The organism is Dyella marensis (assembly GCF_049532885.1).
GTDB lineage: Bacteria > Pseudomonadota > Gammaproteobacteria > Xanthomonadales > Rhodanobacteraceae > Dyella_D > Dyella_D marensis.
Genome location: NZ_CP064029.1, coordinates 1086420 through 1317105, shown reverse-complemented (window position 1 = coordinate 1317105; position 230686 = coordinate 1086420). Strand labels below are relative to the sequence as shown.

Genomic DNA, 230686 nt, shown 5'->3' with positions numbered 1-230686 from the left:
GCTGATCATCGTCCCGCCGAGTCCCAGGGTGACGATGGGCCACACATTGGCCTGCACGAAGACCAGCATCGCCGTGACCACCAGGGCGAACATGCCGCCCACGCCCAGGCGGTGGTGCCGCTCCAGGATGGCGTCGCAGCGCTGGCAGCGCGCGACCTCGCCGCAGCACAGCTCGCGCCGCCGATACACGGTGTCGCAATGCTCGCAGATCAGCAGCGGTGGGCTTTCGGCCACGGAGGTCCTTCAGGTCAGGTCCGGCTCGTCATCCCAAGGATTCTCTCAAATCCGCGCAGGCCGCGGCCACCCGGCGATCAGGCCATTCAGCGCCCGCCCGGCTGTGCCAGCCCGCCACTTGATATGCACCGCGCCGCCCTGATCTGATTCCGATTCCCTTGCCCCCGGAGCTTCAGCCGTGACCAGCGACGCCCCCACCCATGTGTTCGACGTCGACCAGGACAACTTCGAAGCCGAGGTGCTGCAGGCCTCGCTGACGACGCCGATCCTGATCGACTTCTGGGCGACCTGGTGCGGTCCCTGCAAGACCCTGGGTCCGCTGCTGGAAAAACTGGCCACCGCCTTCAACGGCGCGTTCCGCCTGGCCAAGATCGACGTGGACAAGAACCAGCAGCTGGCCGGCATGTTCGGCGTGCGCAGCATTCCCACGGTGATCCTGGTGAAGGACGGCCAGATCGTCGACGGCTTCGCCGGCGCCCTGCCCGAAGGCCAGCTGCGCGAATTCCTGGAACGCCACCTGCAGCCGCGCGAAAGCGAGGACGAAGAGGCCGAACTGGCCCCGGCCGAAACGCCTGAGCAGGCGATCGAACGCCTGCGCGGCGAGATCGCAGAATCAGACAACTCCGAACTCAAGCTCGACCTCGCCCTGGCCCTGATGAAGGCCGGCCAGGCCGACGCCGCCGAAGCCGAACTGACCGCCCTGCCGGCCAACCTGGCCACCGACACGCGCGCCGTGCGCCTGCGCAGCCAGCTGGACCTGGCCCGCGCCCTGCAGGGCGCGCCGGCGCAGAACGAACTGCAGCAGCGCGTGCAGGCCGACCCCGCCGACTGGCAGGCGCGCGACCTGCTCGGCGTGCGCCTGCTGCTGGATGGCGACGCCGCGGCCGGCCTGGAGCAGTTCCTGGCCGTCCTGGAAAAAGCCCGCGACTGGAACGACGGCATGGCCAAGAAGCGCCTGCTGGCCGCCTTCGCCACGCTCGACGACGCCGAACTGGTCGGCAAATACCGCCGGCGGATGGCCTCGCTGCTGTTCTGAGCAGCCGGCCGCGGGGGACGGACGGGGATGAAACAGCGCAGCTTCGACCTGCTGGCGGTAGCCGGCATCTTCGCGGCCTATACGGTCACGATCCGGCTGGCGCTGGGCACCGACCTGGCCGGCAGCCTGCTCGGCGGGCTGGCCAATACCATTCCCGTGGTGATCTTCGGCCTGGCGGTGCGGCACATCGTGCTGCGCTGGCTGGTCGGCCGGCCGGTGGCGCTGCAGCTGGGTGCGCATCTGCTGCTGTGCGCGGCCTTCGCCACCTTGTCGTACTGGCTGCTGATCATGCTGCTGGGCCTGTTCGTCGGCGCCAGCCCCGAAGGCTTCGTGATCCGGCCGTTCAAGGCCGGTGCCGTGGCGTGGCAGACGCTGGAGAACGTGACGACTTACGCGCTGATCGCGGCGATTTCGCACCTGCAGGCCATGCATAAGGCGGCACCGGCGGTGGCGGACCCCGCGCCCGCGGCGGTCGATGCCGTTCCCGCCGACAGCACGGACGCCGCACCTTCCCGCTATTTCGTGCGCATCGGCGACGAGCTGCGCCCGCTCGATCTCGACACCGTGGTGAGCATCGGCGGCGCCGACGACTACGCCGAAGTGCGCACGCTCACCGGCAAGCACCTGGTGCGGGTGACACTGGCGGAGTTCGCCCGCTCGCTCGACCCGGCCAAGTTCGCGCGCGTGCACCGCTCCTGGATCGTCAACACCCACTACATCGCCAGCGCCGAACCGGCCGGCGGCGGACGCCTGCTGCTGCACCTGGAGAACGGCCAGACCGTCTCCACCAGCCGCGACGGCGCCCGGCTGTTGCGCGACCGCGTGATTTGACCCGCCGGCGGCTGCGGTTCGCCGCGCCGCCGTGTCCGTTCGCCGAATTTTTCCGCCGCGGCAAGCGCTGGTGGCGATCCTCCGGCCCGTTCTCCCACGGAATCGAGGACCGCATGAAATCCGCCCTGCGCTGGCTGCTGGCCAGCTGTCTCGCCCTCTCCGCCCACGCGGCACAGCCGCCATCCGCCGCCTCGGCCGGCGCCCGCGCCGACGCGGGACAGCCCTTTCTGATCGACGACCAGGTGCTGATCCCCACCCCGGACGGCGCGCAGATCGCCGCGCTGATCGTGCGCCCGCGCAACGCACCGGCAAAGCTGACCGCCCTGCTCAACTTCACCATCTACGCCCGCGACCGCTGGAGCCTGGCCGATGCGAAGAAGATGGCGGCGCACGGCTATGCCGGCGTGGTCGCCTACACGCGCGGCAAGGGCCGCAGCGGCGGACCCATCGTTCCCTACGTGCACGACGGCGAAGACGCGGCCACGGTGATCGCCTGGCTGGCGCGCCAGCCGTGGAGCGATGGCCGCGTGGGCATGTTCAGCGGCAGCTACAACGGCTTCACCCAGTGGGCCGCGGCCAAGCATCGGCCGCCCGCGCTGAAGGCGATGGCCACGCATGCCACCAATGCGCCGGGCATCGATACGCCGATGCAGGGCAATGTGTTCCAGAGCTTTATCTACCCCTGGCCGTTCTACACTACCGACGACAAGGAACTCGACGACGCCACCTACGGCGACCGCGAACGCTGGGCCCGGCTGCAGCGGGCGTGGTACGCCGGCGGGCGGCCGTATCGCGACCTGGACAAGATCGACGGCAAGCCCAATCCGATCTTCGACGAGTGGCTGCAGCATCCGTCCTACGACGCTTACTGGCAGCGGCTGATTCCGTATGGCCAGGAATTCGCCGACATCGATATCCCCGTGTTCGTCGAGACCGGCTATTACGACGGCGGCATGGTCGGCGCGCTGTACTACCTGCAGGAGCACTACAAATACCGTCCCTCAGCCGATCACCGCCTGCTGGTCGGCCCTTATCACCACATCGCCATGCAGACCGGCGTGCTGCCCGAGATCGACGGCTACCGCGTGGATCGGGCCGCGATGATCGACCTGCAGGAAGTGCGGCTGCAGTGGTTCGACCATGTGTTTCGCGGCGCGCCGCTGCCCGCCGTGCTGAGCGGCAGGATCAATTTCGAGGTGATGGGGGCGAACCGCTGGCGGCATGTATCGACGCTGGCGGAGATGGCGACCGGGCGGCGGCGGCTGTATTTGACCGGCGCCGGCAGAGCGGGCCATCTGCGCTTCGGCGATACCGCGGGCAAGCAGGCGCCGCCGGTGCTGACCGTCGATTTCGCCGATCGCCGCGACGTGGATTTCCGGCCGGCGCCTGGCATGCCGGATACGCGCAACGCCCTGGTGTTCGAAACCGAAGCGCTGAAGGCGCCGCTGGAAGTGGACGGCCTGTTCGACGGCCACTTCGAAACCATGATCAACAAGCGCGACTTCGACCTGGCGGTGAATTTCTACGAGCTGACCGCGGATGGGCGCTACCTCGACCTGGCTTCGTATCTGGGCCGCGCCAGCTATATGCAGGACCGCAGCCACCGGCAGCTGCTGCAGCCGGGCAAGGCGCGGACGCTAGCCTTCACCAGCCAGATGCTCACCGCGCGGCGGCTTGCGGCCGGCAGCCGGATCGTGGCCGTGGTCGGCGTGCCCAAGCAGCCCCGGATCCAGATCAACTACGGCACCGGCGGCGACGTCAGCGCCGAATCGATCGCCGATGCGAAGGAGCCGCTGCGCATCCGCTGGGCGATTGGCAGCTATCTGGAGATCGGCGTCCGGGAGCCGCCCGATGGGCCTTGAGCAGGCAACCATACGCAAACGTATGTAGACTGCGTTTCCCTGTCCTGGCCCATGAAGACGCCCGATGCGCGCCTCCACCTTCCGCCGCCTGATGAATCTCTGGCCGCCGTTCCTGTTCAACAGCATCCGCGTGCAGCACGTGGCGGAGGATTACTCGGAAGCGCGGGTGGTGCTGCGGCTGCGGCCGTGGAACCGCAACTACGTGCGCACCCAGTTCGGCGGCAATCTGTTTTCCATGACCGATCCGTTCTGGATGCTGCTGGTGATGCACCAGCTGGGCGGCGAGTACTTCGTGTGGGACAAGGCCGGCGCCATCGATTTCGTGGCGCCGGGGCGCGAAGACGTCTATGCGGATTTCAAGCTGGAGCCGGCGGTGCTGGACGAGCTCCGCGCCGCCGCGGCCAATGGCGAGAAGGTGCTGCGCTGGTTCGAAACGGACGTGAAAACCGCGGGCGGCGAGGTAGTGGCGAAGGTACGCAAGCAGCTGTACGTGCGCCTCAAGCCCCGCGCCCGCGAGACGGCGTAGCTGCGTAGGCTGGGGTGAGCCGCAGGCGAACCCCAACATCGGTGCCTTCGTACGCTTCGCCATGTTGGGGTTCGTCTGCGGCTCACCCCAACCTACGCCAGGGGATTCAGTCGTTTTCGAAGCGGCGCACTTCGTCCAGCACCGCTTCCGCGCGGCGCACGCTGTAGCCGGCCGCTTCGCGTTCCAGCACCCGCGCGCCCCAGATGCGCTTGATCGCCTGCATCCCCAGCCACACCAGCAGCAGGCTGGCCACGCCGCTCGCGCACAGCCACAGCACCACGTCCGGATGCAGCTTCCACACGTCCGCGCCCAGGCCGGCGAACAGCATCAGCAGCGCGGGAATCCACACGAAGCAGCCGGTGACCAGGAAGACCGGCGCCTCGACCCTGGTCTTCCATGCGCGCAGTTCCGCCAGCCGCCGCTGGATGTCCAGTACCGGCGCCGCGTAATCGATCTGCTTGACCAGGTGCAGGTTGCGCGCCGCGAACACGATCATCAGCACGCCGTACAGATGCACCAGCACGCCGCAGAACAGCAGGTGCGGATATGGCCGGTGCTCGAACCAGAAATGGCCGGCGACCAGGCTGAGCAGCGCGCCCGCCACGATCTGCACGATCTGCCCCACCCGCAGCGGGCGCAGGCCGTGGCGCATTTTTTCCAGCCGGCTTTCGCGCTGCAGCTGCAGGGTCAAGGCGTGCTGCTGCGCCATGCGGCGGTCCAGCGCCTGCCAGCTCTGCTTGAGTTCATCCAGTTCCATCGTCATGCCTCCGCGGCGACCATGCGGTCGCGAAGTGTCTGCTTGATGCGACCGAGCTTGGTCGCGACATTGGTGGCGCTGATACCGAGCACTTCGGCGATCTCGGCATAGCTGCGGTCTTCCAGGTACAGCAGGATCAGCGCGCGGTTGAGCGGTTCGAGCTGGCCGATAAAGGCGTACAGCGCGACCAGGCGCTCGTCGCGTTCCGGCGCGGCTTCCGCGCCGATGGTGTCCAGGTGGTGCGGCTGCAGCGGTTCGAGCTGGCCCGCCTGCGCCGCGCCGCCGCGGCGCAGCTGCGAGATCGCCACGTTGAGCGCGATGCGGTACATCCAAGTGGAAAAGCGCGCGCGGCTTTCGTCGTAGCCGGGCCAGGCGCGCCACAGCTGCACGCAGATTTCCTGTTCCAGGTCGCGCCGGTCTTCCGCGCCGGCGGCGTAGACGCTCGCCACCTTGGCGATCAGCCGCCGGTGCTCCTGCAACCGCTGTTCGAATCCGCGCTGGTCCGGCCTGCTGCCCATGCTTGTTTCCCCTGGTCTCCCTTTGATGATTCGCAGCGCCTCCCAAAAAATCACAGGGCACGGCGAAAGGGCCGAACGTCACGCCCGGCCGGCCGCCCCCGCCCCCTACAATGCCCGCTTCCCCGCCTTCCGAGGGTCCGCCCCATGCGGCGACTGCGCATCAAACGCTATTTGCTGACCGGCCTGCTCACGTTTATCCCGCTGTGGGTGACCTGGCTGGTGTTCAAGTTCGTGCTCGGCCTGCTGGCCGGGATCGGCACGCCGGTGGTCGGCGCCCTGGTCGGTGCGGTGGGGCAGGCCTCGCCCGCGCTGGGCACCTCGCTCAACCGCGGCTGGCTGCTGTTCGTGCTGGCCCTGGTGCTGACCGTGCTGGCGCTGTACCTGCTCGGCTGGCTGGCCAACCGGGTGATCGGCCAGCGCCTGCTGGAGGCCTTCGACGGTTTGCTGGCGCGCATCCCGCTGGTGCAGACCATCTACGGCGGCACCAAGAAACTCATGGCGGTGCTGCAGCAGAAGCCGTCGGGCGTGCAGCGCGTGGTGCTGATCGATTTCCCGCGCCAGGGCATGAAGGTGGTGGGCTTCGTCACCCGCGTGATGATCGAGGAAGGCACCGGCCGCGAGATGGCCGCGGTGTACATCCCCACCACGCCCAACCCCACCGGCGGCTATCTGGAAGTGGTGCCGGTGGACGAGCTCACCCCCACCGACTGGACCATGGACCAGGCCATGGCCTTCATCATCTCCGGCGGCGCGGTGGCACCCGACACCCTGCCCGCCTCGCCCGCCACGCTGACGCAACGCCAGGACCACGCATGAACCGACTGCTGCTCGCCGCCCTGCTCGCCGCCGCCGCGGGCCATGCCCAGGCCGCCGACTGGACCACGCCCGCCGAAGCCGCGCATTTCCGCACCACGCCGGGCTATGCCGACACGGTGGCCTATCTGCACCAGCTGGCCGATGCGGCGCCGGGCAAGTTGAAAGTGGAAAGCTTCGGCACCTCGCCGCAGGGCCGCCCGATGACGGTGGTGATCGCCAGCGGCGACGGCACGTTCACGCCGGAAGCGGCGCACCGGTCCGGCAAGCCGGTGGTGCTGGTGCAGGCCGGCATCCACCCCGGCGAGATCGAAGGCAAGGACGCCGGCCTGATGCTGCTGCGCGACTTCGCCGTGAGCGGCAAGCTGCCGCATCTGCTCGATCACGCGGTGCTGGTGTTCATCCCGGTGTTCAGCGTGGACGGGCACGAGAATTCCAGCCCCTATCACCGCATCAACCAGAACGGCCCGGACAGCATGGGCTTCCGCGGCCAGTCGCAGTACCTCAACCTCAACCGCGACTACGTCAAGGCCGACGCGCCGGAGATGCGCGACTGGCTGAAGCTGTGGCAGCGCTGGCAGCCGGACCTGCTGCTGGACATCCACACCACCGACGGTGCGGATTACCAGTACGACTTGACCTGGTATCTGGAAGACCCGCACAAGCTCGATGCCGGCGCCAGCGCATGGCAGCAGCATCTGCTCAACGACAAGGTGATTCCGGCCTACGAGAAGTGCGGCCATCTCGCCTCGATCTACCTGGAATTCAAGGACGGCCGCGACCCGCGCAAGGGCATCGTCAACTTCGGTTCCGGCCCGCGCTTCTCCACCGGCTACGCGGCGCTGCAGAACCGCCCGGCCCTGCTGGTGGAGACGCATATGCTGAAAAGCTACGAGGTGCGCGTGCGCGGCACCTACGACCTGGTCGCCCTGATGCTGCAGCAGGCCGGCGCGGATGCGGCGAACCTGCTCGCGATCAACCGCAAGGCGGACGAAGCCGTGGTGGCGCGGGCGCGCGATGCGCGGGCGCAGGTAGCGTTGACGTTCAAGGACGATCCGGCGTCGACGCCGTTCAAGTTCAAGGGCTATGAATTCAGCCTCGCGCACAGCGACGTGTCGAACAGCGAGTGGATCCGCTACGACCCGTCGAAGCCGCGCACGTACGATGTCCAGAACTGGAACGGCCTGCTGCCGGATGCGTCCGTCGCGCCGCCGGCCGCATATGTGATTCCCGCGCAGTGGACGCAGGCGATCGACAAGCTCGACGCGCACGGCATCGCCTATCGCCGCCTGGCCAGGCCGCAGAAGCTCAAGGTGCAGGCGTATCGGCTGGACAAGCCGCAGTGGGCGTCCAAGCCGTTCGAAGGCCATCTGATGCTGCGCGACTTCACCCAGTCCAGCACGGTACGCGAGGTGGAGCTGCCGGCCGGCTCGGTGATCGTGCCGATGGACCAGCGCGCGGCCAATGTGGCGATCGAGCTGCTGGAGCCGCAGGCGCCGGATTCGCTGCTGCGCTGGGGCTTTCTTAATGCGGTGTTCGAGCCGAAGGAATACGGCGAGCCGCGTGTGCTGGAGAAGCTGGCGCGCGACATGATGGCCAAGGACCCGGCGCTGAAGGCCGCGTTCGAGCAAAAGCTGCATGAAGACGCCGCCTTCGCCGCCAGCCCCTCGCAGCGGCTGTTCTATTTCTTCGAGCGCTCGCCCTGGTACGCGGCCCAGGACGTGGGCGCCTACCCGGTCTACCGGATCGACGCCGCCACCCTGCAGGGCCTGGCGCCGTAAGCCCTTGCGGCGGGCCCAACGCAGCCCGCCGCCATCCCCCGCCCCTGACCTTTGACACTGTGCCGCCCCGTGACCTTTGGCCTAGGGTCGAAGGTCGTCGAAGGTCGCGGCCGTGACAGGGGATACCCGCGGTACCGGCCGCACCAGCACTTTTCGCCCCGCGGGGGCGCCATTCGTATGAGAGGGAGATCCATGACCAAGCCGTACCTGAAGCCGCTCGCCCTTGCGGTGAGCCTGGCCCTGACGCTGTCCGCCTGCGGCAAGCACGAGGCCGAGCAGAACGCCCCCGCAGCCGCCGGCAGCGCGCCGGCCCCGGCCGCGACCACCGCCGCCGCGCCGGCCGCCAAGAAGAGCCCCTTCGACGTCAGCGAGCTGGATACCGGCATCAATGCGTGCCAGGACTTCAACGGCTTCGTCAACGCCAAGTGGGTCGCCGCCAACCCGATTCCCGAAGACCGCACCCGCTGGGGCGCCTTCGACCAGCTGAGCGAGAACAGCCTCAACACCCAGCACGACATCGTCGACGCCGCCGCCAAGGGCGCCGCGCAGGCGCAGGCCGGCTCGATCGAGCAGAAGATCGGCCTGCTGTACCAGTCGGGCATGAACGAGGACGCGATCGAGAAGGCCGGCTTCGAGCCGATCAAGCCCAAGCTCGACGCCATCGGCGCGCTGAAGAGCGGCGCGGACGTGGCCGACTACATCACCAAGAGCTACGCCGAAGGCGACGGCCAGGTGTTCCAGTTCGGCTCCGGCGCGGACTTCAAGCATGCCGACATGCAGATCGGCTACGCCAACCAGGGCGGCCTGGGCCTGCCGACCAAGGATTACTACCTCGATCCGAAGTACAAGGAAATCCGCGACGCCTACGTGGCCCACATTGCCCAGGCGCTGCAGCTGACCGGCACCGCCGAAGCCGATGCCAAGAAGCAGGCCGACGACGTGCTGAAGTTCGAGACCGAGCTGGCCAAGGCTTCGCTGGCGCCGGTGGAAGAACGCGATCCGAAGAACCAGTACCACTTCGTCAGCGTGAAGGAGGCCGACAAGGTCACCCCGCACTTCAGCTGGGAGAAGTTCTTCAGCGCCCAGGGCGTGACCGTCGACAAGGGCTTCTCGCTGTCGCAGCCGAAGTTCTTCGCCGAGTTCGACAAGCTGCTGGCCGCCGCGCCGCTGGAACAGTGGCAGGCGTACCTGCGCTTCCACACCATCAGCGACGCCTCGCCGTACCTGAGCAAGAGCTTCCAGGACAACAAGTTCGACTTCTACGGCAAGACCCTGGCCGGCCAGCCGCAGCAGAAGCCGCGCTGGAAGCGCGTGCTGGGCGCGGTGAACGGCTCGATGGGCGAAGCGCTGGGCCAGCTGTACGTGGCCAAGGTGTTCAAGCCCGAAGCCAAGGAGCGTGCGCAGGAGCTGGTCGACAACGTGCGCAATGCGCTGAAGGCGCGCATCGAGAAGCTGGACTGGATGAGCGATGCCACCAAGGAAAAGGCCGTCGCCAAGTGGAACACCTTCCTGCCCAAGATCGGCTACCCGGACAAGTGGCGTGACTGGTCGGGCCTGAACATCAGCGGCGACAACTTCTACGCCAACGTGGAAGCCGCCTCGAAGTTCAACTACGACTACGACATCGCCAAGATCGGCAAGCCCACCGACCGCAAGGAGTGGGGCATGACGCCGCAGACGGTGAACGCGTACTACAACCCCACCGACAACACCATCAACTTCCCGGCCGCGATCCTGCAGCCGCCGTTCTTCGACGCCAGCGCCGACGACGCCATCAACTACGGCGGCATCGGCGCCGTGATCGGCCACGAGGCCAGCCACGGCTTCGACGACGAAGGCAGCCAGTTCGACGGCGCCGGCAACCAGGAAAACTGGTGGACCAAGGACGACCGCGCCAAGTTTGACGCGCGCACCGACAAGCTGGTGCAGCAGTTCAACGACTACACGCCGATCAAGGACAAGCCGGACGCGCACGTCAACGGCAAGCTGACCCTGGGCGAGAACATCGCCGACCTGGGCGGCATGAACGTGGCCTACGACGCGCTGCAGAGCGTGCTGTCCAAGACGCCGGGTTCGGCCGAGCAGAAGATCGAAGGCTATACGCCGGACCAGCGCTTCTTCCTCAACTGGGCCCGCGTGTGGCGCGGCCACGCCCGCGAGAAGCAGGCGCTGCTGTCGCTCAACACCGACCCGCACGCACCGGTCTCGCTGCGCGCGATCGGCGCACCGTCGAACATGGAAGCCTTCGCCAAGGCGTTCCAGTGCAAGCCGGGCGATGCGATGGTGCGTGATGGCGAGAAGCAGGTGAAGATCTGGTAAGTGAGGTGGCCGCGGCGTGAGTCGCGGCAGATCGATGCAAAAGAAAAGCGCCGCGCGCGAGTGCGGCGCTTTTTCTTTTTGCCGTCATCCCGGCGCAGGCCGGGATCCAGAAGCGAGGTGCTGCCTGCAGGCGAAGAGCGCCCATGAAGCTGTTCGCGAAAATCGCACGGCGGCGCCACTGGATCCCGGCCTGCGCCGGGATGACGAGCTTTAAACCGTGCGGGCGCAGCGGTTCTCGTAAGCCTTCAAGTGCGCATACGCCATGCGCAGCAGCGGCAGCGCAGTGCCCGGCGCCGCGCGGGCGATCAGATCGCCGATCACGTGATCGGCTTCGACCGGACCGCCCTGTTCGAGATCGCGCATCATCGAGGCGCTGAGCGTCGAGCCTTCTTCGGTGAGCACGCCGCGTGCTTTCGCCAGTACGTTTTCGGCGGGAGCGTGACCGTGGTCGGAGGCGACACGGCGGCAGTCTTCCAGCATCGCCAGCGTGGCTTCCAGGCCGCCCGGCGCGGCGACGACGTCGCCGACCGGTGCGCGCATCAGGCAGGTGATGCCGGCGAGCGAGGCGAGGAAGACCCATTTGTCCCACATGTCCTGCAGCACTTCGCTGCTGAGCCGCGCGTCGAACTTCACGCCTTCCATCGCCTGCGCGATGCGCTCCACCCGTGCCGAGCGCGAGCCGTCGCGTTCGCCGAAGGTGAGGCTGTGCGAGCGGTTGAGGTGGCGGATCTCGCCGTCCTGGCCCAGCGTCGCGGCGATCACGCACAGGCCGCCCAGCACGCGCGCGGCCCCGAAGCGCGCGTCCAGCGCATCCAGATGGCGCATGCCGTTGAGCAGCGGCAGGATCGCCGTGCCCTCGCCCACCGCCGGCGCGACGTCGGCGATCACCTGCGGCAGGTGGTAGGCCTTGCAGCTGAGCAGGACCAGGTCGTAAGGCCCGCGCAGTTCGCCGGCGGTGACGGTGGGCGCGCGCAGCGTGGCGTCGCCGAGCGCGCTGCGGATGGCCAGGCCGTGCGCGGCCAGCGCCTGGGCGCGCGCGGGGCGGACCAGGAAGCTCACGTCCTGCCCGCTTTCCAGCAGGCGTCCGCCGAAATAGCCGCCGGTGGCGCCGGCGCCGACTACCAGGATGCGCATCGCATAAGTCTCCATGAAGCGGTGGTCCGCTGAGACACGGACCTGCGAGGGGGAGCCGGAAGTGTACGCCGCGGCGGCATCGGCCCCGGCCGGGCGGCCTGCCCCCTGAACGGAATGATTGCAAATCATTCTCATTAAAAATACGATGTGAAGATCACGGCCGACCCAGGGGATCCGCCGGCAATGCCGTGACCGACAACTCCTGCTGCCCCTGCCGCGCGATTGCCGCGGCGGCATGGGCGCACGCGCGCATCGCCTGCCGCGCTCCTTATCGATGCATCTGGAAGCCCCATGGCCTACATCAAAAGCCGCAAGCACCCCGCCCCCACCGCCCGGCTGCAGCCCGGCCAGCTCGCCGCGGCCACCGCCGCGCTGCTGACCGGCCTGGCGCTGGCGTCGCCTGCCATGGCTGGTGACGACACCGCCGCGGATCCGCAGTCCAAGGCCAAGAGCCTCTCGGCGGTGAACGTGGAAGCGACGCGCGGCAGCGACTACGTGGCCGACAAAGTGGACTCCCCCAAGTTCACCCAGCCCCTGCTCGACACCACCCAGACCATCTCGGTGATCACCAAGGACCTGTTCCTGCAGCAGGGCGCCACCACGCTTACCGAGGCGCTGCGCAACACCCCGGGCGTGGGCACCTTCTATGCCGGCGAGAACGGCAGCACCACCACCGGCGACGGCATCTACATGCGCGGCTTCGACACGTCCAACAGCATCTTCGTGGACGGCGTGCGCGACACCGGCAGCATCTCGCGCGACATCTTCAATATCGAACAGGTGGAAGTGACCAAGGGCCCCGCCGGCACCGACTACGGCCGCACCGCGCCGACCGGCGCGATCAATCTGGTGACCAAGCAGCCGCTGCTGCAGAACGCCGTCTCCGGCCAGGTCGCCTACGGCAGTTCCGACCGCAAGCGCGCCACCGCCGACTGGAACCAGGTGCTCGGCGCGAGCAGCGCGTTCCGCCTCAACCTGATGGCGCAGAACAGCGGCGTGCCGGGCCGCGACGAGGTGGAAAACAACCGCTGGGGCGTCGCGCCCTCGCTGGCCTTCGGCCTGGGCACCGCCACGCGCGTGTACATCGACTACCTGCACGTCAAGCAGAACAACATCCCCGACGGCGGCGTCTCCACCATCGGCCTGCCCGGCTACAGCAGCCCGGATCCCAAGCGTCCATGGCTGGCCAACGCGCGCCCGGTCGATCCGTCGAACTTCTACGGCACCGACGCCGACCACGACCACGTCAAGGCCGACCTCTTCACTGTGCGCGTCGAGCACGACATCAGCGACGACCTGGCCCTGCACAACACCCTGCGCTGGGGCCGCACCAGGCAGGATTACCTGCTGACCTCGTACATGGCCACCGCGGCCAACCTGCTCACGCCGAACCCGAACGATCCGTCGACCTGGACCGTCGCGCGCAGCAACCCGACGTTCAAGGATCAGACCAACAAGATCCTCACCGACCAGTTCAACTTCACTGCCAACTTCCAGACCGGCGGCATCACGCACAACCTGAGCTCCGGCGTCGAACTGACCCGCGAGGAAGCGAACACCACCGGCATCGTCTCGCTGCTCAACACCTGGCCCGCGGCCAGCGTGTACCGCCCCAACCCGCACGTGTCGGGCATGCAGTGGTTCCGCAACGGCACCTACACGCACGGCAAGACCGACACCTACTCGGCCTATGTGTTCGACACGCTGAAGTTCAACGAGCAATGGCAGGTCAACGCCGGCGTGCGCCTGGACCACTACAAGACCGATTTCGACAGCGCCGTCACCTGCGGCACGCGCAACGCGCCCGTGTGCGGCGCCCTGCCCGCCAACTCGGCGGTGCCGGGCCTGGATGCGCGCAAGAGCGGCAACCTCACCAACTGGAAGGTTGGCGTGCTGTACAAGCCGGCCGCCAACGGCAGCGTGTATGCCAACTACGCGATCTCGCAGCAGCCGCCGGGCGGCAGCACGCTCACGCTCAGCAGTTCGGCCAACAGCGCCGACAATCCCAACTTCAATCCGCAGAAGGCCAGGACCGCCGAAGTGGGCACCAAGTGGGAGTTCTACGACAGCCGCCTGATGCTGACCGGCGCCGTCTATCGCACCGAGATCAACAACGACGTGGTGCAGGATCCGACCGACCTGCAGTACTACCAGACCGGCAAGAAGCGCGTGCAGGGCGTGGAGCTCAGCGCGGTGGGCAAGCTTACCGAGCACTGGGCGGTCAGCGCGGGCTACACGGTGATGGACAGCAAGGTGCTCAGCGGCAGCGTAGTCACCAGCGACGGCAGTTCGGATCTGGCGTACACGCCGAAGTCCGCCTTCACCGCGTGGACCACCTATACCTTGCCGTTCGGCCTGACCGTCGGCGGCGGCGCGCGCTACAACGACCAGCTCAAGCGCGGCACCGACGGTGCGATCGGCACGCCGGCGTATACCAAGTCGTACTGGGTGTTCGACGCGGTGGCCACCTACCCGGTCAACAAGCACGTCGACCTGCAGTTGAACGTGTACAACCTGTTCGACAAGGAATACGTCTCGGCCATCAACAAGAGCGGCTACCGCTACACGCCCGGCGCACCGCGTTCGGCTATGCTCACGGCCAACGTGCGCTTCTGACGTAACTCCGCCAATCTCCGATGTGGAATCCTTCTCCCCTTCGGGAGAAGGTGGCGGCAGCCGGATGAGGCTACGGCCGGAGCGCAACGCTCCACTCCGCCCGTACCCTCACCCCAACCCCTCTCCCGGAGGGAGAGGGGATCAAACCTCGCGAGGACTGGCATGTTGCTGCATGTCCCCAACGTACTGACGCCGGAACAGCTGCGACACGTCCGCGCCGAACTGGATCACGCCGACTGGACCGACGGCCGCCAGACCGTCGGCGCGCAAGGCGCCCAGGTCAAGCGCAACCTGCAGTTGCCGGAAGCCTCGCCGGTGCGCGAAGCACTGGGCCGCCTGATCCTCGACGCACTGGCGCAGCACCCGCTCTATCACGCCGCCGCGCTGCCACTGCGCACGCTGGCGCCGCGCTTCAACCGCTACGAAGGCGGCGGGCATTACGGCTATCACGTCGACGGCGCGGTGATGGCGCTGCCCGGCGGCGGGCAGCTGCGCAGCGATCTCTCCTGCACGCTGTTCCTGGCCGAGCCGGACGAATACGACGGCGGCGAACTGGTCGTCAACGACACTTATGGCGAGCACGAGGCGAAACTGCCCGCGGGCGATTTATTGCTCTATCCGTCCAGCAGCCTGCACGAAGTGCGTCCGGTGACGCGCGGCGCGCGCCTGGCGGCGTTCTTCTGGGTCCAGAGCCTGGTGCGCGATGACGGCCGGCGCCGCCTGCTGTTCGATCTGGACGTGGCGATCCAGTCGCTCACCGCCAGCCCCGGCACCGACCGCGCCACCCTGCTCTCGCTCACCGGCATCTATCACAACCTGCTGCGCCAATGGAGCGAAACCTGAGCGGCGCCATGGCGGCGCCGCTCAGACGAGTTCTCAGCTCGGCACGCAGGTGGTCTGCACGCCCAGCGACTGCGAGGTCGTGCTGCCCGAAGCATTCACCGTAAGCTGCGCGCCCGGCACCGCGGTGGTGCTGGTACCCGTGCCGGTATCGTTCGCGGCGCGGAAGCAGGTGGCGAACTTCGGCTGCTTGTTATCGCTGCGGCGCACCTGGCCCTGCGAGCCGAAGCTCAGGATCACGCTGTCCAGCGCCTGGATCGACACGCTGTCGCGCGCATCGGAAGCGCGCAGCTTGATCGCGCCGGACGTCGCGCTGTAGGCCGTGGTCGCCACGCCCTTGCCGGGCTGGTAGGTATAGATCAGCCAGCCGCTTTCATAGGCCTTGCCGTTCGAGGTGCAGCTGGCCTGGTCCGAGCTCGGGCAGATCGACACCACGTTGCCGCGGTTGATCGCCTCGCTGCGCGCATAAGCGATATCGGCCAGCAGGGCATTGCTGGCGGAACTGACCTTGTTGCGCCGGATCGCATCGCGGAAGCTCGGCCCGGCCGCCACCAGCAGGATCGCCGCCACCGCCAGCGCCACCATCAGTTCGACCAGGCTGAAGCCCTTGTTCCCCTGTCGTGTCATGGCGGTCACCAGCACTTGCCGTTGGTGGTGGAGCCGGTGGCGCCTTTCACTCCGTAATTGTTGATGTTCAGCGCTTTGCAGTCGTCCTTGGCCTGCGGCCCGCCGCTCACCGGCGTGGCCGTGGCGGTGAACGTGGTGGCCGGCGCCGCCGGCGTCACGGCGACGGTGTAGTAGCCCTTGTCCGACGCCGTGTTGGTGAAGCCGATATCGCTCAGGCTGCCATAGCGGTTGTTGGTCGAATAGAACCGCTCCTGCGCGGTCGCCACGCGCAGCAGCAGGTTCTGTCCATCCGAGCGCCGTGCACGGATGCCGTAGCGCAGGTAGTTCGGCACCGCGAAGGCGGCGAGGATGGCGATGATCGCCACCACCACCATCAGCTCGATCAGGGTGAAGCCACGCGTATTGCGCTCGCGCAGCCGCTTCAGTGTCTCGATCATTGCGTAATCCCTCGCCAGGAACGGCGGCGCCAGACGGCGTCGTTGATATTGAGGACATTGTTGCTGCCGGTGAGCTTCAGGCCCGGCACCAGCACGCTGCCGCCGCCCACCGTCGTCACCAGCGGCACCGTGCCGGTGGTGCGCGGGTCGTTCACCCGGCCGCCCACCACGTACTTGCCCGTGCCATTCCAGCCCGACACGCCCGGCGCCGACAGGCCGCCGTTCGCCCCGCCCGTCGCCGCGTTCACCACCATCAGCGCGCCCTGGATGCTCGCGTTGCACGGATCGTTGGTGCCCGGGATCAAGGTCTGGATCACCGCACGGCCCGTGTCGAACAAGGCCCCGGGCGTCACCACCACCCGCTCGCCGGCCGAGGACGTCGACGGACCCAGGTCGAAGTACCAGCCGCCCTTGCTGCTATCGACCGCGTTGTCGGTCAGGCCGCGCGCGATGGTCTTGCCGTCGTCCGCCGTCGCCTCGCTCAAGGTCTGCGCCACCAGCTGGGTGCGCGTCACCGTCGTGCCGTTGTCGCGGATGCCGTACACCGACTGCGTCGTTGCGCTGCCGCTGGTGTTGTCGCCCACGCCCAGGTACTTGCCCGTGCCGAACACCACGATGAACTTGTTGGTCACCGGGTCAGCGAACAGCCGCGGCATGCTGGTAATCGGCTGCGCACCGGCCGTGGCCGGCTTGAACGCCAGGGTCACCGCCCAGCTGTTGGGGTCGCTCGAGGACAGGTCGTAACGCCACAGGTTGCCGTCCAGGTCGCCCGCAAAGGCCACGTCGTCGACCTGGTCGTCGTTGTAGTCGCCCAGCACCGGCGAGGACAGGCCATGGCTGTTGGCGCCGCCGCTGTTGGCGGCCGGTGTCTTCAGCTCGCGGATCAGCTTGCCGGTCTGCGCATCCAGCACGAACAGCGAGCTGTAGGTGTTGGAGGCCGCCGCCGGCGAGGTGCAGTTGGCGCCGGTGAACGGAGCCTTGGTGCAATCCGGGAAATAACCGCCCGGCACCAGCACCACCCACTTGCCGTTATTGAGGCGGCCGATGTTGGGCTGGCCGTAGGTGTAGCCGAGGTTGGCGGGGTTGCCGCCCGGGTTGCTGATCGAACCGTCGCTCCACGCGGCCTGCGCCGGTGCATCGGCGTTGAATTCCCACAGCACCTTGCCCGCCGCCATCGCCGTCGGGTCGGTGATGTCCAGCGCATACACGCCGCGGCCGCCCAGGCGCAGACCGCCCACCAGCAGGGTGTGCCAGCCGGCCGAGGTCGACACCGGCGTGGTGGTGGCGGCGCCGAAGTACACGTCGCGCGTCACCGGAATACCGTCGGCGGTCGGCATGAACTTGAAACCGTCCTTCACCGTCAGGTTGCCCAGGTTCGGGTAGACCGCGCGCGGCACGTAGGCGAACACCTCCGTGCCCGCCGTGGCGGTCTTGACCACGTTGCCGCTGGCGTCCGTGGTCATCGAGGCGTCGAACGCATGCAGCATGCCGTCGTTGGCGCCCACGTACACCACCGGCTTGCGGCTGAGGTTGTTCTGCACGAACGCCTCGTAGGTGTGGCAGGTCAGCGGCGTCTGCGTCGCGCAGTTCGCCGCATCGCCGGCCACCGCCGTCTGCTCCGGCGAACCGGCCGGCCAGCTGTTGCGGTAGCCGCTCGACGGGTAGCTCACGTACACCGCCTGCGAGCCGATGATCGCGCCCAGCAGGTTGAGGGTGTTGCGCGGACGGAAGGTGGTGGTTTCCTTGGTGCGGTCGCCGCGCAGGTAGTCCAGGCGCGTCTGGCCGGTGTCGTTCGTGGCGTCGATGCTGGCCGGCGAACCCGACAGCAGCGTCTGTCCGGCGCTGTCCAGGTTGGCGAAGGTCTTGAACGCCACGCCACCGGCGAAGCTGCCGTCGCTGCCTTCCTTGGCGGTCAGAATGTTGCGGTTGGCCACCACCGTCTTGCTGGTGTCAGCGAGGGTCTGACCCGCATCCCACACCGTCGTCGAGGTTGCGCCGTTGGTGTTCAGCGTCACCGCCTGGAACGTTCCGCTCCAATCCGCCGAGCTGTAGCCCGTATTGAAGCCCAGCGCGCCGGGCACCAGCACCGCCGAGTTCACCGCACCGGTATTGGCCGGAATGGTGCGCGCGCTGATATTGGTAAGGATCGCGCTGAGCTGGTCCACCAGGTTCTGCGGATTGCCGGCGCTGAAGTACGAGCCGCGGCTGTTGATCGCCGCATGCCAGGTATCGTCGATGCCCGGCGGCGAGTTGTTGGCGGGCTCGGTCCAGCCGGTGGCGCCGGTGGAATTGATCGAGCCTTTGCGCAGCGCGCACAGGTCGTTCGCCGTCGCCACCACGCAATCGGCATCGTTGGAGAAATTCAATTCGCCCGCGATACCCAGGGTCACCATGTACTGCACCAGGTGCGGCCAGTTGGCGGGATCGTTCTTCGGGTTGAAATACTGCTCCAGCGCGGCCGTCCCACCAGTGACGCCGGTAGTCTTGTCCGGCATGTACGGCGGCACCAGCTTGCCGTTGGCCGGGTCGTAGAGATCCGGCCGCAGGTTGGTGGCCCAATAGTTAAAGGCAATGTTGGCCAGCGACGAGGTGTACTTGTCGCCCTGCACATCCCAGAACACGCGGGACTGGGCGGACGCGGTGGAATAGCTCGTGCCGTCCGGCAAGGTCTGCGAGGTCTGGCTGTCCGTGAAAGGCGTGGGCAACCCCGGATCGTTTTCGTTCCAGTAGCCGTCCGTCACCACCATGTGGAAGTTCTGGCGGCAGGTCAGCTCCAAGCCGTCCGCTCCGGATTTCGCCGGTGGGTCCCAATATGGATCGTGCAGGTCGCCCGAAGCTCCCGTGTTGTTGCTGCCGCGCTGGAAGAACTGGCCCGCGCGGATGGTTGACGCGCGCAACGGCGTCGCATTGGTTGCCGTGACTTCGAAGATCCAGTTGAAGAACGCCGAGCGATAGCAGTTCGGCGGTGTCTTCACCGTTCCGGTCTGCAGGCCGATGGTGCTCGGATCGACACTGGAGGCAACGCAGGCCGGCGAGTTGGCATCCATCAGGTTGCTGATGATGGTGCTGTCTTGCAGCTGGAAGGTGTCGCTGGTGTAGAGATTCTGCCAGGCCACGCGGAACGTGCTGCCGTAGCCGCCGGTGGAATTGGCTGCACCCAGCTTGCCGAACACACGCGAAAGTGCCGTGCGCGTCATCAGATTGCGCGTACGGTAGTAAGCGTACCAGTTGGCGAAGTTCTGCCACTCGTTGACGCTGACGCCGCCGATGGTGACGGTGCGGTTGCGCACCGCCACCGCTTCCCAGTTAGCGCTGTTGTAAAGATTGCCGATGCCGGCGCTGGTCGGATTGCCGTAGACATCGACGGCGATGGTGGGCGCGGACGACTTGTAGCGATAGTAATAAGGACCACCATTCGGATAGGCGACGCCATCCGGACCGTTCTGGGTGTAGTCCATCGGAGAATTACCGTAGCCGCACTTCCAGCGGTTGTCGGTGCCCGCGTTTTGCGTGGTGACGGTCCACTGCCAGGAGGTCTTGGTGGTCCCGCAGCTGCCATTGCTTTTCTTGTCGACGCAGACGCACGAGCCCGGGTCGGCATTCGCCGCACAGCTCGATCCGGTCTTGGTGCTGATCGACGCCCAGATGCCGGTGAGGTCGGTGGCACCGGTCGGATCCGTCGTGCCGTTGGGATTGTTGCGGTAGGTGCCGGTACCCGCCAAGGTGACCTGGTTGCGTGGGCGGTTCACCGAAATGCCATCCAGCGCCACGCGGGTCAATCCCGCATCGGCATTGGGGAACGACGTACCGTCCGCCTTGATCGGCGGCTGGTACAGCACGTTCGGATTGTAGTAAACGCCGTTCATCGCATGCGACAGGATGTTGGTCGCACTGGTGATGCGCGGATCGATCACGCCAGCGCAGCGCCACGGACCACTCCAGGTGTCATTGTCGAACGGACGGCTGTCGCCCATGTAATTGCTTGCCATCGACCCCGAATCGTCGAAGGTCACCGCGATATTCGGCGCCACGCCCTGGGTCAGGTTCGGCGGCGTGGGGCTCAGCTCCACCACCGCGGCGGGCGCGGCCGTGCTGGACGTGGCCAGCATGCTGCTGGCCAGCACCGGCGCGATCTGCGCGTCGGCGGTCGGCACGAACGGTACCGGCAGGCCGCCCAGCAGGGTCAGGCCGAGCACGAGCGCGGCGATGCCGCGGCGTGTCGAGAAGAAATGGCGAATACGCATGGCTGGATGGCTCCGGCTCGAAAGCCCGTGTGCTCGGTGGTTCGCGTTTAATTGCTCTTGGCGGCGAAGGTGCTTTCCATCACCCTCACCGTGTTGGCATCCGCGCCGGTGGCGCGCGCCGTAATGCGGTAGACGTGGCGGCTGGTGCTGCCCGCGCCGGTGCCGTTGCTGCCGGTGGCGCCGGACTCGTGCAGGCCGCCGCTGGCTCCCGGCGGCAGCTCGGTGCCCATGTCCTCGATCAGGTACACCGGATTGTTCGCCAGCGCGCCGGTCTTCTGGTTGCCGGACAGCGCGGTGAAATCCGTGCCGTTGTCGGCGCCCTTGTAGGTCGCCGTGCCGGTGGTGATCCAGCCCGTGCCGTTGCGGAACTTGGTGACGATACCGGCGGCGCCGTACAGCGCGCTGTTGCTCGGGTCGTAGCGGTAGCAGTTGCCCGCCAGCACGCCGGAACCGCACAGCAGCGGCGCGCTGGTCAGCTTGGTCGTGCTGGTCCACAGCTTCCATTCCACGCCGCGCAGCGTGGTTTCCGCGGCCATGTCCGCCAGGCTGGTGTTGCGCAGGCCGCCGGCCATGCGCTCCTGCAGCAGCGAGCGGCCCGACGCGCTCAGCGCCAGGATGGTCAGCAGCACCAGGAAGATCAGCGCCACGATCAGCACCACGCCGCGCTGGCGTTGCGCGCGCGGCTGCCGCGGACAAGAGCGTGCGTACATCATGTATTTCCCCTTCGTGACCGCACGGCGGCGTCCCGCCTTACGGATTGAAATTGCGTACCGCCACCACCGCGGTGAATTCGCGCCGCAGCATCGGATTGACGAAACCCTGGTCGCTCGGCTTGATGCCGTGCGCCGTGGGCGCGGCCGGCGTGGTCTTGCCGTCGATGCCGTAGGTGTAGGCCAGATCGTTCGCGGTCAGCGTGTACAGCGGGATCTGGCCGTCGATCACCAGGTTGATCTCCACGCTGGACACCGCGCGCCACAGGCAGCCGACCGAGGTGATGCTGTTGACTTCGCCCGGCGGGCAGTTGATGCCGGTGGCGGCGTCCACCACGTCGGCGGTGACATACCGCACCTTGCCGTTGACGTCCTGGATGCCGTAGCGGAAATCCATGCGCTCCACGCCGCGCACCAGCTCGTCTTCGCTGCCGCCCGGATTGGCGGTCGTGCCGTCGGACTTGAACGCGCCGCCGTTGACCCGGCGCACCAGCGCGCCGGTGGTCTGGCCGTTGCCGTTGTCCACCACCTTCACGTAGTAGGTGACGGTCTGGAAGTCGCGGTTGAAATCGAACAGCTTCGGCGCCGACAGCGGCTGCTGCGGAGCCGGCGAGCCGAAGTTGTTGCTGCTGTCGGGGGTCAGCGTGTTGCCGCTCTTGGTCACGGCGAACACCTGCGCATTGGAGCAGTCGGCCAGCATGGCCATGTCGCCGCTGGCGAAGTCGCTGGCCGGCGGCTCGCCGGCCGAGGTGGCGGGCGCCAGGGTGATGCTGGTGATCACCGAACCGCTGGAAGCGGCTGTGGCGATCGACGTGCCGCCGCTGCCGATGGCCCAGCCGCGGTCGGCGTTGACGTAGCGCACGGTGATCACGTCGGTACCGATCACGCGGTTGCCCACCGCCTTGCCGGTGGCGGGAATGCTGGCGATGGCGCTGTGCGGATCGATCGGCTTGCAGGCGGTGGCGGTGCAGTCGTAGCCGCGCATGAACAGGTACGACGGCATCGAATACTGCGCGGTCGGCTGCGCCGGATAGGTATTGGTGCCGCTGGTGGCGCCGAAGGCGGTGGTCACGTCGCCGATCGCCGCGGTCAGGCCCTTGGCATACACCATTGGCGAGCGCAGGCCATCCAGATACACCTGCGATGCCGCCGCCGGCTTGGCCACGCCACCGGTATTGGTGCAGTACTGGCCGTTGGCCATGCCCAGGTCCTGCTTGAGCCGGGTCACCGCGAAGCGGCCCTCCTCCTGCAACCGCGCCAGCTGCGTCTGCGCGCGGTTGCTCGAGGAAGTGGAATTGAAAATGGCAACCACGCCGCCGGCCACGACCAGGCCCAGCACCATCGCCACCATCAGTTCGATCAGGGTCAGGCCGGCCTGGGCGGCCCGGCCGGCAACAGTCGGATGCGCTGAGTTGGTCACGGCTGGAAGGTCCACGAGAAGGTCTGCTGGGCGACACCGGTCTGCTGCTGCGGACCGGTGCCGGACTGCTGCTCGTCCCAGGCGATGCGCATGTTGCACACGCCGCCATAGGGGGGACGCATGCCCACCTGGCCCGGATCGGCCGGCACCGCGGCGGTGGCGCCCGAGGCGGGCGTGCCCATCGTCCAGCCGGCCGGCGTATAGCCCGCCGGTCCGTTGTTGCAGCTGATCACGGCGCTCACGTTCGGCAGGAAGGTGCTGAGCTGGCGGCTCCAGGCGCGCTGGTCCGCGGCGGCCAGCGCCTGCGGGGTGCAGCCGGAGCTGCAGTCGTTGTTCGAAGCCGTGCTGGCGGCTACCGGATAGCCGGTGGAGTTGTAGAAACCGCTCCACACGCCTACCGGGTTGGCGCCCATGCGGTCGGCCATGGTGCCGGCCAGGAAGGTGACCTGGGTGCGCTGGTAGGCCGAATGATTCGAACGCGTCGCCATGACCATGAGGCCGGCCAGGCCGATCAGGCCAATGCTGAAGATCAGCACGGCCATCAGCACTTCGATCAGCGAAACGCCGCGCTGACGCGACACAGCATGCATGACGGATTCTCCCCTGGAAGCGCGGCTACTCTCCTTAGGAGGGGAGAATTCCCACAAGCGGAATCCGACAAGCGGCAGGATTCGTCCGATGAGCGGTGAGGCCGATTCGGCGGGAATGCGTGGCTTCGCAATAGAAATGAGCACTGGATCGCACTAGACAGAGCCCGCCCGCCGGGGACCCCGGCGAGGCGGACGGAACCGCTCAGCGGATGATTTGCCGCCAGGAACGGCGGCGCCAGACGGCGTCGTTGATGTTCAGAACGTTGTTGCTGCCGGTGAGCTTCAGGCCCGGCACCAGCACGCTGCCGCCGCCCACCGTCGTCACCAGCGGCACCGTGCCGGTGGTGCGCGGGTCGTTCACCCGGCCGCCCACCACGTACTTGCCCGTGCCATTCCAGCCCGACACGCCCGGCGCCGACAGGCCGCCGTTCGCCCCGCCCGTCGCCGCGTTCACCACCATCAGCGCGCCCTGGATACTCGCGTTGCACGGATCGTTGGTGCCCGGGATCAAGGTCTGGATCACCGCACGGCCCGTGTCGAACAAGGCCCCGGGCGTCACCACCACCCGCTCGCCGGCCGAGGACGTCGACGGACCCAGGTCGAAGTACCAGCCGCCCTTGCTGCTATCGACCGCGTTGTCGGTCAGGCCGCGCGCGATGGTCTTGCCGTCGTCCGCCGTCGCCTCGCTCAAGGTCTGCGCCACCAGCTGGGTGCGCGTCACCGTCGTGCCGTTGTCGCGGATGCCGTACACCGACTGCGTCGTTGCGCTGCCGCTGGTGTTGTCGCCCACGCCCAGGTACTTGCCCGTGCCGAACACCACGATGAACTTGTTGGTCACCGGGTCGGCGAACAGCCGCGGCATGCTGGTGATCGGCTGCGCACCGGCCGTGGCCGGCTTGAACGCCAGGGTCACCGCCCAGCTGTTGGGGTCGCTCGAGGACAGGTCGTAACGCCACAGGTTGCCGTCCAGGTCGCCCGCAAAGGCCACGTCGTCGACCTGGTCGTCGTTGTAGTCGCCCAGCACCGGCGAGGAAAGGCCATGGCTGGCCGCGCCGCCGCTGTTGGCATCCGGCGTCTTCAGCTCGCGGATCAGCTTGCCGGTCTGCGCATCCAGCACGAACAGCGAGCTGTAGGTGTTGGAGGCCGCCGCCGGCGAGGTGCAGTTGGCGCCGGTGAACGGGGCCTTGGTGCAATCCGGGAAATAACCGCCCGGCACCAGCACCACCCACTTGCCATTGTTGAGGCGGCCGATGTTGGGCTGGCCGTAGGTGTAGCCGAGGTTGGCGGGGTTGCCGCCCGGGTTGCTGATCGAACCGTCGCTCCACGCGGCCTGCGCCGGTGCATCGGCGTTGAATTCCCACAGCACCTTGCCCGCCGCCATCGCCGTCGGGTCGGTGATGTCCAGCGCATACACGCCGCGGCCGCCCAGGCGCAGACCGCCCACCAGCAGGGTGTGCCAGCCGGCCGAGGTCGACACCGGCGTGGTGGTGGCGGCGCCGAAGTACACGTCGCGCGTCACCGGAATACCGTCGGCGGTCGGCATGAACTTGAAACCGTCCTTCACCGTCAGGTTGCCCAGGTTCGGGTAGACCGCGCGCGGCACGTAGGCGAACACCTCCGTGCCCGCCGTGGCGGTCTTGACCACGTTGCCGCTGGCGTCCGTGGTCATCGAGGCGTCGAACGCATGCAGCATGCCGTCGTTGGCGCCCACGTACACCACCGGCTTGCGGCTGAGGTTGTTCTGCACGAACGCCTCGTAGGTGTGGCAGGTCAGCGGCGTCTGCGTCGCGCAGTTCGCCGCATCGCCGGCCACCGCCGTCTGCTCCGGCGAACCGGCCGGCCAGCTGTTGCGGTAGCCGCTCGACGGGTAGCTCACGTACACCGCCTGCGAGCCGATGATCGCGCCCAGCAGGTTGAGGGTGTTGCGCGGACGGAAGGTGGTGGTTTCCTTGGTGCGGTCGCCGCGCAGGTAGTCCAGGCGCGTCTGGCCGGTGTCGTTCGTGGCATCCACGCTCGCGGGCGAGCTGCTGAGCAGCGCCTGGCCCGCGCTGTCCAGGGCGCTGAAAGCCTTGAACGCGATGCCCCCCTTGAAGCTTCCATCGCTCTTGCGCATAGACGTCAGGATATGGCGCTTCGCCGGATCCATCTTGTCCAGCAGCGCACCCGCATCCCACGCCATCGCCGCGATCTCGCCGCGCGGCGTCACCGCCACCGCCTGCAGACTGCCGTGCCAGTCCGCCGAGCTGTAGCCGAGATTGAAACCTAGCGCGCCCGAGACCAGCACCGCCGAATTCACCGCACCGATCGTCGCCGGCACCGCACGCGTGTTGATGCCGGTGAGGATGGTGCCGAGCTGATCCACCAGCAGTTGCGGATTGGCCGCGCTGAAGTAGGCGCCGCGGCCATTGACCGCCGCGTGCCAGGTGTCATCGACGGCAGCCGGCTTGTCGCTCTCGGGCTTGGTCCAGCCCGTGGCGCCGGTAGCGTTGATGCTGCCGCGGCGCAAGGCGCACAGATCGTTGGCGGTGGCGACCCTGCAGTTGGCGTCATCCGAGAAGTTCAGTTTTCCCGCGATGCCCAGCGTCACCATGTACTGCACCACGTGCGGCCAGTTGGCGGGATCGTTCTTCGGATGGAAGTACTGCTCCGCCTCTTTCGAACTCGCCCCCGCCACCACGCCGGTGCTCTTGTCAGGCATGTAGGGCTGCACCTGCCTGCCTGCGGCCGGATCGTAAAGATCCGGACGCAGATTCGTGGCCCAGTAATGAAAAGCGATGTTCGCCAGCGACGAAGTGAGCTTGGTGCCCTGCACATCCCAGAACACGCGCGACTCCGCCGCCACGGCGGAATACTTCGTGCCATCGGGCAGCGTGCGGGAGCTCTGGCTGTCCTTGAACGAAGCCGGCAGCGAGGGATGCGCGCCGTTCCAGTAGCCGTCGGTCACCATCATGTGGAAGTTCTGCCGGCAGGTGAGTTCCAGGCCGTCCGCGCCGGCTTTCACCGGCGGCTCCCAGTACGGATCGTGCAGATCGCCCGTGGCTCCCGTGTTGCCCTTGCCCCGCTCGAAGAACATGCCGGCACGGATGGTCGACGCGCGCAAGGGCGTGGTGCCCTTGGGCAAGGTCTCGAAGATCCAGTTGAAGAAGGCCGAGCGATAGCAGTTCGGCGGCGTCCTTACCGTGCCCGCCTGCAGGCCCAGCTTGTTCGGATCGGCATTGGCGGCAACGCAGGCCGGTGCGTTGGCGTCCATCAGCGTACTGATGATGGCGCTGTCCTGCAGGCGGAAGGTGTCGTCGGTATAGAGGTTCTGCCAGGCCACGCGGAACCCGCTGCCATAGCCACCGCCGGTAGTGGGCGCACCGAGCTTGGCGAACACGCGCGACATCACCGTGCGCGTCATCAGCATGCGCGTGCGGTAGTAGGCATACCAGTTGGCGAAGTTCTTCCATTCGTTGACGGTGACGCCGCCGATGGTGACGTTCTGGTTGCGCACCGCGACGGCTTCCCAGTTGGCGGCGTAATAGAGATTGAACAAGCCAGCCGCGGTCGGATTGCCGTAGGTATCCACGGCGATGGCCGGCGCGGACGATTTGTAGCGGTAGTAGTAAGGGCCGCCGACGGGATAGGCCTTGCCGTCGGGACCGGTGGTTTTACCGTCCATGGGCGAGGACTGGCTCTTTGCGCACACCCAGCGATAGTCGTAGGACGGCTTTCCACCGCCCGAGCCATACACGCCGGTCAGATCGGTCGCGCCCCGGCTCTCTTCCGGGCGCGATCGCGTGGTCGGGCTATACGGGTTATTGCGATAGGCGCCGGCGGCATCCAGCGTCGCCGGGCTGCGCGGGCGATGGATCGCCATGCCATCCACCGGCACGCGTTTCAGGTCGCCGGCCGGATCGGCATCGGGAAACGCCGTGCCATCCGCCCTCAGCGGCGGCAGGTACAGCACGTTCGGGTTGTAATACACGCCATTCATGGTGCGCGAGCGGATGTCCGCCGCGCTGGTGATGCGAGGGTCGATCACACCGGCGCACTGCCAGGGGCCGGACCATCCCGCATCGTCATAGGGCCGATTGTCGCCCATGTAGGTCACCTGCATGGAACCCGAATTGTCGAACGTCACCGCGATATTCGGCGCCACGCCCTGGGTCAGGTTCGGCGGCGTGGGACTGAGCTCCGTCACCGCCACCGGCGGAGCGGCCTGCATGGCGATCATCGACAGCGGACAACCGCTCGCCAGCAGGAGAGCGAGACAACGCATCGCGGCCGTGCGACGGATCGGAAAGGCTGGGCGAATAGGCATGACGGTACGCGCCGGCGCGCGTGCTCCGGCTCCATGGCTCATGTGATGAAAATTCAGCGGGCGGTGTTGAACGGCTTCCGGCGGCGAAAGCGCATCAACCTGGTCGGCGATGGATGCATGCAATGGCATGCACGGGCATGCTCCCCTGGAAACACCGGACCACTCTGTGCGCGATGGATGCCCGGCGCCAAGCAAAGTCCGACGAACGGCCGCATCCTTCCGACGAGCGTGAAACGCTGCTTTCAGAACAGTACGAGCCTCGGTTCGGTGGGCACCGATGGCTACCACCGGGTGCGCAAATCCTCGGTCCAGCGGCATCCGCCGCGGTCTGCGCCCTTTTCCCTAGGCATCCGCTCCCTGTGAGCGGATAATCACGGGCCCAATTCGCCAAGAAAGCACCGCAGATGTTCGTACCCGGCCAACGTTGGATCTCCACCGCCGAACCCGAGCTGGGCCTCGGCACGGTGCTACGGGTGGAGGGGCGCGGGGTGCAGGTGCTGTTCGCCAAGGCCGGTGTGCTGCGGCCCTATGCGGTGGATTCGGCGCCGCTGGTGCGCGCGGAATTCCGCGCCGGGCAGCGCGTTTCCGGCAAGGGCATAGCCTTCCTGGTCGAGCGGGTGGAGATCAAGGAAGACCTGCTGATCTACCGCGGCGAAGGCCGCGAGCTGCACGAAGGCCAGCTTGACGACGAGCAGAGCGTGAGCCAGGCCGACGACCGCCTGATCGGCGGCCGCACCGACCCGGTGGCGCGCTTCGACCTGCGCCTGGAAGGCCTGCAGCGCCGCGCCGCGGCCCGCCGCTCCGCCGCCTGGGGCCTGGGCGCCGCACGCATCGGCCTGGTGCCGCACCAGCTGCGCGTGGCCGGCATCGCCGCCTCGCGCCGCCCTCCGCGCGTGCTGCTGGCCGACGAAGTGGGCCTGGGCAAGACCATCGAGGCCGGCATGATCCTGGCCCGCCAGCTGGCCACCGGCCGCGCCCAGCGCGTGCTGGTGCTGCTGCCGGACACGCTCGTTTACCAGTGGTTCGTGGAACTGCTGCGCCGCTTCAACCTCAGCTTCGCCATCTACGACGAGGAACGCTGCGAGTCGCTGGACCTGAATGGCGACGGCGCCAACCCGTTCGAAGACGAGCAGCTGGTGATCGCCGACTTCAACTTCCTCGAGCACAACTCCAAGCGCGCCGAGCAGCTGCTCGCGGCGCCGTGGGACCTGCTGGTGGTCGACGAAGCGCACCACCTGGCCTGGACCCCCGAGGCCGCCAGCCCGCGCTATGCGCTGGTGGAGCGCCTGGCCGCGGCCACGCCCGGCGTGATCCTGCTCACCGCCACGCCCGAACAGCTCGGCCGCAGCGGCCACTTCGCCCGCCTGCGCCTGCTCGACCCGCAGCGCTACCGCGACTTGGCCAGCTACCTGGCCGAAGCCGACAGCTTCCAGGACCTGTCGCACATTGCCGACCGCCTGCTCGATGGCGAGGCGCTGGACGACGCCCAGCTGGCCCGCCTGCGCGAAGCCTTCGCCGGCGACGACACCCTGCTCGCTCACCTGGCCGACACCACCAAGCCCGCGCATGCGCGCGAGCTGATCGCCGCGCTGATCGACCGCCACGGCACCGGCCGCGCCATGTTCCGCAATCGCCGCGCGGGCATCGGCGGCTTCCCGCAGCGCGTGCCGGTGTGGCATCTGCTGGACGCCGGCCTGCTCAGCGAAGAAGGCCGCCAGGCCCTGCTGGCCGAATTCCATGCCGATATCCAGCAGCCCTCGCCGCCGCAGGAACCGGATTACTCGGCCGATCCGCGCGTCGACGCGCTGGTGGCCTTGCTCGACGCGCATCCACAGGACAAGTTCCTGCTGATCTGCCGCAGCCAGGCCAAGGTGCTGGCGCTGGAAGAAGCACTGCGCACCAAGAGCGGCGTCGGCGTCGCGCGTTTCCACGAAGGCCTCGGCATCGTGCAGCGCGACCGCAACGCCGCTTATTTCGCGCAGCCGGATGGTGCGCGCCTGCTGATCTGCTCCGAGATCGGCTCCGAAGGCCGCAACTTCCAGTTCGCCCACCGCCTGGTGCTGTGGGACCTGCCGCTGGACCCGGACCTGCTGGAACAGCGCATCGGCCGCCTGGACCGCATCGGCCAGAAGCACGACATCAGCATCCATATCCTGGCCGTGGCCGATAGCGCCCAGCACGTACTGGCGCGCTGGTACGACGAAGGCGTCGACGCCTTCCGCCTCAGCCCCGCCGACGGCCGCGAACTGCTGCGCCGCTACGGCGAACCGCTGGCGCGCCTGGCCGACGAACACGCGCGCGGCGACGACAACCGCGACCAGGAACTGGACGTGCTGCTGGCCGAGACGCGCGCCAGCCACGAGGAAATGGCCGCGCTGATCCGCGACGGCCGCGATCACCTGCTGGAGCTGGCGGCGAGCCGCGACCTGCATGCCGACGAATTGCAGCAGGCCTTCACGCGCGAGGAGCACGATCCCGGCCGCGACGAATTCATCCAGCGCCTGCTGGAGCAGTTCGGCATCCATGCCGAGGAACTCGGCGGCAAGGTCTTGCTGCTCGACCCGCAGTACCTCTCCACCGACGCCCTGCCCGGCTTCAGCGAAGGCCCCGTGGCGGTGACGTTCGCGCGCGAAGTCGCCCTGGCACGCGAGGATCTGCCGCTGCTGCGGCTGGATCATCCGATGGCGGCCGGCGCGCTGGATCTGGTGCTCACCGGCGAGGAAGGCAATGCCGCCTTCCTCGTCGACGATGCGCTGCCGCCGCGCACGGCGTTGTTGCAGGCGGTGTATCTGCTCGAATGCGTGGCCGACCGCAAGCTGGACGCGGAGCGCTTTTTGCCGGCCTTGCCGGTGCAGGTCACCGTCGATACGCGCCTGGCCGAACGTGCCGGTTTCCAGCCGAGCGAGCTGGCCTTGCGCAAGGCGGCGGACCGCAATATCGAGGTGCCGCGGTATCGCAAGTTTCTTGCGAAGCTGGTGCCGCCGATGCTGGAGAAGGCAGAGGAGCTCGCCGCCGAGCGCGCGAAGGGTGATGTGGCTGCCGCTGTCGCGGCGGCGACGGAGGCGCTCGATGCCGAGCTTTCGCGGTTGTTGGCGCTGCGCGCGGTGAATCCTGCGATCAGCGAGGCTGAGGTTGCCGCTGTGGCGGGGGAGCGCACGGCACTGCTGGAGGCGTTGCCGCAGGCGCGGTTGCGGCTGGATGCTGTGCGCTTTGTGGTCAGCCCGGATTTTCTCGCGCTGCGTTGATGGCTCGTCATCCCGGCGTAGGCCGGGATCCTTTTGCGGGATCGCCTGGTTTTTGCGTTACCGCGATCTGGCCGCTTATGCAGCGGGCATTTCGGACGCCTGCCGGCGCCCGAGTCACTTTCTCTTTGCTGGCCCAAAGAGAAAGTAACCAAAGAGAAATAGCCTAAGAGCCACTGCTCGCGACGCGACTAGAAGGAGCAGTGGACGGCTGCGGTAGCCTGATTAACCTGGGTCTACACGAAACGGCAGTGCGTTTACGTAACGGCTTCTTCAACGTGCCGTGGCCGAGAGGACGTTCAAGAACTGAGGCCGGATTTGGTTCTTCGTTCCTGCCTACCTCACGCTTTCACCCCTCTCCCCTCCGGGGAGAGGGCAGGGTGAGGGGCGGGCGGAGCGCAACGTTAAATCTTGCCGTGGCGTAGGTTGGGGTGAGCCGCAGGCGAACCCCAACGTGGCGAGGCGCGGGAAGGTGCGGGTGTTGGGGTTCGCCTGCGGCTCACCCCAACCTACGCCGTACGCTTACGCAACGGACAGAGCTAAGCCCAAAAGCTGGCCTCAGTCATTGAACGTCCTCTCGGCCACGGCACGTTGAAGAAGCCGTTACGTAAACGCACTGCCGTTTCGTGTAGACCCAGGTTAATCAGGCTACCGCAGCCGTCCACTGCTCCTTCTAGTCGCGTCGCGAGCAGTGGCTCTTAGGCTATTTCTCTTTGGTTACTTTCTCTTTGGGCCAGCAAAGAGAAAGTGACCCGGGCGCCGGCAGGCGTCCGGAATGCCCGCTGCATAAGCGGCCAGTCCGCGGTAACGCAAAAACCAGGCGATACAGCAAAAGGATCCCGGCCTACACCGGGATCACAACCATCACCCCAACATGAAATCCACAGCGGCCGCTGCATGCAACGCAGCCGTATCAAACAGCGGCACCGGGCTATCCTCCCGCCCAACCAGCAACCCAATCTCGGTACACCCGAGAACCACCCCCTGCGCCCCCCGCGCAGCACAATCCACCATCACCTCCCGATAAAACTGCCGCGAGGAATCGAGCACCACCCCCGCGCACAACTCCTCGTAGATGATGCGATGCACCTCACGCCGCTGCCCTTCGTCAGGCACCAGGCACCGAATGCCATACCTCGCGCGCAAGCGCTCCCGATAGAACTCCTGTTCCATCGTAAAAGCGGTACCCAGCAACGCCACTTGATGGCAACCCGCCGCGCGCAGCGCCGCCCCCGTCGGATCCGCGATATGCAAAAACGGCAACGGCGTCGCCGCCATTACGGCATCAGCCACCTTATGCATCGTGTTGGTCGCCAGCACGATGGCCTCGGCGCCGCCGGCCTCCAGCCGCCGCGCCGAGGCGGCCAGCAGCTCCCCCGCGTGATGCCAGTCACCTTGCCGCTGCAACGCCTCGATCTCACCGAAATCCAGGCTGTCCAGCAGCAGCCGCGCCGACCGCAGCGGCCCCAGCCGCTCCCGCACGCCGCGGTTGATCAACTGATAGTAGGCAAGCGTCGATTCCCAACTCATGCCGCCGATCAGGCCAACCGTGCGCAGGCGGCGTTCCATCCTCATGCCGCCTGCGGGCCGAGCGCGCGCATCCGCGCACCGATGCCGAGAAACCGGTAGGCCAGCGACAGCAGCACCACCCAGCCGGCGCCCACGTACAGCGCCACCCGCGTGTCGGGGCTGTAGCCGAGCATGAACAGCACGAAGGCCAGGAACACCAGGCACACCACGCTGGTCAGCGGCCACGCGCGCAGCGGGAACTGCGTGGCGCCGTAGCGGCGGCGGAAGCTGAAGTGGGCGATCAGCACCATCATCCAGGTCCACACCGTATTGAAGGCCAGGATCGACATCATCATGGCGAAGATGCGCTCCGGCAGCAGGTAGTTCAGCACCACGCCCAGGACCAGGCAGGCCAGCGTCACCAGCACCGCGCGCACCGGCACGCCGTGCTCGCTCACCTTGCCCAGCAAGGCCGGCGCCTGCGCCTTGGTCGACAGGCTGTACAGCATGCGGCTGCCGCTGAAGGTGGTGCTGTTGAAGCCCGACAGCGCCGCGGTGATCACCACGAAGTTGATCAGGCCGGCCGCCTGCGGAATGCCCAGCTTGCCGAAGGTGGTGACGAAGGGGCTGCCCTGCGTGCCGAGCTGGTTCCACGGGTAGATCGCCATGATCACGAACAGCGCGCCCACGTAGAAGATCAGGATGCGCCACAGCACCGAATTCACCGCGCGCGGAATGGTGCGCTCCGGCTGCGCGGCCTCGCCCGCCGCCATGCCGATGGTCTCGATGCCGCCGAACGCGAACACCACCACCGGCAATGCCAGCACCATGCCGGTAAAGCCGTGCGGGAACCAGCCGCCATGCCCCCACAGGTTGGACAAGCCCACCGGCTGGCCGCCATTACCCCAGCCCAGCCAGATCATGCCGGCGCCGCCGAGGATCATCAGCACCACCGTCACCACCTTGATCAGGGTGAACCAGAATTCCATCTCGCCGTAGACCTTCACCGCCATCAGGTTCAGGCCGCCGATCATCGCCACGCTGCCGAACACCCAGATCCACTGCGGCAAGTCGGGAAACCACTGGCGCATGTAGATGCCCACCGCCGTGCTCTCGGCCATGCCGACGCCGACCATCAGGATCCAGTAGTTCCACCCGGTGAGATAACCGGCGAACGGACCCAGATAACGGTGCGCATAGGTGCTGAAGGACCCGGCCACCGGATCGTGCACGGCCATCTCGCCCAGCGCGCGCATGATGATGAAGATCATCGCGCCGCCGAACAGGTAGGCGAACAGCACCGAGGGGCCGGCCAGGTTGATCGCATTGGCCGAGCCCAGGAACAGGCCGGCGCCGATCGCCATCCCCAGGGCCATGAAGGTGATATGGCGCGGGGTGAGCCGGCGCTGCAGGTGCTGAGTCATGAAGAAGAACCGCGAGGTGGAAAGGTCAGCGCATCAAGCGCCGCTTCGGTTTGACCGGCAGCTTGCCGCGCCAGTACTGCAGCAGCACGAAGCCGCCGAGCATGCCGCCCAGGTGCGCGAAGTGGGCGATGCCCGGCGCCCAGCCGGTGGCGCCGGAGATCAGCTCCAGCGCGGCGTAGCCGGAGACGAACAGCCAGGCGGGGATCTGCGCCGGGATCGGGAACAGGATCAGCTTCTCGTGCGGCCACAGCATGCCGAAGGCCAGCAGCAGGCCGAAGATCGCGCCCGAGGCGCCCAGCGTCGGCGTCTGGAAATCCTGCTCGATAAAGCGCAGCCACAGCAGCTGCAGGAGCGAGGCGGTGATCAGGCAGACGAAGTAATAGATGGTGTAGTTGCGCGTGCCCAGCAGCCGCTCGATCTGGCTGCCGAACATGAACAAGGCGTACATGTTGAAGAACAGATGCAGGAAGCCGCCGTGCATGAAAGCGTTGGTCACCACCTGCCAGGGCTGGAAGTAGCCGCTGCCCAGGGGCCACAGCGCCAGGGGCACCAGCAGCGAAGGCATCAGCTGCTGCAGCAGGAAGACCGCCACGTTGGCGATCAGCAGGTTACGGGTTACCGGAGCGAGGTCGTAGAACATGGGCGGTTCCGTGGGCAACGGCCAAGGGTAGCGGCTGAGCCGGGGCGCCGCCATCGGCGCCCGATGGCGCGGCGCAACATCCTGCGACAACTCGCCGCACCCATCCGGGGAACCTTGCGGGGCGCGGCCCGGCCGCCGTTTTGCGCCGCCGGCGGCGAACGCGCATCGTCACCTCGGGTTGACATCGCCGCGCGGCGATGCACAAATAGCCGTCCATACGGCCGAACCCCCAACGCGCCGTTCCGTCCCCAGCAGGAATGCCACCGCTCGTGACCATCCAGGGTTACCGCCAGCTCGCCAGCACCACGCATCGCATGTGCGCGATGTGTTGCTGCTGTTGTTGTTGCTGATCGCGCGCTTTCCCTGTTGCCGGGCGCCAGTCCGGAATCCCCAAGCAAGCCAGCGTCCACCGGACGCCGCCGGGCCGGATATCACGATGCACTTCCCGCTGTTCTCCTCTTCGCCACGACACCGCCATGCCATCGCCGGCACGGGCTGCTGTTGTCGTTGCTGTCGAATGTGTCGCTGCGGCTGATCCCGCGACCCTAGGCGTTTTCCCGCGCCGCCATTGACGCCGTCCCCACGGCGATCCCCCGAACGCAGCTCCCCCGCTGCATCCCGCGCATCCATCGCACCTGGCCAGGAGCCGGGACGGGTGCGCCTACAGGAATGCTTCCCGCCATGAACACGATCCGCCTGCTTCCCTTCGCCATTGCCACGGCGCTCGCGCTGTCCCCGCTGCACGCGGAGGAGGCCGACGACAAGAAGGCCACCCAGCTCGAAGCCGTCAGCGTCACCGGCTCCAATATCAAGACCACCGACCTGGAAGGCCCCAGCCCGGTGCAGGCCATCACCGCCGAACAGATCCGCAGCAGCGGCAAGACCACCCTGCCCGACCTGCTGCGCTCGATCTCCGCCAATACCGGCAACAGCGTCAACGAACAGCTCACCGGCAGCTTCTCCGCCGGCACGGCCGGCATCTCGCTGCGCGGCCTGGGCCAGAAGAACACCCTGGTGCTGGTGGACGGCAAGCGCGTGGCCAACTACGCCACCGCCTACGAACTGCAGGACACCTTCGTCGACCTCAACGCGCTGCCGCTGGCGGCGGTGGAGCGCATCGAAGTGCTGAAGGACGGCGCTTCCGCGGTGTACGGCTCGGACGCCATCGCCGGCGTGGTCAACATCATCCTCAAGCAGAACTACCAGGGCGCCGAAGTCGGTGCCAACGTCGGCGGAAGCACCGAAGGCACCGGCCAGCGCTCGAATAATTTCCATCTGCTGCTGGGCCAGGGCGACCTGAAGAAGGACGGCTACAACGTGTTCTTCGCGCTGGACGGCACGCGCAGCTCGCAGCTCAACCAGGACCACGTGAGCTGGCTGCGCGACAACGACTTCCGCGACAAGCCCGGCGGCCGCCTCAACTGGACGCCGACCAACTACTACAACAACGATCCCCCCCAGGGCTTTGCCAGCGCCGTCGGCCCCGTGCGCAAAGTGCCTTACGGCGCCATCACGCCCGGCAAGAGCGGCGATACCTGGGCCTACAACCCGGCGCAGTACACCTCGCTGATTCCCGGCGTGGAGCGCTACCACGCCGTGCTGAAGGCGACGGTGAAACTCACCGACCAGATCGACGCCTACGGCGAGGCGATCTACAGCCGCAGCCACGCGGCCTTCGTGTTCAGCGGACCGCTGGCGATCGGCAGCGGCCTGCGCGCCTGGGACAACGCGAACCAGAAGCTGGTGAACATCGACACCACCTTGCCGGCCGGCAACCCAGCCAACCCCTATGGCGTGCCGACGCCGGTGAACACCAACCTGTGGGACGTGGGCCAGCGCAACAAGCGCGACCGCACCATTTTCACGCGCTTCCTCGGCGGCGTTAAAGGACGTACCGGCGCATGGGACTGGGATGTCTCCGCCGAGCATTCCGAGAGCAGCCTGAAGGAATACGTCACCAACTTCGGCAACCGCTATGCGTTCCAGTCGCTGCTGGCCAATGGCGGCTACAACTTCGCCGCCAACAACCATTCGCAGCAGGCGATCGAGGCCCTGCGCCTGTCCACCATCCGCCCCGCCGTATCGCGCCTCACCGCGGTCAACGCCACCGCCAGCACCCAGCTGTTCGACCTGCCCGCGGGTACGGTGGGCTTTGCCGCGGGCTACGAGTTCCGCAACGAGTCGATCAATTCGCGCACCTCGCAGGCGGTGCTGTCCGGCTCCGAGCTGCGTCCGGCCATCGACGTGATCCGCGGCTCGCGCGACGTGCACGCCGGCTATGCCGAATTCAACGTGCCGATTCTCGCCACGCTGGAAGCCGGCATCGCCGGTCGCCTGGACCACTACAGCGATTTCGGCAATGCCTTCGCGCCGAAGTTCTCGCTGCGCTACCAGCCGCTGGACTGGCTGCTGCTGCGCGGCTCGTACTCGCGCGGCTTCCGCGCGCCGTCGCTGCCGGAAATCACCAACAGCACCGCGGTGAGCTACAGCACGGTGGTCGATCCCTACGATCCGGTCACGCCCGGCCAGCGCCGCGGCTATACCGATGTGTTCGCCGCCAACCCGAAGCTGCGGCCGGAGCGCTCGGAGAACTACAACGGCGGCTTGGTGATTTCGCCCAGCGCCGACACCAGCTTCGGCGCGGACTACTACCACATCGTGCAGCGCGGCATCATCGGCCCCGACGACGACGCCACCCTGGTGCAGCGCAAGGACCCGCGCGTGCAGCGCGACGCGCAGGGACGCATCAGCATCATCACCAACCAGTACCGCAACCAGCAGAGCCTGACCACCGACGGCGTGGACCTCAGCTTCCACCAGGCGCTGCACACGGCGAATGCGGGCGACTTCGCGCTCGACGGCAACTGGACGCGCCTGCTCAAGTACAGCCAGCCGCGCGTGGCCGGCGATGCACCGGTGAACGGCGCGGGCACCAATATCTTCGGCTCGCTGCCGAAGTGGCGCGGCAGCACCGGGCTGACCTGGAGCTACCGCGACTTCGCCAGCACGCTGACCTGGTACTACGTGGGCGGCTACCAGCAGAACCCCGATAACCGCCTCACGCCGGCGTATCCGGAGCGCGTAAAAGCATGGAGCACCTTCGACCTGAGCATCGCCTACACCGGCCTGCCCAAGACCACGCTCACGCTCGCCGTGCAGAACCTGCAGAACCGCCGTCCGCCGTGGGATCCATCCAACACCTACTACGACCTGACGCAGGCTGATCCGCGCGGACGCTATGTCTACGTCGGCGCGGACTATCGTTTCTAAGCCGATCGCATGAAGCTGCCGCGCCCGCTGCTGAACGCGAAAACTTGCGCGTTTTCAGCGGGCCGCGGCGCGGTTACAGTCCTGCCGGTCCCTTACAGGGAGCCGGGGGAATGCGCCGTTTTCTATCCATCGTTGTGCTAAGCACCATGCTTGCTGCCTGCCAGCAGCATGCGTCGTCGTCGCGCGACGGCGAGATCGCGGCGAACTTTTCACCCGGCATCATGCCGGAGGATTTGGCCGTCCATTTTCACGCGCTGTCCGCGCCCGCGCTGCGCGACCGTTCGCCCGGCAGCGCTGGCGAGCGGCATACCGTCGATTACCTGATCGCGCAGTTCCAGCGCATGGGCCTGCAGCCCGGCGCCGATGGCAAGTGGACGCAGGACGTGCCCTATGTGCGCGGCAGCGTGATCCATCCCGAACGGATGACCCTGCAGATCGAAGGCGGCGCGCAGCCGCTGTCGCTCGCCTACGGCATCGACATGGTGGCCAACTCGCCCGCACAGCATACGAACGCGGCGATCGAACATGCACCGGTGGTGTTCGCCGGCTACGGCATCGACGACCCCGCGCAGGACTGGGACGACTACGCCGGCGCCGACGTCAAGGGCAAGACCGTGGTACTGCTGGCCAACGACCCCGGCTGGGGCAGCCAGGATCCGGCGCTGTTCCACGGCCGCACGCCCACCTTGTTCGGTTCCTGGCGCTACAAGCTGGAGCAGGCCGCGCGCCACGGCGCGGCGGCGGTGTTCGTGGTGCATGACGAAGCGGCGTCGGGCTATCCATGGACCGCGGTGCGCCAGCACTGGAGCAGCCCCTGGTACACCCTGCCCGGCGATGCGAATGCAGCGCCCGCCATCGCCGGCTGGCTGAGCGATGCCGCCGCGCGCCGGCTGTTCGCCAGCGCCGGCCAGGATTTCCAGGCGCTGCGCGCCGCCGCGCACCGGCGCGGCTTCCGCGCGCTGACGCTGGCGGCCAAGGCCAGCCTGGCATTCCAGAGCAGCATCAGCCAGGGCATGTCGCCCAACGTGATCGCGCGCATGAACGGCAGCAAGCAGCCCGGCGATGCGATCGTCTACACCGCGCACTGGAACCACCCCGATGCGCGCGACAGCCAGTCGCTGCACGGCGTGGCCGAGAGCGCGGCGGGCCTGGCCGGCCTGCTCGAACTGGCCGAGGCCTTCGCGCACCGCGCACCCAAGCCGCATCGCAGCGTGCTGTTCGTCGCGCTGACCATGGAGGAATCCGGCCAGCTCGGTTCGCGCTGGTACGTCGACCATCCGCCGGTGGCGCTGGAGCACACGGTGGCGGAAATCCAGCTCGACGCCTTGCCGTGGCTGGGGCCGAGCCGCGACCTGGACGTGCTCGGCTATGGCCAGTCGCAGCTGGACGATTACCTCGCCGATGCGCTGCAGAGCCAGCACCGCCGCATGCGCTCGGGCGACGAGCGGGCCGGCATGGAACTGTTCCGCTCCGACGCGCTGAGCTTCGCCACGCGCGGCGTGCCGGTGCTCTACGCCCGCTCCGGCCTGGACCTGCGCGACGGCGGCGACGCCGCCGGCCGCAAGCGCTACGGCGACTACCTCGCGGCCAGCGCCAGCGCCCCGCCCGCCGGTACCGCGCCGAGCTGGGACCTGCGCGGCCTGGTGGAAGACCTGCGCGCGCTGTTCATGGTCGGCGGCAAGCTGTCGACCGAAACCACCTATCCGCAGTGGAAGCCGACCGCGAGTTTCCACCGCCCTGTGACGGTGGTCGCGCGCTAGCGTTTCGGTCCGCTCGCGTTACGCGCAGCAAAGATGCGGCGTGGCAAGCTGTGCGCGTCAGGTCTCCATGCCGCACCCATGACCGCTGCGCCCCTCCACGTCCTGCTCGCCGGCGCCACCGGCCTCACCGGCGGCGCCGTGCTGCGCGAACTCCTGTCCGACCCCGCCGTCGCCCGCGTGCTCGCCCCCACCCGCCACGCCCTGCCACGCGCCCCCCGGCTGGAAAACCCCATCGGCATGCTCCACCGCACCCTCCCCACCCTGCAGCCGCCGCTGGACGTAGCCCTTTGCTGCCTCGGCACCACCATCGCCCAGGCCGGCTCCCGCGAAGCCTTCCGCATGGCCGACTACGACCTGCCCCTGGCCGTGGCGCGACGCGCACGCAAGCTTGGAGCGCGGCATTACCTGGTGATGAGTTCGCTCGGCGCGAGCGCCACGTCGCGCACGTTCTACACGAAGGTCAAAGGCGAGCTGGAACAAGCATTGATCGAACATGACTGGCCACAGCTGACCATCGTCCGCCCATCTCTGCTGCTGGGACCACGCAAGGAGTTCCGCTTAGGCGAGGCAGTCGCGGGACCGCTGTCGCGCCTGTTGCCCGGACGATGGCGCGGGATTCACGTGGAGACGGTTGCGCGCGCGTTGTGGAAATTGGCGCGAGAAGCGGGCGAAGGAGTGCGGATTGTCGAGTCGGATGAGTTGCGGCGCTTGGGTCGGGCAAGCTGACCTGCGTCATCGCGGGCGAATAGCGCCCAAGCGGCCCAAGGAATAACAGGCGTTACGCTCCGCCCGGCCCCTCACCCTGCCCTCTCCCCGGAGGGGAGAGGGGTGATGTCGTGAGGTAGGCAGGAACGAAGAGCGAAAGCTGGCCTCGGTCATTGAACGTCCTCTCGGCCACGGCACGTTGAAGAAGCCGTTACGTAAACGCACTGTGGTTTCGTGTAGACCCAGGTTAATCAAGTTACCGCAGACGCCCACTGCTCCTTCTAGTCGCGTCGCGAGCAGTGGCTCTTAGGCCATTCTCTCTTTGGTTACTTTCTCTTTGGGCCAGCAAAGAGAAAGTGACTCGGGCGCCGGCAGGCGTCCGAAATGCCCGCTGCATAAGCGGCCAAATAGCGACAACCGCACCTAGTCGCCACTGGATCCCGGCCTACGCCGGGATGACGAATAGGTGATGCGCCAGCACAAATAAAAAAGGCCGCCCTGCAGGCGGCCTCAAACTGCCGAAAGCGCTAACGCTCAACCGTTCTGCGCCATGCCCTCAGGCCGCTTGGCGCCAGCGAACCGCTTAGCCCAATAACTCTCATCGAGACTATCGACCCGCACCGTCTTCCCCCGCGAAGGCGAATGAATAAACTGCCCATTGGCAATATAAATGCCCACATGCGAAATGCGCCCACCACCCCGGCGCCCGCCGGCAGTGCGGAAAAACACCAGATCGCCAGGCTGCATCTCGGTACGGTTGACCTTCAGCCCCGCAAGAAACTGCCCCGCCGAATTGGTCGGCAGATCCAACCCCACCGCATGCGAAAACACGTAACGGACAAAGCCGCTGCAATCGAAGCCGGTCGACGGATCGTGCCCGCCGCGCACATAGCGGATATCCCGCAGCTGCATCGCCAGATCGATCAGCGTCTTGCGCAGATCGTCCGCATTGCTGGCCTGCTCCTCGATCGCCGGAGCGGCCGGCAGAGCCGACTGGGAAAGGGCCTGGGCCGGAGCGAGCGCGGCGAACTGGCTCATCAGCGGCGGAGTGATGGTGGCGACAGCAGGGGCGGCCTTGGCCTGTCCGCTGGGGCTGGCGAGCACGGGACCGGAGACGAGCGCGGCGGCGGCCAGCACGGAGAGGACGGTCAATCGCTTGATTGGCATGCGGGAAAAATCCCCTTGCTGTTCACGGGATTGGCCGTCGGATGTGTCGACGACCGTGACGAAGCCGTGAACTTAGCAAAGCGATATAGGCCGTATGTTCGATCCGGGTTAACTAAACCCCGCGGTTTCGAAAAGCTGAAGGGATCAGCAACGTCCGGCATCCCCATGAAAGCAGTGGGAAATCACTGCAAGCACCTGGCCTGGCTAGGAAAATTTCCTAGAAATAACCGTGGCGGAAGTGTGACGGAGGTCCGTAACAGGTCTGCAAGGTAGCTGAAGCGCAATTCAGCCGCGGCGGCCGAAAATCGCCGTCCCGATACGCAGTTCCGTAGCACCCTCGGCCACCGCCAGCGGGAAATCCCCGCTCATGCCCATGGACAGCCGCGGCAGTGCGTGGCCCTCCCCCGCCATGCGGTCGCGCAGCTCGCGCAGCAGGCGGAAGCAGGCGCGCACGGGAGCGGGGTCGCCGGACTGCACGGCCATGGTCATCAGGCCGCGCACGCGCAGGGTGTCCAGGCCGCGCAAGCGGGCCAGGAAGGCCGGCAGCTCCGCCGGATCCAGCCCCTGCTTGCTCTCTTCCGGGGAGGTCTTCACCTGCACCAGCACGTCGATGGCGCGGCCTTCGGCCTGCAGGCGGCGGTCCAGCGCCTCGGCCAGCTCCCAGCGGTCCAGCGACTGCACTTCGGCGGCGAGCCGGGCCACGTCCTTGGCCTTGTTGGTCTGCAGGTGGCCGATCACCACCCAGTCGATGGCGCAGTCGGCCAGCGGGCCAGCCTTCTCGCGGATCTCCTGCACCTTGTTCTCGCCGAAGCGATGCAGCCCCAAGGCGGTGGCGGCGCGAATGGCGTCCGCGCCGAAGGTCTTGCTCACCGGCAGCACGTCCACCTCGGCCGGCGCGCGGCCCGCCTCGCGGCAGGCCGCGTCGACGCGCTCGCGCACGGCGGCCCAGTGGGCCGCGAGATAGCCGTAGTCGTCGCTCAAGCCTTGCCGCCCTGCGCGTAGTGGCCCGCCACCACCTCGGCCACCACCATCGTCACCTTCTTGCCGGTGGGGATGTGCAGGAATTCGTTCGGGCCGTGCGCATTGGAATGCGGGCCGAGCACGCCGGTGATCAGGAACTGCGCCTGGGGGAATTTCTCGCCGAGCATGCCCATGAAAGGAATGCTGCCGCCTTCGCCCATGTAGGCCGCCGGCGCACCGAAATGGTTCTGCGAAGCCTGCGCGACGGTCTGCTCCAGCCACGGCGACAGCTGCGGCGCATGCCAGCCGCCGCCGTCCTTCTCCAGCTTGAAGCTGACCCTGGCGCCGTAGGGCGGATCCTTCTCCAGCAGCTGCTTGACGAACTGCCCGGCCTGGCTGCCGTTGAGCGTGGGCGGCAGGCGCAGGCTGAGCTTCACCGAGGTCTTCGGGCGCAGCACGTTGCCGGCGCTTTCCAGCGGCGGCAGGCCGTCCGCGCCGGTCACCGCCAGCTGCGGGCGCCAGGTGCGGTTGAGCACCAGCTCGGTGAGGTCGTCGGTGACCGGATGCATGCCTTCGACGAAGGGAAACTTCTCGTAGATGGCCTTGCCCAGCACGTGCGAGGCCTGCTTCGCCTGCTCGATGCGCTGCGCGGGAATCTCCACGTACAGTTCCTTCGGCTTGACCGTGCCGGTCCGCGGGTCCTCCAGGCGCGTCAGCAGCTCGCGCAGGATGCGGAAGCTCGACGGCACCACGCCGGAGGCGTCGCCGGAATGCACGCCTTCCTCCAGCACCTGCACGCTCAGCTCGCCGCCGGTCATGCCGCGCAGCGAGGTGGTCAGCCACAGCTGGTCGTAGTTGCCGCAGCCCGAATCCAGGCACACCACCAGCGAGGGGCTGCCGATGCGCGTGGCCAGGTGGTCCACGTAGTACGGCAGGTCGTAGCTGCCCGATTCCTCGCACGCTTCGATCAGCACCACGCAGCGCGCGTGCGGGATGCCCTGCTCGCGCAGCGCCAGCAGCGCGGCCAGCGAGCCGAAGATGGCGTAGCCGTCGTCGGCGCCGCCGCGGCCATAGAGCTTGTCGCCCTTGAGCACCGGCGTCCACGGACCCAGGCCCTCGGCCCAGCCGGTCATTTCCGGCTGCTTGTCGAGATGGCCGTAGAGCATCACGGTGTCGTCGCCCTGGCCGGGCACGTCGATGTAGATCAGCGGCGTGCGGCCCTCCAGGCGCACCACTTCCAGCGTGGCGCCGGGCAGCGACGGCAGCTTGGTGCGCGCCCAGGTCTCCATCAGCTTGACCGCCGCATCCATGTAGCCGTGTTCCACCCACTTGGGATCGAACATCGGCGACTTGTTGGGAATGCGGATGTAGTCCATCAGCTGCGGCACGATCTCGTCATCCCACAGGCCGCTGACGAAATGCGAAAGACGGGCGGTATCCATGGGCGAGCTCCGGCGATGGGGAAAGCGCCGATTGTATCAGCGCAGGCCGAAACGCCGCCGACAGCGCGTAGGCGCGCACCCACGCCACGCGGCGATGCAGGCGCACCGCAGCGCGATGGGAGCGCCGACTGCGGCGCATCCGCGCCGGCGGCATCGTGGCTGGGCGGCGCATGGACGCCGCGCTGTCCCATCGCTGAAGCCCATCACTGAAGGAGCATCCCATGCTGCGCAAGCTCGCTACTTTCATGTCCGGCCTGGCCGTGTGCCTGTCGCTGCACGCCGCCACGCCGGTCAACGTCAACACCGCCGATGCCGCCACTATCGCCAAGGCGCTCGACGGCATCGGCCCGGCCAAGGCCGCCGCCATCGTGGCCTGGCGCGAGGAACACGGCCCGTTCAAGACCGTGGACGAAGTCGGCCAGGTCAAGGGCGTGGGCGCCAGCACGCTGGACCGCAACCGTGCCGCCATCCTGATCACCGAGGAAGGCGCCAAGCCCGAATCCGGCGCCACCAAGGCCAGACCCAAGGCCAAAAAGGACGAGGACTGAGCTCCAGTCCGCTCGCCGGCCCGCGCCGGCGCGGCCCTGGCAGGTCGCGCCGGTTGCGCCTACACTCCGCGTTCACGACCGCCCGGTCACCGCCTTCACGACCCAGGCCGGAGCCGTCACAGGGGCCATGTACCTGATTCAGCAGCACAAACATTTGCGTTCCACGCCATGATCCTGCCGCGTTACCGCATCGCCGCCTCGGGTATCGGAGGCGCCGGCAAGGGGCTGTTCCTGGAGGAAGACGTCGCCGCCGGTCGCATCGTGACCGCGCCGGATGCGATCGACCGCACCTGGAGCCTCGCGCAGATCACCGCCTCGCCCGAGCTGCAGGTGCAGCTCTATGCGGCTGCGCGCTGGTTCGAGGACCGCTACACGCTGTCCCCCGACTGGCCCGACGAGTGCTACATCAACCACAGCTTCGAGCCCAGCGGGCTGTGGCACCTCGGTTTCGTGTTCGCCGCGCGCGACCTGCCCGCGGGCACCGAGATCACCGTGGATTACCGCCACCTGCTCGCCCCCGGGCAGGAAGAAGATTTCATCGATTCGGCCACCGGCGAGAAAATCATCGGCCTCTCCTGGGCCGACAGTCTCGCCACCAGTACCCGTGCCCTCGCCAGCCTGCTGGCCAGCGCCGCCATCTGACACTGCAATGTTCGACATACCCACCCTCGAAACCGCGCGCCTGCGCCTCACCGCTCTCTCCGCCAGCCATTTCGACGACTACGCCGCGATGCTCGCCGACCCCACCAGCACGCGCTGGGTCGGCGACGGCGAGCCGCTGGACCGCGGCCATGCCTGGCGTTCGCTGGCGATGCTGCTGGGCCATTGGCAGTTGCGCGGCTACGGCATGTGGGCGCTGGAACTGAAGGACAGCGGCGTCTTCGCCGGCCGCGCGGGATTGATGTATCCGGAAGGCTGGCCCGATATCGAACTGGGCTGGATGCTGAAGTCCGAGTACCGCCACCATGGCTACGCCACCGAAGCCTGCCAGGCCATCCTCGATTTCGCCTGGAACCAGCTGCGCGCGCAGCGCGTGATCAGCCTGGTGCGCGTGGGCAACGAAGCTTCCGACCGCCTGGCCGAGCGCCTCGGCGGCGAGCACATCGAAGACATGGATTTCTGCGGCAGCTACAACCACGTGTTCGCGTACTACCCGCCGTACCGCGAATCGCGCCGCGCGGCCTACGCCTGAGCGCATGAGCGCCTTCCACCGCGTGCCAGCGGAAAGCCTGCGCGCGGAGCCCTGGGCCAACGGCGCCGGCACCACCATGGTGCTGGCCAGCGGTCCGGATTCTTCTGCATGGCAGTGGCGCCTGAGCATCGCGCAGATCGACCGCGATACCGATTTTTCCGCACTGCCCGGCGTGCGCCGCCAGTTCACCGCGCTCGACGCTTCGCTCGCGCTGCGCTTCGCGGACAGCGAACGACATGCATTGCGCCTGGCCGTGATCCGCTTCGACGGCGCCGACGCCCCGCACGCGCGGCTCACCGACGGCCCCACCCGCGCCTTCAACCTGATGCTGCGCGATGGCGCGGAAGGCGAACTGATCGCACGCCCCTTGAACGGCGCCATGGTGCTGCCACCGTCGGCCGGCGCGCACTGGTTCCTCTATCTGCTCGCCGGACACGCCGAACTGCGCAGCGGCGGCGAAAGCCTGGCGATGACGCAGGGCGAATCGGTATGGATCGAAGCGGCAGGCACGCTGCGCATCGAAGGCGGCGGCGAAGTGGTGCTGGCGCGCATCGAGCCCTGAGCACGCCGCGGCATCGCATCGCCGATTCTGCCGGACACAAAGACACCGCACGCACGGATCGCCGAATGCCACTCGTCAAATAGTGGCATTCGTAATCTCCCGCACTTGCTTGACGCGTCATGCGGGTGGCGCCGGGGATATGTGGCGGTGGCGCCCTGGAGCGAAAAGCATCGGCGCTTCGGGCAGACAGGGATGGCTATACGTAAGCAGCAATCCGCTGGTCGCGTTTGATCTTCTTGGCACACACCAGAAAAGCCCGGACGGTCTCCTGTTGGCGGTCCCCGGACAGGGCGCGTGGGATGCCTCGGTCAATGCGTGGGAGGACGAGCGCTATGGCTGGTCCGTCGCCTATGCCGGCGCCATGGTTGGCGAGCAGGTGCTTTGGGTCGTAACCCTCGGTCAATCTCAGGCGTGGCGCACAGGCGCGATGTGCGCGACGAATGTCGCCACTAAATCCGCCGCACCGGCGCTTGAAGCTGGTGAAGACATTGTTGCGCAAATGGCGCAGAAGCACGCCTCAAGCGGATACGAAGGACTTTCCGCGTTCATGTCCGAAGCAGAAAAAAGGGCATTTTTGGCGAATCCAGCAGCGGGATCGCGATTCCTCGGGCAAGCGGTGCACAACGCCACGGACCTTGGATTACGGGAACAATACCCAGGGCGTTTCATCTACAGCCGAATCGGACCCGACTTCCTGGACACGACAACTGGTAACCTAATTGAGCTAACCACCACTGCTGCTAAAGCTGCGCACGCAAGTAAAGTGGGTTACGAAAACGTACTATGGGCGCTCTACAACTTCTAATGGCAAAAAAAATTCCACCTAAAGATCTGGCGCGATTGCTGCGAGAGAGAAAGGTTGTTGACCGCCAGATCGTGAGCGGCGAAACCTTTCGCGGTCAGAAATGGCCAGATTTCGTAGCCATTGGCGCAACCTTCAAAAGCTGCGATTTTTCCAAAACTCGAATTGATGCCGCCGGCTTTGGAGCCGGCGGCATCCAGTCGCGCTACTTGGATTGCTGCTTCGATGATGCGGAGATCTACGCTAACGCCCCAGGGAACGCGCGGTTCGAGCGATGCACGTTTCGCAATGTAAAGATTCATGTCTTCAGGGGCCTTGATGCGGAGTTCATTGACTGCCTCTTTACTGGCGTCATCAAGAAGGCATTTTTCAATGGAAGGCCTCTTCGGGATCGCCCCATATCAATCGACCGGGATCGAAACGAGTTTCGAGGTAATGACTTCTCCGGAGCAAAGCTACTGGACGTCGGATTTCGCACCGGGATCGATCTTAGGCTGCAACAACTCCCAAAAGGGGACGACTACATCTATGTAGAAGAAGGGAAGAAGTTTGTACAAAGCCTTCCCTCCCTTGAACTCACGGAGAAGTATGGCAACCAATTCGGCGCTATCGAAAAAATCCTGCTAGACGAGGTAGCTGGGGGGCAGCAACAGATATTCCTGAGCATTAAAGGCTTCCCAGCGCGGGATCGCGGCCTTCTCACCGAGTTAAAGCACATCGCCGAAGGCACTCTACTCGCTTAAGCTAGCCGTAAATACTAGCCACTTGGAGTTACCCGGATTTAGTGGACATGAGTCCGGCGAGTTCGATGGGTTGCCTCGAACTCGTCTGGACTGACGCCACCAAGATGACTGTGACGGCGTGTCGGATTGTAAAATTCGTCGATGTAACTCGATATGTCCTGAATAGCAGTTTCTCGGTTGACATAGATTCGCTTCTTGATCCGTTCCTTCTTCAGGCTACCGAAGAAGGATTCAACCACTGCATTGTCCCAACAGTTTCCTCGCCGACTCATACTTGGATCGAGCCGGTTGGCTTTGCAGAAGCGCCACCAAGCATCGCTCCCATATTGGGTTCCTTGATCCGAAAGGATGCACGAATAAGCCTAAGCAGCCTCGCGTCCTCCTGAGCTCGATCGGATATCGGATGGTCAAGCCAAGCGTAGTATCCAGCCCGAGCAACCCCCCCACGCATTAACCCTCGCCCGGCATCCGTCGGAAACCGAGGAACGATTGATGGCGCGCCTGCTCGCGTTCACGCTGTATGCCGACGAACGGCTGGAGTTCGGCAAGGGGCTCAGCGACACCGACGAACCGGCCCTGTGGCGCAAGGCCTATACCGACGAGATCGAGCTGTGGATCGACGTCGGCCTGCCTGATGAAACACGCTTGCGCAAAGCCTGCAACCAGTCGCGGCACGTCGTGGTGCTGGCCTATGGCGGCCATGCCGTCGACGTCTGGTGGAGCAAGATCGCCAGCACGCTCACCCGCCACGACAATCTCAGCGTGCTTGCCATCGACCACGCCGACATGCAGCAACTGGCTGCCCTGTGCGAGCGCAGCATGCGCCTGCAATGCCTGATCCAGGACGGCGAACTGCAGCTCATCGCCGGCGACCTCACGCTGCCGATCCGTCCGGCTATCCGCAAGGGTGAGTACGCTGTCGCTTGAGAAAGCGCCCCTGCCCCGTTTTGAATCGTCCGCCGTGGGTCGGAAGCGGACCTTGCTGAAAGCGTACAGGACCAAGAGCCATCAGACCTGGTCGTCCTCAAAGAATTGGTGGATAGCCCCCGCAAGGCTCACCAACTGGCCGAACTCACCACTGATGCAAGCCGATACACGCGCTTCCTCGTCACTGCCAGGAAGTCCGCTTAGCGTAACCGTGACAAGTTAGCTCTTCTATTGGACGCGGCTATCAGCCACAACATCACCACGGGTGTCCTGATCTCGTTTGTTCCACAGTGAAGCGTCGAGCGGATCGCGTCAGGTTCCGCGAATCATCATGTCCCCCGGAACATTACGCTTGTCGGATACCCCGCACCTAACAGCCGCATCGACCGCCTCGTTCTGAGTGAAAAAACGATCTCCTGTAGCACCAAAGCGCCCCTTGACGGCTAAGCCATCCTGCAACAGGCGCCAACGGCCTCGCCACAAGCCAAATGCGTTTGGCCCATCTGCCCAGGCATCTATAGAGATGATCGACATGGGGGGGACTTAGAGAGATGTTGTAGTGACGCTAGTCCTATGGAGCGGTGAGCACAAGCAAGTATTTGGTCCACCACGTTACCCTTACCTAACAACTACACGCGCATGCTGCATGGGCGCCAAGAACGACAGCCTCCTCCTTGGCAGGCGCCTCAGCCACGCGGTCCTCTTCCTAACGCCATCTGAGTACCTCTCCGATTCTTATCGGAGTTGCGGTTTCGGCCGCTCAAGATCCGCCTCGCGGATCACTACTCAAGGTAAACGCATGTCCAACCACGACTCCCAACCCGCCGACATCTCCGGCAAGAGCATCGTCGAGACCGCAGCCGCCAACGGCTCCTTTCACACCCTTGGCAAAGCTCTCGAAGCAGCCGAACTCACCCAGACGCTGAAGGACTCCGGCCCCTACACCATCTTTGCACCGACGGATGCGGCGTTCGAAAAACTTCCGAAAGGAACGCTGGAAAATTGGCTCAAGCCGGAGAACAAGGCGGAGTTGATCTCCGTACTGAAGTATCACGTGATGCCGGGCCGGGCATCATTCGTCGAGGTCGAGAAACTGACCGCGCCAAAAATGATGCAAGGCCAAACGGCGTCTATCACGAAGGAGGGCGGCAAACTGCGCATCGGCGGCGCAGCCATCCAAGCACGTGACATTACCTCGAGCAACGGCATCATCCATGCCATCGACGCTGTCAACGTGCCAACCAAGCAGTAAAAATCAGGGATCTGTGGTGGGATTAACCTCACCACGGGTCTCACAGAAGCCCACTGCTGGCCGCCTGACTTCAACCACCATGGCGCCCCACAGCAACCCATCATTTGAGGCGTTAACTATGGCTGGCCACTTTTCCCTTAGCGCCCATCGTCCCCTGCCTCTACTGACCAAGCTATCCATGCGCATAGGCGATTTGGTCAGCCGCCTTACTCAAGGAAGCAGTGATGCACGTCAGCCGTCCTTCTCCCTCATGAAGCTTGCTTCCGCCTCAGGCGTTCGCGACCGCGACGAAATAAGGGGCTCCTACCGTGGCTTGGTATACATCGCCATTTACAGGTGGGAAAGGGGCGTCGTCAGCTGGTCAGCGAGCCTCGAAGACGACGATGGAGAGGTAATTTTTGTTGCGAGCCACTTCATTTATGGCTCGGCAAGGATCAGCTGCGAAAGCGCGCTACGGCAACGCATTTTTTTAAGTATTGACGACTATCATCGAATCCACGAGACCTCCGATCTTCGCTAACGCCGAAGGAAGGAAGATCTTCTATCGCTCCGGCTAAGGGACACCGCCATGTTGAGATCAAGGCAGGATTTACGCAGCATGCTATGCCGCATCGAAGTAGTGATTGAACTGCTGCGATCCAAGAATCCAGGCGAGCAAGAATTCTTCCGATCGGCGGATGAGGTCTTTCAGGATGTGCTAACGCAATGCGACCGCGAAGACGACGATTGGCTGCTCAATTTAGTTGACCAGGTATGTACGCGCCAATGCGTTCCGGCGTCATCGCCGATTACTCACCTAAGCGGTGTTGCTTTGCGCTGATTGGAGACGGGGCTGAGATAGTGAGAAAGGGGCGGCCAACCAAACTAAGCAATAACCAAGCAGGAAAGCCTTCCCTCGGATATGTACCGCGGCCGGAGACTTCCGAACCTAACCACTGCCGCTACTCTCTAAGAGCCCTCGTACACACTCGGAATGCCCGGCGCGTGCCGCCCTTCCACGCAGTACGGCTCACGACGCCCTTTCCGGGCCTGCATGATATGTCCGCTATGGGTCGGAAGCGGAACCTTTCCAAAATATAGCGGCAAGTGTCCACTGCGGTCTTGATCATCAACGGCGGGAGGGCGCTGACCTGGCGCAAGCGCCGGCACGCCCCCTGCGCCGCGCAGTTACCCCCGCCGCACCCGCGCGCCCTTTAGAGGTCAATTTCGACGAACCTGTCCACAGCGCCTCAGGCTAGGCCCTACGCCTATGGCTGCCGTCGCCTGTGGATGCCCCGGCGACGCAAAACGACGCACGCGTGCCATCACCTTAGCATCTGGCGCTCGCTACGCCGCAACACCACTGTTGCCGGGTTTGAGATGAGGGTCGAGCACAATTGACCACGATTTCGATCATCAGCAGGCGTACCCCATAGCGGCGAGGCCCAATTGACGTTATACGTCCCCCTGCCAGAAGGTCGGCAAGCGAAGGTAGGAGATAGAACTGCAATATCCGGCGCATGGGACGGGGAGCTTGGAAGCGCAGGTTGCTACGCTTGGCCCAGCCATACACTCCCGAGAGATACCACGTTACATCGGCAGGGCTTCGGCGAGATCCGCAGTTGGCGGGTCTATGTGGCCCTGAAGCTAAACCTGCCGCGTCGAGGCAAGCGGCGCCTACCTGACCGCCGCAGCGAACCGCTGGAGATGCCCATGCAAGCCAATCACACGTGGTCCGCGGATGTCATGAGCAACGCGCTGTGGTCGGACCATCGCCTCTGTAACCGTCTAAGAAAGCAGGGCCTACCACTGATTGAGGTTTTCAAACAACAAAGTCAATAAGTGGTGTGTCATATCCGGTCATGAGCGGGTGGCAAGGGTCGCCACCTCTGGTAATGCCAAGGCATTTCACGGGTTTTCCGCTGGCCAGTAACAACCCAGACAACCACGCTACGCGCGGCCGGAGGCGCTCCGGTAGCTTCGATCGAGTTCCCCAGCATGCGACGAGCACATCGGCACAGCGAATGATGTTGTCCAGTTCGACCGCATTGCGCGGCCCAACCGGATCAGCACACCTGCCAAGAACCGACACGTTGGTAGTACGAAACGCGAAGATATTGCCGACGACGCACTGCGATCCGCCCCAGCGCCTCGTAAATCCAATCTTCTTCCGCGTTTCGGCATCGCCAACCGCCGCATCGGCGATAGATGGATGGACCCCGAAGAACGCGAAGATCAGGCCGCTCGGCGCCACCTCTCGAGTGAGGCAGTAGCGGTATCGGCCGCAATCGGAAAGCAGGATGCTATCCATGTTCAGCATATGGAGCCGGGTTACGGCGTCGCCTGCTCATTTGTCACATGATCGTTTTCGGGGACGCGAGGCAGAAGTCATCGGCATGATCCGCCGGCCTTTATTCCTCACCAATGAATTCCCTGCCGGCCGTCCATGCCGCCGCCTTAGACAGAAAGCGGCGCGCATGCTCGCCGATCTCCTTAGTGAAGCGGCCTCCCCCTAGTGACATTCGCGCACCGAATCGATATGCAGTCATTCTCGAATTAGCGGGATGTTTGATCTCTGTAAGAGACAACTCCCAGTCTCCGATCATCTCACGGCGAACGACGCTGTTCACGATGCTGCTCTCATAAGCCTGGATTGTGACCCGCGCTACGGCCTATGAATGAGACTTTCCATGAAAGTTTCGCTTCCCACAGCATCGACGATAGCTCCTCGACCTTCTTGTTGTCCGGGCCAAAGAGGCGCGCTAAAAGACCGCCGGGTAAGGAACGCTCTGGCGCGTACATATCTGGTCGATCACATTGAAGAGCCAATCATCGTCTTCGTTCGCGCATTGCCTTCGAACGCCGTGAAATGCGCCGTCCGTCCACCGAAAGAAATCCGGTTCGCTGGGGTTGCTGGAATGCAGCTGCACTATCCCTGCCTCTATGCGGCTTAGCATGCTTCGTAGCTCTTGCCTCGATTTCAACATGGCGTCGTCTCCCGGTTAGCGCAAAGGGCGAATCTTGAGCGGCCCACCTCGGAACTCCGATATGAATCAGGAAGTGCTCGGGTGGCGCCAGGAACAGAGCCGCGTGACTGAGGCGCTTGCCAAGACTGGAATGTCTTCACGCCCCAACGCAGCATGCGCCTATAGTTGTTAGGCGGCGGTAACGCGGACGAGCCACGCGAGCATGATTTCCGATGCGATCGGTTCGAATGTCTGGCGTAGCCTCAGGCGCGATGGCTTTACGACATGTTACGGTAGCGTAACGCAGGCAAGCGCACGCTTGGGGAACAGGCCTGTAATTCTGCTCTCTGGAAGGCATCCGGTTGATGCATATGGACGACGCATCGCCGGTCTCGCCTTGCCGTGCTCGACATCTAGGCACCCTAGCTATCGAGAGATCATGGAATGCATAGCTTCCACTCGCTAAAGAGGTTGCCATGACCAACATATCCGGTACAACCACGAACGGCTTTACGTACGAGGGCGAGTATGAACTCACTCGCATGGATCGTGTCAGGTGGAGCGCAACCTACCGGCGTGACGGAATCTTCTTTGGGATGCGTCATGGCGGCATTAATGAACTTTCAGGCGTATCGCCGAGAGAGGTTCAACAGGCCGTCATGGACGATATCGAGTTTGTGTGGACTCGATCGGTCTAAGGGCACGGTCTTTTGGCTGCAACGCTCATATATACCTTGGCTTGGCAATCGATCTGGGGATCAATCGCCTCTCGTTGACGCGTAAAGTACGACGATCGCTCTACCGCCCCCCATCTGAGAACGCTCCATTGGCAAAGACCAACTACTCTTTCGAAAAACGCCAGCGGGAAATGGCAAAGAAGAAGAAGCAAGACGACAAGCAGGCCAAGAAGGTGGCATCGCGCGACGGCGCCAGGACGGAGCCCGTGGCTGGAACAACAAACGCCAAGAGCATCTGATCCTGCCGCCCTTCCAGGAATGCGCTGAGCGCAGCAAGTGCGCTTAAAGCAAAAAGCCCGGCACAAGGCCGGGCTCTTTTCGTTCGAGCAAGGATCCTTAGATCGCCTGCACCTGTTCTGCCTGCAACCCTCGCTGGCCATTCGTCACCGTGAAGGACACCTTTTGACCCTCGGCCAGGCTCTTGAAGCCCGAGGACTGGATCGAGCGGAAGTGGACGAACACGTCGTCACCACCTGCATCTCGGCTGATGAAGCCAAAGCCCTTGGCGTCGTTGAACCACTTAACTGAACCGGTTTCGGTCTGGGACATGTTTATTTCTCCTTGGAACAAGTAAGGCCGCATAGCGGCGGAAAAGCTGGTCGCAAGGAGGATGGGGAATAACGGTGTAGTGAAAAGCTATCTACAGCATCAGGCCACAATTCATGGTGACCCTCGAAACTCAGCCGCATCACGGTACAGGGCAATTCGTCAAAGGGCAAACGGCGCGACAAGCCCGTTCAGACTGGGCGGCTTCTATCGCACTCACCACGGTGCTAGATCTCGAAAGAGTTGGGTCGCCCCCATCAGTCGAGCGAACGTGAGCCCACCGTGTTGATTGCTGGGCTTGAAAAGGCTTCATTTAGGCGCCTCACGGTCCTTTGTCTTGGAATAAATGCTGTCGGGCGAACGCACTCGCGTACTCCACGAGTGCGCGTGCATTGATGTCATGACCGGTATCGCGACACCACAGGGCAAACGCTGCTGATTGTACGTCGACCTTGAGAGTTGGCACGCCCGCGCACTGTTGCTGGTGCAGAACTTTATTAGCGGCAAGTTCCCACTGGTCGTACGTCGTATGCCAGCTGCGCTGAGGCAGTAGCGATCGGAACGCCTCGTAGTCATCGCGGGAGAACCAGGGAACCCCGACTGTCGCGCGCCTCGGCGTTTCGTTCATGTAGTACTCCCATAGCGAGCGCCACGCGGGAGGCGCTCACGCAACATGAAGCCTGAAAGAACTCAGACACCCGCTGCGTTGAAGTCGGACGCTACACGCCTGCATGTGAGCTTCGTGTCCGCGAGCACCTAGAATAGATGGCATTCGCACTTGCGCCTTCTGCACCATAGGACTGGCGTCAACGTGGCATGCCACAAGGAATCCCCATGCCGATCATCTCGATAGATGCGTGGGCAGATGGCCCTAATGCCTTCGGACTGTCGCGTGGACATTGGCAGTTGTTGCGCAATGGCTTAGCCATCAAAGGGCGTTTCGGAGTCACTGGGGAGCGCTTTCTTACCCAGCGCGACGCCGTAGATGCCGCTATCAGACGTGGCGTTTCGGATCAGCGAAATATCCCTCTAGGTGAGCAGGATCATCGGCGTTGAACTGAATAGATTCTGCTCGACGGTTCCGCATCCATCGCAGCAACACGCACGTCACCCGAGAGCAACCTTCGCTATGCCACCGTGGCTAAGCGGCATCCGCCGCCTCGGAGTACGACATGACCAACTCGAACAGTCCCAACACTCCTGATTCTCCTCAAAAGGCACCGCCCGTATCACCGGCGAATGACCCGCCGGAAAAACGGGCTGACGAGCGACCCAAGGAGGGAAAGGAGGGACAAGATGCCAAGGAAAGCAAGTCCGATGAAGGCAAACAGCAAGGCAAGTAACCCCTGCTGCGCCGCTCAAGCGGAGCCGCTCCATGCGGCTCCGCTTTACCCCGTAGCTCACGTTTCCGCTTGACCAAAGCTTCATGCCGCCGGCCTATCCTGTGGATGACGCTTAGGCCGCCAGCGTTTGCTGGCAGCCAAGGCATGAAGGATGGAGGCCATACGAACGGCAACTCCCTGATCGATTGGCGTGAACAAGTCGCCTCGTCGGTCCTACACGCAGCAGCAACCGGTCAGCCGATAAGCTATGCTGCATAGGAAGCGCTATTCCGCCTGTCAGAGATACTCGCGTCGCTACGCGCGCGTGAAAGCCCATCTCCCTCTGAGAAGCAGACTTCGTCTGATGCATCCGAGTAGCCATCCTGGCTCGGCGATCTGTCTCCCGGCACGCTACCCGTTGCTGGCACTCCCTTCACTCAGAGAACCTCATGGCGCACCCCTCGAAGCCCTTCACGGCGGCAGAGATTCATGCCGTCTACGCCACTGTGCCCGCAAAAAAAGACAGTTCAGGCGAGAACGATACGTCGAAGTACACCCGGTCCCAGCACTTCAAGCGTGATCCGAATCACCCGGGAAGGGCGCCAAACAAGCTGGATCTCGCCCCTGGATCTCGCCGAAAATAGACGCCTGGTCTGCACACTCAAGCCGCCCGTGTCAATGCCTCGCCCGGTTTAACGTTCCTCACAGGCTCCAGGGACTACACCGTATGGAGCCATGAAGCACCTTGGCTACCTGTCATGCGCATGACCTGCGACTGGGGTCACTGACTCGTCTTCGCTCCAGTCGAAGGAGATTGTCATCGTGTCTGACGAAATCAGAGGTTCCTATCGGGACTTGATCTACATCGTCGCCTACCAACGGGAAGGCGGCAATGTGAGCTGGTCGGCGAGCCTGGAAGATGATGAGGGGGCGGTGATTTTCATCACCAGCTACTTCATTTGCAGCCTTGGGAAGATTCATTGTGAAAAGCTGATCAGGCAGCGGGTCTTCGCAAGCATCGACGAATACCATCGGCGCCATGAAACGCCGACGCTTCACTAAGCCCAGGTACGTAGTGCCGCTCTCGCTCTCCGCCAAAGACCTCGTATCCCGACTCGAACAGCACGCTTTCCGACATGGCATCAGAAGAACGCCACGTTGCATTACTCGTCATGTGACGCAGTCTATTGCCGCCTCACAGCGGTCATTCGGCCGAATGACATCGTCCCCGCACTTCAACACCCATCCCAATCCGATCAGCGTCGCGTTCGGGCGGCACCATCTTTACATTCTTACCGCGCCCCATATCAAGTCGCATCCGATCGACCGATTTGGCGTGAGCCCGATCGCTGACGGCAAAGCAAAGCTGGTGCATGCCGATGGCTCTGCCGCCCAGGTCGGCGTCCTCGATGGGCAGCTGATCATGAGCGAGAAGGGCAATCCCATCGAGACGGTCAACCTGACCGATGGGGAGTCGTAGCGGGAGCCACACAATGGGTCGCTCATATCCCGCCAACGTGAACGCACCTTTCGGACTGGCGACGCGAGGCAAGGATGCGTATGTCACCATCGCACATGCCAACGAAATCAGCCTGGTGCGCGACGACTCAGTGTGTACCGTCACCGGCTCCGGGACGCAGATGGCGCCTTGCTGGGTCGCCCTCGATAGGTCGTTCCTGTTCTCTGCCAATTCACCCAGTCACTCGGTGTTTCGCTACACCGTTCATGGCTAAGCGATCACACAGGACGCGGCAGTCGTCGCATTGTTCAATGGTAGTCCGACAGATATTACCTATCGCGATAACCTTGCCGCAGTGATCGACGCCAATGGCTCGGCGTCCCATGTCTCGATCTTCCACATGAATGGAGACGGCAATTTCGACCTCAAGAGCAGTGCCACCATCGACAGCGCTGCGACCAATCGCGTTGCGATCGTGCGCAGTGACGACCTGGACGACTGATCGCGGCAGTCCCGTGCCGGGGATCCTTAGCCTTTCCCGGCATGGATTCAAAGTTGGGTAGCGATGGATTGGCACTCCCATCCTCGCCATACCTCCCCCGAAACTAGTCAGACCTACCTAGCGCTCGTAGAAGGTTAGTCCATAGCCTTTCTGCCGATAGAGTCCCAGCCATCATGGTTATTGTCGGCGACAAGGGAAGGTTGACTATTACTTTGCACGAATCTCATTAAGCACGATCAAGGTTCACCAATCTATCGCATCGGTGCGTCGCCGAATTCCGAAAGAAAATAAGAATGGCCATAATGAGACCCTTATGCGCAAGCATCGAAAGGACGCGAGACGCCGTGCGCTTACGGACGCCAGCACACACTTTCCCGCTCCCTATCTGTATGCTCTGCCGGCCACACATAAGACTGCTTACGTATTAGTGAGTAGGCTCTTGCATGAAGGGCGAAGAATCGCCAGCCTCAAAGGCTAACCATGACGGTATCCGGCAATTGATAGGATTGCCTTATCAATCGCCTGGAGCAGCTCTGCCCGGCTATAAGGTTTGACCAAGCGCACCACGTTCCCCGGCAACCCCAGCGGCGTCTCCGTATAACCTGACGCGAGGATCGCCGGCAATTGTGGCCATTGCGTACGCAACTCCGCGAGGAGCTCATGTCCCTGCATAGAAGGCATCACCTGATCAGTGATCAATAGGTCAGCCTCGACACCGTCAAACAGGGCTTGCAACGCTTCATTCGCTGATGACTTTTCATAGATCAAATGCCCCATGTCCTCCAGCACCGCCGCGGTGGTAGCCAGGATCAGCGGATCGTCGTCCACCAGCATCACGCGCAACTGGCCGTTGCGCGAAGGCTCGTCCATCGGCGACGGTGCCGTATCCCCTTGTGCTGCCGAAGGTGCCACCGGCAGCCAAACCTCGACCCGGGCGCCCTTGCCCGCTTCGCTGCGCAGCACCAGCCGCCCGCCGGATTGCTCAGCCAGGCCATGCACCATCGATAGACCCAGGCCGGTGCCCTTGCCTACGCCCTTGGTGGTGAAGAACGGCTCGGTGGCGCGTTCCAGCGTGGCCGCATCCATGCCCTGCCCTTCGTCGGTCACCGACAGGCAGACATAGCGGCCGGGCGCCAGGCCCACCGCATGGCCTTCGTCCACCTGCACCGACTGCGCGCCCAGCGTGACGCGGCCGCCTTCCGGCATCGCATCGCGCGCATTCATCACCAGGTTGAGAATGGCCAGCTCCAGCTGGTTGGCATCGACCAGCACGCGATCCAGCGAGATCGGAAACGCCAGGTCGACGCCGATGTGCGGCCCCAGCGAGCGTTCCATCAGTCCGACCAGGTTGCGCGCCAGCGGACGCAGATCCAGCGCGGCCGGCTTCAGCTCCTGCCGCCGCGCAAACGCCAGCATGCGCTTGGTCAGCGTGGCGCCGCGCTCGGCGCCGGACAGCGCATTGTTGAGCAAGGCCACGCTGGAAGGATCGTGCTGCAGGCGTCGGATCAGCAGCTCCAGATTGCCGATGATGGCCATCAGCAAATTGTTGAAATCGTGTGCGATGCCGCCGGTGAGCTGGCCCACGGCTTCCATCTTCTGCGCGTGGAACAGCGCCTCGCGCGTGTTCGCCAGCTCCTGCTCGGCCTCGCGCCGGGCGGTGATGTCGCGGGTGATCTTGGCGTAGCCCACGTGCCGTCCGTGGTCGTCCAGGATGCGGTCGATCACGATATGCGCCCAGAAGCGGCTGCCGTCCTTGCGCACGCGCCAGCCTTCGTTCTCGAAGCGTCCCAGGCGCGCGGCGGTGGCCAGCCCCTTGGCGGGCAATCCGCTCTCGCGGTCCTCGTCGGTATAGAACGTGGAGAAATGCTTGCCGATGATTTCGCGCGGCGCATAGCCCTTGATGCGCTGGGCGCCGGCATTCCAACTCGATACCTTGCCCTCCGGATCCAGCAGATAGATCGCGTAATCGGTGACACCCTGCACCAGGGTGCGGAACTGTTCCTCACTGCGGCGCAGATCTTCCGCCGCCTGCCTGGTCACGGTCAGATCGCGCGCCAGCGTGGCGTAGCCGGCGTGCTCGCCGTCATCGCCGCAGGCCGGATCCACCGTTACCTGCGCCCAGAAGCGGCTGCCGTCCTTGCGCAGCTGCCAGCATTCCAGGTCGTGGCGTCCTTGTTCCCGCGCCTTGGCGAGAATCTCCGCGGGCAAGCCCAGCGCGCGGTCTTCGGGCACGAAGAAGGTTTCGAACGGCGCGTCGAGGATTTCCTGTGCACCGTAGCCTTCACAACGTTCCGCTCCTTTGCTCCAGCTGCGTACCGCGCCGGCGGCATCTAGCATGTAGATGGCGTAGTCGTTGACGGAGTTCATGCTAACAATCGGAAGATAAGTGAGGTGGAATCACTGCGTTCTTCGAGGGCTTTTCGAATGAATGCAATAGATTCTTAAGAATCGTGATCGTAGCTGCCGTCATGTGTCTGCGGCGTACACATGTGAACTGGACTCAAGCCCATTATGCAGGCCACTTCATGGGCGAACGCCTATGTGCTCCAGTTCGCTACTCAGCCATCGACGACAGAAGGATATTGACTTACCGCGAGCGCCGGCACGCCCCTAAGGCCGCGCAGTTACCCCCGCCGCACCTGCGCAGCCTTTAGGAGTCGATTTCGACGAAGCCATTCACAGACCTCCAGGGCCCGTCTGATGCGGTCTGTCAGGCATGGAAAGCGTGACGGCAGCGACGCGTTTTGACTCATGCAACAGTCCCAACAGCCCCCTCAGTGGTCGTTCCTGACGGTGAGTGCGAATGTCAACGAAAGCGCTCTGCTCCGATGAGCCATGGGGGCCTTGCCGATCGCTACGCCCCCCGCTTAAGCACGGCGTTCTAGGTCCCAGCCAGTACCTCTCTTTTACGCCCTTCATTGAACTGCTCTAAGCACGCCATGACATCCGTCTGAGCTATTCGCCGGCCATAAATTTACTCTGATTGCGTGGATAGATGACGCCCCTACTTCAACGTGGCCGTGCCGAACAAGTTTCCATGGGTGCCGGACAAAGCGTTCCGACTCACTTGATCTTGATAACGACTTTGCCCTTTGCGTGCCCTGCTTCGACGTAAGCCAAGGCCTCGTTCGCCGATTCGAATGGGAAGACTCGGTCCATGACGGGGCGGATGGCCCCAGCCTCGACAAGCCGGGCAATCTCTCGCAACTGAGGCCCGTTGGCCCGCATGAAGAGGAACGAGTACCCCAGATGGCGGCGGACTGCCCTCTTCCTGACGCCTGCACTCAACAGTCGAGCGATGAGCCCGACGAACCATGGCGCACCGATGCCTTTTGCAAATGCGGGATCGGGAGGACCGGAGATCGAGATAAGATTTCCGCCGGGCTTCAGCACACGCAAGGACTTTTCCAGCGCTTCCGCGTTCTGGCTATGCAGGACCAGGTCGTAGTCCTGCAACACTTTCTCAAAATCGTCCTTCCGGTAGTCGATGACGACATCCGCCCCGAGGCTCTTCACCAGCTCCGCATTCGCGCTGCTCGTGGTGGTCGCCACGGTGGCTCCCATATGCTTGGCCAACTGAATAGCGAAACTGCCTACACCACCAGACCCGGCTTGGATAAATACCTTCTGCCCCTTCTGCAGGCGAACTCTTTCAACCAGGGCTTGCCAGGCCGTCAGGCCGACCAGTGGGATCGACGCCGCCTCTTCCATGGTGAGATTCCCTGGCTTGGGCGCGACATCACTTTCGTTCACGGCGATGAATTCTGCAAACGTACCGATGCGGTGATCAGGCACTCGTGCATAAACTTCGTCGCCTACGTTGAATTGCCGAACGCGCGATCCCACTTGAACCACGATGCCGGCCACGTCATGGCCCAATACTAGCGGCATGCGATAGGGCAGGATGAGCTTGAACTCGCCGCTCTTGATCTTGAAATCCAGTAGGTTCACACCCGCAGCGTGGACTTCGATCAACACATCGTCATCCCCGAGCAAAGGCTTCGGCATGTCGCCGAGCCGCATCGTCTCGGTTTTTCCGTATCGGTCTACGATGAACGCCTTCATGGCGTACTCCTTGCCCGCACAGCATCGAGCTGAAGATCTTTTCGAATTCCGGCGTCCATCAAGCTGGCGGGTGCGTATTTGCGAAGGAGCTGCAGGCTGCGCGCTCGGCCGCCGGCGGTGTACCGTAGCTTCGGATTGGACGCCAGAGCAGCTTTCAACACAGTATCGGCAACAACATCGGGTTTATCTCCCGCCTCGACGAGTTCTTTCGTTCTTCCGGCCAGGGCAGTGCGAATCTCACGGTACTCGTCAAGCTTGGCATCTGGCTCCAGAAAGTTGGCCTCGAATTGCGTCTTCGTGTACGCAGGCTCGATGACGGAAACCCGGATGCCTCGCGTTCGCAGTTCGTGGTCGAGTGATTCCGAGTAGCCTTCGACCGCGTGCTTGGTGGCCGCGTAGAGCGCCCCGTACGGCATCGGAAGGAAACCAAGTACGGAGCCGATATTGATGATGCGACCGCCCCCTTGGCGTCGCATATGAGGCACGACGGCGCGAGTCATGCGGATCAGCCCGAAGAAGTTGGTATCAAAGATCGCCCGCGCCTGCTCGATCGAACTTTCCTCCGCTCCGGCCGGCGCGACGCTGAAGCCGGCGTTGTTGACGAGTAGATCGATGCGGCTTTCCCGGAGGATCACTTCTCTGACCGCGGCTTCCGCCGACTCGTCCCGCGTCACGTCCAGCGGCAGCATCGCAAAGGGCAGCTGACCGACCTGCGCTGCACGTCTGCTGGTGCCGTAGACCGTATAGCCGGCGGAGGCTAAGCGCTCCGCCGTCGCCTTGCCGATGCCCGAGGAGGCACCCGTGACCAGCGCGATAGATTTCTTAGGTTTCATGGGAATGCCTTTTGACGTGTAGCCGTGAACTCGGTCAGGTGAAGTGGTGCGTTATCAGGTCGACGCGGTATCGCCTTTCACCCCCCCCGATTATGATGATCATCATATTTGTGCTCGAAAAAACTCAGCCGCGGCGCCGCTCAGGCTGCGGCCGGGACGAGGTGATTCAACGCAGCCTTCAATAACGCATCGGAGAGCGCTGAATCATCCACAGCACGAGCCATGACCAGCGCGCCAACCATCGTGGCCGCGGTGACCAGGGCATGCTCATGCGCGCCCAGCTGCCCCCAATCGGGCGATTGACGAGCAATCACATCGATCATTTCCTTGATTCGGCGCGTTGCGGCTCGACGCACCTCCTGCGCCTGGCGCGGCATCTCCGAACCGAGCGCCGCGACGGGACAGCCCAGCTCTGGACTTTTAACGTGCTCTTTTGACAGGTAAGCGCTCAGCAATCGCTGCAATGCCTGCTCCGGCGGCGCCGAGGCGGCGATGTGCGCAGAGGCGGCGACCGCCTCGGCGCCTGCGCGATCCGCCGCCTCAGCCAGCATCGCCTCACGTGAAGCGAAATGGGCGTAGAACCCACCATGCGTTAGGCCAGCTTCCTTCATGATGTCGGCGACGCTGGTGCCGTCATACCCACTGCGGCGGATGGCGCGCGCGGCGGTTTCGACGATGCGCTCGTGCGTAGCTTCCTTGGATCGGGTAGTTATTCGCTTCATATGATGAACATCATATTCGTTCTTGGCCGGAATGCAAGCGATACCTGAACGCTGCTTCAAATTTGGATATGCAGCCCCCCGCTGTTCTGAGAACCTCCATTCAGAACGGCCTCTCCTTGCTCGAGATCGAGACGAGCGTAATGCTGCTTGTCGTCGTCACCATGACCGCGCTCGTGTATGTCACCCCCTCCTGGTGACCTTCGCCGAAACGCTCGTACCCCTCCCCCCCCTTTGCTGGAGCACGCATGATCGGTATTCCCTCAACCGGCGGCCTGACTCAGGCCGTCCTTACCGCGGTCTGCTTCGAAGGCCTTTCTGCTGAAACTTTGGAGGGACACAAAGCGGCGCTCGCTATTATCGACGAAAACGGAAAGGTCATCGAAAAAGGCCCCGCCGTTGCGCGGGAGGCCTGGAATGTCACGCTTGCCTGCTACAAGAATTTCCTGGTGGGACAAGGACACCTTCGGGTGTTCTCTGGTCCACCAAGCGCTGCAAACTGAGACACTACAAAGCGGCCTGATGGCCGCTTTTTTTCGCGCTTGCGAAAGGTTTATATAGACTTGACTTTGGGCACGCAGAGAAAAAGTAACTCGCCCCGCGGCAGCGGGGCGAAACCCTCGCCAAAGGCGAGACAACCAACCGCAATGCGACAACCAGGCGAAACAGTTACTGGATTCCGGCCTACGCCGGAATGACGATCAAAAGGTGGCGCGCCGCCCATCCAATGAACGCCCCACCTCCGCCAACGCAAACACCCTCCCCACCCGCGCCCAAGCCATCGCCATCACCGCCACCTGCATCAGCAAAAACCCCAGCAAAACGCCAACCCCCACCGCAGTGACATGCACCCGCGCCACCCCCAACGCAAACGCAACCCCAAACCCCACCACCGTCACCACCACATAAACCAGCAAACTGCTGAAAGGCCTGCGCACCAGTTGCACAAACCCGCGCCACAACGCCTTGGTCGCCGAGCGCAAGCCAACGTCGGCGATAAACGCCGCGCGCCCCGAATCAGCGATCACCTGCGCCAGCACCACAAACAACACCGCCAGCGCCAGCAGCCAATGCGTCGACGCCTGCGCCTGCGACTCCAGTACCGCCACCTCGGTCTTGTCGTCCAGCAGATCCATGCTCCACTTCACCGCCCACAGCGCCGCGGCATACGGCAGCGCCGTCCACAGCATCAGCCGGAACATGCGGCCGTACTCCACCACCCCGCTCTGCAGCAGATGGCCGAAACCCAGCGGCCGCCCGGCGCGGCCGGCGCCCACCGCCATGCCATTGAGCAGTGGCGCCAGCAGCACGGTCAGCACCGCACCGGCGATAAAACCGCCCTGCACGCCACTGCCGTTGTTCATCACGCTGCGCACGGTGTCGCCGAACATCAGCGCATCGAAGTGCTGCGCCCAGGCCTCGGCATGCACGGAGTGATCCAGCAGTTGGCTGAGCGTGCGCAGCAGCGGCAGCGCTGCCACCACGGTGGGCAGCAACAGCAGCAGCGTCCATAGCAGCAACAGCCGCCACTGCAGCGCGGCCACGGGAGCGCCGAACAAGGCGCCCAGGGAAACCCGACGGGAGTTCTTGAAGGCCATCACAGCGTCACCAGGAAGGAGTAGAAAGCCTGCAGCAGCGCTGCCATATCGGACGTCCAGCGGCGCGAGGCCGCGGCGTTCGCCTTGGTGGTGCGGCTGTCGTTCAATTTGTCGGCGTCGAGCAGGATCTTGTGCTCCGGATCGAGCTCGGCCGAGACCAGCTTCGACGGCTTGTCGAACACGAAGCGCGCCCAGCGGCGGTTGTCGTTCCAGCGCACGTCCTCGTGGCTGCCGTCGGCAAACGTCACCCGCAGCAGCTGCGGCACCGGTGCGCCCTCGCGCACCACCGTCACCGTGCCGCGCCAGGGGAACGGCCCCTCCCACGACTTGGCGTTCTTATGCGCCTTCTCCCAGCCCTCGCGCTGCTTGTCGAGCTGCTTTTCCAGGTCGTCCGCGACGACTTCGTCGCGCTTGCCGTCCTTGTCGAACACGCCGGCCTGCGGCAGCACTTCGTCGTTGTCGATCGAGGCGATGCGGTCGTCGATGAACGAGGTGCCGTAGACGTACTGGTCGAAGATCTCGTTGACGTTCTTCGCGTCGCCGGACACATCGATCAGCACGGCACGCAGATCCGCCACCGACGGATGGCGGAAGTGCCAGCGCCGGTAATACTCGCGGAAGGCCTTCTCCATCACCGGCTTGCCCAGGCGCTCTTCCAGGTCGTGCATGGCCGTGGCGGTGCGCGAATAGACCGTGCCGTAGCTGCTGCTGGAGAAGCGGTTCCACGCGTTCTCCGACAGCGGGTCGTACGGCGACTTCAGCCCGGCACCGAGGCGCTCCTGCACGAACACGTCCATCGACGGATGGATGCCGATGCGCGCGGCGAACGAGCTGGGCACCAGGATCGGCTGGTTGCGCTCGCGCAGCATGCGCTCGTCCCAATACTCGTTGAGGCCTTCGTCGAGCATCGGCTCCTCGAATTCGTTCGAGGCGAGCAGGCCGTAGAAATAGCCGTGGCCGAATTCGTGGATGGTGACGAAGTCGATTTCCCACTGGTCCGAGGTCTGCGCGTCGATCTTGGAATAACCTTCCGCGGTGAAGAAGGTCGGGTATTCCATGCCACCCGCTTCGGCGCCGTTGTACGGCGGCACCACCGCGGTGACGGTGCGGTACGGATACGCGCCGAGCGTGCGCGAGAAGAACTCCAGCGAATCGGTGGTCGCCTTCAGCACCGGCTGCGCGCTGGCCTTGTATTCCGGCGGATAGATCACGCGCACGGCAACCTTGGGCACGCCCGGCCCGGTGAAGCTGCCGTCCAGCGTCTGATAGCCTTTGGCGGCGACCCAGGCGAAGTCGTGCACGTCGCCCTGCACGAAGTGATAGGTGCTCTTGCCATTGGCCTGGGTCGGCGCACCCTGCTGTTCGCCAACCGCGCCGACGGTGTAGTCGGAGGGCACGGTGAGGCGCACGTCGTAGCTGCCGAAGTCGGCGTAGAACTCGCTGTTGAAATGGAATTCGTGGGCGTTCCAGCGCACTTCCCCGGCGCCGCGCTCGCCCGGCAGTTCCAGCACCGCGATCTTCGGGAACCACTGCGCAACCAGATTGAAATCGCCCCACCAGCCGGTGCGCTCGACCACGCGCGGCAACTGGCTGAGGAAGTCGATATCCAGGGTCAGCGTTTCGCCCGCGCCGACCGGCTGGGCCAGGTCCACGCGCACCACGGTCTGATCGGTCTTCGGGCCGCCGTCCGGCTGCACGAAGCTCCACTTCAGCGCCGCGCTGCCCTGCTGCACGCGCTTGAGATCGATATAGCCCCACTGCCCTTTCTTGAGCGTCGCCGCGCCGCGCGAGCGTCCGTGCGCGGTAAGCACGTGGCGTTCGGTGAAGAAGGTGCTGCCTTCGTTCTTGAAGGCGTTGAGGTACAGATGCAGGTAGACGCTGCGCACCGGACGGTCGCTGCGGTTGCGCCAGGTCATCTGCTCGCTGCCGGTGACGGCGTGCTTGGCGGCATCGAGCTCCGCGTCGATGCGGTAGCCGACCACGCGGTCGGACAGCGTCGGCTCATTCCCGCTGCGTTCGCCGCCCCATGCATTCGGCGCGCTGGCCTGGCGCGCACCGGCGGCGTTGGCGCCGGCGAGCGGAATCTCGGCTGGCGCGGCGGGTGCCGGCGCCGCTGCCGGCTGCGCTGGCGGGCTGCTGCTCGCCGGTGCCGGTGCGTCCTGTGCGAGCACTGCCCATGCGGCGGCCAGCGCCAGCAGCAGTCCTATGGTCCTGCCCCCTCGTCCCACCATCTTTGTCTCTCCCCAGGTGATACGGCAGGTTGCGCCATGGGCACGGGTCGAGGCATAGGCCAAAGGTCACGCTTAAGACACGCAGGTTGGGGTGAGCCACAGGCGAACCCCAACAGGCCCGCCCTTGGCGCATCGCATGGTTGGGGTTCGCCTGCGGCTCACCCCAACCTGCGCCTTCAGTAGACGTCTCTTCGGTAGCGTCCATCCATGCGCATCTGCTCGAGCCGCTCGTCGCCCAAGACCTCGCGCAGGGCTTCGTCCACGGCCGGCGCCATGCCGGCGAGGCTGCCGCATACGCGGATCGCTGCGCCTTGTTCGACCCAGCTCCGCAATAGCGCGGCGGACTCGCGCACGCGCTGCTGCACATAGGCCGGCGCCGCAGGTTCGCGCGACCAGGCCAGGTCCAGCCGTTCCAGCCAGCCTTCGCGCTGCCAGCGTTCGAGTTCGTCGCGGTGAAAGAAATCGCGATCGGGCTGGCGCTCGCCGAACAGCAGCCAGTGGCGGCGCGCGCCAGCGGCGATGCGCGCCTTCAGCAGTGCGCGCAGGCCGGCCAGGCCGGTGCCGTTGCCGATCAGGATGAGCGGCAACTCCGCGGCCGGTGGGCGGAACGAGGGGTTGGCGCGGATGCGCAGTGCGATGGGCGAAGCCAACTGCGCATGTTGCGTCAGCCAACCGGAGCCCAGGCCCGCGCGCCCGTCGCCGTGTTGCATCCGGCGCACCAGCAGGTGCAGCGCACCGTCGGCGGGAATCGAGGCGATGGAGTATTCGCGATGCGGCAATGCCTGCAGTTGCGCGGCGAGGCTTGCCGCGTCGAGGCCGGCGACGTCCGCGGGTTCGGGGAGATGGCTGCGCGCGAGGCGGTCCAGCAAGGTTTCGTTGCCGGCCACGGTCGTGCCATCGAATCCGGTGGCGGCCAGCCATCGACACACCGTATCCGCGGCATGGCGCGGTTCGATCTCCGCGATGTCGCCGGCTTCCCATGCCAGCGCGCCATCTTCCGGCCGCAAGGCGAGATGGAAGCAAGGGCCACCCAGGCTGCCCGGATTGAGCAACCGGCGCTCGGCCAGCCGCCAGCTTCCATACGGCGCCCGTTGCCAATCGGGCATCTCGGTGGCGCCGCTGAGCATGGCCAGATGGTGTTGCCAATGGCGCAGCGCGCCGGCGTCGCCGTTGTCCACTTCCACCGGATCGAACAGCGGCTGCGCGCCGGATTGCGCCAGCCAATGGCGCAGGCGGTGGCCGAAGCCGCAGAAGTCGGCGTAGTCGCTGTCGCCCAGGGCGAGCAGGCCGTAGCGCAGGCCGGCAAGATTGCCGATATGGGAGAGGCAGCCTCGTTCGAAGGCGGCTGCTTCGTCCGGTGCGTCGCCCTCGCCCGTGGTGCTGACGATGAACAACACGCGGCCGGCGCTGCGCAATGCTGCTTCGTCGAGCGTGCCCAGTGGCACCAGACGCACCGGCATGCCGGCAGTGCGCAAGCTTTCCGCGGTCTGGCTCGCCAGCTGCGCGGCGAAGCCGGTCTGGCTGGCGCAGGCGATCAAAAGCGCGTCGGCGCTTGCCGCATCGTTGGCATCCGGCTTGCGGCGATGCCAATGCAGCGCAGCGATCAAAGCCAGCCATGCGAGCACGCTCGCCGATGCTTCCAGCCAGCGCAGCGCTCCGGGATCACGCCACTGCAACGCGCCGGCATGCAACGAAAACAACCACGCCGCCAGCGCGAGCAGCGGCAGCAACACCAGCGCATAGCCAAGCGCCTCGCCCCGGCTGGCAGCGACCGGCTTCGTCACGCGCGCAGTGCCGCTTCGAAGGCCGGCGACATGCGCGTCTGCCAGCCGCGTTCGCCATGCAGCACGAACAGCACGGCCAGCTCGCGCTCGCGTGCGAATGCCAGGCCATCGTCCGGCCCCAGCAAGGTCATGGCGGTGCCGAGCGGATCGGCATCGATGGCGCATGCGGCGAGAATGCTCACCGACGCCACCGCGCTCGCCACCGGATAGCCGGTGCGCGGATCGATATGATGCGAGCGCAGCGCGCCGCCCTGCATGTAGCTGCGCCGATAGTTGCCGGATGTGGCGATGGCGCATCCACGCAAGGCAATCACGTGATCGTAGGCGCCGGAACCATCCGGACGCTCGATGCCGACACGCCAAGGCGATCCGTCAGGCTTTGTGCCGCGCGCCTTCATCTCGCCACCGACTTCCACCAGCCACGCCTGTGCGCCGGCCTGGTCGAGCCAGTCGCCGATGCGATCCACGCCATGGCCCTTGGCGATCGACGAGAGATCGATATAGACGCCGCCGGGCTGGAAGATCTGCCGCGCCGCTTCGTCGAGTTGCGGTTTCCACCAGCCGATGCGTTCGCGCGCGGCGGTGATGGCTGCGTCGGATGGCGTCTGCCCGGGCTGCGCGTCCGGACCGAAGCCCCAGAGATTGACCAGCGGTCCAACGGTCGGGTCGTAGGCGCCCCCCGTCGCCTGCGCCAGCCGCAAGGCATGCGCGATCACCGCAAAGCACTCCTCCGGCAAGGTCTGCCAGGTGCCGGCTGGCGCCGCGTTGTAGCGCGACAGCGCGGAGTCCGGCTTGTAGGTGCTCATCTGCGCATCGACGCCATCGAGGCAGCGCTGCACGCCGTCCTGCCACTCGCGCATGGGCAGACCGGCCGGCGCGACGACGCGCGCCGACCAGGTGGTGCCCATGGTGTGGCCGTGCAGCTCGTGCACGGCGTGCGCCGCTGCCGTCATCGCGCGGTTTACTGCGGCAGCACTTCCAGCGTCGCCGTATACGACAGGCGGCGCTGCTTGGCCTGCTTCACGCTGGTCTTGTCGTCCTGCGTGCTGGCGTTGATCCAGTACATGCCGGCCTTGGGCCAGGTCAGGGTGAACTTGCCGTCCTTGCCGGTGGTGGCGTCGAACTCGTCCTGCGCGTTGCGGTAGCGCGTGGCACCCGCGATGGCGGTGACCTTCACGTCGCCGGCCGGCTTGCCGTCCAGCAGCAGCTGGAAAGTGGCGCCTTCGCCCGCGACGAGGTCAGTGACGTGGGTGACCGGCACCAGCTCCAGGCCCTTGCCGCCGGGCTTGAGGGCGGCGTCGCTGGGCTTGCCGTTGGTGACGAAGGTTTCCACGCGGTTAACCGACTCGTTCACTTCCACGTTCTTCGCACCGGCGGGAAGCTCCTTCGCCAGGTTCGCCGCGTCGCCGCGCCAGCGCTTCTTCTCGCCGCCCAGCTCGTAGCTGGCGAACACGCCGGCATTCACCAGGGCCAGCTTGTAGGTGCCCTGCTGGGTCAGATGCACATCGAACACGCTGCGGTACTTGCCGGTGACGCTGTTCTCGGCCTTGGCCATCTGGCCGTCCGGCGCGGTGATGACCAGGCGCGACAGGTCGCCCGGCACGTGGTCGGGAAAGAACAGGTCGTTGGATACGGCGGCATCCACCGTCACCCACGGATCGGCGCCGGAGACATTGGTGGCCGAGGGCAGCATCCACATCTTGTGCGCCTGCGCAGCGAACGGCAGACAGAGAGCCAGGGCGAGCGCGGACAGGGAGAACGAACGAAGCGACATGAGTGACTCCTTGCAATGAAGAGGGAAACGCCGCGCTCAGGGCGCCAGATCGAGCTTGACCGCGCCCAGTTCGGCGCTGCCCCTGGCATCGAGGTGCTGCGGCGCGGCGGCCGGCCAGGTGAACGGCACGCGCACCACTTCGCGGCCACCGACTTCGCGCGCCGCTTCCACCACCAGCTCGTACTTGCCGGGCGCCAGCTCGCCCAGCGGCGCCTTGCCCTGCTTGAACTTCAGCTGCTGCGCGCCGGCCGGACGCGTGGCGCCGGAGACGCCGTCCACCGGCATCTGCAGCTCGCGGCCGCCGCGGCGCCACCACTGGCGCAGTTCTGGCAGCCACTTGGTGCCGGCGCCTTCCTTGCTTTCCTTCTGCGCGTACCACACGGCCAGCTGCGCGGCGACGCTGTGGTCCTCGCGCTCGATCCACACCGCGGTGTAAGGGCGGTGGTACTCGGCGACGTCCAGTTGCGGGATCTGCACGGTGACGTCGAGATCGGCCGCCGCCGCCGGCGCGGCGAGCAGCAGGACGGGCATGGTGTAGAGCAGGCGGCGCATCGGGCGCTCCTTCGGTGTCAGTGAATAAAGATGAGGGCCAGCACCAGCGGCAGCACCAGCCCGAACGCGATCAGCGGCCAGGTGGCGCCGCGCTGGGCGGCATGCATTTTCAGCAGGAGCAGGCCGGTGACGGAGAACACCACGCAGGCCAGCGCGAACAGGTCGATAAACCAGCCCCACACCGGGCCGGCGTTGCGGCCCTTGTGCAGGTCGTTGAGATAGGAGATCCAGCCGCGCGTGGTGCGCTCGTATTCCAGCTTGCCGCTGGCGCGGTCGATGCTGAGCCAGGCGTCGCCGCCGGGGCGCGGCATGGACAGGTAGATCTCGTCGGCGGACCAGTCGGCGGGGCGGCCGGCGACGTCGACATCCACCGCGCCACGGACCCAATCGGCCACGACGACGGGCAGCACGGCGCCCTTGCGTTCGTCCTCGCCGGCCAGCGCGCGCAGCAGCGGCGCGGGCAGTTGCGCCGCGCGATGTTCGGTGCGCGGCTTCGCCTCGATGCGGGCGGCGTGATTGAGGGTGATGCCGGTGACGGCGAACAGCAGCATGCCGACCAGGCACATGGCGGAACTGATCCAGTGCCAGCGATGCAGTTGCTTGAGCCAGAACGAACGTCCCGCCCGATCCTGTGAGACCCGGCTCCGCCCGTCGTGTGCCCCTGTTGCCGCCTGCCTGCCCATGCGTGTGCCCGTAAAGAAGTGCGGGTATCGCTGGCCGGCGATGAACGGCGCCGCGTGCGATCTGTCCCAGTGATCGGTCCGGGCGCTAAGCTGCCGGGCGATCGGGCCGCCGAGATGCGGCCGGGCACGGATACTGTCACAGATGAGAATGACTCGCAATTCACTCAAGCCCCCGCGCCGCCCGGCGCATGCCGACAGGAGCCCCGCATGCGCATCCTGATCGCCGAGGACGACCCTGCCATCGCCGCCGGCGTCTGCGCCTCGCTGCGCCAGAGCGGCCATGCGGTGGACCACGTCAACGACGGCGCGCGCGCCGACAGCGCCTTGCGCGACACCCCCTACGATCTGCTGATCCTGGACCTGGGCCTGCCCAACCTGGATGGCAGCGAAGTGCTGCAGCGCCTGCGCAAGCGCGGCGCCGGCCTGCCGGTGCTGGTGATCACCGCGCGCGAAGGCCTGCGCGAACGCGTGCGCGTGCTGGACCTGGGCGCCGACGATTACCTGGTCAAGCCCTTCGCCCTGGCCGAATTCGAAGCCCGCGTGCGCGCCCTGCTGCGCCGCTACACGGCGCAGGGCGCGCCGGAAATGAGCATCGGCCGGCTGCGCCTGGACCTGCCCGGCCATCGCGCCTGGGTGGACGACGCGCCGCTGGAGCTGACCGCGCGCGAATTCGGCCTGCTCGAAGCGCTGGCCGCGCGTCCGGACCGCGTCACCAGCCGCGCGCAATTGGTGGAAGCGCTGTGCAACTGGGACGAGGAATTGACTGACAACGGCCTGGACATCGCCATCTACCGCCTGCGCCGCAAGCTTTCCGGTTCCGGCACCCAGGTGCGCACCATCCGCGGCCTGGGCTATCTGCTGGAGGAATCGAAGGAAGGCGCGGAGTGAGCGAAGCGCCCGACGCGCAGCCCTGGCTGTACCGCCTGCTGGAGCCGGATGGCCGGCAGAGCCTGCGCCGGCGCCTGCTCGCGTTCCTGCTGGTGCCGCTGATGCTGATGCTGCTGCTGGAAAGCCTGGTCACCTACACCGGCGCCCTGGTCTATTCCAACCACGTGCACGACCGCGACCTGGCCGGCGGCGCCGAAACCGTGGCGCGCATGCTGCAGATGGGCATGGACGGGCCGATCTCGGAGCAGGCCAAGTTCCTGCTGCAGTACGACCCCGAGGGCCACAACAACATCAATTACTTCAGCATCGTCAGCGAGCATCACGGCCTGATCGCGGGTACCTCGACCCTGGTGCCGCCCTCGCGCCTGTCGCTGGCGGTGAACGGCGAGCCGAAGCTGTTCGATGCGGTGGTGGACCGCCGCAAGCTGCGCGCCGCCAGCGTGGTGATCGACAGCACGCACGAAGCCGGCGACACGCTCACCGTCACCCTGGCCGAGACGCTGCGCGATCGCCGCCAGAATGCGCGTGAGATCCTGCTGCTGAGCATTCCCGCGCAGGCGCTGCTGATCGCGTCGGTCTTCGTGCTGGTGTGGTTCGGCGTGCGCATCGGCCTGCGCCAGCTCGACCCGCTGACCGCGCGCCTCGCCGCGCGCGAGCACGATCTGGCGCCGATCGGCGATGCCGACGTGCCGGTGGAGATCCTGCCGCTGACCCGCACCATCGACGGCCTGTTCGCGCGCCTGCGCGCCATGCTCACGTTGCAGGAGCGCTTTATCGCCGACGCCGCGCATCAGCTGCGCACGCCGCTGGCGGGCCTGCGCGTGCATGTGGAACGCGCGCAGGCCGACCCGTCGCGGGAAACGGTGAACGATGCGCTGGACCACATCCTGCGCCTGACCCAGCGCGCCACGCGCACCTCGGGACAGCTGCTGGCACTCACCCGTGCGCAGTCGCCCGATCAGACCGGCGACCCGCACGGCTTGATCGATCTCTGCCGCCTGATGCCGGAACTGCTCGCCCTGCGCGTGCATGAAGCGCTGGCCGCCGGTGTGGACCTGGGCTACGACGGCCCGCAAGGTCCGGTGTGGATCGACGGCGACCGCATCACCCTGCAGGAGCTGCTCGACAACCTGCTCGACAACGCACTGCGCTATGCCGGCCGCGGCAGCATGGTGACGGTGGGCGTGGCCGACGACGAGGACAGCGCCTGCCTCAGCGTGGAGGACAACGGCCCCGGCGTACCGCCGGCCTTCCTCGCGCGGCTTGGCGAGCGTTTCTTCCGTGTGCCGGGCTGCAACGAGGAAGGCACCGGGCTCGGGCTGGCGATCGTGCAGCGCATCGCCCAGCGCCATCGCGCGCAGGTGCGCTACATGGCGGGCAACGAAGGCGGCCTGCGTGTGGAGGTGCGGTTTCCGCATGCACGCACCGCGAGGAAGGACGGCGACGCCTGAGGCCTCGCCGGATCGCTTCCGCGGCCTCGGAATCAACGCTTCAGCGGATTTCTGGAAGAATCGTTGCGCCTTCTTATTGAAGAATTTTCCGGTTTGATAAGCCTGATCGCCGCGCTAACGTTTCCATTCTCAAGAAAATCCCTACACGAATCTGGACGCGTGATCAGCCTGGTCACGACGAGCGTCCGTGCCTGCACTACAAACGGCTCAATCCATTCAGAGGGCCTCCACGTCCATGCGATCGGTCATAAAACAGCTCGTCATTGCCGCCTTGATCGGCGTGACTTCCCTGGCGCCAAAGTTCGCGCACGCAGCAACCTCGGATTGCAGGGGAACCGGCACACCGACGCTCGGATCGAGCGTAAGTCTTTCCAATTTGAACATTCCGCGGGACCTTCCACTGGGTGCGGCCATTCCCGGAGGAAAGCAGTCGATATCACTCTCCGTGAGCTGTCCCTCTACAACCATCACCGGCGGACAGTCGTGGGCCATGGGAGGCTACGAAGCCGTCACGGCCGTTCCAGGGTTGAGCAATGTCTACACCATCTCCGGCGGCCCCTCGGGTATCGGCTTTCGCATCCTGGACGCCTCGGGTAATGCAATGCCCATAGGCACGGTAGGCGGCACGGCGAACGCGGCAAACCTCGGAGCTGCACCGGCGGGGCAAACCAGTTTCAGTTGGCATGGGGCGCTCGAACTCGTCAAAGTAACCGAAAAGCCCGTCGCCGGATCGCAATCCATCAAGCTCTATACGCGCGTCTATAACCAAGCGTGGGCCAATCAGAACGCAGACACCAGCGCTATCACCATTAGCTACACCATCGCACAACCCACTCTCACGACTTGCACCGTGACCAATGCAACCCAAACGGTGACTCTTCCCAATATCTCGATAGCTACTGCAAACGCCAACAGCACCGATGAAAACGGGGGCTATGGCTCAGGGTTCGTGCCGTTCAGTATTTCACTGAGCTGTTCCGCTGGTGCGCAGTTGTTCATGACTTTCACCGATGCGAACAATCCAGCCAACACGGGCGAAATAGTCAGGGCCACAGGTGCACCCAATGCAGGCGATACCTACGGAGTGGGAATCCAGTACAGAAGCTCGGCTGATGAGCAGATACGAATAAAGCTGGGGCCGGATTCTCCAACTGCTGGCACCATCAATCAGATCAAGATCGGAAGTACACCAAATGGCGCAATGAGCCTGAATTTCAGGGCGTTCTATGCCCATAATCCCGGAGCTCAGTTTCCCGTTGGCGCGGTCAATGCCAGGACTACGTTCACCTTCTCTTACCAGTGAAGCAAAACCGCATCGATCGGGGAACGAGACACCATCGGGCAGATCCGATCACAAAATCGGATACTCATAACCTATCAACTATGGATTGAGGCCTTCGCCATGGAAGGCCTCAACGATTCATTGCACTCCGCATGAGACCGGACGCCGAGACGCCCGATCCAAGATAGCAAGCTTGAGGCAGGCCGGGACTACCAAACCATCGCCGCGCCCACCCCCATCCCCACATCACCTTGTGTATTGCCGGTGAGACTACCCTTGAGCACCCAGCGGCCGCCCGGCGTGATCGTCGACAGGCCTACCGCCAGTGCCGACTGTCCCTTGAAGCTGCCGATGCCCGCACCGAGCGCGCTTTGATCGGGCGCGTAGGCCTGCGGCACGTTGGTCGCCGCCAGCGCCGCTGCCGTACCGGCATTGGCCAGCCGGCTCGCCTGCCGGAAGCGGTCGCGCACCCAGTGCTGCACTTCACGCACGGCGTCCTGGACCTGGCCCCAGTTCGCCGCGTCGGTGCGCCCCGTGCCGGCGGCCACGTTGGCGATCTGGCGTTCGTTGCCGGCTGAGCCGACCGAGACGGTGTTGTCGCGGTCGGCCACCGAGTGAGCGCCTACCGCCACGGCACCGTTGCCGCTGGCGGTGCTGTTCGAGCCGAGCGCCGTGCTGTCGGTACCCGTCGCGCTTGCGCCCGTGCCCACCGCGGTGCTGCCGCTTCCGGTAGCGCCAGCGCCGGCACCGACGGCGGTACTGCCAGGTGCCGTGCCCGGCGCGATGGCGGGTTCGTTCCTGCCCCCGGGAACCGGGTCCTTAACCAGCACCGGATGGAGCGCGTCGACTTTCACGTTGAGCGTATCGACGCGGCCATTCAACACGCCGATCTGATCGCCCAACTCCACCCGCAGGTCGTAGAGCTGGCCGCCGTTGACGGCCTCCATGCTGCCCAGCGCCACCGTGCCGGCCGCGAGATTGCGGATCACCGTGCCATGCGTGCCGCCCAGGGTGGCGCTGCCCAGCGCGAGGTCGTCGTACACCAGTGCGGCCAGCGTGTTGCCCTCCGGGCCGACCAGGCCTACCGCCTTCAATTGAGCGATCGTCACCGCATCATGATCAGCTTTGCCGTCGGCGACGCCGCTGAGCACGCGCACGCCGTCGGTGCCGGTGAAGTCGACCGCGCCGCCATCGCTGGCGGCAGCCACGGTGACGGTTCGCGTGGCTGCGTCCTGCAGCACCAGGCCGGCGAGGCCGTTATCGATGCGGTTCTGCAGCAGGCTGATGTCGCTGCGGTTGCCGGCGACGTTCTGATTGGTGGCGTGGAGCTGGGCGCCGGTCACCGCATCCGTGCTGATGCTCGACAGGGCGCCTTCGGACAAGCCGGTCAACTGGCGTGTCTGCGTCCTGCCGCCGCTCTTGCTGGACAGGTCGACCGCGTTGCCGCCCAGCGTCCCGCCCAGGCGGATCGTCCCGCTGAGCGCATCCTGCGCGATCAGGCTCTGCAAGCCGGTGATGTTGTCCTTGTTGTCGGTGATGGCGCCATCGAGCCCGCTCAAGGCACCGCCTACCGTGGTGCGCGTGCCGCCATTGGCCAGCACATAGGCGGGACCGGACACGGCGCCGCTGGAGGTATCGAGCTTCGCTCCGCCGCCGAGCGCATCCACCATCGGCGACAACTGGCCGACATTGGTGGCGTCGGTGGCCAAGGTGCCGGCCTGCAGGGCGTGGATCTGGTTCGACCCCACATCGAACGCGCCGCCGATCGAAAGCCCGCCATTGACGAACGTACCCTTGCTGTTGACGACCATCGCCCCGACCACCACGCCCTGCGCGCGCAGCTCGGCAAGGCTGCCGATATTGCAGACCGCGCTGGCTATCTGGCTGCCGAGGGATTCGTTGAACACGCCGCAGCTGGTGTCGTCGTTGTCATTGATATAGAGCATTTCCCTCGCGCGGCCAGCGGGCGCATGCGCTGCCAGCGCGGCCCCGATGAGCCACAGGCCCGCCCCTGTCAAGGGAAGGCGCCGCCGCTGCCGAAAACCTCTTCGCCGGTCTCCCTGCCCTCGCTGTGCCGGCGCAAGCATGCTCCGTGTATTTCTTGTATATCGAAAAGCGCGATAAAACCCATTCATTCCAGATCTCCCGTTATTAGCGTGCACAACTCCACATCCGGCCTTTTTGATGGACCGGTGCAACCCCGCCGTGGAAACAGATATCGCGCCCCTCCGCGCATCCCGGCGCATGTGGAGACTTGATGCTAGGTGGGAAAGGAACGGGAAAAAATCAGATAACCGCTCACCGAATGCGAATTCGGATAATTAGTAAAAACGCGCCCATGCGATGGACGAATTCACATATCGCTCTCAGCGGGAAAACTCGCCATGGAAAATAAGGCGTCCACTCGCGCACAAAAAAAGGCGGCACCGAAGCGCCGCCTTGCTTGCCAGCTTCCCCTGCATGGGAAATATCGACAAAAAAACTTCTCACCCACCGCCGCGGACGCGCATGGCACATCCGCGGCGGCAAAGCCTTACATCGACTTCTTGGCCTTGGTCAGCAGCTGATCCAGCAGCGCGATGGCCAGGTCGATCTCTTCGTGCGTGATGTCCAGCGAGGGCGCGAAGGTGATCACGTTCTTGTACCAGCCGCCCACGTCGAGCACGAGGCCGATCTTCTTGCCGTTGTGCTCCAGGTCGCCGGCCAGGCCGATGTCGACCATCTTGTCCAGCAGCGCCTTGTTCGGGGTGAAGCCGTCGTCGGTGCAGATTTCCGCGCGCAGCGCCAGGCCAAGACCGTCGACGTCGCCGATTTCCTTGTGGCGCTTCTGCAGGTCCTTCAGCGCGTCCAGGAAGTGCGCGCCCTTCTTCGCCACGTTGGTCTCGTAGTCGAGCTCGTAGCCCATCTTGATGACTTCGAGGCCCAGCGACGTACCGAGCGGGTTGGAGTTGAAGGTGGAGTGGGTGGAGCCCGGCGGGAAGATCTCCGGATTGATCATCTCCTCGCGCGCCCACAGGCCGGACAGCGGATTCAGGCCGTTGGTCAGCGCCTTGCCGAACACGATCACGTCCGGCGTCACGCCGAAGTGCTCGATCGACCACAGCTTGCCGGTGCGCCAGAAACCCATCTGGATCTCGTCGACCACCATCAGGATGCCGTACTTGTCCAGCACCTTCTTCAGGTCCTTGAAGAAGTTCTTCGGCGGAATGACGTAGCCGCCGGTGCCCTGGATCGGTTCCACGTAGAAGGCGGCGTATTCGGCCTGGTTGACCTTGGGGTCCCACACGCCGTTGTACTCCGTCTCGAACAGGCGCTCGAACTGGCGCACGCAGGCGTCGGAGTATTCCTCCGGCGTCATGCCCTTCGGGCGGCGGAACGGATACGGGAACGGGATGAACATTGCGCGCTCGCCGAAGTGGCCGAAGCGGCGGCGGTAGCGGTAGCTGGAGGTGATCGACGACGCGCCGAGCGTGCGGCCGTGGTAGCCGCCCTCGAAGGCGAACATCAGGCTCTTGCCGTTCTTGTAGTTGCGCACCAGCTTGAGCGAATCCTCGACCGCCTGCGCGCCGCCCACGTTGAAGTGCACGCGGCCCTTCAGGCCGAACTTCTGCTGCGCATCGACGGCAATCGTCTTGGCCAGCTCGATGCGGGTCTGGTGCAGGTACTGGCTGGCCACCTGCGGCAGCGTGTCGATCTGCGCCTTCAAGGTGTCGTTGAGGCGCTTGTTGCCGTAGCCGAAGTTGACCGCGGAGTACCACATCTGCAGGTCGAGGAACGGCACGCCGGCGGTGTCGTACATCCAGCTGCCCTGGCCGTGGCGGAAGATCTTCGGCGGGTCCACATAGTGCACGGTGTCGCCGAAGGAGCTGTACTGCGCCTCGTCGGCCAGCAGCTGCGCGTCGGGAATCACACCGGTGGCGGCGTTGGGGTCGTAAGCGTTCATCGAGAAATCCGAAATGGGGAAAGGCAGGGTCTTGCTAAGTCAATGACGGGCGCAACCGCGGGCCACAGCCCGCGGCGACGGCCGGCGCCGGACGGGCATGCTCGGCGAGCAGGCTGCCATCGAGCAGGCGCGGCAGCAGTTCCAGCGCATCTTCGAAACCGGTGATCGGCACGTAGGGGATGCCGGCGGCGCGGCAATGCTCGATCAGGCGGTGCTTGGCGAACACGAAGTCGACGCGGTCGGCCGCGCAGAAGTCGGAGGCGCCGTCGCCGATCAGCAGGGTCTTGGCGCCGCCGCTGCGGGCCTGGGCCACGCAGGCGCACTTGCAGGTGCCGCTGCGGCAACCCTCGGCCTGGAACGGCGAGGTCAGCTGCCACTGGCGCGGCGGCTCGGCCGGGGCCAGGTGGTTGGCGGCCAGCGGCAGGTCGTCCAGGCCGTAGCGGCCGAGAATCTTGTGGATGGCGTAGTCGAGGCCGTCGCTGACCACGCGGATCGGCGTACCCAGCTCGCGCGTCCTGGCGACGAAGGCCGGAAAGGCGTGGTCGATCCACAGGCCTTCCAGGTGCTTGTCCAGCTGCGCGCGGCTCATGTCCAGCAGGTCGACCTGGCCGCTCATGCACTCGCGCGAACCGATGCGGCCCGCACGCCAGTCCTGCTCCAGCGCTTCCCAGCCGGGACGGCCGAAACGGTCCAGCAGCGAGTCGATCACGTCCTCGACGGAGATGGTGCCGTCGAAGTCGCAGAGGATGTTCCAAGCCGTCACGCGGTGACTCCAGGGTTCACGATACCTGAACCTTAGGCGTGCACCCCTTTCGGCCCCCTTTCCGGATTCACCCCGCCGGAAGTCATGTATCCGAAGCCCAACATAAGACACCGGACGTTATGCTCGCCGCTCATGCCATTGCTGTCTGTCACCATAGGCCGATACCCTGCACGGCTTGGCTCGCCGGCCCCACCCGGCCGGGCCGCCAGGCGCGGGTTCCCAGGCGGCCGCGACCAGGCAGCCACCCTCCGCCGATGACCGGGAAAGACGTGTTCTCAACCGCTATTCCACCGTCGAACGCGCGTATCGGACGCCTCGCGCCGGTGCTGCTTTGCGCGCTTCTCGGTACCTTGCTGGCCGGTTGCTCGGTCGCCCCCGTGCCGGCGCTGAAGCCGTCCCTGCCCGAGGCCTGGCGCAACGCCCCCGCCAACGTGGCGCCGCCCGCGGCCGACCTGCGCGGCTGGTGGCAGGCGCTGGGCGATCCGGCGCTGGACGGGCTGATCGACCGCGCGCTGGCCAACAACCTCGACGTGGCCCAGGCCGCCGAACGCCTGCAGGCGGCCCGCCAGCTCAACGGCCACTCGCGCGACGGCTACCTGCCCAATCTCCACGCACGCACCAACGACGTGGTGAATCCGGACACCAGCGCCTCCTATTTCATGGTCGGCTTCGACGCCAGCTGGGAATTCCCGCTGTTCGGCGCCTGGCAGAGCAGCAGGCGCGTCGCCGACGGCCAGCTCAACGGCACCCAGGCCGCGCTGCGCGGCGCCCAGGTCTCGCTGGTGGCCGAAGTCACCCGCCGCTGGGTGGAACTGCGCTCGGCGCAGCGCCAGGAAGCCCTGCTGCTGGGCATCCGCGACGCCCAGCGGGAAAAGGCCCGCCTGCTGCAGACCCGGGTCGACCTGAAGCTGGCGCCGCCCACGGAAGCGGCGCGCGCGTCGGCCGAGCTGGCCCGCGCCGAGGCCGCGCTGTCCGAGCCGCGCCAGGCGATCAACGCCAGCGCGCAGCAGCTGGCCGTGCTGCTGGGCCAGAACGAACCCGACCCGGCCTGGCTCGAAGCCGGCGCGCAGCCGCGCCTGGGCGCCTGGCAGCTCACCGCCGCGCCGGCCGACCTGCTGCGCGCGCGGCCGGAGATCGCCGGCGCCGAGGCCGAGGTACTGCGCGCCGCCGGCGAGCTGGGCCTGGCGCGCAAGGACATTTACCCGCACATCGGTTTCGGCTCGTCGATCCAGTGGTCGATCAACATCGCCACCAACCACCGCGCGCGCAACCACGAGGGCATCTTCTCGGCCGGCCCGGTCATCGACATTCCGCTGTTCGACTGGGGCCAGCGCGTGGCCTTGGCGCACGCCAAGGACCACGAACTCAACGCCGCCCTGCTGGCCTACCGCCAGGCCGTACTGCAGGGCGTGGCCGAAACCGAAGTGGCGCTGGGCGACCTGGAGCAGCTGCGCGGCCGCGAACAGGCGCTGCAGCAGGCCGCCGACGCCTCGCGCGGCGGCGGCGACGCGGTGCGCAAGCGCGCCGAGCTCGGCCTGGGCAGCAAGCTGGAGGTGCAGGACAGCCTGATCGAAGGCCACCGCGCCGAGCTGGAACTGGCCAGCGCGATCGCCGCGCGCGACCTCGCCTACGTCTCGCTCTACAAGGCCCTGGGCGGCGCGCCGATGCCGCCGCCCCCGCCGCCGCGGAGCGCCAACTGATGGTGGCGCTGGCCCGCAAGACCCTGGTCTACGAATGGCGCCGCTTCCTGCCCGCCATCCTCGCGGTCGGCTTCGCCGGCCTGCTGCAGCTGCTGCAGGCGGCCCTGGTGCTGGGCATCTTCGGCAGCGCCAGCGTGTACATCACCGGCTCCTCCGCCGACCTGTGGGCCGGCTACCCGGGCACGCAGAGCGTGAACCTGGGACGGCCGATCGACGCCGGCGTGGAAATGCGCCTGCGCATGGATCCGGCGGTGACCCAGGTCGAGCCTTTCCACTGGGTCGACGCCGACTGGCGCGGCCCCAGCGACACCGGCGGCGTCTCGGTGTTCGTCTCCGGCATCGACACCCGCGCCGACGGCATGATGTTCGCGCACGCCCTGCCCGCCGCGCTGCGCGCGCGCCTCAACGAGCCCGGCGCGGTGATCGTCGATCGCGCCGACCTCGGCAGCCTCGGCGTGCAGGTGGGCGACAAGGCGGTGATCAACGGCCACCGCGTGCGCGTGGTCGGCGTCAGCAGCGGCCTGCGCGCGCTGGGCGGCGTCAACGTGGTGGCCTCGCTGGCCACCGCCGCCGAACTCGATACCGACCCGGCCAATGCCACCCGCATGACCTACTTCGTGGCCAAGGTGCACGACCCCGACCAGGCCGCCGCGGTGGCCGCGCGCCTGCGCGGCACCACCTCGTTCGGCAGCTACGACGTGTGGACCGCGCGCGATTTCGCCCGCCGCTCGCAGCTCTACTGGATGTTCGACACCGGCGCCGGCGCCGGCGTGCTGTTCCTGGCCGGCATCGTGTTCCTGGTCGGCGCGGTGATCACCAGCCAGACCCTGGTCGCGGCGGTGATCGGCTCGGTGCGCGAATACGCCACGCTCAATGCCTTGGGCGTGGGTGTCGGCGCGCTGCGCAAAGTGGTGATGGAGCAGGCGTTCTGGGTCGGCGCGATCGGCCTGGTCGGCAGCGCACTGCTGGGCGGCATCTTCTTCGCCTTCGCGCGCAGCCGCAGCGTGCCGGTGGCGCTGGACCCGATCACCGTGGCCGCCTGCCTGCTGCTGGGCATGGGCCTGGCCATCGTGTCGGGCCTCGCGGCGATGCGCAGCCTGCGCCGCGCCGATCCGGCGAGCCTGTTGCGATGAACGCGGGCATGCCTTCCTCCACCATCTCGCTGCAGGCGCGCGGCGTGGCCAAGTCGTTCGAGTCCGGCCGCGTGCGCAGCACCGTGCTGCACGACCTCACGCTGGACATGCGCTCCGGCGAACTCACGCTGATTTCCGGCCCCTCCGGCTGCGGCAAGAGCACTTTGCTGGCGATCCTCAGCGGCCTGCAGCGCCCGGATGCCGGCCAGGTCACCGCGCTGGGCCAGGACCTGGGCCAGCTCGACATCCGTGCACTGGAACGCTTCCGCCTGCTGCACACCGGCTTCGTGTTCCAGGGCTTCAATCTGTTTCCGGCTTTGAATGCGGTGGAACAGGTGGAACTGCCGCTGAGCTACCTGGGCCTGGCGCCGCGCGAGGCGCGCCGCCGCGCGGTGGCCTCGCTGGAAGAAGTGGGCTTAGGTCCGCGCATGCGCCTGCGCCCGTCGGAACTCTCCGGCGGCGAGAAGCAGCGCGTGGCGATCGCCCGCGCGCTGGCCAAGGAACCGGAGCTGCTGTTCGCCGACGAGCCCACCAGCGCGCTCGACGCCGCCAACGGCCAGACCATCATCGACATCCTGCACCGCATCGCCCGCGCGCACGGCACCACCGTGCTGTGCGTCAGCCACGATCCGCGCCTGGTCGGCCATGCCGACCGCGTCCTCGCCATGGAGGACGGCCGCATCCTCAGCGACCGCAGCCAGCCCTCGCTGCCGGACGCCGTTCCGGGCCTCAAGGAATCCGCATCATGAGTTCGCGCCCGCTCTTTTCGAGCTCCCTCCCCCTGCTCGCCCTCGCCGCCGCGCTCGCGCTGGCCGGCTGCTCGCGCGACGACGTCGACACCGGCAAACCGGCGCCGGCCGTCTCGCCGTATGCCGCGGTGGCGCGCGGCAAGATCGATATCGAAGGCGGCCTGCTCAAGCTGAGCATGCCGCGCGACGGCGTGGTCGCCGAGATCAAGGTGCACGAAGGCGACCGTGTGAAGAAGGGCCAGCTGCTGGCCATGCTCGACACCGAACCGTCGAAGCTCGCCGTCACCTCGGCCGAGGCGGAACAGAAGCAGGCCCAGGCCCAGGCCGACCTGCTCGAATCGCGCATGAAGGCCGCCGACCAGCGCGCCGAGCGCCTGGAAGCCGCCGCCAAGGCCGGCGCCGGTGACGCGCAGAGCGCCGACGATGCGCGCGAGGCTTCGCGGCAATTGCAGGGCGAGCTGACCAATGCGCGCGCCAATGCCGCGCTGGCCGCGCAGAAGCTGGCCGGCGCGCGCTACGAGCTGGCCCAGCGCAGCCTGCTGGCGCCGGTGGACGGCGAGATCGTGCAGCGCCTGATCCAGCCCGGCGCCACCGCTTCGCCGCAGGGCGGTCCGGCCTTCGTGCTGCTGCCGGAGCAGCCGCGCCTGGTGCGCGCCGAGCTCAACGAATCCTTCGTGCGCGCGGTGAGCACCGGCATGCGCGCCGAGGTGGTGGACGACAGCGGCAGCGGCATGCCCAACCTCAGTGCGCACGTGCTGCGCATCGGCACCGTGTTCGGCGCCAGCGCGCTGGAAGACGACCCGCTGGTGCGCGCCAACACGCGCACGGTGGAATGCGTGCTCGCCTTCGACCAGCCGCCGCCGGCCTCGGCGCGCATCGGCCAGCGCGTGCTGGTGCGTTTCAGCGCGGGCGATGCGGGCGCGAAGAACGCGGAGCCGAAACAGCCGTGAGTGCGTTCGCCCGCTGGCTCGCGGCGTCCGCCTGCGCCGCCCTGCTCGGTATCGCCGCGCCCTGCCGCGCGGACGACACCGTCGCCTCGGCCAGCGACGCCGACCTGGTCGGCGCCGGCTTTATCCGCCTGCCGGCCTGGCAGGGTTCGCGCGCGCACCGCGACCAGCTCGCGCCCTACGTGCAGGCCAAGCTCGGCGACCGCATCACGCTGTCCACCGACGACGGCGCTACGCTCGACCTGATCATGGGCGAGCATCTGCACGGCGGCCTGTACGGCAACTACCAGTGGGGCCGCAGCCACGAGGATCTCGGCCGGCTCGGCGGCAAGGTCACCTCGCTGTCGCCGCGGCTCAACGCGGGCGGCTATGTGGAATACGACTTCAGCGAAGCGCAGAACGTGGGCATGAATGCCGCGCACGACACGCTGGGCGCCGGCGCTTATTTCAATCTGTACGCCTTTACCGCGCTGCCGCCGATCGGCCGCTACGAGCACGGCCTGCAGTTGCAATGGCAGTGGATGAACGGCCCGGCGATGCGCCGCTTCTTCGGCCTGTCGGCGGTGGAAGCCGCCGCGCTGGGCGTGGCGCCGTGGCAGCCGGGCGGCGGCAGCCAGCAGGTGGGGCTGGAATACGACGGCCTGATTCCGCTGGGCCGCCATCTGGCCACGGTGTTCTCGCTCTCTTATGCGCGCCTGCTCGGCAACGCGGAAGACAGCCCGCTGGTGCGCGGCTTCGGCACCGCCGACCAGTTCACCGGCTCGATGGCCCTGGTCTACCGCTTCGCGCCGTAGGTTCAGGCCGACGGCTGCCACAGGCGCGTCAGCGCGCCATCGCTTCCCTGCACCGGATCGGACGCGGGAAACGGCAAGGCCGCGATACGGTGCAGCATCACGTCCGTGGCCGCCTCGCGGCAGATATCCCAATCCTGCTGCGGCGGATACGCGCCGACCACCAGGAAATCCTCGCTGCCGGACATCTTGCAGTGCCCGGTGCCGGCGGGCAGCACCGCGACGTCGCCTGCCCCGACATCCACTTCGCGCGCACCCGGGCCGCCCAGCAGCAGCCGCGCGGAACCGCGGGCGAAACCCAGCACTTCGTGCGCGGTGGAGTGGTAGTGATGGAAACCGTATACGCCGTTGCGCCAGCGTGGCGGCCAGCCGTGGCGGCTGAACATCGCCTCGAACGCGGCGGCGGTGGCCTCGCCATCCATCGCTTCCAGCACACTGCGATAAATCAACACCGGCAGGCGCGGATGGTTGGGCACCCAGTCGTGCGGGTCGAGCATGAAGCTGTCGGGTTCGCGCATGGATCGCTGCTCCTGCTGCGGAGTGTCGGCCCATGCTAGGCAGCGCGCGGACAAGAGCGCATGAAAGAAACGCCAGCGCGGCGTGGACGCGCTTATCCGCGGTCGCCGTCCATGTTGTATTCACGCCGTAGGTTGGGGTGAGCGCAGCGAACCCCAACACCATGCCTGGCAGCGCCGCGCAACGTTGGGGTTCGCTGCGCTCACCCCAACCTACGCCAGCTTCGAAGCGTAAACCTCACTCGCGGTCGTCGCGCGTCCAGATCCCGCCGAGGGCTTCGCGTACCGGAAACTTCGCGATCGGCTCATAGGCCGGCGGGCACAATGCCGCGCCGGTACGCAGGTCGAAGCGTGCGCCGTGGCGCGGGCATTCCACTTCGAAGCCATGCACGTCGCCGCCGGCGAGGTCGCCGCCGTCGTGCGTGCACAGGTCCTGCACCGCGTAGAGTTCGCCATCGATGTTGTAGATGGCGATCGGCTCCTGGGTGACTTCGTCGTACACGACCTTGAACTCGCCGGGCAGCAGTTCCGCGCGCGTGCCGACGTAGGTCCAGCCGCTGACGTCCTCGCTCACGCCGTGCCTCCGGCGAGCGTCTTGACCAGCCATTCGAAGCGCAGGTCGTCGCGGCGCGGAATGCCGAAGCGCTCGTCGCCATAGGGGAACGGACGGTATTCGCCGGTGCGCTGGTAGCCGCGGCGCTCGTACCAGGCGATCAGTTCCGCGCGCTGCTCGATCACCGTCATGCGCATGGCCAGGCACTGCCAGCGCTCGCGCGCGTGGCGCTCGGCCTCGGCCAGCAGGGCCTTGCCGATGCCGCCGTTCTGCAGCAGCGGATTGACCGCGAACATGCCGAAATAGCCGGCCTCGCCCTGGCGCTCCACGTGGCAGCAGGCCAGCAGCTCGCCATCGCGCTCGGCCAGCAGCACCACGCTGTCGGCCTGCGCCAGCAGCTCGGCCACGCCTTCGACATTGGTGCGGCGGCCGTCGAGCAGGTCCGATTCGGTGGTCCAGCCGAGCCGGCCCGAATCGCCGCGGTAGGCGGATTCGACGAGGGCGACGATGGCGGGAACGTCGGCCGCGAGGGCCGGGCGGAACACGGGGGGAGAGGTCGTGGGCATGAGCGGAATCATAATGCCGCGGCGCCCTCTCCGGCCATGGCGCCGCGCTCAGTGCGGCGCGGCGACCAGCACCTGAAAACCCTCTACCGGCTTGCCCTTGCCGCTGGCTGCCGCCGCGGCGAGATAGACCTCGTGGGTGGACGGATCCAGCACCATGGTGCGCGCGCTCTTCTGCGTGGGCAGGTTGCCGAGCAGGCGGTAATGATCGGCATCGTCCTGCGCCACCACGCTGAGCACGCCGTCCTCGCCCGCCGAACCCAGCACGGTGTGGCGCGCGGCATCGTAGATCACCGCGTCGGGGCCCTTGCCCATCTCCACCTTCGCCACCTGGTGGCCGTCGTGCGCGTCGGTGACGATCAGCCAGCCGTTGTCGCATACCGAGAACAGACGGCCGTGCGCCGCATCGAGCGCAAGGCCGGTCGGCCCGTCGCACGGCGCCATCGCCCATACCGCGGTGACCTTGCCGGCCTTGAGGTCGACGCGCGCCAGCGCGTTCTTGTCTTCCAGATTCAGATACAGCAGGCCGTTACCGTCGGCCACCGCGAATTCCGGCCGGCCCGGCAGCGCGACGGTGGACAGCTCCTTGCCGGCCTGCGCGTCGATCACGCTGAGGTTGTTGCTGCGGCCGTTCATGGTCAGCAGATGGCCGGAAGCGCCGTCGAACAGGATCGCATCCGGGTTCTTGCCGCTGACCGCGATATGCCGGGTGACTTTGAGCGTCTGCGTATCGAACACGGTGACTTCGTCGCCGCGCCCGCTGCTGACGAAGGCCTCGTGCGTGGACGGCGACAAGGCCACGCCGTGCGCATGCTGCATGCCGGCTACTTCGCCGGCCAGCTTGCCGCTGGCGGTATCCATCACCATCACCCGGTCGTCGCGGGCGATATAGAGGCGATGCGCGGCGGCATCGAGGCTGAGGTAATCCCAGCCGCCCGGTCCGCCCAGCGCATGGCGCGCGGCGACGGCATACGGCGCTTCGGAAGGCGCGGCCAGCGCGGGCAGCACGGTGGCGGCGAGCAGCAGCGGCAGCAGGCGGATGGACGGCTTTTTCATGCGCAAAGTCCCGGCAAGGTGGCGGTCGACGCCTGAGCGTAGCGACCGCACCTTATGGTTCTTTTAGCGTGTGGTTTTCTTGGTGTGTAGTTTTCCCGGCGCGCCGCTCAGGCCAGGTTGTCGGCCGCGAACTCCCAGTGCACCAGCTGCCAGAACGCCTGCAGGTAGTTCGCGCGGGCGTTGCGGTAGTCGATGTAGTAGGCGTGTTCCCACACGTCGGCCACCAGCAGCGGGCGGTCGGCGCCGGTCAGCGGCGTATCGGCGTTGGCGGTGTTGACGATGGCCAGCTGGCCGTCCGGCCGCTGCACCAGCCAGGTCCAGCCCGAGCCGAACTGCGCGGCGCCCGATTTGGCGAACGCTTCCTTGAACGCGTCGAGCGAACCGAAGTCGCGCACGATCAGGTCGGCCAGCAGGCCTTGCGGCGCGCCGCCGCCGCGCGGGCTCATCGAGTTCCAGTAGAAGCTGTGGTTCCAGGCTTGCGCGGCGTTGTTGAAGATCGCGCCGGAGGCGCGGCGCACGATCTCCTCCAGCTCCAGATTTTCGAGTTCGCTGCCGGCGATCAGCATGTTGAGGTTGGTGACGTAGGCGCGGTGGTGCTTGCCGTAGTGGTATTCCAGCGTTTCCGCGGAAATATGCGGCGCCAAGCCGTTGAGCTCGTAAGGCAGCGGCAGCAGTTCGATAGCCATGCGTAGCGTTCCTTGGGGTGCTTTGTTGGGGGAGGAATTCAGGCGCGGGCCGGCGCCGCGCGCCGCGCGACCGGCAGGCCCAGCGCGACCAGCAGCGCGAAGCCGCCGAGCAGCCACAGCGCCGCGGCGCGCGCACCGGGCACGCCGCCCGGCTCGCTGAGGCCGGCGGCATTCGCCACCCAGCCGGCCACCGCCGCGCCGAGCGACATCGCATAGAGCTGCACCGTCGAGATCGACGAAGAAGCCAGCGCGCCCTCTTCCGCCGGTGCCGCTTCCAGCAGGCGCGTGAGCAGATGCGGCCAGGCCATGCCGATGCCGAGCCCGACGCAGGCGAGGAACACACAGAGCGCGCCGAAACCGATGCCTTGCGCCGCGGCGGCCGGCCGCTGCAACTGCCAGGCGAGCAAGGCCAGCGCCACGGCCATCAGCAGCGGCCCGAAGCGGATGCAGCGCGCGCCGAACGCACGGTCGCGGCCGGCGCTGAGCATGGAACCGAAGCTCCAGCCGGCCGCCATCACCGCGGTGAGATAGCCCGCTTCCAGCGGCTCGTGGCCGAGGATGGTCTGCAGGAAATACGGCACGAAGATCTCGACCGTGCTTCCGATCACCAGCAGCGCCATCACCAGATAGAGCGAGCGCAGACGCGAAGGCGCATACGAGCCGGTCGGCAGCAGGCGTACCTGCGCATGTCGATCCGCGCGCACGATCAAGGCCGCCAGCGCGAGGCTGATGCCGATACCCAGGCATTGCAGGGCGCGCGACGCGGCGAGGCTGGCCATCGACACCGCCAGCACCGACAAGGCGAGCAACGCCAGGCGCCCGCCCGGCACCGCCGCGCGCTCGCCGCCCGCCGGCGCGGAGGGCAGCCAGGCCAGCACGATAGCGCCCAGCACCGCCACCGCCGGCAGCAGGCTCCAGAACGCCCAGCGCCATTCGCCCAGCTGCGCGAACACGCCGCCGATCGCCGGCCCCGACAAGGTGGCGATGCCCCACATCGCCGAGACCAGCCCCATCGCACGCGACCACAAGGCCGGCTCGAACACCTGGCGGATCAGCACATAAGCCAGCGACACCAGCACGCCACCGCCCAGCCCCTGCAGGCTGCGGCCCGCCAGCAGCCACGGCATCGACGGTGCGGCTGCGCAGACCAGCGCGCCGACGGAGAACACCGCCAACCCGAGCAAGTACGCGCCCTTTCCGCCCAAGCGCCCCGCCAGCGCCGCCGCCAGCGTGGCGCCGATGATCGAAGCGACCACGAATACCATGGTGTTCCAGGCGTAGTACGCCAGCCCGCCGATATCTCGCACGATCGACGGCATGATCGTGGTCACCACGTAGATATTGACCGCATGCAGCGCCGTGCCACCCGCCAGCGCCACCGAACGGACGCCGTTGCGCCCCGAAAGAAGATCCGCCCAGGAGGCGGAAGCCATCGCCGTTGCCATGCTTTCCTCGACAATGCGCGCCGGGCGCGCCAATATCCAAGTTATGACTTGGGATATTAAACCCGACCACGGGAATTAAACAAGCATGAGCTTGGATAATATCGAAACCAGCGAACGCATCCTGCGCCAGCTCAAGACCTTCGGCCCGCAAGGCAGCACCGCCCTGGCCGAAGCCCTGGGCGTCAGCACCGAGGCGATCCGCCAGCAGGTGCAGAAGCTGCTGGACGAGCAACTGATCGCCGGCGAACAGGAACGCTCCACCGGTGCCGGCCGCCCCCGCCAGCTGTGGTCCCTCACCGCCACCGGCCACGCCCGCTTCCCCGACGCCCATGCACAACTGGCCGTCGACCTGATCGCCTCCGTCCGCGCCCTGTTCGGCGAAGCCGGCGTCGACCAACTGGTCGACGCCCGCCGCGAAGAAAACCGCCGCCAGTACCTGCAGACCACCGCAAGCGCACGCACCCTCGCCGACCGCATCCGCCGCCTCGCCGCCATCCGCGATCGCGAGGGCTACATGGCCCGCGCGGAAAAAGACGGCCGCGACTGGCTATTGATCGAAGACCACTGCCCGATCTGCTCCGCCGCGCGCGCCTGCCAGGGTTTCTGCCGCGCGGAGCTGGAGCTGTTCCAGGAAGTGCTCGGCGAAGAAGCAAGCGTGAAACGCGAACAGCACCTGCTCGCAGGGGCCCGCCGCTGCGTCTACCGCATCAGTCCGCGCAAGCCAGTGCTGACGCCAGTCAAACTCAGCTAATTCATCTGCAGCCGCTTGCCGCGACCTTCAGCGCACCACTCCGCCCCGCCCCTCACCCTGCCCTCTCCCCGGAGGGGAGAGGGGTGATGGCGTGAGGTGTGCAGGAACGAAGAGCAAAAGCTGGCCTAGGTCACTGAAAGTCCTCTCGGCCACGGCACGTTGAAGCAGCCGCTACGTAAACGCACTGATGTTTCGTGTAGACCCAGGTTAATCAAGTTACCGCAGCCGCCCACCGCTCCTTCTAGTCGCGTCGCGAGCCTTTGACTTGAGGCCATTTCTCTTTGGTTACTTTCTCTTTGGGCCAGCAAAGAGAAAGTGACTCGGGCGCCGGCAGGCGTCCGAAATGCCCGCTGCATAAGCGGCCAAGTCGCGACAACCGCACCTAGTCGCTACTGGATCCCGGCCTACACCGGGATGACGAGCAAAACGACCAGCGTGAATGACCTTCGACACTGTCGAACACTTCCCCAGGCTGCCTAGCCTGCGCGGCTAGCCGCGCCCTCCCGCCGCACCCGCCACCCAAGGGGACCCACCATGAAACACATCAAGCTGGCCCTGGCCATCTCCCTGGCGCTGTCCACCGTCGCCATCGCCGGCCCCGCCGGCAACCTCGACATCAAGGAACTGGACAAGAAAATCGCCCCCTGCGCCGACTTCAACGGCTTCGTCAACGCCAAGTGGGTCGCCGCCCACCCCATCCCGCCGGACCGCACCCGCTGGGGCTCCTTCGACGCCCTGCGCGAAGACAGCCTGAGTGCGCAGCGCACCATCGCCGAAGCCGCCGCCAGGCATCCGGCCCAAGCCCAGGCCGGTTCGATCGAACAGAAGATCGGCTACCTCTACGCCTCCGGCATGGACGAAGCGGCCATCGAGAAAGCCGGCTACGACCCGATCAAGCCGCAGCTCGCGCGCATCGATGCGCTGAAGAACGGCGCCGACGTCGCCGCCTATATCCGCGACAGCTACGCGCGCGGCGACGGTGTGGCGTTCCGCTTCTCCGGCAGCCCGGACTTCAAGGACTCCAGCCGCCAGATCGCCTACGCCGGCCAGGGCGGCCTGGGCCTGCCCACCGCCGAGTACTACAGCAAGCCGGACTTCGCCAGGATCCGCGAGGCCTATGTCGCCCACGTCGCGCGCACGCTGCAGCTGGTCGGCGTGAACGCCGCCGATGCGCAGGCGCAGGCCAAGGCGGTGATGGCGTTCGAGACGCGCCTGGCCGCGGCCTCGCTGCCGCCGGTGGAACTGCGCAAGCCGGAAAACCGCTATCACTACGTCAGCTTTGCCGACGCCGGCAAAGTCACGCCGCACTTCGACTGGGCCGCGTTCTTCCAGGCCCAGGGCGCGGACGTGAAGGACGGCTTCTCGCTGTCGCATCCGAAGTTCTTCGCCGAGTTCGACCAGATGCTGGCGCAAACGCCGGTAGCCGACTGGCAGGCCTACCTGCGCTTCCACGCGGTGGACAGCGCCGCGCCCTACCTGTCCACGGCCTTCCAGCAGGAAGACTTCGACTTCAACGCCAGGACGCTCAACGACCAGAAGGAAATGAAGGCGCGCTGGAAGCGCACGCTCGACGCGGTCAACGACAGCATGGGCATGGCGCTGGGCCAGCTCTACGTGGCGCGCTATTTCTCGGCCGAATCCAAGCAGCACGCGCAGGGCCTGGTGGACAACCTGCGCGCCGCCTACAAGTCGCGCATCGAGAACCTGGAATGGATGAGCGCCGAGACCAAGCGCAAGGCGCTGGAGAAATGGGCGAGCTTCACGCCGAAGATCGGCTATCCGGACCAGTGGCGCGACTGGAGCGGGCTCACGCTGAAGCCTGGCGATTACTTCGGCAATGTGCAGGCGGCGGCCAAGTTCAACTACGACTACATGGTCGGCAAGATCGGCAAGCCGGTGGACCGCAGCGAATGGGGCATGACGCCGCAGACGGTGAACGCCTACTACAACGCGCAGAAGAACGAGATCGTGTTCCCCGCCGCCATCCTGCAGCCGCCGTTCTTCGACGCCAAGGTGGATGATGCGCTGAACTACGGCGGCATCGGTGCGGTGATCGGCCACGAGATGGGCCATGGCTACGACGACCAGGGCAGCAAGTTCGACGCCCAGGGCAACAACGTCAACTGGTGGACCGACGCCGACCGCAAGGCCTTCGACGAGCGCACCGCCAAGCTGGCCGCGCAGTTCAACGGCTACGAGGCGCTGCCCGGCAAGTTCGTCAACGGCCAGTTGACCATGGGCGAGAACATCGGCGACCTGGGCGGCCTCAACGCCGCCTACGATGCGCTGCAGATGGCGCTGGCAAAGAACCCGGCCGAAGCGAAGCGGAGCATCGACGGCTACACCCAGGACCAGCGCTTCTTCCTCAACTGGGCGCGCGTGTGGCGCGGTACCATCCGCGATGCCGCGCAGCTGACCCTGCTCAACACCGATCCGCATGCGCCGGCGAAATTCCGCGCGATCGGCGCGCCGTCGAACATGGCGGCGTTCGCGCAGGCGTTCCAGTGCAAGCCGGGGGACAAGATGGTGCGCTCGGGCGAGCAGCAGGTGAAGATCTGGTAAGCACGAACGGCATGCATATGAAAACCCCGCGGGTGCGAGCCTGCGGGGTTCTCTTTATCGACTGGCGGAATCGCCCGAAGCGTCGTCATCCCGGCGCAGCCCGGACGAGCGCGTAGCGCGAAGAACACCCGAAGGGTGGCCCCAAAGGGGTGAGCGAAGCGAGTCATCCGGTAGCGAGGCGCTACAACGATGCGTGGCGCGAAAAGGCACTGCCTTGGAGCGTTGGCATATCACCGGGCACTTCCGCCACTGGATCCCGGCCTGCGCCGGGATGACGAGCGAAATGCGCAGCGCCATTTCTCCTCGCATTACAGCAGCAGCTTGCGCACCTTCAGCAGCGCGGTGATGAAGGCGTCGATCTCTTCGCGCGTGTTGTAGAAGGCCAGCGAGGCGCGCAGCGTGGCCGGCACGCCGTAGAACTGCATCAGCGGATGCGCGCAGTGGTGGCCGGAGCGCACGGCCACGCCCTGCAGGTCCAGCAGGGTGGCCAGGTCCGTCGCCTGCGCGCCGTCGATCAGGAACGAGATCACCGGCTCCTTCTCCCGGGCCTCGCCGAAGATGCGCAGGCCGGGAATCTCGCGCAGGCGCTCGGTGGCATAGGCCAGCAGTTGCTGTTCCCACGCGTGGATGGCTTCGAAGCCGACCGAGGCGTAGTAGTCGATCGCCGCCGACACGCCGGCGAAGCCCGCGATATTCGGCGTGCCCGCCTCGAAGCGGTGCGGCGGCTCGGCGAAGGTGGTGCCGCTGAAGCGCACCTCGCGGATCATCTCGCCGCCGCCGAAGAACGGCGGCATCGCCTGCAGCAATTCCTTGCGCGCCCACAGCACGCCGGTGCCGGTGGGCGCCAGCATCTTGTGGCCGGTGATCGCATAGAAATCACAGCCCAGCGCCTGCACGTCCACCGGGCGGTGCGGCACGGCCTGCGAGCCATCCACCAGCAGCGGGATGCCGCGCTTGCGGCATTCGCGCGCCAGCTCGCGCACCGGGTTGACCGTGCCCAGCACGTTGGAGACATGGCCCACGCAGGCCAGCTTCACTTCGGGCGTGAGCAGCTTGAGGTATTCCTCCACGATCAGCTCGCCGCGCTCGTCGATCGGCGCCGGCTTCACGGTGGCGCCGCTGCGCGCGGCCACGATCTGCCACGGCACGATATTGGCGTGGTGATCCATCACGGTGGTGACGATGGCGTCGCCCGGCTGCAGCTGCGGCAAGGCGTAGCTGTAGGCCACCAGGTTGATCGCCTGGGTGGTGCCCGAGGTCAGCACGATCTCGTTGCGCGAGCCGGCATTGAGGAACGCCGCCAGCTTGTCGCGCGCGCCTTCGTAGGCGGCAGTGGCTTCCTCGCCCAGCAGATGCACGGCGCGCGAGACATTGGCGTTGTGCAGACGGTAATGCTGGTCCACCGCCTCGATCACGCTGTGCGGCTTCTGGCTGGTGTTGGCGTTGTCGAAGTACACCAGCGGCTTGCCGTGCACGCTGCGCGCCAGCAGCGGGAAGTCGGCGCGGATGCGCTGCACGTCGAAGGCGGTGGGAAGCTGGGCTTGGGCGTTCATCGGCTGGGGATCCGGTGGCGTGGGCTTCATTCGGCCGGCAGGTGGGCCAGCAGCAGCTGCGAGACGTGCTCGCGCAGCGCTTCGTTCGGCATCGCCTGCAGCACCGCGCGGCAGAACGCGGCGGTCAGCATGGCGCGCGCCTCGGCGTGCGGGATGCCGCGCGAGCGCAGGTAGAACAGCGCGCGCTCGTCGAGCTGGCCGACCGTGGCGCCGTGCGCGGCCTTCACTTCGTCGGCGTAGATTTCCAGTTCCGGCTTGGTGTCGATCTCGGCCAGCGCGGACAGCAGCAGGTTCTTGCTGCTGAGCGAGGCATCGCTGCCGTCGGCGCCTTCGGCCACCACGATGGCGCCGCGGAACACGCCGCGCGAACGCTGGTCGGCCACGCCGCGCCAGATCGATTCGGAAGCCGTGTTCAAGGCCGCGTGGCGCACCGCCAGCTGGGTGTCGACGTGCTGGCGGCCGTGCAGCGCGAACACGCCATGGGTGGCGAGGCGCGCTTCGTCGCCGGCCAGTTCCGCGCGCAGGTCGTGGCGCACCAGGGCGCCGCCGAATTCCTGCACGTGCATGGCCGCCTGCGCACGCGCGCCGAGGCGGAGCTGGCTGCGCCGGATCAGGGTGGCGTCTTCGGCGGCATCCTGCACGATGGCATAGTCGAGCCGGGCGCCGTCGCGCAGCACCACGTCGCTGACCACGGTGGCCAGCTGCTTCTGCGCGCCGAGGGAAACGTGGTGTTCGACCAGGGCCAGTTCGGCGCCCTCTTCCAGCTCGACGATGATACGCAGGTGCCAGGCCAGGTCGCCCTCCGCCGGCGCGCCGGCGAACAGCAGATGCACCGGCCTGGCGATCGCTTTACCAGCGGCGACGCGCAACACCACGCCGTCGCCGGCCAGCGCCGCATTGAGCCGCGCGAACGCGTCGCCGGCTTCGCGGTAGCGATGCGACAGCGCGAAACGCAGGCCTTCGGCATCCTCGCCCAGCGCCTGCGACAGCGGACGCAGGCTCAGGCCCGCGGGCAGCGCGGCCAGCGAAGAGAGATCGGCACGGAACGCACCGTTGACGAACACCAGCCGCGGACCGTCGACACCCGGCAAGGCCAGCGCCGCGGCATCGACCGCAAGCGTGGCCGCCTGCGCGTCGCCATGCGCGAAGCGGCGCTGCGCCAGCGCGCGCAGCGCGGTGTATTTCCAGGCTTCCACGCGGGTGTCGGGCAGGCCGGCAGCGGCGAAGGCGTCGAGGTTCTCGCGCCGCGCCGCGTCCAGCCAGGCGACGCCGCTGCCGGGCAGGCGCTCGAGCGCCTCGGCGGCGGGCAGCGAAGCGACGAACGGCGTGCGCGCCGGCTCGCTCATGCCTGCGCTCCGGCGGGGCTGCGCTCGTTGACCCAGGCGTAGCCGTGTTCTTCCAGCTTCAGCGCGAGCGACTTGTCGCCGCTTTCGACGATGCGGCCGTCGGCCAGCACGTGGACGAAGTCCGGTTCGATGTAATGCAGCAGGCGCTGGTAGTGGGTGATCATCAGGAAGGAGCGCTCGGCCGAACGCAGCGCGTTCACGCCCTGCGCCACCTGCTTGAGCGCGTCGATGTCCAGGCCGGAGTCGGTCTCGTCCAGGATCGCCAGCTTCGGTTCCAGCACGGCCATCTGGAAGATCTCGTTGCGCTTCTTCTCGCCGCCGGAGAACCCTTCGTTCACCGCGCGGTGCAGCAGCTCGTCGGAGATCTGCATGATCTTCAGCTTCTCGCGCACCAGCTTGAGGAACTGCATGGAATCGAGTTCCGCCTCGCCGCGCTGCTTGCGCTGCGCATTGAGCGCGGCGCGCAGGAAATAGGTGTTGTTCACGCCGGGGATTTCCACCGGATACTGCAGCGCCAGGAACACGCCGGCGGCGGCGCGCTCTTCCGGCTCCAGCGCCAGCAGGTCGCGGCCCTCGAAGCTCACCGAGCCTTCGGTCACCTCGTAGCCGTCGCGGCCGGAGAGCACATTGCCCAGGGTGGACTTGCCGGCGCCGTTCGGGCCCATGATGGCGTGCACCTCGCCGGGGTTCACGGTAAGCGTGAGGCCCTTGAGGATGGACTTGCCCTCGACGCGGGCGTGCAGGTTCTCGATCTTCAGCATGTCACTTCAAATCCGCGGAGTTCTTGATGGAGCCGGAGCAGGTGTCGCCTTCCTGGGCGCCGTCCAGCCAGACCTTGAGTTGTTCGGTGCGCTGGCGGGTGAGCTTCGCCTTGGCGCCGGTGTAGCAGGTGGGATACATGCTGCCGTACTGGACGCGCGCGTCCTGGCCCTTGGCCACCGGATAGAGCGCTTCCAGCTCGGCGTCGCGGAACTGCAGCCACAGGCGCTGCGAGGCCTTGAGCTTGTCCAGGAACTGCGGCTGGTCCTTGTACTTGGCCAGGATGCTTTTCCACACGCTGTTGAGTTCGGCGTCGGCCTTGCTGAAATCGGCGCCGGCGCAGGCGTCGATCTCCAGCTGCGTACCCGGCGCCTTGCAGTCGGGCTGCTGGGCCACGGCCGCCAGCGGCAGCGCGGCGCAAACAAGGAAAGCGAGCGCGCGCTTCATCCGACGGCTCCTTCCAGCGATACCTCCAGCAGCTTCTTCGCTTCCACCGCGAATTCCATCGGCAGCTCGCGGAACACCTGCTTGCAGAAACCGTCGACGATCATCGACACGGCGTCTTCCTCGCTGATGCCGCGGCTGCGGCAGTAAAACAGCTGGTCGTCGGAAATCTTCGAGGTGGTGGCCTCGTGCTCGACGATGGCGCTGGGGTTCTTCACTTCCATGTACGGGAAGGTGTGCGCGCCGCAGCGCTTGCCGATCAGCAGCGAATCGCACTGGGTGTAGTTGCGCGCGCCCTCGGCGCCCTTCTCCACCTTGACCAGGCCGCGGTAGGCATTGGAGCTGCGGCCGGCGCTGATGCCCTTGGAGACGATCTTCGACTTGGTGTGCTTGCCGATGTGGATCATCTTGGTGCCGGTGTCGGCCTGCTGGCGATGGTGGGTGAGCGCCACCGAATAGAACTCGCCCACCGAGCGGTCGCCGCGCAGCACGCAGCTGGGGTATTTCCAGGTGATCGCCGAACCGGTTTCCACCTGGGTCCAGGAGATCTTCGAATCCGCGCCGCGGCAGTCGCCGCGCTTGGTCACGAAGTTGTAGATGCCGCCGACGCCGTTCTCGTCGCCCGGGTACCAGTTCTGCACCGTGGAGTATTTGATCTGCGCGCGTTCCAGCGCCACCAGTTCCACCACCGCGGCGTGCAGCTGGTTCTCGTCGCGCATCGGCGCGGTGCAGCCTTCCAGGTATGACACGTAGGCGTCGTCCTCGCACACGATCAGGGTGCGCTCGAACTGCCCCGTGTTCATCGCATTGATGCGGAAGTAGGTGGACAGCTCCATCGGGCAGCGCACGCCCTTGGGCACGAATACGAAGGAGCCGTCGGAGAACACCGCGGAATTGAGCGCGGCGAAGTAGTTGTCGCCGGTGGGCACCACGCTGCCCAGGTATTGCTGCACCAGGTCGCCGTGCTCGCGGATCGCCTCGCTCATCGAGCAGAAGATCACGCCGGCCGCGGCCAGCTCCTTGCGGAAGGTGGTGCCGACGGAGACCGAGTCGAACACCGCGTCCACCGCCACGCCGGCCAGCTTGGCGCGCTCGTGCAGCGGCACGCCGAGCTTGTCGTAGGTTTCCAGCAGCTTCGGGTCGACTTCGTCCAGCGACTTGGGTCCGGCCTTGGGCGCGGCGTAGTAGCTGATCGCCTGGTAGTCGATCGGCGCGAGGTTCAGCTTGGCCCAATCCGGCGACGGCATGGTCAGCCAGTGGCGATAGGCCTGCAGGCGCCACTCGGTCATCCATTCGGGCTCCTGCTTGATCGCGGAGAGCTGGCGGATGATGTCCTCGTCGAGGCCGGGCGGCAGGCTGGTGGTTTCGATGTCGGTGACGAAGCCGGCCTCGTAGCGGCGGCCTAGCGCTTCCGCTACTTCGGCGTTGTCGCGCAGCAGCGTGGCGGCGCTGGCTTCGACGGCCGTGTTGCTGGGTTCGTGAGTCATGCGGTGGTCCTGCTTTTCAGGGTGCTGAGTGCGACGGTCGCCACCGGCGGCGCGGGTTGCGGCTTGAGCATGTCGGCGAGGCTGACGGCGCGCAGGGCGTTGTCCACCACGTGGCTCACCAACCGCCAGCTGCCGCGCACGTTGCATTGCGATTCGCGCTCGCACTGCCCCGTGGCGACGCCGCATTCGGTCATGCCGATCGGTCCTTCCATCGCTTCCACAATCTGCGCCAGCGAGATGGCTTCGGCCGGACGCGCCAGCCGGTAGCCGCCGTTGACGCCGCGGAACGATTCGACCAGCCCCGCGTGGCTCAGCGACTTCAGCAGCTTGCTCACGGTGGGCAGCTCCAGCCGCGCCTCGTCGGCGATCTGCGCGGTGCTGAGCACGTCGTGCGGATGCACGGCGATGCAGGTCATCACCACCGTGGCGTAATCGGTAAGGCGGCTGACGCGGAGCATGGGGACGGAAGGCGGCGGGGATCGGGGAATCGGGACCAAAATGGTACGGATTAAGCGGGTTCGGGTCAATCGAGCGGCGTTGCACCAAACACGGGCAGCCGGCGCCGCGGACGCGCCAAGGCGGAGCTTGATCGGAGAAGCCGCTGCTCTAAGTCATTGAATCTGCGCATGCCGATATTGCTGATCCGGCTGGCACGCAACGTGCTGCGCTGCCACATATCAATCCGCCATGGGGAAAGCGCCGGATGAAGTGGCTTACCGCGATCATCAAACCCTTCACGCTGGACGACGTCCGGCAAGCCCTGTCCGAGGCCGGCGTCGCCGGCATGACAGTCACCGAGGTCAAGGGCTTCGGCCGCCAGCACGGCCACACCGAGCTGTACCGCGGCGCCGAGTACGTGGTGGATTTCCTGCCCAAGCTGAAGATCGAAGTGGCGGTGGCCGACGAGCAGCTGGAGCAGGCGATCGAGGCGATCAGCGGCGCGGCGCGCACCGGCAAGATCGGCGACGGCAAGATCTTCGTCAGCGAGCTGGAACAGGCGATCCGCATCCGCACCATGGAGGTCGACACCGATGCGCTTTGAGAGGCGGGTAACGGGGAATGGGGAACGGGGAGCGGGACGCCTCCTCGCGCTGGGAGCATTGCTCGCATCGGTCGCGCTGCCGGCATGGGGGCAGGCCGCCGCGCCTGCGCATATCGACAGCGGCGACACCGCCTGGATGCTCACCGCCACCGCCCTGGTGCTGCTGATGACCATTCCGGGCCTGGCGCTGTTCTACGGCGGCATGGTGCGCGCGAAGAACCTGCTGTCGGTGCTGATGCAGTGCTTCGCCATCACCGCGATGGTGACGGTGCTGTGGATCGTCTACGGCTATTCGCTGGCCTTCAGCACGGAGGGCATGCAGGCCGGCAGCATCGGTTGGCATTCCATCATCGGCGGACTCGATCGCGCGATGCTGGCCGGCCTCAAGCCCGACTCGCGCTACCAGACGGTGCCCGAGGCGGTGTTCGTGATGTTCCAGATGACCTTCGCCATCATCACGCCCGCGCTCATCGTCGGCGCCTATGCGGAGCGCATGAAGTTCAGCGCCATGCTGTGGTTCAGCGGGCTGTGGCTGACCTTCGTCTACCTGCCGGTGGCGCACATGGTATGGAGCGGCCCCGGCTCCCTGCTGGGCGACCTGGGCGTGCTGGATTTCGCCGGAGGCACGGTGGTGCACATCAATGCGGGTATCGCCGGCCTGGTCGCCTGCCTGGTGATCGGCAAGCGCCGAGGCTTTCCGCACGTGCCGATGCCGCCGCACAACCTCGGCTACACGGTGGTCGGCGCCAGCCTGCTGTGGCTGGGCTGGTTCGGCTTCAACGCGGGTTCCGCGGTGGCCGCCAACGGCAGTGCCGGCATGGCCATGCTGGTGACGCAGATCGCCACCGCCGCCGCCGCGCTGGGCTGGCTGGTGGCCGAGTGGGTGGTGCATGGGCGGCCCAGCGTGCTGGGCATCGTCTCCGGCGCGGTGGCGGGACTGGTGGCGGTGACGCCGGCGGCCGGCACCGCGGGGCCGGGCGGATCGCTGGTGCTGGGCTTTGCCGCCGGCGTGGTGTGTTTCTTCAGCGCCACGCGGCTGAAGCACAAGTTCGGCTACGACGACTCGCTCGACGTGTTCGGCGTGCACGCGGTGGCGGGCATTCTCGGCGGCCTGCTCACCGGCCCGCTGGCTTCGCCGGCGCTGGGCGGCTTCGGCACGGTCACCTCGCTGTGGGGCCAGCTGTGGATCCAGGCCAAGGGCGTGGGCTTCACCATCGCCTGGAGCGCCGTGCTGAGCTTCGTGCTGCTGAAGCTGATCGACAAGACGCTGGGCCTGCGCGTGGATGACGAGCAGGAAATGGTGGGGCTGGATATCGCGCTGCACGAAGAGAAGGCTTACAACCTCTCCTGATTAACCAACTGGCCTCGGTCTACAAACTGGAATCCTTCTCCCTCCGGCGACCCGAAGGTAGTCCCCGTGGGAGAGAAGGTGGCGGCAGCCGGATGAGGGTACGGGCGGAGCGATACACATCACTCCTACGCTCCGACCGCACCCTCACCCCAACCCCTCTCCCGAGGGGAGACGGGCTTAATAGTTGCGATGCGTTGGGGTTCGCTGCGCTCACCCCAACCTACGCCGGCTTGTGGATTGGCGAGGTCTGGCGGCGGCCGCTAAGCTGCCCGCCATGACCGACCGCTCCGCCGCCCGCCTCGCCTGGGCCCGCTCCGTTCTCGACGATGCCACGCTCACGCTGGAATCGGCTTCCTCCGACGCCAGCTTCCGCAGCTACTGGCGCACGCACCATCAGGGCAGCAGCTGGATCGTGATGGACTCGCCGCCGGACCGCGAAGACCCGCGCCCCTGGCTGGCCATCGGCGAACGCCTCGCCGCCGCGGGACTGCATGTGCCGGCGGTGCGGGCGCAGGATCTGCAGCAGGGTTTCCTGCTGATCGAAGACCTCGGCCACCGGCTGTACCTGTCGGCCTTGAACGAGCGCAACGCCGACGCGCTGTACGGCGATGCGATGGATGCGCTGCTGCGGATGCAGACGCGCATGGACTACCGCGACCTGCCGCCGTTCGACCGCGAGGTGCTGGTGCGCGGCCTGGAAGTGATGCCGGAGTGGTTTCTCACCCGCCACCTGGGCCACACGCCCAGTGGCGAAGAGCGGAAGGTGTTGGAAGCGGCGTTCGAACTGATCGCCAGCAACGCGCTGGAGCAACCGCGCTGCTTCGTGCACCGCGATTACCATAGCCGCAACCTGCTCGTCGTCGAACGCAACAATCCCGGCGTGATCGACTTCCAGGGCGCACTCGCCGGCCCCGTCACCTACGACCTCGCCTCGCTGCTGCGCGACGCCTACATCGTGTGGCCGCGCGAACGCATCGAAGCCTGGGTGGAGTCGTACCGCCAGCGCCTGCTCGGCGCCGGGGTGATCGATGCGGGCGTGGACGCCGCGCGCTTCCTGCGCTGGTTCGACCTCACCGGCCTGCACCGCCACGTGCGCGTGCTCGGCCAGTTCTATCGGCTGTGGTATCGCGACGGCAAGCCGGGCTATCTCGCCGACGTGCCGACGGTCTATCGCTACGTCAGCACGGTGGCGCGCAGCTATCCGGAACTGGCGGACTTCGCCGCGCTGCTGGAACGCCACGCGGCCGGCCGCGACCTCACCCAGGTGGCCGCATGAGGCACGCGCTGATCTTTGCCGCCGGCCTGGGCGAGCGCATGCGCCCGCTTACCGACCGCACGCCCAAGCCCTTGCTCATGGCGGGTGGCAAGCCGCTGATCGTGTGGCACCTGGAAAAGCTCGCGGCGGTGGGCGTGCACTACGTGGTGATCAATACCTCGCATCTGGCGGACCAGTTCCCGGAGGCGCTGGGCGATGGTTCGCGCTGGGGCCTGCGCATCCGCTACGCCTACGAAGGCCCCACCCCGCTGGAAACCGGCGGCGGCATGCTCAATGCGCTGCCGCTGCTGGGGCCGGAACCGTTCATCGCGGTCAGCGCCGACATCTACTGCGATTACGACTACGCGAAGTTGCCATGGGAACCCGCCGGCCTCGCCCATCTGGTGATGGTGCCGAATCCGGATTGGCATGCCGCGGGCGACTTCGTGCTGCACGAAGGCCAGTTGCAGGAACAAGGCGCGGGCGAGCGGCTCACCTTCGGCAATATCGGCGTGTACCGGCCGCAATTCGTGCACGGCCATGCGCCCGGGCGCTTCAAGCTGCTGCCGCTGTACCAGCAGGCGATGCGCGATGGACAGCTCAGCGGCGAACGCTACGACGGTTTCTGGCGCAACCTGGGCAACCCGGCCCAGCTGGCGGAGCTGGACGCGCACTTGCGCCGCGGCTGAACCTGGCGTGCCCGCAAAATCCTGCCGAGCTTGGATGGCAGCGCCGCCCGGCGCTATTCTGTACTGACCGGTTCTGTAGCAAGTCCGCATTCCACCTGCAGGATCGTCCGTCTCTTCTTGCAAGGTTTCGCCGATGGCCGAACTCTGGTCCCGTCTCGTCGATTGGTTTGCCGGGCATGGCGTGCTCCCCGTGCTGCAGCTGCTGCATCTGCAGGGGCTGGCGGGCGACCCCAAGGACATCGCCGAATCGCTGCTGATCGCCACCTTGCAGCTGGGCATCATCGGCCTGATCTTCCGCCCGCTGGAAACCCTGCTGCCCGCCGAGCGCTGGGCCGACCGCAAGCTCACCCGCGTGGATTTCCAGTACACGCTGATGATGCTGGTCGGCATCTTCCCGGTCTTCAGCTTCCTGGTGCTGACGCCGATCGCCAATTACTTCGGCGGCCCGGACACCGGCCCCTCCGACGCCAGCGTCTCGCCACTCGCCATCACGCACTGGGTGCCGTGGCTGAAGCAGCATCCGTGGCTGCTGTTCGGCTGCTATTACGTGGCCTACGACTTCGTCTATTACTGGATGCACCGCCTGCAGCACGCCCTGCCCTGGTGGTGGGCACTGCACAGCATGCATCACAGCCAGCGCCAGATGAGCTGCTGGACCAACGACCGCGGCAGCCTGGTCGACGGCTTCCTGCAGTCGATGGTGCTGGCCACGGTCGGCATCGTGATGGGCGTGGAGCCGGACCAGTTCGCATGGCTGGTGCTGCTGGGCGAACTGGTGCAGAACTTCTCGCACGCGAACGTGCGCATCGGCTTCGGACCGGTGCTCGGGCGCGTGTTCGTCGATCCGAAATTCCACCGCTTGCACCATATGCTGGTGGATCCGGAACGCCCGGGCCTGCACAACTGCAACTTCGGCCAGGTGCTGTCGGTGTGGGACGTGCTGTTCGGCACCTCGCTCTACGGCATGGCGCCGCGGCCGACGGGCGTGGGCGACCCCACCGTCGATGCCGATAACGAGCACGGCCTGATCGGGCTGCACTGGGCCGCGTTCAAGCGGTTCTGGGGGGCGGTGCGGCGGCCGGCGGGATGGAGGCTGGGCGAGGTGGCGTTCGGGCCGGGGTATGAGCCGATACCGGTGGAACATCTGGATCTGCACCACATGGTGGCGCCGCCCTCCCCGCCACCGATCGTCATCGACGACAGCGTAGTGGCCAGTTCGAGTACGCCGGCGGCATGAACCGTTTTATTCGGCAGGCCTGACGCCGACCGTTGCACCAAAACAAAAGAGCCGCCGGTTCCCCGGCGGCTCTTTCTTTTCTACTTGCCACGGAGCCGAAGCTCCGTGGCCATCAGCCTTCATCAGAAGTCGTACGTCACACCGAAGCGGACATAACGCGGGGTCTGCGAGCTGATCGGACGCAGGTAGCTCGAGCTGGTCGAGATCGCGTAGACCTGCGTGGTGGTCTGCTTGTTCAGCACGTTGTAGACCATCACGTTGAAGCCCAGCTTCTTGTCCGCCCATTCCGGACGGTACTCGGCGCTGACGCTCAGCAGGTAGGTCCACGGGTTGCGGGTGGTGCCAGGCGACCACGGCTTGCCGTCGCAGAAGTGGTAGTACGGACCGTAGCCGAGACCCGGATTGGTCTCGTCCGCGCCGTACAGGCCAAGGCAGGTGCGCGGCGTGCCGGACAGGATCGCGAGGTTACCGGAAACCATCCACTCCGGAGCGATCTGATACGAGCCGTAGGCCTTGATCTGGTGACGGCGGTCGTTCGAGAGCGAGCCGTTGGCGTAGTCCATGACCTGGGCGTAGTCCCAGTCCACCGTCGCCGAGACGTCGGTCTGGCCGATATCCGAACGCACCTGGCCTTCCGAGTTGCCGAAGCTATGCGACCACACGTAGTCCACGCGGCCGTACCACTTGCCGTCGAACGGATGCTCCAGGAACAGGTTCAGGCCGTAGTACTTGCGCTTCATCGTGGTGTTGAAGCCGAAGTCCTTCTGCCAGTCCATCGGGACGCTGTAATAGCCGCCGGCGAGCTTCGGAATCAGGAAGGTCGCGCTCTTGCCCGGATTGATCAGGATGCTGCCCGGCACCTGGGTGGCGTCGTAGGTGGCCGGATCGATGCCCAGCTCGTTCATCTTGCGGATGATCGAAACGTTGTCGCCGATATCGTCGATCGCGTTGCGCAGCTTGCGGTAGGTGGCCTTGGCGCCGTAGACCCACGAGTCGCCCAGCTTCTTGTCGAAGCCGAGGATGAACTCGTCCTGGTACTCGGACTTCAGGTCACGCGCGGAAGCGACGTTCGGATCGCGCGGCTGGCCGTACTCGCCGTTGGCGGAGAACGGAGCGCCCGCGCCGCGGCTGGTGTCGATCGGGGTCAGGCCGGTCGGCACGCCGTTGGCGTCGATACCCGTGTAGGTGAAGTACTCGCGGGTGTACAGCGAGGAACCCGCCGAACGCAGGGCCACGCTGGTCGGCATCGCCAGGTAGTAGCGGCCGGCGTTGCCGTAGACCTTGAAGCTGGAGTCGCCGTAGACGTCCCAGCTGAAGCCCACGCGCGGAGCCCACTGCGGCTTGGTCAGGCGCAGGTAGGGCGCACCGGAAGCACCGAAGTTGGTGAACTGGTCGTTGCGCAGGCCGATCTTGACCAGCCAGCGGTCGTTGATCTGCCAGTCGTCCTGCAGGTACTGGGCGCGCTGCTGCACGCGGACCGACGCGTTGTCGTGGTAGCGGTAGCGGGCCACGTAGTAGCCGGTCTCTCCGCCCGGCTGCGAGCCGGTGTTGGCCACCCACGGCGAGTTGTGCCAGTCGGCACCCGGCTGAGCGGTACCCGGGCCACCGATGATGTAGGTGTCCGGATCGCCGTCCATGGTGTTGTATTCCCACGCATAGCCGAGGCCAGCGGCGGGGAATTCGGTACCGGCGTCGGTGTTGCGCACGTCCTGGTTGTCGATACCGCCGGTGATGGTGTGGTCACCGAGCTTGTAGGTCAGGTCGACGCGCAGGTTGGTGTTGGTGGTCTTGTGACCCGGCAGGTTGATCGTCGAAACCGTCTGGTTGTTCGTGATCGGATTGCCGCCCGTGATGTCCGGGTTCTGGTTTTCCGTGGTGAACAGGTACGGGTTGGTCGGATCGTAGCCCGGGGTGTTGGTGTAGTACTTGCCCTTCATCTTGCCGTACTGCACCGACAGGGTCAGGTCATCGGTGATGTAGCTGGTGAACTTGGTCGTGTACAGATCGAACGAGTTCTTGACCGACGTGTCGTAGCTGTTGAAGGAGCCTTCCTTCAGCGTGCCGTAGTCGAAGTTGTTCAGCGTGCCGTTGTACGACGTCTTGTTGGAGACGCCGGTCACTTCGAGGATGTTGCTGTCGGTGATGTTCCAGTCCAGCTTGCCGTACCACTTCGGGCTGTTGATCTTGCCGTGGTCGACGAACGGAGCGGTGTTCGGGCCGACGCCGGCAGCCGAGCTCAGGCTGGTGTTCTTGCCCTGCTCACGCTCGTATTCGGCGGCCAGGAAGAAGAACAGCTTGTCCTTGACCAGCGGACCGCCGACATAGGCGGAGTACGTGGTGGTCCAGGACTTGTTGTCGTTGCGGTACTGGCGGAGCTTGCCGTTCGAACCGTCCTTGTTGACGTAGTAGTAGTTCTTCGGGTCGCTCTCGAGCGAGGTCGGGGTCCACAGGACCTGGCCGCCGAAGTGCCACTCATTGGTGCCGCGCTTGCCGACCTGGCTGATCACGCCGCCGTCCGAACGGCCGTAAGCCGCGCCGTAGCCGCCGGTGAGGATTTCCTGCTGGTCGATCGCGCCGTAGGGCAGGCTCAGGCCGCCCAGGCCGCTCAGCGGGTCGGTGGTGTTGAAGCCGTTGATGTAGTACGCGTTCTCCGTCACCGACGAACCGCCGAACGAAACCAGCGGGCCGCCCATGTTGCCGGAGAAGTAGCTGCTGCCCTGGACCACGCCCGGGGCCAGCAGCGCGATCGCTTCGGCGCTGCGCGCGAGCGGCAGGCGAGCCAGCTGCTGGGAGGTGATCACCGTGCGCGAGTCGACGCCGGAGACGTCGATGGCCGGCAGCGCGTTGGCCGTCACCGTCACGGCGGACAGCGACGAGGCGTTGTTGGCCGAGGCGAACGAGACTTCCGTGGTCGAACCGACGGTCAGGGTGACGTCCTTGCGGGTGTCGACCGTGGAGCCGCCCTTCTGCAGGGTGACGGTGTAGGAACCGACCGGCAGGTTGGTGGCGCTGTAGCGGCCGCTGGCGTCGACCGTCACCTGGCGGTTCAGGCCGGTGGCGCTGGTGATCGTCACGGTGTCGCCGGCTTCAGCCTGACCGGTGATGTTGCCGGTGGTGGCCTGGCCGAACGCAACGCCGGACACGCCGGCCATGATCAGCGCAGCGGCAAGCGCCGTATGACGCAGATAGCCGCGATTCAAGGAACGAAAACTCATTTGGATCTCCCCGAAAACGCCCACGTGGGGTGTGGGCAAAATTGAGCAAAACCGCCCGCAATGCGGGCGATAGGCCAAAAGTTTGCAAAGACTGCGCCTGTAGGTAACTCCCCCTGCAGACTGCCCCTCTGCGTTCCCCTCTGCGGCGACGATTTCTTGCGGGCCTCCCGTGGCTGTAAGCAAGCTGTCGTCTGACTGTCGCATCAGGAACATCCCGAAAATAACGTCGACCGTTACATCAAGTCAACATTTACTTAATGAATCGCACAGCGCTGCGGTTTTCAAGCCATCGCCATTCCCCTCTTCCGCGCCCGAATCTGCGAACGCCGGAAATAGCGCCCGCAATACATTGAGCCGCTTCGCAATATCTTGCGCGGCAATGCGGCAAGTAATCGCGACTCAGCGATTAATCTCAATTGGGAATAGGCAATCGGGGATTAAGCCGCTAATCGAATGACCGCACTCAGCGCCAGTGCCGCGCATAAAAAAAGCCCGGCGCGAGGCCGGGCTTTCCGAGGATGCTGGCGCCATGCCTTACGGGCGCCGCGCCAGCTCCGGGTTCTCCCTGGTCTGCGGCATCAGGTCCTGCTTGGACACGCCCAGCCACAACAGGATCGGGCTGGCCACGAAGATGGACGAGAGCGTACCGACCAGGATGCCGATCAGCATGGTGATGGCGAAGCCCTGCACCACCGCGCCACCGATGAAGTACAGCGCGGCCATGGTGATGGCGGTGAACAGCGAGGTGATGATGGTCCGCGACAGCGTGCTGTTGATCGAGCGGTTCAGCACTTCCACCGGCTCGGCCTTGCGCGCCAGGCGGAACAGCTCGCGGATACGGTCGAACACCACCACCTTGTCGTTGATGGAGTAGCCGATCACCGCCAGCACCGAGGCCAGCACGGTCAGGTCGAACTCGCGGCCGGTGATCACCAGCACGCCCAGGGTCACCAGCACGTCGTGCACCTCGGTGGCCAGCGCAGCGATGGCGAAGCGCCGCTCGAAGCGCACCCACAGGTACAGGCCGATGCCCAGGATGACCAGGCCCGCGGCCATGGTGCCGTCGCTGCGCAGTTCGTCGCCGACCTGCGAGCTGACCGAGGAGCGGCTCTTGAGCTGGGCATCGGGACGCGCGGCCTGCAGCGCCCCGCTGACGACGGCCGAGACCTTGTCCAGGTTCACCTTGCCCTGGTCCAGCATGGCCGCGGTGGGCTGCATGCGGATCGAGACTTCCTTGGTGCCGCCCAGGCTCTGCACCACGGCGTGCTCCATGCCCGCCTTGGCCAGCGCCTCGCGCACGTCGGCCACGGCCACCGGCTGCTGGTAGCTGATCTCGGCGGAAATGCCGCCGGTGAAGTCCAGGCCGTAGTTGAGGCCGCGGGAAGCCAGCAGAGCGATCGACACCAGCATCAGCAGCACGGCGATGCCGATGCTGACCTTGCGCATGCCCAGGAAGTTGACGTTCGCGTTGTGGTTGAAGATTTCCATGATTGCCAGTTCCTCTTCAGACCGACAGCGTCTTGAGTTTGCGGTGGCCGTGGATCAGCAAGGTGATCGCATGGGTCAGGGTCACCGAGGTGAACATCGAGGTCAGGATGCCGATCAGCAGCGTCACGCCGAAGCCGCGGATCGGGCCGGAGCCCATCGTGGTCAGCGCCAGCGCGGCGATCAGGTGGGTGACGTTGGCGTCCAGAATGGTCGCCCAGGCCTTCTCGTAGCCGGCGCGGATCGCGGCGTGCGGCGAGGAACCGTTGCGCAACTCTTCGCGCACGCGTTCGCAGATCAGCACGTTGGCGTCGATCGCCATGCCCAGCGTCAGCACGATGCCGGCGATGCCCGGCATGGTCAGGGTCACCCCGACCAGCGACATCACCGCCACCAGGATCACCAGGTTGAAGAACAGCGCGATGTCGGCCACCAGGCCGAACAGCTTGTAGTAGATGGCCGCGGCCAGCAGCACCAGGCCCAGGCCGATCAGCACGGCCTTCATGCCCTTGGCGATGTTGTCCTGGCCCAGGCTCGGGCCGATCACGCGCTCCTCGACGATGTCGATCGGCGCGGCCAGCGAACCGCCCTTCAGCAGCAGGGCCAGCTCGGAAGCTTCCTTGGCGCTGCGCAGGCCGGTGGTCTGGAAGTTCTTGCCGAACACGCCGTTGACGGTGGCGTAGTTGATCACTTCCTCGGTGATCTTCGGCGTGCGCACTTCCTTGCCGTCCACCACCTTGGTCTCGACCACGCGCTCGACGTACACCACGCCCATCGGCTTGCCGACGTTGCTGGTGGTGAAGTCGAGCATCTTCTTGGCGCCGGCGGCATTGAGCGTGACCGACACCATCGGCGAGCCGCTGGTCTGGTCACTGCCCGAGGACGCATCGACCAGCTGGTCGCCGGTGACGATGATCTTCTTGCTCAGCAGCACCGGGTTGCCGCGGGTGTCCTTGTACAGGCGCGCGTCCGGCGGCACGCTGCCGGTGTTCTTGGCATCCACCGCCTGCTGCGGGGTGCCGTAGCCGGCGCGGTATTCCAGGGTGGCGGTGGCGCCGATCAGCTTCTTGGCCTCGGCGGTGTCCTGCACGCCGGCCAGCTCGACGATGATGCGGCTGTCGCCCTGCTGCTGGATGATCGGCTCGGACACGCCCAGCGCATTGATGCGGTTGCGCAGGGTGCCCAGGTTCTGGCGCACGGCGTTGAGCGACAGCTCGCGCAGCTTGTCCGGGCGCAGCACGGCGTTGAGCACGAAGCGGTCGCCGGTGACCTGGCCGTCCTGGGTGCTGAGGTCCGGGTATTCGGTGGCGATCGCATTGGCCGCCGCGGTGCGGTCGGCGGCGGAGCGCAGCACCACGGCCACGCCCTGGCCGCGCACGGCATTGCGGCTGACCGAGTCGTAGCGGATGTTCTTCTCGCGCAGCATGCTGCGGATGTCGTCGGCGTAGCGCGTTTCCTGCTTGTCGACCACGTCGTTCTGGTCCACTTCCATCAGGAAGTGCACGCCGCCCTGCAGGTCCAGGCCCAGCGGCATGGAGCGCGCATGGATCATGGACAGCCAGCCCGGCACGGTGGACTTGAGGTTGAAGGCCACGGTGTAGTCGTCGCCCAGCGCCGCCTTGATGGCGTCGCCGGCGCTCTTCTGCACGTCGGGGTTGCCGAAGCTCACCAGCAGGTGGTCGTTCTGCAGCTCCACGCTCTGGTAGGCGATGTTCTGCTGCTTCAGCGCGTACAGCGCCTTTTCCTGCAGCGCCTGGTTGACCACGCCGTTGCGGTTGGCCGTGACCTGCACCGCCGGCTGCGGCAGGAACGCGTTAGGCAACGCGTAGACGATGCCCAGCACCAAAACGATGGCGACCAGGAAAAATTTCCAGCGAGGAAAATCACTCATGCCTTGCATCCGTCAAAAGCCGCGGCACGGGGGCCGCGGCGGTAGCATCGTTCGCGTTGCGGCGAGGCCGTCCGCCCCCGCGGGACGGCCTGTGGCGGGACATCCCGCCGGATGACCTCAGGACGACTTCAGCGAGCCCTTCGGCAGCACCTGGGACACGGCGCCCTTCTGCACCTTGATCTTCACGTTCGGCGCGATCTCGAGGGTGATGAAGGACTCGTCCACCTCGTCCACGCGGCCGGCCAGGCCACCGTTGGTCACCACTTCGTCGCCCTTGGCCAGGGCCGTGACCATGGCGCGGTGCTCCTTCTGCCGCTTCATCTGCGGGCGGATCATCAGGAAGTAGAACACCACGAACAGCAGGATCAGCGGACCGAAGGTCATCAGCGGGTTCGGCGCCTGGGCACCGGCGGCCGGTGCTGCCTGGGCGATCAGGAAAGTGCTGGGAAAGTTCATCTTCTTGTCTCGTAAGTAGCGGTCCCGGCTGAAATTTCTGCCAGAGGCCTGAAAAAGATCGTGGATTATGCCATGCGCCCAGGCTCTCACGCACACGACCCGTTCCGCTGTGGAACTCTTCTCCCCTCCGGGGAGAAGATGCCGGCAGGCAGATGAGGGGCCGGGGCTCGCGATGGCGCCTCTTCAGAGCGGGCAAAAGCTTTTTAGTTCGTCGCGAACGTCAGCGCCCCGCTCCGACCGGCCCCTCACCCCAGCCCTCTCCCCGGAGGGGAGAGGGGGCAGGCCTGGCTCACCCCAACCTACGCCGCCATCAGGTGCTGCCGTTCGGCCGCGCCCGCTTCGCATAGAACTCCGCCACGAACTCCTCCAGCTTCCCGGCGGCGATCGCCTCGCGCAGTCCCGCCATCAGCCGCTGGTAATGCCGCAGGTTGTGCATGGTGGCGAGCTGGCTGGCCAGGATCTCGTTGCAGCGGTCCAGGTGGCGCAGGTAGGCGCGGCTGAAGCCGCCGGCGCAGGCGTAGCAGTCGCAGCCTTCCTCGATCACCCGCGTGTCCATCGCGTACTTGGCGTTGCGGATGCGCAGGGTGCCTTCGTCGGTGAACAGGAAGCCGTTGCGCGCGTTGCGGGTGGGCATCACGCAGTCGAACATGTCGATGCCGCGGCGCACCGCCTCGACGATGTCCTCCGGCCGGCCCACGCCCATCAGATAGCGCGGCTTGTCCTGCGGCAGCAGCGGCACGGTGAAGTCCAGGGTGTGGTTGCGCTCGGCCTCCGGCTCGCCCACCGCCAGGCCGCCCACCGCGTAGCCGTCGAAGCCGATGCCGACCAGGCCCTCGGCGGAGCGGCGGCGCAGGTTCTCGTACACGCTGCCCTGCACGATGCCGAACAGCGAGTTGGGGTTGCGCAGATCGTCGAAGGCGCGGCGCGAGCGCTCGGCCCAGCGCAGGCTCAGCTCCATCGAGGTGGACGCCACCTGCTCGGTGGCCGGATACGGCGTGCACTCATCGAAGATCATCGCCACGTCCGAATCCAGCGTCTTCTGGATGCGCATGGATTCCTCGGGCGAGAGGAACACTTTGGAACCATCCACCGGCGAGGCGAAGGTCACGCCCTCTTCGGTGATCTTGCGCTTGTGCGCCAGCGAGAACACCTGGAAGCCGCCGGAGTCGGTGAGGATGGGCTTGTCCCAGCCGATAAAGCGGTGCAGCCCGCCAAACTGCTCCACGATCTCCAGCCCCGGCCGCAGATACAGGTGAAAGGTGTTGCCCAGGATGATCTCGGCGCCGATCTCCACGATGTCGCGCGGCGTCATTGCCTTGACCGAGCCATAGGTGCCCACCGGCATGAAAGCCGGGGTTTCCACCGTGCCGCGGTCGAAAGTAAGCCGGCCACGCCGGGCCGCGCCGTCGGTGGCGGAGATGTCGAAACGGAGGGAAGTCATCGGCGGATTATGGCGGTTTTGGGCCTTGCCCGCGCGAAATACCGCCCGGCGTAGGTTGGGGTGAGCCGAAGGCGAACCCCAACGGGATGTCACATCCAGCGCCCATGTTGGGGTTCGCCTTTGGCTCACCCCAACCTACGTCAGCTGCGGGGCAGGATCATCATGGCGTCCCCATACGAGAAGAACCGATACCGCTGCGCCACCGCATGCCGGTACGCCTGCAGCACGAACTCCCGCCCCGCCAGCGCGGACACCAGCATCAGCAGGGTCGACTGCGGCAGGTGGAAGTTGGTGATCAGGCCGTCGATGCTGCTGAACCTGTAGCCGGGGAAGATGAAGATCTGCGTCTCGCCCGCGAACGGGCGCAGCTCGCCGTCGCGGCAGGCGCTCTCCAGCGCGCGCACCACGGTGGTGCCCACCGCGATCACCCGCCCGCCGCGCGCCCTGGTGCGGCGCACCTGCTCCACCAGCCCCGCGCCGACGTTGAGCCATTCGCGGTGCATCTGGTGGTCCTTGATGTCGTCCGCGCGCACCGGCTGGAAGGTGCCGGCGCCGACATGCAGGGTCACATAGCCGAACTCCACGCCCAGCTCGCGCAGCTGCGCCAGCATGGCCTCGTCGAAATGCAGGCCGGCGGTGGGCGCGGCCACCGCGCCGGGCTCGCGCGCGAACACCGTCTGGTAGCGCTCCAGGTCGCTGGCATCGGCATGGCGCTCGATATACGGCGGCAGCGGCATCTCGCCCAGGCGGCGCAGCAGGCGTTCCAGCGGCTCGGGCGATTCGAAGCGCAGGCGGAAGAACTGGCCGTCGCGGCCCAGCACCACCGCGTGGCTGCCGTCGGCCAGCTCGATGCGGCCGCCCTCTTTCGGCTTCTTGCTCACGCCCAGCTGGGCGATCGCCTCGTGCGCGCCGGTGACGCGCTCCAGCAAAATCTCCACTGCGCCGCCGCTTTCCTTGCGCCCGTACAGCCGCGCCGGCAGCACGCGGGTGTCGTTGAGGATCAGCAGGTCGCCCGCGCGCAGCAGCCCGGGCAGGTCGCGGAACATGCGGTCCTGCAGCGACTGCGCCTGGGTGTCCAGCAGCAGCAGGCGGCTGGCCGTGCGCTCCGGCAGCGGGGCCTGGGCGATCAGTTCGGGCGGCAGCTCGAAATCGAAATCTGACTTCTTCAACGGTGGGCTCGGCAGGGGCCGCGGGCGGCGGGAAACGCCGCATTATCCCGCAGCCCGGCCGCGCCGGCACGCTTCAGGCGGTTCGGGCCGCCTTTTTACGGCGGCGCACGATGGCAAAACTGGCGATGCCGATCAGCAGCACCAGGCCGCCGGCAAGCAACGGCACGTTATGCCGCAGCGCGCGCCTGGCCTTCACCACATAAAGATGCCGCTGCATCACCCGCGCGCTGGCGAAATCCGGCTCCGGGCAGCTTTCGCCGAAGTTCTCGGCCCAGGGCACGTACGGCCCCTGCTTCACGTAGCGGTCGTACAGCGCCTTGGCCTTGAGCAGCCGCTGCGGCACCACCGGCGGCGTGCCGTCGCCGTTATCGCCGTAGTCCGGCGGGCCTTCCAGCATCCAGCCGCTGGCCTTGCACAGCACTGCGGCGAAGGCTTGCGAGCGCGGCGGCAGCAGGTCGGCTGCAGTAGCCGCGCGGTCGGCGGCCAGATAGCGGTAGTGGAAGCGGCGGTCCGGCTTGGGCGCGGTGTCGGCGTAGCGCTGGCGCTCGCCGTCGGTGACGAAGGACTGCTTCAGATCGTCCGCGCTATGCCCGCTGCCGCCCTGGAAGCCGCCGCCCATGTCGTTGTAGTCCGGCCCCTGCTCATAGCCGAACAGCTCCATGCCCAGCTCGCGCTGGATCGCCGCCGCGCGGTAGCGCGCCTCGGCCTTGCCGATATCGGTCCAGGCGTGCTCGGCGTCGTGCAGGTCCTGGGCGAACTCGCGCGCCTTGGCGCGCAGGTCGTCCTTGCCGAAGCGCTCGTCGCCGCTGGCCGGGAGATAGTTCTGCGCTTCGTCGTAGCGGCCGGCCCGCATCAGGCGCCGCGCCAGCGTCCAGCGCAGGGTGTCGCCGAACGGCGCCGAGCCGGGGTAGTAGCTCGGCGCGGCGGAGCCCGCCTTGGCCGGGGCCGGCGGCGCCGACGCCGGCACGCGCGCGTCGACGAAGCTCTTCAGCTCGTCGATGGTGAGCACGCGCTCGGCCAGGTAAGTCACGTCGTTGCCGAAACCGATGCCGCTGGTTTCGTCGTCGGGATAGAACACGTTGCCGCTGCCGCCCACCGCGATCGCCGCGTCGTACAGCCGCCCCATCGCCTCGACGTATTCGCCGCGGGCCAGCGCCAGCACGCCCTGCTCGCCGACCAGCAGATGGGTGTTGTCCGGGTCGATGCTGGCCTTCGGGTCGTTCGCCTTGGGGAAAGCCTTCACCGCTTCGGCATAGGCCGCCGTCGCCGCGGCGAGGTCGCCCTTCTGCAACGCCAGCTTGGCGCGCACCCAGCTCGACAGCGGGCCGGGCGCCTTGTCGACCAGCTTGGCGGCGAGGTCGTAGCGGCCCGCGCGATAAGCCAGCGCGGCCAGGCGGTCGGCGCCTTCCACATGCTCCAGCCCGCGCTGCTCGATCGCCGCCACCAGCGCCACCAGGTTGGGATTGGGCTTGGTAGTCATGCTCTTGCCGTCGGCCGCTTCGCTGACCACGTCGTCGACGCGCGCCAGCGCATAGATCACCAGCAGGCGCTGCGAGAGCGGATGGTCGATCAGGGCGGCGGCGAGCGTGTCGTCGCGCAGCGCCGTATTGGCCAGGATCGACAGCGACTGCACGGCGCTGCCCGAGCCATGCCCGGCCTGCGCGGCATACAGCGTGATGGCGTGCTTCAGATCGTCCGGCGCAAGACGCACGCCGCAGTCGTTGTCCGGCCCCGCGATCTCGTTCCAGCCGCAGCGCTTGCCGTCGACGAACAGATGCAGGCGCGCTTCTTCGCCGAAGCTGGACAGCGCCAGCCCCTGCGTGTCGCTGCCGCCGTCCAGCGCACGCGCGCGCGCCTGCTGGAAGGCCTTGGCCGCGGCCTCGCGCTCGCGCTTGAACGCGGCGGCATCACCGGCCTGGTCGAGCGCGCGCTCGGCATGGATGCGGCCGAGCATGTAGGCCGCCCACACCGAGCGCAGCTTCGCCTGCTCCGGCGGCAGGGCCAGCACTTTTTCGAAACTGGCGACGGCCTGGTCCATCGCCGGGCCGCTGGACACCATGCAGTGCGCGGCGGCCGGCGGCGCGTCTTCGCTCGCCGCACCGTCGCCTTCGCAGGCGCTCTGCGCGATCTCGAAATCCTCGGCACCCGCGACGTACAGACGCAAGTCCTCCGGCAAGCCCTTGCCCTTCTCGTAAACCTCGGCGCCGCTCTGCAGCTGGCGCAGCTCAGCCAGCTGCTGCCACTGCGCCGGCGCCAGGCCCAGCCACCTGGCCATGGCCGCCGCGTCGTCGGCCTTGGGCGCCTCGCCCGGCTCGTCGCCCGGCAGCTTGTCGGTGGCCGGCAACAGGCTGGCCGCCTCGAAGGCGAAGCTGTTCTGCGGCGTGGCCTTCAGGGTGAGCTCGCGATGGTCCAGCAGCTGGCTGGGGAAATCCGGGCCGCAGGCCCATACCGTGGCGGCGGCGATGCCGGCGAGCAGGCCGGCGGCAATCCATTGGCGCTTGTACATCGGAACTCCGTCCCCTCAAGTAGACGGTGAATGATGCGGGGAAAGACGCCGCAGCGGAATAGCCGGATCAGGGCGCCAGCGTGGGTTGTTCCGAAACGCCGCCGCAGCGCGCCCAGCCGATCGCGCGCTGGTAATGCGCGCGCAGCCAGCCGTCGCGTTCGCGTCGCAAGAACGGGCGGCCGCCGCGGCGATCCAGCACGTAGCCGTTGACGCCGTCGGCGATGCTGCAGGCCGCCGGCAGCGCGATGCGCGCCGGCAGGCGCGCATCCACCTCGCCGTCATTGCGCAGCACGACGTCGGCCGCGCCCGGCGCGCCGCCGGGTTGGAAGAACACCGCCAGCATTTCCTTCAGCGGCGCGCCGGCCATCACCGCGTGCCAGGTGGGCAGGCTCCAGGCGCGCGCGTCCTGCACGGTGGGCAGGCGGAACCAGACGATGCCGGCCAGGCCCTTGGGCGGATCGCTGCGCAACCCCGCCAGCAGCTTCGCCACCTCCGCCGGCGCGGCGACCAGCTCGCTCGCTTCCATGCCGCCGGCAAGCAGCGGCGTTTCGCTTTCGATGGCGACGACGCGGCCGCTCTCGTCCCAGGCCACGCGCGAGCCGTAGGTGGGCAGCGCGACGCGGAACGGCTTGCGAGCGCGCGCAGCGTAGCGATCGATCCAGGCGCGGGCGAGCGCCGGATCGAACAGGCCGGCGCGGGGCGATTGCACGGCGTGGACTTGCAGCACCACTTCGTCGACTTGCGCCGTGACATGTTCCAGCTGATCGGAGGCGAGCCACGCAGGCAAGGCGGTGATCGACAACGGCGTGATGCCAAGCGCGTGCTTCAGTCGAGCGAGAAATTCCGCGTATGCAGGAAGGCGCGCCGTGCCGCAGTCGTGGTCGATCTCGATGCCGGCCAGCGGCACGCCATTCCACGCGGCGCGCAGCGCCAGCGTCTGCGCCAGCAGCTTGTCCGCATCCCACTGCGGCAGCTGCCCATCGATACGCACCACCAGCACCACCGGCCGCTGCGTTGCTGCGAGCGCGGCGCGATCGATCGTCACCGGCTGCAGCTCGCCGCGCGCATCGGTCTGCGCCGCGAGCACGCGCCATTCGCGAATGACGTCGGCCGATTGCGTCAGCGCAGAAGTGACGGCGGGATTCCATTGGCGTTGCCAGACGTAGGCGTCGTGCTGCAGCGGCGTGGACGGTTGGCAGGCAGCAAGCGCGCCAGCAAGCAAGGCTGCCATCAGCCAATGCCCTGCCCTTGTCCAATTCAAATGCATCGAACGCTCCTCACCATCCCAAAGGCACCCCACGCAGCAAGTGTGCGCACACCTTCCTACTCCGTCATTCCGGCGCAGGCCGGAATCCAGTAGCAGGGCGCCACATCGAGCGCCATGTCCCAAGGCATATTCTTATGCGCTTTTGCGACAACCGGACGTTGTCGTCACTGGATTCCGGCCTGCGCCGGAATGACGTCGCTATAAATCGGATTTGCCCTACAGACAACCCTAAGTTGCTCTGCTAGCGTGATTGCGTTGCCCGCGCAATGTTTTCGTCGCATCGCGGGCAACCATGGCAGCAATGTCGTGAGAGCGCGGGCCAAGGGTGCAGGAACACCCCTGACCCGCTAACCATTACCAACTTCTAGGGAGTCGATCATGGCTGTGCCAGATCATACGTCACTCGTACGCTCACCGGTCCCCCGGGCGACACATCCGCCGGCTAATCGGACTGTCCGCCGTCTTCGCGGACACGGTTGAAGAGCCGCGGCCTAAGAGTTTTCGCAGGTAATGATTCCTAGCCGTGAAACCCGGCGCGTTGCTTCGTGCAACGGCGAAAGCTGCTGAAGCCGCCATCCACTTCATCAATCAAGCCGTCCGGCGCCTGTGTTCCAGGTGGTCGGTAAACCTCGAGTCCGTATGGTCGCGGCACGCCGTGCTGTCCGGCGGCGTGCCGTTCTCGGGACGAGGGCGGCGCATGGCAAGGAGCTGCTTATGGATATCTTTGGCGAAGCGTGGCTCACACGCCACGTGGAATATTTTTCGGATCCGGAGGCGGGGCCGGATGCGTTGTTGAACGATGCGACCGAGTGGCTGCATTACGCGCATAACGCGCTTCGGTTATTGGCGGAACTGGTGGACGAACGCGGCAGTGTGAATACACAGCGCCTGCCGGTCATGCTGGAAAGCATCGCGACGTTTATCGAAATGGGCACGCGCTGCGCGACGCAGGCGCATCTGCGGATGCAGTGGCTGCAGATACGCAGCGAGGAACACGCGACCACCGACGATGATCGCGACGCTTCCTAGAACAAATCCAGCGACACCCTCTCAACCCCCTCTCCCCTCCGGGGAGAGGGTCGGGGTGAGGGGCCGGGCGGAGCGGTGAACTGAGGGGCGCGAAAACCCAAAGCTCTACATATCTTCGTAGAGGCGCCACCGCGAGCACCCGCCCCTCATCTGCCTGCCGGCATCTTCTCCCCGGAGGGGAGAAGAGTTCGGCCTCTGACGTTTACTCATCCTTTCACACACAACACCTGCCGCAACGTATGCACCACCTCCACCAGGTCGATCTGCGCGGCCATCACCGCGTCGATCGACTTGTATGCCGCCGGCGATTCGTCGAGCACGCCGGCGTCCTTGCGGCACTCCACGTGCGCGGTGGCCTCGCGGTGCTGGGCCAGCGTGATGCTCTGCTTGGCCATGCCGCGGCTCATCACGCGGCCGGCGCCGTGGCTGCAGCTGTGGAAGCTGTCCGCGTTGCCCTTGCCGCGCACGATGTAGCTCTTGCTGCCCATGCTGCCAGGGATGATGCCCAGCTCGCCCGCACGTGCGCTGACCGCGCCCTTGCGGGTGACCAGCAGCGATTCGCCGAAGTGCGTCTCGCGCTGCACGTAGTTGTGGTGGCAGTTCACCGCCTGCTTGTCGAGCTGGAACATCGGCAGGCGGTGGCGCAGTTCGTTCAGCACCCGCGCCATCATCGCTTCGCGGTTGTGGCGGGCGTAGTCCTGCGCCCAGGACACCGCTTCCACGTAATCGTCGAACAGCGGCTCGCCTTCCATGAAGAAGGCCAGGTCGCGGTCCGGCAGGTGGAAGCCCAGCACGCGATGCGCCAGCTGTTCGCGCGCCCGCTCGATAAAGTACGTACCGATCAGGTTGCCGGTGCCGCGCGAACCGGAGTGCAACATCACCCACACGCGCTCCTCTTCGTCCAGGCACAGCTCGATAAAGTGATTGCCGCCGCCCAGCGTACCCAGTTGCCGCTCGATCTTGTCGGTGCGGATCTTGCGATGCTTCGCCTTGATCAGCTCCAGCCGCTGCGCCAGCCCGGACTGCACCAGCCGCGTGCCGATGCCGTCCGGTATCCTGCGGTGCTCGCCATTGCCCACCGGCACGCCGCGCTCGATGCTCGAACGCAGCTGGGCCAGTCTCTCCGGCAAGTCCGCTGCGCGCAGCGTGGTCCGCACTGCGGCCATACCGCAGCCGATGTCCACGCCGACCGCGGCCGGAATGATGGCGCCGCGCGTCGGCACCACCGAGCCCACCGTGGCGCCCTTGCCCAGGTGCACGTCGGGCATCACCGCCACCCACGGGCCGACGAACGGCAGGGCCGCGATGTTGCGCAGCTGCGCGTGCGCCTGCGCTTCCAGCGGCACGCCGTCGACCCAGCCCTTGATCGGCTTGGCGCCTTCGGCGTGCAGTAATTGATATGAAGTTTCGCTACTCATGTTTGTCGTTCCTTAAGGGCCGCTGCGGCGATTCCTTCCGCCGCACCGGCTGTTTTACTCCTTGAGGGTCACCAGCTGTTTCAGCACGCCATCCAGGCCGCCGAACACGGTCAGCTTGTCGATCTTCTCGGTGACCTTCTCCAGCGCCTCCAGTTCTTTCAGGCGCATCAACACCGGGCTTTCCTCGATCAGCCTGGCGGTATTGAGCAGGGAACGCGTGGCGTTCGCCTCCTCGCGGCGGCGGATCACGTTGGCCTGGGCCGCCTTCTCCGCCTGCACCACGCTGTTGAGGATGTCCTTCATCTCGCCCGGCAGGATCACGTCCTTGATGCCGACGCCCAGCACTTCCACGCCCAGCTCGGCCACGCGGCTGTACACGTAGGCGAAGATGTCGGCGTCGAGCGAGGCCTTGTCGCCGAGCAGCTCGTCCAGCGTCTTGGACGACACCGCCTTGCGCAGCCCGTACTGCAGCTCGCGGTAGATGTAGTCGCCGTACTTGGCCACCTTGGTACGCGCGGCGACCGGGTCGGTCACGCGCAGGCTGGCGGCCAGGTTCACGCGCAGGCTCACCTTGTCGCGGGTCAGCAGTTCCTGGCCCGACACTTCCAGCGACTGCACGCGCAGCTCGATCACCTCGGCGGCCACGTTCTTCCGGAACTGCCAGAACGCGTAGCTGCCCGGCGCCAGCGTGCGTACCAGCTTGCCGTCCAGGAACAACAGGCCCGCCGATTCCGCCGGCACCTCCACCACCAGGGCGATTTTCGACAACACGCCGAGCTGGCGCAGGCGGTTGGCCACGTCGGCCGGAACCTCCAGCGTGCCGGCCAGCGGTAGCAGGCGCAGTTCCACCGGCACCAGCTCTTTCCAGTACAGCTTGCGGGTACCCGGCGCGAGCACGTCTTCCAGCTTGCCGTTCTTCAGCACCAGGCCGACCTGGTCCACGCCAACGTCGGCGATCAGGAAGCGCGGCGCCAGCCGCGTATCCATCCCCGCCATCAGCACCTCGGCGTCGCTGCCGGCGTATTCGGCCCGCGCCACGTTGTGCAGCACCACGGCTACACGGTTGAGCGGATCGAAATAGCGGTACAGGCCCGGGGCGAGCACGCGCTGCAGTCGACGGTTGCGGTACAGCAAACCGCGCTCGCCGTCGCCGACCACGATTTGCTTGATCCAGAACATGGGAATGACTCCTTTATCCCTTAATGCGGGCCGCCTTCGATTAATGCCTTTCGCACGGACGGACCGGGGCGCGCGAAAATCCTGTTTGATAATCCGCAGGGCGTAGAAACCCATCCCTCGCGGGATAATCGGCCACCAACCTTTTCATGGCCGAATTCATTCATAGGGTGGAAGCACCCCTGGCGCTGGCGACGCGGGACCGTCGCGCCTCCCTCGGGGCGACGGACACCGTCCGCGGCACGGCGAACCGGCCGCTTGCCGGCGGACGTCGGCCTGTGATCGGGACGACGGTCCGGCGTGGCTGGCGCTGCGGCGCCGATGGCTCATCGTCCTTGATGAAACCATCCGCGCCGCGCGGGGCGCTTCCTGGTGAGGGAGCTTGCGCTCCCGGTGTCTTGGAGCGGGATTCGAACCCGCGACAGCCGGCATCCGATGCCGGTGCTCTACCCGTCTGAGCTATCCAAATCGGCGACGTGCCGGATTCGAACCGGCGTCCAATGGCAAGCGAAGCCAATGCTCTACCCGACTGAGCTAACGTCTTTGCGAAACACCGAACGTGCAGGCCCGGCATACGCTGCCGGCATAGCCGCGCGCACCGGACGGGGCTTGGAACCCGTACCGCTGGAGCCTGTCGTGGCGATGCTTCGTATGGCCGGCTGTCGCCAACCGGTCATGCGTGTGGGTGCCATGCACCCGAATGCTGTTGAGACCTTCCCGATCACCCGTCCGCCCGTGCCGAAGCATCAAGGCACAGCGCATCCTGAGCGCCGCTCGCGGCCGCCCCTGCCTCGGCCGGGGCGCGGCCGGATGCTTCAGGGCGGAAGTGGTCTTCCGATGATCAGTGCCGTCATCACCTTTCGGTGCATGAACGCTTCCTTGCGAACGCCGAAAACAAAACGCCCCCGGGTGTGGACCCGAGGGCGTTCGCCTTGCCTCGGGAGATCGGGGTGACCGATCTCCGCGCAAGCGTGGGATCAGTCGGTGTGGATGAAACGGCCTTCCTTCGTCCGCACGCACGGCAGCGCGCCGCGGCGATCGCGCGAGGGCAGCTGGCGGTGAGTGACGTGGAACGACATGGTTTGATCCTGGCCTTTTCAGTTAATGCTTGTCGCCGGTATTGGCGAGGCGCGAACATTACGCGAGCACGATTATTCGCGCAAGCACTTTTTTAATGCGTACGAATAATTCTTACAGCCAGCCTTTCTGGCGCGCGAGGCGATACGCCTCGATGCGATTGGCCACGCCTAATTTGCCGATCGCCTCGGAAAGATAATTGCGCACCGTGCCGTGCGAGAGATTCAGCTGCGCGGCGATCTCGCTCGCCGACTGCCCCTCGCCCGCCAGGCGCAGCACCTGCCGCTCGCGATCGTTCAAGGGATCCGCTTCGGACCACGCTTCCAGCGCCAGCTGCGGATCGATCGCGCGGCCGCCGCGGTGAACCATGCGCAGCGCCTCGGCGAGGTTTTCCGCCGGCGCGTCCTTCAGCAGATAACCGGACACGCCCGCATCCAGCGCGCGGCGCAGAAAGCCCGGACGCGCAAAGGTGGTCACGATGATCACCTTCATCGGCAGCTCGTGGCGCTGGATACGCTGCGCCAGTTCCAGGCCGGTGATGCCGGGCATCTCGATATCGGTGACCAGCACGTCGGGCTTCAGGCGCTGCACCTCGCGCCACGCCGCCTCGCCGTCCGGGGCGGAACCGAGCACCTCGATATCCGACTCCAGATTCAAGAGCGCCGTCAGCGCGCCGCGCACCATCGCCTGGTCTTCGGCCAGCAGCACGCGGATCATGCGGCGCCCTCCGGCAAGCCCCGCGGGGCGGCCACGGCGGCTTTCGCCAGCGGCACGTCGATGCGCAAGGTGGTGCCGTGCCGCCGCGGCGAGTCGATCTCCAGGCTGCCGCCCAGTGACCGCACGCGCTCGCGCATGCCGCTGACGCCGTTGCCGTGCGCGGCGAGTCCGCCGCAACCGTTGTCGCTGATCTGCATCTGGAACCTTGCCTTGTCATGGACGAAACGCACGCTCGCCGCGGTGGCGCGGGCGTGGCGATGGATATTGGTGACCGCCTCGCGCAGCACCAGGGACAGCGGCGCCTCGACGGCGGCAGGCAGCGCGATACCTTCCGGCCATTCGCCTTCGAAGCTGACGCCGGAGGCTTCCAGCATCAGCCGCGCGGAAATGATTTCCGAGGCCAGGTCGCTGCGGCGCATGCCGGTGACGGCGGCGCGCACTTCGGCCAGCGCGTGGCGCGCGACCCGCTCCACCTCGCTCATTTCCTGCTGCGCGCGCGGCGGATCTTCCAGCGCCAGGCGGCGCGCCAGCTCGGACTTGATCGCCACCAGCGACAAGGTATGGCCGAGCAGGTCGTGCAGGTCGCGGCCGATGCGTTCGCGCTCGGCCAGGGTGGCCAGGCGGCGTACTTCGATCTGCGACAAGCGCAGGTCGGCGTCCTTGCGCAGATTGTTGATGTAGTGAAAGTTGCTGAGGCCGCCGAGCACGCCGGCCACGACCACCACCAGCATGATCCACAGCGGTGCATCCACCCATAGCCACGCCATCGTCATGGACAGCACGGTCAACAGCGCGACGCCGCGCAGCCACAGGCGGAAGTTCGGCGTGGCCGACAAGGCCGTGCAGGCGGTGATCACATAGCCGAAGCCCATGGGATTGACCATCCACAGGCCCAGCCCCATCGCCGCCATGCCCGCCACGTACCAGGGCAGGCGCTGCGGCGGCCCGAAATACACGTGCAGGTGCAGATAGAGAAAGACCAGCACGCTCAGCAGCGTGGGCGCGAACCACGACCAGGCGAAGCCCTGCAGGCCCAGCGGGATCAGCGGCAGCATCACGATCCACGCCGCCTGGCCCAGCGCCGAGCGCGCGATGAATACCGGCGAGCGCAGCTGCACGTACAGCGAATCCGGCGCGGGCTGGAACGGCAGGCGCATCACACGCGCGTCGGCTGGCGCGGCGCCGTTTCCGGCGCGGCGGTGGGCAGCAGCTTCGGCTGCGGCAGGGGCACGGTGACCAGCAGCACGGTACCGCGGCCGCGCGGCGATTCGATGGTCAGATGCCCGGCCAGCGCGCGCACGCGCTCGCGCATGCCGCACAGGCCGTTGCCGTCCTCGCCCACGCCGCCGCGACCGTCGTCGCTCACGCGCAGGCGCAAGGTGTAGGCGTCGCGTTCGAACTCGATCCGCGCCTTGCTCGCATGCGCATGGCGGGCGATATTGGTGGCCGCCTCGCGCAGGACCAGCGACAGGCCGCGCTCGATCTCCGTCGGCAGATCGGCCGGCGGCGCCACGTAGTCCAGGTGCACGCGGGAGGACTCCAGCAGCAGGCGCGCCGAGGCCAGTTCCGCGGCCAGGTCGGTGGCGCGGATGCCGGTGACCGCCGAACGCACTTCGGCCAGGGCATGGCGCGCGACGCGCTCGGCTTCCGCCACTTCGCGCTTGGCCGCGTCCGCATCGCGGTCGAACAGCTTGCGCGACAGCTCCAGCTTCAGCGTGATCAGCGAAAGCGTATGCCCGAGCAGGTCGTGCAGGTCGCGGCCGATGCGCTCGCGTTCGGCGGTGGCGGCCAGCCGGCGCACTTCTTCCTGCGACAGCTTGAGCGCTGCGTCCTTCTCGTGCGCGATGCGTTCGACGTGGGTGATGATGGCGATGATGATGGTCATGCACGGCACCGACACCAGCGCCTGCCACGGATAACCCACGGTGCTGGCCACCGCGACATAGACCACGTTGACCAGCATCAGGCGCAGCAGCAGCGGCCCCACCCGCTTGGCGCTGGCCATGCTGTACGACACGCAGCCGTAGATGAAATACGCCATGCCGCTGGGGTACCACGGCGCCAGCGCGATGCTCATCGCCACCAGCCCGAGCGCGTAGCGCGGGGCGACCCGGCGCGAGGCGAGCATCGACTTGGCGAACATCAGCAGGAACAGCGGATACGACAGCAGGGTCAGCAGCACCCACCGGAGGTCATAGTGGCTGCCCATGGCCGGCGTGATGAACACCCACACCGACCACAGCAGGTGCACGCCCTCGGCCCACACCGACTTGCCCTGGCGCTGGATCGCGGCGACACGCGAATCCGGCGCCGGCGTCAGCCAGGAGCGGAGCAGTTGGAGCATGGCGGTGACCCTCCCCGCAGGTCGCGTGACAACGAACGTCTTCATGGCATCCGGCTGCGCAACCGGCGGTTGCGCAGCCCTTCGCATGCTACTTCAACCGTGGCGCCGCAGGCGGCGCACGGCGATGGCCAGGAACACCGCCGTGAAGGCCGCCAGCGCCGCCACGTGCGGCCACACCGGTTCCTGCCCCAGCCCCACCACGTTCAGCGCCACCTGGTTGAGGTGATACGGCGGCAGCACCAGCGCGATCTGCTGCACCGCCTTGGGCATCAGCGACAGCGGAAACCACAGGCCCGACATGAAAGCCATCGGCAGGTAGATCAGGTTGACGATGCCAGGCCCGCCGGTGCCCTTGATGAACATGCCCAGCATCAGGCCCATCGCGCAGAACGGCAGCGCGCCGAACAGGTTGGTGGCGAACAGCCCGGCCGTCTGCGCCGCCGACAGCTGCACATGGGCCACCAGCGTGGCCAGCAGCACCAGGATGCAGGACACCACCGCCGCCGCGAAGATCGACATCACCACCTTGCCCAGCAGATACGCGCCCGGCGGCATCGGCAAGGCGCGCTTCAAGGTCAGCAGGCCGTTGTCGCGCTCCATCGACAAGGCCACGCCGAAGCCGAACAAGCCGGGCGACATCACGCCGAAGGTGCCATATGCGGCGAGCAGATAGCGCGGCGCATCGGGACCGTTGGCGCGGCCGATCAGAATGCCGAACATCAGATAGAACGCGGTGGGCAGGATCAAGGTCGGGATCATGAAGCCCGGGTTGCGCAGATAGCGCAGGCATTCGGCGCGCGCTTCCTGCAGGTAGGCGCCGAGCACCCGGCTGAACCCCATCTCGCGCGAGGCGGATGCGGCAGGCATGGCGGAAGAGACGGCGTTCATCAGGCGGCCTCGCGGTTGTCTTCGGTGGGCGCCTCGGCGGCGCGAGTCAGTTCGGTAAAGGCTTCGGCCAGGCCGGCGCGCTGGACTTCCAGTTCGCCCAGCTGCGCGTCGGCGTCGAGCAGGCGGCGCACCACGATCTCCGCGCTGTCGGTGGACAGCCACAGGCGTTCGCCTTCGTCGCGCGCCTCGGCCACTTCCGGCCAGGCGGCGACGTCGGCCGCGCGCAGGCGGGTGATGCAGCGGATGCGCTTGAGCGCCACGCGTGCGCGCAGGTCGTCCACGCTGCCTTCGCTCAGCACGCGTCCGCGCGCCATCACGCAGACGCGGCTGGCCAGCGCTTCGGCTTCTTCCAGGTAATGCGTGGTGAGCACCACGCCGGCGCCCTCGGCGACCAGGTGGCGCACCGCGGTCCATAGCTTCTGGCGCGCTTCCAGGTCCATGCCTACGGTGGGTTCGTCCAGGAACAGCAGCTCCGGGCGGCCGCACAGCGCGAGCGCGAACTGCACGCGACGCTGCTGTCCGCCCGAAAGCGCGGCGTAAGGACGCTTCAGCAAGTCGGTGACGCCGGCCAGTTCCGCCGTTTCGTGCAGGTCGCGCGGCGCCGGGTAATAGCTGCCGGTCAGCCGCAGCAGCTCGCCCACGCGCAAGGTGGGCGGCAGCGCCGCGCTCTGCAGCATCACGCCGATGCGGCGGCGCGCCACGAGCTGCTGCGGATCTTCGCCGAACAGCTCGACGCGGCCCGCATCGGGCCGCACCAGGCCGAGCAGCATCGAAATGGTGGTGCTCTTGCCGGCGCCGTTGGGGCCGAGCAGCGCGAAAATTTCGCCGCGATGCAGCATCAGATCCAGGCCGTCGACGGCGGTGTGATTGCCGTAGCGTTTCACCACGGACGACAGGCGTGCGATGGGTGAAGCATTCGTGTTCATGGGTCTCCCTCCTTTGCCCGGAATGCTAGGCATCGCAAGGGCTGGCGGGCATTCGCCAACGTCAGCCCGCGCACGTGACAGCCGTCATCCGGCCCCTCCCCCCGGGGTTACGGCGCTGACGAAGGCGGGTTATCCTCGGTGAATCGCTGGCGCAGAAACATGCGCGGCGCGCTCGACTGAGCGGGAGTTTCCGATCGCCGCAAGATGATCGTCATCGGCTCCCGCCAAAGCATTCATCGCGATGTTGGCAGGAAGCGCCATCCCCGACGGCGCTTGCGTACCTTGAGGAGGAGTCATCATGGGTGTGATCGATCAGCTGCGCGAATTGCGCGATTTCGGCGGCGCGCCGCAGACCACCGGCCTGGACGACGCCACCGTCGAACGCTTCGCCGCCAGCCACCCCGAACTGGCGCAGGCCATCGGCGAAGCGCTCGAACAGCATCGCGCGCTGCGCGCGGAGCTGGCCGACTTCCTCAAGCTCGACGAAGCCGAGCAGCTGCAGGTGGCGCAGGCGGGCTTCGTCAATTTCTATCCCGACGACGGCATCAACCGCTATCTGCCCGCCGCCGCGCGCGGCCCGTGGGTGGTCACGCTGAAGGGCGCGGTGATCCACGACAACGGCGGCTACGGCATGCTCGGTTTCGGCCACAACAACGAGGCGATCCGCACGGCGATGAGCCGTCCGCAGGTGATGGCCAACGTGATGACGCCGAACGTCTCGCAGATGCGCTTTGCCAAGGCGCTGGACCGCGAGCTCGGCCGCCACCGCGGCGGCAATCCGTATGCGCGCTACCTGTGCCTGAACTCCGGTTCCGAGTCCGTTTCGCTGGCCTGCCGCATCGCCGACGTCAACGCCAAGGCGATGACCGAGCCGGGTGCACGCTACGCCGGGCGCACCATCAAGCGCCTCGCGGTGAAGGGCGCCTTCCACGGCCGCACTGAAAAACCCGCGCTTTATTCGGATTCCACGCGCAAGACCTACCAGCAGCACCTGGCCAGCTATCGCCACGAGGACACGCTGATCACGGTGGCGCCGTACGACGTGGCGCAGCTGGAAGCCGCGTTCGCCGATGCCGACCGCCACGGCTGGTTCATCGAGGCGATGTTCCTGGAACCGGTGATGGGCGAAGGCGATCCCGGCCGCGCCGTGACGCCGGAGTTCTACAAGGCCGCGCGCGAACTCACCGAAGCGCACGGCTCGATGCTGCTGATCGATTCGATCCAGGCCGGCCTGCGCGCGCACGGCGTGCTGTCGCTCACCGACTATCCCGGCTTCGAGAAGCTGCCGGCGCCGGACATGGAAACCTTCTCCAAGGCGCTCAACGCCGGCCAGTATCCGCTGTCGGTGCTGGCGGTGAACGAGCGCGCCGCCGGCCTGTACCGCAAGGGCATCTACGGCAACACCATGACCGCCAACCCGCGCGCGCTGGACGTGGCGCTGGCCACGCTGCACGAACTCAACGACGAGGTGCGCGCCAACATCCGCGAGCGCGGCAAGGAATTCGTCGACAAGCTCAACGCGCTGAAGGGCGAGCTCGGCGGCCTGATCACCAAGGTGCAGGGCACCGGCCTGCTGTTCTCCTGCGAGCTGTCGGCGGAGTTCAAGTGCTACGGCGCGGGTTCGATCGAGGAATACATGCGCGAGCGCGGCGTCGGCGTGATCCACGGCGGCGTCAACTCGCTGCGCTTCACCCCGCACTTCAAGGTGACCAGCGCCGAGGTGGACCTGGTCGTCGCCCACGTGCGCCAGGCGCTGCAGCAGGGCCCACGCAAGCTGAAGGCCGAAGCGGCCTGAGCTTGCCGCATGAACGCCGGGCGCGGAGCCCGGCGTTCCCCCTCTACCCAAGCGCGGCAAGCGGCATAGACTTGCGCCCACCGGCACTCGCCGGTCCATTCCAGGAGGGTACCCGCATGTTCTTGCGTTTCAGCCTGACCGCCGCCAGCCTCGCCCTGGCCCTCGCCGTTTCCGCCACCGCTTTCGCCGCCCCGCAGGCCAAGAAGGACCTGACCCCGCAGCAGCAGCGCATGGCCGACTGCAACAAGCAGGCGACCGGCAAGAAGGGCGACGAGCGCAAGGCCTTCATGAGCAGCTGCCTGAAGGGCGAAGCCGCCGCACCGGCGAAGATGACCCAGCAGGAAAAGATGAAGGCCTGCAATGCGGATACGAAAGCCAAGACCCTGAAGGGCGACGACCGCAAAAAGTTCATGAGCTCGTGTCTGAGCGGCGGCGCCGCGGCGAGCCCGTAAAACTCCTGCACCGGTGTATCGCCGCAAGGCGCCGCTTCGAGGAAGCGGCGCCTTTGCTTTTTTGGGAGAAACGAATCATTCCCGCTGCGCCATAATCCCCGCATTCCGCCAAGCAGGACGCCCCATGAAGCTCGTCGAAGTCCGCCACCCGCTCATCCAGCACAAGCTCGGCCTGATGCGCCGCGCCGGCATCAGCACCAAGGAATTCCGCGAACTCGCCTCCGAAGTCGCCGCCCTGCTCACCTACGAGGCGACCAAGGACCTGGAGACGGTGGACAAGCACATCGACGGCTGGGCGGGTCCGCTGACCGTGCATCAGATCAAGGGCAAGAAGATCACCATCGTGCCGATCCTGCGCGCGGGCCTTGGCATGCTGCCCGGCGTGCTCGACCTGATCCCAGCCGCCAAGGTCAGCGTGGTCGGCCTGCAACGCGACGAGGAAACCCTCAAGCCCATCGCCTACTACGAAAAACTGACCGGCCGCATGGACGAACGCATCGCCCTGATCGTCGACCCCATGCTCGCCACCGCCGGCACGCTGGTCGCCACGGTAGACATGCTCAAGGCCGCCGGCTGCAAACGCATCAAAGGCCTGTTCCTGGTCGCGGCACCGGAAGGCCTGAAGCGCATCGAGGCCGCCCACCCCGACATCGAGATCTACACCGCCGCCATCGACGACCACCTCAACGAACACGGCTACATCCTGCCGGGCCTGGGCGATGCGGGCGACAAGATTTTCGGCACCAAGCAGCTGCCAGCGGGTTGAAAGGAAAAACGCGAACGCTTTTGCTCAATAAAAATCTGGGCGAGCCCCGGCCCCTCACCCTGCCCTCTCCCCGGAGGGGAGAGGGGTGATGGCGTGAGGTAGGCAGGAACGAAAAGCAAAAGCTGGCCCCGGCTCTTGAACGTCCTCTTCGCAACGGCACGTTGAAGAGCGCGTCACGAAACCACTCCCTGGCCCGTGTCGACTCTGGTTAATCCGTTTACCGCGGCCGCCACCGCTCCTTCTAGTCGCGTCGCGAGCCTTGGCTCTCAGGCCATTCTCTCTTTGGTTACTTTCTCTTTGGGCCAGCAAAGAGAAAGTGACCCGGGCGCCGGCAGGCGTCCGGAATGCCCGCTGCATAAGCGGCCAGTTAGCGGCCACGCGACAACCGAGCGATACCGCCACTGGATCCCGGCCTGCGCCGGGATGACGAGCAAGAGGCACCCCTCCCTACTGAGACCCCCATTAGCAATTCTGTCGCAATAAATTGCTATTTTCCCCGGAAGGATCCATCCGGATCCTTCAACAAGGGAGTGGGTCAATGGAAGCAAAGCACGCCCGGCGCGCCCTATGGGCCGCGTTGCTAGCAATCGCGTCGATCGCCACCGCCCAGGCGGCCGACCTCAGCATCAGCCAGTTCCGCGTCCGCGGCCCCGCTGGCGGCAATGACGAATTCGTCGAACTGTTCAACGCCGGCGCCACCGCGCTGGACGTCTCCGGCTACAAATTCAATGCATCGAACGCGAGCGGCACCACCGGCACGCGCCTGACCTTTCCGAGCGGCACGTCGATCGCGCCGGGCTGCCACCTGCTGCTGACCAACAGCGCGAGCGGCGGCTACTCCGGCAGCGTCGCGGGCGACCTGAAATACAGCACCGGCGTCACCGATGACGGCGGCCTGGCCCTGCTCGACGCCAACGGCCAGCTGGTCGACCAGGTCGGCCTCTCCGCCGGCTCCGCCTACAAGGCCGGCACGCCGCTGACCTCGCTGGGCAGCACCAATGCGGACAAGGGCTACGGCCGCAAGACCAATGGCGCCGGCCTGCCGCAGAACACCGGCGACAACCAGTCCGACTTCGTGGTGGTCACGCCCACCGCGCCGCACAACGCGGCCAGCGCCTGCGCGGTGATGAACCTGTCGCTGTCGATCGCCGACTCCAGCGCCACCGTGCACGGCGCCGCCAACGTCACCATGCCGTTCACCGTCACGCTCAACCAGCCGGCCCCGGCCGGCGGCGTGAGCGTGCATGCGGCGACCCAGGACGACAGCGCCACCGTCGCCGCCGGCGATTACGAAGCCGTCGACACCACGCTGAACATCGCCGCGGGCCAGACCCAGGCCAGCTTCAACGTGGTGGTGCACGGCCGCAGCACCGGCTCGCCGGACAAGGCCTTCCTGGTCAAGCTCGACCAGGTCACCGGCGGCGCCACGCTGGCGCGCGACAGCGCGATCGGCGCGATCCTGTACGACATCCCGGTCGCCGCGGAAATCTGGCAGATCCAGGGCCGCGAGCAGAGCTCGCCGCTGCTGGGCAAGTCGGTGATCACCAGCGGCAACATCGTTACCGCGGTGGGCCCGGCCGGCTTCACCATGCAGACGCCGGACAACCGCGTGGATGCCGATCCGCTCACCTCCAACGGCGTGTACGTGTTCACCTCGTCCAAGCCGGCGGTCGCCGTGGGCGACGTGGTGGACGTGGCCGCCAAGGTCGACAACTACTACCACCTGACGGAACTGAAGAACGCCACCGTCACCGTGACCGCACATGGCGCGCGGCTGCCGAAGGCGGTGATCTTCGGTGCGCGCACGCCGTCGTCCGATCCGAACCAGCTGTCCTGCGGCGCCACCAACTTCCAGTGCTTCGTGGGCATGCGCGTGGTGATCGAGGACGGCATGATCAACACGGGCAACAAGCGCTTCAGCACCGAGCCGTTCGCCGAGGTGAGCATCACCGCCAACGGCAAGCGTTCGCTGCGCCAGCCGGGCGTGCGCTTCGGCGTGCCGGTGCCGGCCGGCGTCAGCCTGCCCAACTGGAGCGGCAATCCGGAAGTGTTCAAGATGAACACCGACGACTTCGGCGCCGTGCCGGTCAACACCCCGTTCGTCGCCGGCACCACCTTCCGTGCCGAGGGCATCATCTCGTACGACTTCGGCGCCTACACCTTCATCCCGACCAGGATCGAAGTGAAGCGCGCCGCGCCGATGCCGCGCCCCGTGCTGCCGAAGCCGCCGTTCGCGCTGCGCATCGGCGCGTTCAACATGGAGCGCTTCTGCGACAGCGAGTTCAACACCACCTTCACCTGCAGCGGCGACAGCAAGGAGCCGACGCCGGACCAGGTGGCGCTGAAGACCCGCCGCCTGTCGGCCTATGTCGGCAGCGTGCTGAAGCTGCCGGACGTGCTGTCCACCGAAGAGGTGAAGAGCCTGGCCGTGCTGCAGGGCCTGGCCAAGCAGCTGGGCGACGACTATCCGGTGAAGTACGACGCCTACCTGCTGCCGGGCCATGACCCCAGCGGCATCAACGTCGGCTTCCTGGTGCGCGCCGACCGCGGCATTCGCGTGCAGTCGGTGCGCCAGCTCGGCGCGGACGAAACCTGGAACGACAACGGCAGCACCGCGTTCGTCCACGACCATCCGCCGCTGCTGCTGACGGCCGAAGTGCGCGGCATGCGCTTCCACGTGATCTCGGTGCACCCGAAGGCCCGCACCAATGTGGACAAGGACAACGCCACCGCCGTGCGCGATCGCCTGAAGCGCTACACGCAGGCGGTGTCGCTGGCCAAGCAGGTGCAGGAACTGCAGACCCGCTATCCCTCGCAGCCGCTGCTGGTGGTGGGCGACTTCAACGCCTACCAGTTCAGCGATGGCTGGGTGGACGTGGTCGGCCTGGTCTCGGGCAAGTACAAGGACAGCGAGAACCAGCTCAAGCTGGGCCAGAACATCGTGCGCCCGGCGCTTTGGAACGCGGTGGAATCGGTGCCGGAGAACGATCGCTACTCGTTCCTGTTCACCGAGAACTTCGGCGAGATCCAGGGCTATACGCAGGCCGGCAGCGGCAACTCCGGCCGCGAAGTGCCGACCGTGCAGGTGCTCGACCATGCCCTGCTGAACCGCGCCGCGCAGTTCCGCTTCCTGCACATGCAGTACGGCCGCGCCGACATCGACGCGCCCGCGCAGACCGAAGCCGACGCCGCGAACGCCCCTGACTGGACCAAGGCGATCGGCGCCTCGGACCACGACGGCTTCGTGCTCGACCTGTTCGCGCCGGCGATGTTCGATCCGCATGGCGATCACGATCATGGCCACGACGGCCACGACGGCCACGGCAAACAGCACTGAAGATGCAGGTTGGGGTGAGCCACAGGCGAACCCCAACGATGCGATACGCGTGACGGTGGTCGATGTTGGGGTTCGCTGCGCTCACCCCAACCTACGCCGCCGGCAATAACGGAAAGGCCACGCCCGGCGAAGGGCGTGGCCTTTTTCTTTTGTGGCCGACCGAATGGCCAACCGCACACGTGGCTTCCGCCCTACCTACCGCCGTCATTCCGGCGCAGGCCGGAATCCAGTAGCGACGCGCTCGGGCAAGCGTGAGCGCCCAAAAAGCGCCTTTAAAGTTTCGCGACAATCAAACGGTATCGTTACTGGATTCCGGCCTGCGCCGGAATGACGAGCATTAGTGGCGGAAGCGGTCGGTCGCCTCCAGCAGCTCATGCGCGATCCCCGGCTCCAGCGCCGAATGCCCCGCGTCCGCCACCACGCGCAGGTCCGCTTCCGGCCACGCACGGTGCAGGTCCCAGGCGCTGCGCATCGGGCACACCACGTCGTAGCGGCCCTGCACGATCACCGCGGGAATCTTGCGGATGCGCTCGACGTTGCGCAGCAGCTGGTCGTCGTGCTCGAAGAAACCGCCATGCACGAAGTAATGGCATTCGATGCGCGCGAAGGCCAGCGCGAATTCGTCCTCGCCGCTGGATTCGATATGCGCCGGGTCCTGGTACAGATGGCTGGTGGCCGCTTCCCACACCGACCAGGCGCGCGCCGCTTCCACGCGCACCTTCGGATCGGCGCTGGTCAGGCGGCGATGGTAGGCGCTCATCAGGTCGCCGCGCTCGGCCTCGGGAATCGCTTCCAGATAGCTTTCCCAGGCATCCGGGAACAGCGCGTCGCAGCCCTTCTGGTAGAACCACTCCAGCTCCCAGCGCCGCAGCATGAAGATGCCGCGCAGCACCAGCTCGGTGACCTTGTCCGGATGCGTCTGCGCATAGGCCAGCGCCAGCGTCGAACCCCAGGAGCCGCCGAATACCTGCCAGCGATCGATGCCCAGATGCTCGCGGATGCGCTCGATATCGGCCACCAGATGCCAGGTGGTGTTGTCGGTCAGCTCCGCATGCGGCGTGGACTGGCCGCAGCCGCGCTGGTCGAACAGCACGATGCGGTAGGCCTTGGGATCGAAGAAGCGGCGGTAATTGGGATTGATGCCGCCGCCGGGGCCGCCATGCAGGAACACCACCGGCTTGCCGTTCGGGTTGCCGCACTGCTCGTAGTACAGCGTGTGCAGCTCCGACACCTTGAGCATGCCGCTGTCGAACGGCTCGATCTCGGGGTACAGCTGGCGGCGTGGCTGGGTCATGCGGGCATCTCCGGCGATTCAAAGCGCCGAGGATACCGCAAGCCCCTAAAACAGCTTGCCGGGGTTGAGGATGCCGTTCGGATCGAACACCTGCTTCACGCCCCGCATCAGCGCGATTTCCGCCGCGCTGCGCGTGCTCTCCAGATACGCCTTCTTCACCAGGCCGATGCCGTGCTCGGCCGAGATGCTGCCGCCATGGCGCTTGAGCGCTTCGGCCAGCAGCTTGGTCACCTGCTCGCACTGGGCGATGAACTCGGCATCGGCCAGGCCTTCGGGCTTGAGCACATTGATATGCAGGTTGCCGTCGCCGATATGGCCGAACCACACCACCTCGAAGTGCGGATAGGCCTGCCCCAGCAGGGCCTGGATCTCGTCCAGGAAAGCCGGCAGCGCGCCTATGCGCAGGGAGATGTCGTTCTTGTAGGGCTTGTGCGGCGCCAGGCTTTCGGTGATGCCTTCGCGCAGGCGCCACAGCGCGGCGGCCTGGGCCTCGCTCTGCGCGATCGCGCCGTCGGCGATCCAGCCCTCGTTGACGCCGTGCTCGAACGCGGCCAGGGCGGCGTCCTGCGCGGCTTCGTCGGCGGCGTCGAATTCGGTGACCACGTAGAACGGATGCTCGCCGTCGAGCGCGCGCTGCGCGCCGTGCGCCAGCACGTGGCGCAGCGCGACGTCGGTGAAGAATTCGAAAGCCTGCAGCTTCAGCCGCGCGCGGAACAGCGCGAACACCTGCATCAGCGCGGCCATGTCCGGCAGCGCCAGCAGCATCACCTGCGACGGCGGCGGCGGCTCGGCCAGGCGCAGGGTGGCTTCCACCACGATGCCCAGCGTGCCCTCGGAGCCGATGGTGAGATGGCGCAGGTCGTAGCCGCTGGAATTCTTGATCAGGCCGCGATTGAGTTCGAGCAGCTCGCCGTTGCCGGCGATCACCTTCAGGCCCGCGATCCATTCGCGCGTATTGCCGTAGCGGATCACCCGGATGCCGCCGGCATTGGTGGCGATATTGCCGCCGATGGAGCAGGAGCCGCGCGCGGCGAAGTCGACCGGATAGATCAGCCCGTGCGTGCGCGCGGCGTCGTGCACGGCCTGCAGCGCGATGCCGGCCTGCACGGTGAGAGTGCGGTCGATCGGGGCGAAGCCGAGCACGCGGTTCATGCGCTCCAGGCTCAGCACCAGCTCGCCCTTCGCGGCCACCGCGCCGCCGGAAAGGCCGGTGCGCCCGCCCGAGGGCACCAGCGCCACGCCATGCTCGTTGGCCCAGCGCACCACGGCCTGGGCCTCTTCCACCGTGGCCGGCAGGGCGATGGCCAGCGGGGCCGGCGTCCAGCGGCGGGTCCAGTCGCGGCCGTAGTGCTCCAGATCGGCCGGCTCCGTGAGCAGGCGCAATTCGGGCAGGCGGGCGGCCAGGTCGGCGAGAGCGGGTGCGGTCATGGCGACTCCTCGAGCGAGTTCCCCAGCCTGCCAGCCGCGGCCGTTGCGGTCCAGTGCTGCGCTGCCGCATAGTGTGGCTTTGGCGGGAATAGAGAATAGGGAATAGTAAAAGCGCGGCGCGACAAGCTCGTAGGGCGCTGCTTTTACTATTCCCTATTCCCGATTCCCTATTCCCGTATCCCCCATACACGCCGGCGGCCCATGAAAACCTCGTATCCGAAAGCAGACATCAAGGTCCTCCTGCTCGAAGGCGTCAGCCAGAGCGCCGTGGACGTGTTCCGCCGCGCCGGCTACAGCCAGATCGAATTCCACGAGAAGTCGCTGCCGGAAGCGGAACTGAAAGCGCGCATCGCCGAGGCGCATATCGTCGGCATCCGTTCGCGCAGCCACCTCACCGCCGACGTGCTGGAACAGGCGCGCCGGCTGATCGCGGTGGGCTGCTTCTGCATCGGCACCAACCAGGTGGACCTGGAAACCGCGCGGGTGCAGGGCGTGCCGGTGTTCAACGCGCCCTACTCCAATACGCGCAGCGTGGCCGAGCTGGTGATCGCCGAGGCGATCATGCTGTTGCGCGGGATCCCGCAAAAGAATGCGCTGTGCCACCGCGGCGGCTGGACCAAGTCCGCGGCCGGCAGTTTCGAGGCGCGCGACAAGGTGCTGGGCATCGTCGGCTACGGCCATATCGGCACGCAGATCGGCGTGCTGGCCGAATCGCTGGGCATGCGCGTGATCTTCCACGACATCGAGACCAAGCTGTCGCTGGGCAACGCGCGCGCCGCCGGCAGCCTGGACGACCTGCTGGAACGCGCCGACGTGGTGACCCTGCACGTGCCGGAAACGCCGTCGACCAAGCTGATGATCGGCGCCACGGAGCTTGCCAAGATGCGCAAGGGTTCGGTGCTGATCAATGCCTCGCGCGGCACCGTGGTGGACATCGACGCGCTCGCCGCCGCGCTGCGCAGCGGCCATATCGCCGGCGCCGCGGTGGACGTATTTCCGGTGGAACCCAAGGGCAACGACGATCCGTTCGTGTCGCCGCTGGTGGGCATGGACAACGTGATCCTCACCCCGCATATCGGCGGCAGCACGCTGGAGGCGCAGGACAATATCGGCATCGAAGTGGCCAGCAAGCTGGTGCGCTACAGCGACAATGGATCGACCCTGTCGGCGGTGAACTTCCCCGAAGTGACCTTGCCGGAGCACCCGAACAGCCGCCGCCTGCTGCATATCCACCGCAATGTGCCGGGCGTGCTGTCGCGCATCAACGAACTGTTCTCCGCCGGCAACATCAATATCGACGCGCAGTTCCTACAGACCGATCCGCAGGTGGGCTACGTGGTGATCGACGTGTCGGCCGACGAAGCGCAGGCCGGTGCGCTCAAGGACCGGCTGGCGGAGATTCCGGGCACCTTGCGCAGCCGCGTGCTGTACTGACGCGCGGGCATGTCCCGCTGAACGGAAGACGCGCCGCCTTACGCGTCTTTCACCGCCCGCCGGGTAAACGAAGCGGACCCCGTGGAAGGATGCGCGCGCCATGAGCAAGGTCTTCCTGCCGGACCGGATGATCGAGATCGGCATCGACACGCCCGGTCCGCCGGACGTGCTGCAGCCACGCACCGTGCCCCTGCCCGAACCGACGCGCGACGAAGTGCTGGTGCGGGTGCAGGCGGCGGGCGTGAACCGTCCCGACGTGATCCAGCGCCAGGGCCGCTATCCGATGCCGCCGGGCGCGCATCCCACGCCGGGGTTGGAGATTGCCGGCGAGATCGTGGCGCTGGGCGCCGACGTGCAGGGCTTCGCCCTCGGCGACCGCGTGTGCGGGCTGACCAACGGCGGCGGCTACGCCGAGTACTGCGTGCTGCCGGCGGGACAAGCCCTGCCGATTCCCGACGGCATCGATTCGATCCACGCCGCGGCCATTCCGGAAACCTTCTTCACCGTGTGGGCCAACCTGTTCCGCATCGGCCGCGCGGTGCCGGGCGAGCGGGTGCTGATCCATGGCGGCACCAGCGGCATCGGCACCACCGCGCTGATGCTGTGCCGCGAGTTCGGCATCGCCGCCTTCGCCACCGCCGGCAGCGAGCACAAATGCGCGGTGGTGCGGCATCTGGGCGCCGAGGCGATCAACTATCACGAAGAGAACTTCGCGCTCGCGGTGCTGAGCAAGACCGACGGGCATGGCGCGGATGTGATCCTGGACATCATGGGCGGCTCGTATTTCGAGCGGAACGTGGCCGCGCTGGCACGCGACGGGCGGCTGGTGGTGATCGGCTTCCTCGGCGGCATCCACGCGGAACAGGTCGACCTGCAGGCGCTGGTGCTCAAGCGCGCCACCGTCACCGGCTCCACCATGCGCGCGCGCAGCGGCGCGGAGAAAGCGGAGATCGCCAACGACCTGCGCGCGCATGTGTGGCCGGTGCTGGCCGCCGGCCGCTGCCTGCCGATGGTGCACGAGGTGTTTCCGCTGGTGCGCGCGGAGGATGCGCACCGGCTGATGGAAAGCGGCGAGCACGTCGGCAAGATCGTGCTGAAGGTGGCCTAGTCCAGCATGGCGTGCAGCAGCGCCAGCCAGCCCGCGGGGGCCGCGAACGCCAGGTACAGCGCCAGCCCCTGCCCCGCCATCACGCACGGCAGGCCGATCGCATAAGCCCGATGGATGCGGCCTTCGACGATAAGGTCGCGCAGCAGGCCCAGCCCGATCAGCAGGTCCACCCAGGCGTACCAGGTATTGGCCGGCACCAGGGCGCGCGGGAAACGCGCGAATGCGGCCACGGTCAGCGCGCAGGTGGCGATCAGCATCAGCCGGCGGTGGAACTGCGGTTGCCGCCGCCAGCGCACGGCCAGGCCGAAGGCCAGCGCGAAGGTCAGCATGTCGTTGAAGGAGATGGCCAGGAAGGCGTCGTGCACCGCTCCCTGGCGCGCATGCCACTGGCGCATCGCCAGTGCGGTGGCCAGGCCCAGCACTGGCAGCAGCGTGCCCAGGCCCGCGCCGAACAGGCCCAGCCGCCGGTGCAGGCGTATCGCGTGCCCGCTCACCAGCCCGGTCTGCACCAGAAACAGCAGCACCCAGCCCGCGAACACCAGCACGTGGACGTGCAGGATCCACGGCAGCGGCTGCGCCGGGTGCAGCAGCCGCTCGCCCAGGCCGCGGCCGAAGCCGTAGCCCACCACCAGCAGCACCAGCCAGGCCATGCCGAAGTAGAACCAGCGTTCCAGCGCGCGGCGCAGCCGGTAGAGCTGGCTGTCGCCGAAACCGACGGGTGCATGCGCGGGGATGGGGGCGAGCGTCTTCATGTAGCCTCTCGATGGGCGGGGGATTCCCCGCACCCTCGCCAGGCGGCGCGTTCGAGTCCTGAAACACGCCTGAAAAAGCCTTGAAGAACTCTGAAAGCGCATGGCGCGGCCGATCGCAAGCGCCTGCCCACCCCAAGGAGCGCGCGATGAAAGCCAGCTGCAGCCATCTCGACGGCATCCGCGACGTCACCCCCAGTGCCGCCGGTTGCGAGGAATGCCTGAAGACCGGCAGCCCGTGGGTCCATCTGCGCATCTGCCGCAGCTGCGGCCACGTGGGCTGCTGCGACGACTCGCCCAACCGGCACGCCACCAAGCATTACCGCGCGACGGGGCATCCCATCATCGAGGGCTACGATCCGCCGGAGGGCTGGGGCTGGTGCTACGTGGATGACGTGATGTTCGATCTCTCGGACCGGAAGACGCCGCATCCGGGGCCGATACCGCGTTTCGTCGACGAGTAGGAAGGCGCTGGCGCATTTGCCTGGGGGGCAAATGCGCGCACAAAAAGAAAGGCGCCCAAGGGCGCCGACATACCTAAAAAGAAAGGCGCCCAAGGGCGCCTTTCGCATCCATCACCGTAATTGGTCGGGGCGGCCGGATTCGAACCGACGACCCTTTGCCCCCCAGGCAAATGCGCTACCAGGCTGCGCTACGCCCCGACGCTACGGCAAGTGGGCAAGTCTAGCAGCTAGGGCAGGACTTGCGAAAGCTTGCAGCCTGCGCGCTCAGCGGCGCAGCAGGCTCAGCACTTCTTCCAGCTCCATGCGCACCTGGCGCACGATCTGATGCGAAATGCTCGACTCCATGCGCGCCTGCGGGCCTTCCAGCCGGGCGCGGGCGCCGGTGATGGTGAAGCCTTCGTCGTACAGCAGGGCGCGGATCTGCCGGATCATCAGCACGTCGTGGCGCTGGTAGTAGCGGCGGTTGCCGCGGCGCTTGACCGGGTTGAGCGCGGGGAACTCCTGTTCCCAGTACCGCAGCACATGCGGCTTCACCCCGCACAGCTCGCTGACCTCACCGATGGTGAAGTAGCGCTTGGCCGGGATGGCCGGGAGCTCGGTGTTATTCCCTTGGTCCAGCATAGCTCTCCACTCTCACCTTGAGTTTCTGCCCCGGCCGGAACGTCACCACGCGGCGGGCGGAGATCGGGATCTCCTCGCCGGTCTTGGGGTTGCGTCCCGGGCGCTGGTTCTTCTGCCGCAGGTCGAAATTGCCGAACCCCGACAGCTTCACCTGCTCGCCCTTTTCCAGCGCTTCGCGGACCACCTCGAAATAGGCGTCCACGAATTCTTTCGCCTCACGCTTGTTGAGGCCCACCTCGAGAAAGAGGCGCTCGGCCATCTCCGCCTTGGTCAGCGCCATGTCATCCTCGCCATCTTGCCTTGCATGAAGTCTCCAACGCAGCAAACGCCTCGCGCACGAAGCGGTCTGCGTCGTCGTCAGTAAGCGTGCGTGAAGCGTCCTGCAAAATCAAGCCCATAGCGAGACTCTTTCGGCCAGTCTCGACGCCTTTGCCGGCGTAGCGGTCGAACAGGCGCAGCTCCGCCAGCGCCCCGCCGACGGCTGCGCGGACGCTCTGCTCGACCTGCGCCCAGCTCACTTCCTCGGGCAGGTCCACGGCGATATCGCGACGCACCGAAGGGAAACGCGGCACGGCGGCGGCCTTGGGCAGGCGGCGGGCGAGCAGCGGTTCCAGGGCCAGTTCCAGCACGTGCACGTCCGGCCCCAGGTCCAGCGCCTTGGCCAGCTGCGGATGCAGCGCGCCGAGGTAGCCGACGGTCTGGCCGTCGCGCGCCACGCGGGCGCCGCGGCCCGGATGCAGCCAGCCCGGCAGGCCGTCGGCATGCACCGACCAGCGCTGCGGCTCGCCGCCCCAGGCCACGATGGCGTCGAGTTCGCCCTTGAGATCGTGGAAATCCAGCGGCCGGCTCGCCTCGCCCCACTGCTCCGCGCGGGCGGAGCCGCAGGCGGCGATGGCCAGGCTGGGCGTCTCCACCGGCGGATCGCCGGCGGCGAACACGCGCGCCACTTCGAACAGGCGCACCCGCTCCTGCTGGCGCGCGCGGTTGTGGCGCAGCGCTTCGACCAGGCCCGGCAGCAGCGAGGGGCGCATCACCGCAAGGTCCGCCGAGAGCGGATTGGCCAGCGGCACCAGCCGCTCCGTCATGCCCCAGCGCTGCAGCACGTCGCTGCCGATGAAGGAGAGGTTGACCGCCTCGTAGTAATCGCGCGCCGCCAGCTGCTCGCGCAGGGCCAGCTCGCCCAGCCGCGCTTCCGGCTCGACCGCCAGGGTCAGCGCGCCAGCGGGCGTATGGGTCGGGATGTTTTCGTAGCCGTGGATGCGCGCGACCTCTTCGATCAGGTCCTCTTCGCGCTCGATGTCGAAACGGCGGCTGGGCGCGGTGACGCGCCAGCCGTCGGCCTGCGGCTCCACCTGCATGCCGAGCGCGGTGAAGATGCGGGCGACTTCGTCGTCGGCCACGGCCAGCCCGAGCACCCGCCCCAGCCGGGCGCGGCGCAGCAGGATCGGCTCCGGCGCGCGCAGATGTTCCGGCAAGGTGACGTCGATCAGTGGCCCGGCCACGCCGCCGGCGATGTCGAGAATCAACCGGGTCGCGTACTCGACCGCGACGCCCGGCAACTGCGGATCGACGCCGCGCTCGAAACGATGCCCGGCATCCGTATGCATGCCCAGCTTGCGGCTGCGGCCGATGATCGCCGAGGGAATCCAGTGCGCCGCCTCGAGGAACACGCTGCGGGTCGCCTCCGTGACGCGCGTGTCCTGGCCACCCATGATGCCGCCGAGCGCCACCGCCCGCGCGGCCCTGCCGCCGCGGCTGTCGGACACCACCAGGAAATCGTCGTCCAGCTCGACCGTGCGGCCATCCAGCAGGGCCAGCGGCTCACCCGCGCGCGCCGGGCGCACCACGATCTCGCCTTCCAGCTTGGCCTTGTCGAACGCATGCATCGGCTGGCCGAGTTCCAGCATGACGTACTGCGTGACATCCACCAGGAAGCTGATCGGACGCAGGCCGCTGCGGCGCAGCCGCTCGGCCATCCACACCGGGGTCGGGACCGACGCGTCCACGTTATCGATGACGCGCCCGGCGAAACGCGGAACGCGCTCGCCCGCCTCGAGCGCGACCTTCATCGCGGCATCGCTCTGGGCCGGCACGGGCCTGGCATCGAGTTCGATCACCCCTCCGTTCAGCGCGGCCGCCACATCGAAGGCGATGCCGCGCACGCTGAAGCAGTCGGCGCGGTTGGGCGTGAGCTTGATCTCGATGGTGGCGTCCGGCAGGCCCAGATAGGCAGCCAGCGGCGTGCCCACCGGCGCATCGGCGGGAAGCTCGAGCAGGCCCGACGCGTCCGGATCGATGCCCAGCTCCTTGGCCGAGCACAGCATGCCGAACGACTCCACCCCGCGCAGCTTCGCTGCCTTGATCGCGATGCCGCCGGGCAGCTGTGCGCCGACCATCGCCAGCGGGGCGACCAGACCGGCGCGCGCATTCGGCGCGCCACAGACGATCTGGACGACGCCGTTGCCCGTATCGACCTCGCACACCTGCAGGCGGTCGGCCTCGGGATGTTTCTGCGCGCTGACGATGCGCGCGACGATCACGCCGTCCAGCGATTCACCCAGCGCGGCGACGTCCTCGACTTCCAGGCCGATCGCCGTCAGCGTCGCCGCGAGCTCGTCGCGCGACGCGTTCGTCGGCACATGGTGGCGCAACCAGTTTTCCGAAAATTTCATGCGTATCGGTTCCCGCGGCGATTAGGCGAATTGCTTGAGGAAGCGCAGATCGTTCTCGAAGAACGCGCGCAGGTCGGACACGCCGTAGCGCAGCATGGCGAAGCGTTCCACGCCCAGGCCGAAGGCGAAGCCGGTATAGCGCTCCGGGTCGATGCCGCAGTTCTTCAGCACGTTCGGATGCACCATGCCGCAGCCCAGCACTTCCAGCCAGCGGGTGGAGCCGTCCTCGGCGTCCCAGCGGATGTCCACTTCGGCCGAGGGCTCGGTGAAGGGGAAGTAGCTGGGGCGGAAGCGCATCTCGAAGTCGCGCTCGAAGAAGGCGCGGATGAATTCGGCCAGGGTGCCTTTCAGGTCGGCGAAGCTGGAGGTCTCGTCGACCAGCAGGCCTTCGATCTGATGGAACATCGGCGAATGGGTCTGGTCCGAATCGCTGCGGTAGACCTTGCCCGGCGCGATCACGCGGATCGGCGGCTGGCGCCCCTGCATCGAACGGATCTGCACCGGCGAGGTATGCGTGCGCAGCAGGCGCCCGTCGCCGAAATAGAAGGTGTCGTGCATGGCGCGCGCCGGATGGTGCGGCGGGAAGTTCAGCGCCTCGAAGTTGTGCCAGTCGTCCTCGATCTCCGGACCGTCGGCACGCTGGTAGCCCAGCCGGCCGAAGATCGCCGAGATGCGCTCCAGCGCACGGGTGATCGGATGGATGCCGCCGCGCTCGCCGTCGCGGCCCGGCAGGGTGATGTCGAGCTTCTCGGAGGCGAGGCGGCGGTCCAGCTCGGCCTGCTCCAGCACCTGCTTGCGCGCGCCGAGGGCGTCGGCGAGGCGCTCCTTGATGCGGTTGACCTCGGCGCCGCGCGCCTTCTTTTCTTCCGGCGGCAGCGCGCCCAGCGTCTTCAGCGCGGCGGTGACGATGCCGCTCTTGCCCAGCAGGCCCACGCGCAGCGCTTCGAGCGCATCGAGCGTGTCGGCGGCTGCGATCTCGGCCTGGGCTTGCGCGGCCCGGGTGTCCAGGTCGTCCATCGGTGCGGTTCCTGTGTTCGGCAGGGACAAACGAAAACGGGGAGGAGGCGTTAAGGCCTCCTCCCCGCGGATGTTCGCTCTTCATGGAAGAGTGCGGCCATGGATGGCCGCTCCTTGATCTTCGCGATCAAGGATGAGCGCACAAATTATGCCGCCAGACTGGCCTTCGCTTTTTCCGCGATGGCACCAAAAGCCTTGATGTCGTGCACGGCGATGTCCGCCAGGACCTTGCGGTCGACGGTGATGCCGGCCTTGCTCAGGCCATTGATCAGGCGGCTGTAGGACAGGCCGAACTGACGGGCGGCAGCGTTGATACGCACGATCCACAGGGCGCGGAACTGGCGCTTCTTCTGCTTGCGGCCGATATAGGCGTACTGACCGGCCTTGATGACGGCCTGGTTAGCTACGCGGAAGACCTTGCGGCGGGCGTTGTAGTAGCCCTTCGCGCGGCCGATGATCTTCTTGTGACGACGACGGGCGGTAACGCCACGCTTTACACGAGCCATGGTTCAGTCCTCCGCCTTAGACGTACGGCAACATGCGAGCGACGGCCTTCGTGTCGCAAGCTTTGACGTGATTGGTGGCGCGCAGGTTGCGCTTACGCTTGGTCGACTTCTTGGTCAGGATGTGCGACTTGAAGGCGTGACCGGCCTTGAACTTGCCGGAAGCGGTCTTGCGAAAACGCTTCGCCGCCGCCCGGTTGGTCTTGATCTTGGGCATGGAATGCTCCGTATCTCGGTTTCTGACTGATCTGGCGGCAACCCGGGGGCTGCGCTTTCCGTCCTGCCACGATCGGTTCACGACCCGTCCCGGTGGGTCGAACCGGCGATTGTACGGGGATCGGGGGCGGTTTGCCAGTGGTGCGGTGCAGCGGGTTCCGGCCCCCGGCCGGGCCGGGAAACGCAAACGGCGGCCCAGGGCCGCCGCTGCGGGAGATCGGACCGTGGCTTACTTCTTCTTCGGGCCGATCATCATGACCATCTGGCGGCCTTCCAGGCGGGGGAAGGACTCCACCACGCCGTTCTCGCCGACGTCTTCCTGGATCTTCTTGGCCAGGTTCTGGCCCAGGTCCTGGTGCGACATCTCGCGGCCGCGGAAGCGGATGGTGACCTTGACCTTGTCGCCCTCCTCCAGGAACCGAAGCATGTTGCGCAGCTTGATCTGGTAGTCGCCCACGTCCGTGACCGGACGGAACTTCACTTCCTTGATCTCGACCTGCTTCTGCTTCTTCTTGGCCGCCTGGGCCTTCTTCTGGGCTTCGAACTTGAACTTGCCGTAATCCATGATGCGGCAGACCGGCGGGTCGCCGTTGGGCTGGATTTCGACCAGGTCCATCCCGGCCTCTTCAGCCAAGCGCAAGGCCTCGTCACGCGTGAGGATGCCCAGCTGCTCCGAATCCGCACCGATCACGCGTACGCGCGGGACGCGGATCTCATGGTTGCGGCGATTGCCCTTATTGTCGGTGGTAGCGATACCACTATCCTCCAGAAGAATTGTCGATTGGCCGGGCGGCGGTCAGCGCCGCGTCTCGGCCTCCAGGCGCTCGATGAAGGCGGCCAGCGGCATGCTGCCCAGGTCTTCACCGGCACGGGTACGCACGGAAACAGCCCCCGATTCCTTCTCACGGTCACCGACCACGAGCAGGTACGGGACCTTTTGCAACGTATGTTCGCGGATTTTATAACCGACCTTTTCGTTGCGCAAATCCGCCTTGACTCTGAAACCTTTCTCGACAAGGGCTTGCGTGATTTCGCGCACGTAGTCGGCCTGGGCGTCGGTGATGCTGAACACCTGGGCCTGGACCGGGGCCAGCCAGGGCGGCAGGTGGCCGGCGTGGTGCTCGATCAGGATGCCGATGAAGCGCTCCATCGAGCCCACGATGGCCCGGTGCAGCATCACCGGGTGCCGGCGCTGGCTGTGCTCGTCCACGTACTCGGCGCCCAGGCGCTCGGGCATCATGAAATCGACCTGCATGGTGCCGACCTGCCAGCCGCGGCCGATCGAGTCCTTCATGTGGTACTCGATCTTGGGGCCATAGAAGGCGCCCTCGCCCGGCAGCTCCTGCCACTCCACGCCGGCCGCGCGCAGGGCCGCGCGCAGGGCGTCCTCGGCGCGGTCCCATACGGCGTCGGTGCCGATGCGCTTGTCCGGGCGCAGGGCGATCTTGAGCGCGATGTCCTCGAAGCCGAAGTCCCCGTACACCTTCATCGCCTGCTGGTGGAAGGCCGTGACCTCGGATTCGATCTGATCTTCCGTGCAGAAGATGTGGCCGTCGTCCTGGGTGAAGGCGCGCACGCGCATGATCCCGTGCAGCGCGCCGGAGGGCTCGTTGCGGTGGCAGCCGCCGAATTCGCCGTAGCGCACCGGCAGGTCGCGGTAGCTGTGCAGGCTGGTGTTGAAGATCTGCACGTGGCCCGGGCAGTTCATCGGCTTCAGCGCGTAGGTGCGCTTCTCCGACTCGGTGAAGAACATGTTTTCCTGGTAGTTGTCCCAGTGGCCGGACTTCTTCCACAGGCTCACGTCCATGATCTGCGGGCCGCGCACTTCCTGGTAGCCGCTGGAGCGGTACACGCCGCGCACGTACTGCTCCACCGCCTGCCAGATGGCCCAGCCGTTCGGGTGCCAGAACACCATGCCGGGCGCTTCTTCCTGCTGGTGGAACAGGTCCAGCGCCTTGCCGATCTTGCGGTGGTCGCGCTTCTCGGCTTCTTCCAGCTGGTGCAGGTAGGCCTTCAGGTCCTTGTCGTTGAGCCAGGACGTGCCGTACACGCGGGTCAGCATCGCGTTGTTGGAATCGCCGCGCCAATAGGCGCCGGCCACCTTCATCAGCTTGAACGCGCGCAGCTTGCCGGTGTTGGGCACGTGCGGGCCGCGGCACAGGTCGGTGAATTCGCCCTGCGTGTACAGCGAGAGTTCCTCATTGGCGGGAATGCTCTCGATGATCTCGGCCTTGTATTCCTCGCCGATGCCGCGGAAGAACGACACCGCGTCGTCGCGCGACTTCACGCTGCGCGTCACCGGCAGCGCTTCCTGCACGATCTTGTGCATTTCCTCTTCGATCTTCGCCAGGTCGTCCGGCGTGAAGGGCCGCTCGTAGGCGAAGTCGTAATAGAAGCCGTTGTCGATCACGGGGCCGATGGTGACCTGCGCGCCGGGATACAGGCGCTGCACGGCCTGGGCCAGCAGGTGGGCGGTGGAGTGGCGCAGGATGTCCAGCGCCTCGGGGCTTTTCTCGGTGACGATCTCGAGGCGGGCGTCATGCTCGATCGGGAAGCTGGCGTCGACCAGCTTGCCGTCCACCTTGCCGGCCAGGGTGGCCTTGGCCAGGCCGGCGCCGATGGAGGCAGCCACGTCCTGCACCGTGACGGGGTGGTCGAAGGGGCGCTTGCTGCCGTCGGGTAGCGTGATTTCGATCATGGGAAACACCTGTGCAGTGCCCGATCAACGGGCGTGCTTTATTTGAAGAGTCCGGCCATGGATGGCCGGTTTTGCCTTTGCCCGCCCGGACGGCGGGCAAAAATAAAGAGCGCCACGGCGCCCTTTGTGGATTCACAAGGCGTGGCGGGATTCAGAGTTGGCGCTGGGTAGTTGCCATGTCGCACGCTCGGCCGGCACTTTTGGCGCGGGCCACCTTGGTTTCCGTTCGATAGGAAGGACGAAACGCTAGTTTAGCGCCGTTCCTGTGTCAATTCAGCGCCGATAGAATTTGTGGGCATCTTTTTCAGAGTAAAGCCCCATGCGCATCCTGGTCACCGGCACCGCCGGCTTCGTCGGCTCCGCCCTCGCCGAGCGCCTGCTCGCCCGCGGCGACGAGGTGTACGGCATCGACAACCACAACGACTACTACGACCCGGCCCTGAAGGAAGCCCGCCTGGCCCGCTTCGCCGCGCATCCGGGCTACACGCACCTGCGCGCCGACCTGGCCGACGGCGAGGCCATCGAGCAGGCCTTCGCCAGCTTCCAGCCGCAGCGCGTGGTGAATCTGGCCGCGCAGGCCGGCGTACGCTATTCGCTGAAGAACCCGCAGTCGTACGTGCGCAGCAACCTGGTCGGCTTCACCCACATCCTGGAGGCCTGCCGGCATCACGGCGTGGAACACCTGGTCTACGCCTCGTCCAGCTCGGTCTACGGCGCCAACCGCAAGCTGCCATTCTCGGTGGAAGACCCGGTCGACCATCCGGTCAGCCTGTATGCGGCCAGCAAGAAAGCCAACGAGCTGATGGCGCACACCTACAGCCACCTGTTCGGCCTGCCCACCACCGGCCTGCGCTTCTTCACCGTGTACGGCCCCTGGGGCCGGCCGGACATGTCGCCGATGCTCTTCGCCGACCGCATCAGCCGCGGCGAGCCGATCGACGTGTTCAACTTCGGCAACCACAGCCGCGACTTCACCTATATCGACGACATCGTCGAAGGCGTGATCCGCACGCTGGATCACGTCGCCCGGCCCGACCCGGCCTATGACGCGGAGCAGCCGAATCCCGGCAGTTCCTCAGCGCCGTATCGCGTCTACAACATCGGCAACGACCAGCCCGTGCAGCTGCTGCGCTTTATCGAGCTGATGGAACAGCATCTCGGCCGCAGCGTGGAAAAACGCCTGCTGCCGATGCAACCGGGCGACGTGCCGGACACCTGGGCGGATGTCTCCGCGCTGCGCCGCGACGTGGGCTATGCGCCGAGCACAACGATCGAGGAAGGCGTGCGCCGCTTCGTCGCGTGGTACCGCCAATACCACGGGCTCGCCTGAGCCCGCGGCATCGGCGCGATATCAGAACGGCTTGGCGATCACCAGGAAGATGATCAGCAGCAGCACCAGCACCGGCAGCTCGTTCATGATGCGCAGGGTGCGCGCGCCGGGCAGCGCGCCGCCCTCGGCGCTGCGCTTCACCAGCCGGCCATTCCATACGTAATAAGCCAGCAGCAGCAGCACCAGCGTCAGCTTGGCCTCCAGCCAGTGAGCCGCGCCGAAGTTCGGCAGCGTGCCTGGAAGCAGCCGCCAGCCCTGCCACAGCGTGGCGCCGAACAGCAGCGCCATGCCGAACATGCTGTGCCCGAAGCGGTACAGCCGCAGCCCCATCAGTTCCAGCCGGGCTTTTATCGCCGGCTCGCTGCCGGCCTCGGCGATGTTCACCAGGATCCGCGGCAGATAGAAGATCGAGGCCACCCAGGCCATCACGAACAGCAGGTGCAGGCTCTTGATCCACAGATAGGTCATGGCGATTCGCTCGGCGGGGGCAACCGCGCGATGGTACGTCGATCCATGCCGGCCGTCAGTGCGTGCGGCTGCAAGTCACATCGTTCGCAGGTCGATCGCCCGCGGGCGCGGCGTCGAGCACCGGCTCCACTGCGCCCGGGGCAATCACCCGGACCATAATCAGCCGTCCGCTGGCGCCGCTGCGCACGCGCACCAACCCGTCGCCCTTCTCCATCGCCGTATCAACGATTTCCGGGCAGGACGCCGGGCCGCTCAGGCGATCAGCCATAGCGTGGGCGTGATCGCCACCAGGCGGATTTTCTCGCCGTCCGCCAGGGCTACCGAAGCGGAACCGGAAATGCTGTCGCCTAGCGCGGCATAGACGACGATCGCCGTGCCGGCATGATTCCAGATGACCCATTCCTCTCCAACCCGGCCGGCATTGGCCGGAAGCGCCACGCCTGCATTGGCTTCGCCCGCCGCGATGAAACTGTAGGGCGTGGCGAGAGCCAGCGCCGTCGCCTGATCGGTGCCCGCGGCAACCAGCGCATAGCCCGCCTCCTGGCGAACCGACGGCGCCTGGATCGGCTGGCGGTACCGCCACAATCCATTGGCCGTGTCCTGGTCCAGCTGCAACGCGGGCGCGGTGGCGCCACCGCCCTGGTTCTGGTTGATCAGATACATGCCTGCACCGGCCATATCGTTGGGCCCGACCACGGTCGACGGCGAATTGACCGCGATGCCGAAACCACCCTCGGCCGTACTGCCGATGGCGCGGTTGTCCTGCACCTTCGAACGGGCTCCATAGACCTGGATATAGGCGGTTGAACCGATCGCGCTGGCCAGGATCGTATTGTCCGTGACATCCGCGGTATCGCCGTAGCCGAAATCATCGAGGCCAACGAGGATGGGCGCCGTGGCGGCCGGCATGCGCGACAAGGTGTTGCCGCGAATCTCCACCACCGTTGAACGCAGCACGACGATGCCGCCCCAGGTGGCGCCCCGCGGAACGCCAAAAACGCCTTCGGCCTGGTCGATCAGATTGTTGGTGATCTTGATATGCGTGCAGCTGGAGCTTTCGTTGAGCGGCGCCACATAGATTCCGCCCGCGGGGCAGTTGAAGAATCGGCAGCCGTCGATCAGCAGGCTGTCCGCCACCAGCCCAAGCGTCACGTGGGTGTCCGTGGCGTTGAAATTGACGCCCGCATTGACGTCGTAGCCCGTGCAGTTGAGGACCGAAATACGCTTCGAGCCCTCCCAGAAATCGTAGGCGCAGTTGCTGATCGCCTGGCACCAGCCATCCCGCACGATCACGTCGCAGCAACCCATGTTCGAGACCACGTCCGCCATATTCGTGCAGTACGAACCGATGACCTGCAGGTTGCCGAACATGCGCGCACCGATGAAATGGCCATCCCACGCGAAAGGAGGCGTGCATCGCGGGTTGATGAAGGTGGCGTGCCTGTCGGTGATGGCGTCGGCCTGCCAATTGACGTTCATGAAAATGGCATAGCCCCAATTCCGGCCGTGAAGCCGCAAGCGCTGGAACCAGTCCAGCGGCACGGGAACGATGGAAGCGCCGTGATCGAACTCGATCACGATGTCGCCGGGATAAAACAGCGTTTTCGAAACCAGGCAAGTCCCCACGAAACGCAGGCGTGAAGTGCCGGAGGCCAGGGCGCGGTTGATCGCTTCGGTGTCGTCGTGTTTGCCGTCGCAGACCGCGCCGAAGTCCTTGATGGTGACGACGTCGCCCAGTTTGTCCTGGACCGTGCGTGCCTTCGCGTCGGGCAGCGCCGTTTGGTGGCCCACGAGCGCCGATCCGCCCGCTGCCGCCAGATCGTCCTGAAGCGACTTGCCGATACTCATGGCGATACCCCTGTCCTATGTTTTATGGGCGGAGGAGGCCCGCCTCGCGGACGGCCTGCCATGGCGCGGCCACACCGAAACCGGCGGGATTCGCCGGACAGTCTTGCGGATGAACCGTGATGGCGAGGTCTGCCGGGCCCGGCACGCGGGCAAAGAAAAAGCCGGAACCCCAGGAGAGCCAAGCTCTTGAGAATTCCGGCTTTTGAAGATGGTGGGCGGTACAAGGATCGAACTTGTGACCCCTTCCATGTCAAGGAAGTGCTCTACCGCTGAGCTAACCGCCCACAGCCGCACCGCAGGACGGCGCGAGCCGCGTAGCATACACGAGCCGCCGGACAGCCACAACTGCCGCCCCCCCGTCCACCGGGGACTCAGCGCAAAGCCTTCTCGCGCAGCTGGTGGATCTGGTCGCGCAGGCGGGCGGCGTCCTCGAACTCCAGGTTCTCGGCGTGCTTGTACATCTGCGCCTCCAGCTTCTTGATCATGGCGCTGGCCTGGTCGGCGCTGAGCGCCTTGTAGTCCGCGCCCTGCTCCGCCACCGCGGCGGCCTTCGCGCCCTTGGCGCCGCGGCCGCGGGTGGGCACGGCGCTGCGCGCGCCTTCCATGATGTCGGCGATGCGGCGCACCACCGACTGCGGCACGATGCCGTGTTCCTCGTTGTAGGCCACCTGCTTTTCGCGGCGGCGCGCCGTCTCGTCCATCGCCACCTGCATGGAGCGGGTGATGTTGTCGGCGTAGAGGATGGCCTTGCCGCGCACGTTGCGCGCGGCGCGGCCGATGGTCTGGATCAGCGAGCCGCTGGAACGCAGGAAGCCTTCCTTGTCGGCGTCCAGGATCGCCACCAGCGACACCTCCGGCATGTCCAGGCCTTCGCGCAGCAGATTGATGCCGACCAGCACATCGAACTCACCCAGGCGCAGGTCGCGGATGATTTCCACGCGCTCCACCGTTTCGATGTCCGAATGCAGGTAGCGCACCTTGATCTTGTGCTCGCTCAGGTATTCGGTGAGGTTCTCGGCCATGCGCTTGGTCAGCGTGGTGACCAGCACGCGGTCGCCCATCGCCACGCGCTCGTGGATCTGGCTCAGCAGGTCGTCCACCTGGGTGCGCACCGGACGCACTTCCACTTCCGGGTCGATCAGGCCGGTCGGACGCACCACCAGCTCCACCACCGAGTCGTCGGACTTCTCCAGCTCGTACTTGCCGGGCGTGGCCGACACATAGATGGTGCGCGGCGCGCGGCGCTCCCATTCCTCGAAGCGCAAGGGACGGTTGTCCATCGCCGAGGGCAGGCGGAAACCGAATTCCACCAGGGTTTCCTTACGCGAGCGGTCGCCTTTGTACATGGCGCCGAGCTGCGGGATGGTCACGTGCGATTCGTCGACCACCAGCAGCGCATCCGCCGGCAGGTAATCGAACAAAGTCGGCGGCGGCTCGCCGGGGCCGCGGCGGGTGAGATGGCGCGAGTAGTTCTCGATGCCCTGGCAGTAGCCGACCTCGGCCATCATCTCCAGGTCGAAGCGCGTGCGCTGGTCCAGGCGCTGCGCCTCGACCAGCTTGTTTTCCTTGTACAGGTATTCCAGGCGGTCCTTCAGCTCGACCTTGATGGTCTCGATCGCGTTGAGCACGCTCTCGCGCGTGCTGGCGTAATGCGTACGCGGATAGACCGTGTAGCGCGGCACCTTGCGGATGGTCTCGCCGGTGAGCGGATCGAACAGCGAGAGGTTTTCCACCTCGCCGTCGAACAGCTCGATGCGCAGCGCCTCGGTTTCCGATTCGGCCGGGAACACATCGATGATCTCGCCGCGCACGCGGTAGGTGCCGCGGCGCAGCTCCAGCTCGTTGCGGGTGTACTGCAGCTCGGTCAGCTGGCGGATCAGCGCGCGCTGCTCGATGCGCTCGCCGCGCGCCAGGATCAGCCGCAGCGAGAGGTAATCCTCCGGATCGCCCAGGCCGTAGATCGCCGACACGGTGGCGACGATCAGCGAGTCCTTGCGCGACAGCAGCGCCTTGGTCGCGGCCAGGCGCATCTGCTCGATATGGTCGTTGATCGAGGCGTCCTTCTCGATGAAGGTGTCGGACGCGACCACGTAGGCTTCCGGCTGGTAGTAATCGTAGTAGCTGACGAAGTACTCCACCGCGTTGTGCGGGAAGAACTCCTTGAACTCGCCATACAGCTGCGCGGCGAGCGTCTTGTTGTGCGCCATGACGATGGTCGGGCGCTGCACCTGCTGGATCACATTGGCGATGGTGAAGGTCTTGCCGGAGCCGGTCACGCCCAGCAGGGTCTGCGCGGCGAGACCCGCATCGAAGCCTTCCACCAGGCGCTGGATGGCCTGGGGCTGGTCGCCGGCGGGCTGATAGGGGGAGACGAGTTCGAAACGGTCGGTCATGGAAGTCACATGCGGTCGTTTCCGGACATTTTAAATTGCTCCTGCTGACAGGGTTTGTCAGCAGGTTCTGACAGGATGCGGCGTGAAGGGCCGGCAGGCAGGTGCCGGGCGTCGGCCTAGCATGGGCCTTGGTTTCCAGGGAGTTCCAAGCATGCCAGGGCTGCCGCCACGCCATCTGCCGCCGCGGGGAGTGACGCTGATCGAGCAATTGTTCGTGCTTGCGGTCGCCGCCGTCCTGGCCTGCATCGGCCTGCCTTCGCTGCGGCGCCTGCAGGCCAACACCGAATTGCGCAGTGCCCAGACCGGGCTGATCGCCCTGCTCAACCACACCCGGGCGCTGGCCGTGCAGACCGGCCGGGTCGCGCTCGCCTGCCCCACCCGCGACGGCGACCGCTGCAGCGACGAAGCGGGCTGGGATGGAGGCTGGCTGATCGGCCTGCGCGGAGACCGGCCGGGCCAGCTCGAAGGGCCGCCGAAAGTCCGCCGCGCCAGCCCTTCCAGCCAGCTGAGCATCCGCAGCCCGCAAGGCCGCCGCAGCGTGCAGTTCCAGGCCGATGGTTCGGCGGGCGGCAGCAATATCACCTTGCTGATCTGCCATCGCGGTATCGACGGCCGGGCGTTGAGCGTGAAGGTGTCGAATGCGGGGCGTGTGCGTGGCGGCAAGGCCACGCCGGCGCAATTGCACCAGTGCGCGGGCGCATAAAGCCAGCGGCTATGATGCGGCTTTACTTGGACGAAGGAAGGTCATGAACCTCTCGCATCGCACCTGGTTGGCCGCAGCCCTGACCGCAAGTCTGGCTGGCTGCCATCACGGCCCCACGGCACCGTCCGCCGATGGCGGCACGCTCAAGGAAGGGCTGACCGTCTACGCCAGGCACGCAACCATTGGATGCAAAGCGAAGGAGGACCTGGAGACAGCGGCGGGCTTTGCCAAGCAAGGCGACAAGGCCGGGTTCTTCAACTACATCAACGGACGCTGCGCCGCTTTCGACAAGCCCGAGGCGGTGAAGATCGCCCGCATCGAGCAGGGCACGAGCGAGCAGCTGGTGCTGGTGAAGGGGCTCGATGAGCCTTCCGATCCTTCTCAGCCGAGCGAGCTCTGGATGCGCAACACGTCGTTGACGGTGAACAAGCAAGTCCAGCCTTAGGACCAGCCGGGCGATCTTCGCCGGCGGGCTTGCGGCGATCCGGATGCAAAAGGACTTGCCACGAGGCAAGTCCTTTTGTCCGGCGACCGATGGCAGCGTACGGCCACCGTGCCCGCCCGAAGCAGCCCGCGCTACTTGCCGCGGGTCAACGGCAGCACACTCTCGCGCAGCACCTTGTACTCGGCGTCCACCACTTCCTGGTTCGGATCGTGCCCGGAATGCTCCAGCAAGACCCAGCCCTTGTGCGGCGCGGTGATCGACTCGTAATACCGACGCGCCATCTCCGGCGGCGCCAGCAGATCGTGCGCGCCTTCGATGAAGTAAACCGGGATGGCGAAGTCCGTGCCCAGCTTGGGCAGGTCGACCTGCGACAGCATGCCGTCGCCGTGCATGCCGACAAAGTTGAGGAAGGAATAGTCCTCGCCGGCTTCGTAATCCGCTTCCGCCTTGGGCGTGGTGTAGGCAGGCGCGCGATGCCAACTGTCCGGTGGCGGCAGCGTGACCTTCGCCTCGTACTTGCGGATGATCCGCCGCACCTTTCCGAAGCTGCGCGGATCGGTCCACGGAGGCGTTCCGACTTGTTCGAGTACGGCCAGTGATTCCTTGTCGTTCGCGCTGGTCGCCAATGCAAGGAGCTTCTTGTAGCTCTCGCCCTGGGTTTCCACGGAATTGACGACCTGCGACGTGCCCACGTAGGCGTAGAACAATTCCGGATGCGCCTTGGCCATATGCACGGCGAGGATCGAACCCCACGAACTGCCCCACAGAATGACCTTCCGCTTGCCGTAGCGCTTGGCCAGATAAGCGGCCAGCTCGTTGCCATCCTCGGCCATGCGCTCGATGCTGAGCTTCTCATCCGGCGCCGGAGGACTGCGCCCAAAGGTCATGCCGGAACCGCGCTGGTCCCACTGCACGACGATGAAGTCGCGCTGCCCGGCACCGTAGACGCTGTCGGAAATGCCGCTGAGCGGATTGCCGGGGCCGCCACTGATGAAGAGCAGCACGGGACTGGCGCAGCTATCGCCCTTCGCCGTCACCCACTGCTCGATGCCGCCGATGACGACGAAGCCTTCGTCGTCGACCTTGGCCGGCTTGCCCTGGCACGAAGGCGAAAGGCTCACCTTCTGCTGCGAGCCCTTGCCCGCCACCTCGGCACAACCCGCCTGCGGCACCCACGCCAACACCGCCAGCCCCAGGGCCAGCACACTCCACTTCGTCATCGTCTACTTCCCCTGTAATGGCTGATGTGCCAGCTCAGCGGGAATATACCGTGCGGCGCAAGGCACGCGCGGCGCACCGGGGCATCAGCGCGAGCCAAGCTAGAGCTTGTTTGGATCTATCGATCGCAGACAAAAACAAAGGGCCGCGATTGCTCGCGGCCCTTTGCGGTATATGGCGCCCGATGTTGGACTCGAACCAACGACCCCCTGATTAACAGTCAAGTGCTCTAACCGGCTGAGCTAATCGGGCGGGGTGAGTCGCGTAGTTTGAAGTCAGCTGTCCGGGCTGTCAAGCCTGACAGCCCGGGGCTGGAAACTTCCTGCTCAGTGGGAGAGCACGCGATAGCACGGCACGTAGGCCGCGCCGCCAGGCAGCTTCATGCGGTGCTGCACGACGAAGGCCTGCAGCAGTTCGTCCAGGGCGCGCATGATGTCGGCTTCGCCGTCGATGTCGAAGGGGCCGTGCTGTTCGATCGCGCGCACGCCCTCCTCCTTCACGTTGCCGGCGACGATGCCCGAGAAGGCGCGGCGCAGGTCGGCGGCCAGTTCGTGGCGCGGGCGGTCGCGGTGGATGGCCAGGCCGCGCATCGCCTCGTGGGTGGGGCGGAACGGGATCTGGAACGAGTACGGGATGCTCAGCGCCCAGTTGAAGAAGAACGCGTCCTTGTTGTCCAGGCGGTGGTTACGCACCTTGTCGATGCCGCGCACCATGGCGTGCGCCACGGCGGCAGGGTTGTCGACGATGATCTGGTAGTGCTGCGCCACGCTGTCGCCCAGGGTGAGGCGGAGGAACTTGTCGATCTGCTCGAAATACGCAGCCGACTGGCGCGGGCCGGTGAACACCAGCGGGAACGGAATGCCGGCGTTGTCCGGATGCAGCAGGATGCCCAGCAGGTAGAGGATTTCCTCCGCCGTGCCCACGCCGCCCGGGAACACGATGATGCCGTGGCCGATGCGGACGAAGGCCTCCAGGCGCTTCTCGATGTCCGGCATGATCACCAGGTTGTTGACGATCGGGTTCGGCGATTCGGCCGCGATGATGCCCGGCTCGGTCACGCCGATATAGCGGTTGCCGCGGCGGCGCTGCTTGGCATGCGCGATGGCGGCTCCCTTCATCGGGCCCTTCATGGCACCCGGGCCGCAGCCGGTGCAGATGTCCAGGCCGCGCAGGCCGAGCTGGTAGCCCACCTGCTTGGTGTATTCGTACTCGTCGCGCGAGATCGAATGGCCGCCCCAGCACACCACCAGGTTCGGGTCGATCTGCGGCTTGAGGATGCGCGCGTTGCGCAGGATCTCGAACACCGCGTGGGTGATGCCGACGGTGTCGTCCAGGTCGAAGCCGCCCTGCTCCAGCTGGGTGGACACGTAGACGATGTCGCGCACCACGGCCACCAGCAGCTCGTTGATGCCGCGGATGATCTGCCCGTCCACGAAGGCCTGCGCGGGCGCGTGCTGCAGCTCGATCTTGATGCCGCGGTCCTGCTGCAGCACCTGGATGTCGAAATCGGGGAACTGCTCGAACATCGAGCGCGGGTCGTCGCTGATGTTGCCCGAGGTCAGCACCGCCAGCGCGCAGCGGCGCAGCAGTGCGTGCATGCCCGAACCGCTGGCGTCGCGCAGGCGCGCCACCTCGTTGCGGGACAGGATGTCCAGGCCGCCGGCGGGCGAAATGCGCGCGCTGACGGTGGCCTGCTTGCCGGACTTGCCGGCGTGAACGTCGTTCATCGAATCTCCTTCGGCCGCGGAACCGCGGCTACACACCGCCCAAGCTGGGGCGGCCGGCTAGCTTGGCCCCGGCGAACCGGGCCGGTCAACCTCCCCCCATAAAAAAACCGGCGCCCCGAGGGACGCCGGTTTTCTGTCTGCAACGAGCAGCTTGGCTTGAAACGTCCGGCTTAGAACGTGTAGCGCAGGCTGAGCATGGCGGACCAGCGCGAGGCCGGGTTGACCTTGGTCGCGCTGTTGTCGGTGGAGCTGTCGTAGATCGTCTTCTGGCCCGGCTGGTAGTTGCCGTTCGGGTCGGTCGGCAGGGTGTAGATGTACTTGCCGGTGGCCTTGTCGACGCCCGCGAAGTTCGCCAGCGTGCGGGTGTAGGGGAAGCCGACGTAGTTCTGCTGGCCCCACTTGTCGTTCACCAGGTTCAGGACGTTGTAGATGTCCAGGCGGATCTCGCCCTTGTTGCCCTTGAAGATGCCCGGCACTTCCTGGCTGAAGCTCAGGTCGAGCTGGTTGACCCAGGCCGACTTGGCGGCGTTGCGGCCGGCGATCTTGCCCTGGTGGTCGCGCAGGTAGTCGTCGCTCTTGATGAACGCGTAGAACTGCTGCTCCAGCTTCGCGGCCTGGGCCGGGGTCGGCGCCGAGATGATCACCTGGCCCGGGTTCGGGATGAAGACCAGGTCGCTGCGCGAGTAGGAGTCGCCATTGGCGTCGTTGCCGAACACCCAGCTGTAGGGCACGCCCTTGTGGCCGTCGTAGAACAGGCTGACGGTGGTGGCGTAGTTGCCGAAGAAGTTGTGCGACCAGGCCACCGAAGCATTCACGCGCAGCGGCACGTTGGTGTTCGAGGTCGAGGCGACGTCTTCGTTCGGGTTGGTCCAGGCGCTGTTGCTGAAGTTCGAGGTGGCCTGGCTGGAGGTGCCCGGGTTCACTTCGGTGGCGTGCGAGCCGGTGACGCTCAGGCTGGCGGCCCAGCTGTCGGAGAACGGCTTGCTCAGCGACAGGGTCAGCGACTCGGCCTTGCCCTTGCTGGTGTTGGTCAGGTAGGTCACGCCCTGGGCGAAGCGGGCGTCGGAACGGATGCGCGAGTTGTTGACGATCGCGCCGCCGGTCACCGTGCCGTTCGGGTTGGTGCCGCAGTTGGCGCCGGTACCGCCGCCGACCGACTGCGCACCGCCGATGCAGCCGTAGTACGTGAAGCGGCCATCCGGCAGCACGCCCGACGGGGCACCGATGTTGAGGTTCTGGTACAGGATGCCGTTACGCGTCTCCAGGCGCTGGTATTCCGCGGTGGCGATCACGCCCCACCACGGCAGCTCGCGGTCGATCGCCAGCGAAGCCTTCCACACGCTCGGCAGCTGGAAGTTCGGATCGATCGAGTCCACCGCCATCTGCGGGGTGACGCCGGCGCCCGAGGTGTTCTGCTGCAGCGGGTTGGAGCTGAACGGCGGGCACGGCACGTTGTTGTTGTTGCCGAAGCGGCACAGGCCCGAGGTCTGGCGGTCGTACTGGTAGGTGACGATGTTGATGCCGTTGTTCTGGTACGGGTTCGTCATCCACACGGTCGGCGGGCTGGACTGGAACAGGCCCACGCCGCCACGCAGCTGGGTCTTCAGCTCGGTGTCGAAGGTGTAGTTGAACGAGAAGCGCGGCTGCACCAGGGTGCTGCCATTGATGGTGCCGGCATTGCTGAAGCCGAAGCGCTGCTGGAACGTGGCGTTGTACAGCGGCTTGTCGTCGGTCATGTAGTGATTGACGCGGAAGCCGTACTGCACCGACAGGTTGTTGTTGACCTGCCAGGTGTCCTGCAGGAACACGTCGCGCTCGCGCAGTTCCCACTTCGCCGCGATGCCGTTGATGTCGTAGCCCGGCGCCGGCTGGTACAGGCTGTAGCTGGAGTACAGGCCCTGCTCGATCGCCGGGATGCTGTTGAAGGTGTACGCGCCGAACTCGGTGCGGCCGAACAGGTTGTAGATGCGGTTGCGGCTGTAGTCGATGCCGCCCTTCACCGTGTGGTCGCCCAGGTACAGCGTGCCGGCCCAGAAGCCGCCCAGGTTCTTCACCTTGGCCGCGTTGTAGTGGCTGAACTGGTCTTCGCCCAGGTTCACCGTCGGGGCGGAGGTGCTGGTGACGTTGCTCGCGCGCACCGTGATCTGCGGCTGCTGGGTCGACACCGTGCGGTGCAGGTAGAAGTCGCTGTACGAGAGCTTGGTCTCGGACGAGAAGATGTCGCTCCAGTCATCGAAGAACTGCAGCGTGTAGTTCTTGTTGTCGGTGGCGACGTTGTACCAGTAGCTGCTCAGGCCGATCGAGTTGGTGCTGTTGCCCTGCGGGTTCGGCTTGAATTCCTTGGTGCGCTGGTAGGCGAAGCTGGCACGGTGGTGGTCCGTGATGTTCCAGTCCAGCTTGGCCAGGTAGCGCTTATCGTCCAGGGTGCCGGCATTGGCGCCGAGGCTGCCCGGGGTCAGGCCGAGGCGGGTCGCGGCATTGGTGATGCGCGCCAGGTCGCTGGGCGAGATCTTGTTGCTGGTGGAGCCGCCGGTCAGCGTGCTGTCGAGGCCGTTGGCGGCGCCCGAGCTCAGGCCGGTGACCTTTTCCTTTTCGTAGCTGGCGAAGAAGAACAGCTTGTCCTTGATGATCGGACCGCCGAAGGTCACACCCGCCTTCCAGTTGGTGTCGAACTCGGTGTAGTCGCGGTTCTTCTGCAGCCAGCCGGCCTTGCCGACCATGTCGTCGGTGTTCTTGTAGGTGTAGTACACCGAGCCGTGGAAATCGTTGGTGCCGCTCTTGGTGACGGCATTGATTTCGGCGCCGACGGAGTCGGAGGTCACGTCATAGTTGGCGGTGGAGATCGAGTATTCCTCGATGGTGTCCATCGCGATCGGCGAACCGACGGTCGGCAGGCCGCTGCCGTTCAGGCCGAAGGGGTCGCCCACGCCGAGGCCGTCGACCTTGATGCTGTTGAGGCGGGCGTTCTGGCCGTTGGCCGAGATGGCGCCGGTGACGTGGTCCACGTTCACGCGCGGATCGAGGCGGGCGATGTCGGCGATGTTGCCGCTCGGCGCCGGGGTCATCTTGAGCTGGCGCTGCGACACGTTGGTCGACAGGCCCTTGTTCTCGGAGGTGAAGAGCTGCGAACCGGCCGTGGCGGAAACGGTCACGCCCTCCAGGTTCTTGGCGGCGACGGCGGCGCCGACGGTCAGGTTCACCGCGGTGTCCTGCGACAGCTGCAGGAAGACGTTGTCCTGCTCGGTGGTCTGGCCGTCCTTGGTCACCTTGACGTCGAACGGACCGCCCACGCGCAGGCCCGAGGAGGCGTAGCGGCCATTGGCGTCGGTGGTGACGGTCTTGGTGGTGCCCGACGGCTCGTGCACGATCTGCACGGTGGCGCCGGCAACCGGCTGGCCATTGCCATCGAGCACGCGGCCGCTGATGGAGGAGGACGTGTCCTGGGCGATCGCCGGCACCGACATGGCGAGCATCGACGCGATCGCAAACGGCAGGACCTTGGCACGAATTCGGCTATTCACTGTGATTGACCCCTTGGGCGCGCAACTTAAAAAAACTGACGAGCGGAAACCAAAAATGCCGATGCCCGGCTCCAGCCAGGCAGTGATTCCACGCAGATTGGTTTCCCCGGAATGTTTTGTAGCTGTCCGAAGCTTTGCTTGGTGCTGCTTTCTTGTGGCGAGACCGCCCCGCCTGCCAACAAAGTGTTAAACGGACTTTAACGGCATTCTATGACACTTATGTAACGGTTTCACGTTCTTTTTATCTCTGCGCCGCCCCATACCACTGCAGTGGAGTGCGACACAAGTGACGATAAAACAGTTACTTGACCACGGAGGTACTTAAACCACCAGCCTTCGTCCCCTGGGGTCCGGCACGGCCGCGGCACATGACGGACCAACGAAAGCTTAAGTCAGGCTAGCAGCCTGACTTGGGCTACGGCATAAGAACTTTCCCTAGGATTTACCCAGGTAACGCGCCCGCTTGGCGGGCTTCAAGGTAGCCAGGTCCAGCATGACCAGGCCATCGACGCAGCCCGAGAAGCTCGGGTCTTCGCCGAAATCGAGGAACTGCACGCCTTCCGGCTCCACCAGGTCCACGTACTGGCGGTACAGCACCGGCAGGCTGACGCCCAGCGCATCCAGATGGTGCTTGAGCTTGCCCAGGCCGGCGGCCGGATCCAGGCCTTCCAGCGCAGCGCGCACCAGGTCGATCACCGCCGGCGAAATCACGAACGGCTGGCGCGCGGCGGCCAGGCCGGTCACGCCGAAATAATGCTGGTGCGCCGCGGCGATCCACTCGCGCGCTTCGCGCGGCAGGCTCACCGACATGCTGACCGGACCGAACAGGTAGCGCAGGTCCGCGTGGCGCTGCAGGTACAGGCCGATGCCCTGCCACAGCTGGTCCAGCGCACGCGAACGCCAGTAAGCCGGCGCGATGAAGCTGCGGCCCAGCTCCAGGCCCTGTGCCAGGCGCGATTCCAGCGCCGGCGAATAATTGAACAGGCTGGAGGTGTAGAGGCCCTTCATGCCGCGCTCGGCAATGATCTTGCCGCCGTGGCCGAAGCGGTACGAGCCGACGATGCGCAGCGCCTTCGGATCCCACAGCACCAGGTGCTCGTAGTGCGGGTCGTAGACGTCCAGGTCGCGCCGCGCGCCGGTGCCCTCGCCGACCCGGCGGAAGGTGAGCTCGCGCAGGCGGCCGATCTCGCGCAGCGCCGCGCTGTCGGTGGCGCCCTGCAGCAGCAGCACCTGCTTGCCGTCGTTGAGGTCGGCGAGTTTTTCGGCGCGCGCGGCGAGATCCGCCACCACGCGCTCGGTCGGTTCCGGATGCGCGATCGGCGCCTGCCCGCCGAAGATCAGCCCGCGATGGCGGCCCACGCGGTACACGTGGCGGCGCATCAGCTTGGCGGCGCGCTGGGTCGAGCCCTCGCTGCGCTGTTCGAGCTCGTCCGCGCTCACCAGGGCGCCGACGCTGAAGCCGATGCGGCGCTTGATCGGCGCCACCGCTTCGCGCGGCAGCATCGCGGTGCTCAGCGGCTTGGCCAGCATGGACAGGCCATAGAACATGGTGGAATTGCGCGCGGCGACGTGGATCGGCAGCACCGGCGTCTTGCTGCGGAAGGCCAGGCGCGCGAAACCGTCGGACCAGCGCCCGTCGCGCACGCCGTCCGGGCGCATCCGCGAGACTTCGCCGGCCGGGAACACGATCAGCGCTTCGCCGCGGTCCATCGCGCGGAAAATTTCGCGCATGCGCGATGCCGCGCCCTTGCCGAACACGTCGACGTGCAGCATCAGGCGATTGAGCTGCGGGATCGATGCCAGCCAGTCGTTGCCGAGGATCTTGACGTCGCTGCGCACCGAACCGACCAAGTGCAGCAGGGTCAGCGCATCGACCATGCCCAGCGGATGATTGGCCACCACCAGCACGCCACCCTCGACCGGGATGTTCTCGCGCTCGCGCGGATTGACGTAGTAGTTCGCCCCCAGCACTTCCAGCGACTTCTCCACGAAGTCGAAACCCTCGGCTTCGCCGATGGCCGTGAGGACACGATTGAAACCGCCTTCATCGGCGAGGCGGCCCAGCAGGCCCGCCGCCGAACGCAGCAGACCGGGATGCTGAGCCAGCCATGGCAGACGTTCAGTGAGGGTCTGTTCGACGCTTAGCATGATCGTCTCCTTAACGACTTCGCCCATGCTCGCCGCGGATTATGACAGCAAGGTGATCCCGGGAGGGCAAGCCGTTCGGCACGGGTATTTATATCGAGGGAATCGTACCGAGCAAATCTGCCCGGATCGTTTCAAACGGCGAGATGCAGATACGCCGCCAGCCCGCCCAGGAACATCTGCACCGACAGCGCGATCAGCAGCATGCCCATCACCCGCTCCAGCGCGGTGAGCACGCTCTCGCCGAGCCAGCGGAACAGATAAGTGGAGCACAGCAGGATGACCGCGGTCGCCAGCCAGGCGCCGAGCAGCGCGATCGCCCAGTCGGCGGTGCGGCCGGGCTGCGTATTGGTGAGCAGCAGCAGCGCCGCCATCGCCGACGGGCCGGCCACGCCGGGGATCGCCATCGGCACGATGAAGGGTTCGCCTTCGCCGGACTTGCCGAAGATGCCGCCGCCGTCCGCCGGCGGAAACACCATGCGGATGCCGATCAGGAACAGCACGATGCCGCCGGCGATGCTGATCGATTCCTGCCGCAGCTGCAGCAGCTTGAGCAGATGCTGGCCGCCGATCAGGAAACCCAGCAGCACGCCCAGCGCGATCAGCAGCTCGCGCACCATCACGCGGCGCCGGCGCTTGGGCGCCACATCCTTGAGCAGGCTGAGGAAGATCGGGATATTGCCCAGCGGATCCATGATCAGGAACAGCAGGATCGCCGCCGACAGCGTGGTCATCTGCGTTTCCATTTCAGCTCCCCTGTACTGCGCGCATGCGTTCAATCATGGCGCAGGTCGAGCATGCCGCCGCGCGCCGCCGCGCCCTGCGGGCTGAGCAGATAGACCGCCGCTTCCGCGGTGGCATCCGGCAGCGGCAGCTTGCTGGTGTCTTCGCCGAAATACGCCTGGCGGCGCAGCGCGGTGCGCATCGGCGCCGGCAGCAGCGCGTGCGCGCGCAGCGGCGTGTGCTCGGTTTCCTGGTGCAGGATCTCGACGAAGCGCTCGGTCGCGGCCTTCGACACGCCGTACGCGCCCCAGTGCGCCTTGCGCACCAGCTCGGGGTTGTCCAGCACGAACACCACGGCGCTGTCGGACGCGGCGGTGAGCAGCGGCATGCAGGCCTGGGTCAGCGCGAACGGCGCGGACACATTCACGTGCAGCGCGCGCAGCCATTCGTCCGGCTTGTGCATGCCGATGGGCGTAAGGCCGTCGAAACTGGCGGCGGCATGCACGATGCCGTCGAGGCGGCCGAAGTCGCGTTCGAGGCCGTCGGCGACGGCCTGGTAGTCGTTCGGCGTGGCGGCTTCGAGGTCCAGTGGATGGATCACCGGCTCGGGCAACTGCGCGGCCACCATCGCGTCGTAGAGCTGTTCGAGCTGGCGCTTGCGCCGGCCGGTAAGCACCACGGTGGCGCCCGCGCGCGCCGCGGCATGCGCCACCGCGCTGCCCAGGCCGCCGTAGGCGCCGGTGACCAGGATCACGCGATGCGCCAGCGAACCCGGCTGCACCGACCAGCCGGCAGGAAGGCGAACACTGGCCAGCGTCATGCCTGCGACGCCCCGCTGACGTCGAGCACCATGCGCGCCAGCTCGCCGGAGGCCTTGAGGTCTTCGACGATGTCGCAGCCGCCGATCAGCTCGCCCTGGATGAACAGCTGCGGGAACGTGGGCCAGTTGGCGTAGTGCGGCAGCGCGGCGCGCACTTCCGGATCGGCCAGCACGTTGACGGCATGCACCTCGGCGCCCGCCTCCTTCAACGCCTGCGCGGCGCGGCTGGAGAAGCCGCACATCGGGAACTGCGGCGTGCCCTTCATGAAGAGCACGATGGGGTGCTCGGCGAGCACGGCCTTGATTCGCTCGTTAACGTCCATAGCTCGGGGATTCATCATTACAATGCGGCAAGATCGGTAGTGTATCAGTCGCGCACCGGCCCGCCGTCCCGCGGCGCCCGCCGCGACTTTCCTTAGCCAACCGCCCAGGAGCCTCCCATGGCGTTCGAACTCCCCCCCCTGCCCTACGAAAAGAATGCGCTCGAGCCGCACATCTCCGCCGAGACGCTGGAGTACCACTACGGCAAGCACCACCAGGCCTACGTGACCAACCTCAACAACCTGATCAAGGGCACGGAGTTCGAGAACGCCTCGCTGGAAGACATCATCAAGAAGTCGTCCGGCGGCGTGTTCAACAATGCCGCCCAGGTGTGGAACCACACCTTCTACTGGAACAGCCTCAGCCCCAAGGGCGGCAACGAGCCCAGCGGCAAGCTGGCCGACGCCATCAACAAGGCCTTCGGCTCGTTCGAGAAGTTCAAGGAGGAGTTCTCCAAGTCGGCGGTCGGCAACTTCGGTTCCGGCTGGACCTGGCTGGTGCAGCGTCCGGACGGCTCGCTCGGCATCGTCAACACCTCCAATGCCGCCACGCCGATCACCGGCAGCGACAAGCCGCTGCTGACCTGCGACGTGTGGGAACACGCCTACTACGTGGACTACCGCAACGCCCGCCCGAAGTACGTGGAAGCGTTCTGGAACCTGGTGAACTGGGACTTCGCGGCCAAGAACCTGGCCTGATCCTTCCAGGGTCCGCATAAAAAAACGGAGCCGGCGACGGCTCCGTTTTTTTGTGGTGCCTGCCGCGCGGCCGGTCAGCCCAGCATGCGCACCGCGGGCTCCGCCTGCGCGTCGCGCTCCAGCGCGCCGGCCAGGTCGGCCAGCCGCTGCGCCATCGACTGCGCATCCGTCGCGCACACCGTTGCATGCCCCACCTTGCGGCCCGGGCGCGGCTGCTTGCCGTAGTCGTGCCAGTGCCCGTCGACCGCGCGCAGCACCGGCGCGGCATCGGGCAGCTCGCCGATCCAGTTGAACATCGCCGACAGGCCGCGCGCGCCGGTGTCGCCCAGCGGCAGGCCGAGCACGGCGCGCACGTGGTTCTCGAACTGGCTGGTGATGGCGCCTTCGATGGTCCAGTGGCCGGAGTTGTGCACGCGCGGCGCCATCTCGTTGCCGAGCAGCTGGCCGTCCTTGACGAACAGTTCCAGCGCGAACACGCCCACGTATTCCAGCCGCTCGGCCAGCGTGCGGGCCAGCGCGGTGGCGCGCCGCTGCAGGCCGCCGACGGCGGGCGCCGGGGCCAGGCTGAGCGAGAGCACGCCGTCGGTGTGCCAGTTCTGGGTCAGCGGCCAGGTGCGGAAATCGCCGTCGCGGCCACGCACTGCCACCACCGAGAGCTCGCGCTCGAACGGCACGAAGGCTTCCAGGATCAGGCCATGCGCGGCGGCCTGCGCGCCCAGCGCGGCCCAGGCCGCGTCGGCGTCGGCCGTGCTGCGCAGGCGGAACTGGCCCTTGCCGTCGTAGCCGAGGCGGCGCGTCTTGAGGATGGCCGGCGCGCCGACCGTGGCCAGGGCGCGATCGAGATCGGCGCGAGTGTCGACCGCCATGAAGGCCGGCGTGTCCAGGCCGCACTCGCGGAACAGGGTCTTCTCGGCCAGCCGGTCCTGCGCCACCGCCAGCGCGCGCGGGGCGGGAAACACCGCCACGCGCTCGGCCAGCCAGTGCGCGGTTTCGGCCGGCACGTTCTCGAAATCGAAGGTGACCACGTCGACCTGGCGCGCGAAGCCTTCCAGCGCGGCGTAGTCGGTCCAGTCCGCCGCCAGCAGCGGCGCGACCTGGGCGGCGCAGGCGTCGGGCGCGCTGTCCACCACCAGGGTCTTCACGCCCAGCGGCGCCGCCGCCAGGGCCAGCATGCGCGCCAGCTGGCCGCCGCCGAGGATGCCCAGCACGGGTTGGCGGCGCGCGCTCATTGGCGGGGGTCCGGGTTGTCCAGCACGGTCTGCGTCTGGCGGGCGCGGAAGGCGTCCAGCGCGGCCGCGAGTTCCGCGTCGTGCAGCGCCAGCACGGATGCGGCGAGCAGCCCGGCATTGGTGGCGCCGGCGCGGCCGATGGCCAGGGTGCCGACCGGGATGCCGGCCGGCATCTGCGCGATGGAAAGCAGGGAGTCCATGCCGTTCAAGGCCTTGGACTGCACCGGCACGCCCAGCACCGGCAGCCGCGTCTTGGCCGCGAGCATGCCCGGCAGATGGGCGGCGCCGCCGGCGCCGGCGATGATCACCTGGATGCCGCGGCCCGGGGCCTCTTCGGCGTACTGGAACAGCAGGTCCGGCGTGCGGTGCGCGGAGACCACGCGCACTTCGTGCGGCACGCCCAGCTCGGTCAGCACGCTGGCCGCATGCTCCATGGTTTCCCAGTCGGAACGGGAGCCCATCACTACGCCCACCAGCGGCGCCTTGCCTGTCGAAGTCATGGTCCGGCCATCCAAAAGGGGCTATTGTACGGGCCTTTCCGCGTCACCACACGACTCCCTACATGGACAAGCGCCTGCTCGACATCCTCTGCTGTCCGGTCAGCAAGACCCCGGTGCGGCCGCTCGGCAAAAGCGAGCTGGACGCCCTCAACGCCGCCATCGCCCAGGGCCAGGTCGACAACGTGGCGGGCGCCCGGGTGGAGGCCTCCCTGCAGGAAGGCCTGATCACGGTCGACCGCAAGGTCATCTACCGCATCGACGAAGGCATCCCCGTGATGCTGCCCGAGGAGGGCATCGGCACCACCCAGCTGCGGGATTTCCCCGCGGCGGCCTGAGCCAGGCCGGATGGTGGGTTGCGGGACGGCGGCAATGTCCCCAGATGCGAACCTGAGCATGACATGACAGTGATCTTTCGCGTATCGTTTCCGGTCATGCGGTCGGCGTAGCCGCCTCGGAACGACGGCAGCACATCACACAGGGGTGTGGCGATGAACAACGCCAGTGAGCCATCGAACATCGTCAGTCTCAGTCAGCGCCTGGATCCTTCCAGCGAGCGCGGCGGTGCCCTGTTGAATACGGTCCGCGACATCGCCTCGCGCCGCCTGCAGCTGCTGGTCAACGGCATGTTCGAGCATGTCGACGACGCCCTGTTCGACCTGGCCGAGAAAGCCGAGAACAACGCCGCCCAGATGCACTACTTCGACGGCATGCGCGAAGTGCGCAAGCGCCGTCCCGCGGTGGAGCGCGCCTTCCTGGCCGCGGTCACCCGCGCCATCGCCGATTTCGCCACCCAGCAGCGCGCCAACGCCAACCCCGCCGCCGGCGTGCCGCTGCCGATCGGCTCGGTCGAGCTGACCCTGGTCGCCGACAACGAGCTGGAAGAATCGCTCGCCATCACCAGCATGATCGGCAAGAACGAGACGCGCCTGACCCGCGACTTATACGCGGTAAACCAGCGCCTGTCGGTCATCTACGGCGGCATCCGCGTCGAGGATGCGAACAACCCGGTCGCCCCGGCCTCGCTCACCCAGGCCTTCCGCCTGGCGATGCGCGAGCTGTCGGCGGAAATGCGCGTCAAGCTGATCATCTTCAAGCTGTTCGACCGCTACGTGCTGGCCGCGCTCGACGAGCTTTACCAGGAAATCAACACCGAGCTGGTGCGCGCCGGCGTGCTGCCGCAGCTGCGCCACGAAGTGCAGCGCAGCGGCGGTGCGGCGGCTCCGTCCGGCGTCGCCGCGGCCGCGGCAGCCCAGGGCGCCGCGCAGATCGGCGACGTGCCGCTGGCCGACGACGCCACCTCCACCGAGTTGCTGCAGACCCTGCGCACGCTGTTCAGCGCCCGCCGCGGCGGCATGCCGGAAAACCTCCCGGTCGGCGGCCCGCTGCAGGTGCCCACGGTCAACGAACTGATCGGCGCGCTCAGCGTGCTGCAGAGCCAGGCCGCCACCGTGGGCAGCCCGCTGCCGCTGCGCGGCGGTACGTCCACCACGGCGGTGATGCAGGAAGTCGCCCACCTCAAGGAACAGCTGCTCACGCAGATCGGCTCCTTGCGCGGCGAGCGTCCCGGCCAGGTCGCCACCATGGACGAGGACACCATCGACCTCGTCGGCATGCTGTTCGAGTTCATCCTCGAGGACCGCAACCTGCCCGCCGAGATGCAGGTGCTGCTGGCGCGCCTGCAGATCCCGTACCTGAAGGCCGCGATCCTCGACCGCCGGCTGTTCGCCCATCGCCAGCATCCGGCCCGCCGCCTGCTGGACAGCCTGGCCGACGTCGCCAAGGGCTGGTCGCCCGAGTCCGATCGCGACCACCGCCTGCACGACAAGGTCAAGACCATCGTCGATGCCCTGCTGCAGGAGTTCGACGACGACCTGACCATCTTCGACCGGCTCAACCTCGACCTGCAGGATTTCCAGGACCAGAGCCGCCGCCGCTCCGAACTGGCCGAGCAGCGCGTGGCCGAGTCCACCCGCGGCCGCGAGAAGCTGGAGCAGGCGCGCCGCCGCGCCGCCAAGGAAATCCTCACGCGCATCGGCGACCATTCGCTGCCGCCGCTGATCCACGGCATCCTGTCGCGCGCCTGGGCCAACTACATGGTGCTGACGATCCTGCGCCAGGGCGAGGAATCCTCGGAGTTCCGCGACTCGCTGCGTTTCGTCAACGACTTCATCGCCAGCACGCGCCCCGCGCGTTCGCTGGACGACCGCCGCATCCTGCGCCAGATGCTGCCCGGCATCGAGCGTTCGCTGCGCCGCGGCCTGGCCAACGTGGCCTTCCAGGAAAGCGACATCGAGCGCCTGCTGGCCCAGTTGCACACCTACTACCGCCACCAGCTCGGCGAGTCGATCCCGGCGGCCGAGGTGCAGGCGGCGGAAGAATCCGCGGCGCTGCCGATCCCGGACAACATCCAGCCGATCACCGAGACCGAAGCCGCGCTGCAGGCCGAGGAAACCGTGCCCGAAGCGGAAGAAGACACGCCGGAACTGCGCATGGTGCACGAGCTGAAGCCGGGCATCTGGCTGGAGTTCGCCACCGAAGGCGACACCATCGAGCGCGCCAAGCTGTCCTGGGTCAGCCCGATGAGCGGCCGCTATCTGTTCGTCAACCGGCGCGGCCTGAAAGTGGCCGACTACGCACCGTACGAACTGGCCCGCGAGATCATCGCCGGCCGTGCGCGCGTGCTCGAATCCACCGCGCTGTTCGATCGCGCGCTCGACGCCATCGTGGGCCGCCTCAGCCAACCGGCCACCGCGGCGCCCTGATAACATCGGGCTGATCACATCAGCCTGATGATATCGGCATGCCCTCATCCCCTTCGCTAGTCCCGCCGCCGGCCGAACTCGTGCTGGCCGATGTCGAACGCGCCTTTGCCGAAGACATCGGCAGCGGCGACGCCACCGCGCAACTGCTGCCCGCCGACGCGAACGCGAAGGCCACGCTCACCTGCCGCGAAGACGCGGTGATCGCCGGCACCGCATGGTTCGACGCCTGCTTCAGGCACCTCGACCCGTCCGTGCGCATCGACTGGCAAGCCAGCGACGGCACGCGCGTGGCGCCGGGCTCGGTGATCTGCCGGCTCGAAGGCAAGGCGCGCGCGCTGGTGAGCGCGGAGCGCTCGGCGCTCAACTTCCTGCAGCTGCTTTCCGGCACGGCCACGGCCACCGCCACCTACGTGCAAGCGGTCGCCGGCACCCGGGTGCGCGTGCTGGATACGCGCAAGACCGTGCCCGGCCTGCGCATCGCGCAGAAATATGCGGTGCGCTGCGGCGGCGGCCATAACCATCGCGTGGGGCTGTACGACGCGATCCTGGTCAAGGAAAACCACATCATCGCCGCGGGCGGCATCGCCCAGGCGGTGGAAGCGGCGCGGCGGCTGCATCCTAAGCTGCTGCTCGAAGTGGAAGTGGAGAACCTGGACGAACTGCAGCAGGCGATCGACGCCGGCGTCGACCGCATCATGATCGACAACTTCACCCCGCCGCTGATGCGCGAAGCCGTGGCCATCGCCGCCGGCCGTGTGCCGCTGGAGATCTCCGGCAACGTGGACCTCGCCACCATCCGCACCTATGCGGAAACCGGCGTGGATTTCATTTCGGTGGGTGCGCTGACCAAGCACGTGCGCGCCGTCGACCTGTCGCTGCGCCTGCAGCTGGACTAAGCCTGCAGGCGTGGCGCGCCAGGCGCCACGCTTTCCCACCCAAGTGGACCTTGCGGGCGGCCCCAGCCGACCACACACTGGCGTGCATGGGCCGATTCGACGACATGTTCCTGCTGCTGCTCCTGGCAAGCATCATCGTGGCATGGCTGAAACTCAGCCGCCTGCGCGAGATCGCCACGGCCGAAGCGCGCCGCCAGTGCGAGCGCCACGGGCTGCAGCTGCTGGACGAAACCGTGGGGCTGCGCAGCGTCCGCCTGCGCAAGCTCAATGGCATGCGCGTGTTCGAACGCTGCTATGCGTTCGAGGTGAGCATCGACGGCGACGACCGCGAACCCGGCCGCCTGTGGATGGCGCTGGGCCGGCTGACCGGCCTGAGCCTGCCGACCATCGAGACGCGCATCCCCGAGCATGACGGCGACGCGCCGGAGACGGACAACGTCGTGCCTCTGCGTCCACGCCTGGACGGCAGGAAGTCAGGCGATACCCGGCTGCATTGATCGATCGGGCGTGGCGGCGGCTGTCGCCGCCACGGCTCACGTCAGCGGCTCATTTCACGACACGCAGGAACGGCGCACCCTTGCGGGGTTTCTCGCCAGTATCCGGACCGCTATCCGGCGGCGGCGTGTCGTCCGACGGCGGTTCCGGCGGCGGCTGGTCGCCGCCTTCGTCGGCGGGAAACATCATGCCCTGCCCGTTCTCCTGCGCGTACAGCGCCAGCACGGCGTGCACCGGGATCAGGATGGAATGGCTCACGCCGGAGAAGCGCGCCTGGAAACTGATCCACTCGTTGCCGAGATCCAGGTTGGCGACGGCGCGCATCGCCAGGTTCAGCACCACCTGCCCGTTCTTGACCACCTGCGGCGGCACGCGCACGCCTTCGCGCGCGGCGTCGACGAGGATGTAGGGGGTGAGGTTGTTGTCGGTGATCCAATCGTAGATCGCCCGCAACAGGTACGGGCGATTGGAACTCATCGGTACATGCGGATCGTTACTGCTCATCGATCTTTACTGCTCTTCTTTGATCTTCAAGGCCGCATGGCCTTTTCGTCGGTGGTCATACTGCGCGCAAAGCCCTGGCTATGGAATAGGCGTTCGCCGTAGTCCAGGATCGGCTTGCCTTCGCGGCCCAGGTCCACGCCCAGCCAGGGCAGCCGCCACACCACCGGCGCCACCAGGCAATCGGCCAGGCTCATTTCCGGGTTGAGGAAGAACTTGGATGCCTTGAACAGCGGCAGCGAGGCCAGCAGGTGTTCGCGCAGCCGCTTGCGCGCGGCGTCGGCAGGGCGGCCGCCGGCGCGGATGGTGTCCACTTCGGGCAGCCAGTCCAGCTCGATGCGCAGCGAAGCCAGGCGCAGGCGCGCGCGCGACAGCGGATCGATCGGCATCAAGGGCGGATGGGGATAGCGCTCGTCCAGGTACTCGCAGATGACCGAGGTGCCATAGAGCGTGAGGTCGCGGTCGACCAGGGTGGGCGTGGAAGCGTAGGGGTTGAGGTCGAGCAGATCCTCCGGCGGCTTGCCGGGATCGACGATCACTCTTTCGTAGCTGACGCCCTTGGCCGCGAGCACCAGGCGGGTGCGGTGGCACTGGATGTCATCCGCGGTCGAGTACAAGGCCAGTACGGATCGCGAACGTGCGCTTTGAACCATGCGCGGTCTCCCCATCGACTAAGCGCATGCGGCGGCCTAGGCCGCCGCATGCTGGGCCAAGGAGCGACGTCTCAGTGGACGTCCTTCCAGTATTCCTTCTTCAGCGCATACGCCAGCAGGGTGAACCCGGCCAGGAACAGCAGCACCCAGATGCCGTAGTGCTGGCGCTGCAGGGCCGCCGGCTCCGCGGCGTATTCCAGGAAGGTGGTGAGGTCGCGCGTGGCCTGCTGGTATTCGGCCGGGCTCAGCTTGCCCGGGCGCGAGAGCTCCAGCTTCTCGACCGCTTCCTCACCGTCGACCTTGTGCATCACCGCGGTCTGCAGGCCCTGCAGTTCCCACAGCGGATTGGGCATGGAGGCGTTCGGGAACACCGTGTTGTTCCAGCCCACCGGACGGGTCGGGTCCAGGTAGAAGGAGTTGAGGTAGCCGTACACCCAGTCGGCGCCCTTGGCGCGCACTTCCAGCGAGAGATCCGGCGGCGCCTTGCCGAAGAAGGTGGCGGCCGAATCCTCCGGCATGTGCGAGATCACCGGATCGCCGAACTTCGCGCCGGTCATGTTGAGGTTGCCCATCACGTCCTGCTCGCTCAGGCCCAGGTCCTGGGCGATGCGCGAGTAGCGCACGAACTTCAGCGAGTGGCAGCCGACGCAGTAGTTGAAGAACAGCTTGGCGCCGCGCTGCAGCGCCGCCTGGTCGTGCACGTTGGTGCCGGCCGAGGGCAGGCCGCCCTCTTCCGAGGCCATGGCCGAGGTGGTGCTGCCCAGCAGGAGGCCGGCGGCAAGGGCGATCGACGAGAGAGTGCGCATCATCAGGGATTGCCGCTTAGTCATGGTCATACACCACCCGCTCCGGGACCGGCTTGGTCTTTTCGCGGCCGCCGCGCGTGTAGACCCACATGAACACGAAGAAGCCGAAGTAGACGATGGTCCACAGGCGGCCGAACGAGTTCTCCCAGAACGTCACGTCGACATTGCCGAACCAGGCCGGGATCACCTCGGCCACCACGCCCGCGCCCACCGCGCCCAGCGCGATGAAGGACAGCACGAACAGGCCCAGCGCCACCTTGAAGCCGGTGCCGCGGTAGCGGATCGAGCGCACCTTGCCGGCATCGATCCACGGCAGCAGGAACAGCAGCACGATCGCGCCGAACATGCCCAGCACGCCCCAGATGGCGGTGCTGAACAGCGACGGGATCATGCGCAGGATCGCGTAGAAGGGCGTGAAGTACCACACCGGCTTGATGTGGGTCGGCGTCACCAGGTTGTTCGCCGGCACGAAGTTGTCGTGCTCGAGGAACCAGCCGCCGAAGGTCGGCGCGAAGAAGATGATGAAGGCCGCGATGATCAGGAAGAAGCCCACGCCGACCAGATCCTTCACCGTGTAGTACGGATGGAAGGGAATGGCGTCGGCCGGCTTGTTCGCGTCCCAGCGGTTGCCCTTCGGGCCGTGCTTGACGTCGACGCCGTCCGGATTGTTGGAGCCCACCTCGTGCAGCGCGGCCAGGTGCAGCACCACCAGCAGCAGCAGCACCAGCGGCAGCGCGATCACGTGCAGCGCGAAGAAGCGGTTGAGCGTGGCGTCGGCCGGCAGGTAGTCGCCCATGATCCACTCCACCAGGGAGTTGCCGACCACGGGGATGGTGCCGAACAGCGAGATGATCACCTTGGCGCCCCAGAACGACATGTTGCCCCACGGCAGCACGTAGCCCATGAAGGCCTCGGCCATCAGCACCAGGAAGATCAGCATGCCCAGCAGCCACACCAGCTCGCGCGGCTTCTGGTACGAGCCGTACATCAGGCCGCGGAACATGTGCAGGAACACCACCACGAAGAACAGCGAGGCGCCGGTGGAGTGCATGTAGCGGATCAGCCAGCCCCATTCCACGTCGCGCATGATGTACTCGACCGAGGCGAAGGCTTCCGCCGCGCTGGTCTTGTAGTTCATGGTGAGGAAGATGCCGGTGACGATCTGGTTGACCAGCACCAGCAGGGCGAGCGAACCGAAGTAGTACCAAAGATTGAAATTCTTCGGCGCGTAGTACTCGGTCATGTGCTTGCGATAGGTCGGCGCCAGATTCGGCGCGCGCTCATTGACCCAATCGCCGATGCGCGAGAACACAGTAGCCATCAGCCGGCCTCCTTCGGGTCCACGCCGATCTGGATGTGCGTGTCATCCACGAAGTGGTACGGGGGAATCAGCATGTTCTTCGGCGCCGGCACGCCGGCGTAGACGCGGCCGGCCAGGTCGTAGCGCGACTTGTGGCAGGGGCAGTAGAAGCCGCCCTTCCACTCCGGATCGAACGGCTCGGGCTTCATCACCGGGACGAAGTCGGGCACGCAGCCGAGGTGGGTGCACAGCGCCACCATCACCAGCCACTCGGGCTTGATCGAGCGGGTGCCGTTCTGCGCGTACTTGGGCTGCTGCTCGGCGGAGCTGCCGTCGGACTTGGCGTCCACCAGGCGGCCATCCTGCTTGGGCAGGGCGTCCAACTGCTCCTTGGTGCGATTGACCACGAAGACCGGAAGGCCGCGCCACGGATAAGTGACCTTCTGGCCCGCCTCGATCTTGCTGATGTCGACCGTGACGGGGGCACCGGCGGATTTGGCGCGAGCGCTCGGTTCCCACGACTTGATGAAGGGCACGGCTGCCGCGATGACTCCTACACCACCGACCACAGCCGTGGTCGCAGTGAGGAACCGTCGGCGGCCATGATCGACGACTTCGTTCGCCATCAGGCTCTCCGGTACTTATGCCATTGAGGTGCGACTTTGGGGGTCGCAAAAATCGCGTTAGTGTAGCGTCAGCCCCTGCCACGTACAATAAAACCGGACTGGCGTCGGCGTCGATCCGGGCGCGCTTTCCGTCCCCTCCTCCCGTCCACCGTCCAGCGTTTCGCCAAGGCCCTCCTCCCGCATGAAACAAGCCGTCGGCACGCTAGCCTTCATCGCCCGATTCGTCGTCCTGGGGCTGGCGGTCGCCTTCGTCATCGGCCTGGTGTGGCCCGGCGTGGGCGACCGGCTGCGTGCCGGCGTGGGCCTGCACAGCGCGCAGGCGCCGAGTTCCGGCGCGTCGGCCCCGACCATTCGCGGGCGTTCGCGCGGACCGGTCTCCTACGCCGACGCGGTGGCCAGGGCCGCGCCCTCGGTGGTCAATATCTACGCAAACAAGATGGTCACCGAGCAGGGCGTGCAGATGTACTCCGACCCGGTGCTGCAGCGCCTGTTCGGCGGCCGTCCCGCCATCTACAAGCGGCGCGAGCAGAGCCTGGGCTCGGGCGTGATCGTCAGCGGCCAGGGCTATGTGCTCACCAACAACCATGTGATCGCCAAGGCCGACGACATCCAGGTGCTGCTCTACGACGGCCGCGTGGCCAAGGCCCAGCTGGTCGGCGCGGATGCCGAGACCGACCTTGCCGTGCTGAAGATCGACGTGTCGAACCCGCCCGTCATCCCCTTCGCCGACGAGCACCCCGCGCGCACCGGCGACGTGGTGCTGGCCATCGGCAACCCGCTCGGCCTCAACCAGACCGTGACCATGGGCATCATCAGCGCGATCGGCCGCCAGCTGAGCAGCTCCAGTCCGGAAGACTTCATCCAGACCGACGCGGCGATCAACCTGGGCAACTCCGGCGGCGCGCTGGTCAATACCGACGGCGAGCTGGTCGGCATCAATACGCTGCTGATCGGCAAGGCCGCCAATGCCGAAGGCATCAGCTTCGCCATCCCCGCCAGCAGCGCGCGCAAAGTGCTGGAGCAGATCATCGACACCGGCCATGTGGTGCGCGGCTGGCTCGGCGCCGACTACAGCTTCGTGCCGGTGGCCGCCGACAGCGGCCTGCCCGCCGCGGCGCGCGGCGCGCAGGTGAGCGACGTCTATCCCGGCGGCCCCGCCGCGCAGGCCGGCATCCAGCCGCACGACATCCTGCTGCGCATCGGCAAGGACGACATCGTCGACCCGGCCGACCTGCGCCGGCGCGAGGCGGCGCTGCCGCCGGGCAGCAAAGTGGAGGTGTCGGGATTGCGCAACGGCACGCCGTTCCATACCGAAGTGACGCCGGCGCAGCGGCCGCCGCTGACGGCCACCGCCTCGCTCGACAGCTGAGCGCTCAGCCGCGTCCCGGCCCCGTGGCCTGCGCCGTGGCCACCGGCGGACGCACCACCGCGCCGTAGCGCTTGCGCAAGGTGCCCACGCGTTCCACGTAGACCTGCGTTTCCGCGTACGGCGGCACGCCGCTGTAGCGCTGCACCGCGCCGGGGCCGGCGTTGTACGCGGCGGCGGCAAGGCGTTCGTCGCCGTTGAAGTTCTTCAGCAGCAGGGAGAGATAGCGCGCGCCGCCGCGGATGTTCTGGTCCGCGTCGAAGGCGTCGCGCACGCCCATGTCGCTGGCCGTGGCCGGCATCAGCTGCATCAGGCCCTGCGCGCCCTTGAGCGACAGCGCGCGCGGGTTGTAGGCGCTTTCGGCGTGGATGATCGCGCGCAGGAAAGCCTCGTCCAGGCCGAACTCGCTGCTGGCCAGGCGGATGGTGTCCGCATAGGCGGTGAGGTTGAGCTCCACGCTGTTCCAGCGGATCGGCGAGTGCAGGTTGCAGGCCACGCAGGTGGAGATATAGGTGAACAGCATGGTCACGGCGTGCGTGCCAGGGCCGGCCGGCTTCATATTGGTGTATTCGACGGTGCCGTCCGGGCGCGTCACGCGGTACACCGCGCCGCGCAGCACGCGGTCGCCTTCGGGGGCCGCCGGCGCGGCCGCCGCCACCGTGTCGCCGGCAGTCTTCGATTCGCTGTACGTCCACTGCCCCGGCTCGCCCTTGGCCGCCGCGGACGCCGGCGGCAGCGCATGGCCCGAGGTGGCCACGTCGCCGTGCACGCCGACCAGGGAGGGCTCGGGCACCACCTTCGCCGAGGTCTGCACCGCGCCTTGCACCCAGGCCAGCGAACTCACCGGAGGGGCGGGCGTCACCGGCTTGGGCGCGGCAGCCTTCGGCCTGGCCGCGCGCGGCGCGACGTCGGCCACGGTGGCGATCTTCTGGCAGCCCTGGTAGCCCTGGACGCTGTTGCTGTAGACGGTCTCGCCCGACGAACCGGTGCAACGGTACAGCGAACCCGCCTGCACCGGCGCCAGCCACAGCAGCCCGCCCAGCAGCGCGCACGCGGCCGCGGCCCGGCTCAAGGCCGGGGCCATACGGAAAGCCCGCGAAGACGAGCCGAAGCTTTCCCCTTGTCGCTCGGCATCAGACATGGCGCGCAGTGTGCCCCCGGGCAGAACCCAAGCCAAGCGCCGGCTCGCCGTTTCGTGCGCCGCGCCAAACTCCCCGTGCGGCCTGCCCCAGGGATTCACGCAAGTCCCTGATCGCACTGGCCCTTCGCTGGCATGCCCGGCGGCGGGCGCGTAAACTGTGCGGTTCGGCGCCCAGCGCCCCTCCTTACACCGGTACCAGCGCCATGAGCGGCAAGCTTTTCATCAAGACCCACGGCTGCCAGATGAACGAGTACGACTCGGCCAAGATGGCCGACGTGCTCAAGGCATCGCATGGCCTGGAGCTGACCCAGGACGAATCCGAAGCCGACGTCATCCTGGTCAACACCTGCTCGATCCGCGAAAAGGCGCAGGAAAAGGTCTTCAGCCAGCTGGGCCGCTGGAAGGCGCACAAGCAGGGCGGCAAGCCCGTGCTGATCGGCGTGGGCGGCTGCGTCGCCTCGCAGGAAGGCGAGGCCATCATCAAGCGCGCCCCGTTCGTGGACCTGGTGTTCGGCCCTCAGACCCTGCACCGCCTGCCCGAGCTGATCGAGGCCAAGCGCGCCACCGGCAAGCCGCAGGTGGACATCAGCTTCCCCGAGATCGAGAAGTTCGACCGCCTGCCGGAACCGCGCGCCGAAGGCCCCACCGCCTTCGTCTCGATCATGGAAGGCTGCTCCAAGTACTGCTCCTACTGCGTGGTGCCCTACACCCGCGGCGAGGAGATCAGCCGCCCGTTCGACGACGTGGTAGTCGAAGTGGCCCAGCTCGCCGCGCAGGGCGTGCGCGAGGTGAACCTGCTGGGCCAGAACGTCAATGCCTACCGCGGCGCCACCCACGACGGCGGCACTGCGGACCTCGCCGTGCTGATCCACGCCATCGCGCAGATCGAAGGCATCGGCCGCATCCGCTTCACCACCTCGCATCCGCTGGAATTCTCCGACTCGCTGGTCGAGGCCTACGCCAACGTGCCGCAGCTGGCCAACTTCCTGCACCTGCCGGTGCAGGCCGGCTCCGACCGCATCCTGGCCGCCATGAAGCGCGGCTACACGGCGCTGGAGTTCAAGCAGAAGATCCGCAAGCTGCGCGCGGTGCGCCCGGACATCTGCATCTCCTCGGACTTCATCGTCGGCTTCCCCGGCGAGACCGACGAGGATTTCGACAAGACCATGAAGCTGATCGAAGACATCGGCTTCGACCAGAGCTTCTCCTTCATCTTCTCCTCGCGCCCCGGCACGCCGGCCGCCAACCTGGCCGACGACACGCCGATGGCGGTCAAGCACCAGCGCCTGGAGCGGCTGCAGGCGGCGATCAATGCCAATGCGCGGCAGATCAACCAGGCCATGGTCGGCAGCGTGCAGCGCGTGCTGGTGGAAAAGCCCAGCAAGAAGGACCCGAACGAATTCACCGGCCGCACCGAGAACATGCGCTTCGTGAACTTCCCGGGCCACGCGCGCATGATCGGCCAGTTCATCGACGTGGTGATCACCGAAGCCATGGCCAATTCGCTGCGCGGCCGCGTGCACACCGCATGACGCAGGTTGGGGTGAGCCGCAGGCGAACCCCGACATCGCGACACTCGAACGCATCGCACCGTTGGGGTTCGCCTGCGGCTCACCCCAACCTACCCTTCAATCCAGCCGCTTGCGGAACCGCAGGATCGCCGCCGTCATCATCACGGCGGTGAACGCCGCCAGCGCCGCCACCTCGCGCCACAACTCCCACAGGCCCGCCCCGCGCAGCATGATGCCGCGGATCAGCCGCAGGAAATGCGTCAGCGGCAGGATCTCCGCCAGCCACTGCGCCACCTGCGGCATGCCGGCGAACGGGAACATGAAGCCCGACAGCAGGATCGACGGCAGGAACACGAAGAAGGTCATCTGCATCGCCTGGAACTGCGATTGCGCGCGAGTGGAGATCAGCAGGCCCATGGTGAGATTGGCCAGGATCAGCAAACCCGCCGCGAGATAGACGTCCAGCAGGCTGCCGTGGATCGGCACGGTGAACAGCCAGCGCCCCAAGGCCAGGATCACCGTGACCTGCAGCAGGCCGATGCCGATATACGGCAGCACCTTGCCCACCATCAGCTCGGCGCTGGTCAGCGGCGTGGCGATCAGCAATTCCATATTGCCGCGCTCGCGTTCGCGCACGATCGCGATGCCGGTGAACAGCACCATGGTCATGGTCAGGATCACCCCGATCAGCCCCGGCACGATGTTCACCGCCGAGCGCCGCTGCGGGTTATAGAAACTGACGATGCTGATCGGCCCCGCCGCCGGCGTGCTGACCAGCGGCGCGCGCGTATCGGGCACGGAGCTGTCGACCGGCACCTGCGCCAGCTGCGCCGCGGCGCTCTGCACCACGTTGTCGCTGCCGTCGACCATGATCTGCGCCACCTGCCGGCCATCGTAGCGGCGGCGCTCGAAATCCGGCGGCAGCACCAGGCCGATGCTGATTTCGCCACGGCGCAGCATAGCCACCAATGCTTCGGGCGTATCGGCATGCGCCACCGGCGCGATCACACCGGTGGCCAGCATGTCCATCACCAGCGCGCGCGAGCCGGCGCTGTTGGCCTGGTCGACGATGCCGGCATCGAGGCCGCGCAGATTGGTATTGATCGCATAGCCGAACAGCACCAGCTGGATCACCGGAATGCCGACGATCATGGCCAGCGTGATGCGGTCGCGGCTCATCTGCCGCAGCTCCTTCAGCACGATCGCCCATAGCCGCCGCCAGCTCATGCGGCGCGCTCCTGGCCCGGACGCTGCTGGCGCGTCACCGCCACGAACACGTCTTCGAGATTCGGCTTGACCGCTTCGATGCGCGCCTGCGGATCGCGTTCGGCCAGCACCTGATGCAGGCGCGCCAGCGCTTCGTCGCCATCGGCCAGGCCTTCGCGCACGATCACGCGCAGCTCGTTGCCCACCTGGGCCACGCCGAGCACGTCCTTCGCCTCCGCCAGCGGCTGCTGCGCACGCCGCGGCTGCGCGCTGGCGACGACGAAGGTGCGGCCTTGCAGCCGGTCCGTCAGCTCCGCCGGCGTGCCGTCGGCCACCAGCACGCCGCGGTCGAGCACGGCCAGGCGGTGGCAGCGCTCGGCTTCGTCCATCAGGTGGGTGGAGACCAGCATGGTGGTGCCGGCGTCGGTCAGCTCAAAAAGCTTTTCCCAGAAATCGCGGCGCGATTCCGGATCCACCGCGCTGGTCGGCTCGTCGAGGAACAGCAGCTCCGGATCGTGGATCACCGCGCAGGCCAGCGCCAGGCGCTGTTTCTGGCCGCCGCTCATGGTGCCGGCCAGTTGTTTCTGGCGATCGCCGAAGTGGTATTGCTCGATCAGCTCGTCGATGCGCCTGGCGGTGCGCGCCTTCGGCACGCCCTGCACCGCCGCCATGAATTCCAGGTTCTCGCGCACGCCCAGGTCGTCGAACAGCGAGAACTTCTGCGTCATGTAGCCGATGCGCTTGCGCAGCGCTTCCGCTTCGCGCGGCACGCTCAAGCCGAGCACGTCGATCTCGCCGTCGCTGGGCGTAAGCAGGCCGCACAGCATGCGGATGGTGGTGGACTTGCCGGAGCCGTTCGGGCCGAGGAAACCGTAGACATGCCGCGCCGGCACTTCCAGATCGACGTGATCGACCGCGGTGAAATCGCCGAAGCGCTTGGTGAGGCCGCGCGCACGGATGGCGAACTCGCCGTTGCCGTTCCCGGTGCTCACGGCTTCGCCTCGGGATAATCGACACGTACCGGCATGCCGACCGGCAGGTCCGCCGCATCTGGCCCCAGCGTCACTTCGGCCAGATAGCTGAGGCGTGCCGCGTCCTCGCCGATCAGCGCGTAGTACGGCGTGAACTCCGGCTCGCTGCGGATCAGGCGGACCTTGCCCTGGTAGACCTTGTCGCGGCCGTCGACGTGCACGCGCACCGTGTCGCCCACGCGCATGCGTGCGCGCTGCGGTTCCTGCAGATAGATGCGTGCATACGGTGCATCGCCGGCAAGCAGTACCACCAGCGGCGCGCCCACGGGCGCCTGGTCGCCGAGCTTGTACGGCAGGCTGTCGATGCGGCCCGCACGCGGCGCCACCAATGCCAGCTTGCCCAGCAGCACCTTCTGCGCCGCGGCCTGCGCCTGCGCCGCGGCAAGCGCGGCTTCACCCTGCGCAACCTGCTCGGGACGTGTGCCGTGCAGCAGCGTGTCGAGCGAGGCCTTCGCGGCAGCGGCCTGGCCATCGGCGTTGCCCGCGGCGGCGCGTGCGCGATCGATATCGGCGGCGGCCGCGTAGTTGTCCTTCTGCAGCGGCAGCAGGCGCTGGTAGTAGGCACGTGCATCGCGGGCCTGCGCCTCGGCGGCGGCCAGGTCGGCGCGCGCCTTGGCGATGTCTTCCTGGCGCGGGCCCACGCGCAGTTCCAGCAGGTTCGCCTGCTGCTGCCGCGCCTGCGCTTCGGCCGCGGCGAGGTCGGCCTGGGTGTGGGTGGGGTCGAGTTCGAGCAGCGGCTGTCCCGCCGCTACCTGTTCGCCTTCGCGCACCTTGAGCGCCACCACGCGTTCCGCGGCGGGTGCGGGCATGCCGATGCGGTCGTATTCCAGCGTGCCCAGCGCCTGCGGCGGCGCCTTGCCGCAGGCGGCGAGCGTGCAGGCCAGCATGAGGGCGAACAGGTATCGGCTCATCGTGAAGCTCCGGACGGCGGTACGCCCAGGCCGCCTTCCAGCAGGGCCAGGGTGTGGTTGACCAGGGCCTGCTGGTCGAGATCGTCGGCCTCGAACACGCGCCGCCAGATCGGCGCACCGGCAGCGGGAAACAGCGTGAGTCCCACCAGCGACACCACCAGCAGGCGCGGGTCCAGCGCGGGATTGAGCGTGCCGGCCTGCTTCGCCGCGGCGAAGCGCTGCGCCAGCAGCCGCGGCAGGTTCGGCAGCAGGTGATGGAACAGCACCTCGCGCAGCTCGCCGCCCTCGCACAGCACCTCGCGCACCCACAGCGGCGGCAGCCAGGGATGGCTCGCCACCACCTCGCCGATGCCGCGCACGAACAGGCCGGCCAGCGCCGCCGGCTCGCTGTCCGCCTGCGCCAGGCGGTCGCGCATCGGCGCCAGCGCGGGCAGCAGGCGCTCGTCGATCACCGCCTGCTTCAACTGCTCCTTGTCGCCGAAGTAGTAATGCAGCATGGCCGGCGTCACGCCGGCCTCGGTGGCGATCGCGCGCAGCGGCGTGGCGCCGATGCCGTCGCGGGCGAACCGCGCCAGGGCGACATCGAGCAGGTGCGCGCGCAGGTCGCGGTCTTCCCTGGCGGGACGGCCGGCGGGACGGCGGGGCTTGGCGGGGGGCTTGGTTCTAGCCATGCCGCGTAAATTAATTAAACAATTAATTATTGGCAAGCGCGGCCATGCCGGCCGCTTCGTCCGGGTAGCCCTGATGCCGCCCCCGCGCTAATCTCGCGCGCCTATGACTGAGCTCAATCAGCGCGACTTCGCGCTAGACCCCGAAGACAACGCCCGCCTCGCCAACCTCTGCGGTCCCTTCGACGAACACCTGCGCCAGATCGAGCTGCGCCTGGGCGTGGAAATCGACCACCGCGGCACGCTGTTCCAGGTGATCGGCGAGGACGCCGCCGCGCGCGCGGCGGAAAAAGTGCTGCGCGCGCTGTACGCCGCCACCGAGCAGGAAGCCCTCACCGGCGCGCGCATCAACCTGCACCTGGCCGAATCCGGCATCGACGCGCTCACCGCCGAAGCGGCCGAAGGCGCGCAGGAAGTGGTGATCAAGGTCAAGCGCGGCGTGATCAAGGGCCGCGGCCCGAACCAGGCGCGCTACCTGCACGCCATCACCACCCACGACATCAGCTTCGGCGTAGGCCCGGCCGGCACCGGCAAGACCTACCTGGCCGTGGCCAGCGCGGTGGAAGCGCTGGAAGCGAACCGCGTGCAGCGCCTGCTGCTGGTGCGCCCCGCGGTGGAAGCCGGTGAAAAGCTGGGCTTCCTGCCGGGCGATCTCTCGCAGAAGGTGGACCCGTATCTGCGCCCGCTGTACGACGCGCTGTACGAAATGCTCGGCTTCGAGAAGGTGGCCAAGCTGATCGAGCGCAACGTGATCGAGATCGCGCCGCTGGCCTATATGCGCGGCCGCACGCTCAACGATTCGTACGTGATCCTGGACGAGGCCCAGAACACCACGGTCGAGCAGATGAAGATGTTCCTCACCCGCATCGGCTTCGGCTCGGTGGCGGTGATCACCGGCGACGTCAGCCAGGTCGACCTGCCGCGCAACGTGCGCTCGGGCCTGCGCCATGCGATCGAGGTGCTGCGCGGCGTGGACGGCATCAGCTTCACCTTCTTCACCTCGCGCGACGTGGTGCGCCATCCGCTGGTGGCGAAGATCGTGCGTGCCTACGAGGCCTTCGAGCAGAAGCCCGAGGAGACCCGGTGAGCGCTGCCGCCGCGTCGAACCTGGCGCTGTCGGTGGGCTACGCCGCGCCGCGTGCCGGCGTGCCCGCCCCCGCCAGCTTCCGCCGCTGGGTGGAAGCGGCGCTGCGCGGAGCGAAGCGGCGCAAGGCGACCGAGCTGTCCATCCGCATCGTGGACGCCAAGGAAGGACGCGCCCTCAACCGCGACTACCGCGGCAAGGACTACGCCACCAACGTGCTGTCCTTCCCCGCCGAACTGCCGCCCGGCGTGGCCCTGCCGCTGATCGGCGACCTCGCCATCTGCGCCCCCGTGGTGGCCCGCGAGGCCGCCGAACAGGGCAAGGCGCCGCGCGACCACTGGGCCCACATGACGGTGCACGGGGTGCTGCACCTGCTCGGCTACGACCACCTCGAAGATGCCGAGGCCGAGGCCATGGAAGCCCTGGAAACCCGCATCCTGGCCGGCCTGGGCATCGCCGACCCGTACGCCTGAAGCTCGCGCGGGCGTGGCTTGCGCCCTGAATCGTCACAAGTTTTGGGCTAGACTCGCCATTCCGCCCTGGCAATGGGCACACCCGCAAGCGTAATGAACGAGGACCCTGGCAGTACCAGCGGCCCGGCCCACCGCAAATGGTGGGATCGACTGGGCCATCTGTTTTCCGGCGAGCCGCGCAATCGCGAAGAGCTGATTGAAGAGCTGCGCTCGGCCCAGGCCAACGGCCTGATGTCCAACGACACCCTCACCATGGTCGAGGGCGCGATCAAGGTCACCGAGCTGAGCGTCGACGACGTGATGGTGCCGCGCGCGCAGATCGTGATGGTCTCCGCCGAAGCCCCGTTGAGCGAGATCCTCGCCATCGTGGTCGAATCCGGCCACTCTCGCTTCCCCGTGCACGGCGAGGACAAGGACGAGATCCTCGGCATCCTGCTGGCCAAAGATCTGCTGAAGTTCGTCGGCGACGGCCGCGATTTCAGCCTGGCCACGGTGCTGCGCCCGGCGGTGCTGATCCCCGAGGCGATGCGCCTGAACGTGCTGCTGGCGGAGTTCCGCCACACGCGCAACCACATGGCCCTGGTGGTGGACGAGTACGGCGGCGTCGCCGGCCTGATCACCATCGAGGACGTGCTGGAGCAGATCGTCGGCGAGATCGACGACGAGCACGACGACGAGGAAGAACCCCAGCTGATGCACGAGCAGGCCGGCGGCGGCTGGCTGGTCAGCGCGCTGACGCCGATCGCCGACTTCAACGAGCAGGCCGGCGCCGCGTTCTCCGACGAGGAGTTCGACACGGTCGGCGGCATGGCCACCTCCGAGTTCGGCCACCTGCCGGAAGTGGGCGAGGAAGTCGCCATCGGCGGCTATCTGTTCCTCGTCACCGAGGCGGACGACCGCCGCGTGCAGCAGTTCCGCGTCACCCGCCTCGCCGAAGGCTGAGCCGTTCTTCACCCTTTAGGAAACGCCCGCCGATGAGCCTGATCGCTCGCACCCTCCTGTTGTTTGCACTGCTGGGGGCTGCGTTCGCCCAGGCTCGGGCGAGCGTGGCCAATGCGCCGGGCGCGAACCTCGAAGTCTCGCTGATCACCTACGGCCCCGGCGAAACCTATTGGGAGCGCTTCGGCCACGACGCCATCCAGCTGCGCGACACCGTCAGCGGCGAATCGGTCGACTTCAACTACGGCGTGTTCGACTTCGACGAAAGCGGCTTCCTGCTCAACTTCGCGCGCGGCCGCATGCATTACCTGATGGATGCCGCGTACACGGCGCAGGACCAGCGCTACTACATCGAATCCGGCCGCTCGGTGACGCGCCAGCCGCTGGCGCTGACGCCGGACCAGGCCGCCGCCTTGCGCGACTTCCTGCTGTGGAACCTGCGCCCCGAAAACGCGCGCTACGACTACGACTACTACGCCGACAACTGCACCACCCGCGTGCGCGACGCGCTGGACCGCGCGCTCGGCGGTGTGATCCGCAAGCAGCTGCAGTCGCGCGCCGGCCTGATGACCTACCGCCAGCAGACCGCGCGCCTGATGAGCGCGCAGCCGTGGCTGATGCTGATCCTCGATCTGGGTCTTGGCCCCTATGCCGATCAACCGCTCACCGCATGGCAGGAAAGCTTCCTGCCGATGGTGCTGGAGCGCGAACTCGCTGCAGTGAAGATGGACGACGGCGCCGGCGGCACGCGCAAGCTCGCGGGCGACAGCACGCTGGTGTCGCCGAACCGGCTCGACGTGCCACCGGAACACGCACCCGACCTGCGCATGCCGCTCGCCATCGCGGGCCTCGCCTTCGCCGTGCTGCTGATCCTCGCCGCGCGCCGGTGGCCGACCGGCCTTGCGCTGCTCGGCACGCTCTACCTGGTCGCGGCCGGCATCGTCGGCCTGTTGCTGCTGGTGCTGTGGACGCTCACCACGCACCACTCCGCCTGGGCCAACGCCAACCTGCTGCTGTTCAATCCGCTGGCCTTCGTGCTGCTGCCTTCGCTGTGGCGCGCGCGCCGCGGGCTGGCGGCGTCGCGCCTGGCGGACCGCGTCATCCTGCTGCAACTGATCGCGCTCGCCGTGGCACTGGGCCTGCACGCGTGGCCCGGCACCGTGCAGCAGAACCAGCCCTGGCTGCTGTTCGCGATCCCATGCTGGCTGGCGCTGTCGTGGAGCCTGCGGCGCGGGCTGCGCCGCCTGCGCTGAACCGCAGGAACTTGCTATTGAACCGTGCGTGAGGCCCTGGGCATCATGCGCGCCATGACTCTGAGTCCCCGCCCCGCCCCTGCGCCCGACGACGCCAAACCCGCCATGGTGGTGAACTGCGTCGCCTACAACACCCGCGACGGCAAGCGCATCGGTGACGTTACCCTGGATGCGATCAGCGACGTGCTGAAGCAGCCGGACACCTTCGTCTGGGTCGGCCTGCACGAGCCCGACGAGTCGCTGCTGCTGAAGCTGCAGGAAGAATTCGACCTGCACGATCTTGCGATCGAGGACGCCCAGGCGGCGCACCAGCGCACCAAGATCGAGGCCTATGGCGAGTCGCTCTTCATCGTGGTGCAGACCGCGCAGCTGGTGAACGGGCACATCGCCTTCGGCGAAACGCATATCTTCCTCGGCGCGCGCTACCTGGTGACGGTGCGCCACGGCGCCTCGCTCTCCTACGCACCGGCGCGCCGCGCCTGCGAGCACACGCCGGACCTGCTGGCGCTGGGCCCCAGCTATGGCCTGTACGGCGTGCTCGACTTCATCGTCGACAACCTGCTGCCGATCGTGCGCGAGTTCAAGGAAGAGCTGCAGGAGCTGGAAAAAGACATCTTCGGCGACACCTTCAAGCGCCGCACCGTGCGCCGCCTGTACGACATGCAGCGCGACCTGATGACCCTGCGCCTGGCGGTGGCACCGCTGCAAGACATCATCAGCCAGCTCGTGCGCATGCATCCGCACCTGATCCAGGACGAGCTGCGCGCGTATTTCCGCGACGTGTACGACCACGTGTTCCGCGTCAACGAGTCGATCAGCGCCATGCGCGAAATGCTCGCCGCGGCGATCAACATCAACCTCTCGCTGGTCACCTTCAACCAGAACGAAGTGATGAAGAAGCTGGCCGGCTGGGCCGCGATGCTGGCCGCGCCCACCCTGATCACCAGCTGGTACGGCATGAACTTCCACCATATGCCGGAGCTGGAGCAGACCTGGGCATATCCGGCGATGATCTGCCTGGTGATCGGCGTGGTGGCCGGCATCTATGCGTGGCTGAAGCGGTCGCGCTGGCTGTAACTGCCGATCACGACCGCCGTAGGCTGGGGTGAGCCAGAGGCGAGCCCCAACGCAGGTGTCGACGAAGCGCAGGTTGGGGTTCGCCTGCGGCTCACCCCAACCTGCGCCGCATTATTTAGATGGCGCCGTCCATTGCTTCAGCCAGGCGTTGACCGTCTCGTGCCACTGCACGCTGTTCTGCGGCTTCAGCACCCAGTGGTTCTCGTCGGGGAAGTGCAGGAACTGGCTGGGAATGCCGCGGCGCTGCATCGCGGTGAACGCGCCCAGGCCCTGCGTATCCGGAATGCGGAAGTCCTTGCCGCCGTGCACCACCAGCATCGGCACGCGCCAATCCTTCACGTGGTTCAGCGGATTGAACTTCTCGTAGTTCTCCGGATGGTCGTAGGCCGTGCCGCCGTTTTCCTTCTCCTCGAACCAGAGTTCTTCGGTGGCGTAGTACATCGAGCGCGTATCGAACACGCCATCGTGGTCGACCAGGCACTTCCACGGCTCGTTCCACACGCCGGCGATCCAATACACCATGAAGCCGCCGTAGCTCGCACCCAGCGCGCAGGCACGGTTGCCATCGAGGAAGCTGTACTTCGACAGCGCGCTCTTCCAGCCGGCCTTCAGGTCGTCCAGCGGCTTGCCGCCCCAGTCACCCGAGATCGAATCGGTAAACGCCTGGCCGTAGCCGGTGGAACCGTGGAAGTTGATGGTGACCACGGCGAAACCCTGGCCCGCATAGGTCTGCGGATTCCAGCGATAGCTCCACGCGTTTTCCATGGCGCCCTGCGGGCCGCCATGGATGATGAAGGCCACCGGATACTTGCGGCCGGATTTGTAATTGGCCGGCTTCACCACATAGCCCTGCACCGGCTCGTTGTTCCAGCCCTTGAAGGTGAAGAACTCGGCATCGCCCATCTGCGCATTCTTCAGGCGCTGCTCGTTGTAGCGGGTCACCTGCTTCAGGCCCTTGCCCTGCAGGTCGGCGGTGTACAGGTCGGCCGGATGCTTCAAGTCGTCGCGCTGCAGCAGCAGCCTGGACTTGCCCAGCGAATAGCCGCCGACGGCGCCGTCGGTGACCAGGGTGCGCACCTTGCCGGTAGCCGCGTCGATGGCGAACAGCGGATGCTGGCCGTGGTCGTCGGCGCCGGCGTACAGCGTCTTGCCGTCGGCGGAAATCTTCAGCGCGCCGGCCGAGCGGTCCCAGTCGGGCGCGACTTCGCGCTTCTGGCCGCTGTCCAGGTCCAGCGCGGTGATGGCGAAGCGGTCCGCTTCGAAACCGGGTTCTTTCATGGCCAGGTAGTACAGCGTCTTGCCGTCGGGCGACGCCACCGGGAACGCATCCCAGGCCAGGTTCGCGGCGGTGAGGTTCTTCGGCGCGGCGGAGCCGTCGGCCGGCACGCTGTAGACGTCGAAGTTGGTCGACCACGGCTCGGTCTTGCCGGCGATGCGCGCATCGAAATACACGGTGCGGCCGTCGGGCGAGAAGCTGAATTCGTCGTCGCCGCCGAACGGCTTGCTGGGCACGTCGCCGTCGATGCCGCGGCTGAGCAGGCGCGGCGCCTCATCGCTGCCCAGGTCCGCGATGTACAGCTGCGCGCGGCGGCCGTCGGCCCAGGTATCCCAGTGGCGCACGAACAGCTTGTCGTACACCGTGCCGGTGGACTTGTCGGCTTCGCGGCCGTCGAGCCGCTCCTTGGTGCAGGCCAGGTCGTTGCAGTCGGTGAAGACGTCGAAGCTCATCAGCGCCTGCTTGCCGTCGGGCGACAGCACGAAGGCATTGACGTCGACCGGCGTGTGCGTCACCTGCGCCGGCGCCGAAGCGGTCTTGCCGAACAGCCCCGCCTTCGATTCGCTGGAACCCCAGCGCCACAGCTGCGACACGCCGTCCTTCGCCGCCAGGTAATAGAACGACGCGCCATCCGGCGCCCAGCGCGGCGAGGAACCCTTGTCCACCAGCTTGCGCGGCTTGCCGCCCTGCTGCAGGTCCAGCAGGTAGATGGCGGTGACGCCCTTGTTCGCGGCGTAGTCGGTGCTGCGCACGGTGTACAGCGCGTAGCGGCCGTCCGGCGACAGCTGCGGATCGCCGACGCGGTCCATCATCACCAGGTCGCGGATATTGAACGGATGCGGCGAGTGGTTCTCGACTTCGGCCGCGACGGCGGAGGACGCCGTCAGCGACAAGGCCAGCGCGGCAAACAGGGGCTTCATGGGCAGGATTCCCTCGGTGGAACGAAGCGCAGACGGTACAGAGGCCCCGCCACGCGACGCAAGGAATAACGCAGCACGACGGGTACTTGCAGCGGGCACCGGGCGGCCCGCGCTCGCTATACTCGGCGTTTTTGCAGTCCGGCACGCCCATGGCATCCACCCATCCCGCCCTTGCGGCCATGCTCGATCGCGACGAGCTGTTCGGCCATCCCAAGGGCCTGTACGTCTGCTTCTTCACCGAGATGTGGGAGCGTTTTTCGTTCTACGGAATGAAGGCGCTGCTGGCGCTGTACCTGATCAAGCACCACGGCTTTACCGACGCGGAAAGCCTGTCGGTGCTCGGCGCCTACGGCGGCCTGGTCTACGCCACGCCGGTGCTGGGCGGCATCCTGGCCGACCGCTACCTGGGCATGCGCAAGGCGGTGCTGCTCGGCGGCGTGCTGCTGTGCCTGGGGCATCTGGGCATGGCGGTGGAAGGACATGCGGCCACGGTGGGGCCGGATGGCGTGGTGCATCGCGACCTGTTCGCGCTGAGCGTGTTCTATCTGTCGCTCGCGCTGATCATCAGCGGCGTGGGTTTTCTCAAGCCGAATATTTCCACCGTGGTGGGCAAGCTGTATGCGGACGGCGATCCGCGGCTGGATTCGGGTTTCACGCTGTTCTATGCCGGCATCAATGTGGGCGCGCTGTTCTCGGCGCTGATCTGCGGCTATCTGGGCGAGCGCTATGGCTGGAGCTATGGCTTCGGCGCGGCGGGCATCGGCATGCTGGCGGGCCTGGCAGTGTTCCTCACCGGCCAGAAATACCTGCAGGGCCATGCGGAGCCGCCGGATCCGGCAGCGCTGCGGCGCCGGCTGTTCGGCCCGCTGACGGTGGAATGGGCGATCTATCTGTGCGCGGCGCTCGCCTTGCCGGCGCTGTGGGCGCTGATGCAACTGGGCAACGCCGTGCTGTGGCTGCAGGTGGCCACGATGGTGGCGTGGCTGGGCTGGCTGGCCTGGTACGTCACCGCGCGCTGCACCAGGGTGCAGCGCCAGCACATGCTGGCCTGCGTGTTCTTCGTGGCGGTGTGCCTGCTGTTCTTCACCCTGTACGAGCAGACCTACGGCTCCTGGGTGCTGTTCAACGACCGCATGCTGACCAAGGACCTGTTCCCCGCCCTGGTGATCCGCGAAGGCCACCCGGTGCCGTGGTCCACCCTGCCCCTGGTGCTCAGCCCCTTCCTGGTGGCGCTCGCGCTGCGCCTGCGCGGCGGCCGCCTGCCCGGCCTGCTACTCGGCGGCCTCACCCTGATGGGCGTGGTCTTTATCGTGCGCGACTGCATCGTGCTGCCGCAGACGGCCAGCTCGCTCACCTACCTGGGCCCGCTCTTTATCGTGCTGCTGGCGCCGATTGCCGCGTGGCTGTGGCCGTTCCTGGAACGCCATGGACTCAATCCGTCGAAGCCCGCCAAGAGCGCGATCGGCCTGGCCTTCGCCGGCCTTGCCTTTATCCCCTTGCTGATGGGCAACCCGGACCCGGCTTCCGGCGCGCTCGGCAGCGTGTGGTGGATCGCGCTGGCCTATCTGCTGATCGAGATGGGCGAAGTAGCCCTTGCCCCGATCGGCCTCTCGGCCGTCACTGAGCTGTCCGTGCCGCAGGTAGCCGGCCTGATGATGGGCGCGTGGTGGCTGGGCACCTCGTTCTCCGAACAGCTGGCCTCGATCCTGGGCAAGCTCGCCGCACTGGACGTGCCGGCGGACGGGCAGATCGACATGGCGGTGGCGGCGGCGAAGTATGGGTCGCTGTTCCAGCAGATGGTGTGGCTGGGGCTGGGGGCTGCCGTGGTTGCGCTGGTTGTGACGCCGGTGGTCAAGCGGTGGATGCTGGGGGTGAGGTGATTTGCGTTTTGGGGGCTGAGCGCTGAGGATCGTGGGTTCTCAGGGTGTGGACAGGGGCGGCACAGGCATGAAGGCAGCGATGGGCATGACCCAGGCATCCTCGCGCGCATGGATTCTTCTGCTGGCCGGCATCGGGCTGCTTGCCTTTGTGTTGCGCTGGTATTACGTGACGCACGCCATGGTCAACACGCCCATACGCAGCGATGCACTCGAGTACTACTACTACGCCTGGAACCTGCTGCACCACGGCGTATTCTCAATGGCCAAAACCGATGCCCCGCAGGTGATGAGCGACGGCTTTCGCGATCCGGGCTATCCGGTGTTCCTGGCTTCATGGATTGCTGCGTTTGGCGAGTTTCCCCGCTGGTATTTGAACCTGCTGGTCGGACAAGCGCTGCTTGGCGCGCTTACGGTGATGATGCTAATGAGCGCTGCGCGCACGTGGCTGTCGACGCGCTGGCTTGCCGGCGCTGGCGTGCTCATGGCGATCTGGCCGCACAGCATCACCATCACTGGCTTCGCCCTCACCGAAACGCTGTTCGGCTTTCTGATCGCGGCCGCGTTATGCGTGCTCAGCGTGGCCTTGCGCCGCGGCAGCGGATGGCTGATGGCCCTCACTGGCCTGCTGTTCGGCATGGCTGCACTCACCAATGCGATGGCGATTCCACTTGCGCCGTGTCTGGCACTGCTGCTCTGGATGATGAACCGCGCGCCGAGGCGACTGCTGGCAACCTTGGCTCTATCAGCGTTGCTGCTGCCGCTTTGCTGGGGACTCCGCAACGTGCAAGTGGGAGGAGCGTCCTCCGGTAGCCGTGCTGCGATGAATCTGGTGCAAGGCTCCTGGCCGGACTATCACGACAACTTCTATCGCTATGCGGTGGATCACGATGCAGAAGCTACCAAAAAGCTTGGACTGATGGGTTCCGAGATCCGGCTTGTCCAGGAACATCCCGGACAGGGCCTCAGCTCGATGGCCCAACGGATGTCCGCAGCGCCGGGCCATTACATCGCCTGGTATCTGAGCAAGCCGGCGTTGCTGTGGGGCTGGAGCATCCGTGTCGGCGCTGGCGATATCTATGTCTATCCCACGACTTATTCGCCGTTCTACGACAAGCTGCCGCTGCGCGTGATCGTATCGGTATGCTATGCGCTCAATCCGGTGCTGATGCTGTTCATGCTGATCGGCTGTATCGCGGCTTGGCTGCACCGGAGGCAGGCGGACCCGATACTGATCGTCATCATGGCCATGGCAGCGTTCGTCACCCTGGTCTATTCGATCCTGCAGGCAGAGCCGCGCTATTCGATCCCGTTCCGTGGCATCGAACTACTCTTGGCCGCCTATGGCGCCTCGCAATTGGTCCGCCTGGCGATCGCCCGGCGGACGGCCGTCCAAACTGGCCCGACGTGACGGCAATCACAGCTCCAGCTGACATAGACGTAGCGCGTTAAGATTGGTACGGGACGTGCTACCCCCGGAGTGTATCCACAGGGGGATTTACCATGTCTCGCACGACAGCCCAGGGCTTTACCCTGATCGAACTGATGATCGTGGTCGCGATCATCGCCATCCTGGCGGCGATCGCCATTCCGGCCTACCAGGATTACGCCATCCGCGCCCAGGTGGCTGAAGGCATAAACCTTTCGGCCGGTGCCAAGTCGGCCATTTGGGATTACGTCTCTAATACGGGGCAGTTTCCGCCGAGCAATGCCTCCGCAGGCCTAGCGCAAGCTACGCAGATTACGGGTAGGTACGTATCGAGCGTTGACGCTACCGGCGGCGCGATCCACGTTGCTTACAACGGCCCGAGCTCGAATGCCGCTATCCGCACCCAGCAGCTGGTGCTTTCGCCGATCACTCATGCAGGCAGCATCACGTGGACCTGCAGCCAGAGCACGCTCGACCGCCGTTACCTGCCCTCTCTGTGCCGTTGATCACACAGTGACTGGGGCGGCCGGCGACAACGACAAAAATTGTCACTTTCCGCCCCATTTCGGCTGGTAATCCGCAGGTTATCGAGATCACGTTTTCAGGCATTCGGATCGTCCAAGAACCTTCGCTTGTGACTATTCGTGATGCCTTGCACAATCCCTGACCCTGGCTGTATGCGGCAATACCGCCGCGGTAAAAATGGCATGCAAGCTGCATCCATCTACCGCGAGCTTCCTGGTCGTTCCTGACCGCAAGTTATGGGGACCAATCCCGCCTAGGGGGATTCGGGACTGGGGCTCAGGGGGCATCACTACGGTTAGCTAACCAAAACAGAGGAACCACCATGAAGAAGACTGTGCAGAAGGGCTTCACCCTGATCGAACTGATGATCGTGGTCGCGATCATCGCCATCCTGGCCGCCATCGCCATCCCGGCCTACCAGGACTACACCATCCGTTCGCAGGTTTCTGAAGGCCTGAGCCTGGCCGACGCTTCCAAGACCGCGCTGGCCGAGTACTACAGCAACTACGGCGTGTTCCCGACCACCCAGGCCTCCGCTGGTCTGCCGGTTGCCACCGCGATCTCCGGCAACTACGTGGTTTCGGTCGATGGCACCACCACCCAGGGCCAGATCCAGATCAAGTACGGCCTGAAGGCCAACAGCAAGATCAACGGCAAGATCCTGATCCTGTCGTCCGCCACCACCGCCGGCAGCACCACCTGGAAGTGCAAGGCCAACACCGTCGACACGAAGTTCGTGCCGTCCAGCTGCCGCAACTAATCGCTGCGCGCTGTTGAATGTGTTGTCGAAGGGCCGCCTCGCGCGGCCCTTCGCTTGTCTGTAAGCTGCGATGCCACCGCTGGGTGCCGTCCGCGACGAACGAATCCCTACGCCTGCCGTGAGCGCTCCCATTTCCAGCCGACACTCTCCCGCCAGGCTGCAACGCCTTTCCACGCTGCTCGCCCTCGTCGCCTTGCTCGCCGCGGCGTGGCTGGCCTATCGCCCGGGATTGAGCGGCGATTTCCTGTTCGACGATTTCGGCAACCTGCCGGATATCGGTGCCACCGGACCGATCCACCGTGCCGACACCCTCGCGCGCTATCTCACCTCCGGCACGGCTGACCCGACCGGCCGGCCGCTGACGCTGGCCTCGTTCCTGATCGATACGCGCGAATGGCCGGCACCGCCGTATCCGTTCAAGCGCACCAATGTGCTGATCCATCTGCTCAACGGCCTGCTGCTGTACCTGGCGCTGGCGCGGCTCGGGCGCGAATTCAAGCTGGCCGTGACACCTGCACGCGTGGCCGCGTTGATCGGCGCCGGCGCATGGCTGCTGCATCCGCTGCTGGTGTCGACCACGCTCTATGTGGTGCAGCGCGAAGCAATGCTGCCGGCGACGTTTACGCTGCTCGGCCTGCTCGGCTGGATGCAGGCACGCAGCGCCCTGCAACAAGGGCATATCAAGCGCGGCACGCTCGGCATGCTGCTCGCGATCGGCGGCGGCACCCTGCTTGCCACGCTGGCCAAAGGCAACGGCGCTCTGCTTCCGCTGCTGGTGCTGCTGGTGGAGTGGCTGGTGCTGGCGCCTGCACAGCCGATGCCTTCGGAACCTGCGCGCCGCCGCCTCAAGCTCGGCGTCGCCGTGCTGCTCGCCCTGCCTTCAGCCGCTCTGCTGGCATGGATGATCGCGGGCATTCCCGGCTATATCCACGGCACGCCGCTGCTGCGCAGCTGGACCATGGGCCAGCGGCTGCTCTCCGAAGCCCGCGCACTCGGCGACTACCTCGGCATGCTGGTGCTGCTCAAAGACTCCACCCTGGGCCTGTTCACCGATGCCTTCGCTCCATCCACCGGCTGGCTGCAGCCGTGGACCACCCTGCCCTGCATACTGCTGATCGCGGCGCTGATCGTCTTCGCGATCGCCACACGCAGGCGCTGGCCGGCGCTCTCGCTCGCCATCCTGTTCTATTTCGCCGGCCATCTGCTCGAAAGCACCTGGCTGCCGCTGGAGCTGTACTACGAGCACCGCAACTACCTGCCCGCGCTGCTGCTGTTCTGGCCGCTGGGCGTGGCGCTCGGCATGCCGGGTCCGCTGCCATGGCTGCGCCGTGGCGCCGGCATGGCGATATTGCTTGCGCTGGCAACACTCACCTACCAGCGCGCCGGCATCTGGGGCGACGGCTATCTCCAGGCACAGATCTGGGCCGCCTTCAATCCGACGTCGGCCCGCGCCCAGGCGGCAGCTGCGCAGTACCAGATGGAGCATGACAAGCCCCACCTGGCGGCAGCGCGCCTGACCATGGCCATGGCCACGCACCCCGACGATCTGCAGATACCGGTAAACCTGATCGGCGCGCAATGCCGCTTCGGCCCCGCCAGCCCCGCCGCGCTGGACGGTCTGCGCCGCGCGCTGTCCACCGCAAAAAATGGCGGCACGCTCGGCTTCGACTGGCTCAATACCGCCATCGACATGGCCGCCAGCCACAGCTGCGAAGGCCTGGATCTCGACGCCGCGCAAAGCTTTATCGACGCCGGCCGCCGCAACCCCAACTGGTCCGTCATCCCTGGCCGCCGCCAGGACATGCAGCACCTCCAGGGCATGCTCGAGCTGGCCCGCCAGGACCCCGACGCCGCCCTGCAAGCCTTCAACCATGCCCTGGCGGAAGAACCCGGCCCCGCCACCGCGCTGGAACAGGCCGCCACGCTCGGCGCCCACGGCTACGCCCGGCAAGGCCTGGCGCACCTGGATTATTGGCAGACGCTTCCGGCACCATCCCAGCCTTCCCGCGGCATGCCTAAACTGCATGCCTGGGTGCTGGCGCACCAGCATTACTGGGAGCACGAAATGGCGCACCTGCGGACCACCCTCGCCGCCGACGCCGCCACGCAGGCCCGCCCGCCATCACCGTCTTCACGCGATTGAGCCATGCCCACGGATACGCGCTACAAATACCTGCTGCTGCTCGCCCTCGCCCTGCTGGCGACCGCGGCGATCTATATCCCCGGCATGACCGGCGGCTACGTGTTCGATGACTTCCCCAACATCATCGACAACACCGCCATCCACGTTACCCAGTCCAGCTATACGGCCTGGATCAACGCCGCGCTGTCCTCGCCCGCCAGCGCGCTGCACCGTCCGCTGGCCTCGCTGACCTTCGCCGCCAACTGGCTGTTCACCGGCTCCGCGCCGGGGCCGATGAAGGTCACCAACCTGATCATCCATCTGCTCAACGGCGCGCTGCTGTACGGCATGCTGGTGGAGCTGCTGCGGCTGTACGCGATCAACCGCAAGAGCCGCGGCGACGTCGACGAGCCGCGCGCGCGCTGGCTCGCCTTCGCCGTCACCCTCGCCTGGCTGCTGCTGCCGATCAATCTGCAGGCCGTGCTCTACGTGGTGCAACGCATGGAAAGCCTGTGCCAGCTGTTCGTGCTGGCCGGCCTGTGGGGCTATCTGCGCGAGCGCCGCCGCATGCTCGAAGCGGACAGCATCAAGCAGGAAACCAGCGCCTGCGTCCGCGCCGCGGCCTATCTCGCCGTGGGCACCGTGCTGGGCGTGACGGCGAAGGAATCCTCGGTGCTGCTGCCGCTGTATGCCTTCCTCGCCGACCTGATCCTGTTCGGCCTGCGCCGTGCCGATGGCAAGCCGCAGCGCAGCCTGTGGCTGCTGTACACGCTGATGCTATTCGTGCCGGCCGTGCTGGGGCTGGTGTGGCTGATGCCGCACGTGCTGCCGGCGCAGGCCTGGGCCAACCGCACCTTCACCCTCGGCTCGCGCCTGCTGACCGAGCCGATGGTGCTGATGGAATACCTGCGCTGGACCCTGCTGCCGACGCCGGGTTCGCTCAGCCTGTATCACGACGAGATCAAGGCCTCCACCGGCCTGCTGCAGCCGCCGGCGACGCTGGCCGGCTTCGTGGTGATGTTCGCGCTGATGGCGCTGGCGGTGTGGCAGCGGCGCGAACGTCCGCTGCTGTCGCTGGGCATCGCCTGGTACTACGCCGCGCACGTGCTGACCGCCACCATCATTCCGCTGGAACTGGTCTACGAACACCGCAACTATTTCGCCGCGATCGGCACGCTGCTGGCGGTGTTCTCGCTGCTGATCGGCACCGCGCGCGAGATCGCGCTGCCGATCGTGCGCGGCGCCATCGCCGCCCTGCTCATCGTGTGGTTCGCCGGCCTCACCCTGCTGCGTGCGCAGGAGTGGTCCGATCCGCTGCACCTGGCCATGATCGAGGCCGACCGCCGCGACCAGTCGCCACGCGCCAACTACGAAGCCGCCCGCCTGCTGATCGTCGTCTCCAATTACCAAGCCTCGCCCGCGCTGGACAAAGCCTGGCATTACCTGCGCCGCTCCGCCGCAATCCCGGGTTCGTCCACCCTGTCCGAACAGGCCATGCTGATGGTGGCCGACCACGATGCGCAGGGCGACGACGCGGCGATCTGGCAATCCATGCTGGCCAAGCTGCGCGCGCAACCGATCAGCGAGGAAGATATCTCCGGCCTGATCTCGCTCACGCGCTGCCGCGTGCAGACCTCCTGCATGTTCGATCCCGCCAACCTGCAGCAGGCCTTCCTCGCCGCGCTGTCGCAGCCCGCACCGACGGGACGCCTGCTCGCTGCCTATGCGATGTTCGCGCGCGAACTGCTCAACGACATCCCGCTGACCGAGGAGTACCTGCGGCGCGCGGTCGAGAAGTCGCCGGGCGAAGCGGCGTATCGCCTGGATATCGCGCGCATCTACGCCTCGCAGGGCAAGCTGGAACTGGTGGTGCAGCAGATCGACGCGCTGCGCCGGCTGAACAAGTACGGCCAGCTCGATGCGCAGATCGCCGCGCTGGAGCAGCTCGCCGAGCGCGGACCGAAGACGCCGTGAGGCTTCGCTTGCCCGCGCCGCAATCATGAAGCCGCTGTCCGGCCTGATCGCGCGATGGCGGCACAGCGTGCTGGCGCGCAATGCCAGCCTGGCGGTCGCGTGGCAAGGACTGCGCGTCGCAGGGCAGGCCTTGTGGATGATCGTGCTGGCGCGCCAGGTCGGTCCGTCCAGCTATGGCCTGTTCGCCGGCATGGCGGGCCTTGCCACGGCGCTGGGCACGCTCACCGGCTTCGGCTTCGGGGTGCTGATGCTGCAGGACACCTCGCGCGCCCCGGAACGCTTCGCCGCCACCTGGAAGAATGCACTGGGCATGGCCCTGCTTACCGGCGCGGGACTGCTGCTGGTGTTTATCGGCGCAGCGTTCGCGCTGTTCCATCGCGAAGGCACGCTGGCGATGTATGTCGCCATCGGCATTCCGGAACTGTTGTGCGTGCCGCTCACCATCGTCTCCAGCTACGCGTTCCAGGCGCACGAGCGCATGGGCTGGGCCGGCGCACTGTTCTCGCTGGTGCCGCTGGGCAATCTCGCCGCGGTGGCGGCGTTTTCGTGCATGCCGGGCGAGGCGAGCATCGGCACCTATCTGCCCTTCCATGCAGCCTCGTCGATCCTCGCCGCGCTCACCGCCGTGATGCTGGTGCGGCGCAAGCTCGCGCCGGCACCGGCGCGCTTCGCGCTGCAGCCGCGCGATGTGCGCGAAGGCGCCGCGTTCTCGCTGATGCGGCTGGCCGATACCGGCATGACCTCGCTGGACAAGACCCTGGTGCTGCAGCTGGCCGGCAGCGAGATCGCCGGCATCTACGGCTCCGCTTATCGATTGGTCGCCGTGCTCGCCATGCCCGCCACCGCGGTGGGCGCCGCCGCCCTGCCCCGTCTGTTCCGCGCGGATCTCGAACAATCCGGCTCGAACCCGCACCTGCTGCGCACGTTGATCGGCGTGAACGTGGCCTGGGGTGTGCTCGCGGCGTTCGGCGCCTTCGCCGCCGGCTATCTGCTGCCGCTGCTGCTCGGGCCGGGTTTTGCCGGCGCCACGCGGCTGGCCTGGTGGCTCGCGCCATGGCCGCTGCTGTACGGCTTGTACACGCTGGGCTGCAACGTCCTGCTCACCAGCCAGCGCCGCCATCTGCGCACCGGCGTGCAGGCGCTGGGCATGGGCGTGATGGCGGTCGCGGCGGTGCTCACCATGCCGCGCTTCGGCCTGGCCGGACCGGCCGCGATGCTGCTGTCCACGCAGGCGCTGCTGGTGCTGCTGGTGTGGGGCCTGATCTGGCGGCAGCGCCGCCGCGGTGTCAGTCCGGCTTAGCGTCGAAGCGCACTACGCGCACGCCGAAACCTTCGAACAGTTCCGCCAGCGTCGACGGACGTCCATCGATGGTGATCGGCACGGCGTCCGCCGCCGTGGCGTGGCAGGCGATGTCCGGATACGCCACCACGATATTCGCCAAGGCCGACGTGAAGTAGCTGACCACCTGGTTCACACCCAGCTCCGCCACCACTTCTTCCGCCGGCAATGCCGCAAGCGCCTCGTCGAGCATCCGCCACCGCGGCGGTGGCGTCACCGCTTTCTGCGTGTAGTGCGGCTTGTAGATCACCTTGCCGCCGAGACGCTCCACGTAGGCAAACGTGCGCGCGCGCAGGAACGCTGCCTTGTCATTGCCCACCACCTGCTCGATGGGCTGATCGAGAAACAGCACGCCGCCTTCGGCCGGCCGATCGGGCGCGGCTGCAGCGGCCAGCCGCAAGCGCTTCACCAGCGGAAACCGCGCGGCGCGCGCGATCATGTCCGGATGCGTGAAGTACCCGCCGGCGACCGGCAATGCATCTACGCCGCTCAGATGCCCCTGGTAGACCGTATACGGCATGCCCGCCAGTGCGGCCTTGGCCTTCTGCCGCAGCCGCCACTTCCACGACGCCAGCGGGCTGCGCGCGTCGTAGTAGTTGAGAATGCCGTCCTGGTAGATGTAGCGGCGCCCCGCCTGCGGATGGAACAGCGCGTAGTTCGCCAGCGGATTGAACGGATGCGGCGCATACAGCGCCACGTCGCCGTACTCGCGCAGGATGCGGTCGATCTCGCGCCCGGCGCGCCGATAGCGCAGTACCCGCGGCCCGCGCGGCGCATCGCAGCCGCCCAGATACGAAACCTTCGGCCCCAGCGCGTGCAGCACGTCCGCGCGCAGATCGGGATGGAACAGATGCAGCTCGCCCTGCGCCTCGCCCGCCAGTTCCAGCATCGGCAGCAGGTGGAACGGCGTGAAGCCGATCAGGATGGAAGCGATGCGCGCCACGTCAGCGTTCGATGCTGTCCCAGCCGACGGGGCTGTTGGCGTGCACCGCCTTGAGCACCGTCTTGCCGATCACCTCGTCCAGGAATTTCGGCGCCAGGCCGTAGCCCGGCCGCACCGAACGCACCGCATCGGCGCCGATCACGTCGCCGGGCTGCAGGTCCTTGACGAAGTACAGCGAGCGGCGGAATTTCAGATTCCCGCGCTCGCTGGACTTGCGGCCGTAGTCCACCCGGCCCAGCGCTTCCCACGCCACCTTGGTGTCGCGGCACAGCGCGCGCAGTTCTTCCGGCTCCAGCGAGAACGCATCGTCCGGGCCGCCGCCGCTGCGGTCCAGGGTGAAGTGCTTTTCGAGCAGCACAGCGCCCATCGCGATGCTGGCGATGGCCGTGGCGTTGCCCAGCGTGTGGTCGGACAGTCCGGTGAGCACGCCGTAGCGCCCGGCCATGTCGCCGATGGTGCGCAGGTTGTAGTCGCCGGCCGGCGCCGGATAGCCGCTGACGCAATGCAGGATGCACAGCTCCTTGCAGCCGCCCGAGCGCGCGGCGTCGATCGCTTCCTGGATCTCGTCCTGGTCGGCCAGGCCGGTGGAAATGATCATCGGCTTGCCGGTGCGCGCCACATAGCGGATCAGCGGCAGGTCGACCGCTTCGAACGAAGCGATTTTGTAGGCCGGCGCGCCCAGCGATTCGAGCAGGTCCACCGCGGTGGCATCGAACGGCGAACTGAAGATGGTGATGCCCACCTCGCGGGCGCGCGCGAACAGCGCCTCATGCCAGGCCCAGGGCGTATGCGCTTCCTGGTAGAGATCGTGCAGCGTGCGGCCGGCCCAGGGGCCGTCCTTGATCTGGAAATCCTCGGCATCGCTGTCGAGCGTGATGGTGTCGGCCGTGTAGGTCTGCAGCTTGATCGCATCGGCGCCGCAGGCCTTGGCCTCTTCCACCAAGCGCAGCGCGGTATCGAGCCTGCCATTGTGATTGGCCGACAGTTCGGCGATCACATACGGCGGCTGGTCGGCGCCGATGCGGCGCCCGGCAATGGTGATATGCATCTGACTCATCCTTACCTCGATACCGGAGCCCGTTCGCGCCATTGGCGGGCGGTCAGGCCAAAACCGACGCTGTCCACGGGATGGCCCGGTTCCGGCAGCGCCTCGCCGATGAAGCCCAGCGCGCGGTGCATGGCCTGCGAGCGTTCATTGGACAGCAGCGCCTGGCCACGGACCTTGCGCAGGCCAAGGGTACCAAACGCGTGATCGAGCGCCGCGGCGCCCAGCCGGCGGCCGGTGCCGGACGGTGCGCCCGGCACGGCGTAGAAGCCCCAGTCGGCGACGTCGTCCGTGCCAGCTTCGGTGAAATGCACGAAGCCCAGCGGCTGGCCGGCCTGCTCGACGATCAGCAGATGGCGGCGCGGATCGGCCGCGCTGCGTTCGTACCAGGCGCGGTGTTCGGCGATGCCGATCTCGTGCGTGGTATACATGTGGCGGCGCACGTCGGGGTGGTTGCGCCAGGACAGTACGGCGTCGAGGTCGTCGGGGCGCATCGGCCTGACGGTGGCTTCGTGCGAGGAGGATGGGCGTAATGCCAGGTCCTCGATGCAGATGCGTACGCGCTGCAAGCCGAGGCCGTCGCATATGTCAGCGGCCGCAGCCGACATCGCGCGCCAGGCATCCGGCGCCAGCAAATCCTGCAAGGCGGCGGGGATGGCGTCCGGCAGGTTCTCCGGGCCGCCCAGCAGCATCGCTGCACCCTGCCGCACCAGCGCCTGCGCACCGGGACGCTGGTTGTCGGCCAGGATCACCAGCAGCGACGGCAAGCCGAGGCAGCAGCGTTCCAGGGCGGAAACGCCGGCAGCGCCGATGGCGAGATCGCAATCCGCCAGCAGGGCAGCCATATCGCCGACGTCTTCGAGAACTTCGCACGGCCATGGGCTGCGCGCCGCCAGCTCCCTCACGCGTTCCTTCGACGCGGCCTGCGCACCGAGCACCACGGTGATCCGGCATGCCGCCGGCAGCAGCGACCGGCTCAAGCCTTCCAACGCAAGCGACGTGGCGTCAGCCGCATCGCCCCCGCCCATGCTGATCACGATCCTGTGCAGCGGCGCCTGCGCGCGTCGCGCCAGGCTTGCTTCGCGCCGCTGGCGGAACTCCGGACGCAGCATCGCGTAGCGCGGGCCGGCAAGCACCCGGCAATCGGTGGATACCAGGCCGGCATAGCGCTCTGCACGGCGGCCGGCGTTCTGGTCGATCAGCATCTGCGCCAGATACGGCCGGTCGGCGAGATCGTCGATCGCCACAAGCTTCCCGGCGTGGGGCTGCAAGGCCTGTTCCCACCGGGCATCCAGTGCGTAGTGATCCACGATCAGCACGTCGACGCTGCCGCCGAGCGCCTCGATCGTCGCCTCGGCATCGCCACGCTCATCCATGGCAGCCGCTTCGCCATCGGCCGGCAGCAAGGCCAGCTCGAAACCTTCCGCAGCAATCCGCGCGCCCAGATGCCCCGGCAACTCGCGGCAAACGAACCGGCACGAAGCTCCTTCCTCGCGCAGCGCACGCGCCAGCGCCAGGCAGCGCATCACATGCCCGCTGCCCAGCTGGAACGACGCATCGGCGCGAAAGGCTGCTTTCATGCCATCGCCCGCTAGGCGGTCTTTTCGAGCAGGGACCAGGTGATGTCGTCCTGCGGGAAGCTGGGGTCGCGGCGGTAGGCGAAGCCGTAGTCGACCAGGCGCAGGTCCGGATAGCGGTCCATGATCTCGCCGCAGAACGCTTCCTGCCCGGTCTTGTAGGTCATGCCTGTTCCGCCCCGTGATTGCCTTGCGCCGCCCGCTGGGCGCGGAACATCCATTCCGCGCGGATCCAGTCTTCTTCCGTGTCGATGTCCTGCACGCGATGCCGCGGAATCGGCAGCCCCGCGCCCGACGCATAGATGCCCACGCCATCCAGCCAGGCCTGCGCGCGGCCCCAGTAGAACTGGCCCGCGTCGTGCCAGGCTTCTTCCAGGTCCTGCGAGCGCGTGCCGGCATGCTCCGGCGCGAACATCGCCACCCGCCCCTCCGCCGACAGGCGCAGGGCGCGCTGGATCGGGAACGGGAAGGTGGTGACCGGGAAAACGTAATCGCCGTCGCCCGCATCGAGCATGTGCAAGCCGCGCTCGATATCGCCCGCTTCGACGAACGGCGCGGTGGCATAGATGCAGCACACGTTGCGCGGCGCGGCGCCTGCCCGCTGCAGCTCGCCCACGGCGTGGCGGATGACCGACACCGTGTCGGCGTGATCGCCGGCCAGCTCCGCGGGACGCAGGAATGGCACCTCGGCGCCGAACGAGCGCGCCACCGCAGCGATCTCCTCGTCGTCCGTCGACACCACGACCCGCTCGAAGCACCCGCTGCGCCGCGCCGCCTCGATCGACCAGGCGATCACCGGCTTGCCGCAGAACGCACGGATGTTCTTGCGCGGAATGCGCTTGCTGCCGCCGCGCGCGGGGATCACCGCGAGATTCATACGCCCAGCGCCCGGCGCAGCGACGCGATCACTTCGTCCTGCGCCGCATCGGTAAGCATCGGATACAGCGGCAGCGTGATTGCCTCCGCGTAGTAGCGCTCCGACTCGGGGAACTCGCGCCCGGCCATGCCGTGCTCGCGGTAGTAAGGCTGCGTATGCACCGGGATGTAATGCACGTTGACGCCTATGCCATCCGCGCGCATCGCTTCGAATACTTCCAGGCGCGTGCGCTGGATGCGGTCCAGCTGCAGCCGCACGGTGTACAGGTGCAGGCCGGAATAGCCGTCCGGATGCTGCCACGGCAAGGTCAGCGGCAGGCCGGCCAGCAGGCGGTCGTAGCGTGCGGCCAGCTCGTGCCGGCGTTCCAGGTAAGCGTCGATCCTTCCCAGCTGGCTGATGCCCAGCGCCGCCTGCAGATCGTTCATGCGGTAGTTGTAGCCCAGCTCCACCTGCTGGTAGTACCAGGGGCCGTCGGAAGCGTGCGTCATGCGCGCCGGATCGCGCGTGATGCCGTGCGCGCGGAACAGCGCCATGCGCTCGGCCAGCGCGGCATCGTTGGTCATCGCCATGCCGCCTTCCACGGTGGTGATGATCTTCACCGGGTGGAAACTGAAGATGGTGATGTCGCTGTAGCGGCTGTTGCCGATGCGCTCGCCCAGATAGCGCGCGCCGATGGCGTGCGAGGCGTCCTCGACGATCTTGAAGCCATAGGTCTGCGCCAGCGCATGGATGGCGCGCATGTCGCAGGGCTGCCCCGAGAAATGCACCGGCACCACCACCTTGGGCAAACGCCCTTCGGCCTTGGCCTGGATCAGCTTCTGTTCGAGCTTGACCGGGCAGAGGTTGTAGGTACGCTCGTCGATATCGACGAAGTCCACCTGGGCGCCGCAATAGAGCGCGCAGTTGGCCGAAGCGACGAAGGTGATCGGCGTGGTCCACAGCCAGTCGCCTTCGCCCAGCCCCAGCGCCAGGCAGGCCACGTGCAGGGCCGAGGTGGCGCTGTTCGCGCCCACGCCGAAGCCGGCGCCGACATAAGCTGCGACGGCGGCTTCGAACTTCGGCGTCATCGGACCCTGGGTGAGGAAGTCCGAATGCAGCACTTCGATCACCGCGTCGACGTCGTCCTGGGTCACGTCCTGCCGGCCGTAGGGAATCATGTTCAGATCCCCGCCTCGCGGTGCAGCTGCAGGATGCCGTCGTTATCGAGGAAATGCGGATTGGTGCCGGAGTTGTATTCGAAACCCTGCGGCACCGGGGTGCCCGTTTCGCCCAGCCCGTTGACGGCGAAATCGTTGGGCCGGTTGAAGAAGGTGATGGTGGGGCGGATCACGTAGTGGTCGTCGAACTCCAGCGTGAGATGCGAGTCGTCGGCCGGGCACATGATCTCGTGCAGCTTCTCGCCGGGGCGGATGCCGACGATCTTGTGCGCCATCTGCGGCGCCATCGCGCGGGCCAGGTCGACGATGCGCACCGAGGGGATCTTCGGCACGAAGATTTCGCCGCCGTGCATGCGCTCGAAATTCTTCAGCACGAAGTCCACGCCCTGCTGCAGCGAGATCCAGAAGCGCGTCATCGCCACGTCGGTCAGCGGCAGCGCATCGCAGCCTTCGGCCAGCAGCTGCTTGAAGAACGGCACCACCGAGCCGCGCGAGCCGATCACATTGCCGTAGCGCACCACCGAGAAGACGGTGCGGTGGCCGCCGGCCATATTGTTGGCGGCGACGAACAGCTTGTCGGAGGCCAGCTTGGTGGCGCCGTAGAGGTTGATCGGATTGGCCGCCTTGTCGGTGGACAGCGCGATCACCTTGGCGACCTCGTTCTCCAGCGCCGCGTGGATCACGTTCTCCGCGCCGTGGATATTGGTCTTGATGCATTCGGTGGGGTTGTACTCCGCCGCCGGCACCTGCTTGAGCGCGGCGGCGTGGATCACGTAGTCCACCCCGCGCATGGCCTGCACCAGGCGGCCGCGGTCGCGCACGTCGCCGATGAAGTAGCGCATGCAGGGCGCGTCGTACTGGCGCTGCATCTCGTACTGTTTCAGTTCGTCGCGCGAATAGATCACCACGCGCCGCGGCTGGTAGCGACCGAGCAGGGTCTGCACGTACTGCTTGCCGAAGGAGCCGGTGCCGCCGGTGATCAGGATGGACTTGCCGTCAAACATGGGATGCAACCTCAGCGGAATTCGTGGAATGGGACGGCTCAGCGGATATGCGGAATGCCATAGCGCCCCAGCATGCTCAGTTTTCGCGGAAACAGCACGACGTCGCGCAGATAGGCCGCCAGGCTGGCCCGGCGCATGCCCTGGGCGACGCGGCGGCGCTGGCGCAGCGCGCGGAAGTCGCTGGCGATATAGCGCAGGGTCGGCAGGTAGATCTCGCTCCACACGCGCGCATCGCGCTTGACCAGCGCCAGCGCCAGCCCTTCGAGCAGCAGCGCGGCGGCGTGCAGGGTCAGCAGCGGCCACACCGCGATCGTCGGCGTGCAGACCACCATTACCGCGGTCTTGTTGCGCTCGCTCAGGCGGCGGCGGCGGAAGGTGGTGTTGAGGCGGCCGGCGTCCACGCGGTTGCCGCCGAAGCTGGCGCCCTGGCGATGGATATAGCCGCTTTCCTGCGCCACCAGCACCGGCACGCCGCGCAGGCGCGCCAGGCAGCACAGGTACATGTCTTCGGCGAGGGAGCCCATCCACTCGGGGAAGCCGCCCAGTTCTTCCCACAGGCTGCGCGGCAGGAACAGGCAGGCGCCGATGGTGATCGCCACCTGGCGGCGCGCCACGTCGAGGTTCGGCACGGGGTTGTAGAACAGGTCCAGCCGGCAGCCGCGATCGACCAGTTCGCCGGAAGCCCAGTCGTACTGCGGCAGCGTGGCAATGCAGGGCGTGGCCTGCTGCGCGGCCACGCCGAGCAGGGCGCGCAGCGCGCCGGGCTGCAGCGCGGCATCGTTGTTCAGCAGCAGCACGTAGCGGCCGCGTGCGTGCGCGACCATCCGGTTGTTGCCGATGCAGAAGCCGACATTGCTGCGCGCCGCCAGCAGTTCCACCTGCGGATAGCGCTCGCGCAGCCACTCCACCGAGCCGTCGGTGGAAGCGTCGTCGTGCACCAGCACTTCGAGTGCGATCTCGGCCGCCTGGGCAAAGATCGAATCCAGGCATTCGGCCAGCAGTCCGGTGCCGTTGTAATTGGCGATACAGATGGAGCAGACCGGATCGGCCACGCGCTCCCGCGCCGGGTAAAGCTCGACGTCAGAGGCGCTGCCAGCCATTCAGCGGCCCTCGCCGGGCGCTTTCAGCAGCAGCCAGCGATGCAGCGCCAGCGGCGAATAGCCGCCGGCACGCGGCCTCTGCCGGCCGGCCAGTCGGCTGGCCAGGCCCAAGCCTACGCGTCCGCCGGCGGTGGCCAGCAGCAGCGCGCTGTCGCGCGGATTGCCGCCCTTGCCCAGCACCTCGAAACCGGCCGCGCGGGCCAGGGCGATGTATTCCTCGCGCTGGAAACCGCGTCCGCCGGTGGCGGAGGCCACGCGGTTGCCGGCCAGGCGGCCGATCAGCGAGCGCAATTCCTCGCCCGGGTCCACGATCAGCAGCGGCGCGCCAGGCCGCAGCATCGCCGCGATCTGCGCGAAGGCCGCGCCGACTTCGGGGCGGTCCAGATACATCAGCGAGGTGATGGCCATGGCGCCGGCCATGCTGCGCGGGCGGAACGGCAGCGCGCGCAGGTCGGCCAGCACCGCTCCACCGCCGGCTTCGGCCATGCGCTGGCAGTACCAGCCGCTGATGTCCTGGCCGACCACGAACAGATCCGGGCGGGCCGTGGCCAGCGTCTGCGACAGGCGGCCGTAGCCGCAGCCCAGGTCCAGCACGGCGCCGCCTTCGGCGCCGATCGCCGGGGCGAACATCTCGCGCACCAGCCAGGCGTGCCAGTCGTGCAGGCGGCCGTTCGCCTCGTCGGTGAAACCTTTGAACAGCACGCCGCGGCGCGTGGCGCCGAGGGCCCGCGCCCGTTCGTCCCAGGTCTGGCGGTTCTCGTTCATATGCGGAGCAAAGCCTGTCTCAATGCAGCCGGTCTCAGTGCAGCAAGGTGCGGGCGATGGCCCGCAGGTCGAAGCGGGCGGCGGCTTCGGTGCCCGGCAGGAAGCGTCCGGTAGGCGCCGCCACGGCGGCGGCCAGCGCCCGCGCGTAATCTTCGGCGGACACGGCCTGGGCGACAACACCGCAGCGCAGCTCCTCCACCAGCCGCGGCAGGTCGCCCACCGGCATCGACACCACCGGCCGGCCCAGTTTCATGGCGTCGGAAAACACCACCGGGATGCTTTCGATGCGCGAGGGGATCAGCAGCCAGTCGGCCCGTGCGATGGCGGCTTCGGCCTGGTCCTTCGAAAGAAAGGCACCGAGCAGCACCGGCCTCCCGGCGCGCTGCAAGGCCTCGACGGCCTCGCGCACGGCCGGCTCCAGCGGGCCGCCGCCCTGGATTTCCACCTGTTCGATGCGCTGCCAGTCGGCATCGCCGAGCAGGCCCAGCGCCTGCAGCAACAGGTCCACGCCCTTGTTCGGATGCCAGCGGCCCAGGAACAGCAGCCGGTATGGCGCCTGCGCCCGCGGCGGCGGCGGCTCGCCGGCCGTGCCGATGGAACGTGTGCTGGGCAGGAAGTCGACCGGGATACCGGCGATCCTGCGGGCGTCGTCGGCCAGCACGTAGCCGTCCGCATAAGCCTTGCCGGCCTGCCGGATCACCCGCCCCAGCATGCCGCGCAGCACCGGCACGCGGCCCAGCGACCACACGTCGCTGCCCAGCAGCCACACGGTGTAGGCCAGGCCGCGGCTGGCGGCGACGCGGCGCGCCCATTCGCCGCAGGGCAGGCCCCACAGCGCCAGCACGCGCGGCTTGCCGCTGCCGACGGCCGCGCGCGCCGCTCGCATGCCGCCGCGCAGCACACGGGCCAGCCAGTACAGGTCGCCCGGGCGCCACGGCTTCAGCGTGGACAGCGGCTTCGCCGGCGCCGCGTAGCGAATCACTTCGATATTCGGCGCGTACTGCTCGCGCTCGTCGCGCGGACCCGGCGCCACCACGCGCACCGCGGCCTGCCGCGCCAGTTCCTCGACCAGGTCGGCCACGAAGGCGCCCGCCGCCTCGCTGCCGTCTCCGCGGATCGGAAACGAGCTGGTGATCACGACCATCGATTCAGCCATGCGTGGTCACCGCTGCGGCCGGCCGGCAAGCGCAGGCATGCGTCAGTCCCGCGCCTTGTAGGTCAGCGCGGTGATCTGCTCGGACACCAGCCCGATCAGGAACACGATCACCGAGGCGCTCCACAGCAGCGTGCTCATGTTGGTGAGGCGGCCTTCGTGCAGGAAAGTCCAGGCGTAGTTGATCAGCCCGAGCAGGAAGAACACCGCGCTGGCCGGCGCGAACAGCTTCAGCGGCGAGTACAGCGTGGCGATCTTGAAGATGATCAGCAGGAAGCGCACGCCGTCGCGCAGCGGCCGGATATGGCTGTGCCCGATGCGCTTGGCCGCCTTGATCGGCATGTAGGCCACCGGATAGGCGCTGCGGAAGAACGCCATGGTGCTGGTGGTCGGGTAGGAAAACCCGTTCGGCAGCAGGTGCAGGAATTCGCGGAACTGCCTGGCCTTCACCGCGCGGAAGCCGGAGGTGAGGTCCAGGATGGCGTGACCGGTCATGCGCGTGGCCAGCCAGTTGTAGATGGTGTTGGCCACGCCGCGGCCGACGCCGGCCTGGCTTTCCCAGTCGCGCGCGCCCACCACCATGTCGTAGCCCTGCTCCAGGTGCTGCAGCAGGCGGGCGATGTCGGCCGGATCGTGCTGGCCGTCGCCGTCCATGAACACCAGGATGTCGCCGCCGGCGGCGCGCGCGCCGCGCTTGATCGCGGCGCCGTTGCCCATCGAGTACGGCGAGGACAGGCAGGTGATGGCATGGCTGGCGCACAGCTCACGGGTGTCGTCCGTGGAGCCGTCGTCGACCACGATGATTTCCGCGTCCGGCGCGGCCTCGCGCAGCCTGGGCAACAGGCCGCGCAGTGCCGCAGCCTCGTTCTTCGCAGGCAGGATGATGCTCAGTGATTTCATGCGCCCCTCTCGTAATGGCAATCATAGCCTGCCCGGGGCGGGCGGGCTGCGCGGGAATCGACGGATTCCGGCGCCTGGAGGCCCCGGCGCGGCCTCAGCCGCGCTTGCGCGCCTGGCCGCGGGTGGTGATCTCGGTGACCGCCTCGATCACCCGTTCGGCGTCCGCGTCGCTCATCGCGGGCGAAAGCGGCAGGCTCGCGGTCTGCCGGCCGATGCGCATGGCATGCGGCCACTGCTCCGGGCGCCAGCCGAAGCGGTCCTGGTAATAGGGGTGCTCGGGCACCGACAGGTAGTGCACGCCGGTGCCGATCCGCCTGGCGTTCATGGCTTCCAGGAAATCGTCGCGGCTGATGCCGCAGCGCTGCTCGTCCAGCATCACCGTGTAGAGGTGATAGCCGTGGCGGGTATTGGCTTCCGGCGCGGCCGGCAGGCCGATCGGCAAGTCCGCGAAGGCTTCGTCATAGCGGCGCCACAGCTGCTGCCGGCGCTCCCAGCTGCGCTCCACGCGGGCTAGCTGGTGGATGCCGATGGCCGCCTGCAGATCCATCATGTTGTATTTGAAGCCGCACTCCACCACCTGGTAGTGCTTGTAGCCCTTGTCGCCGAAGCGGTGCCAGGCGTCCTTGCTCATGCCGTGCAAGGCCAGCATGCGGGCGCGGGCGATCTGTTCCTCGCTGCGGCCCAGGATCATGCCGCCCTCGCCGGTCACCACGTTCTTGGTGACGTAGAAGCTGAAGCAGCCGAAGTCGCCGAAGGTGCCGGCCGGCTGGCCGTGGAACTCGGTTTCGATGGCGTGGGCGCAGTCCTCGATCACCATCAGCCCGTGCTTCCGCGCGATGGCCATGATGCGGTCCATCGCGCAGGGGCGGCCGGCGAAGTGCACCGGCAGGATGGCCCGGGTGCGCGGCGTGATGGCCGCTTCGATGGCATCCGGGTCCAGGTTCTGGGTGACCGCGTCCACGTCGGCCAGCACCGGGGTCAGGCCGGCGTGCAGGATCGCATTGACCGTGGCGCAGAAAGTCAGCGGCGTGGTGATCACCTCGCTGCCCGGCTCCAGCCCCGCGGCGACCATGCTCACGTGGATGGCCGCCGTGCAGGAATTGACCGCGGCCACCTGCGAGGGGCGCACCCCGCGCCACTGCGCGAAATCCTGCTCGAAACGCGCCACCCGCGGCCCCGTGCCCAGCCAGCCCGAGCGCAGGCAGGCCTCGACTTCCGCAATTTCTTCCTCGCCGATCTGGGGTGCTCCGAAGATCAGGAACGGCTGCATGGGTTCGGCGTTGGACACGATGGCGACCACTGGGGAAAGGCCGCTTTTGTATACGAACTTTCACGGCGGCGTCCATGGCGGCGTCACAACCCTGACGGACGCCACGCTTATGGGAATCCAATGTGCTGGATTTCACGCAAATGGGCCGGGCACGGGTGTACTGGCGCGGCTTCTGCGGTAAATTCCCCGTCAATCAGGGGGCTGGGCGACATTCAGGTTATGGCGACGCAAATGCAACCGTCACTGGCAGGGCTGTCCGGCATGGCCCGGCGCCTGGTATCCGAAGGGGTGCTCCCCGAGCCGGACGTGCGCAAGGCGGTACTCGATTCCGCCCAGGCCAAGACCACGCTCACCGCCTGGCTGCTGGACCACGGCCTGATCGACAGCAGCCGGCTCACCCAGCTCGCCTCGGCCGAATTCGGCATGCCGGCGATGGACGTCTCCTCGCTGCAGCCGGCCAGCATGCCGCTGAACCTGATCAGCGAAGCGCTGATCAACAAGCACCACGCCCTGCCCCTGTTCCGCCGCGGCAAGCGCCTGTTCGTCGGCATCGCCGACCCGATGCAGTCGCATGCGCTGGACGAGATCAAGTTCCACTCCAACTGCATGGTGGAACCGATCCTGGTCGAGCGCGCCCAGCTGCACCGGGTGATCGAGACCGCGCTCAGCGCGATGAGCTCCAGCGTGCCGGACCTCGGCGGCGACGACCTCGACGAACTCGCGCTGGAAGCCGGCGACGACGACGGCGACACCACCGGCATCGACGCCAACGCGAACGACGACGCGCCGGTGGTGAAGTTCGTCAACAAGATCCTGGTCGACGCGATCAAGCGCGGCGCCTCGGACATCCACTTCGAACCATTCGAAACCAACTACCGCGTGCGCCTGCGCATGGACGGCATGCTGCGCGCGGTGGCCAGCCCGCCGATGAAGCTGTCCACGCGCATCTCCTCGCGCCTGAAGGTGATGGCCGGCCTGGACATCGCCGAGCGGCGCGTGCCGCAGGACGGCCGCATCAAGCTCAATCTTTCCAAGAGCCGCTCGGTCGACTTCCGCGTCAGCACGCTGCCCACGCTGTTCGGCGAGAAGATCGTGCTGCGTATCCTGGACGCCTCCACCGCCAAGCTCGGCATCGACAAGCTCGGCTACGAGGAAGTCCAGAAGCAGCTCTACATCGAAGCCATCCACAAGCCCTACGGCATGGTGCTGGTCACCGGCCCGACCGGCTCGGGCAAAACCGTGTCGCTGTACACGGCGCTGAATATCCTCAACACCAACGAGCGCAATATCTCCACGGTGGAAGACCCGGTCGAAATCCGCGTCGAGGGCATCAACCAGGTTCAGCAGAACACCAAGCGCGGCATGACCTTTGCCGCGGCCCTGCGCTCCTTCCTGCGCCAGGATCCGGACGTGATCATGGTCGGCGAAATCCGCGACCTGGAAACCGCCGAGATCGCCATCAAGGCCGCGCAGACCGGCCACATGGTGCTGTCCACCCTGCATACCAACGACGCGCCGCAGACCATCTCGCGCCTGATGAACATGGGCATCGCGCCCTACAACATCACCTCGTCGGTCACCCTGGTGATCGCCCAGCGCCTGGCCCGCCGCCTGCACGACTGCAAGAAGCCGCTGGACCTGCCGCCGGCCACCCTGCTCGCCGCCGGCTTCACCCAGGAAGAGATCGACGCCGGCCTGACCCTGTACGAGGCGGTCGGCTGCGACAACTGCAACGAAGGCTACAAGGGCCGCGTGGGCATCTATCAGGTGATGCCCATGCTCGAGGAGATCCAGAAGATCGTGCTGCAGGGCGGCAACGCCATGCAGATCGCCGAGGTGGCGCGCGGCGCCGGCATCAACGACCTGCGCGCCTCGGCCCTGCTGAAAGCCAAGCAGGGCGTGACCAGCCTGGCCGAGATCGACCGCGTCACCAAGGACTGACGCGGCTCCTGCGGCGGCCTGAGACGCCGCCCGCACTGGAGTTGCGTGCCAAGGCACGGATTGCCTGAGAGATTTGCCATAAGCTGCAACAAATTTGCCGCCGGCCCCTGGCCGGCAAGCTCGAAGGGGGAGTTTCCGCATGGCCACAGCAATCACGGCAGCCAAAGACGCTCGCGCCCGCGGCGCAGAGCGCGCCGCCGTCACCCAGATGTCCATGTACGACTGGGTCGCGCTGGACAAGCGCGGCAAGCGCATGAAGGGCGAGATGCCGGCGAAGAACGCTTCGCTGGTGAAGGCCGAGCTGCGCCGCCAGGGCATGAACCCGCAGACGGTGCGCGAGAAGTCCAAGCCCCTCTTCGGCGCTGCCGGCAGCACGGTCAAGCCGCGCGACGTGGCCATCTTCAGCCGCCAGATCGCCACCATGATGGCGTCGGGCGTGCCGATGGTGCAGTCCTTCGAGATCATCGCCGACGGCCAGAAGAACGTCCGCTTCAAGAACATGCTGGTCGACGTCAAGCAGGGCATCGAGGGCGGCGCCGCGCTGCACGAGGCGCTGGCCAAGTATCCGGTCCAGTTCGACGAGCTCTACCGCAACCTGGTGCACGCGGGCGAATCCGCCGGTGTGCTCGACACGGTGCTGGACACCGTGGCGACCTACAAGGAGCGGATGGAAGCGATCAAGAGCAAGATCAAGAAGGCCCTGTTCTACCCCGTGATGGTGCTGGCGGTGGCGCTGCTGGTCAGCATGATCCTGCTGCTGTTCGTGGTGCCGGTGTTCCAGCAGACCTTCAAGGACGCCGGCGCGGAACTCCCGGCGCCGACCCAGATCGTGATCTCCGCCTCGCAGTTCATGCAGAGCTACTGGTACGTGGTGATCGGCGTGATCGTCGGCAGCATCGTCGCCCTGGTCATGGCCAAGAACCGCTCGCAGAAGTTCGCGCACTTCCTCGACCGCGTGATGCTGAAGCTGCCGGTGATGGGCGCCATCCTCCGCCAATCCGCCATCGCCCGCTTCGCCCGCACCCTCGGCGTCACCTTCCGCGCCGGCGTGCCCCTGGTCGAAGCCATGGACGCCGTGGCCGGCGCCACCGGCAGCATCGTCTACGGCGACGCGGTCCGGCAGATGCGCGACGACGTCGCGGTCGGCCACCAGCTGCAGCTGGCCATGCGCCAGACCGGCCTGTTCCCGAACATGGTGGTGCAGATGACCGCCATCGGCGAGGAATCCGGCGCCCTGGACAACATGCTGTTCAAGGTGGCCGAGTTCTACGAGGAAGAGGTCAACAACGCGGTCGACACCCTGTCCACCCTGCTCGAGCCGCTGATCATGGTGATCCTCGGCGTGCTGGTGGGCGGCATGGTGGTGTCGCTGTACCTGCCGATCTTCAAGCTCGCGGGCACCGTGTAAGCTTCCGCATCCGAGCCCCTCTCTCCCCCGGGAGAGGGGGGCTTTTTTTATAGCTATCGAGACGACGCATGCCTGAGCTTCCTCTTTGGGCCTGGATCACCGTGGCAGGCGTGCTCGGCCTGCTGGTGGGCAGCTTTCTCAACGTGGTGATCCTGCGCCTGCCCGAGCGCATGGAAGCGGCGTGGCGCGAACAGGCGCTGGATACGCTCAAGCTTCCCCCCGACGAAACCACGCCCCGCCCGCCCGGCATCGTGCGCGAGCCCTCGCACTGCCCCAGGTGCAAGCACCGCCTGTCGGTGTTCGACAACGTCCCGCTGTTCGGCTGGCTGCTGCTGCGCGGGCGTTGCCGCTACTGCAAGGAGCCGATCTCGATCCAGTACCCGCTGGTGGAACTGCTGAGCGGCGTGCTCAGCGCCATCGTGGTGTGGAAGTTCGGCCCCACCCTGCCGGCGCTGGCCGGCCTGGCCTTCACCTGGCTGCTGATCGCGCTGGCCGGCATCGACTTCCGCACCCAGTACCTGCCGGACGAACTCAACTACCCGCTGCTGTGGATCGGCCTGCTGCTTACCCTGCTGCCGATGTTCGTCACGCCCACCGCCGCGATCATCGGCGCGGCGATCGGCTACCTCAGCCTGTGGAGCGTGTACTGGCTGTTCAAGCTCGCCACCGGCAAGGAAGGCATGGGCTACGGCGATTTCAAGATGCTGGCGGCCATGGGCGCCTGGATGGGCGCCGGCGCGCTGCTGCCGATCGTGCTGCTGTCCTCGCTGGTGGGCACGGTGATCGGCGGTTCGCTGATCCTGCTGCGCCGGCATAAAGCCGAGGTGCCGATCCCGTTCGGCCCGTTCATCGCCATGGCCGGCTGGCTGTGGTTCGTGGCCGGCGACTGGATGCTGCACACCTACATGCAGATCACCGGGCTGCGGTGATCGCGCCGCGCCCTTACGTCGTCGCGCTCACCGGCGGCATCGCCTCCGGCAAGAGCGCGGTGGCGCGGCGCTTCGAAGCGCTGGGCATCGCGGTCTACGACGCCGACGTGGCCGCGCGGGAAGTGGTCAAGCCCGGCAGCGAAGGGCTGGCGGCCATCGTGCAGACCTTCGGCGCCGGCGTGCTCGACGGCGAGGGGCAACTCGATCGCGCCGCCATGCGCCGCCGCGTCTTCGCCGACGACATGGCCCGGCGCCAGCTGGAAGCCATCACCCACCCGCGCGTGCGCAGCTGGCTGCGCGAACGCGCCGGCACCGATCACGGCCCGTACTGCCTGCTGGCGATTCCGCTGCTGGCGGAGAACATCGCGCATTACCGCTGGGTCGACCGCGTGCTGGTGGTGGACAGCACCGAGGCCGCGCAATTGGAGCGGCTGATGCGCCGCGACGGCATCGACGAGGCGCTGGCACGCCGCATGATCCAACGCCAGGCGCGCCGCGAGGAACGCCTCGCCATCGCCGACGACGTGATCGCCAATACCGGCGAAGAAGCCGCGCTGGATGCCGCAGTGGCCGCCCTGCACCAGCGCTATCTGGCGCTGGCCAAAACCAGGACCTGAGCGCGCGTCAGCCGCCCCAGAAGCCGCGGATGCCCGCGACGCCCTGCCCACCCGACGTGCGCGCCTGCTGCACGTCTGCCTGACTCATGCCGCCGAGCGCGTAGACCGGCAGCGCCGCCGCCTCGGCCAGTGCCGCGAAAGCGGCCCAGCCAAGCGCAGGCAGCTCCGGATGGGTCGCGGTGACGGCCACCGGCGACACGGTCGCGAAATCCGCCCCCAGCGCCAGCGCCCGCGCCAGCTCGGCGGCATCGTGGCAGCTCGCGCCGACGGGCTGGTTCCAGGGCAAGGGCCGTTCGCTGCCGCTCAGCTGCGCGGCCTTCAATTGCACGCCGACACCCAGGGCCAGTGCGCCTTCGATATCGCCGTTGAGCAGCAGCCGCGCACCGCGGCTGCGCGCTTCCGGCAGCAGCTGCCCGGCCAGCTCCCTCACCTGCTCCATCGGCCATAGCGGCAGGCGCAGCTGCAGCAGCCGCTCGCCGCGGCCCAGGGCATCGCGCAGCATGGCGGCGCAGGCGTCATGGGCCGCGGGCGGCAGGTCCGCCGGTGTGATCGGATAACGATGCGGCAGGCGCAGCGCCTGCAGGATGGCGCGGTCGGCCGGCGCCAGCAGCGCCAGATCGACCGCATCGGGATCGGCCCATTGCAGCGCGGTGTGCTCCAGCGGCCGCGGCTCGCTGTCCCAGCGCCGCACCACCCAGGCATCCAGCAGCAGGCGCTTGGCGCCATAGGCCCAGGGCACCCGCGTCAGCGGCTCGCCCGGGCCGATCGCGATACCCAGCTCTTCGGCCAGCTCGCGCGCCAGCCCGTCGCCGGCCGCTTCGCCCGGCTCCAGCTTGCCGCCGGGAAACTCCCACGCGCCCGCCAGGTGCTTGCCCGGCGGCCGCTGCGCCAGCAGCACGCGTCCGGCCGGGTCGACCAGGACGCCGGCCATGACGTGGATGGCGCCGCTAGGGGGAACGGGGCTCAAATGCTGCTGCGGACGTACTCGACCATGTCGAAGTCGTAGGCGTGGTCGGCATCTTTCTTGTGATGGGTGCGGCTGAGCTCGGTCCAGTCGCTGAAATGCACGCCGGGGAAGAAGGTATCCGCACCGTCCACCGCCGCATTCACCCAGGTCAGGAACAGCCGCTGCGCCTTCGGCAGCGCCGCCTTGTAGACCTCGCCGCCGCCGATCACCATCAGTCCGGTACCGCCGGCGCGGGCCAGGCCCTCTTCCAGCGAACGCACGGTGACCTGGCCCGGGAACGGCGCTTCGTGCTTGCGCGTCAGCACCAGGTTGGTCCGGCCCGGCAGGGCGCGGCCGACCGACACCGCCGTGTTGTAGCCCATCAGCACGAACTTGCCGAGCGTGAGCTCCTTGAACCAGCGCAGGTCGTCCGGCAGGTGCCAGGGCAACTGGCCCTTGCGGCCGATGGCAGAGTTCTCGTCGAGCGCGGCGATGAGCGAAATGGCCATGAAGACTCCAGATGAGCGAACCGTATGGGGACGCACGGGCGGCCATATGGGGGTCGGCGCGCGCTAGCCGCGCATTGTACTCACGAACACCGCCGGGGCGGTGGCCGCCGGCCCAGGGCAATTCACACGGCGACCGGCGCCTTGATGGCCGGGTGCGGGGTGTAGCCCTCGATCGCCACGTCCTCGAAGCGGAAGTCTTCCAGCGCGCGCACGTCCGGGTTCAGCCGGAGCGTGGGCAGCGGGCGCGGCTCGCGGCTCAGCTGCAGGCGGGCCTGCTCGACGTGGTTGCTGTACAGGTGGGCGTCGCCCAGCACGTGCACGAAGTCGCCCACGCCCAGGCCGCAGACCTGCGCCACCATGTGGGTGAGCAGCGCATAGCTGGCGATATTGAACGGCACGCCCAGGAAGATATCGCCCGAGCGCTGGTACAGCTGGCAGCTGAGGCGCCCGTCGGCCACGTAGAACTGGAACATGGTGTGGCACGGCATCAGCGCCATCCGCGGCAGCTCGCCCACGTTCCAGGCGTTGACGATGAGCCGGCGCGAATCCGGATTGCGGCGGATCTCCTCCACCACCCAGCGGATCTGGTCCACCGTGCCGCCGTCGGCCGTGCGCCAGGCGCGCCACTGCTCGCCGTAGACCGGGCCGAGCTCGCCGTTCGGGTCGGCCCATTCGTCCCAGATGCTGACGCCGTGTTCCTTCAGGTAGGCGATGTTGGTGTCGCCGCGCAGGAACCAGATCAGCTCGTGGATGATCGACTTCAGGTGCAGCTTCTTGGTGGTGACCAGCGGAAAACCTTCGCGCAGGTCGAAACGCATCTGCCAGCCGAACACGCTGCGCGTGCCGGTGCCGGTGCGGTCGGCCTTGATCGTGCCGTGCTCCAGCACGTGGCGCAGCAGGTCGAGATAAGCGCGCATGGTTACTCCTTCGCCGGCAGCGCCACGGTATACGGCCGCAGCGTCGGCGCCTTGCGGGACATGAAGATCAGCACCAGGCCCACCAGGATGAGCGGCAGCGACAGGATCTGCCCCATGGTGAGCCAGCCGAAGGCCAGGTAGCCGAGCTGCGGGTCCGGCAGGCGCACGAATTCCACCGCGAAACGGAAGCAGCCGTACAGCAGCGCGAACAGTCCCGAGAGCAGATAGCGCGGGCGCGGCTTGAGCGACACCAGCCACAGCACGGTGAACAGCACCACGCCTTCCAGCAGCATCTCGTACAGCTGCGAGGGGTGGCGCGGCAGGCGGTCCGGCGCGTTGGGGAAGATCATCGCCCACGGCACGTCGCCGGGCTTGCCCCACAGCTCGCCGTTGATGAAGTTGCCCAAGCGGCCCAGGCCCAGCCCGATCGGCACGATCGGCGCCACGAAATCCACCGTGTCGAAGAACGCGACCTGGTGCCGGCGCGACCACCACAGCCCCGCGGCGAGCACGCCGAGCAGGCCGCCGTGGAAGCTCATGCCGCCGTCCCACACGCGGAACAGCGCCACCGGGTCGGTCCAGATCCAATGGATGTCGGCATAGAACAGCATGTAGCCGATGCGGCCGCCCGCGATCACGCCCATCATCGCGTAGAACAGCAGGTCGCCCAGCGCATCGCGCGTCACCGGCAGGCGGCCATGGCGGCGGCGGTATTCGGCCAGCAGCCAGGCGCCGAAGAAACCGCCCAGGTACATCAGGCCATACCAGTGGATCGGGAAGGAACCGAGGCGGAAGGCCACGGGGTCGATGGCGACGGTATAAGGCAGCGACATGAGTCCGATCGGGGAAGCCGGCAAAGTCCAAGTGTAGCGACACCGGCACCGCTGCCGACAGGCAGGGTCGACGGCCGTGCCGGCTTGGCTATACTCGGCCGCGAACGCGATGCGGGCCCGGGGAGGCGCCCGCACGGCGCGCCGCCGGAAAGCGGCATGCGTCGCGGCGTTCGGCACGGTGGGGGTGTTGCTCCCAGCCACCGGCCCGGCAAGGGAGCCACCAAACAGGGGAAAATACATGTCGCTTCATTTCGCGCGGACTGCGCTGTCCGTGCTTTGCCTGCTCGCGCCCGCGGCCGCCTTGGCCGCCGACCTGATCCCGGTCGAGGATTTCGCCCGCCATCCGCAGATCTCCATGCCGCGCCTGTCGCCCGACGGCAAGTACGTGGCCGTGCGCGTGGATACCGACGACGGCGACAACCACGCGCTGATGGTCTACCAGGTCAGCGACATGAGTAACCCCGTGAGCATGCTGCGCATGCCCAAGTACGAGCTGCCGACCAGCATCGTCTGGGTCAGCCCCACCCGCCTGGTGATCGAGAAGGGCAAGCAGTTCGGCTCGATCGACAAGCCGCTGTCCACCGGCGAGATCATCGCCACCGACTTCAACGGCAAGAACCAGGACTACCTCTACGGCTACGACAGCAAGGCCAGCAGCCGTTCCGCCACGCGCGGCACCGACCGCGGCTGGGGTTCCATCGACGGCCTGCCCGAGCGCGCCAACGGCCATTTCTACATGGGCGCGCAGGACTGGGACGTGCAGAACCAGAGCTCGCTCTACGACGTCAACGCGCAGAAGAACACGCGCCAGCTGATCGGCGACATCGGCGTGGGCGACATGACCTTCATGACCGGCGCGGACGGCCTGGCGCACTTCGCCTACGGCCGCGACGAGAACTACAACTTCGTCGTGTTCCACCGCGAGAACAACGCCTGGGCCAAGCTCGGCAGCCAGGCCACCGGCGCCAGCTTCGCGCCGATCAGCTTCGCGCCGGACCGCCAGCGCATCTACGCCAGCTTCAGCGCCGACGGCGGCCCCGGCAAGCTGGTCGAGCAGGACGAGAACGGCAGCGGCCGCCACGACCTGGCCAAGGACGACTTCGGCAGTATCGGCACCCTGCAGTGGACCGCCCTGCCCAACCAGCCGTTCGCGGCCACCCCGATGACCGGCCTGCCCAAGCCGATCTACATCGACCCGAACCTGCCGGCGGCCAAGCTGCATATGGCGCTCAGCCAGAAATTCCCGGGCCAGGTGGTGGATTTCATCAACTACAGCGAGGACGGCAGCCAGCTGCTGTTCTCGGTCAGCAGCGACCGCAGCCCAGGTTCGTACATGCTGATCGACACGCAGACCTTCAAAGTGCGCAAGCTGTTCGACGCCGCACCGTGGATCGACCCCGGCAAGATGGCCGAGCGCCGCCCGGTGCGCTTCAAGGCCAGCGACGGGCTGGAGCTGGAAGCGATCCTGACCTTCCCCAAAGGCTCCAAGGAAGCCAACCTGCCGATGGTGCTGGTGCCGCACGGCGGCCCGCACGACGTGCAGGACACCTGGTTCTACGACGACGACGCGCAGTTCCTGGCCAGCCGCGGCTACCTGGTGCTGCAGGTGAACTACCGCGGCTCCGGCGGGCGCGGCGCGAACTTCAAGGAAGCCGGTTACCTGAAGTGGGGCACGCGCATCCAGCAGGATCTGATCGACGGCGTGAAGTGGGCGATCGAAGAGCGCTATGCCGACCCCTCGCGCATCTGCGTCTACGGCGGCAGCTTCGGCGGCTACTCGGCCATGATGGCCACCATCCGCGCGCCGGGCCTGTTCAAGTGCGCGGTCGGCTACGCCGGCATCTACGACCTGGACATGATGTACAACAAGGGCGATATCGGCTCCAACAAGCGTGGCCGCAACTATCTGCGCACGGTGATCGGCAAGAACGACGCCGACCTGGCGGCCAACTCCCCCGACAAGCTGGCCGACAAGATCGACGTGCCGGTGCTGCTGGTGCACGGCGAGGACGACCAGCGAGCCCCGTTCGCGCAGGCCAAGGCCATGCGCGCCGCGCTCGAAGCCGCGCACAAGCCGTACCAGTGGCTGTCCAAGCCCGGCGAGGGCCACGGCTTCTACACCGAGAAGAACAACATCGAGTTCTACAACACATTGCAGTCCTTCCTGGACAAATACATCGGCCCGAAGGCCGACGTGGCCGCCAAATAGCTGTCGCGGAACTGACGAAAGCGGGACCCGGGAAAGGGCGCCGCGGCGCCCTTTCCTCGTTTTGGCCCGGCCCAAAACGAATGTCTGCAATTACTTACGAAGACAAAGCTGACGCGACAGTAAGGTTGCAGGAAGCTGTCACCTTGTTTTAACTTCGGGCTTACATCGCCTGCTCCCCGGCTTCGGCGATGCCAGGGCACGTCCACTCCCCCCGTGGGACGCGCCATCCCAGATATCCAGGCGACCAGCGCTAAGTAGCTGGCGGCTGGCTATTTTTTGTTCGGAGTTCCTATAACAATGAAGCAAAAGACCCTGCTGGCTACCGCCATCGCCGCAGCGCTCCTGCTGCAGACCTGGTCCATCGCCGCCCAGGACGCCCCCGCTCCCGCCGCCGACCAGTCCAAGGCCAAGAGCCTGGACACCATCACGGTCACCGGCTCGCGCATCCGCAGCGTGGACGTCGAGACCTCGCAGCCGATCTTCACCATGGACCGCCAGGCGATCCAGTCGACCGGCCTGACCAATGTCAACGACATCCTGGCCCGCATGCCGTCCGCCGGCACGCCGGACATCACCCCGCAGGACACGCTGTCGTCGGGCGCCGACGTCGGCGGCCGCTACGTGAACATCCGCAACCTGGGTTCGACCCGCACCCTGGTGCTGGTCAACGGCCGCCGCTGGAGCACCAGCCTGGGCGGCCTGACCGACGTGTCGACCATCCCGGTCTCGATGATCGAGCGCATCGAAGTGCTGAAGGACGGCGCGTCTTCCGTCTACGGTTCCGACGCCATCGGCGGCGTGGTGAACATCATCACCCGCGACCGCTTCGAAGGCGCCGAAGTCAACGCCTACTACGGCCAGAACGAGAAGGGCGACGGCCAGCAGAAGAACGTCGACTTCACCTGGGGCCACAACACCGAGAACAACTCGCTGATCCTCGGCGCTGCCTACCAGGACAGCAAGCCGATGTGGAACCGCGACCGCGCCGAAACGCGCTACTCCAACAGCCCGCGCCATATCGACGACAGCCTGGGCGGCGGTCCGTGGGGCCGCGTGACCAACCCGGCCGACGGCCAGGATTACATCCTGAACCGCGGTGGCAATCCGGCGAACTTCGCCGACTACCACCCGTTCACCGGCGCGCCGAGCGACCTGTACAACACGCAGGCCGACATGACCTTCCGCGCCGGCACCAAGCTGAAGAACCTGTTCCTGCAGGACCGCTACAAGCTCACCGACAACGTGACCCTGCGCGGTTCGGCCAGCTACAGCGTGCGCGACACCGAAAGCCAGCTGTCCGGCTACCCGCTGCAGACCGGCAACACCGGCCTGACCATCGACCCGAACAACGCCTACAACCCGTTCCCGGGCCAGGCGACCAGCTTCTACCGCCGCACCGTCGAGCAGCCGCGCGACACCTGGAGCAAGTCCAAGCTCGCGCACATCGACGTCGGCGCCGAAGGCTTCTTCAACTTCCTCGGCCACGAGTGGAACTGGGACGCCACCTACACCTACTCGCAGACCAAGGTCCGCCAGGTCTCCTCCGGCAACTTCTACCTGCCTAACGCGCAGAAGGCGCTGGGCCCGACCACGATCGTCGATGGCCAGGTCGCCTGCGCCAGCGCCGCCGACCGCGCCGCCGGCTGCGTGCCGTGGAACATCCTGGCCGGCCCGGGCGGCACGCCCGCCTCGGTGTGGAACTACATCAACTACATCGGCACCGCGCGCCAGACCAGCAAGACCGACGACTTCAGCGCCAACCTCACCGGCGGCCTGTTCGACCTGCCGGCCGGCACGGTCAGCATCGCCGGCGGCATCGAGCACCGCGGCGAGAAGGGCAGCTTCCGGCCCGACGCGGGCGACTCGGCCGGCCTGACCACCAACCTGGCCAGCAACCCGACCAACGGCGCCTACATCGTCAACGAGGCCTACCTCGAACTCGACGTGCCGCTGCTGCGCGACCTGCCGGGTGCGCAGGAGCTGGGCGTGAACGTGGCCAGCCGCTACTCGCACTACAGCAACTTCGGCAGCACCACCAACAACAAGTACAGCTTCCGCTGGCGCCCGTTCGAGGACCTGCTGGTCCGCGGCACCTACGCCGAAGGCTTCCGCGCGCCGACCATCGACAATCTCTATGCCGGCAGCGGCCAGAGCTTCGAGAGCTTCGTCGACCCGTGCGATTCCGTGATCGGCGCCGCCGGCAGCAATGCCACCGTGGCGGCCCGCTGCGCCGCCGCCGGCGTGCCGGCGAACTATCGCCAGATCGACAACGGCACCGGCAAGCCGATCACCGACAACACCGGCGGCCAGACCGCGACGCCCTTCATCTCGGGCTCCAACCCGAACCTGAAGCCGGAGCAGTCGATCACCCGCACGATCGGCTTCGTGTACAGCCCGCACTACGTGTCCGGCCTGGACTTCACCGTGGATTACTACAACATCTACGTGAAGAACATCATTACCTCGGTCACCGCGTCGAGCATCCTGAACTACTGCTACGTGCAGAACGATTCGTCCTTCTGCGACCGCTTCAGCCGCAGCGCCAACGGCGTGATCACCAACCTCAACGAGAGCCTGTCCAACCTGGGCACGCTGAAGACCGAGGGCTACGACGTCGGTATCCACTACCGCCTGCCGCAGACCAGCTTCGGCACCTTCCGCATCGCCTCTGACAGCACCTACCTGACCAAGTACGAGACGGTCAGCGGCCCCGGCGCTCCGGCGGTGAACGCGGTCGGCTTCATGACCGACGGCGCCGGCAACCTCAACGGCGGCATCACCGGCCTGTACCGCCTGCGCTCGAACCTGCAGCTGGACTGGGACTACAAGCAGTTCGGCGCGAGCTGGACGGTGCGTTACTTCTCCGGCCTGAAGGACAGCTGCTACACGTCGACGGTGGAGTGCAACATGCCGACCTACGTGGCCCCCGGCCTGGTGGGCGTGGGCGTGAGCCGCAAGGGTTCGCTGGCGTTCAACGATGCGCAGGTGCGTTATACGGCGCCGTGGAAGGGTGTGTTCACGGTTGGCGTGAACAACATCTTCAACAAGAAGAGCCCCTACTACTACAACGTGACGAATTTCGGCAGCGGCAGCCCGCCGTACAATCCGGCGTTCGATATCGATCGTTATTTCTACGTGTCGTATAACCAGAAGTTCTGATCGCTTAGGCGGATGGAATTTTTGTTTTGAGGGGGTGGGCCTTCGGGTCCACCCCTTTTTTTTGGGCGCGCGGGGCGCTCTTTGCTCGTCATCCCGGCGTAGGTCGGGATCCAGTTTCTGTGTCGCCTGGATTTTGCGTTACCGCGGACTGGCCGCTTATGCAGCGGGCATTTCGGACGCCTGCCGGCGCCCGAGTCACTTTCTCTTTGCTGGCCCAAAGAGAAAGTAACCAAAGAGAGAATGGCCTGAGAGCCACTGCTCGCGACGCGACTAGAAGGAGCAGTGGACGGCTGCGGTAACCGGATTAACCTGGGTCTACACGAAACGACTTTGCGTTTACGTAGCGGGTGCTTCAACGTGCCGTCGCCGAGAGGATGTTCAAGAACTGAGGCCAGCTTGAGCGGTGCGTTTTACCTCAGCTTCTCAGGTTGAACCCTTCTCCCTCCGGGAGAAGGTGCCGGCAGGCGGATGAGGGTTCGGGCGGAGCGCAGCGTTACACCCCGCCACACAAGGGTAGGTTGGGGTGAGCCGCAGGCGAACCCCAACGTGGCGAGGCGCGTGAAGGTGCGGGTGTTGGGGTTCGCCTGCGGCTCACCCCAACCTACGCCACGGCAAGATTTAGCGTTGCGCTCCGCCAGGCCCCTCACCCTGCCCTCTCCCCGGAGGGGAGAGGGGTGATGTCGTGAGGTGTGCAGGAACGAAGAGCAAAAGCTGGCCTCGGTCCTTGAAAGTCCTCTCGGCCACGGCACGTTGAAGCACCCGCTACGCAAACGCACTGCCGTTTCGTGTAGACCCAGGTTAATCAAGTTACCGCAACCGTCCACTGCTCCTTCTAGTCGCGTCGCGAGCCTTTGACTTGAGGCCATTTCTCTTTGGTTACTTTCTCTTTGGGCCAGCAAAGAGAAAGTGACCCGGGCGCCGGCAGGCGCACGGAATGCCCGCTGCATAAGCGGCCAAATCGCGACAACCACACCTATTCGCTACCGGATCCCAACCTACGCCAGGACGACGAGCAAGGAGCGAGCGACCACATCGCGCCCACGCGAAACCCACTAAAGCAACACAGGCCGATCCGGCAACTCATCCGGCCTCCCGGCGCCATCCCCCGGAAAATGCCGCGCCAACAACTCATGCGCAGCCCCAATCCCCCCGAGGCTCCCCTCGCGCCACTCACCCCGCGCAAAACACTCGCGCATCCGCGCACAGATCGCATCCCATTCCGCCTGCGGCACCGCAGCCGCAATCCCGCGATCGGCAACAATCTCGATCCGATGCTCAGCGAGCAGCACATAAAACAACACGCCGCAGTTGTGCTCGGTATCCCACACGCGCAACTGCGCAAACACCTGCTCCGCGCGCCGGCGCGCGTCCAGCCCCTCCAGCACATCCCACGGCGACAGCCGCGCCTCCACGGCGAAACACACCTCGCCCTTGTGGCGCCGCTCGCCGTCGGCGATAGCGCGGGTCATCTCATCCAGCACGGCAGGCGTGAACGCCCTGCGCAGCAGGAACCATGCGCCGCTCAGATTCGCGAAGAAACGTTGGGCGCGTCCCATCACCAGCTCCCCGAGGAGCCGCCGCCGCCGAAGCTGCCGCCGCCCCCGCTGAAACCGCCGCCACCACCGCTGCCGAAGCCGCCACCGCCACCACCGAAACCGCCACCGCCGCCCCAGCCACCGAAACCGCCCCACCCGCCGCCGCCGATGGAACGCCCGGCGCCAGCCGGCAGCAGCATCAGTACGCCGCCGATGATCGCGCCCAGCGCCGCGGCGCCCAGGCTGGCCGCCAGCAGCCACAGCAGGCCGCCGATCAGGCCGGCGCCCAGCGGCGTGCGCAGCCAGATGCGGGCGCGGCCGAAGATGCCGCGCAGGAACAGGCCGGCGAAGATGCCGATGAACAGCATGTCCTGGAAACCCAGGCCGCTGCGGCGCTCGCGATGGGCCGGCTCGATCGGCGGCGGCAAGGCCTCGCCATCGATCAATTGAGTGAGTGCGCCGACCGCGTCGCTGATGCCGCCGAAGTAATCGTTGCTGCGGAATTTCGGCGCGATGTATTCGCGCGTGATGCGCGCGGTGGCGGCATCGGGAATGGCGCCTTCCAGGCCGTAGCCCACTTCGATGCGCACGCGCCGGTCGTTCTTGGCGATCAGCAGCAGCAGGCCGTCGTCGGTGCCTTTGCGGCCGATCTTGTTGGCCTCGGCCACGGCCAGCGAATAGCTCTCGATATCCTGCGGCTGCGTACTGCCCACCATCAGCACCACCAGCTGCGCGCCCTTGCGCTGCTCCAGCGCCACCAGCTGCGCGTCGAGCTGGTCGACCTGCTGCGCGGTGAGCGTACCGGTGAGGTCGGTGACGTGGCGCGCCAGCCTGGGCGGCGCGTCATCCGCATGCAGCGGCGCCAGCCCTGCCGCGAGCAGCAGCAGGGCCAGCAGCAACAAAGGCAGGCGCGAAAGGCGCCGCACGCTCACCTCAGTGCGTCGTCGCGGCCGGAGCCGGCGCCGCGCTGTTGCCGAAGTCGACGGTCGGCGCGGTGGAAATCGCCTTCTCGTTCTCCACGGTGAAGTTCGGCTTGACCTGGTAGCCGAAGATCTTGGCGGTGAGGTTGTTCGGGAAAGTGCGGATCATCGAGTTGTATTCCTGCACCGACTGCACGTAGCGGTTGCGCGCCACGGTGATGCGGTTCTCGGTGCCTTCCAGCTGCGCCTGCAGATTCTGGAACAGGCCGTCGGCCTTCAGCTGCGGGTAGTTCTCGCTCACCACCATCAGGCGCGACAGCGCGCTGGACAGCTGGCCCTGCGCCTGCTGGAACTGCTGCAGCTTCTGCGGATCGTTCAGCGCGTCCGGGCTCAGCTGCATGGTGCCGACCTTGGCGCGCGCATTAGTCACTTCGGTCAGCACTTTTTCCTCGTGCTGCGCGTAGCCCTTCACCGTATTGACCAGGTTGGGCACCAGGTCGGCGCGGCGCTGGTACTGGTTGATCACTTCGGACCAGGCGGCCTTGACCGCTTCGTCCTGGCGCTGCATGGCGTTGTAGCCGCAGCCGGAGAGGCCGAGGACGAGCAGCAGCAGGGCGATCGCGCGAAGGAATTTCATGGGCGTGGACTCCGATCCGGTGGACGCCACATTGCAGCACCCCGCAGGAAACTGCGCAATCGTGCCTGGCGGAGCACGCCGGAAGTCACACCATCCAGCGCGGCGCCAGGATCAGCGCCCAGCTCAGCACCGTCATCATCAGCAGCAGGAACACCGCGGCCGAACCCATGTCCTTGGCGCGGCCGGCCAGTTCGTGGAATTCCGGGCTGACCTTGTCGACCACCGCTTCCACCGCCGAATTGAGCAGCTCGGCGGAAAGCACCAGCACCGCCGGCAGCACCAGGGCGATCTTTTCCAGCGGGCCGTTGCCCAGCCACAGGCCCAGCGGCACCAGCACCACCGCCAGGCAGGCCTCCAGGCGGAACGAGGCCTCGTGCTGCCAGCCGGCGCGCAAGCCCTTCATCGACCACTTGAAGGCGTTCCAGATTTCTTTGGGTCCGCGGATGCCGCTGGCTGCCATAGCTGTAAGTCCGTGCTCATGGGCGTCCCGGGGCGGCGGGCTGCCGGCCGGGTGCTGCCACAAACGCGGCATGATGCCATAGCGCCCCGGCGCTTCGGGGGCGGCCGCTAGAATGGCGGTCATGAGACGTTCCCTCGCCCAGCAGCGCATCGGCCCCACCGCCCTCACCCGCACCCTGGCCTGGCTGCGCATCTGCGCCATCGCCGGGCAGAGCGTGGCGGTGCTGGTCTGCGCGTTGTGGATGAAGCTGGATATCCCGCTGCTGCCGCTGCTGGTGGGCATCGGCACGCTGGCGGTGTTCGCCGTCTATGCCGCCTGGCGGCTGTCGCAGCCCACGCCGCTGCGCGAATGGGAAACCATCCTGCACGTGGCCGCCGACACCCTGGTGCTGGGTTATCTGCTGTATTTCACCGGCGGCGCCAGCAATCCCTTCATCACCCTGCTGCTGGTGCCGATCGCGCTCACCGCGGCGACGCTGTCGGTGCGCGCGATCCTCGCGGTGGCGATCCTGGCCGGCGTGGCCTACGTGGTGCTGCTGGGCTGGTACGTGCCGCTGCCGATGCCGGAGCACGCGTTCGGGCCCAACGGCTTCAGCCTGCACGTGGCCGGCATGGGCGTGAACTTCGTGATTTCCGCCCTGCTGCTGGCCTTCTTCACCAATCGCCTTGCACGCGCGGTGCGGCTGCAACAAGTGGAGATGCAGCGCGTGCGCGAACGCGCGCTGCGCGACGAGGGCATCCTGGCCATCGCCACCCAGGCCGCCGGCGCGGCGCACGAGCTCAACACGCCGCTGTCGACCATGCGCACCCTGCTGCCGGAACTGCGCCGCGAGCACGCCGCCGACACCGTGCTGGGCGAGGACCTGGCCCTGC

The 230686-nt window shown here is 66.7% G+C and carries 198 protein-coding genes, 4 tRNA genes and 1 pseudogene (2 of these 203 only partly in view); 81 read left to right on the top strand and 122 right to left on the bottom strand.

Translation table 11 applies throughout. From position 1 onward, the window contains the following. Positions 1-234, bottom strand: the 5' portion of a protein-coding gene (locus ISN75_RS05680; protein WP_343821433.1) for a paraquat-inducible protein A. The gene continues 378 nt to the left of window position 1, outside the view; the window shows 234 of its 612 coding nt (coding positions 1-234); its start codon is at positions 232-234; its stop codon lies beyond the left edge, outside the window. A gap of 178 nt (positions 235-412) precedes the next feature. Between ISN75_RS05680 and trxA the strand changes: the two genes are divergently transcribed. The 4 genes from trxA to ISN75_RS05660 all read left to right on the top strand — a co-directional run bounded on the left by trxA (position 413) and on the right by ISN75_RS05660 (position 4489). Beyond that, a complete protein-coding gene (trxA, locus tag ISN75_RS05675; RefSeq protein ID WP_343821435.1) occupies positions 413-1270 on the top strand; it encodes a thioredoxin in 858 nt (285 codons plus the stop codon). A gap of 27 nt (positions 1271-1297) precedes the next feature. After that, complete coding sequence (locus tag ISN75_RS05670; RefSeq protein WP_168649460.1) at positions 1298-2101, top strand: LytTR family DNA-binding domain-containing protein; 804 nt, start codon at positions 1298-1300, stop codon at positions 2099-2101. Between the two features lie 113 nt (positions 2102-2214). Beyond that, positions 2215-3963 carry a CocE/NonD family hydrolase gene (locus ISN75_RS05665; RefSeq protein WP_343821437.1) on the top strand — a complete coding sequence of 583 codons (1749 nt, stop codon included), beginning with the start codon at positions 2215-2217 and terminating at the stop codon, positions 3961-3963. Between the two features lie 64 nt (positions 3964-4027). Then, positions 4028-4489, top strand: coding sequence for a DUF4442 domain-containing protein (locus tag ISN75_RS05660; protein WP_167258759.1), 462 nt, complete (start codon positions 4028-4030; stop codon positions 4487-4489). A gap of 106 nt (positions 4490-4595) precedes the next feature. Here ISN75_RS05660 and ISN75_RS05655 read toward each other — a convergent pair whose 3' ends face one another. Both ISN75_RS05655 and ISN75_RS05650 read right to left on the bottom strand, forming a co-directional pair. Continuing rightward, positions 4596-5246 carry a hypothetical protein gene (locus ISN75_RS05655; protein ID WP_343821439.1) on the bottom strand — a complete coding sequence of 217 codons (651 nt, stop codon included), beginning with the start codon at positions 5244-5246 and terminating at the stop codon, positions 4596-4598. Positions 5247-5248: 2 nt separating this feature from the next. Next, on the bottom strand, positions 5249-5764 hold the full coding sequence (locus tag ISN75_RS05650; RefSeq protein WP_167258763.1) for an RNA polymerase sigma factor: 516 nt from the start codon (positions 5762-5764) through the stop codon (positions 5249-5251). A 144-nt stretch (positions 5765-5908) separates the two neighbouring features. On the opposite strand from ISN75_RS05650, the gene ISN75_RS05645 reads away from it, so the two are divergent. The 3 genes from ISN75_RS05645 (at position 5909) to ISN75_RS05635 (ending at position 10677) form a co-directional block, all read left to right on the top strand. After that, positions 5909-6580, top strand: coding sequence for a DUF502 domain-containing protein (locus tag ISN75_RS05645; protein ID WP_343821441.1), 672 nt, complete (start codon positions 5909-5911; stop codon positions 6578-6580). Next, positions 6577-8358: a M14 family metallopeptidase gene (locus tag ISN75_RS05640; RefSeq protein WP_343821443.1), complete on the top strand. Its 1782-nt coding sequence runs from the start codon at positions 6577-6579 to the stop codon at positions 8356-8358. Before ISN75_RS05645 ends, ISN75_RS05640 begins: the two co-directional genes overlap by 4 nt. A 192-nt stretch (positions 8359-8550) precedes the next feature. Then, on the top strand, positions 8551-10677 hold the full coding sequence (locus ISN75_RS05635) for a M13 family metallopeptidase (protein WP_343821445.1): 2127 nt from the start codon (positions 8551-8553) through the stop codon (positions 10675-10677). 210 nt (positions 10678-10887) lie between these two features. Here the strand turns inward: ISN75_RS05635 and panE are convergent, their stop codons facing one another. Beyond that, complete coding sequence (gene panE / locus ISN75_RS05630) at positions 10888-11811, bottom strand: 2-dehydropantoate 2-reductase (RefSeq protein ID WP_343821446.1); 924 nt, start codon at positions 11809-11811, stop codon at positions 10888-10890. A gap of 291 nt (positions 11812-12102) precedes the next feature. On the opposite strand from panE, the gene ISN75_RS05625 reads away from it, so the two are divergent. Next, positions 12103-14427: a catecholate siderophore receptor Fiu gene (locus tag ISN75_RS05625; protein WP_343821448.1), complete on the top strand. Its 2325-nt coding sequence runs from the start codon at positions 12103-12105 to the stop codon at positions 14425-14427. A 162-nt stretch (positions 14428-14589) separates the two neighbouring features. Then, positions 14590-15270, top strand: coding sequence for a Fe2+-dependent dioxygenase (locus tag ISN75_RS05620; RefSeq protein ID WP_168649469.1), 681 nt, complete (start codon positions 14590-14592; stop codon positions 15268-15270). 33 nt (positions 15271-15303) lie between these two features. Here ISN75_RS05620 and ISN75_RS05615 read toward each other — a convergent pair whose 3' ends face one another. The 7 genes from ISN75_RS05615 to ISN75_RS05585 all read right to left on the bottom strand — a co-directional run bounded on the left by ISN75_RS05615 (position 15304) and on the right by ISN75_RS05585 (position 27556). After that, on the bottom strand, positions 15304-15894 hold the full coding sequence (locus tag ISN75_RS05615; RefSeq protein ID WP_167258780.1) for a GspH/FimT family pseudopilin: 591 nt from the start codon (positions 15892-15894) through the stop codon (positions 15304-15306). A gap of 5 nt (positions 15895-15899) precedes the next feature. After that, complete coding sequence (locus ISN75_RS05610) at positions 15900-16331, bottom strand: type IV pilin protein (protein WP_343821451.1); 432 nt, start codon at positions 16329-16331, stop codon at positions 15900-15902. Beyond that, a complete protein-coding gene (locus tag ISN75_RS05605; protein ID WP_423385135.1) occupies positions 16328-20575 on the bottom strand; it encodes a pilus assembly protein in 4248 nt (1415 codons plus the stop codon). The genes ISN75_RS05610 and ISN75_RS05605 overlap by 4 nt, the downstream gene beginning before the upstream one ends. A gap of 47 nt (positions 20576-20622) precedes the next feature. Next, a complete protein-coding gene (locus ISN75_RS05600) occupies positions 20623-21288 on the bottom strand; it encodes a pilus assembly PilX family protein (protein ID WP_167258822.1) in 666 nt (221 codons plus the stop codon). Positions 21289-21325: 37 nt separating this feature from the next. Then, positions 21326-22705, bottom strand: coding sequence for a PilW family protein (locus ISN75_RS05595; RefSeq protein ID WP_343821615.1), 1380 nt, complete (start codon positions 22703-22705; stop codon positions 21326-21328). Further along, entirely contained in the window at positions 22702-23295 is a 594-nt protein-coding gene (pilV, locus tag ISN75_RS05590; protein ID WP_167258825.1) for a type IV pilus modification protein PilV, read from the bottom strand. The genes ISN75_RS05595 and pilV overlap by 4 nt, the downstream gene beginning before the upstream one ends. Before the next feature lie 202 nt (positions 23296-23497). Next, entirely contained in the window at positions 23498-27556 is a 4059-nt protein-coding gene (locus ISN75_RS05585; protein ID WP_423385134.1) for a pilus assembly protein, read from the bottom strand. A 446-nt stretch (positions 27557-28002) separates the two neighbouring features. On the opposite strand from ISN75_RS05585, the gene rapA reads away from it, so the two are divergent. Next, positions 28003-30843, top strand: a complete 2841-nt coding sequence (rapA, locus tag ISN75_RS05580) for an RNA polymerase-associated protein RapA (protein WP_343820738.1) — start codon at positions 28003-28005, stop codon at positions 30841-30843. An 861-nt stretch (positions 30844-31704) separates the two neighbouring features. Here the strand turns inward: rapA and ISN75_RS05575 are convergent. From ISN75_RS05575 to ISN75_RS05565, 3 genes are read right to left on the bottom strand one after another with little or no spacing between them, the layout of a single operon-like run. Further along, on the bottom strand, positions 31705-32397 hold the full coding sequence (locus ISN75_RS05575) for an aspartate/glutamate racemase family protein (RefSeq protein ID WP_167252716.1): 693 nt from the start codon (positions 32395-32397) through the stop codon (positions 31705-31707). A gap of 14 nt (positions 32398-32411) precedes the next feature. Continuing rightward, positions 32412-33773, bottom strand: coding sequence for an amino acid permease (locus ISN75_RS05570; protein ID WP_343820741.1), 1362 nt, complete (start codon positions 33771-33773; stop codon positions 32412-32414). A gap of 25 nt (positions 33774-33798) precedes the next feature. Continuing rightward, complete coding sequence (locus ISN75_RS05565; RefSeq protein WP_167252088.1) at positions 33799-34413, bottom strand: rhomboid family intramembrane serine protease; 615 nt, start codon at positions 34411-34413, stop codon at positions 33799-33801. Positions 34414-35094: 681 nt separating this feature from the next. Here ISN75_RS05565 and ISN75_RS05560 point away from each other — a divergent pair. The 3 genes from ISN75_RS05560 (at position 35095) to ISN75_RS05550 (ending at position 40169) form a co-directional block, all read left to right on the top strand. Beyond that, positions 35095-37683 carry a TonB-dependent receptor gene (locus ISN75_RS05560; RefSeq protein ID WP_343820744.1) on the top strand — a complete coding sequence of 863 codons (2589 nt, stop codon included), beginning with the start codon at positions 35095-35097 and terminating at the stop codon, positions 37681-37683. 110 nt (positions 37684-37793) lie between these two features. After that, positions 37794-39443 carry a M28 family peptidase gene (locus ISN75_RS05555; protein WP_167252091.1) on the top strand — a complete coding sequence of 550 codons (1650 nt, stop codon included), beginning with the start codon at positions 37794-37796 and terminating at the stop codon, positions 39441-39443. 78 nt (positions 39444-39521) lie between these two features. Then, positions 39522-40169, top strand: coding sequence for an oxidoreductase (locus ISN75_RS05550; RefSeq protein ID WP_167252092.1), 648 nt, complete (start codon positions 39522-39524; stop codon positions 40167-40169). 513 nt (positions 40170-40682) lie between these two features. Here the strand turns inward: ISN75_RS05550 and ISN75_RS05545 are convergent. The 3 genes from ISN75_RS05545 to ISN75_RS05535 form a co-directional block, all read right to left on the bottom strand. Beyond that, entirely contained in the window at positions 40683-41315 is a 633-nt protein-coding gene (locus ISN75_RS05545) for a C40 family peptidase (RefSeq protein ID WP_167252093.1), read from the bottom strand. Between the two features lie 285 nt (positions 41316-41600). Next, a complete protein-coding gene (locus tag ISN75_RS05540) occupies positions 41601-42296 on the bottom strand; it encodes a YggS family pyridoxal phosphate-dependent enzyme (RefSeq protein WP_167252094.1) in 696 nt (231 codons plus the stop codon). Continuing rightward, the gene (locus tag ISN75_RS05535; RefSeq protein WP_167252095.1) at positions 42293-43717 is read right to left on the bottom strand and encodes a M20 family metallopeptidase; all 1425 of its coding nucleotides are present in this window, start codon (positions 43715-43717) and stop codon (positions 42293-42295) included. The genes ISN75_RS05540 and ISN75_RS05535 overlap by 4 nt, the downstream gene beginning before the upstream one ends. Before the next feature lie 221 nt (positions 43718-43938). Between ISN75_RS05535 and ISN75_RS05530 the strand changes: the two genes are divergently transcribed. From ISN75_RS05530 to ISN75_RS05505, 6 genes are all read left to right on the top strand, one after another. Continuing rightward, positions 43939-44265: a ComEA family DNA-binding protein gene (locus ISN75_RS05530; RefSeq protein WP_167252096.1), complete on the top strand. Its 327-nt coding sequence runs from the start codon at positions 43939-43941 to the stop codon at positions 44263-44265. Positions 44266-44433: 168 nt separating this feature from the next. Next, entirely contained in the window at positions 44434-44907 is a 474-nt protein-coding gene (locus ISN75_RS05525; RefSeq protein ID WP_343820750.1) for an SET domain-containing protein, read from the top strand. Between the two features lie 7 nt (positions 44908-44914). Beyond that, positions 44915-45457: a GNAT family N-acetyltransferase gene (locus ISN75_RS05520; RefSeq protein WP_167252098.1), complete on the top strand. Its 543-nt coding sequence runs from the start codon at positions 44915-44917 to the stop codon at positions 45455-45457. Between the two features lie 4 nt (positions 45458-45461). Further along, positions 45462-46019 (top strand): HutD/Ves family protein, encoded by a 558-nt coding sequence (locus ISN75_RS05515; RefSeq protein ID WP_343820752.1) that lies wholly within the window; start codon positions 45462-45464, stop codon positions 46017-46019. Positions 46020-46158: 139 nt separating this feature from the next. Then, a complete protein-coding gene (locus ISN75_RS05510; RefSeq protein ID WP_343820754.1) occupies positions 46159-46824 on the top strand; it encodes a hypothetical protein in 666 nt (221 codons plus the stop codon). Next, the gene (locus ISN75_RS05505; RefSeq protein WP_343820756.1) at positions 46803-47564 is read left to right on the top strand and encodes a hypothetical protein; all 762 of its coding nucleotides are present in this window, start codon (positions 46803-46805) and stop codon (positions 47562-47564) included. The genes ISN75_RS05510 and ISN75_RS05505 overlap by 22 nt, the downstream gene beginning before the upstream one ends. 38 nt (positions 47565-47602) lie before the next feature. Here ISN75_RS05505 and ISN75_RS05500 read toward each other — a convergent pair. Then, positions 47603-47908, bottom strand: a pseudogene (locus ISN75_RS05500) (integrase core domain-containing protein); the annotation flags it as partial. 52 nt (positions 47909-47960) lie between these two features. Between ISN75_RS05500 and ISN75_RS05495 the strand changes: the two are divergent. Together ISN75_RS05495 and ISN75_RS05490 are read left to right on the top strand one after the other, a co-directional pair. After that, a complete protein-coding gene (locus ISN75_RS05495; protein ID WP_423385165.1) occupies positions 47961-48491 on the top strand; it encodes a YaeQ family protein in 531 nt (176 codons plus the stop codon). Positions 48492-49290: 799 nt separating this feature from the next. Then, positions 49291-49743, top strand: coding sequence for a fasciclin domain-containing protein (locus ISN75_RS05490; RefSeq protein WP_343820758.1), 453 nt, complete (start codon positions 49291-49293; stop codon positions 49741-49743). 1801 nt (positions 49744-51544) lie between these two features. Here the strand turns inward: ISN75_RS05490 and ISN75_RS05485 are convergent. Continuing rightward, complete coding sequence (locus ISN75_RS05485) at positions 51545-52033, bottom strand: DUF1643 domain-containing protein (RefSeq protein WP_343820760.1); 489 nt, start codon at positions 52031-52033, stop codon at positions 51545-51547. Positions 52034-53164: 1131 nt separating this feature from the next. Here ISN75_RS05485 and ISN75_RS05480 point away from each other — a divergent pair. Together ISN75_RS05480 and ISN75_RS05475 are read left to right on the top strand one after the other, a co-directional pair. Beyond that, on the top strand, positions 53165-53386 hold the full coding sequence (locus ISN75_RS05480) for a TonB-dependent receptor (RefSeq protein WP_214572983.1): 222 nt from the start codon (positions 53165-53167) through the stop codon (positions 53384-53386). Between the two features lie 41 nt (positions 53387-53427). Further along, entirely contained in the window at positions 53428-53664 is a 237-nt protein-coding gene (locus ISN75_RS05475) for a hypothetical protein (protein WP_423385133.1), read from the top strand. A 97-nt stretch (positions 53665-53761) separates the two neighbouring features. Here the strand turns inward: ISN75_RS05475 and ISN75_RS05470 are convergent, their stop codons facing one another. Both ISN75_RS05470 and ISN75_RS05465 read right to left on the bottom strand, forming a co-directional pair. Further along, positions 53762-53974: a cold-shock protein gene (locus ISN75_RS05470; protein ID WP_343820765.1), complete on the bottom strand. Its 213-nt coding sequence runs from the start codon at positions 53972-53974 to the stop codon at positions 53762-53764. A 319-nt stretch (positions 53975-54293) separates the two neighbouring features. Further along, entirely contained in the window at positions 54294-54599 is a 306-nt protein-coding gene (locus ISN75_RS05465; RefSeq protein WP_343820767.1) for a hypothetical protein, read from the bottom strand. 206 nt (positions 54600-54805) lie between these two features. Here ISN75_RS05465 and ISN75_RS05460 point away from each other — a divergent pair, with 206 nt between their 5' ends. The 5 genes from ISN75_RS05460 to ISN75_RS05440 all read left to right on the top strand — a co-directional run bounded on the left by ISN75_RS05460 (position 54806) and on the right by ISN75_RS05440 (position 57254). Then, complete coding sequence (locus ISN75_RS05460; protein WP_343820768.1) at positions 54806-55027, top strand: hypothetical protein; 222 nt, start codon at positions 54806-54808, stop codon at positions 55025-55027. A 116-nt stretch (positions 55028-55143) separates the two neighbouring features. Next, positions 55144-55314 (top strand): hypothetical protein, encoded by a 171-nt coding sequence (locus tag ISN75_RS05455; protein WP_343820770.1) that lies wholly within the window; start codon positions 55144-55146, stop codon positions 55312-55314. A gap of 801 nt (positions 55315-56115) precedes the next feature. Beyond that, positions 56116-56355, top strand: a complete 240-nt coding sequence (locus ISN75_RS05450) for a hypothetical protein (RefSeq protein WP_214572977.1) — start codon at positions 56116-56118, stop codon at positions 56353-56355. Positions 56356-56368: 13 nt separating this feature from the next. Next, positions 56369-56773 carry a hypothetical protein gene (locus ISN75_RS05445; protein WP_423385132.1) on the top strand — a complete coding sequence of 135 codons (405 nt, stop codon included), beginning with the start codon at positions 56369-56371 and terminating at the stop codon, positions 56771-56773. A 334-nt stretch (positions 56774-57107) separates the two neighbouring features. Next, positions 57108-57254: a hypothetical protein gene (locus tag ISN75_RS05440; protein WP_343820774.1), complete on the top strand. Its 147-nt coding sequence runs from the start codon at positions 57108-57110 to the stop codon at positions 57252-57254. Between the two features lie 474 nt (positions 57255-57728). Here ISN75_RS05440 and ISN75_RS05435 read toward each other — a convergent pair whose 3' ends face one another. The 4 genes from ISN75_RS05435 to ISN75_RS05420 form a co-directional block, all read right to left on the bottom strand. Then, positions 57729-59621 (bottom strand): PAS domain S-box protein, encoded by a 1893-nt coding sequence (locus tag ISN75_RS05435; RefSeq protein ID WP_343820775.1) that lies wholly within the window; start codon positions 59619-59621, stop codon positions 57729-57731. Positions 59622-60317: 696 nt separating this feature from the next. Next, a complete protein-coding gene (locus ISN75_RS05430) occupies positions 60318-61319 on the bottom strand; it encodes an NADP-dependent oxidoreductase (protein WP_343820776.1) in 1002 nt (333 codons plus the stop codon). Then, positions 61316-62152, bottom strand: coding sequence for an oxidoreductase (locus tag ISN75_RS05425; protein WP_343820778.1), 837 nt, complete (start codon positions 62150-62152; stop codon positions 61316-61318). The genes ISN75_RS05430 and ISN75_RS05425 overlap by 4 nt, the downstream gene beginning before the upstream one ends. Positions 62153-62292: 140 nt before the next feature. Next, on the bottom strand, positions 62293-62934 hold the full coding sequence (locus ISN75_RS05420) for a TetR/AcrR family transcriptional regulator (RefSeq protein WP_343820780.1): 642 nt from the start codon (positions 62932-62934) through the stop codon (positions 62293-62295). Positions 62935-63119: 185 nt separating this feature from the next. On the opposite strand from ISN75_RS05420, the gene ISN75_RS05415 reads away from it, so the two are divergent. Then, positions 63120-63374: a hypothetical protein gene (locus tag ISN75_RS05415; protein ID WP_343820781.1), complete on the top strand. Its 255-nt coding sequence runs from the start codon at positions 63120-63122 to the stop codon at positions 63372-63374. A 198-nt stretch (positions 63375-63572) separates the two neighbouring features. Here ISN75_RS05415 and ISN75_RS05410 read toward each other — a convergent pair whose 3' ends face one another. From ISN75_RS05410 to ISN75_RS05380, 7 genes are all read right to left on the bottom strand, one after another. Further along, a complete protein-coding gene (locus ISN75_RS05410) occupies positions 63573-64469 on the bottom strand; it encodes a hypothetical protein (protein ID WP_343820782.1) in 897 nt (298 codons plus the stop codon). Further along, the gene (locus ISN75_RS05405) at positions 64469-66700 is read right to left on the bottom strand and encodes a M1 family metallopeptidase (RefSeq protein WP_343820784.1); all 2232 of its coding nucleotides are present in this window, start codon (positions 66698-66700) and stop codon (positions 64469-64471) included. Before ISN75_RS05405 ends, ISN75_RS05410 begins: the two co-directional genes overlap by 1 nt. Positions 66701-66876: 176 nt before the next feature. Continuing rightward, positions 66877-68484 (bottom strand): flavodoxin domain-containing protein, encoded by a 1608-nt coding sequence (locus ISN75_RS05400; protein ID WP_168649098.1) that lies wholly within the window; start codon positions 68482-68484, stop codon positions 66877-66879. After that, complete coding sequence (locus tag ISN75_RS05395) at positions 68481-69437, bottom strand: FAD:protein FMN transferase (protein WP_168649097.1); 957 nt, start codon at positions 69435-69437, stop codon at positions 68481-68483. The genes ISN75_RS05400 and ISN75_RS05395 overlap by 4 nt, the downstream gene beginning before the upstream one ends. A gap of 8 nt (positions 69438-69445) precedes the next feature. Next, the gene (locus ISN75_RS05390) at positions 69446-70258 is read right to left on the bottom strand and encodes a DUF4198 domain-containing protein (RefSeq protein ID WP_168649096.1); all 813 of its coding nucleotides are present in this window, start codon (positions 70256-70258) and stop codon (positions 69446-69448) included. Between the two features lie 36 nt (positions 70259-70294). After that, positions 70295-70810 carry a DUF2271 domain-containing protein gene (locus ISN75_RS05385; RefSeq protein WP_168649095.1) on the bottom strand — a complete coding sequence of 172 codons (516 nt, stop codon included), beginning with the start codon at positions 70808-70810 and terminating at the stop codon, positions 70295-70297. Positions 70811-70827: 17 nt separating this feature from the next. Beyond that, entirely contained in the window at positions 70828-71493 is a 666-nt protein-coding gene (locus ISN75_RS05380; RefSeq protein WP_167252140.1) for a PepSY-associated TM helix domain-containing protein, read from the bottom strand. A 207-nt stretch (positions 71494-71700) separates the two neighbouring features. Between ISN75_RS05380 and ISN75_RS05375 the strand changes: the two genes are divergently transcribed. After that, positions 71701-72381, top strand: coding sequence for a response regulator (locus ISN75_RS05375; protein ID WP_168649094.1), 681 nt, complete (start codon positions 71701-71703; stop codon positions 72379-72381). Further along, on the top strand, positions 72378-73832 hold the full coding sequence (locus ISN75_RS05370; RefSeq protein WP_343203542.1) for a sensor histidine kinase: 1455 nt from the start codon (positions 72378-72380) through the stop codon (positions 73830-73832). Before ISN75_RS05375 ends, ISN75_RS05370 begins: the two co-directional genes overlap by 4 nt. 216 nt (positions 73833-74048) lie before the next feature. On the opposite strand, the gene ISN75_RS05365 is transcribed toward ISN75_RS05370, so the two are convergent. Then, entirely contained in the window at positions 74049-74216 is a 168-nt protein-coding gene (locus ISN75_RS05365; RefSeq protein WP_168649093.1) for a hypothetical protein, read from the bottom strand. A gap of 106 nt (positions 74217-74322) precedes the next feature. Here ISN75_RS05365 and ISN75_RS05360 point away from each other — a divergent pair, with 106 nt between their 5' ends. Further along, the gene (locus ISN75_RS05360; protein ID WP_168649092.1) at positions 74323-75135 is read left to right on the top strand and encodes a fimbrial protein; all 813 of its coding nucleotides are present in this window, start codon (positions 74323-74325) and stop codon (positions 75133-75135) included. Positions 75136-75323: 188 nt separating this feature from the next. On the opposite strand, the gene ISN75_RS05355 is transcribed toward ISN75_RS05360, so the two are convergent. From ISN75_RS05355 to ISN75_RS05345, 3 genes are all read right to left on the bottom strand, one after another. Beyond that, positions 75324-77060, bottom strand: a complete 1737-nt coding sequence (locus ISN75_RS05355) for a YadA family autotransporter adhesin (RefSeq protein WP_343820788.1) — start codon at positions 77058-77060, stop codon at positions 75324-75326. Positions 77061-77647: 587 nt separating this feature from the next. Further along, complete coding sequence (locus ISN75_RS05350; protein WP_167252143.1) at positions 77648-79057, bottom strand: aspartate aminotransferase family protein; 1410 nt, start codon at positions 79055-79057, stop codon at positions 77648-77650. Positions 79058-79091: 34 nt separating this feature from the next. Then, positions 79092-79820, bottom strand: a complete 729-nt coding sequence (locus ISN75_RS05345; RefSeq protein WP_168649090.1) for an MtnX-like HAD-IB family phosphatase — start codon at positions 79818-79820, stop codon at positions 79092-79094. Between the two features lie 269 nt (positions 79821-80089). Between ISN75_RS05345 and ISN75_RS05340 the strand changes: the two genes are divergently transcribed. Genes ISN75_RS05340 through ISN75_RS05320 form a run of 5 tightly spaced genes read left to right on the top strand, consistent with a single transcriptional unit; the run spans position 80090 to position 85143 of the window. Then, on the top strand, positions 80090-81520 hold the full coding sequence (locus tag ISN75_RS05340; protein ID WP_343203712.1) for a TolC family protein: 1431 nt from the start codon (positions 80090-80092) through the stop codon (positions 81518-81520). Continuing rightward, the gene (locus tag ISN75_RS05335) at positions 81520-82653 is read left to right on the top strand and encodes an ABC transporter permease (protein ID WP_167252146.1); all 1134 of its coding nucleotides are present in this window, start codon (positions 81520-81522) and stop codon (positions 82651-82653) included. The genes ISN75_RS05340 and ISN75_RS05335 overlap by 1 nt, the downstream gene beginning before the upstream one ends. Before the next feature lie 8 nt (positions 82654-82661). Then, the gene (locus tag ISN75_RS05330; RefSeq protein WP_423385131.1) at positions 82662-83402 is read left to right on the top strand and encodes an ABC transporter ATP-binding protein; all 741 of its coding nucleotides are present in this window, start codon (positions 82662-82664) and stop codon (positions 83400-83402) included. After that, on the top strand, positions 83399-84352 hold the full coding sequence (locus tag ISN75_RS05325) for an efflux RND transporter periplasmic adaptor subunit (RefSeq protein ID WP_168649087.1): 954 nt from the start codon (positions 83399-83401) through the stop codon (positions 84350-84352). Before ISN75_RS05330 ends, ISN75_RS05325 begins: the two co-directional genes overlap by 4 nt. Continuing rightward, positions 84349-85143 (top strand): MipA/OmpV family protein, encoded by a 795-nt coding sequence (locus ISN75_RS05320; protein WP_168649086.1) that lies wholly within the window; start codon positions 84349-84351, stop codon positions 85141-85143. The genes ISN75_RS05325 and ISN75_RS05320 overlap by 4 nt, the downstream gene beginning before the upstream one ends. 2 nt (positions 85144-85145) lie before the next feature. Here the strand turns inward: ISN75_RS05320 and ISN75_RS05315 are convergent, their stop codons facing one another. The 6 genes from ISN75_RS05315 to ISN75_RS05290 form a co-directional block, all read right to left on the bottom strand. Beyond that, positions 85146-85658: a cupin domain-containing protein gene (locus tag ISN75_RS05315; protein WP_168649085.1), complete on the bottom strand. Its 513-nt coding sequence runs from the start codon at positions 85656-85658 to the stop codon at positions 85146-85148. Positions 85659-85893: 235 nt separating this feature from the next. Then, positions 85894-86229: a non-heme iron oxygenase ferredoxin subunit gene (locus ISN75_RS05310; protein ID WP_343203544.1), complete on the bottom strand. Its 336-nt coding sequence runs from the start codon at positions 86227-86229 to the stop codon at positions 85894-85896. After that, positions 86226-86774, bottom strand: coding sequence for a GNAT family N-acetyltransferase (locus tag ISN75_RS05305; protein ID WP_168649084.1), 549 nt, complete (start codon positions 86772-86774; stop codon positions 86226-86228). Before ISN75_RS05305 ends, ISN75_RS05310 begins: the two co-directional genes overlap by 4 nt. A gap of 48 nt (positions 86775-86822) precedes the next feature. Beyond that, positions 86823-87827, bottom strand: coding sequence for a YncE family protein (locus ISN75_RS05300; protein WP_168649083.1), 1005 nt, complete (start codon positions 87825-87827; stop codon positions 86823-86825). A 107-nt stretch (positions 87828-87934) separates the two neighbouring features. Further along, entirely contained in the window at positions 87935-88513 is a 579-nt protein-coding gene (locus tag ISN75_RS05295; RefSeq protein WP_168649082.1) for a superoxide dismutase, read from the bottom strand. 38 nt (positions 88514-88551) lie between these two features. Then, positions 88552-89958 (bottom strand): MFS transporter, encoded by a 1407-nt coding sequence (locus ISN75_RS05290; protein ID WP_168649081.1) that lies wholly within the window; start codon positions 89956-89958, stop codon positions 88552-88554. Between the two features lie 85 nt (positions 89959-90043). Between ISN75_RS05290 and ISN75_RS05285 the strand changes: the two genes are divergently transcribed. Beyond that, positions 90044-90709 carry a helix-turn-helix transcriptional regulator gene (locus ISN75_RS05285; RefSeq protein ID WP_168649080.1) on the top strand — a complete coding sequence of 222 codons (666 nt, stop codon included), beginning with the start codon at positions 90044-90046 and terminating at the stop codon, positions 90707-90709. Between the two features lie 534 nt (positions 90710-91243). Beyond that, positions 91244-93271 carry a M13 family metallopeptidase gene (locus ISN75_RS05280; RefSeq protein WP_343820796.1) on the top strand — a complete coding sequence of 676 codons (2028 nt, stop codon included), beginning with the start codon at positions 91244-91246 and terminating at the stop codon, positions 93269-93271. Between the two features lie 308 nt (positions 93272-93579). On the opposite strand, the gene ISN75_RS05275 is transcribed toward ISN75_RS05280, so the two are convergent. Genes ISN75_RS05275 through ISN75_RS05250 form a run of 6 tightly spaced genes read right to left on the bottom strand, consistent with a single transcriptional unit; the run spans position 93580 to position 99318 of the window. Next, complete coding sequence (locus ISN75_RS05275) at positions 93580-94824, bottom strand: cysteine desulfurase (RefSeq protein WP_343820798.1); 1245 nt, start codon at positions 94822-94824, stop codon at positions 93580-93582. Positions 94825-94850: 26 nt separating this feature from the next. After that, complete coding sequence (gene sufD / locus ISN75_RS05270) at positions 94851-96170, bottom strand: Fe-S cluster assembly protein SufD (RefSeq protein WP_343820800.1); 1320 nt, start codon at positions 96168-96170, stop codon at positions 94851-94853. Beyond that, the gene (gene sufC, locus ISN75_RS05265) at positions 96167-96931 is read right to left on the bottom strand and encodes a Fe-S cluster assembly ATPase SufC (protein WP_167252160.1); all 765 of its coding nucleotides are present in this window, start codon (positions 96929-96931) and stop codon (positions 96167-96169) included. The genes sufD and sufC overlap by 4 nt, the downstream gene beginning before the upstream one ends. Position 96932: 1 nt before the next feature. Beyond that, positions 96933-97376 carry a lysozyme inhibitor LprI family protein gene (locus tag ISN75_RS05260; protein ID WP_168649075.1) on the bottom strand — a complete coding sequence of 148 codons (444 nt, stop codon included), beginning with the start codon at positions 97374-97376 and terminating at the stop codon, positions 96933-96935. Further along, on the bottom strand, positions 97373-98860 hold the full coding sequence (sufB, locus tag ISN75_RS05255) for a Fe-S cluster assembly protein SufB (RefSeq protein ID WP_167252162.1): 1488 nt from the start codon (positions 98858-98860) through the stop codon (positions 97373-97375). The genes ISN75_RS05260 and sufB overlap by 4 nt, the downstream gene beginning before the upstream one ends. Further along, positions 98857-99318 carry an SUF system Fe-S cluster assembly regulator gene (locus ISN75_RS05250; RefSeq protein WP_167252163.1) on the bottom strand — a complete coding sequence of 154 codons (462 nt, stop codon included), beginning with the start codon at positions 99316-99318 and terminating at the stop codon, positions 98857-98859. The genes sufB and ISN75_RS05250 overlap by 4 nt, the downstream gene beginning before the upstream one ends. A 245-nt stretch (positions 99319-99563) precedes the next feature. Between ISN75_RS05250 and ISN75_RS05245 the strand changes: the two genes are divergently transcribed. The 5 genes from ISN75_RS05245 (at position 99564) to ISN75_RS05225 (ending at position 104434) form a co-directional block, all read left to right on the top strand. Then, positions 99564-99902, top strand: coding sequence for a P-II family nitrogen regulator (locus ISN75_RS05245; RefSeq protein WP_167252164.1), 339 nt, complete (start codon positions 99564-99566; stop codon positions 99900-99902). Beyond that, on the top strand, positions 99892-101253 hold the full coding sequence (locus ISN75_RS05240) for an ammonium transporter (RefSeq protein WP_168649074.1): 1362 nt from the start codon (positions 99892-99894) through the stop codon (positions 101251-101253). The genes ISN75_RS05245 and ISN75_RS05240 overlap by 11 nt, the downstream gene beginning before the upstream one ends. Before the next feature lie 274 nt (positions 101254-101527). Next, complete coding sequence (locus ISN75_RS05235; RefSeq protein WP_423385130.1) at positions 101528-102529, top strand: aminoglycoside phosphotransferase family protein; 1002 nt, start codon at positions 101528-101530, stop codon at positions 102527-102529. Beyond that, positions 102526-103197 (top strand): N-acetylmuramate alpha-1-phosphate uridylyltransferase MurU, encoded by a 672-nt coding sequence (murU, locus tag ISN75_RS05230; protein ID WP_168649073.1) that lies wholly within the window; start codon positions 102526-102528, stop codon positions 103195-103197. Before ISN75_RS05235 ends, murU begins: the two co-directional genes overlap by 4 nt. A 133-nt stretch (positions 103198-103330) precedes the next feature. Further along, complete coding sequence (locus ISN75_RS05225) at positions 103331-104434, top strand: sterol desaturase family protein (protein ID WP_168649072.1); 1104 nt, start codon at positions 103331-103333, stop codon at positions 104432-104434. A 122-nt stretch (positions 104435-104556) separates the two neighbouring features. On the opposite strand, the gene ISN75_RS05220 is transcribed toward ISN75_RS05225, so the two are convergent. The 8 genes from ISN75_RS05220 to ISN75_RS05185 all read right to left on the bottom strand — a co-directional run bounded on the left by ISN75_RS05220 (position 104557) and on the right by ISN75_RS05185 (position 117828). Continuing rightward, a complete protein-coding gene (locus tag ISN75_RS05220; RefSeq protein WP_343820805.1) occupies positions 104557-107649 on the bottom strand; it encodes a TonB-dependent receptor in 3093 nt (1030 codons plus the stop codon). A gap of 534 nt (positions 107650-108183) precedes the next feature. Next, positions 108184-109137, bottom strand: a complete 954-nt coding sequence (gene secF, locus ISN75_RS05215) for a protein translocase subunit SecF (protein ID WP_167252170.1) — start codon at positions 109135-109137, stop codon at positions 108184-108186. Positions 109138-109153: 16 nt separating this feature from the next. Continuing rightward, positions 109154-111025, bottom strand: coding sequence for a protein translocase subunit SecD (gene secD, locus ISN75_RS05210; protein ID WP_167252171.1), 1872 nt, complete (start codon positions 111023-111025; stop codon positions 109154-109156). Between the two features lie 117 nt (positions 111026-111142). Then, positions 111143-111481, bottom strand: a complete 339-nt coding sequence (yajC, locus tag ISN75_RS05205) for a preprotein translocase subunit YajC (RefSeq protein WP_343820807.1) — start codon at positions 111479-111481, stop codon at positions 111143-111145. A 310-nt stretch (positions 111482-111791) separates the two neighbouring features. Next, on the bottom strand, positions 111792-112922 hold the full coding sequence (gene tgt / locus ISN75_RS05200; RefSeq protein ID WP_343820809.1) for a tRNA guanosine(34) transglycosylase Tgt: 1131 nt from the start codon (positions 112920-112922) through the stop codon (positions 111792-111794). Between the two features lie 140 nt (positions 112923-113062). Beyond that, positions 113063-114091 (bottom strand): tRNA preQ1(34) S-adenosylmethionine ribosyltransferase-isomerase QueA, encoded by a 1029-nt coding sequence (queA, locus tag ISN75_RS05195; RefSeq protein ID WP_168649068.1) that lies wholly within the window; start codon positions 114089-114091, stop codon positions 113063-113065. Between the two features lie 73 nt (positions 114092-114164). Beyond that, positions 114165-116597, bottom strand: a complete 2433-nt coding sequence (locus ISN75_RS05190; protein WP_343820811.1) for a hypothetical protein — start codon at positions 116595-116597, stop codon at positions 114165-114167. A 67-nt stretch (positions 116598-116664) separates the two neighbouring features. Continuing rightward, complete coding sequence (locus ISN75_RS05185) at positions 116665-117828, bottom strand: DUF3142 domain-containing protein (RefSeq protein WP_343820813.1); 1164 nt, start codon at positions 117826-117828, stop codon at positions 116665-116667. A gap of 750 nt (positions 117829-118578) precedes the next feature. Here ISN75_RS05185 and ISN75_RS05180 point away from each other — a divergent pair. After that, on the top strand, positions 118579-118893 hold the full coding sequence (locus tag ISN75_RS05180; RefSeq protein WP_343820815.1) for a hypothetical protein: 315 nt from the start codon (positions 118579-118581) through the stop codon (positions 118891-118893). A 206-nt stretch (positions 118894-119099) separates the two neighbouring features. Here ISN75_RS05180 and ISN75_RS05175 read toward each other — a convergent pair whose 3' ends face one another. The 8 genes from ISN75_RS05175 to ISN75_RS05140 form a co-directional block, all read right to left on the bottom strand. Next, entirely contained in the window at positions 119100-120311 is a 1212-nt protein-coding gene (locus ISN75_RS05175; protein ID WP_343820816.1) for an RtcB family protein, read from the bottom strand. A 54-nt stretch (positions 120312-120365) separates the two neighbouring features. Next, positions 120366-121490 (bottom strand): slipin family protein, encoded by a 1125-nt coding sequence (locus tag ISN75_RS05170; protein ID WP_343820818.1) that lies wholly within the window; start codon positions 121488-121490, stop codon positions 120366-120368. Between the two features lie 470 nt (positions 121491-121960). Further along, positions 121961-122031, bottom strand: a tRNA-Ala gene (locus ISN75_RS05165). Positions 122032-122678: 647 nt separating this feature from the next. Continuing rightward, complete coding sequence (locus tag ISN75_RS05160; protein ID WP_167252179.1) at positions 122679-123281, bottom strand: response regulator transcription factor; 603 nt, start codon at positions 123279-123281, stop codon at positions 122679-122681. Then, complete coding sequence (locus ISN75_RS05155; RefSeq protein ID WP_343820820.1) at positions 123278-124438, bottom strand: sensor histidine kinase; 1161 nt, start codon at positions 124436-124438, stop codon at positions 123278-123280. Before ISN75_RS05155 ends, ISN75_RS05160 begins: the two co-directional genes overlap by 4 nt. Further along, complete coding sequence (locus ISN75_RS05150) at positions 124438-125625, bottom strand: sensor histidine kinase (RefSeq protein ID WP_167252181.1); 1188 nt, start codon at positions 125623-125625, stop codon at positions 124438-124440. The genes ISN75_RS05155 and ISN75_RS05150 overlap by 1 nt, the downstream gene beginning before the upstream one ends. Before the next feature lie 93 nt (positions 125626-125718). Continuing rightward, complete coding sequence (locus ISN75_RS05145; protein WP_168649062.1) at positions 125719-126513, bottom strand: ABC transporter permease; 795 nt, start codon at positions 126511-126513, stop codon at positions 125719-125721. Beyond that, the gene (locus ISN75_RS05140; protein ID WP_168649061.1) at positions 126513-127439 is read right to left on the bottom strand and encodes an ABC transporter ATP-binding protein; all 927 of its coding nucleotides are present in this window, start codon (positions 127437-127439) and stop codon (positions 126513-126515) included. The genes ISN75_RS05145 and ISN75_RS05140 overlap by 1 nt, the downstream gene beginning before the upstream one ends. A gap of 298 nt (positions 127440-127737) precedes the next feature. On the opposite strand from ISN75_RS05140, the gene ISN75_RS05135 reads away from it, so the two are divergent. The 4 genes from ISN75_RS05135 (at position 127738) to ISN75_RS05120 (ending at position 133789) form a co-directional block, all read left to right on the top strand. After that, complete coding sequence (locus ISN75_RS05135; protein WP_167252184.1) at positions 127738-129234, top strand: aminotransferase class III-fold pyridoxal phosphate-dependent enzyme; 1497 nt, start codon at positions 127738-127740, stop codon at positions 129232-129234. Between the two features lie 116 nt (positions 129235-129350). Further along, entirely contained in the window at positions 129351-129686 is a 336-nt protein-coding gene (locus ISN75_RS05130; RefSeq protein WP_343820822.1) for a PsiF family protein, read from the top strand. A gap of 124 nt (positions 129687-129810) precedes the next feature. Beyond that, a complete protein-coding gene (gene upp / locus ISN75_RS05125) occupies positions 129811-130452 on the top strand; it encodes a uracil phosphoribosyltransferase (protein WP_167252186.1) in 642 nt (213 codons plus the stop codon). Between the two features lie 538 nt (positions 130453-130990). Then, on the top strand, positions 130991-133789 hold the full coding sequence (locus tag ISN75_RS05120) for a lamin tail domain-containing protein (RefSeq protein ID WP_343820824.1): 2799 nt from the start codon (positions 130991-130993) through the stop codon (positions 133787-133789). A gap of 337 nt (positions 133790-134126) precedes the next feature. Here the strand turns inward: ISN75_RS05120 and pip are convergent, their stop codons facing one another. Next, positions 134127-135083: a prolyl aminopeptidase gene (pip, locus tag ISN75_RS05115; RefSeq protein ID WP_168649058.1), complete on the bottom strand. Its 957-nt coding sequence runs from the start codon at positions 135081-135083 to the stop codon at positions 134127-134129. 45 nt (positions 135084-135128) lie between these two features. Next, positions 135129-136511: an FAD-binding oxidoreductase gene (locus ISN75_RS05110; RefSeq protein WP_343820825.1), complete on the bottom strand. Its 1383-nt coding sequence runs from the start codon at positions 136509-136511 to the stop codon at positions 135129-135131. 201 nt (positions 136512-136712) lie between these two features. On the opposite strand from ISN75_RS05110, the gene serA reads away from it, so the two are divergent. Together serA and ISN75_RS05100 are read left to right on the top strand one after the other, a co-directional pair. Then, positions 136713-137945 carry a phosphoglycerate dehydrogenase gene (serA, locus tag ISN75_RS05105; protein ID WP_167252190.1) on the top strand — a complete coding sequence of 411 codons (1233 nt, stop codon included), beginning with the start codon at positions 136713-136715 and terminating at the stop codon, positions 137943-137945. A 100-nt stretch (positions 137946-138045) separates the two neighbouring features. Further along, positions 138046-139053: an NAD(P)H-quinone oxidoreductase gene (locus ISN75_RS05100; protein WP_343820826.1), complete on the top strand. Its 1008-nt coding sequence runs from the start codon at positions 138046-138048 to the stop codon at positions 139051-139053. Here the strand turns inward: ISN75_RS05100 and ISN75_RS05095 are convergent. Then, positions 139050-139805, bottom strand: coding sequence for a hypothetical protein (locus ISN75_RS05095; RefSeq protein WP_343820828.1), 756 nt, complete (start codon positions 139803-139805; stop codon positions 139050-139052). The two genes, ISN75_RS05100 and ISN75_RS05095, sit on opposite strands and share 4 nt — an antisense overlap. Positions 139806-139951: 146 nt before the next feature. On the opposite strand from ISN75_RS05095, the gene ISN75_RS05090 reads away from it, so the two are divergent. Then, a complete protein-coding gene (locus ISN75_RS05090; RefSeq protein WP_167252192.1) occupies positions 139952-140266 on the top strand; it encodes a UBP-type zinc finger domain-containing protein in 315 nt (104 codons plus the stop codon). Positions 140267-140387: 121 nt separating this feature from the next. Here ISN75_RS05090 and ISN75_RS05085 read toward each other — a convergent pair. The 9 genes from ISN75_RS05085 to thrS form a co-directional block, all read right to left on the bottom strand. Then, a tRNA-Pro gene (locus tag ISN75_RS05085) sits at positions 140388-140464 on the bottom strand. A 66-nt stretch (positions 140465-140530) separates the two neighbouring features. Next, positions 140531-140887, bottom strand: coding sequence for a MerR family transcriptional regulator (locus ISN75_RS05080; protein WP_026635112.1), 357 nt, complete (start codon positions 140885-140887; stop codon positions 140531-140533). Further along, entirely contained in the window at positions 140868-141167 is a 300-nt protein-coding gene (ihfA, locus tag ISN75_RS05075; protein WP_026635111.1) for an integration host factor subunit alpha, read from the bottom strand. The genes ISN75_RS05080 and ihfA overlap by 20 nt, the downstream gene beginning before the upstream one ends. A gap of 1 nt (position 141168) precedes the next feature. After that, positions 141169-143559, bottom strand: a complete 2391-nt coding sequence (pheT, locus tag ISN75_RS05070; RefSeq protein ID WP_343820830.1) for a phenylalanine--tRNA ligase subunit beta — start codon at positions 143557-143559, stop codon at positions 141169-141171. 21 nt (positions 143560-143580) lie between these two features. Next, on the bottom strand, positions 143581-144576 hold the full coding sequence (gene pheS / locus ISN75_RS05065; protein ID WP_343820832.1) for a phenylalanine--tRNA ligase subunit alpha: 996 nt from the start codon (positions 144574-144576) through the stop codon (positions 143581-143583). A 146-nt stretch (positions 144577-144722) separates the two neighbouring features. Next, a complete protein-coding gene (gene rplT / locus ISN75_RS05060; protein WP_026635108.1) occupies positions 144723-145082 on the bottom strand; it encodes a 50S ribosomal protein L20 in 360 nt (119 codons plus the stop codon). A 16-nt stretch (positions 145083-145098) separates the two neighbouring features. Continuing rightward, positions 145099-145296, bottom strand: coding sequence for a 50S ribosomal protein L35 (rpmI, locus tag ISN75_RS05055; protein ID WP_167252195.1), 198 nt, complete (start codon positions 145294-145296; stop codon positions 145099-145101). A 228-nt stretch (positions 145297-145524) separates the two neighbouring features. After that, positions 145525-146049, bottom strand: coding sequence for a translation initiation factor IF-3 (gene infC, locus ISN75_RS05050; RefSeq protein ID WP_343203554.1), 525 nt, complete (start codon positions 146047-146049; stop codon positions 145525-145527). Between the two features lie 42 nt (positions 146050-146091). Next, positions 146092-147993 (bottom strand): threonine--tRNA ligase, encoded by a 1902-nt coding sequence (gene thrS, locus ISN75_RS05045; protein WP_167252196.1) that lies wholly within the window; start codon positions 147991-147993, stop codon positions 146092-146094. Between the two features lie 319 nt (positions 147994-148312). Between thrS and ISN75_RS05040 the strand changes: the two genes are divergently transcribed. Further along, positions 148313-149323, top strand: a complete 1011-nt coding sequence (locus ISN75_RS05040; RefSeq protein ID WP_168649053.1) for an NAD-dependent epimerase — start codon at positions 148313-148315, stop codon at positions 149321-149323. Positions 149324-149344: 21 nt separating this feature from the next. On the opposite strand, the gene ISN75_RS05035 is transcribed toward ISN75_RS05040, so the two are convergent. The 5 genes from ISN75_RS05035 to uvrB all read right to left on the bottom strand — a co-directional run bounded on the left by ISN75_RS05035 (position 149345) and on the right by uvrB (position 154032). Then, positions 149345-149791, bottom strand: coding sequence for a CopD family protein (locus ISN75_RS05035; RefSeq protein ID WP_343820835.1), 447 nt, complete (start codon positions 149789-149791; stop codon positions 149345-149347). 55 nt (positions 149792-149846) lie between these two features. Beyond that, positions 149847-150059: a hypothetical protein gene (locus tag ISN75_RS05030; RefSeq protein WP_343820836.1), complete on the bottom strand. Its 213-nt coding sequence runs from the start codon at positions 150057-150059 to the stop codon at positions 149847-149849. Then, positions 150044-151639: a hypothetical protein gene (locus tag ISN75_RS05025; RefSeq protein ID WP_343820838.1), complete on the bottom strand. Its 1596-nt coding sequence runs from the start codon at positions 151637-151639 to the stop codon at positions 150044-150046. Before ISN75_RS05025 ends, ISN75_RS05030 begins: the two co-directional genes overlap by 16 nt. A 209-nt stretch (positions 151640-151848) precedes the next feature. Beyond that, positions 151849-151923 (bottom strand) — tRNA-Val (locus ISN75_RS05020). 87 nt (positions 151924-152010) lie between these two features. Next, positions 152011-154032 carry an excinuclease ABC subunit UvrB gene (gene uvrB / locus ISN75_RS05015; protein ID WP_168649049.1) on the bottom strand — a complete coding sequence of 674 codons (2022 nt, stop codon included), beginning with the start codon at positions 154030-154032 and terminating at the stop codon, positions 152011-152013. A 151-nt stretch (positions 154033-154183) separates the two neighbouring features. Here uvrB and ISN75_RS05010 point away from each other — a divergent pair, with 151 nt between their 5' ends. After that, on the top strand, positions 154184-154735 hold the full coding sequence (locus ISN75_RS05010; RefSeq protein ID WP_343820841.1) for a GspH/FimT family pseudopilin: 552 nt from the start codon (positions 154184-154186) through the stop codon (positions 154733-154735). 43 nt (positions 154736-154778) lie between these two features. Next, positions 154779-155180 (top strand): hypothetical protein, encoded by a 402-nt coding sequence (locus ISN75_RS05005; protein ID WP_167252203.1) that lies wholly within the window; start codon positions 154779-154781, stop codon positions 155178-155180. A 131-nt stretch (positions 155181-155311) separates the two neighbouring features. Here the strand turns inward: ISN75_RS05005 and ISN75_RS05000 are convergent, their stop codons facing one another. The 8 genes from ISN75_RS05000 to grxD form a co-directional block, all read right to left on the bottom strand. Next, on the bottom strand, positions 155312-156400 hold the full coding sequence (locus ISN75_RS05000; protein WP_167252204.1) for an alpha/beta fold hydrolase: 1089 nt from the start codon (positions 156398-156400) through the stop codon (positions 155312-155314). A 173-nt stretch (positions 156401-156573) separates the two neighbouring features. Continuing rightward, positions 156574-156650, bottom strand: a tRNA-Asn gene (locus ISN75_RS04995). Between the two features lie 74 nt (positions 156651-156724). Beyond that, the gene (gene ppnN, locus ISN75_RS04990; RefSeq protein WP_167252205.1) at positions 156725-158125 is read right to left on the bottom strand and encodes a nucleotide 5'-monophosphate nucleosidase PpnN; all 1401 of its coding nucleotides are present in this window, start codon (positions 158123-158125) and stop codon (positions 156725-156727) included. Positions 158126-158295: 170 nt separating this feature from the next. Further along, positions 158296-161646, bottom strand: a complete 3351-nt coding sequence (locus ISN75_RS04985; protein ID WP_168649046.1) for a carboxypeptidase regulatory-like domain-containing protein — start codon at positions 161644-161646, stop codon at positions 158296-158298. 435 nt (positions 161647-162081) lie between these two features. After that, a complete protein-coding gene (locus tag ISN75_RS04980) occupies positions 162082-163794 on the bottom strand; it encodes a lysophospholipid acyltransferase family protein (protein WP_167252207.1) in 1713 nt (570 codons plus the stop codon). Positions 163795-163925: 131 nt separating this feature from the next. Next, positions 163926-164525 (bottom strand): YhgN family NAAT transporter, encoded by a 600-nt coding sequence (locus tag ISN75_RS04975; protein ID WP_167252208.1) that lies wholly within the window; start codon positions 164523-164525, stop codon positions 163926-163928. A gap of 41 nt (positions 164526-164566) precedes the next feature. Continuing rightward, positions 164567-165334, bottom strand: coding sequence for an SDR family NAD(P)-dependent oxidoreductase (locus ISN75_RS04970; protein ID WP_343820845.1), 768 nt, complete (start codon positions 165332-165334; stop codon positions 164567-164569). Beyond that, entirely contained in the window at positions 165331-165657 is a 327-nt protein-coding gene (gene grxD, locus ISN75_RS04965) for a Grx4 family monothiol glutaredoxin (protein ID WP_026633449.1), read from the bottom strand. The genes ISN75_RS04970 and grxD overlap by 4 nt, the downstream gene beginning before the upstream one ends. A gap of 117 nt (positions 165658-165774) precedes the next feature. On the opposite strand from grxD, the gene sodB reads away from it, so the two are divergent. Continuing rightward, positions 165775-166353 carry a superoxide dismutase [Fe] gene (gene sodB, locus ISN75_RS04960; protein WP_167252210.1) on the top strand — a complete coding sequence of 193 codons (579 nt, stop codon included), beginning with the start codon at positions 165775-165777 and terminating at the stop codon, positions 166351-166353. Positions 166354-166427: 74 nt separating this feature from the next. Here sodB and ISN75_RS04955 read toward each other — a convergent pair whose 3' ends face one another. Together ISN75_RS04955 and purE are read right to left on the bottom strand one after the other, a co-directional pair. Continuing rightward, complete coding sequence (locus ISN75_RS04955; RefSeq protein ID WP_343820848.1) at positions 166428-167582, bottom strand: 5-(carboxyamino)imidazole ribonucleotide synthase; 1155 nt, start codon at positions 167580-167582, stop codon at positions 166428-166430. After that, positions 167579-168082: a 5-(carboxyamino)imidazole ribonucleotide mutase gene (purE, locus tag ISN75_RS04950; protein ID WP_167252212.1), complete on the bottom strand. Its 504-nt coding sequence runs from the start codon at positions 168080-168082 to the stop codon at positions 167579-167581. The genes ISN75_RS04955 and purE overlap by 4 nt, the downstream gene beginning before the upstream one ends. 62 nt (positions 168083-168144) lie before the next feature. Between purE and ISN75_RS04945 the strand changes: the two genes are divergently transcribed. The 4 genes from ISN75_RS04945 (at position 168145) to ISN75_RS04930 (ending at position 172237) form a co-directional block, all read left to right on the top strand. Then, entirely contained in the window at positions 168145-168417 is a 273-nt protein-coding gene (locus tag ISN75_RS04945) for a Trm112 family protein (RefSeq protein WP_167252213.1), read from the top strand. A gap of 153 nt (positions 168418-168570) precedes the next feature. Next, positions 168571-170844: a DUF1631 domain-containing protein gene (locus ISN75_RS04940; RefSeq protein WP_168649043.1), complete on the top strand. Its 2274-nt coding sequence runs from the start codon at positions 168571-168573 to the stop codon at positions 170842-170844. Between the two features lie 38 nt (positions 170845-170882). Continuing rightward, complete coding sequence (gene nadC, locus ISN75_RS04935) at positions 170883-171740, top strand: carboxylating nicotinate-nucleotide diphosphorylase (RefSeq protein ID WP_167252215.1); 858 nt, start codon at positions 170883-170885, stop codon at positions 171738-171740. Positions 171741-171826: 86 nt separating this feature from the next. Continuing rightward, positions 171827-172237 (top strand): DUF3301 domain-containing protein, encoded by a 411-nt coding sequence (locus ISN75_RS04930; RefSeq protein ID WP_167252216.1) that lies wholly within the window; start codon positions 171827-171829, stop codon positions 172235-172237. A gap of 49 nt (positions 172238-172286) precedes the next feature. On the opposite strand, the gene ISN75_RS04925 is transcribed toward ISN75_RS04930, so the two are convergent. The 5 genes from ISN75_RS04925 to petA form a co-directional block, all read right to left on the bottom strand. Continuing rightward, positions 172287-172712: a ClpXP protease specificity-enhancing factor gene (locus ISN75_RS04925; protein WP_167252217.1), complete on the bottom strand. Its 426-nt coding sequence runs from the start codon at positions 172710-172712 to the stop codon at positions 172287-172289. 53 nt (positions 172713-172765) lie between these two features. After that, positions 172766-173389 (bottom strand): glutathione S-transferase N-terminal domain-containing protein, encoded by a 624-nt coding sequence (locus ISN75_RS04920; RefSeq protein ID WP_167252218.1) that lies wholly within the window; start codon positions 173387-173389, stop codon positions 172766-172768. Between the two features lie 71 nt (positions 173390-173460). Continuing rightward, positions 173461-174198 carry a cytochrome c1 gene (locus tag ISN75_RS04915; protein ID WP_167252219.1) on the bottom strand — a complete coding sequence of 246 codons (738 nt, stop codon included), beginning with the start codon at positions 174196-174198 and terminating at the stop codon, positions 173461-173463. A 13-nt stretch (positions 174199-174211) separates the two neighbouring features. After that, on the bottom strand, positions 174212-175516 hold the full coding sequence (locus ISN75_RS04910) for a cytochrome b (protein WP_168649041.1): 1305 nt from the start codon (positions 175514-175516) through the stop codon (positions 174212-174214). After that, complete coding sequence (petA, locus tag ISN75_RS04905) at positions 175516-176121, bottom strand: ubiquinol-cytochrome c reductase iron-sulfur subunit (protein WP_167252221.1); 606 nt, start codon at positions 176119-176121, stop codon at positions 175516-175518. Before petA ends, ISN75_RS04910 begins: the two co-directional genes overlap by 1 nt. A gap of 181 nt (positions 176122-176302) precedes the next feature. Here petA and ISN75_RS04900 point away from each other — a divergent pair, with 181 nt between their 5' ends. Beyond that, positions 176303-177490: a S1C family serine protease gene (locus tag ISN75_RS04900; RefSeq protein ID WP_167252222.1), complete on the top strand. Its 1188-nt coding sequence runs from the start codon at positions 176303-176305 to the stop codon at positions 177488-177490. A 4-nt stretch (positions 177491-177494) separates the two neighbouring features. Here ISN75_RS04900 and ISN75_RS04895 read toward each other — a convergent pair whose 3' ends face one another. Beyond that, on the bottom strand, positions 177495-178559 hold the full coding sequence (locus ISN75_RS04895) for a lytic transglycosylase domain-containing protein (RefSeq protein WP_246866801.1): 1065 nt from the start codon (positions 178557-178559) through the stop codon (positions 177495-177497). A 272-nt stretch (positions 178560-178831) separates the two neighbouring features. Between ISN75_RS04895 and miaB the strand changes: the two genes are divergently transcribed. Beyond that, positions 178832-180160 carry a tRNA (N6-isopentenyl adenosine(37)-C2)-methylthiotransferase MiaB gene (gene miaB, locus ISN75_RS04890; RefSeq protein WP_167252224.1) on the top strand — a complete coding sequence of 443 codons (1329 nt, stop codon included), beginning with the start codon at positions 178832-178834 and terminating at the stop codon, positions 180158-180160. A 96-nt stretch (positions 180161-180256) separates the two neighbouring features. Here miaB and ISN75_RS04885 read toward each other — a convergent pair whose 3' ends face one another. The 4 genes from ISN75_RS04885 to ISN75_RS04870 are packed head-to-tail and all read right to left on the bottom strand — an operon-like array spanning position 180257 to position 183958. Beyond that, entirely contained in the window at positions 180257-181366 is a 1110-nt protein-coding gene (locus ISN75_RS04885; RefSeq protein ID WP_168649038.1) for an ABC transporter permease, read from the bottom strand. Beyond that, entirely contained in the window at positions 181363-182304 is a 942-nt protein-coding gene (locus tag ISN75_RS04880) for an ATP-binding cassette domain-containing protein (protein ID WP_168649105.1), read from the bottom strand. The genes ISN75_RS04885 and ISN75_RS04880 overlap by 4 nt, the downstream gene beginning before the upstream one ends. 29 nt (positions 182305-182333) lie before the next feature. After that, positions 182334-183287, bottom strand: a complete 954-nt coding sequence (locus ISN75_RS04875; RefSeq protein WP_343820858.1) for an HlyD family secretion protein — start codon at positions 183285-183287, stop codon at positions 182334-182336. Next, positions 183284-183958: a TetR/AcrR family transcriptional regulator gene (locus ISN75_RS04870; RefSeq protein ID WP_168649036.1), complete on the bottom strand. Its 675-nt coding sequence runs from the start codon at positions 183956-183958 to the stop codon at positions 183284-183286. Before ISN75_RS04870 ends, ISN75_RS04875 begins: the two co-directional genes overlap by 4 nt. Positions 183959-184061: 103 nt before the next feature. Here ISN75_RS04870 and ISN75_RS04865 point away from each other — a divergent pair, with 103 nt between their 5' ends. The 5 genes from ISN75_RS04865 to corA all read left to right on the top strand — a co-directional run bounded on the left by ISN75_RS04865 (position 184062) and on the right by corA (position 188781). Next, a complete protein-coding gene (locus ISN75_RS04865) occupies positions 184062-185042 on the top strand; it encodes a PhoH family protein (RefSeq protein ID WP_168649035.1) in 981 nt (326 codons plus the stop codon). After that, on the top strand, positions 185039-185512 hold the full coding sequence (ybeY, locus tag ISN75_RS04860; protein ID WP_168649034.1) for an rRNA maturation RNase YbeY: 474 nt from the start codon (positions 185039-185041) through the stop codon (positions 185510-185512). The genes ISN75_RS04865 and ybeY overlap by 4 nt, the downstream gene beginning before the upstream one ends. 93 nt (positions 185513-185605) lie before the next feature. Next, the gene (locus tag ISN75_RS04855; protein ID WP_167252230.1) at positions 185606-186454 is read left to right on the top strand and encodes an HlyC/CorC family transporter; all 849 of its coding nucleotides are present in this window, start codon (positions 185606-185608) and stop codon (positions 186452-186454) included. A 32-nt stretch (positions 186455-186486) separates the two neighbouring features. Further along, entirely contained in the window at positions 186487-187704 is a 1218-nt protein-coding gene (locus tag ISN75_RS04850; protein ID WP_168649033.1) for a DUF4105 domain-containing protein, read from the top strand. A 45-nt stretch (positions 187705-187749) separates the two neighbouring features. Continuing rightward, on the top strand, positions 187750-188781 hold the full coding sequence (gene corA / locus ISN75_RS04845; RefSeq protein ID WP_167252232.1) for a magnesium/cobalt transporter CorA: 1032 nt from the start codon (positions 187750-187752) through the stop codon (positions 188779-188781). A gap of 111 nt (positions 188782-188892) precedes the next feature. On the opposite strand, the gene ISN75_RS04840 is transcribed toward corA, so the two are convergent. Continuing rightward, on the bottom strand, positions 188893-190977 hold the full coding sequence (locus ISN75_RS04840; protein ID WP_343820863.1) for a S9 family peptidase: 2085 nt from the start codon (positions 190975-190977) through the stop codon (positions 188893-188895). Between the two features lie 149 nt (positions 190978-191126). On the opposite strand from ISN75_RS04840, the gene ISN75_RS04835 reads away from it, so the two are divergent. The 7 genes from ISN75_RS04835 (at position 191127) to ISN75_RS04805 (ending at position 200964) form a co-directional block, all read left to right on the top strand. Then, complete coding sequence (locus ISN75_RS04835; RefSeq protein ID WP_168649030.1) at positions 191127-192857, top strand: peptide MFS transporter; 1731 nt, start codon at positions 191127-191129, stop codon at positions 192855-192857. Positions 192858-192942: 85 nt separating this feature from the next. Further along, on the top strand, positions 192943-194265 hold the full coding sequence (locus ISN75_RS04830; RefSeq protein WP_168649029.1) for a hypothetical protein: 1323 nt from the start codon (positions 192943-192945) through the stop codon (positions 194263-194265). Positions 194266-194357: 92 nt separating this feature from the next. Then, positions 194358-194789, top strand: a complete 432-nt coding sequence (locus tag ISN75_RS04825) for a pilin (protein WP_168649028.1) — start codon at positions 194358-194360, stop codon at positions 194787-194789. A gap of 341 nt (positions 194790-195130) precedes the next feature. Next, positions 195131-195568, top strand: coding sequence for a pilin (locus ISN75_RS04820; RefSeq protein ID WP_168649027.1), 438 nt, complete (start codon positions 195131-195133; stop codon positions 195566-195568). Positions 195569-195686: 118 nt separating this feature from the next. After that, entirely contained in the window at positions 195687-197711 is a 2025-nt protein-coding gene (locus ISN75_RS04815; protein ID WP_343820868.1) for a tetratricopeptide repeat protein, read from the top strand. Between the two features lie 3 nt (positions 197712-197714). Further along, entirely contained in the window at positions 197715-199664 is a 1950-nt protein-coding gene (locus tag ISN75_RS04810) for a hypothetical protein (RefSeq protein WP_167252238.1), read from the top strand. Positions 199665-199689: 25 nt separating this feature from the next. Further along, the gene (locus ISN75_RS04805) at positions 199690-200964 is read left to right on the top strand and encodes a lipopolysaccharide biosynthesis protein (RefSeq protein WP_343820870.1); all 1275 of its coding nucleotides are present in this window, start codon (positions 199690-199692) and stop codon (positions 200962-200964) included. Here the strand turns inward: ISN75_RS04805 and ISN75_RS04800 are convergent. The 12 genes from ISN75_RS04800 to ISN75_RS04745 form a co-directional block, all read right to left on the bottom strand. Continuing rightward, the gene (locus ISN75_RS04800) at positions 200951-201946 is read right to left on the bottom strand and encodes a hypothetical protein (RefSeq protein ID WP_343820872.1); all 996 of its coding nucleotides are present in this window, start codon (positions 201944-201946) and stop codon (positions 200951-200953) included. The genes ISN75_RS04805 and ISN75_RS04800 overlap by 14 nt on opposite strands. A 1-nt stretch (position 201947) precedes the next feature. Next, positions 201948-202994, bottom strand: a complete 1047-nt coding sequence (gene pseI / locus ISN75_RS04795) for a pseudaminic acid synthase (RefSeq protein WP_208399563.1) — start codon at positions 202992-202994, stop codon at positions 201948-201950. A gap of 11 nt (positions 202995-203005) precedes the next feature. Continuing rightward, positions 203006-204571 carry a UDP-2,4-diacetamido-2,4,6-trideoxy-beta-L-altropyranose hydrolase gene (pseG, locus tag ISN75_RS04790; protein WP_343820875.1) on the bottom strand — a complete coding sequence of 522 codons (1566 nt, stop codon included), beginning with the start codon at positions 204569-204571 and terminating at the stop codon, positions 203006-203008. Positions 204572-204582: 11 nt separating this feature from the next. Further along, positions 204583-204735, bottom strand: coding sequence for a hypothetical protein (locus ISN75_RS04785; RefSeq protein ID WP_343820877.1), 153 nt, complete (start codon positions 204733-204735; stop codon positions 204583-204585). Then, complete coding sequence (pseF, locus tag ISN75_RS04780) at positions 204732-205445, bottom strand: pseudaminic acid cytidylyltransferase (RefSeq protein ID WP_168649022.1); 714 nt, start codon at positions 205443-205445, stop codon at positions 204732-204734. The genes ISN75_RS04785 and pseF overlap by 4 nt, the downstream gene beginning before the upstream one ends. Beyond that, positions 205442-206602: a UDP-4-amino-4,6-dideoxy-N-acetyl-beta-L-altrosamine transaminase gene (pseC, locus tag ISN75_RS04775; protein ID WP_168649021.1), complete on the bottom strand. Its 1161-nt coding sequence runs from the start codon at positions 206600-206602 to the stop codon at positions 205442-205444. The genes pseF and pseC overlap by 4 nt, the downstream gene beginning before the upstream one ends. Before the next feature lie 2 nt (positions 206603-206604). Next, entirely contained in the window at positions 206605-207606 is a 1002-nt protein-coding gene (gene pseB, locus ISN75_RS04770) for a UDP-N-acetylglucosamine 4,6-dehydratase (inverting) (RefSeq protein ID WP_168649020.1), read from the bottom strand. A 38-nt stretch (positions 207607-207644) separates the two neighbouring features. Further along, positions 207645-208706: a glycosyltransferase family 2 protein gene (locus ISN75_RS04765; protein ID WP_167252246.1), complete on the bottom strand. Its 1062-nt coding sequence runs from the start codon at positions 208704-208706 to the stop codon at positions 207645-207647. Beyond that, entirely contained in the window at positions 208707-209471 is a 765-nt protein-coding gene (locus ISN75_RS04760) for a class I SAM-dependent methyltransferase (protein WP_343820880.1), read from the bottom strand. It abuts the gene before it with no gap. A 34-nt stretch (positions 209472-209505) separates the two neighbouring features. Beyond that, positions 209506-210627, bottom strand: a complete 1122-nt coding sequence (locus tag ISN75_RS04755) for a glycosyltransferase (protein WP_167252248.1) — start codon at positions 210625-210627, stop codon at positions 209506-209508. Positions 210628-210669: 42 nt separating this feature from the next. Further along, a complete protein-coding gene (locus ISN75_RS04750) occupies positions 210670-211524 on the bottom strand; it encodes a glycosyltransferase family 2 protein (protein ID WP_167252249.1) in 855 nt (284 codons plus the stop codon). Between the two features lie 94 nt (positions 211525-211618). After that, positions 211619-212812 carry a DegT/DnrJ/EryC1/StrS family aminotransferase gene (locus ISN75_RS04745; RefSeq protein WP_343820882.1) on the bottom strand — a complete coding sequence of 398 codons (1194 nt, stop codon included), beginning with the start codon at positions 212810-212812 and terminating at the stop codon, positions 211619-211621. A gap of 201 nt (positions 212813-213013) precedes the next feature. On the opposite strand from ISN75_RS04745, the gene pilB reads away from it, so the two are divergent. The 4 genes from pilB to coaE all read left to right on the top strand — a co-directional run bounded on the left by pilB (position 213014) and on the right by coaE (position 217689). Beyond that, positions 213014-214735 (top strand): type IV-A pilus assembly ATPase PilB, encoded by a 1722-nt coding sequence (gene pilB, locus ISN75_RS04740; RefSeq protein ID WP_167252250.1) that lies wholly within the window; start codon positions 213014-213016, stop codon positions 214733-214735. Positions 214736-214874: 139 nt separating this feature from the next. Next, positions 214875-216143 carry a type II secretion system F family protein gene (locus tag ISN75_RS04735; protein WP_167252251.1) on the top strand — a complete coding sequence of 423 codons (1269 nt, stop codon included), beginning with the start codon at positions 214875-214877 and terminating at the stop codon, positions 216141-216143. A gap of 68 nt (positions 216144-216211) precedes the next feature. Continuing rightward, complete coding sequence (locus ISN75_RS04730; protein WP_168649018.1) at positions 216212-217072, top strand: prepilin peptidase; 861 nt, start codon at positions 216212-216214, stop codon at positions 217070-217072. Then, positions 217072-217689: a dephospho-CoA kinase gene (gene coaE / locus ISN75_RS04725; RefSeq protein WP_343820894.1), complete on the top strand. Its 618-nt coding sequence runs from the start codon at positions 217072-217074 to the stop codon at positions 217687-217689. The genes ISN75_RS04730 and coaE overlap by 1 nt, the downstream gene beginning before the upstream one ends. Before the next feature lie 7 nt (positions 217690-217696). On the opposite strand, the gene ISN75_RS04720 is transcribed toward coaE, so the two are convergent. The 4 genes from ISN75_RS04720 to lgt all read right to left on the bottom strand — a co-directional run bounded on the left by ISN75_RS04720 (position 217697) and on the right by lgt (position 220894). Further along, entirely contained in the window at positions 217697-218620 is a 924-nt protein-coding gene (locus ISN75_RS04720) for a Nudix family hydrolase (protein ID WP_210427835.1), read from the bottom strand. Between the two features lie 32 nt (positions 218621-218652). After that, positions 218653-219144 (bottom strand): dihydrofolate reductase, encoded by a 492-nt coding sequence (locus ISN75_RS04715; RefSeq protein WP_167252254.1) that lies wholly within the window; start codon positions 219142-219144, stop codon positions 218653-218655. 122 nt (positions 219145-219266) lie between these two features. Beyond that, on the bottom strand, positions 219267-220061 hold the full coding sequence (locus tag ISN75_RS04710) for a thymidylate synthase (RefSeq protein ID WP_168649017.1): 795 nt from the start codon (positions 220059-220061) through the stop codon (positions 219267-219269). Between the two features lie 2 nt (positions 220062-220063). Continuing rightward, a complete protein-coding gene (lgt, locus tag ISN75_RS04705; RefSeq protein ID WP_167252256.1) occupies positions 220064-220894 on the bottom strand; it encodes a prolipoprotein diacylglyceryl transferase in 831 nt (276 codons plus the stop codon). Positions 220895-221132: 238 nt separating this feature from the next. On the opposite strand from lgt, the gene ISN75_RS04700 reads away from it, so the two are divergent. Together ISN75_RS04700 and ISN75_RS04695 are read left to right on the top strand one after the other, a co-directional pair. Continuing rightward, entirely contained in the window at positions 221133-223103 is a 1971-nt protein-coding gene (locus ISN75_RS04700) for an alpha/beta hydrolase family protein (protein WP_343820887.1), read from the top strand. Positions 223104-223400: 297 nt separating this feature from the next. After that, a complete protein-coding gene (locus ISN75_RS04695) occupies positions 223401-226262 on the top strand; it encodes a TonB-dependent receptor domain-containing protein (RefSeq protein WP_343820889.1) in 2862 nt (953 codons plus the stop codon). A 1052-nt stretch (positions 226263-227314) separates the two neighbouring features. Here the strand turns inward: ISN75_RS04695 and ISN75_RS04690 are convergent. The 4 genes from ISN75_RS04690 to ISN75_RS04675 form a co-directional block, all read right to left on the bottom strand. Further along, the gene (locus ISN75_RS04690; RefSeq protein ID WP_343819637.1) at positions 227315-227818 is read right to left on the bottom strand and encodes a TPM domain-containing protein; all 504 of its coding nucleotides are present in this window, start codon (positions 227816-227818) and stop codon (positions 227315-227317) included. Next, complete coding sequence (locus tag ISN75_RS04685) at positions 227818-228723, bottom strand: TPM domain-containing protein (protein WP_167252260.1); 906 nt, start codon at positions 228721-228723, stop codon at positions 227818-227820. The genes ISN75_RS04690 and ISN75_RS04685 overlap by 1 nt, the downstream gene beginning before the upstream one ends. A gap of 7 nt (positions 228724-228730) precedes the next feature. Next, on the bottom strand, positions 228731-229354 hold the full coding sequence (locus ISN75_RS04680) for a LemA family protein (protein WP_167252261.1): 624 nt from the start codon (positions 229352-229354) through the stop codon (positions 228731-228733). A gap of 85 nt (positions 229355-229439) precedes the next feature. Continuing rightward, positions 229440-229814, bottom strand: a complete 375-nt coding sequence (locus tag ISN75_RS04675; RefSeq protein WP_167252727.1) for a diacylglycerol kinase — start codon at positions 229812-229814, stop codon at positions 229440-229442. Positions 229815-229935: 121 nt separating this feature from the next. On the opposite strand from ISN75_RS04675, the gene ISN75_RS04670 reads away from it, so the two are divergent. After that, positions 229936-230686, top strand: partial view of an ATP-binding protein gene (locus ISN75_RS04670; protein ID WP_168648179.1) — the 5' portion only. Its footprint extends 536 nt past the window's final position; 751 of the gene's 1287 nt are visible here — the first part of the coding sequence; the start codon lies at positions 229936-229938; its stop codon lies beyond the right edge, outside the window.

Bases quoted from the DNA above. Each gene is read 5' to 3' on its own strand.
- ISN75_RS05670 (WP_168649460.1), top strand. From the start codon at position 1,298: ATGAAACAGCGCAGCTTCGACCTGCTGGCGGTAGCCGGCATCTTCGCG.
- ISN75_RS05665 (WP_343821437.1), top strand. From the start codon at position 2,215: ATGAAATCCGCCCTGCGCTGGCTGCTGGCCAGCTGTCTCGCCCTCTCC.
- ISN75_RS05660 (WP_167258759.1), top strand. From the start codon at position 4,028: ATGCGCGCCTCCACCTTCCGCCGCCTGATGAATCTCTGGCCGCCGTTC.
- ISN75_RS05655 (WP_343821439.1), bottom strand. From the start codon at position 5,246: ATGGAACTGGATGAACTCAAGCAGAGCTGGCAGGCGCTGGACCGCCGC.
- ISN75_RS05650 (WP_167258763.1), bottom strand. From the start codon at position 5,764: ATGGGCAGCAGGCCGGACCAGCGCGGATTCGAACAGCGGTTGCAGGAG.
- ISN75_RS05645 (WP_343821441.1), top strand. From the start codon at position 5,909: ATGCGGCGACTGCGCATCAAACGCTATTTGCTGACCGGCCTGCTCACG.
- ISN75_RS05640 (WP_343821443.1), top strand. From the start codon at position 6,577: ATGAACCGACTGCTGCTCGCCGCCCTGCTCGCCGCCGCCGCGGGCCAT.
- ISN75_RS05635 (WP_343821445.1), top strand. From the start codon at position 8,551: ATGACCAAGCCGTACCTGAAGCCGCTCGCCCTTGCGGTGAGCCTGGCC.
- panE (WP_343821446.1), bottom strand. From the start codon at position 11,811: ATGCGCATCCTGGTAGTCGGCGCCGGCGCCACCGGCGGCTATTTCGGC.
- ISN75_RS05625 (WP_343821448.1), top strand. From the start codon at position 12,103: ATGGCCTACATCAAAAGCCGCAAGCACCCCGCCCCCACCGCCCGGCTG.
- ISN75_RS05620 (WP_168649469.1), top strand. From the start codon at position 14,590: ATGTTGCTGCATGTCCCCAACGTACTGACGCCGGAACAGCTGCGACAC.
- ISN75_RS05615 (WP_167258780.1), bottom strand. From the start codon at position 15,894: ATGACACGACAGGGGAACAAGGGCTTCAGCCTGGTCGAACTGATGGTG.
- ISN75_RS05610 (WP_343821451.1), bottom strand. From the start codon at position 16,331: ATGATCGAGACACTGAAGCGGCTGCGCGAGCGCAATACGCGTGGCTTC.
- ISN75_RS05605 (WP_423385135.1), bottom strand. From the start codon at position 20,575: ATGCGTATTCGCCATTTCTTCTCGACACGCCGCGGCATCGCCGCGCTC.
- ISN75_RS05600 (WP_167258822.1), bottom strand. From the start codon at position 21,288: ATGATGTACGCACGCTCTTGTCCGCGGCAGCCGCGCGCGCAACGCCAG.
- pilV (WP_167258825.1), bottom strand. From the start codon at position 23,295: ATGCATGCTGTGTCGCGTCAGCGCGGCGTTTCGCTGATCGAAGTGCTG.
- ISN75_RS05585 (WP_423385134.1), bottom strand. From the start codon at position 27,556: ATGCGTTGTCTCGCTCTCCTGCTGGCGAGCGGTTGTCCGCTGTCGATG.
- rapA (WP_343820738.1), top strand. From the start codon at position 28,003: ATGTTCGTACCCGGCCAACGTTGGATCTCCACCGCCGAACCCGAGCTG.
- ISN75_RS05570 (WP_343820741.1), bottom strand. From the start codon at position 33,773: ATGACTCAGCACCTGCAGCGCCGGCTCACCCCGCGCCATATCACCTTC.
- ISN75_RS05565 (WP_167252088.1), bottom strand. From the start codon at position 34,413: ATGTTCTACGACCTCGCTCCGGTAACCCGTAACCTGCTGATCGCCAAC.
- ISN75_RS05560 (WP_343820744.1), top strand. From the start codon at position 35,095: ATGAACACGATCCGCCTGCTTCCCTTCGCCATTGCCACGGCGCTCGCG.
- ISN75_RS05555 (WP_167252091.1), top strand. From the start codon at position 37,794: ATGCGCCGTTTTCTATCCATCGTTGTGCTAAGCACCATGCTTGCTGCC.
- ISN75_RS05550 (WP_167252092.1), top strand. From the start codon at position 39,522: ATGACCGCTGCGCCCCTCCACGTCCTGCTCGCCGGCGCCACCGGCCTC.
- ISN75_RS05545 (WP_167252093.1), bottom strand. From the start codon at position 41,315: ATGCCAATCAAGCGATTGACCGTCCTCTCCGTGCTGGCCGCCGCCGCG.
- ISN75_RS05535 (WP_167252095.1), bottom strand. From the start codon at position 43,717: ATGGATACCGCCCGTCTTTCGCATTTCGTCAGCGGCCTGTGGGATGAC.
- ISN75_RS05530 (WP_167252096.1), top strand. From the start codon at position 43,939: ATGCTGCGCAAGCTCGCTACTTTCATGTCCGGCCTGGCCGTGTGCCTG.
- ISN75_RS05525 (WP_343820750.1), top strand. From the start codon at position 44,434: ATGATCCTGCCGCGTTACCGCATCGCCGCCTCGGGTATCGGAGGCGCC.
- ISN75_RS05520 (WP_167252098.1), top strand. From the start codon at position 44,915: ATGTTCGACATACCCACCCTCGAAACCGCGCGCCTGCGCCTCACCGCT.
- ISN75_RS05515 (WP_343820752.1), top strand. From the start codon at position 45,462: ATGAGCGCCTTCCACCGCGTGCCAGCGGAAAGCCTGCGCGCGGAGCCC.
- ISN75_RS05510 (WP_343820754.1), top strand. From the start codon at position 46,159: ATGTGGCGGTGGCGCCCTGGAGCGAAAAGCATCGGCGCTTCGGGCAGA.
- ISN75_RS05505 (WP_343820756.1), top strand. From the start codon at position 46,803: ATGGGCGCTCTACAACTTCTAATGGCAAAAAAAATTCCACCTAAAGAT.
- ISN75_RS05490 (WP_343820758.1), top strand. From the start codon at position 49,291: ATGTCCAACCACGACTCCCAACCCGCCGACATCTCCGGCAAGAGCATC.
- ISN75_RS05485 (WP_343820760.1), bottom strand. From the start codon at position 52,033: ATGGATAGCATCCTGCTTTCCGATTGCGGCCGATACCGCTACTGCCTC.
- ISN75_RS05480 (WP_214572983.1), top strand. From the start codon at position 53,165: ATGACCAACATATCCGGTACAACCACGAACGGCTTTACGTACGAGGGC.
- ISN75_RS05470 (WP_343820765.1), bottom strand. From the start codon at position 53,974: ATGTCCCAGACCGAAACCGGTTCAGTTAAGTGGTTCAACGACGCCAAG.
- ISN75_RS05465 (WP_343820767.1), bottom strand. From the start codon at position 54,599: ATGAACGAAACGCCGAGGCGCGCGACAGTCGGGGTTCCCTGGTTCTCC.
- ISN75_RS05460 (WP_343820768.1), top strand. From the start codon at position 54,806: ATGCCGATCATCTCGATAGATGCGTGGGCAGATGGCCCTAATGCCTTC.
- ISN75_RS05455 (WP_343820770.1), top strand. From the start codon at position 55,144: ATGACCAACTCGAACAGTCCCAACACTCCTGATTCTCCTCAAAAGGCA.
- ISN75_RS05435 (WP_343820775.1), bottom strand. From the start codon at position 59,621: ATGAACTCCGTCAACGACTACGCCATCTACATGCTAGATGCCGCCGGC.
- ISN75_RS05430 (WP_343820776.1), bottom strand. From the start codon at position 61,319: ATGAAGGCGTTCATCGTAGACCGATACGGAAAAACCGAGACGATGCGG.
- ISN75_RS05425 (WP_343820778.1), bottom strand. From the start codon at position 62,152: ATGAAACCTAAGAAATCTATCGCGCTGGTCACGGGTGCCTCCTCGGGC.
- ISN75_RS05415 (WP_343820781.1), top strand. From the start codon at position 63,120: ATGATCGGTATTCCCTCAACCGGCGGCCTGACTCAGGCCGTCCTTACC.
- ISN75_RS05410 (WP_343820782.1), bottom strand. From the start codon at position 64,469: ATGGCCTTCAAGAACTCCCGTCGGGTTTCCCTGGGCGCCTTGTTCGGC.
- ISN75_RS05405 (WP_343820784.1), bottom strand. From the start codon at position 66,700: ATGGTGGGACGAGGGGGCAGGACCATAGGACTGCTGCTGGCGCTGGCC.
- ISN75_RS05395 (WP_168649097.1), bottom strand. From the start codon at position 69,437: ATGACGGCAGCGGCGCACGCCGTGCACGAGCTGCACGGCCACACCATG.
- ISN75_RS05390 (WP_168649096.1), bottom strand. From the start codon at position 70,258: ATGTCGCTTCGTTCGTTCTCCCTGTCCGCGCTCGCCCTGGCTCTCTGT.
- ISN75_RS05385 (WP_168649095.1), bottom strand. From the start codon at position 70,810: ATGCGCCGCCTGCTCTACACCATGCCCGTCCTGCTGCTCGCCGCGCCG.
- ISN75_RS05380 (WP_167252140.1), bottom strand. From the start codon at position 71,493: ATGGGCAGGCAGGCGGCAACAGGGGCACACGACGGGCGGAGCCGGGTC.
- ISN75_RS05375 (WP_168649094.1), top strand. From the start codon at position 71,701: ATGCGCATCCTGATCGCCGAGGACGACCCTGCCATCGCCGCCGGCGTC.
- ISN75_RS05365 (WP_168649093.1), bottom strand. From the start codon at position 74,216: ATGTTCAAATTGGAAAGACTTACGCTCGATCCGAGCGTCGGTGTGCCG.
- ISN75_RS05360 (WP_168649092.1), top strand. From the start codon at position 74,323: ATGGGAGGCTACGAAGCCGTCACGGCCGTTCCAGGGTTGAGCAATGTC.
- ISN75_RS05355 (WP_343820788.1), bottom strand. From the start codon at position 77,060: ATGCTCTATATCAATGACAACGACGACACCAGCTGCGGCGTGTTCAAC.
- ISN75_RS05350 (WP_167252143.1), bottom strand. From the start codon at position 79,057: ATGAACGCTTACGACCCCAACGCCGCCACCGGTGTGATTCCCGACGCG.
- ISN75_RS05335 (WP_167252146.1), top strand. From the start codon at position 81,520: ATGGTGGCGCTGGCCCGCAAGACCCTGGTCTACGAATGGCGCCGCTTC.
- ISN75_RS05330 (WP_423385131.1), top strand. From the start codon at position 82,662: ATGCCTTCCTCCACCATCTCGCTGCAGGCGCGCGGCGTGGCCAAGTCG.
- ISN75_RS05325 (WP_168649087.1), top strand. From the start codon at position 83,399: ATGAGTTCGCGCCCGCTCTTTTCGAGCTCCCTCCCCCTGCTCGCCCTC.
- ISN75_RS05315 (WP_168649085.1), bottom strand. From the start codon at position 85,658: ATGCGCGAACCCGACAGCTTCATGCTCGACCCGCACGACTGGGTGCCC.
- ISN75_RS05305 (WP_168649084.1), bottom strand. From the start codon at position 86,774: ATGCCCACGACCTCTCCCCCCGTGTTCCGCCCGGCCCTCGCGGCCGAC.
- ISN75_RS05300 (WP_168649083.1), bottom strand. From the start codon at position 87,827: ATGAAAAAGCCGTCCATCCGCCTGCTGCCGCTGCTGCTCGCCGCCACC.
- ISN75_RS05295 (WP_168649082.1), bottom strand. From the start codon at position 88,513: ATGGCTATCGAACTGCTGCCGCTGCCTTACGAGCTCAACGGCTTGGCG.
- ISN75_RS05290 (WP_168649081.1), bottom strand. From the start codon at position 89,958: ATGGCAACGGCGATGGCTTCCGCCTCCTGGGCGGATCTTCTTTCGGGG.
- ISN75_RS05285 (WP_168649080.1), top strand. From the start codon at position 90,044: ATGAGCTTGGATAATATCGAAACCAGCGAACGCATCCTGCGCCAGCTC.
- ISN75_RS05280 (WP_343820796.1), top strand. From the start codon at position 91,244: ATGAAACACATCAAGCTGGCCCTGGCCATCTCCCTGGCGCTGTCCACC.
- ISN75_RS05275 (WP_343820798.1), bottom strand. From the start codon at position 94,824: ATGAACGCCCAAGCCCAGCTTCCCACCGCCTTCGACGTGCAGCGCATC.
- sufD (WP_343820800.1), bottom strand. From the start codon at position 96,170: ATGAGCGAGCCGGCGCGCACGCCGTTCGTCGCTTCGCTGCCCGCCGCC.
- sufC (WP_167252160.1), bottom strand. From the start codon at position 96,931: ATGCTGAAGATCGAGAACCTGCACGCCCGCGTCGAGGGCAAGTCCATC.
- ISN75_RS05260 (WP_168649075.1), bottom strand. From the start codon at position 97,376: ATGAAGCGCGCGCTCGCTTTCCTTGTTTGCGCCGCGCTGCCGCTGGCG.
- sufB (WP_167252162.1), bottom strand. From the start codon at position 98,860: ATGACTCACGAACCCAGCAACACGGCCGTCGAAGCCAGCGCCGCCACG.
- ISN75_RS05250 (WP_167252163.1), bottom strand. From the start codon at position 99,318: ATGCTCCGCGTCAGCCGCCTTACCGATTACGCCACGGTGGTGATGACC.
- ISN75_RS05245 (WP_167252164.1), top strand. From the start codon at position 99,564: ATGAAGTGGCTTACCGCGATCATCAAACCCTTCACGCTGGACGACGTC.
- ISN75_RS05240 (WP_168649074.1), top strand. From the start codon at position 99,892: ATGCGCTTTGAGAGGCGGGTAACGGGGAATGGGGAACGGGGAGCGGGA.
- ISN75_RS05235 (WP_423385130.1), top strand. From the start codon at position 101,528: ATGACCGACCGCTCCGCCGCCCGCCTCGCCTGGGCCCGCTCCGTTCTC.
- murU (WP_168649073.1), top strand. From the start codon at position 102,526: ATGAGGCACGCGCTGATCTTTGCCGCCGGCCTGGGCGAGCGCATGCGC.
- ISN75_RS05225 (WP_168649072.1), top strand. From the start codon at position 103,331: ATGGCCGAACTCTGGTCCCGTCTCGTCGATTGGTTTGCCGGGCATGGC.
- ISN75_RS05220 (WP_343820805.1), bottom strand. From the start codon at position 107,649: ATGAGTTTTCGTTCCTTGAATCGCGGCTATCTGCGTCATACGGCGCTT.
- secF (WP_167252170.1), bottom strand. From the start codon at position 109,137: ATGGAAATCTTCAACCACAACGCGAACGTCAACTTCCTGGGCATGCGC.
- secD (WP_167252171.1), bottom strand. From the start codon at position 111,025: ATGAGTGATTTTCCTCGCTGGAAATTTTTCCTGGTCGCCATCGTTTTG.
- yajC (WP_343820807.1), bottom strand. From the start codon at position 111,481: ATGAACTTTCCCAGCACTTTCCTGATCGCCCAGGCAGCACCGGCCGCC.
- tgt (WP_343820809.1), bottom strand. From the start codon at position 112,922: ATGACTTCCCTCCGTTTCGACATCTCCGCCACCGACGGCGCGGCCCGG.
- ISN75_RS05190 (WP_343820811.1), bottom strand. From the start codon at position 116,597: ATGTACAAGCGCCAATGGATTGCCGCCGGCCTGCTCGCCGGCATCGCC.
- ISN75_RS05185 (WP_343820813.1), bottom strand. From the start codon at position 117,828: ATGGCAGCCTTGCTTGCTGGCGCGCTTGCTGCCTGCCAACCGTCCACG.
- ISN75_RS05180 (WP_343820815.1), top strand. From the start codon at position 118,579: ATGGATATCTTTGGCGAAGCGTGGCTCACACGCCACGTGGAATATTTT.
- ISN75_RS05175 (WP_343820816.1), bottom strand. From the start codon at position 120,311: ATGAGTAGCGAAACTTCATATCAATTACTGCACGCCGAAGGCGCCAAG.
- ISN75_RS05170 (WP_343820818.1), bottom strand. From the start codon at position 121,490: ATGTTCTGGATCAAGCAAATCGTGGTCGGCGACGGCGAGCGCGGTTTG.
- ISN75_RS05160 (WP_167252179.1), bottom strand. From the start codon at position 123,281: ATGATCCGCGTGCTGCTGGCCGAAGACCAGGCGATGGTGCGCGGCGCG.
- ISN75_RS05155 (WP_343820820.1), bottom strand. From the start codon at position 124,438: ATGCGCCTGCCGTTCCAGCCCGCGCCGGATTCGCTGTACGTGCAGCTG.
- ISN75_RS05150 (WP_167252181.1), bottom strand. From the start codon at position 125,625: ATGCTCCAACTGCTCCGCTCCTGGCTGACGCCGGCGCCGGATTCGCGT.
- ISN75_RS05145 (WP_168649062.1), bottom strand. From the start codon at position 126,513: ATGAACGCCGTCTCTTCCGCCATGCCTGCCGCATCCGCCTCGCGCGAG.
- ISN75_RS05140 (WP_168649061.1), bottom strand. From the start codon at position 127,439: ATGAACACGAATGCTTCACCCATCGCACGCCTGTCGTCCGTGGTGAAA.
- ISN75_RS05135 (WP_167252184.1), top strand. From the start codon at position 127,738: ATGGGTGTGATCGATCAGCTGCGCGAATTGCGCGATTTCGGCGGCGCG.
- ISN75_RS05130 (WP_343820822.1), top strand. From the start codon at position 129,351: ATGTTCTTGCGTTTCAGCCTGACCGCCGCCAGCCTCGCCCTGGCCCTC.
- upp (WP_167252186.1), top strand. From the start codon at position 129,811: ATGAAGCTCGTCGAAGTCCGCCACCCGCTCATCCAGCACAAGCTCGGC.
- ISN75_RS05120 (WP_343820824.1), top strand. From the start codon at position 130,991: ATGGAAGCAAAGCACGCCCGGCGCGCCCTATGGGCCGCGTTGCTAGCA.
- pip (WP_168649058.1), bottom strand. From the start codon at position 135,083: ATGACCCAGCCACGCCGCCAGCTGTACCCCGAGATCGAGCCGTTCGAC.
- ISN75_RS05110 (WP_343820825.1), bottom strand. From the start codon at position 136,511: ATGACCGCACCCGCTCTCGCCGACCTGGCCGCCCGCCTGCCCGAATTG.
- serA (WP_167252190.1), top strand. From the start codon at position 136,713: ATGAAAACCTCGTATCCGAAAGCAGACATCAAGGTCCTCCTGCTCGAA.
- ISN75_RS05100 (WP_343820826.1), top strand. From the start codon at position 138,046: ATGAGCAAGGTCTTCCTGCCGGACCGGATGATCGAGATCGGCATCGAC.
- ISN75_RS05095 (WP_343820828.1), bottom strand. From the start codon at position 139,805: ATGAAGACGCTCGCCCCCATCCCCGCGCATGCACCCGTCGGTTTCGGC.
- ISN75_RS05090 (WP_167252192.1), top strand. From the start codon at position 139,952: ATGAAAGCCAGCTGCAGCCATCTCGACGGCATCCGCGACGTCACCCCC.
- ISN75_RS05080 (WP_026635112.1), bottom strand. From the start codon at position 140,887: ATGCTGGACCAAGGGAATAACACCGAGCTCCCGGCCATCCCGGCCAAG.
- ihfA (WP_026635111.1), bottom strand. From the start codon at position 141,167: ATGGCGCTGACCAAGGCGGAGATGGCCGAGCGCCTCTTTCTCGAGGTG.
- pheT (WP_343820830.1), bottom strand. From the start codon at position 143,559: ATGAAATTTTCGGAAAACTGGTTGCGCCACCATGTGCCGACGAACGCG.
- pheS (WP_343820832.1), bottom strand. From the start codon at position 144,576: ATGGACGACCTGGACACCCGGGCCGCGCAAGCCCAGGCCGAGATCGCA.
- rplT (WP_026635108.1), bottom strand. From the start codon at position 145,082: ATGGCTCGTGTAAAGCGTGGCGTTACCGCCCGTCGTCGTCACAAGAAG.
- rpmI (WP_167252195.1), bottom strand. From the start codon at position 145,296: ATGCCCAAGATCAAGACCAACCGGGCGGCGGCGAAGCGTTTTCGCAAG.
- thrS (WP_167252196.1), bottom strand. From the start codon at position 147,993: ATGATCGAAATCACGCTACCCGACGGCAGCAAGCGCCCCTTCGACCAC.
- ISN75_RS05040 (WP_168649053.1), top strand. From the start codon at position 148,313: ATGCGCATCCTGGTCACCGGCACCGCCGGCTTCGTCGGCTCCGCCCTC.
- ISN75_RS05035 (WP_343820835.1), bottom strand. From the start codon at position 149,791: ATGACCTATCTGTGGATCAAGAGCCTGCACCTGCTGTTCGTGATGGCC.
- ISN75_RS05030 (WP_343820836.1), bottom strand. From the start codon at position 150,059: ATGGCTGATCGCCTGAGCGGCCCGGCGTCCTGCCCGGAAATCGTTGAT.
- ISN75_RS05025 (WP_343820838.1), bottom strand. From the start codon at position 151,639: ATGAGTATCGGCAAGTCGCTTCAGGACGATCTGGCGGCAGCGGGCGGA.
- uvrB (WP_168649049.1), bottom strand. From the start codon at position 154,032: ATGACCGACCGTTTCGAACTCGTCTCCCCCTATCAGCCCGCCGGCGAC.
- ISN75_RS05010 (WP_343820841.1), top strand. From the start codon at position 154,184: ATGCCAGGGCTGCCGCCACGCCATCTGCCGCCGCGGGGAGTGACGCTG.
- ISN75_RS05005 (WP_167252203.1), top strand. From the start codon at position 154,779: ATGAACCTCTCGCATCGCACCTGGTTGGCCGCAGCCCTGACCGCAAGT.
- ISN75_RS05000 (WP_167252204.1), bottom strand. From the start codon at position 156,400: ATGACGAAGTGGAGTGTGCTGGCCCTGGGGCTGGCGGTGTTGGCGTGG.
- ppnN (WP_167252205.1), bottom strand. From the start codon at position 158,125: ATGAACGACGTTCACGCCGGCAAGTCCGGCAAGCAGGCCACCGTCAGC.
- ISN75_RS04980 (WP_167252207.1), bottom strand. From the start codon at position 163,794: ATGCTAAGCGTCGAACAGACCCTCACTGAACGTCTGCCATGGCTGGCT.
- ISN75_RS04975 (WP_167252208.1), bottom strand. From the start codon at position 164,525: ATGACCACGCTGTCGGCGGCGATCCTGCTGTTCCTGATCATGGATCCG.
- ISN75_RS04970 (WP_343820845.1), bottom strand. From the start codon at position 165,334: ATGACGCTGGCCAGTGTTCGCCTTCCTGCCGGCTGGTCGGTGCAGCCG.
- grxD (WP_026633449.1), bottom strand. From the start codon at position 165,657: ATGGACGTTAACGAGCGAATCAAGGCCGTGCTCGCCGAGCACCCCATC.
- sodB (WP_167252210.1), top strand. From the start codon at position 165,775: ATGGCGTTCGAACTCCCCCCCCTGCCCTACGAAAAGAATGCGCTCGAG.
- ISN75_RS04955 (WP_343820848.1), bottom strand. From the start codon at position 167,582: ATGAGCGCGCGCCGCCAACCCGTGCTGGGCATCCTCGGCGGCGGCCAG.
- purE (WP_167252212.1), bottom strand. From the start codon at position 168,082: ATGACTTCGACAGGCAAGGCGCCGCTGGTGGGCGTAGTGATGGGCTCC.
- ISN75_RS04945 (WP_167252213.1), top strand. From the start codon at position 168,145: ATGGACAAGCGCCTGCTCGACATCCTCTGCTGTCCGGTCAGCAAGACC.
- ISN75_RS04940 (WP_168649043.1), top strand. From the start codon at position 168,571: ATGAACAACGCCAGTGAGCCATCGAACATCGTCAGTCTCAGTCAGCGC.
- nadC (WP_167252215.1), top strand. From the start codon at position 170,883: ATGCCCTCATCCCCTTCGCTAGTCCCGCCGCCGGCCGAACTCGTGCTG.
- ISN75_RS04930 (WP_167252216.1), top strand. From the start codon at position 171,827: ATGGGCCGATTCGACGACATGTTCCTGCTGCTGCTCCTGGCAAGCATC.
- ISN75_RS04925 (WP_167252217.1), bottom strand. From the start codon at position 172,712: ATGAGTTCCAATCGCCCGTACCTGTTGCGGGCGATCTACGATTGGATC.
- ISN75_RS04920 (WP_167252218.1), bottom strand. From the start codon at position 173,389: ATGGTTCAAAGCGCACGTTCGCGATCCGTACTGGCCTTGTACTCGACC.
- ISN75_RS04915 (WP_167252219.1), bottom strand. From the start codon at position 174,198: ATGATGCGCACTCTCTCGTCGATCGCCCTTGCCGCCGGCCTCCTGCTG.
- ISN75_RS04910 (WP_168649041.1), bottom strand. From the start codon at position 175,516: ATGGCTACTGTGTTCTCGCGCATCGGCGATTGGGTCAATGAGCGCGCG.
- petA (WP_167252221.1), bottom strand. From the start codon at position 176,121: ATGGCGAACGAAGTCGTCGATCATGGCCGCCGACGGTTCCTCACTGCG.
- ISN75_RS04900 (WP_167252222.1), top strand. From the start codon at position 176,303: ATGAAACAAGCCGTCGGCACGCTAGCCTTCATCGCCCGATTCGTCGTC.
- miaB (WP_167252224.1), top strand. From the start codon at position 178,832: ATGAGCGGCAAGCTTTTCATCAAGACCCACGGCTGCCAGATGAACGAG.
- ISN75_RS04885 (WP_168649038.1), bottom strand. From the start codon at position 181,366: ATGAGCTGGCGGCGGCTATGGGCGATCGTGCTGAAGGAGCTGCGGCAG.
- ISN75_RS04875 (WP_343820858.1), bottom strand. From the start codon at position 183,287: ATGAGCCGATACCTGTTCGCCCTCATGCTGGCCTGCACGCTCGCCGCC.
- ISN75_RS04870 (WP_168649036.1), bottom strand. From the start codon at position 183,958: ATGGCTAGAACCAAGCCCCCCGCCAAGCCCCGCCGTCCCGCCGGCCGT.
- ISN75_RS04865 (WP_168649035.1), top strand. From the start codon at position 184,062: ATGACTGAGCTCAATCAGCGCGACTTCGCGCTAGACCCCGAAGACAAC.
- ISN75_RS04855 (WP_167252230.1), top strand. From the start codon at position 185,606: ATGAACGAGGACCCTGGCAGTACCAGCGGCCCGGCCCACCGCAAATGG.
- ISN75_RS04850 (WP_168649033.1), top strand. From the start codon at position 186,487: ATGAGCCTGATCGCTCGCACCCTCCTGTTGTTTGCACTGCTGGGGGCT.
- corA (WP_167252232.1), top strand. From the start codon at position 187,750: ATGCGCGCCATGACTCTGAGTCCCCGCCCCGCCCCTGCGCCCGACGAC.
- ISN75_RS04840 (WP_343820863.1), bottom strand. From the start codon at position 190,977: ATGAAGCCCCTGTTTGCCGCGCTGGCCTTGTCGCTGACGGCGTCCTCC.
- ISN75_RS04835 (WP_168649030.1), top strand. From the start codon at position 191,127: ATGGCATCCACCCATCCCGCCCTTGCGGCCATGCTCGATCGCGACGAG.
- ISN75_RS04830 (WP_168649029.1), top strand. From the start codon at position 192,943: ATGACCCAGGCATCCTCGCGCGCATGGATTCTTCTGCTGGCCGGCATC.
- ISN75_RS04825 (WP_168649028.1), top strand. From the start codon at position 194,358: ATGTCTCGCACGACAGCCCAGGGCTTTACCCTGATCGAACTGATGATC.
- ISN75_RS04820 (WP_168649027.1), top strand. From the start codon at position 195,131: ATGAAGAAGACTGTGCAGAAGGGCTTCACCCTGATCGAACTGATGATC.
- ISN75_RS04810 (WP_167252238.1), top strand. From the start codon at position 197,715: ATGCCCACGGATACGCGCTACAAATACCTGCTGCTGCTCGCCCTCGCC.
- ISN75_RS04805 (WP_343820870.1), top strand. From the start codon at position 199,690: ATGAAGCCGCTGTCCGGCCTGATCGCGCGATGGCGGCACAGCGTGCTG.
- pseI (WP_208399563.1), bottom strand. From the start codon at position 202,994: ATGCATATCACCATTGCCGGGCGCCGCATCGGCGCCGACCAGCCGCCG.
- pseG (WP_343820875.1), bottom strand. From the start codon at position 204,571: ATGAAAGCAGCCTTTCGCGCCGATGCGTCGTTCCAGCTGGGCAGCGGG.
- ISN75_RS04785 (WP_343820877.1), bottom strand. From the start codon at position 204,735: ATGACCTACAAGACCGGGCAGGAAGCGTTCTGCGGCGAGATCATGGAC.
- pseF (WP_168649022.1), bottom strand. From the start codon at position 205,445: ATGAATCTCGCGGTGATCCCCGCGCGCGGCGGCAGCAAGCGCATTCCG.
- pseC (WP_168649021.1), bottom strand. From the start codon at position 206,602: ATGATTCCCTACGGCCGGCAGGACGTGACCCAGGACGACGTCGACGCG.
- pseB (WP_168649020.1), bottom strand. From the start codon at position 207,606: ATGTTTGACGGCAAGTCCATCCTGATCACCGGCGGCACCGGCTCCTTC.
- ISN75_RS04765 (WP_167252246.1), bottom strand. From the start codon at position 208,706: ATGGCTGGCAGCGCCTCTGACGTCGAGCTTTACCCGGCGCGGGAGCGC.
- ISN75_RS04760 (WP_343820880.1), bottom strand. From the start codon at position 209,471: ATGAACGAGAACCGCCAGACCTGGGACGAACGGGCGCGGGCCCTCGGC.
- ISN75_RS04755 (WP_167252248.1), bottom strand. From the start codon at position 210,627: ATGGCTGAATCGATGGTCGTGATCACCAGCTCGTTTCCGATCCGCGGA.
- ISN75_RS04750 (WP_167252249.1), bottom strand. From the start codon at position 211,524: ATGAAATCACTGAGCATCATCCTGCCTGCGAAGAACGAGGCTGCGGCA.
- pilB (WP_167252250.1), top strand. From the start codon at position 213,014: ATGGCGACGCAAATGCAACCGTCACTGGCAGGGCTGTCCGGCATGGCC.
- ISN75_RS04735 (WP_167252251.1), top strand. From the start codon at position 214,875: ATGGCCACAGCAATCACGGCAGCCAAAGACGCTCGCGCCCGCGGCGCA.
- ISN75_RS04730 (WP_168649018.1), top strand. From the start codon at position 216,212: ATGCCTGAGCTTCCTCTTTGGGCCTGGATCACCGTGGCAGGCGTGCTC.
- ISN75_RS04720 (WP_210427835.1), bottom strand. From the start codon at position 218,620: ATGGCCGGCGTCCTGGTCGACCCGGCCGGACGCGTGCTGCTGGCGCAG.
- ISN75_RS04715 (WP_167252254.1), bottom strand. From the start codon at position 219,144: ATGGCCATTTCGCTCATCGCCGCGCTCGACGAGAACTCTGCCATCGGC.
- ISN75_RS04710 (WP_168649017.1), bottom strand. From the start codon at position 220,061: ATGCGCGCTTATCTCGACCTGCTGCGCCACGTGCTGGAGCACGGCACG.
- lgt (WP_167252256.1), bottom strand. From the start codon at position 220,894: ATGTCGCTGCCTTATACCGTCGCCATCGACCCCGTGGCCTTCCGCCTC.
- ISN75_RS04700 (WP_343820887.1), top strand. From the start codon at position 221,133: ATGTCGCTTCATTTCGCGCGGACTGCGCTGTCCGTGCTTTGCCTGCTC.
- ISN75_RS04695 (WP_343820889.1), top strand. From the start codon at position 223,401: ATGAAGCAAAAGACCCTGCTGGCTACCGCCATCGCCGCAGCGCTCCTG.
- ISN75_RS04690 (WP_343819637.1), bottom strand. From the start codon at position 227,818: ATGGGACGCGCCCAACGTTTCTTCGCGAATCTGAGCGGCGCATGGTTC.
- ISN75_RS04680 (WP_167252261.1), bottom strand. From the start codon at position 229,354: ATGAAATTCCTTCGCGCGATCGCCCTGCTGCTGCTCGTCCTCGGCCTC.
- ISN75_RS04675 (WP_167252727.1), bottom strand. From the start codon at position 229,814: ATGGCAGCCAGCGGCATCCGCGGACCCAAAGAAATCTGGAACGCCTTC.